This is a genomic window from Sphingobium sp. TomTYG46, assembly GCF_055396345.1.
Map to the genome: position 1 here is coordinate 517320 of NZ_AP027325.1, position 195181 is coordinate 712500.

Annotated in this window: 179 protein-coding genes and 1 pseudogene (2 of these 180 only partly in view); 78 read left to right on the top strand and 102 right to left on the bottom strand. The window is 63.4% G+C overall.

The window, feature by feature from the left end; translation table 11 throughout:
• On the top strand, positions 1-1931 hold the 3' portion of the coding sequence (locus tag ACZ5YV_RS15615) for an oxidoreductase (protein WP_464789306.1). 214 nt of this gene lie to the left of the window's left edge; only the last 1931 of its 2145 coding nucleotides appear in the window; its start codon lies beyond the left edge, outside the window; its stop codon occupies positions 1929-1931.
• A gap of 182 nt (positions 1932-2113) precedes the next feature.
• Here the strand turns inward: ACZ5YV_RS15615 and ACZ5YV_RS15620 are convergent, their stop codons facing one another.
• From ACZ5YV_RS15620 to ACZ5YV_RS15650, 7 genes are all read right to left on the bottom strand, one after another.
• Positions 2114-3610, bottom strand: coding sequence for a flavin-containing monooxygenase (locus ACZ5YV_RS15620; RefSeq protein ID WP_464789307.1), 1497 nt, complete (start codon positions 3608-3610; stop codon positions 2114-2116).
• 99 nt (positions 3611-3709) lie between these two features.
• Entirely contained in the window at positions 3710-5173 is a 1464-nt protein-coding gene (locus tag ACZ5YV_RS15625; RefSeq protein WP_464789308.1) for an FAD-dependent oxidoreductase, read from the bottom strand.
• Positions 5174-5204: 31 nt separating this feature from the next.
• Positions 5205-5960: an SDR family NAD(P)-dependent oxidoreductase gene (locus ACZ5YV_RS15630; protein WP_464789309.1), complete on the bottom strand. Its 756-nt coding sequence runs from the start codon at positions 5958-5960 to the stop codon at positions 5205-5207.
• 22 nt (positions 5961-5982) lie between these two features.
• The gene (locus tag ACZ5YV_RS15635) at positions 5983-6798 is read right to left on the bottom strand and encodes an SDR family NAD(P)-dependent oxidoreductase (protein WP_464789310.1); all 816 of its coding nucleotides are present in this window, start codon (positions 6796-6798) and stop codon (positions 5983-5985) included.
• A gap of 5 nt (positions 6799-6803) precedes the next feature.
• Positions 6804-7595 (bottom strand): SDR family NAD(P)-dependent oxidoreductase, encoded by a 792-nt coding sequence (locus tag ACZ5YV_RS15640; protein ID WP_464789311.1) that lies wholly within the window; start codon positions 7593-7595, stop codon positions 6804-6806.
• 38 nt (positions 7596-7633) lie between these two features.
• Positions 7634-8707: an alkene reductase gene (locus ACZ5YV_RS15645; RefSeq protein ID WP_464789312.1), complete on the bottom strand. Its 1074-nt coding sequence runs from the start codon at positions 8705-8707 to the stop codon at positions 7634-7636.
• Between the two features lie 6 nt (positions 8708-8713).
• Positions 8714-9343 (bottom strand): nuclear transport factor 2 family protein, encoded by a 630-nt coding sequence (locus ACZ5YV_RS15650; protein ID WP_464789313.1) that lies wholly within the window; start codon positions 9341-9343, stop codon positions 8714-8716.
• A 78-nt stretch (positions 9344-9421) separates the two neighbouring features.
• On the opposite strand from ACZ5YV_RS15650, the gene ACZ5YV_RS15655 reads away from it, so the two are divergent.
• Positions 9422-10522, top strand: a complete 1101-nt coding sequence (locus tag ACZ5YV_RS15655) for a helix-turn-helix transcriptional regulator (protein ID WP_464789314.1) — start codon at positions 9422-9424, stop codon at positions 10520-10522.
• Here the strand turns inward: ACZ5YV_RS15655 and ACZ5YV_RS15660 are convergent.
• On the bottom strand, positions 10509-11378 hold the full coding sequence (locus ACZ5YV_RS15660; RefSeq protein WP_464789315.1) for an LLM class flavin-dependent oxidoreductase: 870 nt from the start codon (positions 11376-11378) through the stop codon (positions 10509-10511). The two genes, ACZ5YV_RS15655 and ACZ5YV_RS15660, sit on opposite strands and share 14 nt — an antisense overlap.
• 276 nt (positions 11379-11654) lie before the next feature.
• Between ACZ5YV_RS15660 and ACZ5YV_RS15665 the strand changes: the two genes are divergently transcribed.
• Together ACZ5YV_RS15665 and ACZ5YV_RS15670 are read left to right on the top strand one after the other, a co-directional pair.
• Positions 11655-12443 (top strand): SDR family oxidoreductase, encoded by a 789-nt coding sequence (locus tag ACZ5YV_RS15665; RefSeq protein ID WP_464789316.1) that lies wholly within the window; start codon positions 11655-11657, stop codon positions 12441-12443.
• Between the two features lie 19 nt (positions 12444-12462).
• Complete coding sequence (locus ACZ5YV_RS15670; protein ID WP_464789317.1) at positions 12463-13275, top strand: nuclear transport factor 2 family protein; 813 nt, start codon at positions 12463-12465, stop codon at positions 13273-13275.
• A gap of 48 nt (positions 13276-13323) precedes the next feature.
• Here the strand turns inward: ACZ5YV_RS15670 and ACZ5YV_RS15675 are convergent, their stop codons facing one another.
• Together ACZ5YV_RS15675 and ACZ5YV_RS15680 are read right to left on the bottom strand one after the other, a co-directional pair.
• Positions 13324-13881, bottom strand: a complete 558-nt coding sequence (locus ACZ5YV_RS15675) for a carboxymuconolactone decarboxylase family protein (protein ID WP_449468780.1) — start codon at positions 13879-13881, stop codon at positions 13324-13326.
• A gap of 46 nt (positions 13882-13927) precedes the next feature.
• Positions 13928-14710 carry a glucose 1-dehydrogenase gene (locus ACZ5YV_RS15680; protein ID WP_464789318.1) on the bottom strand — a complete coding sequence of 261 codons (783 nt, stop codon included), beginning with the start codon at positions 14708-14710 and terminating at the stop codon, positions 13928-13930.
• Positions 14711-14876: 166 nt separating this feature from the next.
• Between ACZ5YV_RS15680 and ACZ5YV_RS15685 the strand changes: the two genes are divergently transcribed.
• On the top strand, positions 14877-15665 hold the full coding sequence (locus ACZ5YV_RS15685; RefSeq protein ID WP_464789319.1) for an SDR family oxidoreductase: 789 nt from the start codon (positions 14877-14879) through the stop codon (positions 15663-15665).
• Between the two features lie 43 nt (positions 15666-15708).
• Here the strand turns inward: ACZ5YV_RS15685 and ACZ5YV_RS15690 are convergent, their stop codons facing one another.
• The 12 genes from ACZ5YV_RS15690 to ACZ5YV_RS15745 form a co-directional block, all read right to left on the bottom strand.
• Positions 15709-16221: a DinB family protein gene (locus ACZ5YV_RS15690; RefSeq protein WP_464789320.1), complete on the bottom strand. Its 513-nt coding sequence runs from the start codon at positions 16219-16221 to the stop codon at positions 15709-15711.
• 103 nt (positions 16222-16324) lie between these two features.
• Positions 16325-16831 (bottom strand): nuclear transport factor 2 family protein, encoded by a 507-nt coding sequence (locus ACZ5YV_RS15695; RefSeq protein WP_449468775.1) that lies wholly within the window; start codon positions 16829-16831, stop codon positions 16325-16327.
• Between the two features lie 36 nt (positions 16832-16867).
• Complete coding sequence (locus ACZ5YV_RS15700) at positions 16868-17359, bottom strand: Lrp/AsnC family transcriptional regulator (protein ID WP_464789321.1); 492 nt, start codon at positions 17357-17359, stop codon at positions 16868-16870.
• Positions 17356-17838 carry an Lrp/AsnC family transcriptional regulator gene (locus ACZ5YV_RS15705; protein WP_464789322.1) on the bottom strand — a complete coding sequence of 161 codons (483 nt, stop codon included), beginning with the start codon at positions 17836-17838 and terminating at the stop codon, positions 17356-17358. Before ACZ5YV_RS15705 ends, ACZ5YV_RS15700 begins: the two co-directional genes overlap by 4 nt.
• A 108-nt stretch (positions 17839-17946) precedes the next feature.
• On the bottom strand, positions 17947-18900 hold the full coding sequence (locus tag ACZ5YV_RS15710) for an alpha/beta hydrolase (RefSeq protein ID WP_464789323.1): 954 nt from the start codon (positions 18898-18900) through the stop codon (positions 17947-17949).
• 40 nt (positions 18901-18940) lie between these two features.
• On the bottom strand, positions 18941-19759 hold the full coding sequence (locus ACZ5YV_RS15715; protein ID WP_464789324.1) for a sugar phosphate isomerase/epimerase family protein: 819 nt from the start codon (positions 19757-19759) through the stop codon (positions 18941-18943).
• A 62-nt stretch (positions 19760-19821) separates the two neighbouring features.
• Complete coding sequence (gene dmpG, locus ACZ5YV_RS15720; protein ID WP_464789325.1) at positions 19822-20880, bottom strand: 4-hydroxy-2-oxovalerate aldolase; 1059 nt, start codon at positions 20878-20880, stop codon at positions 19822-19824.
• A complete protein-coding gene (locus ACZ5YV_RS15725; RefSeq protein WP_464789326.1) occupies positions 20877-21824 on the bottom strand; it encodes an acetaldehyde dehydrogenase (acetylating) in 948 nt (315 codons plus the stop codon). The genes dmpG and ACZ5YV_RS15725 overlap by 4 nt, the downstream gene beginning before the upstream one ends.
• Positions 21825-21876: 52 nt before the next feature.
• Entirely contained in the window at positions 21877-22581 is a 705-nt protein-coding gene (locus tag ACZ5YV_RS15730; protein ID WP_464789913.1) for a fumarylacetoacetate hydrolase family protein, read from the bottom strand.
• 86 nt (positions 22582-22667) lie between these two features.
• Positions 22668-23183, bottom strand: coding sequence for a flavin reductase family protein (locus ACZ5YV_RS15735; protein ID WP_464789327.1), 516 nt, complete (start codon positions 23181-23183; stop codon positions 22668-22670).
• Complete coding sequence (locus tag ACZ5YV_RS15740) at positions 23176-24027, bottom strand: alpha/beta fold hydrolase (protein WP_464789328.1); 852 nt, start codon at positions 24025-24027, stop codon at positions 23176-23178. Before ACZ5YV_RS15740 ends, ACZ5YV_RS15735 begins: the two co-directional genes overlap by 8 nt.
• A 19-nt stretch (positions 24028-24046) precedes the next feature.
• The gene (locus ACZ5YV_RS15745; protein WP_464789329.1) at positions 24047-25270 is read right to left on the bottom strand and encodes an acyl-CoA dehydrogenase family protein; all 1224 of its coding nucleotides are present in this window, start codon (positions 25268-25270) and stop codon (positions 24047-24049) included.
• Between the two features lie 285 nt (positions 25271-25555).
• On the opposite strand from ACZ5YV_RS15745, the gene ACZ5YV_RS15750 reads away from it, so the two are divergent.
• The 19 genes from ACZ5YV_RS15750 (at position 25556) to ACZ5YV_RS15840 (ending at position 42549) form a co-directional block, all read left to right on the top strand.
• Positions 25556-26470 carry a VOC family protein gene (locus ACZ5YV_RS15750; protein ID WP_464789330.1) on the top strand — a complete coding sequence of 305 codons (915 nt, stop codon included), beginning with the start codon at positions 25556-25558 and terminating at the stop codon, positions 26468-26470.
• Positions 26471-26526: 56 nt separating this feature from the next.
• Positions 26527-27414: a CoA transferase subunit A gene (locus tag ACZ5YV_RS15755; RefSeq protein ID WP_464789331.1), complete on the top strand. Its 888-nt coding sequence runs from the start codon at positions 26527-26529 to the stop codon at positions 27412-27414.
• Positions 27415-27425: 11 nt separating this feature from the next.
• On the top strand, positions 27426-28223 hold the full coding sequence (locus ACZ5YV_RS15760) for a CoA-transferase subunit beta (RefSeq protein WP_464789332.1): 798 nt from the start codon (positions 27426-27428) through the stop codon (positions 28221-28223).
• A 2-nt stretch (positions 28224-28225) separates the two neighbouring features.
• On the top strand, positions 28226-29128 hold the full coding sequence (locus ACZ5YV_RS15765; RefSeq protein WP_404956634.1) for an enoyl-CoA hydratase: 903 nt from the start codon (positions 28226-28228) through the stop codon (positions 29126-29128).
• Positions 29128-30216, top strand: coding sequence for an NAD(P)H-dependent flavin oxidoreductase (locus ACZ5YV_RS15770; RefSeq protein WP_464789912.1), 1089 nt, complete (start codon positions 29128-29130; stop codon positions 30214-30216). Before ACZ5YV_RS15765 ends, ACZ5YV_RS15770 begins: the two co-directional genes overlap by 1 nt.
• Positions 30217-30234: 18 nt before the next feature.
• Positions 30235-30984 (top strand): enoyl-CoA hydratase family protein, encoded by a 750-nt coding sequence (locus tag ACZ5YV_RS15775; protein ID WP_404956637.1) that lies wholly within the window; start codon positions 30235-30237, stop codon positions 30982-30984.
• The gene (locus ACZ5YV_RS15780; RefSeq protein WP_464789333.1) at positions 30984-32138 is read left to right on the top strand and encodes an acyl-CoA dehydrogenase; all 1155 of its coding nucleotides are present in this window, start codon (positions 30984-30986) and stop codon (positions 32136-32138) included. Before ACZ5YV_RS15775 ends, ACZ5YV_RS15780 begins: the two co-directional genes overlap by 1 nt.
• Positions 32139-32151: 13 nt before the next feature.
• Positions 32152-33183, top strand: coding sequence for an acyl-CoA dehydrogenase family protein (locus ACZ5YV_RS15785; protein ID WP_464789334.1), 1032 nt, complete (start codon positions 32152-32154; stop codon positions 33181-33183).
• Entirely contained in the window at positions 33176-34327 is a 1152-nt protein-coding gene (locus tag ACZ5YV_RS15790; RefSeq protein WP_464789335.1) for an acetyl-CoA C-acetyltransferase, read from the top strand. The genes ACZ5YV_RS15785 and ACZ5YV_RS15790 overlap by 8 nt, the downstream gene beginning before the upstream one ends.
• A gap of 14 nt (positions 34328-34341) precedes the next feature.
• Positions 34342-34992: a gamma carbonic anhydrase family protein gene (locus tag ACZ5YV_RS15795; protein ID WP_464789336.1), complete on the top strand. Its 651-nt coding sequence runs from the start codon at positions 34342-34344 to the stop codon at positions 34990-34992.
• On the top strand, positions 34989-35435 hold the full coding sequence (locus ACZ5YV_RS15800; protein ID WP_464789337.1) for a nuclear transport factor 2 family protein: 447 nt from the start codon (positions 34989-34991) through the stop codon (positions 35433-35435). Before ACZ5YV_RS15795 ends, ACZ5YV_RS15800 begins: the two co-directional genes overlap by 4 nt.
• 13 nt (positions 35436-35448) lie before the next feature.
• Positions 35449-36354: an SDR family oxidoreductase gene (locus ACZ5YV_RS15805; RefSeq protein WP_464789338.1), complete on the top strand. Its 906-nt coding sequence runs from the start codon at positions 35449-35451 to the stop codon at positions 36352-36354.
• Positions 36354-37430 (top strand): acyl-CoA dehydrogenase family protein, encoded by a 1077-nt coding sequence (locus ACZ5YV_RS15810; protein WP_464789339.1) that lies wholly within the window; start codon positions 36354-36356, stop codon positions 37428-37430. The genes ACZ5YV_RS15805 and ACZ5YV_RS15810 overlap by 1 nt, the downstream gene beginning before the upstream one ends.
• Complete coding sequence (locus ACZ5YV_RS15815; RefSeq protein WP_464789340.1) at positions 37427-38218, top strand: SDR family oxidoreductase; 792 nt, start codon at positions 37427-37429, stop codon at positions 38216-38218. The genes ACZ5YV_RS15810 and ACZ5YV_RS15815 overlap by 4 nt, the downstream gene beginning before the upstream one ends.
• Positions 38219-38220: 2 nt before the next feature.
• Complete coding sequence (locus tag ACZ5YV_RS15820) at positions 38221-38685, top strand: MaoC family dehydratase (RefSeq protein WP_464789341.1); 465 nt, start codon at positions 38221-38223, stop codon at positions 38683-38685.
• A 1-nt stretch (position 38686) separates the two neighbouring features.
• Positions 38687-39127, top strand: coding sequence for a nuclear transport factor 2 family protein (locus ACZ5YV_RS15825; protein ID WP_464789342.1), 441 nt, complete (start codon positions 38687-38689; stop codon positions 39125-39127).
• 15 nt (positions 39128-39142) lie between these two features.
• Positions 39143-40345, top strand: a complete 1203-nt coding sequence (locus ACZ5YV_RS15830; RefSeq protein ID WP_464789343.1) for an acetyl-CoA C-acyltransferase — start codon at positions 39143-39145, stop codon at positions 40343-40345.
• A 3-nt stretch (positions 40346-40348) separates the two neighbouring features.
• Positions 40349-41521 carry an acyl-CoA dehydrogenase family protein gene (locus ACZ5YV_RS15835; protein WP_464789344.1) on the top strand — a complete coding sequence of 391 codons (1173 nt, stop codon included), beginning with the start codon at positions 40349-40351 and terminating at the stop codon, positions 41519-41521.
• A gap of 80 nt (positions 41522-41601) precedes the next feature.
• Complete coding sequence (locus ACZ5YV_RS15840; RefSeq protein WP_464789345.1) at positions 41602-42549, top strand: alpha/beta hydrolase; 948 nt, start codon at positions 41602-41604, stop codon at positions 42547-42549.
• A gap of 200 nt (positions 42550-42749) precedes the next feature.
• On the opposite strand, the gene ACZ5YV_RS15845 is transcribed toward ACZ5YV_RS15840, so the two are convergent.
• A complete protein-coding gene (locus tag ACZ5YV_RS15845; RefSeq protein WP_464789346.1) occupies positions 42750-43232 on the bottom strand; it encodes a nuclear transport factor 2 family protein in 483 nt (160 codons plus the stop codon).
• Positions 43211-44299 carry a DUF1214 domain-containing protein gene (locus ACZ5YV_RS15850; protein WP_464789347.1) on the bottom strand — a complete coding sequence of 363 codons (1089 nt, stop codon included), beginning with the start codon at positions 44297-44299 and terminating at the stop codon, positions 43211-43213. The genes ACZ5YV_RS15845 and ACZ5YV_RS15850 overlap by 22 nt, the downstream gene beginning before the upstream one ends.
• A 103-nt stretch (positions 44300-44402) precedes the next feature.
• Between ACZ5YV_RS15850 and ACZ5YV_RS15855 the strand changes: the two genes are divergently transcribed.
• Both ACZ5YV_RS15855 and ACZ5YV_RS15860 read left to right on the top strand, forming a co-directional pair.
• The gene (locus ACZ5YV_RS15855; RefSeq protein WP_464789348.1) at positions 44403-44804 is read left to right on the top strand and encodes a VOC family protein; all 402 of its coding nucleotides are present in this window, start codon (positions 44403-44405) and stop codon (positions 44802-44804) included.
• A 121-nt stretch (positions 44805-44925) separates the two neighbouring features.
• Positions 44926-45869, top strand: a protein-coding gene (locus tag ACZ5YV_RS15860) for an IS630 family transposase (RefSeq protein WP_464786945.1) whose coding sequence is annotated in 2 segments (ribosomal slippage) — positions 44926-45261 and positions 45264-45869 — 942 coding nt in all. Because the reading frame shifts where the segments join, the coding sequence is not laid out codon by codon here.
• An 84-nt stretch (positions 45870-45953) separates the two neighbouring features.
• On the opposite strand, the gene ACZ5YV_RS15865 is transcribed toward ACZ5YV_RS15860, so the two are convergent.
• Both ACZ5YV_RS15865 and ACZ5YV_RS15870 read right to left on the bottom strand, forming a co-directional pair.
• Complete coding sequence (locus ACZ5YV_RS15865) at positions 45954-47027, bottom strand: alcohol dehydrogenase catalytic domain-containing protein (protein WP_464789349.1); 1074 nt, start codon at positions 47025-47027, stop codon at positions 45954-45956.
• Positions 47024-47539: a nuclear transport factor 2 family protein gene (locus ACZ5YV_RS15870; protein WP_464789350.1), complete on the bottom strand. Its 516-nt coding sequence runs from the start codon at positions 47537-47539 to the stop codon at positions 47024-47026. Before ACZ5YV_RS15870 ends, ACZ5YV_RS15865 begins: the two co-directional genes overlap by 4 nt.
• 396 nt (positions 47540-47935) lie before the next feature.
• On the opposite strand from ACZ5YV_RS15870, the gene ACZ5YV_RS15875 reads away from it, so the two are divergent.
• The 4 genes from ACZ5YV_RS15875 to ACZ5YV_RS15890 are packed head-to-tail and all read left to right on the top strand — an operon-like array spanning position 47936 to position 52908.
• Positions 47936-49114, top strand: coding sequence for an HlyD family secretion protein (locus ACZ5YV_RS15875; protein WP_464789351.1), 1179 nt, complete (start codon positions 47936-47938; stop codon positions 49112-49114).
• The gene (locus ACZ5YV_RS15880; RefSeq protein WP_464789352.1) at positions 49111-50658 is read left to right on the top strand and encodes an MDR family MFS transporter; all 1548 of its coding nucleotides are present in this window, start codon (positions 49111-49113) and stop codon (positions 50656-50658) included. Before ACZ5YV_RS15875 ends, ACZ5YV_RS15880 begins: the two co-directional genes overlap by 4 nt.
• Positions 50659-50666: 8 nt before the next feature.
• Positions 50667-52076, top strand: coding sequence for an efflux transporter outer membrane subunit (locus tag ACZ5YV_RS15885; protein WP_464789353.1), 1410 nt, complete (start codon positions 50667-50669; stop codon positions 52074-52076).
• Positions 52077-52116: 40 nt separating this feature from the next.
• Positions 52117-52908, top strand: a complete 792-nt coding sequence (locus tag ACZ5YV_RS15890; protein WP_464789354.1) for an SDR family NAD(P)-dependent oxidoreductase — start codon at positions 52117-52119, stop codon at positions 52906-52908.
• A 105-nt stretch (positions 52909-53013) separates the two neighbouring features.
• Here ACZ5YV_RS15890 and ACZ5YV_RS15895 read toward each other — a convergent pair whose 3' ends face one another.
• The 5 genes from ACZ5YV_RS15895 to ACZ5YV_RS15915 form a co-directional block, all read right to left on the bottom strand.
• Positions 53014-55395: a TonB-dependent receptor gene (locus ACZ5YV_RS15895; protein ID WP_464789355.1), complete on the bottom strand. Its 2382-nt coding sequence runs from the start codon at positions 55393-55395 to the stop codon at positions 53014-53016.
• Positions 55396-55624: 229 nt separating this feature from the next.
• The gene (locus ACZ5YV_RS15900) at positions 55625-56242 is read right to left on the bottom strand and encodes an EthD domain-containing protein (RefSeq protein ID WP_464789356.1); all 618 of its coding nucleotides are present in this window, start codon (positions 56240-56242) and stop codon (positions 55625-55627) included.
• Positions 56239-57201, bottom strand: a complete 963-nt coding sequence (gene meaB, locus ACZ5YV_RS15905; RefSeq protein ID WP_464789357.1) for a methylmalonyl Co-A mutase-associated GTPase MeaB — start codon at positions 57199-57201, stop codon at positions 56239-56241. The genes ACZ5YV_RS15900 and meaB overlap by 4 nt, the downstream gene beginning before the upstream one ends.
• Positions 57201-57626 carry a cobalamin B12-binding domain-containing protein gene (locus ACZ5YV_RS15910; protein WP_464789358.1) on the bottom strand — a complete coding sequence of 142 codons (426 nt, stop codon included), beginning with the start codon at positions 57624-57626 and terminating at the stop codon, positions 57201-57203. The genes meaB and ACZ5YV_RS15910 overlap by 1 nt, the downstream gene beginning before the upstream one ends.
• A 5-nt stretch (positions 57627-57631) precedes the next feature.
• Entirely contained in the window at positions 57632-59353 is a 1722-nt protein-coding gene (locus ACZ5YV_RS15915) for a methylmalonyl-CoA mutase family protein (protein ID WP_464789359.1), read from the bottom strand.
• A gap of 123 nt (positions 59354-59476) precedes the next feature.
• On the opposite strand from ACZ5YV_RS15915, the gene ACZ5YV_RS15920 reads away from it, so the two are divergent.
• Together ACZ5YV_RS15920 and ACZ5YV_RS15925 are read left to right on the top strand one after the other, a co-directional pair.
• Positions 59477-60346, top strand: a complete 870-nt coding sequence (locus ACZ5YV_RS15920) for a helix-turn-helix domain-containing protein (protein ID WP_464789360.1) — start codon at positions 59477-59479, stop codon at positions 60344-60346.
• A gap of 200 nt (positions 60347-60546) precedes the next feature.
• Positions 60547-61404, top strand: a complete 858-nt coding sequence (locus ACZ5YV_RS15925; RefSeq protein ID WP_464789361.1) for a helix-turn-helix transcriptional regulator — start codon at positions 60547-60549, stop codon at positions 61402-61404.
• A gap of 39 nt (positions 61405-61443) precedes the next feature.
• Here the strand turns inward: ACZ5YV_RS15925 and ACZ5YV_RS15930 are convergent, their stop codons facing one another.
• The 10 genes from ACZ5YV_RS15930 to ACZ5YV_RS15975 all read right to left on the bottom strand — a co-directional run bounded on the left by ACZ5YV_RS15930 (position 61444) and on the right by ACZ5YV_RS15975 (position 71730).
• Entirely contained in the window at positions 61444-62661 is a 1218-nt protein-coding gene (locus tag ACZ5YV_RS15930) for a cytochrome P450 (RefSeq protein WP_464789362.1), read from the bottom strand.
• Positions 62658-62864, bottom strand: a complete 207-nt coding sequence (locus tag ACZ5YV_RS15935) for a ferredoxin (RefSeq protein ID WP_464789363.1) — start codon at positions 62862-62864, stop codon at positions 62658-62660. Before ACZ5YV_RS15935 ends, ACZ5YV_RS15930 begins: the two co-directional genes overlap by 4 nt.
• A gap of 122 nt (positions 62865-62986) precedes the next feature.
• On the bottom strand, positions 62987-63814 hold the full coding sequence (locus tag ACZ5YV_RS15940; protein WP_464789364.1) for a TIM barrel protein: 828 nt from the start codon (positions 63812-63814) through the stop codon (positions 62987-62989).
• Positions 63811-64851 carry an alpha/beta fold hydrolase gene (locus ACZ5YV_RS15945; RefSeq protein WP_464789365.1) on the bottom strand — a complete coding sequence of 347 codons (1041 nt, stop codon included), beginning with the start codon at positions 64849-64851 and terminating at the stop codon, positions 63811-63813. The genes ACZ5YV_RS15940 and ACZ5YV_RS15945 overlap by 4 nt, the downstream gene beginning before the upstream one ends.
• Complete coding sequence (locus ACZ5YV_RS15950) at positions 64848-65891, bottom strand: phosphotransferase family protein (RefSeq protein ID WP_464789366.1); 1044 nt, start codon at positions 65889-65891, stop codon at positions 64848-64850. Before ACZ5YV_RS15950 ends, ACZ5YV_RS15945 begins: the two co-directional genes overlap by 4 nt.
• Positions 65884-67086 carry an acyl-CoA dehydrogenase family protein gene (locus ACZ5YV_RS15955; RefSeq protein ID WP_464789367.1) on the bottom strand — a complete coding sequence of 401 codons (1203 nt, stop codon included), beginning with the start codon at positions 67084-67086 and terminating at the stop codon, positions 65884-65886. The genes ACZ5YV_RS15950 and ACZ5YV_RS15955 overlap by 8 nt, the downstream gene beginning before the upstream one ends.
• Positions 67083-69167 (bottom strand): 3-hydroxyacyl-CoA dehydrogenase NAD-binding domain-containing protein, encoded by a 2085-nt coding sequence (locus tag ACZ5YV_RS15960; RefSeq protein WP_464789368.1) that lies wholly within the window; start codon positions 69165-69167, stop codon positions 67083-67085. The genes ACZ5YV_RS15955 and ACZ5YV_RS15960 overlap by 4 nt, the downstream gene beginning before the upstream one ends.
• Before the next feature lie 14 nt (positions 69168-69181).
• A complete protein-coding gene (locus ACZ5YV_RS15965) occupies positions 69182-70168 on the bottom strand; it encodes an NADPH:quinone oxidoreductase family protein (protein ID WP_464789369.1) in 987 nt (328 codons plus the stop codon).
• Between the two features lie 124 nt (positions 70169-70292).
• On the bottom strand, positions 70293-71198 hold the full coding sequence (locus ACZ5YV_RS15970) for a LysR substrate-binding domain-containing protein (RefSeq protein ID WP_464789370.1): 906 nt from the start codon (positions 71196-71198) through the stop codon (positions 70293-70295).
• A 13-nt stretch (positions 71199-71211) separates the two neighbouring features.
• The gene (locus ACZ5YV_RS15975; RefSeq protein WP_464789371.1) at positions 71212-71730 is read right to left on the bottom strand and encodes an SRPBCC domain-containing protein; all 519 of its coding nucleotides are present in this window, start codon (positions 71728-71730) and stop codon (positions 71212-71214) included.
• A gap of 270 nt (positions 71731-72000) precedes the next feature.
• On the opposite strand from ACZ5YV_RS15975, the gene ACZ5YV_RS15980 reads away from it, so the two are divergent.
• The 4 genes from ACZ5YV_RS15980 to ACZ5YV_RS15995 are packed head-to-tail and all read left to right on the top strand — an operon-like array spanning position 72001 to position 76278.
• Positions 72001-73593 carry a GMC family oxidoreductase gene (locus ACZ5YV_RS15980; RefSeq protein ID WP_464789372.1) on the top strand — a complete coding sequence of 531 codons (1593 nt, stop codon included), beginning with the start codon at positions 72001-72003 and terminating at the stop codon, positions 73591-73593.
• Between the two features lie 34 nt (positions 73594-73627).
• Positions 73628-74572, top strand: a complete 945-nt coding sequence (locus ACZ5YV_RS15985) for an SDR family NAD(P)-dependent oxidoreductase (protein WP_464789373.1) — start codon at positions 73628-73630, stop codon at positions 74570-74572.
• Between the two features lie 29 nt (positions 74573-74601).
• On the top strand, positions 74602-75396 hold the full coding sequence (locus ACZ5YV_RS15990) for an SDR family NAD(P)-dependent oxidoreductase (RefSeq protein ID WP_464789374.1): 795 nt from the start codon (positions 74602-74604) through the stop codon (positions 75394-75396).
• 27 nt (positions 75397-75423) lie between these two features.
• Positions 75424-76278 (top strand): SDR family NAD(P)-dependent oxidoreductase, encoded by an 855-nt coding sequence (locus tag ACZ5YV_RS15995; RefSeq protein ID WP_464789375.1) that lies wholly within the window; start codon positions 75424-75426, stop codon positions 76276-76278.
• Positions 76279-76320: 42 nt separating this feature from the next.
• Here ACZ5YV_RS15995 and ACZ5YV_RS16000 read toward each other — a convergent pair whose 3' ends face one another.
• The gene (locus ACZ5YV_RS16000; protein WP_464789376.1) at positions 76321-77094 is read right to left on the bottom strand and encodes an SDR family oxidoreductase; all 774 of its coding nucleotides are present in this window, start codon (positions 77092-77094) and stop codon (positions 76321-76323) included.
• A gap of 177 nt (positions 77095-77271) precedes the next feature.
• Between ACZ5YV_RS16000 and ACZ5YV_RS16005 the strand changes: the two genes are divergently transcribed.
• The 5 genes from ACZ5YV_RS16005 to ACZ5YV_RS16025 all read left to right on the top strand — a co-directional run bounded on the left by ACZ5YV_RS16005 (position 77272) and on the right by ACZ5YV_RS16025 (position 82978).
• Positions 77272-77802: a nuclear transport factor 2 family protein gene (locus ACZ5YV_RS16005; RefSeq protein ID WP_464789377.1), complete on the top strand. Its 531-nt coding sequence runs from the start codon at positions 77272-77274 to the stop codon at positions 77800-77802.
• 14 nt (positions 77803-77816) lie between these two features.
• Entirely contained in the window at positions 77817-78245 is a 429-nt protein-coding gene (locus tag ACZ5YV_RS16010) for a nuclear transport factor 2 family protein (protein WP_464789378.1), read from the top strand.
• Between the two features lie 88 nt (positions 78246-78333).
• Positions 78334-80628, top strand: a complete 2295-nt coding sequence (locus tag ACZ5YV_RS16015) for a TonB-dependent receptor (protein ID WP_464789379.1) — start codon at positions 78334-78336, stop codon at positions 80626-80628.
• A gap of 55 nt (positions 80629-80683) precedes the next feature.
• Positions 80684-81760, top strand: coding sequence for a helix-turn-helix transcriptional regulator (locus tag ACZ5YV_RS16020; protein ID WP_464789380.1), 1077 nt, complete (start codon positions 80684-80686; stop codon positions 81758-81760).
• Positions 81761-81835: 75 nt separating this feature from the next.
• Positions 81836-82978 (top strand): LLM class flavin-dependent oxidoreductase, encoded by a 1143-nt coding sequence (locus ACZ5YV_RS16025; RefSeq protein ID WP_460988658.1) that lies wholly within the window; start codon positions 81836-81838, stop codon positions 82976-82978.
• Between the two features lie 83 nt (positions 82979-83061).
• On the opposite strand, the gene ACZ5YV_RS16030 is transcribed toward ACZ5YV_RS16025, so the two are convergent.
• Genes ACZ5YV_RS16030 through ACZ5YV_RS16045 form a run of 4 tightly spaced genes read right to left on the bottom strand, consistent with a single transcriptional unit; the run spans position 83062 to position 86611 of the window.
• The gene (locus ACZ5YV_RS16030; RefSeq protein WP_464789381.1) at positions 83062-83862 is read right to left on the bottom strand and encodes a sugar phosphate isomerase/epimerase family protein; all 801 of its coding nucleotides are present in this window, start codon (positions 83860-83862) and stop codon (positions 83062-83064) included.
• Between the two features lie 30 nt (positions 83863-83892).
• Positions 83893-84645, bottom strand: coding sequence for an SDR family NAD(P)-dependent oxidoreductase (locus ACZ5YV_RS16035; RefSeq protein ID WP_464789382.1), 753 nt, complete (start codon positions 84643-84645; stop codon positions 83893-83895).
• Positions 84646-84655: 10 nt separating this feature from the next.
• Positions 84656-85519: an SDR family NAD(P)-dependent oxidoreductase gene (locus ACZ5YV_RS16040; RefSeq protein WP_464789383.1), complete on the bottom strand. Its 864-nt coding sequence runs from the start codon at positions 85517-85519 to the stop codon at positions 84656-84658.
• Between the two features lie 12 nt (positions 85520-85531).
• On the bottom strand, positions 85532-86611 hold the full coding sequence (locus tag ACZ5YV_RS16045) for a Rieske 2Fe-2S domain-containing protein (protein ID WP_464789384.1): 1080 nt from the start codon (positions 86609-86611) through the stop codon (positions 85532-85534).
• 180 nt (positions 86612-86791) lie between these two features.
• Between ACZ5YV_RS16045 and ACZ5YV_RS16050 the strand changes: the two genes are divergently transcribed.
• A complete protein-coding gene (locus tag ACZ5YV_RS16050) occupies positions 86792-87202 on the top strand; it encodes a nuclear transport factor 2 family protein (RefSeq protein ID WP_464789385.1) in 411 nt (136 codons plus the stop codon).
• A 69-nt stretch (positions 87203-87271) separates the two neighbouring features.
• Here the strand turns inward: ACZ5YV_RS16050 and ACZ5YV_RS16055 are convergent, their stop codons facing one another.
• The gene (locus tag ACZ5YV_RS16055) at positions 87272-88342 is read right to left on the bottom strand and encodes a hypothetical protein (protein WP_464789386.1); all 1071 of its coding nucleotides are present in this window, start codon (positions 88340-88342) and stop codon (positions 87272-87274) included.
• 241 nt (positions 88343-88583) lie between these two features.
• Here ACZ5YV_RS16055 and ACZ5YV_RS16060 point away from each other — a divergent pair, with 241 nt between their 5' ends.
• Genes ACZ5YV_RS16060 through ACZ5YV_RS16080 form a run of 5 tightly spaced genes read left to right on the top strand, consistent with a single transcriptional unit; the run spans position 88584 to position 92988 of the window.
• Positions 88584-89849 (top strand): DUF1214 domain-containing protein, encoded by a 1266-nt coding sequence (locus ACZ5YV_RS16060; protein WP_464789387.1) that lies wholly within the window; start codon positions 88584-88586, stop codon positions 89847-89849.
• Between the two features lie 4 nt (positions 89850-89853).
• Complete coding sequence (locus tag ACZ5YV_RS16065; protein WP_464789388.1) at positions 89854-90267, top strand: VOC family protein; 414 nt, start codon at positions 89854-89856, stop codon at positions 90265-90267.
• Positions 90264-91121, top strand: coding sequence for a sugar phosphate isomerase/epimerase family protein (locus ACZ5YV_RS16070; protein WP_464789389.1), 858 nt, complete (start codon positions 90264-90266; stop codon positions 91119-91121). The genes ACZ5YV_RS16065 and ACZ5YV_RS16070 overlap by 4 nt, the downstream gene beginning before the upstream one ends.
• Positions 91118-92239: a Gfo/Idh/MocA family protein gene (locus tag ACZ5YV_RS16075; RefSeq protein WP_464789390.1), complete on the top strand. Its 1122-nt coding sequence runs from the start codon at positions 91118-91120 to the stop codon at positions 92237-92239. The genes ACZ5YV_RS16070 and ACZ5YV_RS16075 overlap by 4 nt, the downstream gene beginning before the upstream one ends.
• Positions 92236-92988, top strand: coding sequence for an SDR family NAD(P)-dependent oxidoreductase (locus ACZ5YV_RS16080; protein WP_464789391.1), 753 nt, complete (start codon positions 92236-92238; stop codon positions 92986-92988). The genes ACZ5YV_RS16075 and ACZ5YV_RS16080 overlap by 4 nt, the downstream gene beginning before the upstream one ends.
• 81 nt (positions 92989-93069) lie before the next feature.
• Here the strand turns inward: ACZ5YV_RS16080 and ACZ5YV_RS16085 are convergent, their stop codons facing one another.
• The 4 genes from ACZ5YV_RS16085 to ACZ5YV_RS16100 form a co-directional block, all read right to left on the bottom strand.
• On the bottom strand, positions 93070-95013 hold the full coding sequence (locus ACZ5YV_RS16085) for a flavin-containing monooxygenase (RefSeq protein WP_464789392.1): 1944 nt from the start codon (positions 95011-95013) through the stop codon (positions 93070-93072).
• 76 nt (positions 95014-95089) lie between these two features.
• A complete protein-coding gene (locus ACZ5YV_RS16090) occupies positions 95090-95710 on the bottom strand; it encodes a TetR/AcrR family transcriptional regulator (protein ID WP_464789393.1) in 621 nt (206 codons plus the stop codon).
• A gap of 38 nt (positions 95711-95748) precedes the next feature.
• Positions 95749-97020 carry a sulfotransferase family protein gene (locus ACZ5YV_RS16095; protein ID WP_464789394.1) on the bottom strand — a complete coding sequence of 424 codons (1272 nt, stop codon included), beginning with the start codon at positions 97018-97020 and terminating at the stop codon, positions 95749-95751.
• A 40-nt stretch (positions 97021-97060) separates the two neighbouring features.
• Positions 97061-98140, bottom strand: a complete 1080-nt coding sequence (locus ACZ5YV_RS16100) for a zinc-dependent alcohol dehydrogenase (RefSeq protein ID WP_464789395.1) — start codon at positions 98138-98140, stop codon at positions 97061-97063.
• A 165-nt stretch (positions 98141-98305) separates the two neighbouring features.
• On the opposite strand from ACZ5YV_RS16100, the gene ACZ5YV_RS16105 reads away from it, so the two are divergent.
• A protein-coding gene (locus ACZ5YV_RS16105; RefSeq protein ID WP_464786945.1) for an IS630 family transposase occupies positions 98306-99249 on the top strand; the annotation gives its coding sequence in 2 pieces (ribosomal slippage) (positions 98306-98641 and positions 98644-99249; 942 coding nt in all).
• Positions 99250-99379: 130 nt separating this feature from the next.
• Here ACZ5YV_RS16105 and ACZ5YV_RS16110 read toward each other — a convergent pair.
• From ACZ5YV_RS16110 to ACZ5YV_RS16125, 4 genes are all read right to left on the bottom strand, one after another.
• A complete protein-coding gene (locus ACZ5YV_RS16110; protein ID WP_464789396.1) occupies positions 99380-100816 on the bottom strand; it encodes an NAD-dependent succinate-semialdehyde dehydrogenase in 1437 nt (478 codons plus the stop codon).
• A gap of 131 nt (positions 100817-100947) precedes the next feature.
• Positions 100948-101871 carry an acyl-CoA dehydrogenase family protein gene (locus ACZ5YV_RS16115; protein WP_464789397.1) on the bottom strand — a complete coding sequence of 308 codons (924 nt, stop codon included), beginning with the start codon at positions 101869-101871 and terminating at the stop codon, positions 100948-100950.
• A gap of 13 nt (positions 101872-101884) precedes the next feature.
• Positions 101885-103039, bottom strand: a complete 1155-nt coding sequence (locus ACZ5YV_RS16120) for an acyl-CoA dehydrogenase family protein (RefSeq protein WP_464789398.1) — start codon at positions 103037-103039, stop codon at positions 101885-101887.
• Positions 103040-103127: 88 nt separating this feature from the next.
• Positions 103128-104000 carry a LysR family transcriptional regulator gene (locus tag ACZ5YV_RS16125; RefSeq protein WP_464789399.1) on the bottom strand — a complete coding sequence of 291 codons (873 nt, stop codon included), beginning with the start codon at positions 103998-104000 and terminating at the stop codon, positions 103128-103130.
• Between the two features lie 104 nt (positions 104001-104104).
• Between ACZ5YV_RS16125 and ACZ5YV_RS16130 the strand changes: the two genes are divergently transcribed.
• The 5 genes from ACZ5YV_RS16130 (at position 104105) to ACZ5YV_RS16150 (ending at position 109251) form a co-directional block, all read left to right on the top strand.
• Positions 104105-104905, top strand: coding sequence for a crotonase/enoyl-CoA hydratase family protein (locus tag ACZ5YV_RS16130; RefSeq protein WP_464789400.1), 801 nt, complete (start codon positions 104105-104107; stop codon positions 104903-104905).
• On the top strand, positions 104902-106146 hold the full coding sequence (locus ACZ5YV_RS16135; RefSeq protein ID WP_464789401.1) for a CaiB/BaiF CoA transferase family protein: 1245 nt from the start codon (positions 104902-104904) through the stop codon (positions 106144-106146). The genes ACZ5YV_RS16130 and ACZ5YV_RS16135 overlap by 4 nt, the downstream gene beginning before the upstream one ends.
• A gap of 199 nt (positions 106147-106345) precedes the next feature.
• The gene (locus ACZ5YV_RS16140; protein ID WP_464789402.1) at positions 106346-107245 is read left to right on the top strand and encodes an NAD(P)-dependent oxidoreductase; all 900 of its coding nucleotides are present in this window, start codon (positions 106346-106348) and stop codon (positions 107243-107245) included.
• A gap of 12 nt (positions 107246-107257) precedes the next feature.
• Positions 107258-108112, top strand: coding sequence for a sugar phosphate isomerase/epimerase family protein (locus tag ACZ5YV_RS16145; protein ID WP_464789403.1), 855 nt, complete (start codon positions 107258-107260; stop codon positions 108110-108112).
• A 200-nt stretch (positions 108113-108312) separates the two neighbouring features.
• Positions 108313-109251 (top strand): AEC family transporter, encoded by a 939-nt coding sequence (locus ACZ5YV_RS16150; protein WP_464789404.1) that lies wholly within the window; start codon positions 108313-108315, stop codon positions 109249-109251.
• On the opposite strand, the gene ACZ5YV_RS16155 is transcribed toward ACZ5YV_RS16150, so the two are convergent.
• Positions 109248-109985: a helix-turn-helix domain-containing protein gene (locus ACZ5YV_RS16155; protein ID WP_464789405.1), complete on the bottom strand. Its 738-nt coding sequence runs from the start codon at positions 109983-109985 to the stop codon at positions 109248-109250. The two genes, ACZ5YV_RS16150 and ACZ5YV_RS16155, sit on opposite strands and share 4 nt — an antisense overlap.
• Before the next feature lie 123 nt (positions 109986-110108).
• Here ACZ5YV_RS16155 and ACZ5YV_RS16160 point away from each other — a divergent pair, with 123 nt between their 5' ends.
• Positions 110109-111179, top strand: coding sequence for a Rieske 2Fe-2S domain-containing protein (locus ACZ5YV_RS16160; RefSeq protein WP_464789406.1), 1071 nt, complete (start codon positions 110109-110111; stop codon positions 111177-111179).
• A gap of 30 nt (positions 111180-111209) precedes the next feature.
• The gene (locus ACZ5YV_RS16165; protein ID WP_464773255.1) at positions 111210-111980 is read left to right on the top strand and encodes an SDR family NAD(P)-dependent oxidoreductase; all 771 of its coding nucleotides are present in this window, start codon (positions 111210-111212) and stop codon (positions 111978-111980) included.
• 253 nt (positions 111981-112233) lie between these two features.
• On the opposite strand, the gene ACZ5YV_RS16170 is transcribed toward ACZ5YV_RS16165, so the two are convergent.
• Entirely contained in the window at positions 112234-112644 is a 411-nt protein-coding gene (locus ACZ5YV_RS16170) for a low affinity iron permease family protein (protein WP_449469518.1), read from the bottom strand.
• Between the two features lie 71 nt (positions 112645-112715).
• Here ACZ5YV_RS16170 and ACZ5YV_RS16175 point away from each other — a divergent pair, with 71 nt between their 5' ends.
• Positions 112716-112955: a hypothetical protein gene (locus ACZ5YV_RS16175; protein ID WP_464789407.1), complete on the top strand. Its 240-nt coding sequence runs from the start codon at positions 112716-112718 to the stop codon at positions 112953-112955.
• Positions 112956-113088: 133 nt separating this feature from the next.
• Here ACZ5YV_RS16175 and ACZ5YV_RS16180 read toward each other — a convergent pair whose 3' ends face one another.
• From ACZ5YV_RS16180 to ACZ5YV_RS16215, 8 genes are all read right to left on the bottom strand, one after another.
• Complete coding sequence (locus tag ACZ5YV_RS16180) at positions 113089-113766, bottom strand: hypothetical protein (RefSeq protein ID WP_464780568.1); 678 nt, start codon at positions 113764-113766, stop codon at positions 113089-113091.
• Positions 113767-113891: 125 nt separating this feature from the next.
• Complete coding sequence (locus tag ACZ5YV_RS16185) at positions 113892-114971, bottom strand: Rieske 2Fe-2S domain-containing protein (protein ID WP_464789408.1); 1080 nt, start codon at positions 114969-114971, stop codon at positions 113892-113894.
• 240 nt (positions 114972-115211) lie between these two features.
• The gene (locus ACZ5YV_RS16190) at positions 115212-116201 is read right to left on the bottom strand and encodes a ParB/RepB/Spo0J family partition protein (protein ID WP_464789409.1); all 990 of its coding nucleotides are present in this window, start codon (positions 116199-116201) and stop codon (positions 115212-115214) included.
• Positions 116202-116230: 29 nt separating this feature from the next.
• Complete coding sequence (locus ACZ5YV_RS16195; protein WP_464789410.1) at positions 116231-117409, bottom strand: EAL domain-containing protein; 1179 nt, start codon at positions 117407-117409, stop codon at positions 116231-116233.
• Between the two features lie 199 nt (positions 117410-117608).
• A complete protein-coding gene (locus ACZ5YV_RS16200; protein WP_464789411.1) occupies positions 117609-119069 on the bottom strand; it encodes a hypothetical protein in 1461 nt (486 codons plus the stop codon).
• A 455-nt stretch (positions 119070-119524) separates the two neighbouring features.
• Positions 119525-120085 carry a 2OG-Fe(II) oxygenase gene (locus ACZ5YV_RS16205; RefSeq protein ID WP_464789412.1) on the bottom strand — a complete coding sequence of 187 codons (561 nt, stop codon included), beginning with the start codon at positions 120083-120085 and terminating at the stop codon, positions 119525-119527.
• A gap of 36 nt (positions 120086-120121) precedes the next feature.
• Positions 120122-121819, bottom strand: coding sequence for a ShlB/FhaC/HecB family hemolysin secretion/activation protein (locus ACZ5YV_RS16210; RefSeq protein WP_464789413.1), 1698 nt, complete (start codon positions 121817-121819; stop codon positions 120122-120124).
• 206 nt (positions 121820-122025) lie between these two features.
• On the bottom strand, positions 122026-122973 hold the full coding sequence (locus ACZ5YV_RS16215; RefSeq protein WP_464789414.1) for a tetratricopeptide repeat protein: 948 nt from the start codon (positions 122971-122973) through the stop codon (positions 122026-122028).
• Positions 122974-123119: 146 nt separating this feature from the next.
• Between ACZ5YV_RS16215 and ACZ5YV_RS16220 the strand changes: the two genes are divergently transcribed.
• The 5 genes from ACZ5YV_RS16220 (at position 123120) to ACZ5YV_RS16240 (ending at position 130012) form a co-directional block, all read left to right on the top strand.
• A complete protein-coding gene (locus ACZ5YV_RS16220; RefSeq protein ID WP_464789923.1) occupies positions 123120-125633 on the top strand; it encodes a cyclic nucleotide-binding domain-containing protein in 2514 nt (837 codons plus the stop codon).
• Between the two features lie 145 nt (positions 125634-125778).
• Positions 125779-126654 (top strand): hypothetical protein, encoded by an 876-nt coding sequence (locus ACZ5YV_RS16225; protein ID WP_464789415.1) that lies wholly within the window; start codon positions 125779-125781, stop codon positions 126652-126654.
• An 8-nt stretch (positions 126655-126662) separates the two neighbouring features.
• Entirely contained in the window at positions 126663-128456 is a 1794-nt protein-coding gene (locus tag ACZ5YV_RS16230) for a cytochrome c3 family protein (protein WP_464789416.1), read from the top strand.
• A gap of 5 nt (positions 128457-128461) precedes the next feature.
• Positions 128462-129310, top strand: coding sequence for a metallophosphoesterase (locus ACZ5YV_RS16235; RefSeq protein ID WP_464789417.1), 849 nt, complete (start codon positions 128462-128464; stop codon positions 129308-129310).
• 117 nt (positions 129311-129427) lie between these two features.
• Positions 129428-130012, top strand: a complete 585-nt coding sequence (locus ACZ5YV_RS16240; RefSeq protein ID WP_464789418.1) for a hypothetical protein — start codon at positions 129428-129430, stop codon at positions 130010-130012.
• A 425-nt stretch (positions 130013-130437) separates the two neighbouring features.
• Here ACZ5YV_RS16240 and ACZ5YV_RS16245 read toward each other — a convergent pair whose 3' ends face one another.
• The 10 genes from ACZ5YV_RS16245 to ACZ5YV_RS16290 all read right to left on the bottom strand — a co-directional run bounded on the left by ACZ5YV_RS16245 (position 130438) and on the right by ACZ5YV_RS16290 (position 154100).
• Positions 130438-134397 carry an LVIVD repeat-containing protein gene (locus tag ACZ5YV_RS16245; RefSeq protein ID WP_464789419.1) on the bottom strand — a complete coding sequence of 1320 codons (3960 nt, stop codon included), beginning with the start codon at positions 134395-134397 and terminating at the stop codon, positions 130438-130440.
• A 107-nt stretch (positions 134398-134504) separates the two neighbouring features.
• Positions 134505-136343, bottom strand: a complete 1839-nt coding sequence (locus tag ACZ5YV_RS16250; protein ID WP_464789420.1) for a hypothetical protein — start codon at positions 136341-136343, stop codon at positions 134505-134507.
• 2 nt (positions 136344-136345) lie between these two features.
• Positions 136346-138268, bottom strand: a complete 1923-nt coding sequence (locus ACZ5YV_RS16255) for a heme-binding protein (RefSeq protein WP_464789924.1) — start codon at positions 138266-138268, stop codon at positions 136346-136348.
• 47 nt (positions 138269-138315) lie between these two features.
• Positions 138316-139710 carry a multiheme c-type cytochrome gene (locus tag ACZ5YV_RS16260; RefSeq protein ID WP_464789421.1) on the bottom strand — a complete coding sequence of 465 codons (1395 nt, stop codon included), beginning with the start codon at positions 139708-139710 and terminating at the stop codon, positions 138316-138318.
• A 78-nt stretch (positions 139711-139788) separates the two neighbouring features.
• A complete protein-coding gene (locus ACZ5YV_RS16265) occupies positions 139789-145563 on the bottom strand; it encodes a beta strand repeat-containing protein (protein ID WP_464789422.1) in 5775 nt (1924 codons plus the stop codon).
• A complete protein-coding gene (locus ACZ5YV_RS16270) occupies positions 145563-147350 on the bottom strand; it encodes a ShlB/FhaC/HecB family hemolysin secretion/activation protein (protein WP_464789925.1) in 1788 nt (595 codons plus the stop codon). Before ACZ5YV_RS16270 ends, ACZ5YV_RS16265 begins: the two co-directional genes overlap by 1 nt.
• 113 nt (positions 147351-147463) lie before the next feature.
• Complete coding sequence (locus ACZ5YV_RS16275; protein WP_464789423.1) at positions 147464-148180, bottom strand: hypothetical protein; 717 nt, start codon at positions 148178-148180, stop codon at positions 147464-147466.
• Positions 148167-150209 carry a CHASE2 domain-containing protein gene (locus tag ACZ5YV_RS16280; RefSeq protein WP_464789424.1) on the bottom strand — a complete coding sequence of 681 codons (2043 nt, stop codon included), beginning with the start codon at positions 150207-150209 and terminating at the stop codon, positions 148167-148169. Before ACZ5YV_RS16280 ends, ACZ5YV_RS16275 begins: the two co-directional genes overlap by 14 nt.
• 5 nt (positions 150210-150214) lie before the next feature.
• A complete protein-coding gene (locus ACZ5YV_RS16285) occupies positions 150215-153283 on the bottom strand; it encodes a CHAT domain-containing protein (protein WP_464789926.1) in 3069 nt (1022 codons plus the stop codon).
• A gap of 178 nt (positions 153284-153461) precedes the next feature.
• Positions 153462-154100, bottom strand: coding sequence for a Crp/Fnr family transcriptional regulator (locus ACZ5YV_RS16290; protein WP_464789425.1), 639 nt, complete (start codon positions 154098-154100; stop codon positions 153462-153464).
• Positions 154101-154331: 231 nt separating this feature from the next.
• Between ACZ5YV_RS16290 and ACZ5YV_RS16295 the strand changes: the two genes are divergently transcribed.
• Positions 154332-154640 carry an alkylphosphonate utilization protein gene (locus ACZ5YV_RS16295; RefSeq protein WP_464789426.1) on the top strand — a complete coding sequence of 103 codons (309 nt, stop codon included), beginning with the start codon at positions 154332-154334 and terminating at the stop codon, positions 154638-154640.
• 75 nt (positions 154641-154715) lie between these two features.
• On the opposite strand, the gene ACZ5YV_RS16300 is transcribed toward ACZ5YV_RS16295, so the two are convergent.
• Positions 154716-155318: a cation transporting ATPase C-terminal domain-containing protein gene (locus ACZ5YV_RS16300; protein WP_464789427.1), complete on the bottom strand. Its 603-nt coding sequence runs from the start codon at positions 155316-155318 to the stop codon at positions 154716-154718.
• A gap of 140 nt (positions 155319-155458) precedes the next feature.
• Between ACZ5YV_RS16300 and ACZ5YV_RS16305 the strand changes: the two genes are divergently transcribed.
• Both ACZ5YV_RS16305 and ACZ5YV_RS16310 read left to right on the top strand, forming a co-directional pair.
• Entirely contained in the window at positions 155459-155791 is a 333-nt protein-coding gene (locus ACZ5YV_RS16305) for a hypothetical protein (RefSeq protein ID WP_464789428.1), read from the top strand.
• Positions 155792-155829: 38 nt separating this feature from the next.
• Positions 155830-155982 carry a hypothetical protein gene (locus ACZ5YV_RS16310; protein WP_464789429.1) on the top strand — a complete coding sequence of 51 codons (153 nt, stop codon included), beginning with the start codon at positions 155830-155832 and terminating at the stop codon, positions 155980-155982.
• A 20-nt stretch (positions 155983-156002) separates the two neighbouring features.
• Here the strand turns inward: ACZ5YV_RS16310 and ACZ5YV_RS16315 are convergent, their stop codons facing one another.
• Both ACZ5YV_RS16315 and ACZ5YV_RS16320 read right to left on the bottom strand, forming a co-directional pair.
• Complete coding sequence (locus ACZ5YV_RS16315; protein ID WP_464789430.1) at positions 156003-156680, bottom strand: phosphoribosyltransferase; 678 nt, start codon at positions 156678-156680, stop codon at positions 156003-156005.
• Positions 156677-156790: pseudogene (locus ACZ5YV_RS16320) on the bottom strand (alpha/beta hydrolase); the annotation flags it as partial. The gene ACZ5YV_RS16315 and the pseudogene ACZ5YV_RS16320, both read right to left, overlap by 4 nt.
• A 568-nt stretch (positions 156791-157358) precedes the next feature.
• Here ACZ5YV_RS16320 and ACZ5YV_RS16325 point away from each other — a divergent pair.
• Positions 157359-157742 carry a group II truncated hemoglobin gene (locus ACZ5YV_RS16325; RefSeq protein WP_464789431.1) on the top strand — a complete coding sequence of 128 codons (384 nt, stop codon included), beginning with the start codon at positions 157359-157361 and terminating at the stop codon, positions 157740-157742.
• Positions 157743-157785: 43 nt separating this feature from the next.
• Here ACZ5YV_RS16325 and ACZ5YV_RS16330 read toward each other — a convergent pair whose 3' ends face one another.
• The gene (locus ACZ5YV_RS16330) at positions 157786-158553 is read right to left on the bottom strand and encodes a hypothetical protein (protein ID WP_464789432.1); all 768 of its coding nucleotides are present in this window, start codon (positions 158551-158553) and stop codon (positions 157786-157788) included.
• A gap of 187 nt (positions 158554-158740) precedes the next feature.
• Between ACZ5YV_RS16330 and ACZ5YV_RS16335 the strand changes: the two genes are divergently transcribed.
• The 4 genes from ACZ5YV_RS16335 (at position 158741) to ACZ5YV_RS16350 (ending at position 164081) form a co-directional block, all read left to right on the top strand.
• On the top strand, positions 158741-159658 hold the full coding sequence (locus tag ACZ5YV_RS16335; protein ID WP_464789433.1) for a VOC family protein: 918 nt from the start codon (positions 158741-158743) through the stop codon (positions 159656-159658).
• Positions 159659-159675: 17 nt separating this feature from the next.
• Positions 159676-160869 (top strand): flavin-dependent monooxygenase, encoded by a 1194-nt coding sequence (locus tag ACZ5YV_RS16340; RefSeq protein ID WP_464789434.1) that lies wholly within the window; start codon positions 159676-159678, stop codon positions 160867-160869.
• 17 nt (positions 160870-160886) lie between these two features.
• On the top strand, positions 160887-161966 hold the full coding sequence (locus tag ACZ5YV_RS16345; protein WP_464789435.1) for a Rieske 2Fe-2S domain-containing protein: 1080 nt from the start codon (positions 160887-160889) through the stop codon (positions 161964-161966).
• A 171-nt stretch (positions 161967-162137) separates the two neighbouring features.
• Entirely contained in the window at positions 162138-164081 is a 1944-nt protein-coding gene (locus ACZ5YV_RS16350; RefSeq protein WP_464789436.1) for a flavin-containing monooxygenase, read from the top strand.
• A 78-nt stretch (positions 164082-164159) separates the two neighbouring features.
• Here ACZ5YV_RS16350 and ccoS read toward each other — a convergent pair whose 3' ends face one another.
• The 9 genes from ccoS to ACZ5YV_RS16395 all read right to left on the bottom strand — a co-directional run bounded on the left by ccoS (position 164160) and on the right by ACZ5YV_RS16395 (position 172973).
• Positions 164160-164300, bottom strand: a complete 141-nt coding sequence (ccoS, locus tag ACZ5YV_RS16355; protein ID WP_464789437.1) for a cbb3-type cytochrome oxidase assembly protein CcoS — start codon at positions 164298-164300, stop codon at positions 164160-164162.
• Positions 164297-166429, bottom strand: coding sequence for a heavy metal translocating P-type ATPase (locus ACZ5YV_RS16360; RefSeq protein ID WP_464789438.1), 2133 nt, complete (start codon positions 166427-166429; stop codon positions 164297-164299). The genes ccoS and ACZ5YV_RS16360 overlap by 4 nt, the downstream gene beginning before the upstream one ends.
• Positions 166429-166875, bottom strand: a complete 447-nt coding sequence (locus tag ACZ5YV_RS16365; protein ID WP_464789439.1) for a FixH family protein — start codon at positions 166873-166875, stop codon at positions 166429-166431. Before ACZ5YV_RS16365 ends, ACZ5YV_RS16360 begins: the two co-directional genes overlap by 1 nt.
• Position 166876: 1 nt before the next feature.
• Positions 166877-168307, bottom strand: a complete 1431-nt coding sequence (gene ccoG / locus ACZ5YV_RS16370) for a cytochrome c oxidase accessory protein CcoG (protein ID WP_464789440.1) — start codon at positions 168305-168307, stop codon at positions 166877-166879.
• Between the two features lie 147 nt (positions 168308-168454).
• Entirely contained in the window at positions 168455-169375 is a 921-nt protein-coding gene (gene ccoP / locus ACZ5YV_RS16375) for a cytochrome-c oxidase, cbb3-type subunit III (protein ID WP_464789441.1), read from the bottom strand.
• On the bottom strand, positions 169368-169538 hold the full coding sequence (locus ACZ5YV_RS16380) for a cbb3-type cytochrome c oxidase subunit 3 (RefSeq protein WP_464789442.1): 171 nt from the start codon (positions 169536-169538) through the stop codon (positions 169368-169370). Before ACZ5YV_RS16380 ends, ccoP begins: the two co-directional genes overlap by 8 nt.
• On the bottom strand, positions 169535-170281 hold the full coding sequence (ccoO, locus tag ACZ5YV_RS16385; protein ID WP_464789443.1) for a cytochrome-c oxidase, cbb3-type subunit II: 747 nt from the start codon (positions 170279-170281) through the stop codon (positions 169535-169537). Before ccoO ends, ACZ5YV_RS16380 begins: the two co-directional genes overlap by 4 nt.
• 12 nt (positions 170282-170293) lie before the next feature.
• Positions 170294-171952, bottom strand: a complete 1659-nt coding sequence (ccoN, locus tag ACZ5YV_RS16390; protein ID WP_464789444.1) for a cytochrome-c oxidase, cbb3-type subunit I — start codon at positions 171950-171952, stop codon at positions 170294-170296.
• Positions 171953-172205: 253 nt separating this feature from the next.
• Positions 172206-172973 (bottom strand): Crp/Fnr family transcriptional regulator, encoded by a 768-nt coding sequence (locus tag ACZ5YV_RS16395; protein WP_464789445.1) that lies wholly within the window; start codon positions 172971-172973, stop codon positions 172206-172208.
• A gap of 113 nt (positions 172974-173086) precedes the next feature.
• Between ACZ5YV_RS16395 and ACZ5YV_RS16400 the strand changes: the two genes are divergently transcribed.
• Positions 173087-173386: a GIY-YIG nuclease family protein gene (locus ACZ5YV_RS16400; protein WP_464789446.1), complete on the top strand. Its 300-nt coding sequence runs from the start codon at positions 173087-173089 to the stop codon at positions 173384-173386.
• Between the two features lie 44 nt (positions 173387-173430).
• On the opposite strand, the gene fixJ is transcribed toward ACZ5YV_RS16400, so the two are convergent.
• The 3 genes from fixJ to ACZ5YV_RS16415 are packed head-to-tail and all read right to left on the bottom strand — an operon-like array spanning position 173431 to position 176031.
• The gene (gene fixJ, locus ACZ5YV_RS16405; protein ID WP_464789447.1) at positions 173431-174042 is read right to left on the bottom strand and encodes a response regulator FixJ; all 612 of its coding nucleotides are present in this window, start codon (positions 174040-174042) and stop codon (positions 173431-173433) included.
• A 4-nt stretch (positions 174043-174046) separates the two neighbouring features.
• Positions 174047-175195, bottom strand: a complete 1149-nt coding sequence (locus ACZ5YV_RS16410; RefSeq protein WP_464789448.1) for a sensor histidine kinase — start codon at positions 175193-175195, stop codon at positions 174047-174049.
• Between the two features lie 20 nt (positions 175196-175215).
• Positions 175216-176031: a universal stress protein gene (locus ACZ5YV_RS16415; protein ID WP_464789449.1), complete on the bottom strand. Its 816-nt coding sequence runs from the start codon at positions 176029-176031 to the stop codon at positions 175216-175218.
• A 118-nt stretch (positions 176032-176149) separates the two neighbouring features.
• Between ACZ5YV_RS16415 and ACZ5YV_RS16420 the strand changes: the two genes are divergently transcribed.
• Positions 176150-176512, top strand: coding sequence for a hypothetical protein (locus tag ACZ5YV_RS16420; protein WP_464789450.1), 363 nt, complete (start codon positions 176150-176152; stop codon positions 176510-176512).
• A gap of 3 nt (positions 176513-176515) precedes the next feature.
• Here the strand turns inward: ACZ5YV_RS16420 and ACZ5YV_RS16425 are convergent, their stop codons facing one another.
• Positions 176516-177178 (bottom strand): OmpW/AlkL family protein, encoded by a 663-nt coding sequence (locus ACZ5YV_RS16425; RefSeq protein WP_464789451.1) that lies wholly within the window; start codon positions 177176-177178, stop codon positions 176516-176518.
• A 134-nt stretch (positions 177179-177312) separates the two neighbouring features.
• Between ACZ5YV_RS16425 and hemN the strand changes: the two genes are divergently transcribed.
• The gene (hemN, locus tag ACZ5YV_RS16430) at positions 177313-178620 is read left to right on the top strand and encodes an oxygen-independent coproporphyrinogen III oxidase (protein ID WP_464789452.1); all 1308 of its coding nucleotides are present in this window, start codon (positions 177313-177315) and stop codon (positions 178618-178620) included.
• 282 nt (positions 178621-178902) lie between these two features.
• Here hemN and ACZ5YV_RS16435 read toward each other — a convergent pair whose 3' ends face one another.
• From ACZ5YV_RS16435 to ACZ5YV_RS16445, 3 genes are read right to left on the bottom strand one after another with little or no spacing between them, the layout of a single operon-like run.
• Positions 178903-179682, bottom strand: a complete 780-nt coding sequence (locus ACZ5YV_RS16435; RefSeq protein WP_464789453.1) for a sulfite exporter TauE/SafE family protein — start codon at positions 179680-179682, stop codon at positions 178903-178905.
• Between the two features lie 7 nt (positions 179683-179689).
• A complete protein-coding gene (locus ACZ5YV_RS16440) occupies positions 179690-180211 on the bottom strand; it encodes a rhodanese-like domain-containing protein (RefSeq protein WP_464789454.1) in 522 nt (173 codons plus the stop codon).
• A 4-nt stretch (positions 180212-180215) separates the two neighbouring features.
• Entirely contained in the window at positions 180216-180533 is a 318-nt protein-coding gene (locus ACZ5YV_RS16445) for an ArsR/SmtB family transcription factor (protein ID WP_464789455.1), read from the bottom strand.
• Between the two features lie 66 nt (positions 180534-180599).
• Between ACZ5YV_RS16445 and ACZ5YV_RS16450 the strand changes: the two genes are divergently transcribed.
• The 4 genes from ACZ5YV_RS16450 (at position 180600) to ACZ5YV_RS16465 (ending at position 183418) form a co-directional block, all read left to right on the top strand.
• Complete coding sequence (locus ACZ5YV_RS16450; protein ID WP_464789456.1) at positions 180600-181472, top strand: MBL fold metallo-hydrolase; 873 nt, start codon at positions 180600-180602, stop codon at positions 181470-181472.
• A 54-nt stretch (positions 181473-181526) separates the two neighbouring features.
• Positions 181527-182774, top strand: coding sequence for an MgtC/SapB family protein (locus ACZ5YV_RS16455; RefSeq protein ID WP_464789457.1), 1248 nt, complete (start codon positions 181527-181529; stop codon positions 182772-182774).
• 242 nt (positions 182775-183016) lie between these two features.
• Positions 183017-183223: a DUF3606 domain-containing protein gene (locus ACZ5YV_RS16460; protein ID WP_464789458.1), complete on the top strand. Its 207-nt coding sequence runs from the start codon at positions 183017-183019 to the stop codon at positions 183221-183223.
• Positions 183224-183229: 6 nt separating this feature from the next.
• On the top strand, positions 183230-183418 hold the full coding sequence (locus ACZ5YV_RS16465) for a hypothetical protein (protein ID WP_464789459.1): 189 nt from the start codon (positions 183230-183232) through the stop codon (positions 183416-183418).
• A gap of 20 nt (positions 183419-183438) precedes the next feature.
• Here the strand turns inward: ACZ5YV_RS16465 and ACZ5YV_RS16470 are convergent, their stop codons facing one another.
• The 3 genes from ACZ5YV_RS16470 to ACZ5YV_RS16480 form a co-directional block, all read right to left on the bottom strand.
• Entirely contained in the window at positions 183439-183810 is a 372-nt protein-coding gene (locus ACZ5YV_RS16470; RefSeq protein ID WP_464789460.1) for a hypothetical protein, read from the bottom strand.
• Positions 183811-183901: 91 nt separating this feature from the next.
• Complete coding sequence (locus ACZ5YV_RS16475; RefSeq protein WP_464789461.1) at positions 183902-185995, bottom strand: response regulator; 2094 nt, start codon at positions 185993-185995, stop codon at positions 183902-183904.
• Positions 185988-187490 carry an ATPase domain-containing protein gene (locus ACZ5YV_RS16480; RefSeq protein ID WP_464789462.1) on the bottom strand — a complete coding sequence of 501 codons (1503 nt, stop codon included), beginning with the start codon at positions 187488-187490 and terminating at the stop codon, positions 185988-185990. The genes ACZ5YV_RS16475 and ACZ5YV_RS16480 overlap by 8 nt, the downstream gene beginning before the upstream one ends.
• Positions 187491-187791: 301 nt before the next feature.
• Between ACZ5YV_RS16480 and ACZ5YV_RS16485 the strand changes: the two genes are divergently transcribed.
• Positions 187792-188181: a nuclear transport factor 2 family protein gene (locus ACZ5YV_RS16485; protein ID WP_464789463.1), complete on the top strand. Its 390-nt coding sequence runs from the start codon at positions 187792-187794 to the stop codon at positions 188179-188181.
• Positions 188182-188224: 43 nt separating this feature from the next.
• Here the strand turns inward: ACZ5YV_RS16485 and htpG are convergent, their stop codons facing one another.
• Positions 188225-190105 (bottom strand): molecular chaperone HtpG, encoded by a 1881-nt coding sequence (htpG, locus tag ACZ5YV_RS16490; protein ID WP_464789464.1) that lies wholly within the window; start codon positions 190103-190105, stop codon positions 188225-188227.
• Positions 190106-190305: 200 nt separating this feature from the next.
• Between htpG and ACZ5YV_RS16495 the strand changes: the two genes are divergently transcribed.
• Entirely contained in the window at positions 190306-191241 is a 936-nt protein-coding gene (locus ACZ5YV_RS16495; RefSeq protein WP_464789465.1) for a hypothetical protein, read from the top strand.
• Between the two features lie 421 nt (positions 191242-191662).
• On the opposite strand, the gene ACZ5YV_RS16500 is transcribed toward ACZ5YV_RS16495, so the two are convergent.
• The 3 genes from ACZ5YV_RS16500 to ACZ5YV_RS16510 form a co-directional block, all read right to left on the bottom strand.
• A complete protein-coding gene (locus ACZ5YV_RS16500) occupies positions 191663-192868 on the bottom strand; it encodes a replication initiator protein A (RefSeq protein ID WP_464789466.1) in 1206 nt (401 codons plus the stop codon).
• 211 nt (positions 192869-193079) lie between these two features.
• Positions 193080-194171 carry a ParB/RepB/Spo0J family partition protein gene (locus tag ACZ5YV_RS16505; protein WP_464789467.1) on the bottom strand — a complete coding sequence of 364 codons (1092 nt, stop codon included), beginning with the start codon at positions 194169-194171 and terminating at the stop codon, positions 193080-193082.
• Positions 194172-194392: 221 nt separating this feature from the next.
• Positions 194393-195181, bottom strand: the 3' portion of a protein-coding gene (locus ACZ5YV_RS16510; RefSeq protein WP_449469649.1) for an AAA family ATPase. 408 nt of this gene lie beyond the right edge of the window; only the last 789 of its 1197 coding nucleotides appear in the window; the start codon falls outside the window, past its right edge; the stop codon is at positions 194393-194395.

The window sequence follows — 195181 nt, forward strand, 5'->3', positions numbered from 1 at the left end:
CCGGCGTCGCCTGGCCGGTCGGCGCGGTTCAGCCCAACCAGACCGCGATCTCGGACGACCGCTTCCTGCCGGGACTCACGAAACTTACCGACGCCGTCCACGCAGCTGGCGGCCGGATCGCGGCACAGCTCCACCATGGCGGCCTCGTCGCCGGGCATAGCGCGCAGGACGGCCATCCCCTTTGGGCTCCGGCCTATCCGCCCCCCTTTGCAGGCGACTTCCCCGACTATTTCCTGCCCGAAGAGATGGCGGCTTTCGCTGGCGGCGTCGAACCGCAGGTAAAGGTTCTGGAGAAGGCCGACATCGACCATGCCGTCCGCCAGTTCGCCGACGCAGCGCTCCGCGCCAAGCGCGCCGGAATGGACGGTCTGGAAATCCATGGCGGCCATGGCTACCTCCTCTCCTCCTTCGTCTCGCCGTCCACCAACACGCGGCAGGATGAATATGGCGGCGACGTGGCAGGCCGCGCGCGCCTGTTGCTGGAGGTCGTGCGCGCCGTTCGCGCGGCGGTCGGTCCCGACTTCCCGATGTGGGTCAAGATGGACTCGCGCGAACTGGGCAAGAAGAACGGCATCACCATCGACCATGCCCTCGAACTTGCGCCGCTGGTCGAAGCAGCGGGCGCCAACGCCCTCACCGTCACCGCCTATCATGATGTGGGCCAAGGCAAACTCCACTCCGGCTCCAACATCCCGCACGAACCCGCCTTCAATCTGGAGGCCGCCGCCGCCATCCGGAAGGTCGTTTCCATCCCGGTGATCGCATCGGGCCGGGTGGAAATCGACCGGGGTGAAAAGGGATTGGCGCAGGGCGAATTCGACTTTCTCGCCATGGGCCGCAAGCTGCTTGCGGACCCGGACCTGCCCCGCAAGCTGGCGGAAGGCCGGGTCGCCGACATCCGCCCCTGCATCTACTGCTATACCTGCGTCAGCACCGCCTATCTGCGCGAACAGGTGCGCTGCGCCGTCCGATCGGAAACCGGCTATGAGGACCTCGATTGGTCCCCTGCCAAGGTTCCGGGCCATGTCGTGATCGTCGGCGGTGGCCCCGGCGGCATGGAGGCTGCGCGCAGGCTGGACCTTGCGGGCGCCAGGGTAACGCTCATTGAAAAGTCCGATCGTCTCGGCGGCACGCTGCGCTTCGCAGGTCTCGCCTATGAACCCAATGAGCGGCTGCTCAACTGGCTGCGCGACCAGATCGGCCAGTCGAAGGTCGATGTGCGCCTGAAGACGGTGGCGACCCCGGACCTCATCGCCAGCCTGAAGCCCGACAAAGTCATCGTTGCGACCGGCGCCGTGCGCGACATGCCGCCGATCCCCGGTAATGATCAGGACTTCGTTCTGTCGGGCGACGATCTGCGCGGCATGATGCTGGGCGAGGACTCCGCCGAAATCCGCCGCAAGACCAGCTGGACGACCCGCGTCGCGACAAAGCTCGGCGCGGCAACCGGCGCGACCGCCAATCTTGATCTGGTGCGCAAGGCGACCCACGCCTGGATGCCGCTCGGCAAGCGCGTCGTCATCATCGGCGGCGAACTGGTCGGCGTGGAGCTGGCCGAATTCCTGATGGAACGTGGCCGAGAGGTAACGGTCATCGGCGAAGCCCCCCGGTTCGGCGGCGGCCTGCTGCTGGTGCGCCGCATGCGCCTGCTAGCCGAGCTGCGCGAACATGGCGTGGCCATGTTCCCCGGCGCGAGCGGCATCGCGATCGGCAAGAACAGCGTCAGCTTCACCAATGCAGACGGCGAGCAGAAGAGCGTAGCGGCCGATCATGTCGTGGTGGCCATGGGCGCCCACGGCGACTCCACCCTCGCCAACGCGCTTCGCGCACAGGGCCATGATGTGGTGGAGGTCGGCGACGGCACCGGCGTCACCTACATCGAAGGCGCGATCCGTGGCGCGGCTGAAGCCGTAGCCGCCATGGGCCGCTGATCCGGTCTTCAAGGCCAAAGAAGAGGGGAGCGCCGCAACGCTCCCCTTTTTGTATCTAGGCGGCCCTTATCTTGACCACCTCGCCCCGTTCGCCCTGAGCCTGTCGAAGGGCTTTACTTCCTTTTAGCAGTGAAGGGCTTCGACAAGCTCAGCCCGAACGGATTTGAGGGATTAAAAACCCCTCACCGCCCAACCAATTCCGCCCCAGCCTCAACCCGATAATCCGCCATCACCGGCGCCGCCATGGCATCGGCAAACGCCTCATAGCTCCACGGCCAGCTTGCCGGAACGCCAGTCGCATCCAGATACCAGCTGTTACAACCCGATCCGAAGATCGTCGTCCGCGCCGCCGCGATGCGCCTTTCCTCATAATCTGCATGAGCGTCAGCACTCGGTTCAACCGCCCGCGCCTCTCCGGATCTGAGGAGGTCCAGCAACTGATCGACATAGGCCCATTGCTTCTCCGCAATGTCGATCAGGGAGAAGTTGCCGACAGGTCCCGTCGGCCCATTCAACATGAAGAAGTTCGGAAAGCCCGGGATCGTCACAGCATAATAAGCGGTCGGACGAACAGCCCACACATTATCCAGTGAAACGTCGCCCCGGCCCAGCACCGTGGTCGGCCGGATAAAGCGGTCTGCATGAAAGCCGGTCGCCAGCACTAACGTATCGAGTTCATGCAGCCGCCCATCCTCCATCCGTACGCCCTTGGCCTCCACACGCGCGATCCGATCGCGCTCCACCTCGACATTGGGGTGCTGGACGGCATCATAATAGGACCAGCTGTAGATCAGCCGCTTGCAAGCCGCGCGGTAATTGGGGCGCAGCTTTTCCTTCAATTCAGGATCACGGATACTGTTTTCCAGATTGTCGAGGCAGATTTCCTCGATCGCCGCAATCTCCGGGCCATGCGTGTCCGTGATCGCATGAGTAAAGCGGAAGATGTTGTCCCAATATTCCTTGTTGTTGCGAATGTCGTCGATCAACGCGGGATCGCGACGGAATGCTTCTTTCTCTCCCTCGCTATACTGGAAATAGGGAACCGGCATGATCCACTGCGGCGACCGCTGGAAATGCACCAGTTTCGACGCACGCATATTGAGTGCCGTGATGATCTGCACGCCGGTAGACCCATTGCCGATCACGCCGACCCGCGCGCCATCGATCGGGGCATCATCCTGCCAACGGGCACTATGGAAAGCCTGTCCCTCGAAACTGTCCAATCCCTCAATATCGGGCAACTTGGGATGGTGCAGCACACCAGAAGCGGCAATCACGACCTCGGCCTCAACCTCTTCGCCGGTGATCAGCCCCAGCCGCCAGACGCCAGCGCCCTCGTCCCACACCGTAGACACGACTTCGCTGTTGAAACGGACATGTGGCATGATGCCGTATTTCTCGGCCGTCTTTTCGAAATATCTCTGTACTTCGCCGCCCTTGGCATAATAGGCGTCCCATTCCGCGTACGGCTCGAAGCTGTAGGTATAGGCGTGCGCTGGCACGTCGCAGGTCAGGCCCGGATAGCGGTTTTCCCGCCAGGTGCCGCCCAGCCTTCCGGCCTTTTCATAAACGGTGAAATCCTCGCCCGCCTGGCGCAGGCGGATGGCGGCAAGGATGCCCGCCATGCCCGCTCCAATAACGGCGAAGCGCAGACCTTTGCGGCCCTGATCGATGGACAAGTCACTCTCCTGTCGGTTGTGTTTCTGACCATCATGATGATGCGACGGGCCACGCCGCACATCATGCAAATGGATCAGGTCTTGACCGACAGGTGAAAATCAGCCCCTCGCCGCCTTCCGCCCGGCCTGCCGTCCGAAGAAAGTGCAGTCGGCAAGGCTGAGGCCGGAACTATAACCATGCCCCCAGGCCGGAAGCCCCGAAGTACAACGCCCCGCCGCGAACAGGCCCGCCACCGGCGCGCCAGCCCGGTCCAGCACCTCGCCATCGGTCGATGTCCTTAAGCCCCCGAGCGTGAAGAAGCTGAAATAGCTGGTCGCGAAATTCAGCTCCAGCGCCACGAACGGTCCCTGATCCAGCGGCGTCAAGATCGGCGCGCGCTTGTGGAACAACGGATCACGCCCCTCCCGCGCATGTTCATTATAGAACGCCATGGTGGCCGACAGCGTGCCCGGCGCCATTTCCAGTTCGGCTTCCACCTCTTCCCAGCTGTCGCCGGTCCCCGCGATCGTTATCCCCGCCATGGGCAGCGGCTCGTCAAAATGGGCGATGTCCAGCAACAGGTAGACCCGGTCCCCCAACTGGTCGATCGCAGCGCGACTGACCCGGCCGTGATAGCAATCCTCATTGATGAAGCGTTGCCCCGCCTGATTGACGAAAACGCCATAGGCCTGCGGTTCGGGCATGGTCCAGGGACAGGTGGTGAAAAACTGTTCCATATGGACGGCGTCGCCACCCGCGCTGACGCCCAGTTCGATGCCCACGCCGTCATCCTGATCGCCGATCGGGCTGCTGATCTTGAACGTCTCGGGACAATAGCGGCGGCGCATATCCTCGTTGAAGGCAAAGCCGCCCGTGCACAGGATAACGCCCTTCGCCGCACGGACGAAGCGATTGACGTTGTCGATGCGCACGATGACCCCGACGACCCGCCGCGCGTCATCCTGCACCAACGCCACCGCCCGCGCGTCCGTCGTCACCTCAACGCCAAGCGCCTTCGCTCGAGCCTCCAGCAGGTCGATGAGCGGCCGACCCCCGCCCCACCCCATATGCGCGATCACATGGCCGCGCGGCGCGGGCTTCGCGATCTCGCAAAAGGGCCATGCCGCTTCGCTCCCCGACCAGATCAGCGTTGAATCATCGGTCGGCTCGATATGTTTGCCCGGCAGGAAGTTGCCGCGATAGGGAATGCCCTGCTCCTTCAGCCAGGCATAGTGGTTGAGCGATTCCTGCGCATAAAGGTCGCACTTCGCCTCATCCGCGCACGGCCCGCCCGCCGCCTTCAGATAGGCGGCCAGATCCTCCGTGCTGTCTTCGAACCCGGCCTCGCGTTGGGCATCCGTCCCGCCGCCACCGCCGATATAAATCTCACCGCCCGACAGTGCCGACGCGCCGCCACTGCCCGAACCACGTTCGAACAGCATGACCCGCGCGCCACCTTCTGCCGCTTCGATCGCCGCGCACGCACCCGTGGCGCCAAAGCCGATCACCGCGATGTCGGTTTCGAAATCCCACCGTTCGACCTTGCTGGCGGGATAGGGACGGTGAAGCGAAATATCGGTCACGAAAGAACTTTCCTCTCCTAGATGATAGGGATTAGAAAGCCTTTGTCTGCCCCCCATCCACCATCAGTGTTTGGCCGGTGATATAACCTGCCGCGTCGCTTGCCAAGAAAACGGCGGCCGCGCCAATATCTTTTTCGCAATCGCCAATCCGCTTCAGTGATACCTTGCTGATCTGCGTATCATAGTCGGCGGGCGCCCATTCCTTCCACGCCATCACGCCCGGTGAATTGGCGAACGGGCAGATGATATTCACCCGCACCGCTTCTGCGCCCCATTCGCTCGCCGCGATCTTGGAAATGGCGCGGATCGCTTCCTTCGCGGCGCAGTAGGACCCCTGCGTCGCAATAGCATCGAACGCCGCGCCGGTCGCAAAGTTGATGACAGAGCCCTTGGCTTTAACCAGATGCGGATAGGCTTCACGCATCAACACGAAAGTCGGCCAGAAGCCGGTGTCGAAAGCAAGTTCCATGGCCTCGTCGGTCGTTTCGGCCATCGGCAACTGGCGCGAAGCTTGCGCCGCGTTCACCAGCACATCCAAACCGCCGAAATGCCCGACCGCCGCCTCGACGATCTTCGGCAACTCGGCTCGCTGCGCCAGGTCAACCGCCAGGAAATGCGCCTCGCCCCCCAGCGCGCGCAGTTCCGCCTCGGTCGCGCGGCCAAGCTCCTCCTCGCGGTCAACGATCAGGACACGCGCGCCAGCCTTGACGAAAGCGGTCGCCACACCTTTGGCCACCCCGCGCGCGCCGCCGGTTACGATCGCTGCCTTGCCTTCCAGTGCCTTCATGTCCTGCTCCAATCCGTTCTATTTATGTGAAGTAAGCCCCGCCATTCACCGTCACGATGCTGCCGGTGGCAAAGCTGCCGTCATCCCCTGCCAGAAACGCCACGGCGCCTGCGATCTCGTCCGGATGGGCAAGACGCTTCATCAGGCTGTCCGCCGCGATCATGTCCTTCATCTCCGTAGGCAAAGTCGCATAGATGGGCGTTTCGGTAGCGCCGGGGTTGACCGCATTGACCCGGATGCCGCGATCCGCCAGTTCCCGCGCCATCGCCCGCGTCATGCCCAGCACCGCCGCCTTCGCCGCGCAATAGGGGATGGGTCCATCGCCCTTCACGCCAGACGTCGATCCGATGTTGACGATGCTGCCGCCAGTCCCCTGTTCCGCCATCAACCGAACCGCCGCCCGGCTGCATTTGAACGTACCGTCCAACGTCACGGCAAGCACGCCGGACCAGCCCTCATCCTCGCAATGGATCGTCTGATCGACGAAGGTCGTCGGCTCCTCGCCACGCGCAATCTGCTCAGCCCGCTCGCCCTGCGCCGCATAATAGCGGTCCATGCCATCGCCCGCCGCGCTTCCCCGCCCGGCATTATTGACCAGCACGTCGACCCCGCCCAGCGCCTGCTTCACTTGCGCAAAGGCCCTGTCCACCGAAGCGCTGTCCGCCACGTTGCAGGCAATCCCCACATGCGGCGCAGGCAGCACGGCGCCAGCCGCCGCCGCATCCAGATCAAGTATCGCGACCGTCGCCCCTTCGGCAGCGAGACGCCGCGCAATAGCCGCGCCAATCCCCTGCGCGCCGCCGGTCACGACAGCACGTTTTCCCTTCAGCCGTTCCATGGCGATCAATCCTCTACTTCAGGCCGCCAGGCGACGCCGTTCACCTGCGCGCCGCCGTCGGCAAAGAGGGTATTGCCGCTCATATAGCCGCCGCCCTCGCTCGCCAGGAAGACCGCGACCGGGCCGATATCCTTTTCCGCGTCGCCAAAGCGCCCGGCCGGAACCTGTTGCAGGATCGCCTGCGTCATCTCAGGATTGGCCGCGAAATAATCCTTTGCCTGCGGACTCGTCGCCGAAGGACAGATGGTGTTGCAGGTGATGCCGTGCGGCCCCCACTCCACTGCCGCCGTCCGGGTCAGTGCCCGCATCGCTTCCTTGCTGGCATTATAGGCGACGGTGAACATATGCGCGTTCACGCCGTTCAGCGATCCCAGGTTGATCACGCGGCCATAGCCTTGCGCCTTCATGATGGGGAAAGCCGCCTTCATGGCCCAGAACACGGCATAATAGTTGAGGGCGAAGGAACCCTCCATATCCTCGTCGCTATGCTTCTCGATCCGCTTGGGGAAGCTGGCGCCCGCATTGTTGACCAATATGTCGAGCCGCCCGAACCGCTGGTGCACGGCCTCGACCATGGCTTCCACCTCGGCGCGCTGCGTTACGTCGGTGCGGATGAAAAAGGCGTCGACACCATGCGTGTCGCGCAGATACTGCGCCTCTTCCTCGCCCTGATCAGCCTTCCGCTGAGCGATCGCGACATTCGCCCCGGCAGCGGCCAGCGCCCGCACGATGCCCTGACCAACACCCTGCCCACCCCCGGTGACGAGCGCCGTGCGCCCTTCCAGCAGCTTTGCCATATTAGCTCTCCTTATATTCTCGTGACCCTACTGACCGCTCAGGCGTCCAGCAGCGCATAATCCAGATAGCCGACCCGATCGTCGCCATCGCCAGTGTAGAAGCTGGCCTTGTTGGCCTTGTTAAGCGCAGCCCCCGTCTGGAAGCGTTCCACCAGATCGGGGTTGGCGATGTAGAGATAGCCAAACGACACTGCCTCGGCCTTCCCCTCCGCGACCACCGCCGAAGCCTTCTCCAGGTTCAGCCCGCCATTCTCGATCACCGCCCCGCTCCAGTTGGCACGGACCAGCTCCAGCGCATCCTGCCCTTCCAGCGGAATGTGGATAAGATGGCAGTAGGCCAGGCCCATGCCGTCAACGGCCTTGAGCAGCGCCGCATAGGTTTCATGCGGGTTCGCATCATCCATGCCGTTGAACTTGACGCCCGGACAGATGCGGAAGCCGACCCGGCCCGCACCCACGGCACCGGCCAGCGCCTCCAGCAACTCGACCACGAAACGAATGCGGTTCTCCACCGACCCGCCATAGCGGTCGGTCCGGTGATTGCTGTTCGATGACAGAAACTGCATCGGCAGGTAGCCGCTGGCGCAATGCAGCTCGATCCCGTCCAGACCAGCGGCGATCGCGTTGCGAGCGGCGGTAAGATATTCCGCAATGACGCCGGGAATCTCATCTGTTTCCAGCGCGCGCGGTACGACCGTTTCCACCGGAACGCCATCAGGGCCGGGGATCTTGTCCGGGCACTGAATGGCTGACGGCGAAACCGTCTCTGCGTCCGCATCCTTGTTCGCCTGCACGGCGGCGCGGCCGACGTGCATCAGTTGCATGACGATCTTTCCGCCCCCGCCATGGACGGCGTCGGCGACCTTGCGCCATCCTTCGACCTGCGCCTCGCTATGGATGCCGGGCGTGCGCCAATATCCCTTGCCCGTCGGCGAAGGCTGCGTCCCCTCGGTCACGATCAGCCCGGCGCTTGCGCGCTGGCGATAATATTCGACCATGATGTCGGTCGGCACGTCGCCCGGCCCCGCCCTGTCGCGGGTCATCGGCGCCATGACGATCCGGTTGGACAGCGCAATGTCACCCAATGTCACGGGCGAGAAAATATCCGTCATAGCAAATCAGCTCCGTACGCGCGGCTTGGGCAAGGGAGCGCCGCGCCGCATCGTTTCAATGAATTTTTCCAGCGGCGCAGGCGCCTCGACCGGCCCGTCATGCGGCTGACCCAGACGATCCCAATAGCTTTTCCAGCTCGGGAACAGGTCGTGGAAGCTGCCATGATAGGGCTGCACGCCCGGCCAGCGCATCTTGCGATCACCGATCGGCGGCTTGTTGAGGTCGGTAGCGTACCAATAAAGCGGCAGGCGGCGCCGGAAATACCAACGGCCGTCGATCCGCTCATATTTGTCGAAATACATCATCTGCATGATGACCCACTCTGCGCCGGTCTCATGCTCATTTTTCGAATAGACGACGCCCTGCGCATGGTCGAGGTCATCGAAATCGATAATGTGGCCGCCAATATGATGGGACGTGCCATCAAACTGCATCGAATGGGTTTCGTCGAACCAGTCGCGCAGTTCCTTGCGCCCCTGCTTGCCGCCACCGACCTTCACATCTTCGGGGAACAGGTTCACCCAGGCGTCGGAGTCGCGCATGTCCAGCGCCAGCGAATATTTCGCGGCCAGCTGACGGATCGCATCCAGCGATTCCAACCGGTCTATGCGCGCAATCAGGCTCTCGTCCGCCACCCTCTCGATCCTTTCTATTTGAAGCCTTTGTTTCCCCTTTCTCCCCACCTCTGGAAATGCCAAAATAGCTCAAAGGTCATGACAAAAAAGCTCAACACCAAACATCTGTCGCGCCCGGTGGCAACGCGTGTCCCCGTCGCCATCGCCCGCGATCTGCTACGGCTGGTGGCGGAAATCGGCGTCGCTCCCGCCGATCTTCTGCGGCAGGCGAGCCTGTCCCACCTCATAGGGCCGCCGATCGGCGGAACCGCCGCGCAGCGCGGGCTTTCGCAGGATGATTTCACCCGCCTCTACGCCCATTGCACCTGGACGCTCGATGCGCAGGCCGCCCGGCAGGAAGGCCGCGAGCCTCTGACCAAGGCGGGGGTGGACATGCTCTGCCACTGCATCATCACCTGCCGCACATTGGCGGATGTGATCGAGCGGACGGATCGCTTTTCCGAGCTTATCGGCCCACGCGCCGGGCGGCTGCGGCTGAAGGTCGATGACGGCGTCGCGCGGCTCGACATGGCGACCCCGCGCCAGATCAGGAACGCCAGCGCCTATGTGTCCGACCTTGCGGGCCTCTCCACCTATTACCGGCTGTTCGGCTGGCTGATCGGTGAGGATATTCCGCTGCTCGGCGCCGCCATGCGCTATCCTCCGCTACTGGACGAACAGACCATTTCCTACCTCATGCCCGTGCCCATGCAGCATGGCGCACCGGAAAACAGCCTGCGCTTCCCCGCCAGCTATCTCGACCGCCCGGTGCTGCGCAGCCATCATGAGCTGGAGCATCTGCTCGAACGCTTCCCCTTCGACGTCGAACAGCCGCAATCGTTGGACGCCCCGCTCTCCGAACGCATCCAACACATGTTCAGCGCCATGCTGGGAAGTGGCGAGGCGCCCGCAACCGCGCACCAACTCGCCCGCCAGTTCAGCATCAGCGTCGCCACGCTCAAACGCCGCCTCGCCGATGAAGGCACATCGCTCGTGCAACTCAAGACCGAGGCACGGCGCGCGCTCGCAACCCGGCTGCTCGACGACCCCCGCCTCACCATCACCGAAGTCGGCCGCCGTACTCAGTTCAGCGACACCGGCGCCTTCCGCCGCGCCTTCCAGCAATGGACCGGATCATCGCCAAGCCGCTGGCGCGAACTGCGCCAAGGCGGCGGCGAGGCGCCGATCAGTACCGGCTGATGATCTTCTCGGCAAAGCGGTTGAGATCGTCGATCTTTTCCTGCAACGGCTGACTGTCCTCTTCCACCGCATAGAGATTGCGGAAAGAGGCGACGACATCAGTCACGCCCGCATCCTCCTGCCGACGGATCATATCCAGATCGACCTCCCCCATGGCCGAACCGAAGATGCGGAACGGGGCATCCTTGCGCCCCAGTTCCTCCCGATACGCCGCCAGCTTCTCCAGCATCGGCAGCATCATATCCATGCCACCCCCCGCAAACATCCAGCCATCGTTGCGCGCCGCGCGCTTCAGCGCAGGGTCGGAATGGCCCCCGATCAGGATCGGCACAGGCTTTGTCGGAACGGGATTGAGCTTTACCGGCGGCAGGTCGAAAAACTCGCCATGATATTCGAAATAGCCGCCATTGGTCAGGCCCCGGACGATGTCGATGCACTCATCGAACCGCTTGCCTCGCCCTTCCCACGGCACGCCCATGACCGCATAATCTTCCGGCCATACGCTCAGGCCCACGCCAAAGTTGAAGCGGTTGTCGAACAAGGCTTCGATCGACGCCACGATCTTCGCGACATAGAGCGGCGGGCGCACCGGCAGCTTCACGACATTGGTCGTCACCTCCAGCGCCTGCGTCGCGGCGAGCATCGCGGTCACATGGATGAACGACTCGAGGAACGGCTTGTTCTCCAGGAATTCGCGCCCGCCATCGTCGGTATAGCTATATTTGGTGCCGGAACTTTTCGGATAGATCAGGCTGTCGGGCACCGTGACACCCGCATAGCCCGCCGCTTCCGCCGCCTTGGCCAGCGGCGCATAATATTGGATCGCGGTCATCGATTCGCCCAGATGAAAGCGCATCGTCCTCTCCTTCCACATTATTATATTCAGGCCCGGCGGGCTGCGCCGATCAGGCCCGATATGCTTTCGACCTTATCCCCTCAGTGGGAAATTCAGTCAACTCCGCCGCTGATCCGGTTCGTGCGCATTGGCGCCCGCCACTACGCATATGATGGTACAATAGCGCCCAATGTTGCAAAAAGCGCATTGATCAAATGTTTTTTTCACCTATCCTGCGCGCCAACGCTGCTCCCCGCATGACGGGCAAGCAGCAAATGGATCAGGAAAGGAAAGAGGATGCTGCTCAAGGATAAGGTCGTGATCGTCAGTGGCGTTGGCCCCGGCATGGGTCAGGCGCTGGCCCGGCTAGCCGCAGCCGAAGGCGCAAGCGTCGTGCTCGCCGCCCGTAACCAGGCCTTCCTCGATGAAGTGTGCAGCGACATCAAGGCAAAGGGCGGCAAGGCCATCGCCGTCCCCTGCGACGTCAGCGATGAAGCTCAGTGCAAGACGCTGGCCGAACGCGCCGCCGCCGAATTTGGCGGCCGCGTCCACGGCCTCGTCAACAGCGCCTATTTCCACGGCGACTGGTGCTTTGTCGACAATGCCGACCTGGGCGACTTCGCCAAGGCATTCGACGTCAACTGCCTCGGTGCCCTGCGCCTGACGCGCGCCTGCGTCCCCTATCTGCGCGACGGCGGCGCGGTCGTGAACGTGTCCACCATGGCGACGGTCAATCCCTATGGCACCGAAGGCGGTATGGAAATGCCCTATGCAGTGGCGAAGGGCGCGCTCAACACGCTGGGCAAATATATGGCGTCCGACCTTGGCCGCCACGGCATCCGCGTCAACACCTGCCGCATGGGCTGGATCCATGGCGAGCCGGTCGAAAGCTTCATCGCATCGCAGGTCGATGCCGGTTTCAAGCGTGATGACGTGATCGCGGGCGTCACCAAGAATATCCCGATCGGCATCATCCCACCCGAAGATGACTGCGCCCGCGCCGTGCTGATGATGATCTCCGACTATTCGCGCGTCGTCAGCGGTGCTTCGCTAGACGTCAACGGCGGCCAGTGGATGGCGCCATAATCTTCAAGGAGATGCGCCGATGTTCAAATGCATCGCACTGCTGAAACGCAGGCCGGATCTATCCCGCGAAGCATTCGTCGACTATTATGAAAGGCAGCACGCGCCCCTGATCCGGCGCCTGCTGCCAGGCATAGTCGATTATCGGCGCAATTATGTCGAACTGGAGGGCGCCTTCCTTTTCCCCGGCGCCGCGCCGATCGACTTCGACGTGATCACCGAAATCTGGCTCGCCGACCGCGCTGCTTATGACCGCTTCACCGACGTCGCCGCGCAAGAGGACATCGCCAACCAGATCGCGCAGGATGAGGAAAACTTCCTCGACCGCACGGCCACGCGCATGCTGGTGGTAGACGAAAAAGGCACAGACATGTCCAACGCCATCACCCTCCAGGCATTGCTGGACGAGCGGGAAATCATACGCGGCCTGTCCCGCTTCGCCCGCATCCTCGACAATAAACAGTGGGACCGCCTGGGTGACGTCTTCGCGCAGGACATCAGCTTCGACTATGGCACCGGCGGCGACCAGCACGGCATGGCGGCGCTCGCCGCCAACATGCGCCGCTTCCTCGACCACTGCGGCGGCACGCAGCATCTCATCGGCAGCATCCTGGTCGATGTCGATGGCGACCGCGCGACGAGCCGATCCTATGTTCAGGCCCGGCATCAGCGGGTGAACGACCCCGCCGGACCCATATTCGATTCCAACGGCGAATATGTCGATCAGTGGGAAAGGCGCGCCGAAGGCTGGCGCATCGTGCGCCGCGATGCGATCTGGGCCGCGCATACGGGCGACCCCATGATCCTTCAGGCGGAACCCGGCAATCTGGGCTGATCAGCCTGCGCTCGCGCGGCCGATCATAGCCGCGCGAGCCGTCTCCCCTTACGCCACCTCTGCAAAGGGCAGGCACACGCTGTCGAACCCCAGCACATGCGCAACACGGCCCAACCCTACCCACGCCGCCACGCTGTGCGCCAGGTCGACAATCTCCTCGTCGGAAAACAGCGCATGCGCCCGTTCCCAGAAATCCTCATCCTGCGCGATCGATTTCGGCTCCTGCGCAAATCGCTCGGCAAATTCAATCGCCGTCCGCTCGCGGGGACTAAAGACAGGCGACGTCCGCCAATTCTCGACCGCCGCATAAAAGTCCTCATCCGGCGCGGATCCATTGTCGGCAACCGTATGACCGGGCCGCTGCCCCGATGCGGCAAACATCGATTGAACGTCCCGCGCCGCGCGAAATTGCTGGCAGATCACACAACCGTTGATCTGCGCCGTCCGTGACCGCGCACCTTCAAATTCGCGCAGCGACAACAGGCTGTGCTGATAGACCGCCTTGGAAAAGCCGCCCGCCGCACCCATGATCTCGCGCGCATAATTGCGCGATGCATAGCCATAGGGGTCGGCGGCATCCTGCTCGGGTAAGTCGATACGGATCATGGCATCTCTCCTTATGTTGCTGTCTTGTCGTTCACCCGCCCGCTATTCAATCCACGCCCGGCGCACCGGGAAATTGTGCATAATATTGCCCGGTCAGCATGCCGCCATCCACGGCAATCTCCGCGCCCGCCAGATAGGACGCCTCGTCGCTCGCCAGGAACAGGGTCGCGCGCGCCACTTCCTCCGGCGCGCCGACCCGTTGCAGCGGCACATTGCCGAACCGCTCGCTCACCTTTTCCCGCGTGGACCCGTCATGATTGGTCATCGCCGTATCCACGCCGCCCGGATGCACCGAATTGACGCGAATGCCCCGATGCCCCAGCTCCAGCGCGGCGACGCGGGTCAGCCCCCGCACGCCCCACTTGCTGGATGAATAGGCGGCAAGCCCGTTCGCACCCTTCATCCCGTCGACCGAAGAGATGTTGACGATCGCGCCCTTGCCACGGGCGATCATCCCCGGCGCAACGGCCTTGATGCCCAGAAACTCGCCGGTCAGATTGACCTTCAACACCCGCTCATATTCGGCAAGGCTCGTGTCCAGCAGCGTGCGGAACAGCAATATGCCCGCATTGTTCACCAATATATCGACCGGACCAAGATCGGCTTCGACCGCGCCGACCAGTTCAGCCCAGCCCTGCTCGCTCGTCACGTCATGATGATAGAAACACGCTACGTCGCCCAGTTCGGTCGCCAGTTGCGTGCCCACATCATCCAGCACATCGGCAATGGCGACCTTCGCGCCCTCCTCGGCAAAGAGGCGGCTGGTGGCGGCGCCCATGCCGCGAGCGCCCCCGGTTATGATCGCAACCTTACCCTGCAAACGGCCCATGGCGCCCTGCCTCTCCAACAAATTTTCTGCCCGTCGGTACGCATTTTGGCGTCTTTTCTTCGCAGGCATCTTGATACGCGTGGATAAACCGGCGCAAGAACAAGGGCAACCGGAATCGGGCCTTGGTCTCAAAAGGCACCAGAATTCCGGAGAGGAGAGTGCTGCCATGCTGTTGAAGGACAAGGTGATCGTGATCAGCGGCGTCGGCCCCGGCATGGGTCAGGCGCTCGCGAAACTCGCCGCGCAGGAAGGCGCAAAGGTCGTCATGGGCGCCCGCAACATCGATTATCTCGAACAGGTGCGCGCCGAAATCGCGGATCAGGGCGGACGAGCCATAGCCGTCAGATGCGACGTCAGCGATGACGGACAATGCCGCGATCTCGCTGAAAAGGCCGCCACCGCATTTGGCGGCCGCATCCACGGCCTCATCAACAGCGCTTATTATCACGGCGAATGGACCTTCGTTGACAATGCGGACGCAGCCCAATGGGCCAAAATCTATGACGTCAACTGCCTCGGCGCGCTGCGCCTGACGCGTGCTTGCGTGCCCTATCTGAAAGGCGGCGGCGCGGTGGTCAATGTTTCGACCATCGGCACGCTTCGGCCCGCGGGCGGCGAACATGGCATGGAAATGGGCTACGCCGTGTCGAAAGGCGGCCTCAACGTCCTCACCAAATATATGGCCGCCGATCTCGGCCGGTTAGGAATACGGGTGAACAGCTGCCGCATGGGCTGGATCTACGGCGCGCCCGTACAAGCCTATATCGACTCCCTCGTGACGGAAGGAGCCAGCGCGGAAGACGTCATCGCGGCGGTGACCAAGGACATTCCCCTCGGCATCATCCCACCCCAGGACGATTGCGCCCGCGCGGTACTCATGATGCTTTCCGATTATGCGGCAGTCGTCACCGGCGCGGCGCTGGACGTCAACGGCGGCCATTGGATGGCGCCCTGACACGATCATGCGAGTGGCAGGGTTAGGCGAAGCTCGTCGCCGTCTACACCTGTTCGGAAAATATCAGGAAGGGCAGATCAAGCGGTTCATACTGGAAGCCCAGCATTGAAATCGCGGCGGTAATTTGGCCTCTGTGATGCGTGGCGTGATTGAAGACATGGAGCAGCGCGCTTGGCATGGGAAGGGTGCGAGCCTGCCCCGTCGTCATTATATAGCGAAGATCGTCAGCCAATGCGGCCTCATCCAGATTATCGACATATTCGCCCCAGCGCGCAGTTGCCGCGATCAAGCGGGACGCGAGTAGCGCGCGATTGCTTTCCAACTCTGCATCAAGGGAAAGGGCCGTTGTCTGCGCCTGCGTAAATCTCGGATACCAAATCTCGCTGTCTGTCAGCAGCAGATGATTCAGCGTTCCGTGGATCGATCCGAAAAAGAGGCTGCATGACTTATGGTAAGGTTCGTCCGGTATCGACGCCACGGCCTTCAAAAGGCGTTCAGTCGCCCAACCATGATAGCGCGCCATCTGCACGAGCTGCTTTTTTGCAGAGGCCGCCATACAATCCCCGATTTGCCGGAAGCTGCAATTCTCCAGTTCGGAAGTTCCAGCTATTTCTCAAATGGAGAGCAGGAGCAACGATCGCACCCCTGCCCTCACGAACTCAAGCCGCAGCAGGCATTTCACCCCAGGCCAGGTAACGCGGCGTACCATCCTCGCCAATCTCTTCGGTCAGGATGGATGTGACGCGGCTCACCGACTCCGCGATCCACCAGCGCCCGTCCTGCTTGCGATAGACATCCTGATATTCCACCGCGAGCCGGGTCACCGACCGCGTGGCAAGGATGATCGTCCGGAAATTGAGCGACCACAGCCCACGCGCTTCATCCGCGCTCACCAATTCGATATCCGCATTGGTCGCGTGGTGAATGTCATAAACGCCACCTGCCATCGCCATTTTCTGAAATATGGCGATGAACTCGTCGCGATCCGTGAATAGCGGGAAATTCTGGTAATCCAGCCTTATGCCCTGCGGCAGGAACGTCTCACGCAATTCGTCCACCAGCTTCAGGTCGCAGGCGCGCAGGTAACGCGCCTTCAACTGACGGATGGCGTTGACGTCCTCCAATGCCGTCACGCGGGCGGCAAGCTCTTCCAGATTGATCGACATGATACTCTCCTCAGGGGTTGAACCTCCCCCCGTTTTTTAGTCTTCGGCCGCTTCTCGCGTGATCTTCGCGATGCCAGCCTCATATTTCAGATTATGGACGGATACCGACGTTTCCACCCGTTGGACGCCCGGCATTGGCCTGATCCGCTCCGTCACCAGATCGTTCAGCTGCTCGATATTGGTGAACAGCCCCATCGCCAACAGGCTGTAACGGCCCAGCAGAACGATAACGCAGGTGATTTCCGGAATGTCGGATAGACGGCGCGCCAATTCCGACACATGGGATGGATCGGCATCGATCCCCATCATGCAAAGGTTGGGCGACCCCGCCATGCGGAAATCGGTGACGACGGTGAACTGGATCAGCCCTTCATTCTGCAACCGCTTGACGCGTGTGCGAATGGTGCCCTCCGTCACCCCCAGTTCGGCGGCGATGGCGCGGTTGGAAATGCGCGCATCGCGGGCCAGCTTTTCGACGATCCCCTGGTCCAGCTTGTCCAGGCGTGCCCAATCGGCCTTCCCGGTCACAGCGGCACCACGTTGAATTCATATTTCACGATATCCACCGCCACCCCTGATGTGATGTGAACGACCCCCTCCACTCTGGCGATCTGCTCGAACAACATTTCCTGCACCTCGCCAAAATCCCGCAGTGCGACGAGCAATTCCACATCATGGTCGCCGCTCATGACATTGACGCTCAGCACTTCGGAAAGATCGGCCAGATCGCGGCCGACCTCCTGAACATTGCGACCCTGGACCTTCACGCCCAGGGCGATGATCACATTATAGCCATGGGCCGCAAAATCGGTGACGGCAACGACGCGCATCGCTTTCCCGTCGTCCATCTTTTGCAGCCGGGCAGAAATCGTGGCAGCGGTAACAGACAGCCGTTCTGCAATTTCCTGATTGGTTGCGCGGCCGTTGGTCCGGAGTATCTCTATGATGTTCGTATCGAGAGTATCCAGCGATGGCGGCGTCGTTTTCCGCCCGCTCCTGATCTGCATTCTTGCCCCGCCTTCAAAAATGTAGCCGGTTTAATAGCGCGCACTTGCGGGCAGCACCAGTGTCAAAGCTGATGCCGCCGCAATTTGCGCGGCTATCTACCGCTCATCCTATCGTGTTTCGGCGGGATGCAGCGCCTTGCGAAGGGCCGCGACGGCGTCGCGCTTCATTTGGCGGACTGGCGCGGCGTCGGGCGTCACGTCAAAACCGTGATAGGCACCCGGATAGACGTGCAGTTCTGCCGCAACGCCTGCTTCGATCAGTCGGCGGGCATAATCCATGTCCTCGACCAGGAAAAGATCGAGCGCGCCCACGCAGATGAAGGCGGGCGGCAGGCCAGCCAGGCTCTCCGCCCGCGCGGGGGCCGCGTAGGGCGATACGTCCGCCGAACCGGGCTCCTTACCCAGCAGGGATCGCCAGCCAAAGGCGTTGGCCTGCGGCGTCCACACGAATGCGCCCAAATGCTCGGGCAGACGCGTGATGCAGGTGCGGTCGTCCAGCATCGGATAGATCAGGTTCTGGTGCGCGATCGCCGGGCCGCCCCGGTCGCGTGCCAGCAGCGCCAGAGCCGCGGCCAACCCGCCGCCCGCGCTCTCGCCGCGAATGGCGATCCTCTTGGGATCGACGCCCAACTGCTCCGCGCCGTCATGCAGCCATTGCAGCGCCGCATAACAATCCTCGACCGCGCCCGGCGCCACCGTCTCGGGCGCAAGCCGATAATCGACCGAAACGACGAGGGCGGAAGCGGACAGCGCAAGCTCGATGTTGGAAAGATGATTGGTACGCACTGACCCCATCACATAGCCGCCGCCATGAATATGCAGGATCGCGGGGAGCGTCCCTTGCGCATCCGCCGGACGATAAACCCTGACCAGCAGTTCATGCCCATCGGGCGCCGTGATCCGCTCCTCCCGCCATTCAACACCACTATCCTGCGGCTCGGGCGCCATCGCCGTCATCTGCTCCATACCCTCGCGTATCGCGGGCAGGCTCTCTGCCGTGATGTCCAGCGCCGGCATGAAATCCAACCCCGGCAACAGGGTCGGGTCAATCAGGTCACGCATCTTACTCTCCTATTTTCCTATTTTTCCTATTTCTCGTTTTTCAGTGCGTTCTTTTCACCACTTCCTTCATGCAATCCACCGCCATTTGTGCCCGTTGATGGGCGTTGAAGCCTTGGTCGATGGCGTACTGCTGGGGTATTTCGACGCTGAGGGGTGTTGCGGGGTTGAGGGCGTGGAGGAACGCCGGGATGTTGAACTTGCCTTGTCCGGGGAGTTGGCGCTGGATGCCGGCTTCGCGTTCGATCTGGTCGGGATCGATGGTTGGTGGGCCGTCGGCTATCTGGGCGATGGCGATGGCGGGGTGGGCAAGGAGGGGGAAGCTGGTTTCGGGTTCGGGTCCGCGCATGATGTGGAGGAGGTCTGCTGTGACCTTGATGTCGGATCGGCCGGAGCGGGTGATTTCCTCGAGGGCGGCGCTTAAGGTTTGGACCTGGGAGGGGGGATAAAATTCGATTGCAAGCGCGATGTCGAACGGGGCGGCAAGTTCGGCCAGTTTGATAAGCTTTTCGGTGCGGCGGGAAGGATCGCGGTCGTAGCACAGGACATTGGCGAGGGGCGCGCCGAGCGCGGCGGCGGTTTCGAGCGCGGGGATAAAGTCCTGCGGGTTGGTACGTCCTGCCATGGTGAAGGGGTAGACAAGGTCGACCGTGACCCCGGTGGCGGCGAGCGCATCACGGGTCTGGCGCAGCGCCTGGGGATCGCGCACCAGATCATAGGCGGGCATGGCGGGCAGCACCTCCATCGCATGGAGGAACGGGCAGATGCCCTGGCATCCCACCTCTGCGGCGATTTGCGCAAGCTGCCAGGGGGTGGTGTCGGTGACGGTGATATGGTCGAGCGACAGGCGCTTGTCGGCCATATCCTCTCCTCCTGTTGCGTGTGAGCGACGCCGGGCGCGAACAAGCCGCGCCCGGCGGCTGATCAGGCTGCGGCTTCGCGCGCCTTGACCATGTCGAGGGCGACATCGACGATCATGTCTTCCTGCCCGCCGACCATCTTGCGACGGCCGAGTTCCACGAGGATGGTACGGGTGTCGAGGCCGTAGGTTTCGGCGGCCTTTTCGGCATGACGCAGGAACGAGGAATAGACCCCGGCATAGCCAAGCGCGAGGGTTTCGCGGTCGACCCGGACCGGGCGGTCCTGCAAGGGGCGAACCAGATCCTCGGCTGCGTCCATCAGCGCGTTGACGTCGCAACCATGGTTCCAGCCCTTGCGGTCGGCGGCGGCGATGAACACCTCCAGCGGCGCATTGCCCGCGCCCGCGCCCATGCCGGTGAGCGATGCGTCGATGCGCACCGCGCCGCACTGGGCCGCGACGATCGAGTTGGCGACGCCAAGGCTGAGATTGTGGTGGGCGTGGATGCCGCGCTGGGTTTCGGGCTTGAGCACGCGATCATAGGCTTCCAGACGGGCCTTGACCCCGTCCATGTCGAGCGCGCCGCCGCTGTCGGTCACATAGACGCACTGCGCGCCATAGCTTTCCATGAGCAGCGCTTGGCTCGCGAGCTTCTCCGCATCGATCATGTGGCTCATCATCAGGAACCCCGAGACGTCCATGCCAAGATCGCGGGCAATGCCGATATGCTGCTTGGAGACATCCGCCTCGGTGCAATGGGTCGCGACGCGGACCGAGCGCACGCCGATATCATAGGCGCGGCGCAGTTCCTCGACCGTGCCGACGCCCGGCAGGATGAGCGTGGTGAGAACCGACCTGGTCAGCACCGAGGCAACCGCCTCGAGCCATTCCCAATCGGTATGCGCGCCAAAGCCATAGTTGAAGCTTGCGCCATTGAGGCCGTCGCCATGGGCGACCTCGATCGCGTCGACCCCTGCGTCATCCAATGCCTTGGCGATCGCCTTCACATGGTCGATGCCATACATGTGTCGGATGGCGTGCATGCCATCGCGCAGCGTCACGTCCTGGATGTAGAGCTTGTCGCCCGCTTCCACGTTGAACGGAGCTTTGATCTCGGCGCTCATGCTGCCACCTTCTTTCCTTGTGCGATACGCTGCGCGAGCAGCTCGCCGGTCGCCTTGGCAGCGGCGGTCATGATGTCGAGATTGCCCGAATAGCTCGGCAGATAATCGCCCGCCCCTTCGACCTCGAGCAGGATCATCGTCTTGATGCCGGTGAACTCGCCGCGGCCCGGGATGGTGAGCTTGTTATTGTCGCCAAAGCGCTCGAACTGCACCTCCTGCTTCAAGCGATAGCCCGGCACATAGGCCTGGACCTTCTTGACCATCGCTTCGACCGAGCCGCGGATGGTTTCTTCGTCCGCGCCTTCGGACAGGGTGAACACCGTGTCGCGCATGATCATCGGCGGTTCGGCGGGATTGAGGATGATGATCGCCTTGCCCTGCGCCGCGCCGCCGACCTTTTCGATCGCGCCTGCGGTGGTGCGGGTGAACTCGTCGATGTTGGCGCGGGTGCCGGGACCTGCCGAACGCGAGGAGACCGAGGCCACGATCTCGGCATAATGGACGGTCGCGACCTGGCTGACGGCGGCGACCATCGGGATCGTCGCCTGGCCGCCGCAGGTCACCATGTTGACATTGCCCGCATCGAGATTGGCCTCACCATTGACGGTGGGGATGGTGTAGGGGCCGATCGCGGCGGGGGTGAGGTCGACCACCTGCTTGCCGTCGGCGCGCAGCGCTGCGTCATGAACCTTGTGGGCGTAAGCCGAGGTCGCGTCGAACACGATGCCGATCTCGGGGTAGACGTCCATCTTCATGAGGCCTTCTAAACCCTCATGGGTGGTGGCGACGCCACGCTCGCGCGCCATGGCGAGGCCTTCGGAGGCCTCGTCGATGCCGACCACCGCCACCAGTTCCATATTCTGGGGATATTTGATCATCTTGATCATGAGGTCGGTGCCGATATTGCCCGACCCGATGATCGCCGCCTTGACCTTGCCCGTCATTACTTACTCCTCACAGGGCTCGCATGGCTTGCAGCGATGCCCTCTCACAAATCTAGATAAAGCGCGCGGTGCAGCTGCCGACCCCTGCAAGCTGCATCTCGAACACATCTCCTGGCCGTGCCGGTTCGAGCGGCACCAGGCTGCCTGACAATATCACATCGCCCGCCTCCAGGGTAACGCCATAGGCGCCCAGCGTGTTGGCAAGCCAGGCGACCGCCTGGGCGGGCGAGCCCTGCACCGCATGGCCATAGCCTTCGCTGAGCGGCTCGCCATTCTTGGTGACGGTGACATGAAGATTGGGGAGGTCGTGCGCCTTGGGATCAACCCGCGCGTCCCCCAGCACATAGACGCCGCAGGAGGCATTGTCGGCGACGGTGTCGACGATGCCGATCTTCCAGTCCTGGATGCGGCTGTCGACGATCTCGAAACAGGGGACGATGCTCTGCGTCGCGGCGATCACGTCTTCCGCCGTGACACCGGGACCCTTGAGGCTGTCATGCAAGATGAAGCCGATCTCGGCCTCGGCACGCGGGGCGATGAGGCCGTTTGCCGCGACATCGATGTCGCCCTCGATGAACATGCGGTCAGTGAGGAAACCGAAGTCGGGCTGGTGCACGCCCAGCATGTCCTGCACGGCCTTGGACGTAACGCCGATCTTCTTGCCGATGACCCGCTCGCCATCAGCCTTGCGGCGTTCGAGCGCGCCAAGCGAGATGGCATAGGCGTCATCGATGGTGAGTTCAGGATGGCGCGCCATCAGCGGCGGCACGGTGCGCTTGTCCCGCAGCGCCTGGTAGAGCTCGTCTGCAAGGCTATCATTAAGGCTCTGGGCGTTAAGGCCGCTCACAGATAGGCTCCGTCCTGGAAGATGAGGGGATCGACCGCATCGCTGAGGCGCACCGCCTTGACGCGCGCAATGACGATACTGTGGGTGCCAAAGGGGGTCATGCTCTCGATCGTGCAGGAGAGGTTGGCCTGCGCCTCCTCCAGGATAGGGAGGCCATGGGGATCGGCGGTCCAGCTGCCAACACCAAAGCGCGCCTCGCGCGCCACCGCGCCGCCGAACGCTGCCGACACCTCGCGCTGGTGACGCGAGAGGAGGTTGATGCTGACCGGGCAGCCGGGGGTGAGATGGGCGTGGATGCTGGCTGTCTGGTTGACGCAGACGAGCACTGCTGGCGGGTCCATGGTGAGCGAGGTGATCGAGGTCGCGGCCATGCCGACAGGCGCCTTGCCTGTCCCAAGCGCGGTGACGATCGCCACGCCCGAGGGCAGACGGCGCATCGCGCCCTTCAGCCCTGTGGTAACGTCCACGGGCTCTGGAACAGGCACGGATTGCGCAGGAGCAGCGTCAGCCATTCTTCAGGAAGTCCAGCGAGTAGCGGTTGAATTCTTGAGCCCGTTCCACCTGCACCCAATGGCCGGTCTGCGAGAAGGTGAGGCAGCGCACGTCGGGGCAGGCGTCGAGGAAGAGGCGGGCGTGGCTTTCGGGGCAGAATTCGTCATTAAGGCCCCACAGGACGAAGATGGGCTGGGTGACCTCGCCAAGGCGGGGACCAAGGTCGGGGGTCTTGACCCGCGCGAGCACATCCTTGGGCTGGGTGCGCGCGACGGCAAAGCGTTCCTCGACCAGCGCGTCGGTGACGTGGTGGAGCGAGGAGGGATGCATGAGGTTGCTGATCAGGCGGCGCTGTTCCTCGACATTGAAGTCGGGACCGCCAAAGCCCGAGCGCATCTTGGCGATGCCGGGCATGGTGAAATAGCTCGCCTGCTCGGCAACGCAGCCCGGCGCCATCAGGACAAGCTTGCCGATGGTGAATTCAGAGTGATCGAGCGCGATCTGGAGGGCGATGCCGCCGCCCAGCGAGTTGCCGATGAGGTGGCCGCCGGTGATCCCATGCTGCGTCAGAGCCTCGAGCAGGGTCTGGGTGAAGAATTCGAGCGGATAGTCGGTCTCGGGTTTGGAGGAAGCGCCATAGCCGATGAGGTCGGGCAGGATGACGCGGTAGCCAGCGTCGGCGAAATCTTGCGCATTGTTGCGGAAATTGGACGCGCCCGATGCGCCGGGGCCGCTGCCATGGATGAAGACGACCGTAGGGCCGTCTGCATTGCCGGCGCCGGGGATTTCCGCGACCGAAATCTCATATCCGCCCGCGACCTTATAGGTCTTGCGGCTCAGTTCGCGGTTCAGTTCACTGGCCATGAACAATCCTCTTTTTATATCAGATAAAGGTGAAGGCGGGCGGTTCGCCGTTGATCGTGCCGATGACGTCGCTGGTGCGGTTGGCCGGGTCATTGGCGACATGGGCGCGCGCGGCATGGAGGTCGAGCCAGGGCTGGAGGATCGGGCTCGACATGTAGACCGCCCGGCCGCCAAGCAGCTTGACCATGCCGTCGGCAAGCTCGGCCATGCGGCGCACGACGCTGGCGGACTGGTAGGCAAAGAGCGCGCGCTTCTCCATCGGGACAGGCTCATTGCGGCCAGCATAGTCCATCAGTTCGTTGAAGGTCGTGCGGTGGGTGAGCTCCATCTCATTGGTCTCGGCAATCGCGCGGGCGATGGCGGCGTGGAGATTGGGGTCGGCCTTGGACGCCTTGCCGGTGTTGGTCGAGACGCGGTTGCCCATGATCTCCATCGCGGCGCCAGTGGCGGCGCGGATGCCGCCGAAGGCGGCGCTGGAGACCGAGCGGATGAAGAGCTGCGCCCAGGGGATGCGGTAGAGGGGCGCGGTGTTGGTTTCCTGGCCCGGATTGGTGCCGGCAAAGCCGTCGCTCGCCTTGTGGGTGCGGTGTTCAGGGACAAAGACACGCTCGACCAGAATGTCGAAGCTGCCGGTGCCCTGGAGGCCGAACGTATCCCAGGTGCCTTCGATCACCTGATAGTCGGAGCGCGGCAGGAGGAAGGTGCGCATGTCGGGCGGGCCGCCATCGGTGTCGAAATTGATCGCGCCCAAGAGCACCCATCCGCAATGGGAGGAGCCCGACGAGAAGCCCCAGCGGCCCGAGAGGTAGAAGCCGCCTTCGGCCTTTTCCACCTTGCCGACCGGCTGATAGGTGGAGGAGACGAGCATGTCGGGATCCTCGCCCCACACTTCCTTCTGCGCCTCGTCATGGAAGAGGGCGAGTTCGTAAGGATGGCAGCCAAGGACGCCGTAGATCCAGCCTGTCGACATGCAGCCTTCGGCGAGCGCCTTCTGGATCTCGAAAAAGACATTGGGGTGCATCTCATAGCCGCCATAGCGCTTGGGCTGGAGCACGCGGAAAAAGCCGGCCGCCTTCATCTCGGCGACGGTTTCCACAGGGACATCATGGGCGATGGTGCAGGCCCGGGCGCGCTGGCGCAGCACCGGGATCATCGCCTTGGCTTTGGCGATCAGACTTTCGGGCGAAGCTATCCCGGCATTCGCCTCGTCAATGGGTCGGCTTGCTACTGCCCCGGTCATCATCTTCTCCATTGTAGGCGACTCTACTTCAGATTTGCTATATGCGTAGTTTATGTAAACTGCTATTACGCAAACTGTCAAGGCAAACAGGGCTTGCGCATTTGGGCCGTTGCTTATAGGCGGATTGGGAACGAATTGCCATAAGCTCGTTGAGCGCGCTAACTGCGCCTCCCCCTGCAAGTGCAAAACAGGCGGCAGCGCTTGCCATATGCGTATGGGGAAGGTCATTTTGCAACGCTCTGCGGCAGAGCATGGCTGGCAGACAGGAAAGAAGGCGAGGCGCTTGAAATGGCAGTGATATCGCTAGGCTATGTGGTGATCGAGGCGCGGGAGCTCGGGCCGTGGCAGGATTTTGCCTGCAATATCGCAGGACTGATGGCGGCCCCTTCGCCGGACGAGGACGTCGCGCTGTTCCGCATGGACGACCGGCCCTGGCGCCTGCGGGTGCAGAAAGGCGCGGCCGACCGCTTCGTGGCGCCGGGCTGGGAATGCGCGAATCGTGACGCCTTCGAATCGGTTCTGGCCCGCCTCGAGGCGGCAGGCCGTCCGGTGGAACGGGCGGGCGTCATGGAGGCGCGTGGCCGCCAGGTCTATGAACTCGCCCGTTCATCGGACCCCGCAGGCAACCCGATGGAGCTGTTCTACGGCCGCTTCGTCGACTATGCCCCCTTCGTCTCGCCCGCGGGCGTCAGCCGCTTCGTGACCGGTGATAATGGCGACATGGGCCTTGGCCATGTCGTGCTGACCGCGCCCAATTTCGACGAGACCCACGCCTTCTACAGGCAAGTCATGGGCTTTGGCGACACCGACCTTGGCCGCTTCTACCTGATGGGCGGCGGCGCGGACGATCCGGGCGTGGGCTTTGCCTTCCTCCACTGCAACCCGCGCCACCACAGCCTGGCGCTGGGCCAGCTGCCCGAAAGCCCCAATGGCGCGGTGCACATGATGCTGGAGGTCGGGTCCCTCGAGGATGTCGGCCGCGCCTATGACCGGGTGTTGAAGAGCAAGGGCAAGGTGCCGCTCTCGGCAACGCTGGGCCGTCATGTCAACGACAAGATGACCTCTTTCTACATGCAAACGCCCGGCGGTTTCGACATCGAATATGGCTGGAACGGCCTGGTAATAGACCCCGACACATGGGTCCCCACCACCAGCCTCGCGGTAAGCGACTGGGGCCATAAATGGGCCCATGAACAGGACTGACTGGCAGGACTGCGCACGGGACCGGACGAGACTGACGTAAAAGGATGACTGAAACTATGCTCGACAAGCGTATGACGGTGGATGACATCGTCGACCAACTTTCCGACGGCATGACCATCGGTATCGGTGGATGGGCGACGCGGCGCAAGCCGATGGCCCTGATCCGCGCGATCGCCCGGTCGAACCTGAAGGACCTGACCCTGATGGCCGGCTATGGCGGCATGGACATCGGCATGCTGGCCGCGACCGGCAAGATCAGGAAGCTGGTCTTCGCCTTTGCCAGCCTGGACCATTATCCGCTGGAACCGCATTTCCGCAACGCTCGCCAGGCGGGCGCTTTTGAAGTGCTGGAACTGGACGAGGGCATGTATCATTGGGGCCTGCGTGCAGGCGCGATGAAGCTGCCGTTCCTGCCGACCCGCGTAGGCATCGGCACGGACGTCATCAACCAGTCGGGTTTCGACTTCAAATTCGTGAAGAGCCCCTATGAGGATGGCGAGGAATTCGTCGCCATGCCTGCTCTGGTGCCTGACGTCGCGCTGATCCATGCGCATCGTTCCGACGAGCGCGGCAACATCCTGACGCTGTCGGTCGATCCGATCTTCGACGAGCTGCTGGTCCGCGCCGCCAAGAAGAGCTACGCCACGGTGGAAAAGATCGTGCCGACGGCCGAGCTGGATATGAAGAAGAACAGCCGCTACAATCTGGTCGAGCGGGCGATGATCACCGGCGTTGCGGAAGCACCGCTGGGCGCGCATCCCACCAGCGCCGCGCCGGACTATCAGCTCGATCTCAAGCACATCAAGACCTATGTCGAAAGCGCCGCCTCGCCCGAAGCCTGGGCCGAGTATAAGGCGAAATATATCGATGTGTCCGAAGCTGACTATCAGGCGGCAATCGGCGGCGCGGACGCCGTCAAGCAACTGCCCGTCCCCATTTACTGAGCGAGACTGACATGACCCAGAATAGCTATTCGCTCGCCGAACTGGTCATCGCCGCCTGCGCCGAAGTCTGGCGCGACGATGGTGAAGTGATGGCGACCGGCATCGGCCCCCTGCCCCGCATCGGTGCGGGTCTGGCCAAGCTGAGCTTTGCGCCCGCGATCCAGACCACCGATGGCGAGGCCTGGTATACCAGCGAGCCGGTTGGTCCCGGCAAGCGCGTCGCCGAGCCTGAATTTGAAGGCATCGCCAATTATGACCGCGTCTTTTCCGCGCTGTGGAGCGGCCGTCGCCATGCGCTGGTGGGGCCGGTGCAGATCGACCGCTTCGGCCAGGCCAATATCTCGGTGATTGGCGATCACAAGAAGCCCAAGGCAGCGATGCTGGGCGCGCGCGGTTTTCCGGGCAATTCGATCAGCCATCCCAACAGCTTCTTCTTTGCAAACCACAACAAGCGTGCGTTCGTGGAAGGCGAAGTCGATTTCGTCTGCATGGCGGGCTACAACCCGGCGCGCTATCGCAATGGCGGTCCGCCCCAGGGTCTGGACCTGCGCCGCATCATCACCAATTTGTGCGTGATGGATTTTGGCGGGCCGGATCACCAGATCCGCGTGATCTCGCTGCATCCCGGCGTGACGTTCGAGGAAGTGCAGGACAATACAGGCTTCCCGCTGGCAAAAGTTGAGGGTGACATTCCGGTGACGCCTGCGCCTACGGCAGAGCAGCTGGAGTTGATCGCGAAGATCGACCCGAACAACGTCCGTGCCACCGTGTTCAAGGACAACCCGGCCGGAGACAGAAGGGCAGCCTGAATATGAACGAGACCGACCGCCTGGTCGAACCGCAACAGGTCGACATCGTCTACGAAACGCAAGAGCCGGTCACCTATGAGGTGATCGACAATGTTGCGTGGATCATGATGAACCGTCCGGGCTTCAACAACGCCCAGAACGGCCAGATGACCTATGCGATCGACGACGCCTTCATCAAGGCGACGAACGATGACGATGTGCGCTGCATCGTGCTGGGCGGCAACGGCAAGCATTTTTCGGCCGGGCATGACATCGGCACGCCCGGCCGGGACGTGCACAAGCATTTCGAAAACAGGCTGATGGTGCCGGGCCATGTGAACAAGCCCGCCGCCGAATTGCTCTACACACGTGAAAAAGAGCAATATGTCGGCATGTGCCGACGCTGGCGCGACACGCCCAAGCCCACCATCGCCATGGTGCAGGGCGCGTGCGTCGCGGGCGGGTTGATGCTGGCATGGGTGTGCGACCTGATCGTCGCCACCGACGATGCTTTCTTTCAGGACCCGGTCAACCGCATGGGCATTCCGGGCGTCGAATATTTCGCCCACGCCTATGAACTGCCGCCGCGCATCGCCAAGGAATTCCTGCTGCTGGGCGAGCGGATGAGCGCGCAGAGGGCCGAACAGTTCGGCATGGTGAACAAGATCGTATCGCGCGAGGCGCTGCGTGAGACGGTGGCGGGCATGGCGGCCAAGCTGGTGGCGCAACCGCGCCTGGGCAACTGGCTGACCAAGCAGGCGATCAACCATGTCGAGGAACTGATGGGCAAGCGCAACGCGATGGACGCGCAATATCATATGCACCATTTCGCCCATGCGCAGAATGATCTGGTCCAGGGCAGTTCGATCGCGGGGCTGGACGCCAAGAAGATGGCGGAAGCGAATAAGAAACAGGCGAGCGAATGATGGGCGATCCGCTGCACACCATATTGACCGAACGGCTTGGCTGCCGCTGGCCGATCATCCAGACCGCGATGGGATGGGTCGCTGAGCCTTCGCTGGTGATCGGGTCGAGCAATGCAGGCGCGTTCGGTTTTCTGGGCGCAGCGGTGATGACGCCCGACGAAGCGCGCGAGAAGATTCTGGCTGTCCGCAATGGCACCGACAAGCCGTTCGGCGTCAATTTCCACAGCTTTCAGCCGGGCGCTGACCAGATTGTCGAGCTGATCCTGGCCAACAAGGATCAGGTGCGCGCGGTAAGCTTTGGCCGTGGCCCCAATGCCAAGATGATCGGCCGCTTCAAGGATGCGGGCATATTGTGCATCCCCACCGTCGGCGCGGTCAAACATGCGCAGAAGATGGTCGAACTGGGCGTGGACATGGTCAATGTCCAGGGCGGCGAAGGCGGCGGGCATACAGGTTCCGTCCCGACCACCGTGCTGCTCCCCCAGGTGCTGGACGCGGTGAACGTGCCGGTGATCGCGAGCGGCGGCTTTGCCGACGGGCGGGGCCTTGCCGCGGCTCTGGCCTATGGCGCGGTCGGCATTGCGATGGGCACGCGGTTCCTGCTGACCAAGGAAAGCCCGGTGCCCGACAGCGCCAAGGCGGAATATCTCAAAGCATCGACCGACCGGATCGTCGTCACCACCAAGCTCGACGGGATTCCCCAGCGGATGGTGCGCACCAAATTGATGGACCGGATCGAAAAGTCCGGGCCGCTGGGCATGTGGCTGCGCGCGATCGAGGCGGGCATGGCGATGAAGAAGCAGACCGGCGCGAGCTGGTTCGACATGATCAAGTCGGCGCGGGGCATGACCGCGCACGGCGCGATGCCATTGAAGCAGGCGATGATGGCCGCAACCATGCCGATGCTGATCCAGAAGGCGGTGGTCGATGGCGACATCGAACATGGCGTGATGGCGACCGGCGTCGTGGGCGGGCGGATTGGCGAGGTCCCGACCTGCGCGGCTCTGGTCGACCGCATCGTTGAAGAGGCGCATGAGCGCTTGGCCGCACTCGCCGCCATGGGCCGCGAAACCGCCAGCGCCGCCTGAGCAAAAGGGACTTAAAAGATGCCGATCACGCTGACCATCAAGGGTGCCATCGCCGAAATCCTGTTCGACCATCCGCCGGTCAACGCATTCGACACCAAGGGTTGGGAATCGATCCCGGCCATGGTGTACGAAGCGGCGGCGAATGAGGATGTGAAATGCATCCTGATCCGCGCGGAAGGCCGGGGCTTTTGCGGCGGCGTCGACATCAAGGAGATGGCCGCGCATCCCGAACGCATCGCCAAGCTGAACAAGGATAATTACCTCACCTTCAAGGCGATCCGCGAATGCGCGATTCCCGTGGTGGGCGCGCTCCATGGCTTCGTTATTGGCGGGGGCGTCAATATCGCGGGCGCTTGCGACGCGCTGATCGCGGCGGAAGGGGCCTATTTCTCGCTGCCTGAAATCGATCGCGGCGCGATGGGCGGCGCGGCCTTCATGAGCCGCATGCTCCCGGTCCAGATGGTGCGCGCCAATTTCTTCACCGGCGGCCGCATTCCGGTGGAAGACGCCTACCGTCACGGTTCGGTGCACAAGGTGGTGCCGCTGGAGCAGTTGAAAGACGAGGCCTACGCCTTTTGCGAGGTGATTGCGTCCAAGAGCCGCGCCGCGCTGGTCATCGCCAAGCAGGCGCTGAACCTGATCGAACCGACCGACCCGTCGGCCCATTACCGGATCGAGCAGGGCTTCACGCTCGAAATGTACATGCATGAAGACAGCCAGAAGGCGCGTGACGCCTTTGTGGACAATAAGGGCGCGGCGAAATTCTGATGGACTTGACTTATACCCCCGAACAGCAGGCGTTCCGCGCCGAAGTGCGCAGCTGGCTGGAAGCCCATGTGCCTAAGGACACGCTGGAGCATTTCGACGCGACGCGCGAAGGTTTCGAAGCGCACCGCCAGTGGGAAAAGACGCTGAAGTCCGGCGATTGGGGCATGGTGACATGGCCCAAACAATATGGCGGGCGCGGCCTTGACCTCATCCAGTGGCTGATTTTCGAGGAAGAATATTATCGCGCCGGTGCGCCGGGCCGCGTCAACCAGAATGGCATTTTCCTGTTGGGGCCCACGCTGATCGAATTCGGCACCCATGAGCAGAAGCAGCGTTTCCTGCCCAAGATGGCGAGCGGCGAGGAAATCTGGGCGCAGGCCTGGTCCGAACCGATGGCCGGGTCCGACCTGGCAGGCGTGCGGGCGACCGCCGTCCGTGATGGCGACGACTATATCCTCAATGGCCACAAGATCTGGTCGAGCCGCGCGGTGTTCGCCGACTGGGCGTTCGGCCTGTTCCGCGAGCCGGGCAGCGAGCGGCACAAGGGGATGAGCCTGGTCTTCTTCCCGCTCGACGCGCCGGGCGTCACGGTCAATGCGATCAAGAAGATCAACGGCCATGTCGGTTTTGCCGAGATTTTCCTGGAGAATGTCCGTGTGCCTGCCTTCAACCGGCTGGGTGACGAGGGTCAGGGCTGGCACATCTGCATGGCGACGGCGGGTTTCGAACGCGGGCTGATGCTGCGGTCGCCTGCCCGCTATCAGGTGGCGGCCAAGAAGCTGGCGCAGCTGTGGACCGAGCATAAAGAGACGGCGGACCCGGCGCTGGAGGCGGATGTGGTGCGCGCGCACATGAATGCCGACGCCTATGCGCTCAACATCTATCAGACCGCATCGCGGTTGATGGCGGGCGCGAAGATCGGGCCGGAGGCGTCGACCAACAAGATTTTCTGGTCGGAACTGGACATCCACCTGACGCAGACCGCGCTCAACATATTGGGACCGCAGGCGGAACTGACGCATGACGCGCCGGACGCGTGCGCCGTTGATTGGATCGACGACTATATCTTCGCGCTCGCAGGCCCCATCTATGCCGGGTCGAACGAGATTCAGCGCAACATCATCGCTGAGCGCATGCTCGGCCTGCCGCGCTAAGGGGAATAGAGAGATGGACTTCACCCTGAGCGACGAACAGCTGATGTTTGCAGAGACGGCGCGGACGCTGTTTGCGGACAGCTGCACGCCCGACCATTGGCGCAAGATGATGGAAGCCGGGGTCGCGCGCGACGATGCGCGTTGGGCATCGATCGTCGAAACCGGCCTGACCTTGGTGCTGCTGCCCGAAAGCGCGGGCGGCATCGGGCTGGCGGAAGCCGACTTTGCCCTGATCGCACGGGAAGCGGGCTATGTCGCGCTGCCCGAACCGCTGGTCGAAAGCGCAGGCGTTGCCGCGCCGATGCTGGCCGCGCTGGCGCCTGATCATGCATTGCTGAGCGACCCGGTGGCCACTATCGCGATCCAGCATCCGGCCAATCCCTATGTCGCCAATGCCGACAGTGCGGCGGCGATCATCCTGCATGGCGATGGCGAGGCGTATCTGGTGACGCCCGACCAGGTGACGCTGACGGCGCAGCCCAGCATCGATCCCTTCCGCCGCCTGTTCAGCGTCGAGTGGAACAAGGACAAGGCGACGGCGCTCGGTAAGGCTGACTGGGACCTGGCGCTCGATCGCGCGGCGCTGTTCAACGCGGCGTTCGGGCTGGGGCTGGCCCAGCGGTCGGTCGATCTGGCGGTCGAATATGCCAAGGAACGGCAGCAGTTCGGCAAGCCCATCGGCAGCTATCAGGCGGTCAAGCATCACCTTGCCTCCGCTCAGGTCGCGATCGAGTTCGCCAAGCCTGTGGTCGCCGCCGCCGCTGCGGAAATCGGCGCGCGCGACGTGCAGGCCCGCGCCCGCGTCAGCCATGCCAAGCTGGTGGCGCTGGAAGCCGCCGACAAGGCCGCCCGCGCATCGATCCAGGTGCATGGCGCGATGGGGTACAGCTGGGAAGTCGATGTCCACCTGTTCCTGAAGCGCGCCGTCGCGCTGACGCAGACATGGGGCACGCCCGCCTATCACCGTGCGCACATCGCCGCGCGCATCTTTAGCCAGCCCATGGGGCCGGACCAGACTTTTGCCCGGGAAAATGAACATGCCTGAAGCCTATATCGTCGACGCCGTTCGTTCGCCCATCGGCCGCAAGAAGGGCAGCCTGGCGCAGGTGCATCCTGCCGATCTGGGCGCGCACCCGATCCGCGAGCTGGTCAAGCGCACCGGCATCGATCCGTCGCGCGTGGACGATGTGGTGTGGGGCTGCACCGAAACCATCGGCGGACAGGCGGGCGACATCGGCCGTACCGCTTGGCTGGTCGCTGGCCTGCCTGAAGAAGTGCCCGGCGTCACCGTCGACCGCCAGTGCGGATCAAGCCAACAGGCCGTGCATTTCGCCGCGCAGGGCGTGATGAGCGGCACGCAGGACCTGGTCGTCGCGGGCGGCAGCCAGGCGATGAACCAGATTCCGATCATGGCCGCGATGATCGCAGGCGCGCAATATGGATTCGACAGCCCCTTCCACGGGTCGAAGGGCTGGGTCGAGCGCTATGGCATGGAAGAGGTCAACCAGATCAAGTCCGCCGAGATGATCGCCGACAAATGGGGCATCAGCCGTGAGGCGATGGAGCAGTTCGCGCTCGCGTCGCACCAGCGCGCGCAGGCCGCCTGGGACAATGGCTGGTTCGACAAGGAAGTGGTGGCGCTTGAGGGCCTGGCCAAGGACGAAACCATCCGCCCCACGACCTCGCTTGAGGGGCTGGCGTCGTTGAAGCCGGTGAATGAAGGCGGGATCATCACCGCAGGCGTCGCCAGCCAGAATTGCGACGCCGCCGCCGCGCTGCTGATCGCCAGCGAGCAGGCCGTGAAGGAGCATGGTTTGAAGCCCCGCGCGCGCATCCATCATCTGTCGGTGCGCGCCGCCAACCCGGTGTGGATGCTGACCGGCCCCATTCCGGCCACGCAATATGCGCTGAAGAAGGCGGGCATGTCGATCAGCGACATCGACCTGTTCGAATGCAACGAAGCCTTTGCCAGCGTCACCATGGCGTGGATGAAGGAACTGGATGTCCCGCATGAGAAGGTTAACGTGCAGGGCGGCGCGATCGCGCTGGGCCACCCGATCGGCGCGACCGGCGCGCGGTTGATGACGACGCTGCTCAATGCGCTGGAGCGCACGGGTGGGCGCTATGGCCTGCAGACCATGTGTGAAGGCGGCGGCCAGGCCAACGTCACCATCATCGAGCGGCTCTAAGGGACCCAGCCCCCATGCCCGCCTACGCCTATCAGGGGATCACACCCGTCGTCGACCCGACCAGCTACGTCCATCCGCTGGCGTCGCTGATCGGTGACGTGATCGTGGGGCCGGGCTGCTTCATCGCGCCGGGCGCCTCGCTGCGCGGGGATTTCGGGCGGATCGTGGTGGAAGGCGACAGCTCGATCCAGGACAATGTGTCGGTCCATGCCAACCAGCTGCGCGACACGATCATCAAGCGCGGCGCGACCATCGCCCATGGGAGCATCATCCATGGCTGCGAGATCGGCGAAAATGCCCTTGTCGGCATGAACGCGGTGATTTTGGACAATGCGGTGATCGGCGATGAAAATCTCGTCGCCGCCCTTGCCCTTGTGAAGTCCGACACGGTGACCCCGCCGCGCAGCCTGGTCGTCGGCAATCCGGCCAAGGTGGTCAAGACGTTCGAGCCGCATCAGGTCACCTGGCGCAACAATGGCGAGGGGGAGTATCAGAAACTCGCCCGCGCCGCGCTGACTGGGCTGGTCGAGGCCGAGCCGCTGCGCGCAGCAAGCCCGGAGCGGCAGGCGCAGCGCGTGGCGTCGGACGCTGTCGCCGTGCGCCTGACCGGCGAAACCGCGCAGCATCGCGAACGCCAGGCGGCGCAGCGAGAGGGTCAACCATGAGCAGCGCCACCGCCATCACCAACCTCCTCTACCGCTATGCGGAGCTGATGGACGCAGGCGACCTTGAAGCCGTCGCCGCCCTGTTCGAACGCGCCCGGATCAAGACTGGCGGCGGCGAGACGGTCGAGGGTTCCGCGCCGATGCTGGCGCTCTGGCGCGCCCATGTGCGCATCCATGACGATGGCACGCCGCGCACCAAGCATGTCATCACCAACCCCATTATCGAGGTGGACGAGGTGGCAGGCACCGCCACCTGCCGCTCTTACTATACCGTGTTTCAGGCGACCCCGGACCTGCCTTTGCAGGCGATCTGCGCGGGCCGCTATCATGACAGCTTCACCTACATGGATGGGGCATGGCATTTTTCCGGGCGGGATTATTCCCTGCTCGATCTGGTGGGGGACCTGAGCCAGCATCTGCTGATCCCCGTCGCAGCGCAATGAAGGAGTAAGGCAAGTGGGTATCTGCGAAGGACGTGTTGCGATCGTGACCGGGGCGGGCAATGGGCTGGGCAAGGCCTATGCGCTGGGCCTCGCCGCGGAAGGCTGCAAGGTCGTGGTCAATGACCTTGGCGTTGGCACTCATGGCGAAGAAGGCGCGACCAAGGGCGCGGCCGAGCAGGTCGTGGACGAGATCAAGGCGATGGGTGGGCAGGCCGTCGCCAACACCGACGATGTCGCCGAATGGGACTCGGGCAAGAGGATGGTCGAACAGGCGCTCGACAGCTTCGGCGCGCTTCATGCCGTGGTCAACAATGCAGGCTTCGTGCGCGACCGCATGTTCTTCACCTGCTCCCCCGAAGAATGGGACGCGGTGATCCGCGTCCATCTGCGCGGCCATTTCTGCACCTCGCGCCATGCCGCGGAATATTGGCGCGCGCAGAGCAAGGCGGGCAACCCGGTCGATGCGCGCATCATCAACACGACCTCGGGCGCAGGCCTGCAAGGATCGGTCGGCCAGTCGGCTTACTCGACGGCCAAGGCCGGGATCGCCGGGCTGACGCTGGTGCAGGCCGCCGAGCTGGGGCGCCTTGGCATCACAGCCAATGCGCTCGCCCCCAATGCCCGCACCCGCATGACCAATACCGGCGCGTTCGACATGGAGGCGAAAGAAGGCGAGTTCGACCTGTTCGCCCCGGAAAACATGGCGCCGCTGGTCGCCTATCTGGTCTCCGAACAGTCGAAGGGCGTCACCGGCCAGGTGTTTGAATTGAAGGGCGGCCAGGTCTTCCTGTCGCAGGGCTGGACCGACAGCCCCGCCTTCGACAAGGGCGCGCGGATTGAAGCCAGCGAGATGGACGCGATCGTGCGCAAACTCCTCCAAACCCGCGAACCGGCAAAGCCCGTCTACGGAGCCGCCTGATGGACTTCGCGCTCAGCGACGACCAGCGCGCGATCCAGGACGCCGCGCGCGACTTCCTGACCGATGCCGCCAACCCCGACGTCATCCGCGCCGCCGTCGAAGGGACGAGCGGCTTTGACGAGAGCCTGTGGGACAGCCTTGGCGAGATGGGCTTTACCGGGCTCATGATCCCGGAAGGCCTGGGTGGCCTGGGCCTGGGCGCTGTCGAAATGGCGCTGGTCCTCGAAGAAACCGGCCGCGTCCTTGCGCCCGTGCCCTTCTTCGAGACCGCCGTGCTCGCCGTGCAGGCGGTGCTCGCGGCAGGCAGCGAGGAACAGAAGGCGGCGCTGCTGCCCCGCCTCGCGTCGGGCACGCGCGCAACTTTCGCTGGCACAGCAAGCCGCCCCACTCTCGCCAATGGCCGCCTCACCGGCACGGCGCAGTTCGTGACCTTCGGCCATGTCGCGCAGCTGATCATCGTCGCCACCGCTGACGAGAGCCTCGTCGTCCTCGAAGCCGACACCCCCGGCCTTGTCATCGAGGCGCTGCCCGCGCTCGACCGCACCCGCCGCTTTGCTTGCCTCACCTTCGATTGCGCCGTCACCGACGCCATGGTGCTGGGCGCGCCCGGCAGCGCCAAGGCGGCGATCGAGCGTACCCTCACCATCGGCGCCGGGCTACTTACCGCCGAGCAAACCGGTGGCATGCAGTACAGCCTCGACGCCACGGTCGATTATGCCAAGCAGCGCGTCCAGTTCGGCCGCCTCATCGGCTCCTTCCAGGCCTATAAGCATATGCTCGCCGACATGATGCTGCTCGTCGAAGCCTCGCGCTCGGCCGCCTATTATGCCGCCGCCGCGATCGACGATAACGGCGAGGAACTGGCCGAAGCCGCCCACGCCGCGCGCGCCTATGTGTCGGACGCCTATTGCTCGGTCACGGGCGATGCCATCCAGCTCCATGGCGGCATCGGCTTCACCTGGGAACATCACGCCCACCTCTATTTCAAGCGCGCCCGCGCAACCGCCAGCTGGCTCGGCACGCCGGACCAGCATCGCGAAGCGCTCGCCAAGATCATCATGAAGGACGCCGCATGACCCCGACCTCGCCCGTTCCCCCCTATCCCACGCCCTTGGGGCTTCTCAAGGGCAAGACCGTGGTCGTGACCGCGGCCGCTGGCACCGGCATCGGCTTTGCCGCCGCCAAGCGCGCGGCGGAAGAAGGGGCCAGGCTCCTCATCAGCGATTTCCATGAACGCCGCCTCAATGAAGCAGCCGACCGCATCGCCGATGAAGCCAAGGTCGAGCGTCCCGCCACCTTCGTGTGCGACGTCACCAGCGAGGAAGCCGTGCAGGGCTTGCGCGACGCGTCGCTTGGCCATCTCGGCAAGGTCGATGTCCTCATCAACAATGCAGGGCTGGGCGGCGAGGCCGATATCGTCGACATGACCGACGAGCAGTGGGCGCGCGTGTTCGACGTCACCTTGACCTCGCTGTTCCGCATGACCCGCGCGTTCCTGCCCTCGATGTACGCCAACAAGTCGGGCGTCATGGTCAACAACGCCTCGGTGCTGGGCTGGCGCGCGCAAAAGGGCCAGGCCCATTATGCCGCCGCGAAAGCCGGGGTCATGGCCTTCACCCGCTGCGCCGCGATCGAGGCGGCCGAACATGGCGTGCGCATCAACGCGGTCTCGCCCAGCCTTGCCATGCACCCCTTCCTCGCCAAGGTGACGACGCAGGAGGCGCTCGACAAGCTCGTCGAGAAGGAAGCCTTCAAGCGTCCCGCCGAGGTCTGGGAAATCGCCAATGTCATGATGTTCCTCGCCTCCGACCTCTCCTCCTACATGACCGGCGAGATCGTCGCGGTCTCGAGCCAGCGGGCGTAAACATGGCGACCATCTTCGAAAACCCGCGCGATCTCCTCGGCAAGGAGGGCACGAAGCTCGACACGTCGGAGTGGCTGACGATCGAACAGTCGCGCATCGACGCCTTTGCCGACTGCACCGGCGACCATCAGTGGATCCATGTCGATCCGGTCCGCGCCAAGGACGGTCCCTTCGGCGCCACCATCGCCCATGGCTATCTGACGCTCAGCCTCGTCAACCTGTTCATGCCGCAGATCGTCGAGGTCCGGCGTTTTTCCGCTGGGGTCAATGTCGGCATGGACAAGACCCGCTTCCTCAATCCGGTGGTGGTCGGCTCGCGCATCCGCGGCACCGGCGAAATCGTCTCGGTCGAGGAAGTCAAGGGCGGCGCCATCCAGGCGGTGATCCGCGTCACCGTCGAGATCGAAGGTAAGGACAAGCCCGCCTGCGTGGTCGATACCATCAACCGCTATTTTCCCGAAAGCTGACATGAGCCGGGGCACCATCCTCGCCTGCGCCCTTAGCCTTCTCGCCACCCCTGCTGGAGCAAGACCCATGCCCGATCCCGTCAAGATGGAAGCCGCCGTCCACGCATATGTCGCCGCGTTCGAGGCCGGTAGCGCCGACCAGGTCGCCACCCTATATGCGCACGATGCGACCGTCGAAGACCCGATCGGCTCGCCCATCCACAAGGGCCGCGAGGCGGTTCGCGCCTTCTACGCTGAATCCATGAAGACCGGCGCGAAATTGAAGCTCGAAGGCCCCATCCGGGTCGCGGGCGACTATGCCGTCTTCCCCTTCTCGGTGAACCTCAACTTCGACGGCGGTCCCAAGCGCATCGACGTCATCGACACCTTCCGCTTCAACGAAGCCAATGAGGTCGTCGAAATGCGCGCCTTCTGGGGTCCCACCAACATGCACGGTTTTTGAGTAAAGGATTGTTCGATGCGTGAAGCAGCCATCATTTCCACCGCCCGCACGGGCGTCGGCAAAGCCTATCGCGGCGCGTTCAACGACACCGAAGCGCCGTTCATGTCCTCCCATGTGGTCGATGCCGCCATCGCCCGCGCCGGGATCGATCCCGCCCGCGTCGATGACGTCTATCTGGGCGTTGCCAACCAGTGGAACACGCAAAGCTATAATGTCGGGCGCCTGACCGTCCATGGCTCGGTGCTGCCCGACACCACCGCCGGTTTCTCGATGGACCGCAAATGCTCGTCCGGTTTGAACGCGCTGGCGTTCGCCGCGCGCGGCATCATCGCCAACGAGATCGACTGCGCCGTCTCGGGCGGCGTGGAAAATGTGTCGCTCACCATCGACAAACATTATCCCGCCTTCCGCAACCGCTCCGAGTTCATCAAGGCGCGCGATCCCAACGCCTATATGGTGATGATCGAGACCGCCGAGATCGTCGCCGAACGCTATGGCATCAGCCGCGAGGACCAGGACCGCTTTGCCGCCCAGTCGCAGCAGCGCGCCGCCGCCGCCCAGGAAGCGGGCAAGTTCGATGACGAAATCGTGCCGATCACGGTCACCAAGGCCCTCTTCGACAAGGAAGGCAATGAGACCGGCAAGGAAGAGCTGACCCTCACCAAGGACGAGGGCATCCGCGCTGGCACCACTTATGAAAAGCTCGCTGAATTGAAGCCCGTGTTCAAGAACGGCACGGTCATCAAGGAAGGCAAGCATGTGACGGCAGGCAACGCCAGCCAGCTCTCCGACGGCGCCTCGGCCCAGGTCGTCATGGACCTTGCCACCGCGCAGAAGGAAGGCCTCCCCATCCTAGGCATCTATCGCGGGTTCCAGGTCGCAGGCTGCGGCGCGGACGAAATGGGCATTGGTCCTGTGTTCGCCATCCCCAAGCTGCTCGAGCGCACCGGGCTCAAGATCGACGACATTGGCCTCTGGGAACTCAACGAAGCCTTCGCCAACCAGGCGATCTATTGCCAGCGCACGCTCGGCATCGATCCTGAGAAGCTCAACGTCAATGGCGGTGGCATCGCCATCGGCCACCCCTTCGCCATGACCGGCTCGCGTCTGGTCGGCCATGCCCTGATCGAGGGCAAGCGCCGCGGCGTCAAATATGTGGTCGTCTCCATGTGCGTCGCGGGCGGCATGGGCGCGGCCGGTCTGTTCGAGGTCGCCTGATCCATGCAACTTGCCTTCGCCCCTGAACTCAAAGCCTTCCGCGAGGAGGCCGCCAGCTGGCTCAATGAACAGCTTAGCGGTCCCTTCAAGGCCATTCGCGGCCAGACCAATCAGGTCGACAATGTCGAGGAACGCCGCGCCTGGGAAGCGGCGCTGGGCGAGGCGCGCTGGAGCGTCATTGGCTGGCCCGAGCAATGGGGCGGGCGGGGTGCCTCGATCGCGCAGCAGATCATCTTCGCCGAGGAATATGCCCGCGCCAAGGGTCCGCCCCGCGCCGGGCACCTTGGCGTCGAGCTGCTCGGGCCGACGCTGATCGCCATGGGGACCGAGGAGCAGAAGGCCCGGTTCCTGCCCGACATCGCCACCGGCAAGGCGATCTGGTGCCAGGGCTATTCCGAACCCGGCGCAGGCTCCGACCTTGCCAACGTCAAGACCAAGGCGCGCCTGGAGGGTGACCGCTACATCATCGACGGGCAGAAGATCTGGACCTCGATGGGCACGATCGCCGACTGGTGCTTCGTCGTTGCCCGCACAGAGCCCGGCAGCGTCGGCAACAAGGGCCTCTCCTTCCTCATGGTCCCCATGGATCAGCCCGGGGTCGACGCCCGCCCGATCCGCCAGATGACCGGCGAGGCCGAGTTCGCCGAGGTGTTCTTCGATGGCGCGCAGGCGCTCGCGATCGACCGCATCGGCCAGGAAGGCGAAGGCTGGAAGGTCGCCATGGCGCTGCTCGGCTTTGAACGCGGGGTCTCCACCCTCGCCCAGCAGATGCAGTTCAGGAACGAACTGGACGACATCATCGCCATCGCCAAGGCCAACGGCAAGGCACAAGACCCGCTCGTCCGCCAGAAAATCGCCACCGCCCATGCGGGCCTCAAGATCATGCGCTACAACGCCCTGCGCATGCTCTCCGGCGGCGAAGCCAACCCCGAACTCACAGGCGCCGCCTATACCTACAAACTCTACTGGTCCCGCTGGCACGTCGCATTGGGCGACCTCGCCATGGCGGTCATGGGCCAACAGGGCGAAATCGGCATAAACGACGAACGGTTCGACAGCCTCACCACCATGCACCTCATGTCCCGATCCGACACCATCTATGCCGGAACCGACCAGATCCAGCGCAACATCATCGCTGAACGCGGATTAGCTATGCCAAGAGAACCTAGAGGGTGAGGAATATTCAGTGCGTCGCTCTGGCGGCGCTCTGTGTGAATTAAAGAAGAAGATGCACAATTGAAACGAGGAGAATAGAGATGCCGCTAGACCCGCAGCTTGAGGCCATGTTCGCCAGTCAGCCGGAATGGCCGCCGATCCGGACTGTTCCGGTTCCTGCGTTGCGGGAGGCGGTGCGGTCGAGTTCGATCCAGCTGCCGCCCCCTGCTGTATCCCTTGCCTCGATCGCCGATCGGACCATTGCGGGTCCGAACGGTGAGATACCGGTGCGCATCTATACGCCCGAGGGCGCGGGACCTTTCCCGGTCACTGCCTATTTCCATGGCGGCGGGTTCGTGGTGGGCGATCTCGACACGCAGGACATGATCGCGCGCGGACTGGCGGCGGGTGCGGAGACTATCGTGGTGTCCGTCGACTATCGGCTCGCGCCCGAACATAAGTTCCCGGCGGCCTTCGAGGATTGCTGGGCCGCGACGCAGTGGGCGGCGGCGCATGCGGCTGAACTGGGAGGCGATCCCGCCCTGATCGCCGTCGCTGGCGATAGCGCGGGCGGCGTGCTGGCGAGCGCCTGTGCCCTTCTGGCAAGAGACGCGGGCGCGCCCCGTATCGCGGCGCAGATCAACTGGTATGGCCCCGGCATCCATCCGATCCCGGAAGAGGGGTCCGCGCTGGAATTTGCGAATGGCCCGGTGCTGCGCCTGGAAGATGCGCATTATTTCTGGGAACTGCACATCAAGGACGACAGCGATTACGACGATTTCCGCGCCAGTCCGATGAAGGCGACGAGCCACCAGGGCCTGGCGCCCGCCTTTATCGCCAGCGCCGAATGCGATCCCATTCGCGACGCGGTGGAAGCCTATGGCCCGGTGCTGGAAAAGGCCGGGGTGGAAGTCCAAGTGAAGCGCTATCCCGGCATGGTGCATGGGTTCGTGTCGTGGATCGGTTTCCTGCCGGGTGCGCAGGAAGCGATGGCGGATGCCTGCGCCTTTGCGAAAAAGCAGTTCGCCGCCGCGCGCCAGACTGCCTGAACCGCATGAGGCGAAGGGCGGCGCCCCAAGTTGGAGCCGCCCTTCGCCAAAGAATGATCCTGTCCGAGTGATCCTCATGCCGGGCACGATCCGGGGGCGCTTCTAGCTGATGCGAACGAGCAGCGGGACCCCGGATCAAGTCCGGGGTGACGAAAGAAGCGGATGCTTCGATGTAAGGCGATCACGCCCGTTACCCGCCGCTATCGTCCACCGATCAGCGCGCGGGCATCGGCCGATCCGTCGAGCAAACGGTTGATGCGCCGCGCCACCTTCCATTCCGTGCCGAGCCGCACGAGATGCCAAATATTGGCGGAGGCGCGGTGGGCTTCCCATATATCGCCCGCCTTGCGGAATACGACGGAATAGGTCCGCGCGGTTGCCCTGTCGCCGTCCAGATCGATGACCGGCGGGCTAAGGACATGGGCGGCGCCGCCATGGATCAAGCTCTGGTGGCTTTCACCCTCCAGCAAAGCCTGGATCGCGGCACGGCCGGTGTAGCTGCCGAACCCGCCGACTTCGTAGACGCCATCCTCGGCCCACAGAGCGGCGGCACCCGCGCAATCGCCCGCGTCCACCAAAGGGCCATAGCGCGCGATCAGGTCGCGTATCGCCTCCCTGTCTTCCAATATGACGATACGCGCGGAGAAGTCAGCCGAGGCGATCAGAGCTTTACGACCTTGCATTGCGGCACCGGATGCTCGTCCGCCTCGATCCAGCGCCAGAGGCCGGTGCCCTTGCGGTGACCGGACAGGTCGATCCAGTTGCCGTAGCCGGGGTCCTTGTCGGCGCAGACAAGGATGACGCTGCCGTCCTCCTCATATTTCGCCTTCGCGCCGTTGACCCATACCTTACGGTTCACATGGTCCATGGATTCCATCCACCAATTGTCGATCTGGAAGTTCCAGAAGCGGCAGCGCGGTGGTTTAGCCGTGATGACCAGCGCCTCATCGGGCGCCAGATCGTAATAGATATGTCCGTACCAGATTTTCGGGTCACCCCCGGCGCGCTGGTAAACCGGCTGTTCCTTGCCATCATAGATGCGGTTGGGCTGTTCCATGAACCATTGCGACCAGTCCGCGAAGGTGTTCGCGGTTCCGCGCACCCATGCAGCAGCGCCGTTAAGCTGCGTTTCGATCGTTTCGGGCGCCAATATGACGGGGACGGCAGGCCCCTCGCTGATCCGTTCGATATGCACGTCCGCCGCGACTTCAGCACGCTTGTCATTGAAGGTCTGACGGATGATCAGCAGCGTCGTGTCGTCCGCCATCGGCAGCCAGTTGCCCGGCTTTTGCGTCTTGCTGACAATGATCTCGAAGCTGCCATCCGGCCCGACCTGCATGTCGGCAAGTTCGATCTCCCCCGTGGAAGCCATCGTGCCATCGATGGCGTAACGGTTTGCCTTCGACCCGATCGAAAAATAGGGCACGCTGTTCCGCTTGCCGGTGATGCGATAGTCGCGATCACCCCGGACGACGATTTGCTGATAAAGATTGTCCGGATTATCGGCCCCGATCTTAATCGCGTCATCGGTCAGCAGGAAAATGCGCGGAAAATCCGGATCGCTGGAATCGACCAGCATGTTGAGCGCCGTCCGCGTCAGCCGGGAAAGATAACGCAATCCCTCTGCCTGGTCGATCGCGGTGCCGGGCGCGCTGGGGCGGTCCAGAACGTCGCCCGCCTGCGCCAGCTGGTCGCAGAAAGTCCGCCAGACTGCCGACAACCGCACTTCTCCACCTTCCTGTCCGGTCACCCTACTCTCCTATATGCGTATTAGATGGATTGGTTTACGCCATTTTCAGGCGCTGATATGGAGATTGTCTCACATAAATGCGTAACATGGAAGGGGTTGAGGAATGGCTGCATTAGCCTTCAGTTTCACCAAGATCATCGTTGGGGATCTTGCCGCCGCCGAACGCTTTTACACCCAGCTGTTCGGCCTTGAGGTGGTGGGATATATCAATCTTGGCGAAGGCGAAGCGTTGATGAACGAGGTAATCCTCAAGACTGCTGGCGCCCAGCCGCCCGCCCCCAACTTCATTCTGGTCAGCTATCCCAACCGGAATTGCCCCGCCACCGGAGAGGCGACGACGGGGTTCGTGGTGGAGGATCTTCACGCGACCCTGGCAGCTGCGACCGCCGCCGGTGCGACGATCGAACTCGGTGCGACCGACGTACCCGAACATGGTTTGCAGATGGCCTATATCCTCGACCCCCAAGGCCACAGGATCGAGTTGCTACAGATGCTGAACGCCTAGGATGTGGGGGGATTGAATGATCGTCACCTTAGAGTCTTTCCGATGTTGAATGAATCGTTGGGGATTTCCAGACGGTTGGAAGTGTGATTCAAGGTGGCCACTGGTGAGGAGGCCAGCATGGATGAGGCCATTATCACAGGATTTGCGGGTTCGGTTTTGTCGGGCTCTGGATCGAGGCATGTCGGCGCGGGGGGCTGCGCGGTTGCTGGAGGTGAGCCCGGCCACGGGGGTTCGCTGGGCGCAGTCATGGCGAACGCGCGGGTCTGTTGAGCCGGGCAAGGTCGGCGGTCACATGCTCCCGTTGCTGGCGCGTGAGCGCGAGTGGTTGCTTGCGCGGATCGAGCAGAAGAAGGACCTGACGCTGCACGAGTTGCTGGCCCAGCTGCGTGAAGAGCGTGGTGTGGTGGTCTGCTGCGACACGCTGTGGCGGTTCATGGGCCGCTTGGGCAAGACGTTTAAAAAAAGACGCTCTTCGCCAAGGAACAGGACCGGCCCGACGTCATCCGACGCCGCAACCGCTGGCGCTGGGTCCAGCGCTGGGTAGATCCCAAGCGCATGGTCTTCATCGACGAGACCTGGGCGAAGACCAACATGACCCGCACCCATGGCTGGCATCACCGGGGCGAGCCGCTGATCGACAAGGTGCCGCATGGCCACTGGAAGACGCTGACCTTCATCGCTGGCCTCAGGCATGATGGCATCGTGGCCCCTTGCGTCCTCGATGGCCCGATAAACGGCGAGAGCTTCACCGCGTGGGTCGAGCAGTTCCTGATCCCCGCGCTGGAACCCGGCAGCATCATCGTGGTCGACAATCTCGGCAGCCACAAAGGCAGCCGCGTGCGCAAATTGCTCAAGGCGGCGGGCATCAGGCTGTTCTTCCTGCCGCCCTACTCGCCCGACCTGAACCCCATCGAGGAGATGTTCTCCAAGCTCAAGCGTCTGCTCCGCAAGGCCAACGAACGCACCGTCGAGGCAACATGGCGACGCATCGGAAAACTGCTCGACCACTTCCCGCCCGCAGAATGCGCCAATTACATCCGTGGAGCCGGATATGCCTCAATCTAAGTCAGAAAGACTCTAGACTTAATCCGGAGGCAGCGGGACCCCGGGTCGAGCCCGGGGTGACGGAAGGGAGTACAATGCTCTCAATCACATTTCGTGGTCGATGAGGGCGCGGGTAACTTCCCCCGCCTTCAGCGCGGCGATGGCATCGTTGATCTGATCGAGCGGCCAGATGCCGCTGATCTGGTCGGCGATGTTCAACCGGCCGTCCCGCGCCTGCGCGATGAGTTCGGGATAATCCCGATCAGGAAGCGCGCCGCCGTTCATGGTTGCGATCACCTCGCCACCCATGACGAAGCTGCCGAGCGGTAGCGCCGCTTCCGCACCGGGGCGTGACATGCCGATCAGCACCACGCGTCCCCCGCGCTTCGTGCAGCGCAGGGCGGTATTGATCGCCCCGACCGCGCCGCTGCATTCGACCACCACATCGATGGGGCCATATTTGCCAGCCAAGGCGGCGGCGGCCGTTTCGCTGTCCTGTGTGGGGTCTGCCAATACAAAGTCGGTCGCGCCAAATTGCCGCGCCGTCGCTTCCTTGGCCGGATTGGCATCGACAGCGATTACATGGGCGCCGTTGCGGGCGGCGCCCTGGATGGCGTTGACGCCGATGCCGCCGACACCAAAAACGGCCACTCTGTCCCCGGCACGAACGCGGCCCAGAACGCGGGCGGCGCAGACTCCCGTCGAGACCGCGCACCCGATCAGCGCGCCCTGGTCCAACGGAAGATCATCGATGGCGAAGAGCTGCGACGCCTTCACCACGATCTCGCTGGCGAAGGAGGAGACGTTGGCAAAGGACGCAACCGGCTTTCCATCCAGCGTGAAGGGGAAGCCAGGCGTGAAGCCCCAATTGATGTCGCAATTATGCGGTTCGCCACGCTGGCATTCACGGCATTCCCCACAAGGCGTTTGCGTGCCCACGCAAACATGGTCGCCTATGGCCCAGCCTTCGACGCCAGCACCCAGCTCCGCGATCTCGCCAGCCGCTTCATGGCCCAGGACGACCGGCAGGTTAGGCAGATGCGGGGTCAGCATCGCGATGTCGCTATGACAGATGCCCGAACGCAGCACGCGGACGCGCACCTCGCCGGGACCGACAGCGCGAAGCGTCAACTGGTCGCTGACGAAGAGCGACTGTCCATCCCAGATCGCGGCCCTCATGCGCTCAACCCCGCCAGCAGGGGATATCGGAAGGACGGATCATCCCGACCCGCGCGGCCATTGGGTGCGTCCTTGCTCATGCGTTCAAAAGCCTCTTCATCAACGGGCACGATCGATCCATGATCGAACACCAGGCTGCGATATGTGAATTTCCATTCGCCATCCCGCCGTTCATATCGATCGAGATAGCGGCCAAGGGCGATGAACAGCTTTGCGCCCGGCCCGTGGGTCCGGTGCCATGCCTCCACATAATGTTCACCTTCGGCATGGTCGCCATCAATGACGAACAAGCTGTTCGTAATATTGTGGCGAGTGAGGTCCCAATGCGCGGTGATTTCGGGCAGCCAGGCAACGAAGTCGTCCGGACCTCCCTGAAACATTGCCCCGTGATCGTCGATCGCGTCATCATGATACAGCGTTCGCACCAGGGCGAAGTCGCGGCGATCACATCCACGGCAGTAGCGCATGACCAGATCATGTAGTGCAATCCGGTCGAGCAATGGCTGCGACATCTATCTCTCCATTAGGGGGCGGTTACGCGCATATTATCACTATGCGGGATAGCCCCCATCCCGCCGGTAAGGAAAGCGCAAAAGAGCCCGTCTGCCATTTTCGCGACAGGGCAACTGCCGACCGTCCAAATCATTTGGCGACGGGGCGTAGATCGCCTATAATCCATGCAACCCCGCCAAAGAAAATGGGGAAGAGGATGGAACCTGACAGCTCGGTATTTCTGCTCTGTCCATTTCGATTGCTGTGCCTGGCCAGCGGCCTGTCCGCGCTAGTGGGATTCAGCGTCATCCTTCTGCTGACATAATTTCATTTCCGATTCCGCGTCGGAAAAAACTTGCCTTCCGCCTGCGGCAAACTTTAAGTCATCGCTTCGAAGCCCAGACAGTAGGATTTCCATGACAGAGCCAAAGGGGTCGTTGGCCGATGCGGTCGATGCAGAGCCCCTCCCCGACGATGCGATTGACGAAGGGGCAAGCCGCCCGAAGCGGCGGAGGCTGGGCCTTGTTCTGGGCATTACGGCCGTGGTCATTCTTATAGCTGGTGCGTTCTGGTTTGCCCGTTACCAGCTGTACGGCAAATATCAGCAAAGCACCCAGGACGCCTATTTGCAGGCCGACAGCGTCACCGTTTCAGCGCGGGTGTCCGGTTACGTCAGTGAAGTGCTGGTCCATGAAAATCAGGATGTGAAGCCCGGTCAGCCATTGCTGCGGATAGAAGCGCCCGATTATCCGGCGCAGGCGGCGCAGGGTAAGGCGCAGATCAACCTGGCGCAGGCGAACGCCGCCAATGCGGAAGCGCTGATCGGGGAACAGGAAGCGGCGATCGAGCAGGCGCGCGCGATGCTGGCGGCGGCGCAGACGAAGGCGCGGTACGCAGCGGCCGAAGTTGCGCGATACAGTCCGCTCGCGGCGAGTGGCGCGGAACCCGCAGAAAAGCTGGCGACGCTTCGCACCCAGGCTGCTCAGGCGGCGCAGGATGTGGCGGCGCAAAAAGCATCGACGCAGGGCGCGGAGCGGCGGATCGGCAGCCTGCGCGCCCAGATCGCCCAGGCGAAAGCGCAAGGTCAGAGCGCTCGTGCTCAGCTGGACGCGGCGCAGCGCAACGTCCGGGACATGGTGATACGCGCCAGCGTGGCGGGGCGGGTGGGCGATCTTTCGGCGCGCATCGGCCAGTTCGTCCAGCCTGGCCTGCGCCTGATGTCGGTCGTGCCGGTGGAGCAGCTTTATCTGGAAGCGAATTTCAAGGAAACGCAGCTGGGGCTGATGCGTCAGGGGCAACCGGCGGAGATCGATGTGGACGCTCTGCCGGGGGTGACGCTGCATGGCCATGTTGCCAGCCTTGCGCCTGGCACCGGAGCGCAATTTTCGCTGCTGCCTCCGCAAAATGCGACGGGCAACTTCACCAAGATCGTGCAGCGCGTGCCTGTGCGCATCGCCATAGATGCCGACCCGTCGATCAAGAAGCTGTTGCTGCCCGGCATGTCGGTTGAGGTTTCGGTGGATACCCGATCGGCCCGCGAGGAGCTGGAACGGCTGAAAAATAGCAAGCAGGTCCGGCCGGAAGCCCGCAAGTGACCGCAGGCCAGCCTGAGACAGCCGAGCGCGCAAGCGTCGCGGACTGGCTCGCGGTGGCGGCTGGCACGCTGGGTGCGATGATGGCGATGCTCGACATTTCCATCGTCAATTCCGCCCTGCCGATCATACAGGGCGAAATCGGCGCGAGCGGGACCGAAGGAACCTGGATCGCGACGTCGTTCATCGTCGCGGAAATCATCATCATACCCTTGGCGGGCTGGTTGCAGCGGCTTCTGGGGCTGCGCAACTTCCTGCTGATCGCTACCGTGGGTTTCGTGGGATTTTCGATGATCTGCGGCATGGCGCAGACATTGCCCGTCATGATCGGCGGGCGGATCGGTCAGGGCATTACGGGCGGGGCGCTGATCCCCACGGCGATGACCATCATCGCGACGCGACTGCCGCGTCATCAGCAGCCTGTGGGTAATTCCCTGTTCGGGGCGACCGCGATCCTGGGGCCTATCATGGGGCCGGTGCTGGGGGGCTGGCTGACCGAGAATATCAGTTGGCATTATGCCTTCTTCCTCAACCTGCCGGTCGGGATCGCTCTGCTGCTTCTGCTGCTGGTCGCGCTTCCCCATGAGCGGCCGCGTTTCGACCTTATCGGTGAAGCGGACTGGCTGGGCGTGTTCGGCCTTATCCTGGGGCTGGGCGGGCTTACCGTCGTGCTGGAGGAGGGCGAGCGGGAGCAATGGTTCGAGTCATCAACGATCATATGGCTGACCATCACGGCTGTGTCCGGGTTCGCCATGCTGCTGGCCGGGCAGCTGCTGGCCAAACGGCCCGTGATCCGGTTGCGCCTGTTGCTGGACCGGCAGTTTGGCGCGGTGTTCATCATGGCGATGATGATCGGCATGGTGATTTACGGCACATCCTATGTGATCCCCCAATTCCTTACGCTGATCGCAGGCTATAATGCGCTTCAGTCGGGGCAGATCGTGCTGCTGTCGGGGATACCGATGGTGCTCATGATGCCGTTCATGCCATGGGCGATCCGCACCATACCGATCCATCTTTCGGTCCTGATCGGATTGGTCCTGCTGATCCTGAGCACCTATATGGAAACATCGTTGACGTCGGCGTCCACGGGCGCCGATTTCGTCGATTCCCAGTTGATGCGCGGCGTCGGCACCATTTGCGTCATGATGTTCCTGAACCAGGCGGCAATCCGTTCCGTGCCCATGTCTTTGGCTGCGGACGCGTCGGGTCTCTACAACGCCGCGCGCAATCTGGGCGGCTCCTTCGCGCTGGCGGGGATCGCGGTGGTGCAGGACCAACGGCTGTGGCTTCATGCGCGCAGGATGGAGGAGAATCTCGCGGCCAATGGCCTTGACCTTCAACATTATGTCGATGTGCAGGCACTCGCGCTGGGCGGCCGGGATGCGGCATTGCGCGTGATCGAACAGGGCATTCAGACGCAGGCGCTCACCATGGCCTTTATCGACCTGTTCTGGATGCTGATCATCGCCATCCTGTGCACCGCGCCGCTCGTCTTTTTCCTCCGCCCGCTGCCACAGCATGCTGAGCCAGTGGCCGCCCATTGAGATTGTCGATGCGTAACCGATCCGCCTTTGCCTTTGCCTTGCTCCTGACCACGGCCTGCACCGTTGGCCCCGATTATCGCGGCCCTGCGGACGTGGCCCCTGCCCCACCGCCGCATTTCGTCCGGGGAGATGCGGGGGCCGCGCCAGTGGAAGCGGCCGCGCCATGGTGGACGAGCCTTGGCGATCCGGTTCTGAACCAGTTGATGGATCAGGCATTGGCCGGGAACCCGCGCCTGGACGCGGCAGCGGCGCGCATCCGGCAGGCGCGCGCGGCTCTGCGCCAAAAGAGGGCGGAAGAGCTGCCGACGGTCAACGGCTCAGTCATCTATGCCAAGGCGCGCTTGCCCGGACAGTCGGAGGATGGGAGCGCCACCACGCTCGACCTGTACAATGTCGGTTTCGATGCGAGTTGGGAGCTGGATCTCTTCGGCGGCGGCCGCCGGGCTATCGAGGCGACGCGCGCCGATGTCGCGGCGAGCGAGGCAAGGCTGGACGATTCCCGCGTCAGCCTGTCGGCGGAGGTTGCGCAAAGCTATGTCGAGCTGCGCGATCGGCAGCAGCGCCTGTCTCTGGGTGTCGAGGCGTTGGCGTTGCAGGATGAGGAGGTCGCCCTCACCCGGCAACGTTTTGAACGGGGGACGATTGCGCGAGGCGAACTGCTGCAACAGGAGTCCGACCGGGATCGCGCGCGCGCGCAGTTGGCGCCGATGCGGGCCGAGATCGACGCGTTGAAGGACAAGCTGGCGGTGCTGACCGGCGCTGTTCCGGGGACGCTGGACGGCTTGCTCGACCCGTCGGCTGCTTTGCCGCTGCCCCCTGCGGAGGTCACGGTGAGTGATCCGGCGGCTTTGTTGCAGCGCCGCCCCGATATACGCGCGGCAGAACGCAAGCTGGCCGCCCAGACGGCACGGATCGGCGTGGCGGATGCGGCGCGCTTTCCGCACATCAGTTTCCTGGGGCTTATCGGGCTTGGCGGATCGGCGCCGGAGGATCTGGTCGATCTGGACAAATTCACGGTGGCGGCGGTGCCGCGCATCAGTTGGTCTTTCCTCGATTTCGGAAAAGCGCGCGCGCGGATCGATGCGGCGGAAGCGCAGCGGGATGAGGCGGCGGCGGATTACCGCGCGGCGGTGCTGACAGCGTTGCAGGATGCCGAGGGTTCGCTGGCGCGGTTTCAGCGGCAGCGGGAGAGCCTGGCCGATCTGGCGCGGGCCGAACGGCAGGCGGCGATGGGAGCAGAGCTTGCGCGGCAGCGGAGTCAGGCCGGGACGATTTCAGGAATAGACTATTTGAAGCAACGGCGTCTGGTTTTGGCGGCTTCGCAGGCAAGGGTGCAGGCGGCGGCAGGACTGACCGTGAGTTTTATCAATGTTCAGAAATCTCTGGGGCTTGGGTGGCAGGGGATGAACAGCCGCTGAGAAAATTCATTACGGACAGGAATAAAATAGGAGAGACAGGATGAGCGTGGATCTGGCCATGGGTTGCCGCCGTCTGGTGGACAAGGTCGTCGTCGTGGCGGGCGCGTCCACCGGCATCGGGCGGGGGACCGCGTTGCGGCTGGCGGCGGAGGGCGCGACGCTGATCGTCGCAGCGCCCGGCAGTCACAAGGACAAGATCGACAGCCTGGTCGACGAGATCGCCGCGATGGGCAGCCGCGCCACCGGATGCGCGTTCGATGCGACCGATGACGCATCGATTGCGGCGCTGATCGATATGGCGGCAAGGACCTATGGCGGGATCGACGCGGTGCATGCCAATTTCGCCGACCTGCAAATCCTGTTTTCCGACACCGATGCGCTGACCGTGACCGAAGAGGTGATGGAGCGCACATTGGACGTCAATCTGAAGGGCATGATGCGGATCACCCGCCATGCCCTGCCCAAGCTGCTTGAGCGCGGCGGCGGGGCCATGATCTATACCTCATCGGGCGCGGCGATCGCCGGGGAGCCGGTGCGCCCCTGCTATGCGATGGCGAAGGCCGGGATCAACGCGCTGGTGCGCCATGTCGCCAGCGGCTGGGGCAAGCAGGGCATTCGCGCCAATGCCATCATGCCAGGGTTGGTGATCACGCCAGAGCTTCGCGCCACGATGCCGACGGATTTTCAGCAGCAGGTGCTGGAGGAAGGACGGTCTCCGCGCCTTGGGCTGGTGGAAGATATCGCGGCGATGGTCGCGTTGCTGGCGAGCCGGGATGGCGAGTGGATCAGTGGTCAGTGCATCGCGGTGGATGGTGGATCGACCATTAGTTAGGGGGGAAGGTCGCCACCCTGCCGAGGGCGTTCCAAGGATCAGCGCGAACGAAAACGGCGGCTCTCGGTGGAGAGCCGCCGTTCGCGTTTCAGGGGATTGCCGTGATCAGAAGGCGATCTTGGCATCCACGCCGTAGGAGGTCGGCTTGTTGAACGTCGCGCCTGCGAAGCCCAGAGCACCGAAGTCGATGCCGTAGACCAGCCGCTTCTGGTTCAACAGATTGTCGCCCCAGATGCCCACGTCGAGCTTGCCGCCGCCCAGATCGAAGCCTTCGACAGACAGGCGCGCCTTTACGTTGGTCTGGCTGGGCGAGACGATCTGTTCGTTGAACGGCGCGGTGTTGTCGAGCGCGTTGAAGTAGATCTTCGTGCGGTAGGAATAGTCGCCGCGCAGACGGACGAGCGTGTCACCGCCGCCGATCGGGTGCGAATATTCAGCGCCGACATGGACGTTCCACTTTGGCGTGTACAGCGGCCGTGCCTCGTCAGCGACGTCCACCACCGTGTTGGTGCCCGGATCGCGGAAGAGGAAGGTTTTGTAGTCATGCTTCACATAACCGACCGAGCCGTCGATCTGGAAACCGCTGAACGGCACAGCCGTCAGTTCCGCTTCAAAGCCCGACAGACGCACCTTGCCCGCGTTGACGATCAGCGAGGTGGCGCCACCGCTGCCCGCGGCGAATTGCTGGACCTGAAGGTCGTTATAGTCGGTGATGTAGCCAGCGACGTTCAGGCGCAGGCGATTGTCGAACCACTGCGATTTGACACCAGCTTCATATGAAGTCGCCTTTTCCGGGTCGAAGCCGTTGATGCTGCCGCCGCGCGGGTTGATGCCGCCCGAGCGATAACCGGTCGATACGCGGCCATAGACCATGACATCGTCCATCACCTCATAGCTGACCGACGCCAGCCAGGAGAAGTTGTCGAAGCTGCGGCGGCCACGCTGCACGGGGAAGACGTCACCTGCCAGATAGATGGTCTTGTCATCGGCGGTATGACGGCCGCCCAGCGTGACTTCCAGTTTATCGTCGAGCGAGGACGGCTTCCAGCTTACCTGACCGAACACGGCCATGGACTGCGACGTGCCGCCGAACGCCTGAACGGGGTTGAGGTTCAGACCGACGTTTGTGAGGCCGGGATTGGCCGCCGCGATAGCGTCAGTCGTTGGCTGATCAAAGCCAAGGAAAGGCAGACCGGCGATAGGCGTCACGATGGTCAGTGCCTGGTTGTTATATTCCGACGATTTTTCGTAGAAATAATACATGCCGAGCAGGTAGCTGAAATCACCGACCTTGCCGAGCGCCTGGAACTCCTGGCTGAACTGCCACTGCTTCTGAGGCGCGTTGTTGCCGGTGTAGGGAACCACATCCTGCACAGATACAAATGTAGGCGAGTTGAAGTCGATCACTGGCCCGCGCAGCACGCCATTACCCGAGAGGTTCAGGATCGTGTCCTGGAAGAACTTCCGGTAGCCGGTGATCGACTTGACCGTAAGCTCAGGCGTCGCTTCATAGCTGAGCGTCAACCCATGGCCCTGAACGCGCGTCTTGCTGCCGTAGCGGAAATTGCCGTTGCGGTCGGTGAAGCCCGCCTGCTGGACCGTGCCCTGACGATCCGGGCTGACGAGGAAAGGCGCGCCGCCATAGTTGGGCGACTGCGAATAATAGTCCTGCGCCAGCGGCGTGGTAGCGACGATCTGGAAGAAGGCAGGCGTGCCCTTACGATTGTCATAGTCGAAATTATAATTGACCGTGAGGTCACCAAGGTCTGCCTGCAAACCGATGGCGACCGAGTCCGCGTTCAGTGAACCGGGGTCCTGCGAAGCCGGGGTCAGCGTGTTGTTCACATAGCCATCGCCCTGACGATGCTGATAGGCGATCGACGCCTTGAGGACGTCGCCCAGGATGTAGCCGGTATCGAGCCGCGCGCGGGCATACCATTCGTTGAAGCGGCCGTAGCCAGCCTTGGCCGTGACATGCATGTCGTTGGCGGGCTTCTTCGTGATCAGCTGTAGCGCGCCACCGATGGTGTTGCGGCCGAACAGCGTGCCCTGAGGACCGCGCAACACTTCGATGCGCTCAAGGTCGATAAGGTCGAACACGGCACCAGCCGCACGGGCGAGGTAAACGCCGTCAAGATAAACGCCCACGCCCTGTTCCGAAACGGCCGAAGGTTCGTTGTTGCCGATACCGCGAATGTAGATGGTCGCGGCCGAAAGGCTGGACGGCTGCTGTTCGATCGTGATGTTTGGCGCGAAGTTCGGCACATCGGTCGGATCGGAGATGTTCTGCCGTTCGATGAAGTCGCCGCTGAGCGCGGTCACAGCTACGGGAACGTCCTGCAACGTTTCAGCGGAACGACGTGCGGTCACGACAATGTCGCCCAGGCTCGTCGAAGGCTCCTGCGCGGCGTTTTGTTCCTGAGCGTTCGCTGAAACCGAAAAAGGCACCAAAATTGCGGTAACGCCCGCAAGCAATATGGATTTCATATATCCTCCCAACACATGCTGCTCTTAGTCAACAGTCCCGGTCTTTATCGTTATGTACATGCGCTACACGGGAAAAAGCGCCTGTTGACCCCGAACATGGATAAACATGTCCGATGCAGCTCCGTTAGTCGCAATTATCGCTTACATCAAGGATGATCGCGTCAATCTGCGTATTATCTGACGTTTATATCTACGCTGTTGCACATTTGCACTCTGGCAATCCTGGCGCCTAGCGAGAGGCGGAATGGCCGCCCAGCAACTGCGAAGGCGAAGTTGCGACATGGCGGAGCAGCAGCGTTTGAGTGGAAAGACCGTACGGAATGGCGGCCTGGGCTTGCCATCCCGGCAGCCACAGGACGGCCTTCGCCGGAAAGGCGAGGTCGGTCCAGTTGCTGATAAAGTCGATCGAAACGCCGGGCATGTCTTTGGCGTATCCCTCCGCCCACTCGATCACCGTTGAGCGCAGATCGACGCCTTCGGAGGCGTTCTGAACGAGCAAGGCGGTTCGGCGGCCGTCGGTCCCGGCGGGGTCTCCGGCGGAAAGGATGACTTCTTCGACCCCAGCCGAGGCGATGAGGGGGCGATTCATGAAGCGTTCCTCATCAGCCGCCATGATCTTTCCCACTGGCCCCGTCATGAGTGCCGCCGCTGCGTCTATATCGTCGGCCCAGAATTCGCTGATCGTGTCCCAGCGGAATAACTGCGCTCCTGTGACGTGGTTGCGGGCGTAGGCAGAGAAGGGGAAATAGCTGATCGCCAGTGGAGCGTGATTTTCCTCATAGTAACGCTGGAAATCTTCAAGAGTGGTGCCCGGTTTGTGGGCCAGAGCGCAGATGGACTTGGTCATGCGGCGGCACTCTTTGCGGAAAGGACGGCGACGATTTGCTCTGCGGCGGCGTAGGGATCAAGCTGCCGCGTTTCGACCTGATCGAGTATGGTCTCGCCACACAGGGCCATCGCGCGGGATGCAAGTGCATCGCGTACCAGCGAGAGGACCTGTTCGCGGGCGCGCAGGCGGCTGCGGCCGGTGAAGTCGCCATGGTCGTCCAGATAGGCGCGATGGGCGGCGATCGCATCGACGATGGCGTCGGCCCCCTCCCCTTTCGCGGCGACGGCGCGCAGCAGGGGCACGTTCCAGCGCTGGTCCGTGACGGTTTGCGCGCGAAGGTGGAGCATCAGCTCCATCTGGCGGTGGGTGGCGTCATAGCCGTCCCGGTCGGCCTTATTGACGACGAAGATGTCGCCTGCCTCCATGAGGCCCGCCTTCACCGCCTGAATCTCGTCGCCAAGGCCGGGCACCGCGACGATGACGGTCGTGTGGGCGAGGTTTACGACGTCGATCTCATCCTGTCCCACGCCCACGGTTTCCACGAGGATGATGTCATAGCCCATGGCATCGAAAACGAGGCAGGCGTCATGGGTGGAGCGGGACAGGCCGCCCGCCTGACCCCGCGTGCCGAGCGAGCGGATGAAGACGCCGGGGTCGAGCGCGTGGCGGCTCATGCGGACGCGATCGCCAAGGATTGCGCCACCGGTGAAGGGGCTGGACGGATCGACGGCGATGACAGCGACGCGCTGGCCGCGTTTGCGCCATTCGGCGACGAGCGTGTCGGTGAGGGTGGACTTGCCAGCGCCGGGCGGGCCGGTGACGCCGACCACCTGGGCGCGGCCGGTGTGCGGGTAGATGGCGGCGAGCGCTTCCGCGCCGCGCGGGTCGCGGTCATCCAGCCAGCGGATGGCGCGCGCGCCTGCCGCCACTTCCCCGGCGAGAAGGCGGTTCGCGACGTTCGCCGCGTTTTGCATCATCAGGCGGCGTCCTCCGCCAGCCGCTCCGCCCACCAGCCCTGGAGATAGGCCACGATGTCGCGCGTGTCGGAACCCATGGTGAAGATGCGATCAACGCCTGCTTGTTCGAGGATCGGCTTATCCTCTTCGGGAATGACGCCGCCCGCGACGAGCAGCTTGTCGCCAGCGCCTGCTTCGCGGAGCAGGCGGGCGAGCTTGGGCAGGCTGCGCGTGTGGCCCGCCGACAGGGTGGAGATGCCGACGACGTCCACATCCTCCTGCACCGCGGCGGCGCAGACCATTTCCGGGGTTTGCTTGAGGCCGGTGAAGATCACCTCCATCCCCGCTTCGCGCAGGGCGTGGCCGATGACGGTGACCCCGACGGTGTGGGTATCCATGCCGAGCTTGGCAAGCAGGACGCGCAAGGGGCGCTTGAATGTGGTCATGCTGGTCAGATTCCCATCAGCTGGCTGTCGGCGCTGTGGACGCCGAAGACGTCGCGCATCGCGTTGCAGATTTCTCCATGCGTGGCGTAGAGCTTCACCGCCTCCAGGCAGGGCGGCACCATGTTCGCGCCGGTGCGGGCGGCCTCGCGCACCTTTTCGAGGGCGGCATCGACGGCGGGCTGGTCGCGGCGGGCGCGGAGGTCCCGAACCTTGCGGATTTGCTCCTCCTCCATCGCTTCGTCGAGGCGGAAGATTTCGATCTCGCGCTCTTCATCTTCGCGGGCGAGGTGGTTGACGCCGACCCACTTGCGGCGGCCTTCCTCAATGTCCTTGTTGCGCTCATATTGCTCGCGGCCGAGCGCGCGCTGGATATAGCCGGTTTCGATGGCTTTCAGCGCGCCGCCCATGGCGAAGACCTTCTCCATCTCGGCGAAGGCGGCGTCCTCCATCTGCTTGGTCAGCGTCTCTACATAATAGGAGCCTGCCAGTGGGTCGATCGTCTCGGCAACGCCGGTTTCATGCGCGACGATGTGCTGGATCGCCGCACCTACGCGGATGGCGTTTTCGGCTGGCAGGGCGTGGGCTTCGTCATAAAGCGGTGTGGTCATCGCCTCCCCTGCCCCGCCCAGCGCGCAAGCGGTGGCCATGATGCCAAGGCGGGCGATATTGTTGAGCGGTTGTTGGAGCGTCAGCGCGATGGTGGTGGGCGACGTCATCATGCGGATCTTGAGCGCTTCGGGCTTTGTCGCGCCGTAACGCTCCTTCATCAGCCGCGCCCAGCATTTGCGGAAGGCGCGCAGCTTACAGACGCCTTCGAAGAAATCCATGTCCACATTGACGACGAAGTGATTGATGTAGGGCGCGACCGTGTCGATATCGAGCCCGCGCTCCAGCACAGCGTCGATATAGGCGCAGGCGATGGCGAGCGAATAGGCGATCTCCTGCACCGGGTTCGCCTTGGCGGGCTGGAGCTGGGCGGAGATGATCGAGATCGGCGCCCAATTGGGGTGGTTGCGGATGATATATTCGATGCAGTCCGTCGCGATCCGGAGCCCATGTTCAGGCGGGTAAATGTAGCGGCCGACGCAGGTATATTCGATCAGGATGCCGTTCACGATGTGGAGGACGAAGTCCTTCGGGTCGATGCCCTTCTTTTCCAGCGCGGCGATAATCATGGCGAGGTTCACCGGTTGCGGCGCATTGCAGACGCTCATCAGATATTTGAGCTCGTCGAAGGGGAGATCGAAGGCCTTTTCCAGGTCTTCCAGGCTATCGAGCGCCATCCCTGCCCGGCCGACTTCGCCCTCCACGATGGGATCGTCGCTGTCATAGCCGTTGGTGGTCGCAAGGTCATATTCGAGGATCAGGCCGGAGAGGCCTTGGTCCAGCATGTAGCGGGCGCGCTTTGCCCAATCCTCGCCCTTGCCGAAGCCGGTGACCTGGGTCATCGTCCAGAAATCGGTGCGGTGGCCGTTGGGGCGGGTCGAACGGGTGTAGGGGTATTCGCCGGGGAAGCCGAGATCTGCGCTGTAATCGAAGCCGACCGCGTCAAGGTCAGCGGGCGTGTAGAGGGGCTTGATCGGCCATTTGAGCGCCTGCGTCACGAATGGGTCGCGGCGTTCTAGGCGTTCGCTTATGGCGGGGCCGCGCGTTTCCTGCTGCCAGCGCGCTTCTTCCTGAGCGATCGGATCGGCGGCGGGCGTGATGGGTCCGGTCGGGCGATTCATGGGGGCACTCTCCTTGACCATATTGCTATGCGGCCGGGGCGGGTGCGCAAGGTTCGCTGGAGTGAAAGCGCATGATTGTCGCATGATCTCGTAATATTTCGCGCTATGTGATAAGCGGTGCCCATGGATGCCATTTCGATCCGGCAGGCGCGGGAGAGCGCCGACATTGTGCGGCGATCGGCGCGGCTGGATGGAGCGGTGGTCGAGATTTGCGCCTATCCCGAAGTGCGGGAAGAAACCGTGCAGATGGTCGAGGCGCAGTCGGTCCTGATGCTGGGGCTGTCGCGGCTGCTGACCGGGTCGGAGGGGCGGAAGGCGGGCGATCCGCGCCGTCCGTTTGCGCGCATGGGAGCGCTGGCGTTGCGCCCGGCTGGCGTGCCGATGGAGTTTCACGTGGCGCAAGGCGCTTTCGATACCATCCGCATCCGCTTTGAGGATGAGCGGATTGCCCCGGCGCTGGTGGGGATCGGTTTTGACGATGCGACGCTCAGCGCCTGTTTCGACATGCACGCGCCGCCGATCGAGGAGGCGATGCTGCGGCTGGCGGCGGAGGTGGAGCATCCCGGCGGTGACAGCGCCGATGTCGGGGAGGCTTTGGTGCGGCTGATCCTGCTCGACCTGCGGCGGGTTCTTACCCAAGCGGCGGAGCGCGCGGGGCGGCGGCGGGGCGGGCTTTCCGCGCGAGCGCTGCGCATCGCGCTGGCGATGATCGACGCGCCTGGTGATGCACCCTCGATCGATGCGATGGCGGAGCGGTGTGGGATCAGCCGGGATCATTTCATCCGCTGTTTCCATCACTCGACGGGGATTAGTCCCGGCGCGGCGATCCGGCGGCGGCGTATCGACCGGGCCAAGGCGATGCTGACGGAGGACAAGGGGTCGATCGAGGAGGTTGCGCGGGCGTTGGGCTATGCGGGGGCTCCATCCTTTACGGCAGCGTTCCGGCGCGAGACGGGGCGGCCGCCGGGTGCCTGGCGGGCGTTGATGCGGTAGGGGCGGTACATACTCAACCTCCGTTCGGGCTGAGCTTGTCGAAGCCCTCTTCTTTAAAGAAGTAGAGCCCTTCGACAAGCTCAGGGCGAACGGGGGAAAGGTGGTCTTGAACCAACAACGCTTCTTGGGGCCGCCTGTGTTGAAGATGTCTCGATACGAACAGGGTTCAATCTGGCCGGTGGAGGTTCTACGAACCAACAATGAGTGAAATCGACTTCACCGCCACGGTCATCACCTCCTGCCCAGTGTCCGGCGGACGCTTCGAGCTGGTGGAATGGCATTGGCCCGACATGGTGAGTTTCGAGCAGACGCAGCAGCAGCTGATGCTGGAAATGTCGCTGCCTCCGATGGCGGCCGACGCGTCGGCTTACTTCCCGGATATCGATCCTGAACGCCGCTGCTTCATGGGAGCGTTGTTTGTCCGTCATCCGGGCGTGGCGATCGGCGGGCGATCGGAAGGCAGGCAGATCCGCGTGATCCGATGCCTTTTCGACGAGCAGCATGGCGCGGCGATCATTGGCGCGGGCGAGCCTTCACTGTCGTTCCTGCAGGGGCTGCTGAATATTCGTAACGAGGCGCTGCGCAGTTTGATGCGGCTGGCCCATCGTGAATTGATCAATCCGCTGGACCGGTCCGCCGAGGCGATGGAGGCGCTGTTCCAGCTGGTGCGGGTGGAGCTGGGCCGCGTGTTCCATCAGGCCGCGGGCGCGGCGACGGCCAGCCGCCTGGCCCCTTGGCAATTCCGCCGTATCCGCGAGCGGATAGAGGCGGGCGCGCCGATGCCCGGCGTTTCTGAACTGGCTGCCCTGTGCGGGATCAGCACGCGGCATTTGCACCGGCAGTTCCTGGCGCTGACCGGCAAGACCATTTCAGACTATATCGAAACCTACCGCATCGAGCAGTCGAAGCTGCTGCTGGCGCGCGGCGATGTGCCGATGAAGCAGGTGGCCGAGCAGGCGGGATTTTCCCACGGCAACAGCTTTGCCCGTGCCTTTCGCCGGGCGACGGGTTTGTCTCCGCGCGAATATCGGCAGCGGTCGGCGGCTTTGATGGAGTGAGGGCGCGGAGGGCTTCTCGCGAAACCCTCCGCTCCCTTGCTACCAGCGCAGTTTGAGCGAGGTGAAGCCCATGACCGGGCCGCCAAAGACGGACTCCGCGTCTTGATCGGGGTCCAGTTCGAATTCGGGGATCTGCCGCAGCCATTCTTGTAGCGAGATCATGATCTCTCGCTTGGCGAGGTGCGATCCGATGCAACGGTGCGGTCCTAGTCCGAAGGTCACGTGATTGTTGACCTTGCGATCGAGGTCGATCGTCTGTGGGTCGCTGAACGTGCGCGGGTCGCGGTTCGCCACTGTGTTGGGCAGGACTACGCGATCATTGCGGCGGAACTGCACGCCCTTGAACTCGCAATCATGGGTGACGCGGCGATAGATGTTGGAGACCGCGTTGATCCGCATCAGCTCCTCGATCGCGAGGAGGAATGCGGATGGATCGTCCAGCCGGTCGCGGAATTTCTGCCGCGCGTCGGCCGACGTCGCGAGGTAGCGCCAGACATAGGTCATGGTGTTCGTGACCGTATCCAGCCCCGCGACGAAGAGCAGGAAGCCGCAGTTGATGATGTCGGTCCAGGGGAAGGGATTGCCATCCGCATCCCGTGACTGGACCACGGTGGAGGCTATGTCGGTGCCGGGATTTCGCTCCTTCTCCCTGAACAATTCCTCCAGCACGTCATAGATTTCCAGCAGGTTTGCCGCCCTGATGTCTGGGTCGGTGCTGCGGAAGAAGGTGTCGGAGATGCGCAGGAATTCCGGCAGGCGCTCTTCGGGCAGGCCGAACAGTTCAAGGAACGTGCCGGTCGGGAATTTGGCGGCATAGTCGTGCACGAAGTCGCACCCGCCCTTCCCGGCGAAACCCGAGATCAGGCGTTCGGCGCGGCTTTGCAGTCCATCGGTCATGCGGCGAACGGCGAGCGGCGTGAACATGGGCGCAAGCAGCTTGCGGAAAACGTCATGCTGTGGCGGATCAACGCCATTGGGCTGAAGAACCGGATAGGGTTCGAGCGGGGGAATCTGCGCCTTGTGCGTCGAGAAAATCTCGTGATTGCGATAGGCTTCGGCAATGTCGGCATAGCGCAGGAACACCCAATGGCCGCCATTGCGCGGGGTGTAGAAAATGGGCGGCGCACCTTTTTGGATAAGGCCGTGCCAGATCTGCACAGGATCAGACACGTCGGCAGGCATGTCGAAAAAGTCGAAATCCAGGATCAGGTCTTCAGGGACATGGGTTGGCGCGGCGGGATAATAGGTGACGGTCATGCCACCGTACCCTTCGCGATGCGGAGCGCGCCTTCGGGGCAATTGCGCACGGCGAGCCGCACTTTTTCCTCAAGCTCCGGGGGAAATTCGGGCTGTTCTATGACGACTTTGCCCTCGATCGCGTCGGTGGAAAACACCTCCGGGCACAGGTCTTCGCATCGGGCGTGCCCCTGACATTGGGCTAGATTGGCAACCACTCTCATCGAGGCAGAATCTCCTGATCTTCGTTGCCGCCTTTTACCAAATCGGTGATCGGGGGCCTATTGTCGCGATGGAGCAGAATGCGTCATCAGGAACATATCAGGACATTGGTACTGGCCGCCGGTCAGAAGATGCCAAAGGCTTTCAGGCGGTCGAGCATCTGGGTTTCGCCCGTCGCGCTCACATCCACCGGTTCGAACTCAAGCTCGATCATGCCGTCATAGCCGCCAATGGCTTGAAGGATCGCGGGCCAATCTAGTTCGCCAAGGCCGGGATCGACGCGATCGGGTATGTCGGCGAACTGGATAAGGCCGGTCTGCTGCGCGCAGGCGGCGAAGGATGAGGGCACATCATGGCCCATCATCGCGACATGGCCAGTGTCGAACAGCAGCCGGACCGAGGGCATTGCGACGGCGCGGACCATCTCGGCCGCGTCCTCCAGCCGGTCGAGCAGGAGGCCGGGAATGCGGCTGGCGGCGATGGGTTCGATGAGCAGCGTCAATCCGCTGCGCGCGGCCTGTTCGGCATAGCGCTTCAGGTTTTCGGTCATTGCTCGGAGCTGCGCTTCGCGCGGGCGCAGATTGTCGAGGCCAGCCACGCAGACGACGCTGCCGCCGTTGAAGCGGGCGGCAATTTCGACGCTCAGTTCCACGTTGCTGCGCAGATGTTCGAGGCCTGCTTCATCCTCGGCGCTCCAGACCGGCTGGTTCCAATATTTAAGGTCGCTGAAGCTGGACAGGACAAGACCGCGGCTCGCCATCCGATCGGCCATCGCGACTTGCTCAGCCTCCGGCCGCAGCATCAGGAACAGGTCCTGCACGCCGCGAAAGCCATGATCGGCAAGCGTGTCAATCTGGTCGAGCGAGTTGGTGGACCGGCCGAGATGCGCGAGCATCGGCCGGTCGGGCGAGCTGAGGCCGAGATGACCGCCGATGGGCCAGCGTGCGGTCATTGCGTCACCGATCGGGCGAAGTTGAGCAACGCCTTGTTGAAGGCGGCGGGCTGTTCCTGCTGCACGAAATGGCCTGCTTCGGGGATGGCGATGATGTCGCGGAGGCCGGGGACGCGCTTGCGTAACCGCGCTTCCCAATCGGTGAAGAAGCCGAAGGACGGGTCTTTTTCGCCATAGAGGAACAGGGTGGGCGTTTCGACATCATGGTCAGCCCATTTTTCGCCAATGCGCCAGTTCACGTCAGCGGTGCGGTAGCTGTTGAGGCCCCCGATGAAACGCAGCAGCGGGTCGGCATCGATATATTCGCTGACGAAGCGGTCGAACTCTGCCTTGGTGAGCCAAGGCCAAGGAAGCGGCGGCGCGGGCGGCAGGACGTCTAGATAGCCGCTGCCGACCGATGAGACTGTCTTCCAGCTCCACAGGTCGCCCTTTGAGGACAGGGCGTAGAAAAGGCGGGCGAGGAATTCGGATGCGCGGTCGGCGAGTTCGCGCTCGGCAGGGCCGACTTCCATGAAATAGTGGAAGTGGACAAAATGCTCGGCGGCCATGGCGGCGAAGCGTTCGCTGGGGAGGCGGTCGGGGGAGGACGCCTCCGGTCTGGGCGGCGCATCGGCGGGGAAGCGCGGGGCGCTGCCGAGCATGGCGCGTCCGGCCATGTCATAGTCATAGGGGATGGTGGCGATCAGGCCCGCCACCCGATCCGGCGCGCGGACGGCAAGGTTCCAGGCATATTGCGCGCCGAAATCCTGACCGACGATCACGGCCTTTTCCGCTTCATAATGGTCGAGCAGGGCGGTGAGGTAGGCCTGCATCCGGTCGGCATCATAGGTGGCGGGATTGGTGGGACGGTCGCTGCCGCCATAGCCGAGGCTGTCGATGGCGACGGCGCGGAAACCGGCTTGCGCCAACGGTTCCATCTGGTGACGCCAGGACCACGCGAGGCCGGGGAAGCCGTGGATCATGAGGACGAGCGGCCCCTCCCCCTGCTCCACCGTGCGCAGCCGGTAGCCGCCAACGTCGATCCGTTTGTCCGTCATAGATGGGCATCCTCTTCCCCGCGGGCGATGCGCCATGCGAGGCCCGCTATTTCTCCGGCACGGGCGCCGTGGATGGCGGCGGCTTCGCTTGATGCGTTGCCGCTGATCGCGCGGTGATAGACACCCTGACGGATGGCGGCGTTGCGGAACATGGCGAAGGCTAGGGCATAGCGCCAATGGGCGGGGTCGATGGGGCCTGCGCCGCTGCGCTGTGCATAGCGTTCAAGATAGTCCGCTTCGGACGGGATGCCGAGCGTGGGGAGGTCGGCGTCGGACAGGCCGCGATAGCCTTCCTTCGGTACGCGCCAGGCCATCAAATGTTGGGCAAGGTCGGCGAGCGGGTGGCCTAGCGTGGATAGTTCCCAGTCGAGGACCGCGATGATGCGGGGCTCTGTGGGCGCGAAGATCATATTGTCGTTGCGATAGTCGCCGTGGACAATCCGGCTTGCTTCGAGGCCGGGATCGTTGGCGGGGAGCCAATCGATCAGGGACTCCATCGCGTCGATCTGCTGGGTCTGGGTGGCGCGATATTGCCTGGTCCAGCGGGCGACCTGCCGGGCGAAATAGCTGCCGGGCTTGCCATAGTCCGAGAGGTCGACCGCAGCGGGGTTGATCGCGTGGAGCGCGGCGAGGACGCGGTTCATTTCATCATAGATGGCGGCGCGGTCGGGGAGTGGGAGGTCGGGGAGGCGGGCGTCCCAGAAGTTGCGGCCCTGCGCATAGGTCATGATGAAGAAGGGCGTGCCGACGATGCTCGCATCCTCGCACAGGGCAAGCGGGCGGGCGACGGGAACGGCGCTGTCCTTCAGCGCATCGGTGACGCGATATTCGCGCTCGATCGCGTGGGCGGAGGGGAGCAGCACGCCATCGGGCTTGCGGCGCAGGACGAAGCGGGGTTCGCCGTCCACCGAGAGGAGATAGGTGGGGTTGGACTGGCCGCCTGCAAATTTCTCCGCGCTGATCGCTCCTTCCGCGCCCGGCACATGGTCGCGCAGCCAAGGGGCGAGGCGCGCCGTGTCGAGCGTGCGGACGTCAGTCATATTTGGCGAGTTCGAGGCGGCCAAGCTGGTGACGATGCACCTCGTCCGGGCCATCGGCAAAGCGGATCTTGCGGGCGTGGGCGTAATAGCTGGCGAGGAAGAAATCCTGGCTGATGCCCGCCGCGCCATGCGCCTGCATCGCCCAGTCGATGACCTGACAGGCCATGTTGGGCGCGGCGACCTTTATCATGGCGATGTCCGCCTTCGCCACCTTGTTGCCGACCGTGTCCATGCGGTGCGCGGCGTGGAGGGTGAGCAGCCGCGCCTGATCGATCATGATGCGGCTGTTGGCGATGCGTTCGATGATGACGCCCTGTTCTGCGAGCGGCTTGCCGAAAGCGACGCGGCTCTTCACACGGCGGCACATGGCTTCGAGCGCGCGTTCGGCCATGCCGATCATGCGCATGCAGTGATGGATGCGGCCGGGGCCAAGGCGGGCCTGCGCGATTTCAAAGCCGCGCCCTTCGCCCAGCAGCATGTTGGAGGCGGGCACGCGGACATTGTCGAACAATATTTCCATGTGGCCATGGGGGGCGTCGTCGTAGCCCAGCACCGTCATCGGCCGCAGCACGGTGATGCCGGGCGTGTCGCGCGGGACCAGGATCATCGACTGCTGCTTGTGCTTGGGCGCTGACGGATCAGTCTTGCCCATGAAGATCATGAGCGCGCAGTCCGCCTCGCCCATGCCGGAAATCCACCATTTACACCCGTTTATGACATAGTCATCGCCATCGCGGACGATCAAGCTTTCGATATTGGTGGCGTCAGACGAAGCCACCTGAGGCTCGGTCATGGCGAAGGCGGAGCGCATTTCGCCCGCCAGCATGGGTTTCAGCCAGCGTTCCTTATGCTCTTCCGTGCCGAAGCGCTCCAGCGTTTCCATGTTGCCGGTGTCGGGCGCGGCGCAGTTGAAGACGGCGGGGCACCAATGGACGCGGCCCATTTCCTCGCACAACGGGGCGTATTCGAGGTTGGTGAGCCCCGCGCCATGGGTGCTTTCGGGCAGGAAGAGGTTCCAGAGGCCCGCCTGCTTTGCCAAGGGCTTCAGCTTATCGATGAGGGTGACGTGCGCCCAGCGGTCGCCGGTCGCGACTTCCTCATAGTAACGCTGCTCATTGGGATAGATGTGCGCGTCCATGAAGGCGCGCAGGCGGGCGAGAAGATCGGCGGTTTTCGCGTTGGGTTCGTAGCTCATGCGTAGAAGCCCCTGCCCTCACCCGCATATTGGACGAGCAGCGGCGCGGGGGTCCAATAGGCGTCGCCCTGCTCGGCGCGGAATTTCTCGATGGTGGCAAGCACCTTGTCGAGGCCGATCTGGTCGGCCCAGTGCATGGGACCGCCAGTATAGCTGGGCCAGCCGAGGCCGTTCACCAGCGCCACATCGATCTCATGCGGGCGGGGCACGATGCCTTCGCTCAGCAGCTTCGCGCCTTCGTTGACCATGGCATAGAGCAGGCGTTCGCGGATTTCATCCTCGCCAATGTCGCGCAGGGTGAGGCCGTGGCGCTTCGCATGGGCGGCGATCATCTCGTCGGTCAGCGGGTCGGCGCTGGCTTTGCGGTTCTCGTCATAGCTGTACCAGCCGGAGCCCGTTTTCTGGCCGAGGCGTCCGGCGGCGACCATCTGCTCGGGGAAGTCGGCGCGCAGTTCGCGCTCCGTCGCGTTGGCGGCGCGGGCCTTGCGGGCGGCGGCCTGCACGTCAAGCCCCGCGAGGTCGCCAAGCGCGAACGGCCCCATGGGGAAGCCGTAGGACAGCAGCACCTTATCGATGGCGGCGGGCTTTGCGCCCTCCTCTACAAGGAAGAAGCCTTCGCGGGAGCGCTTGGAGAGCATGCGGTTGACGATGAAGCCGTCGCACACGCCCGACAGGACTGGGAGTTTGCCGATGCGCTTGCCCAGCGCCATAATCGTCGCGACGACTTCGGGATCGGTCTTTGCGGCGCGGACATTTTCCAGCAGGCGCATGACATGGGCGGGATTGAAGAAGTGCATGCCGCACACATCTTCGGGCCTTGCCGACGCCTCAGCCAGCGTGTCGATGTTCAGGAAGCTGGTGTTGGAGGCGAGGATCGTCCCGGCAGGCGTAACCTCGCCGAGCTTAGCGAAGACGGCCTTTTTGATGTCCAGATCTTCGGTCACTGCCTCGATCACCAATTGCGTTGGCGACAGGTCGCGGGGGTCGTCGCTGGTGGTGATGAGCGCGAGGCGCTTGTCCATCATCTCCTGCGACATGCTGCCCTTGGCAACCGAGGAGGACCACATTTTGGTGATGGCTCTCATCGCGGCGTCGATATTGGCTTGGTCGAGGCCGATGGCGATAACCGGAATGCCGACGCTGACGAGGGCCATGACGATGCCGCGACCCATGACGCCAAGGCCGATGACGCCGATGCGTTCGATGTTGCGGGTCAAGGTGTCGGGGGCGAGGCCGGGGATGCGCGCGACTTCGCGTTCGGCGGCGAACAGGTGGCGCAGCGCCTTGGACTGCGACCCGTGCATGCATTCGCGGAAGATCGCGAGTTCCTGGCGAACCGCCTCGTCGAAGGGCAGTTCATAGCCGAGGCGCATGGCTTCCAACGCGCGCAGCGGCGCGGTTTGGCCGCGCATCTTCTTGGCGACAGTCTTGCGGGCTTCTTCGAACAGGGCCGGGTCGTCAGCGGGCATGGGTAGGGTGGAGGAACTGCGTGGCCCCTTCCCTTGCGCCACCAGTTTTTCCGCGAAGCTGCGCGCTTCGGCGGCGAGGTCCCCGCCAGCCACGACGGCATCGATGAGGTTCGACTTCAGCGCATCGTCGGTGCCGATCGGATTACCCTCCGTCACCAGCTTGATCGCGGTGGCAAGGCCAGCGAGACGCGGCGTGCGCTGGGTGCCGCCGCCGCCGGGCATGAGGCCGAGCTTCACTTCGGGAAAGCCGAACTTCGTGCCGGGCGCAGCGATGCGATAGTGGCAGGCAAGCGCGACTTCGAGGCCGCCGCCCAGCACCGTGCCATGGACGGCGGCGATGATCGGCTTTGTCGAATGGTCCATCATTTCCATGACCAGCGGCAGGCCGGGATCAGCCATGGGCTTGCCGAATTCCTTGATGTCAGCGCCCGCGATGAAGGTCTTGCCTTCGCAGCGGATGACGAGCGCCTGGAGGGCGGGATCGGATTCCAGCTGGCGAATGGCTTCGGAAAGCCCCTGCCGCACGCTGGCGGAGGTGGCGTTGACCGGCGGATTATCGATCACCGCTTCGGCGATCGCGCCATGGATGTGGAAGCTGACTGTTTGGGACATGAAGGATTTCCTGTTCAGGACGCAGGCTGAAGGGTCAGGAGCACCTTGCCCTTCACCTTGCGCTTTTCGAGATGTTGGAGCGCGGCCACTGCGTCAGGCAGGGCAAAGCACGTGTCGATGACGGGTTTGAGCGAGCCGTCCGCCAGCCAGGCGAGCAGCTGGCGCATGTTTTCGCCCTGCGCGACCGGATCGGCGCGGACGCTGTTGCCCCAAAGGACGCCAACCGCTGACGCGCTCTTGAGCAGCAGCAGGTTGGCGGGGATGGAGGGGATGTCGCCACCGGCAAAACCGATGACGAGCAACCGGCCGCCCCATGCGAGGCTTTTCACCGCCGTCAGGTTCATGGGGCCGCCCACAGGATCATAGACGACATCGACGCCCTTTCCGTCGGTCAGCTGCTTGATGCGTTCGCGCAGATCCTCCTGCGCATAATCGATGAGGTCATCCGCCCCCTGAGCCTTGGCGAGCGCGAGCTTTTCGGCGCTGGACGCAGCAGCGATCACGCGCGCGCCCATATGCTTGCCAAGTTCGACGGCGGTCAGGCCGACGCCGCCGCCCGCGCCCAGCACCAGCAGCGTTTCGCCGGGCTTCAACTGGGCACGGTCCTTCAGCGCATGATAGGAGGTGCCGTAGGTGATGGAGATGCCCGCCGCGACCTCCAGATCGATGCCCTCGGGCACCGGCCAGACCTGCGTCGCGGGGACGCGCACCTGCTCGGCAAAGGCGCCGCTGCCGGTGAAGGCGATGACGCGGTCCCCGATGGTGAAACCCTTTACGTCAGGTCCAACGGCGGCGATGCGCCCCGCTGCTTCACTGCCGGGAACGAAAGGCAGGGCTGGCTTTGTCTGATATTTGCCCTGCACGATCAGCACGTCGGGATAATTCACCCCGGCGGCCGCCACGTCGATCACCACTTCCCCCGGCCCTGCTTGAGGCTCGGGGAAATCGCCATGGTGCAACTCTTCGACCGGCGCGAATGCGCTGCAGATCATGGCTTTCACATCACTCTCCTTGAACACACCTACCGGGCGTGCATGACCTGATTAGGCCTTTGGAGGCGATGCTACCATTTCGTATTTCCGACGCATGACGTCAGAAAAACTGACGGATAGGCGATTGGAGAAGCTATTTTCCTGATCCGCCTATCTGCTCGCCCCATTGTCGGGCAAATTCGTGAAAGGCGCGGCAGGCTTGAGGCTGCTGGGTGTCTCGGCGGCTGACCAGGCTTACGATGCGGGTGAAGTGCAGTTCCGGCACGGGCAGCTCGACCAGCTCGCCGCGCGCCAGTTCATCCGTAACGGTCAGGCTGGAGAGGCAGGCGAGGACGGCACCGTCGCGGACGATGCGCTTGATCGCTTCGACGCTTTCGCCTTCGAACACGATGTTGAGCGAGTTCATGGATTTGAGCGTCTCGACGGTGAAGGAGATGCGTTCGCTCGACAGGGTCTTTTCCAGCGCCCATGGCTGGTCGCCAAGGTCCGCGAGCGGCACTGCCCGGCGTCCGGCAAGGGGGTGGTCCGGAGCGGCGCACACGACCAGCCGGTCGCGCAGCCATGGTTCCGCCTCCAGATAGCTGCTGTTGACCGGCGCGCCGACAAAGCCGACGTCCAGCGCCATGTTGCGCACGCCCTCCATCACTTCATGGGACGGCATGATGCGCATTTCCACCCGGACGCCGGGGTGCAGGCGCATGAAGGCCGCGCAGAGGCCGGGCAGCACATAGTCGCCGACGGGAACCGCCGCGCCTATGCGCAGCCGCCCGCGCACTTCTTCCGGCAGGGAAAGGGATTCAAGGTCCGCGACCTGCACCAAGATGCCGCGCGCCATTTCAAGGATCGGACGGCCCCGGTCGGTCAGCAGCATGCGGCGGCCCGACCGGGCGAACAACTGCACGCCCAGATGGGTTTCCAAGTCCTTGAGCGACATGCTCGCCGCCGAGGGGCTGAGCCCGATCTCGTCAGCCGCGCCCGCCACGCTGCCGGTGCGGGCGACGGCCTCAAATACCGCGATCTGGCGTAATGTTACCCTCACGCGGCCGCTTCGATCAGCTGATCTCGCCCCGGTGCATCGCTTCGGCACGCGCCTTGAGTGCCTTGGCCGAGTCGTTGAAGGCTCGCGTCACCCACGGACCGCAGAAGCGCATGACATGGATGCCGTTGGGGCCTGTGAAGGCATCGGTCGATTGATAGCGGCACTTGTCCGGCCCCAGTTCCTCAATGATCTGGTCGCGGCGGGCGGGATAGGGCCAGGCTTCACTATCCTTCAGTTCCCAGGACAGGAGGCGGCCCGGTTCGAACGCGCAGACATATTCGCAATTGGGCGCGAGCGAGCCCGGATTGGCATAGTTTACGAGCCGCATGTGAACAGGCGCGCCCATTTCCAGCGTGGATTCAGCCCAGACGCAGAAGGGGTTCCATTCGCCATAACGCGGCATGTCGGTCAGGATTTTCCACACGACCATCGCGGGGGCATCGATTTCGATGGGGTCGGACGCGACGAGCGTCTCGGGATCATAGACTTTGAAGGGATCGAAGCGATCAGCGGTCAGGGTTTCGGTGGACATCCTCTTCTCCTTGATTTCTGTGACCCGGCACGCGCCCCGCCGTGATTTGGCGACGCGAATATCGCAGGTTTCGCGACATGACGCGCCTGTTTGCGTAGACAATAACAGGCGACATCCTCCGGTCAATGGCATGGACAGGGGCAAATCCGGCTTGACCTGCGTATCATATTGACCAATTCAGCACGCAAGACATCATATGCGATCCCGCTGAACCGGCATATTCAGCCGAGTCCTGCGGCGTCAGCATCAGCATGACGCCCGGGAGAGACCATGGCCGACAGTTACGACTTCATCATCGCTGGCGGCGGATCGGCGGGGTGCGTGTTGGCCGGGCGCCTGTCGGAAGATCCGCACAATCGCGTGCTGCTGCTTGAGGCAGGCGGCAAGGACAACAGCGTCTTCATCCACGCGCCGGGCGGGCTGCTGCCCCTCATGTATCGCGGCATGTTCCAGTGGATGCATGTCAGCGTGCCGCAGGCCAATGCGGGCGGGCGGCAAATGTATACGCCGCGCGGCAAGGTGCTGGGCGGTTCGTCCTCCATCAACGGTATGGTCTATGACCGGGGCGCGGCGGCGGACTATGACGGCTGGCGGCAGCTGGGGAATGAAGGGTGGAGCTATGACGATGTGCTGCCCTATTTCAGGAAGCTGGAGGATTTTCAGCCCGGCGGCGAAGAAGGCTATCATGGCCAGGGCGGGCCAGTGCTGGTCACGCGGCCGGGGATCAACAATCCGCTCGCCAAGGCGTTTCGCGATGCTGCGGTCGCGGCGGGCGTTCCCTATAATGACGATCCCAGCGGATCGCAGCGCGAGGGCGTGGTGCCCGCCGATGTCACTGCCTCGGCAGGACGGCGATGGAGCGCGGCGCGCGCCTATCTGACGCCTGCGCGCAAGCGGCCCAACCTGCGCGTAATCACGGGCGCGAATGTGGAGCGCGTGATCGTGAAGGACGGCCGCGCGACCGGCGTGGCGTGGCGACGCGAGGGGCAGCTGGAAGAGGCGCATGCGACGCGGGAGGTCATCCTGTCGGCAGGCTCCATCCATTCGCCGTGGATCCTGATGCTGTCGGGAATCGGGCCAGCGGACCATCTGCGTCAAGCCGGGGTGCCGGTAGTGCATGACCTGCCCGGCGTAGGGCAGAACTACCGCGACCATGTGGCAGTCAGCGTGAAGCAATATTGCACGCAGCCGGTGTCGCTCTTCAACGTTTTCCACCCGGTTGTCGCGGCCAAGGCGGTCGCGAACTTCCTGCTGTTCCGCAAGGGGCCGCTGGCGAGCCCTCCGGCGGAGATCGGCGCCTATCTCAAGACCATGCCGGGCGCGGAATATCCCGATGTGAAGGTGCATTTCGCCATGGCGCTTTACGAGGCGATGGGACGCAAGCTCATTATGGACCATGGCTATTTCGCGCATATCGACCTGCTGAACCCGGAGAGCGTCGGCGAAATCAGGCTGACCGGTCCCGACGCCTCCGCGCCGCTGTCGATCGATCCCAACATACTTTCGACGCCCAAGGATATGGCGATGGGCCGGGCGGCCATCCGCGCGGTGCGCGACATCTTCGCGCAAGCGCCGTTCGATCCCTTCCGGGGCGAGGAGCTGGCTCCCGGCGCGAGCATCCAGTCGGATGACGAGCTGGACGCCTATCTGCGCGAGACGGCGATTTCAGATATTCACGCGGTGGGCACCTGCCGCATGGGGGATGACCCCATGGCGGTCGTCGATCCGCAGCTGCGGGTGCGCGGAGTGGCGGGGCTGCGGGTCGTCGATGCATCCGTGATGCCACGCGTGCCTGGCGGCAACACCAATGTCCCAACGATGATGGTGGCCGAAAAGGCCGCTGACATGATCTTGAAAGCCTGACGCCCTTGCGATCGGGACAATGAAGGAGAGGCCGATGTCTGATCTGCGTTTTGACGGTAAGGTGGCGATCGTCACGGGTGCGGGCGGTGGACTGGGAAAAGCCTATGCGGAGCTGCTCGCCGCGCGCGGGGCCAAGGTGCTGGTCAACGACCTTGGCGGCAATTTCCAGGGCGAGGGCAAGGATCAGGGCTATGCCGACGCCGCTGCCCGCGAAATCCGCGAAGCTGGCGGGATCGCAGAGGTCAATGGCGATAGCGTCGCAACATCGGCGGGCGCCGAGGCGATCGTGCAGGATGCGCTTACGCGATGGGGCCACATCGACATATTGGTAAACAATGCGGGCATCGTCAGCGCGTCGGGTATATTGTCGACGGTGACCGATGAGCAATGGGACAAGGACATGGCCGTGTCGGCCAGCGGCACCTTTTACCTGTGCCGCGCGGTATGGGACGGCATGCTGGAGCGTAATTTCGGGCGGATCGTCAACATCTCGTCCGGATCATGGTTCGGCATGGGTAGTGCGGTGCCCTATCCCGCCGCCAAGGGTGCGGTGTGGGCCATGACACGCGGCCTCGCCGCCGCGACGCAGGCGCAGGGCAAGGACGTCAAGATCAATGCCGTCATGCCGATCGCGGGCAGCCGCATGACGCAGCTGATGGGGCCGGAAATTCACGGCCTGATGGAGCGAGACTTCCCCGCGCGCGCGGTCGCGCCGGTCGTCGCGATGCTGGCCCATGACAGCGCGCCCTGCAATGGCGAGATGTTCACGGCTGGCGGTGGCGGCTATACAAGGGTGTTCGCGGGCGTCACCCGGGGCTATCGCGCGACCGACAAGGACTGGACCCCCGAAACGGCGCTTGCACAATTCGATACAGTGATGGACACGAGCGGTTTCCACATCCCCGCGGGGTCGATGGACGAAGCCGCCCTCTACACCTCGGACGTGCCCTGGGAGGCGTTCAAGGCCTTTATTCAGTAAGTTTGTTCAGCAAGGAAGAGCAGAAGATCATGACTGGCAGGTTGCAAGACAAGGTCGCCATCGTCACCGGCGGTGCGCGTGGCATGGGCGAAGCGACGATCCGCCTGTTCGCGCGCGAAGGCGCGAAGGTGGTCATCGCCGACGTGCTGGAAGCCGAAGGCCAGGCATTGGCCGCCGATATTGGCGATGACGCGATGTTCCAGCGTCTCGACGTGTCGGACGAAGGCAGCTGGACCGCGTTGGTCGATGCGGTCATCGCCCGCCATGGCCGGATCGATGCGCTGGTCAACAATGCGGCGGTCGTGGCTTTCGGCCCCATCACCGACCTTAGCGTCGCAGATATCGACCGCGTTCTGGGTATCAACGTCAAGGGCACGATGCTGGGGATGAAGCATGTCGGCGCGAAGATGTGCGCCGCCGGGCGCGGATCCATCGTCAACATATCGTCGGTGGACGGCCTTCGCGGCGTCAATTCGGTTTCACTCTACAGCAGCTCCAAATGGGCGGTTCGCGGCTTTACCAAGAGCGCGGCGCTGGAATTTGGCCATCAGGGCGTGCGCGTCAATTCGGTGCATCCGGGCGGCGTCAACACGGCAATGGGCAATCCGCAGGCGCTGGAAGGCGATGCGAAAAATGCCGGCTATGAACGCGTGCCGTTGCAGCGGATCGGCGAGCCGGAGGAAATCGCCGCCGCCAGCCTGTTCCTCTGTTCGGACGACGCCAGCTATATTTGCGGCGCTGAACTTGCGGTCGATGGCGGCTGGGCGGCTGGCTATTATCACCATTATCTGCCCGCGGCGCCGACTTCGCTGACCTCGATGTAATTCCTTCCCTCTCGGAGAAACTTGAACATGACTGAAGAAGAAAAGGTCTTTTCGGGCGGCGTCGCCGTCATCACCGGCGCGGGCGCTGGCATCGGCATGGGCTTTGCCCGCCGCTGCGGCCAGATCGGCATGACCGTCATCGTTACCGACATCGACAAGGGCCGCGCCGACAAGGTCGCCGCCGAGATCATTGCGGCTGGCGGCAAGGCCGAAGCGATCCAGCTTGACGTGTCAAAGCCCGAAGCGCTCGACGCGCTGGCGCAGGATGTGTTCGACCGGCATGGCGCGGTTCGCCTGCTGATCAACAATGCGGGCATCGAGACCATCGGCAATGTCTGGGAAATCCCGACCGCCCGCTGGGAAACGACGCTGAACGTCAACATCCATGGCGTCGTGCATGGCGTGCGCGCATTCGTTCCGCACATGCTGCGCGTGGGTCAGGAAGCATGGATCGCCAACCTGGCCTCCATCGGCTCCTTCGGCCAGATGCCGACGCAGGCGGCCTATATCATGAGCAAGCATGCCATCCAGTCGTTCAGCGAGTGCCTCTATCTGGAGATGCAGGTCGCAAAGGCGCCGATCAACGTCTGCTCGATCATTCCGGGCATGCTGAAGACCAGCATCTTTGACGCCGATGCAGGCGTTGGCGAACCCGAAAGCGCGGCGGGACACCGTGCCACCATGGCGCATATGATGGCCAACTACGGCATGGATCTGGACGAAGGCTGCCGCGTCTTTGTAGAGGGCCTTGCCGCGCGCAAATTCTGGATTTCGAGCCAGCCGGAAATGACCGAGCAGGCGGTCGCTGGCCGTATCGCCTTCTTCCAGGAACAGAGCAATCCGGAACTGGGCGAGCAGCAGCGCGCGCTGCTGGGTATCTGAAGCAAAGGCCGGGCGGGTTCAGGCTCGCCCGGCCCTTCTTTATCAGGCCTTCGCGGCCTCTTCCTTGACAATTTCCAGGAACAGCGGCCGTTCGCCGCCGCCATGGACTTCAAGGCGCGCGCCGCTGATATAAGCGGCGGCTGGCGAACCCAGGAACACCACCGCTTCGGCGATGTCGCTGCCCCGGCCCATCCGCTTCAGCGGAATGGATGACGCGATCCGATCCTGCGCGGCCTGCGTACCATAGGTCATTTCAGCCGTCTCGGTCTCGATCAAGCCGACGATGATCGCGTTGACCCGCACCTCCGGCCCCCATTCCTGCGCCAGGCTGGTGGTAAGGCTGAGCAGGCCCGCCTTTGCCGCGCCATAGATCGCCGTATCGGGCGACGGGCGCGCGCCCGACACGCTGGCGATGTTGACGATCGATCCGCTCACGGCCTTCAGATGCGGATAGGCGGCCTGCGCCACATGCAGCGGGGCCAGCAGGTTCAGTTGCAGGATGCGTTCGGAAAAGCGCGGGCTGGCCGTCGCAGCGTCGGCCTGCGGCGATCCGCCCGCATTGTTGACGACGAGGTCGATGCGGCCATGGCGCGCGACAAGTTGGGCAATCCAGTCCGACACTGCCGCAGGATCGCGAATGTCGCAGGATGCGAATTCCGCCGTCTTTCCGTCGATCCCGATCGGCTCATCCGGAGCAGTTCGGCCGCAGGTCGCTACCGCATAGCCCTCCGCCAACAAACGCCGCACAATCGCCGCGCCTATGCCGCGCGTGCCGCCTGTGACGATCGCAACCTTGCCAACTCCCGTTTCGCCCACGGCCCTATCCTTTCCTTTTCGAGAAATGCGCAGTGGGCGCATCGCATGGATAGGCCCCATACTCAATCTGCGCCATCCTTCGCCAGACTTAATGCAGTGGTCATTGCAGATTGTTACGCAGATCAGGTATAGGGGGCTCATAACAAGCGCATATCGCGTCACATATGGAGAGGTTTGATGGCTTATACTGTGCAGCAGCTCAGCGATCTGGAAGATATCCGGACCCTCAAGCATCGTTATTTCCGGGGAATCGACACGGCCGATCTTGCGCTGCTCGGCACCCTGTTCACGGAAGACCTGACCGTCGATTATCGTGGCGGCACCTATCGCGTCCGGCTGGCGGGCCGCGACAATATGCTGGAGTTTCTGGCGAACAGCTTCCATTCCGGCGCGGTCGCCATGCATCACGGCCACATGCCCGAAATCACCCTGACCGGCGAAAATGACGCCGAGGGGCTATGGTATCTGGAGGATATCTTCATCGATGTGGAACAGGGCAGCCACACCATCGGCAGCGCCATTTACCGCGACGTCTATCGGCGTGAAGACGGCGTGTGGAAGATCGCGCGCACCGAATATGATCGCGTGTTCGAAATGATCCGTCCGCTGGCCACCGACGCGCAGATCACCTCGCACCACCTCGCCACCGCTGGCCGCAAGCCAGAACAGCGCAGCGACATCAGCCATTTGATCGAGTGGGCCGCCTGACGGGGAGCACGCATATGAACGCGCAGGACGTTGCTGACCGGCTGGTCATTCATGACCTGCTGGCCCGTTATTGCCACGCCATCGACCAACAACGGTGGAACGACCTGCGCGCATTGTTCGCTGACGATGCGCGGGTCGATTTCACCGCTTTCGGCGGGCCGCGTGGCGATGCCGATATGCTGATCGCGTTTCTGCGGCCCGTGGTGGAAGGATTGGCGGGCACCTATCATTCGACGACAAGCATCATGTGCGATCTTGATGGAGATAGGGCGACCGTGCGCTCCGCCGCTCATGTTGTCATGTCATCCAAAGGACCCAACGGAGGCGAGCAGCACAATCATGTCGGGCTTTGGTATGAGGACGAACTCGCGCGAGCCGACACGGGATGGTGCTTCGCCAGCCGAACACAGAAACGAGCCTGGGTAGATGCCGTAGCATCTTAATGATGCACGGATGCAACAGATGCGGCATTTTTGCGGCAGCCCGCTAGAGAATGGGGCGACCGACGTTATAGTCGCCCGCAATAACAGAATGACGCTTTTTTTTGGGGAGGAAAGCATGCGCAAGACGCTATATCCGATCGTATCGCTGATCGCTCTGGCCGCACCGGCGGTCGCGCTGTCGCAAACGGCAGCGACGGGAGCTGACGCTGCCAGCGACAGTGACATTGTCGTCACGGCCCGCCGCCGCGAAGAACGGTTGCAGGATGTGCCGATCGCGGTGAGCGCGGTGGACGCTTCGGCTCTGAACAGCCGGGGCCTCGACAATGTGACGCAGATCAGCCAGATCGCGCCCAATATCCAGTTCACGCCGGGCCAGGGCGGCAATAGCGGTGGCATCGCGCCCTTCATCCGGGGCGTGGGCGAAAATGACTTCATCATCACATCCGATCCTGCCGTCGGCGTCTATATCGATGGCGTCTATGTCGCCCGCACATTCGGCGCGACGACCGAATTGCTGGGCATCGACCGGATCGAAGTGCTGCGCGGGCCGCAGGGCACGCTGTTCGGGAAGAATACGGTGGGCGGCGCGATCAACATCGTGTCGGCGGTGCCGGGCCGGGAGCAGAAGATCGAAGCCGACCTGCGCTATGGATCGTTCAACACGGTGCGCGGTCGGGTCTATGCGCAAACACCGCTGTCGGACAGCTGGTCGCTGGGCGTTGCGGCACTGGGCGAGTTTGGCGAGGGGTGGCAGAAAATCCCGTCCGGCGACAATCTGGGCAACCGCAACGTCGTCGCGGGCAAGCTGGCGCTGCATTATGATGGCGAAGGGCTGGACGCGGTGTTGCAGGTCGATGGGCTGCACCGGCGCCAGCACAGCGCGCCGCACAGCATGATCGCCTTCACGCCGACCTTCTTTTCTATCCTGCAATCGACCTTCATCGCGCCCTGCTGCACCGTGCCGGGCGACATCGACCGTACCGACAGCAATGCGGAGCTGAACAAGGATCAGACCGACGCGGTGAACGCATCGCTGACGCTGACCAAGGATCTGGGCGGGGCGACGTTGAAGTCGATCACCGCCTATCGCTATGTCGATGCGTTGTTCGGCCGTGACGGCGACGCGTCGTCGGCGGTCAACTATGCGGGCGACATTCATGACGAGCGGGCGCGGCAGATCAGCCAGGAATTGCAGCTGTCGCTCGACCTTGGCGGGCGCGGCACATTGTTGCTGGGCGCGTTCGCCTATCGCGAAAAGACGCGGGACAATACGCGGCTGATCGTCGCGGATGGGCTTTTTCCGGCGCTGGTGGCTGCGGGGCTTGATCCTTTCCCTGTACCCTTCCCGCCATTTGCCATTCCCGCGTCGTCGCTCGATTTCAACATCGACTTCCGCAACCGGCAGCGCACCGACAATCTCGCGCTGTTCGCGAATGGCAATTATGAACTGACCGACGGCCTCTCGCTGGAACTGGGCGCGCGATATACGTGGGAGAAGAAGAAGTTTTCCCAATCCGCGATCCGCATTTATTCGGGCGAGCCGCTGCTGGCGGGGACGCCAAGCTATACGCTGGAAAAGAGCTGGGACGCCTTCACGCCGCGCGCCTCGCTTTCCTACAAGTTCCGGCCGAACCTGATGACCTATATGTCCTATTCGCGAGGCTTCCGGTCGGGCGGGTTCAACGGGCGGCCTACGTCGCTGGAGGAAATCGGTTCCTATGATCCGGAACATCTGACCTCCTACGAAGCAGGGCTGAAGGCAGGATTCGGCCGCATCGCCACCATCAACCTTGCCGTGTTCCGCAACGAATATCGCGACCAGCAGATACTGGTATCGACCGTCAGCCCGACGACCGGCCTGATCGTCGTCCGCAACGAGAATGCGGGCCGTTCACGCATTCAGGGGATCGAGCTGGAAGGCGCGTTCAAGGTTTCGCCGCGCTTCACCGTCACTGGCGCGCTCGGCTTGCTGGATGCCAAATATCTGGAATATGTGTCAGTCATTGGAGGCGTGCCCACGGATGTCAGCAACCGCAAGCTGAAGCAGGCGCCCGATATCACGGCCAATGCCAGCGCGGTCTATCAGGCGCCGCTCAGCGACAATGTGGAAGGCGTCCTGCGACTGGACGCAGCCTATAAGAGCCAGGTCTTTGTCGACGCGGAAAACACAGCGCTCCTGCGGCAGCCCGATCATGCGATCCTCAACGCCAGCGCCGAACTGCGCTTTGCAGACAGCGGCGTGTCGGTGCGCGTGGGGGTGGATAACATCACCGATCGCCGAATCATCACGGCGGGCTATGATGCATCGACCAGCTTCGGCTTTACGGAGGCCTATTATTCGCCGCCCCGCCGCTACAGCGTGACGCTGGCCCTGCGACGCTGAACCGGGTACGGCCTCGACGGTGGCTGCCATCGTCGAGGCTGGAGGCGGAATCTGAATGATGAGCGATGACACCGCCTTTGCCGACCTGTTGCAGACGCTCTACGGCGGGCTGACGCGATCACCGCCGTGGGAGGATTTCCTGCGGGCGCTGGCGGCCATCACCGACACGACCTTTGCCACGCTGCTGATCGGTCGGGGGAGTGCCGGGATCGATGCCCATGTCACCCCCGGCGCGGACCCGGAGCGCACACAGGAATATCAGCGCATCTCGCAGGCCGATCCCTTCGTCGGCCTGCCCGAGGGGCAAGTCGTTTCCTTCCGTGATTTCGTGCACCATGTCCCGGCGCGCTTCCGCGACTGGCTGGACGTGGCGCGCAGCAGTGAAATTCTGGGCGTAGACCTGCATCGTCTGCCTGATATCGCCGTCCGGCTGCGCCTGACGCGGGACGAAGGCCAAGCGCAATTTGGCGACACAGAACGGGAATTGCTCGAACGGCTGATCCCGCACCTGCGCATCGCGCTCGACCTTCACGCGCGGCTCACAAGTACCCAGGCGGAAAGCCAACTGTTCAGCAGCGCCATGGCTGGTTTGGCGGTAGCGACCCTGATCCTTGATCGGGAAGGCCGCATCCTGCGCCGCAACACGCTCGCCACGCATATGCTGGAAGATGGCGCCATCGTTTCCGAGCAGCATGGCAAGCTGGAGGCCAGGACCGGTTCCAGCGCTGCGGCGATCAACCGCATCCTTTCCTCTCCGCCGCCACTGGGCGAGGAAATCCTGTTCGAAATCGCCTCTACCGTCGGGCAGCCGCTGCATGCGCGGGCGCGGGCCATCCCTTCCTCCGCCTATGGCGACGGAGCCTGGATCGCCCTGTTCATTGCGGACCCCAGCCGACCCGCCGGTCCATCGGAAGAGCTGTTGCGCGAACGATTCCAACTCACACGGGCGGAAGCGGGCCTTGCCGTTCATCTGGCGCAGGGCGCCACGTTGGCGGACGCGGCGGACGCTTTGGGCATCGCCTACAATACGACGCGATCCCATCTGCGCGCGATATTTGCCAAGACCAACACGCATCGGCAGGTCGAACTGGTCACGCTGCTGCGTTCCGTCAGCAGTGAGTCTGAAATCTGATCCATTTGGATGATGTAGCGGCACGGCACTCGGCATAGCCTGTCTCCACGATCAGAAAGTTTTGTGGAGAAGATGATGAAATTCTCGATCATTTACGAAGCGCAGATGGCGGACACGTCGCGCCAGAACGAACAGCAGGTGTTCCGCGACATTATCGAGCAAGCCATCCATGCCGAGGAAATGGGCTTCGACACGATCTGGGCCGTTGAGCATACCGCGCTGACGCAATATGCGCACATGTCCGCACCGGAAACTTTCCTCGCCTATCTCGCCGGGCGCACCTCGCGCATCGGCATCGGCCATGGCGTCGTCTGCCTGCCACCCGCGATGAACCACCCGGTGAAGGTCGCTGAACGCATCGCCACGCTGGACATCCTGTCAAATGGCCGCGTGCATTTCGGCATGGGCAAGGGCGGGACGCAGCAGGAAGCGGGCACCTTCGGCTATAATCTCGAAGATCTGCCGCCGATGATCGACGAGAGCATGTATCTGATCCCCAAGATCCTGAAGCATGGCGAGATCGAACATGATGGCCAGTTCGTGAAAATCCCGTTCCGCCCGATCCATCCCAGCCCGATGCAGGACCCGCATCCGCCGATCTACATGGCCTGCACCCGCGCCGACACGCTGACCACCGCCGGATCGCGTGGCATCGGCGCGCTGGTGCTGGGTTTTGCCGGACCGAGCGACATCGCGCAGAAGAACGCCATTTATCGTGAGGCCTTCAAGAACCGGAAGGCCGAGGATCAGGTTGGCTACCGTCCGACCGAGCATCTCGCGGCCCTTTGCCCCGCCGTGGTTCTGGAAGACCGGGAGAAGGCGCGCAGGATCGGCCTTCGCGGACAGCGCTTCTTCGTGGAATCGCTGGGCCACTGGTATTCGGGCGGCCCCGCTCCCGATGTGGAGGACCTGGACGCGAGCGAAAGCCTTGCCGCGCTTCAGCGCCACAAGGAAGAAACGGTGGCCTGGCTGTCGGAAGAGAAGATCACCATCGGTGGCCACCACACCGAATCCTTCGAGGTTGTCGAAGATGCCTATGGCACGCCGGAAGATTGCATCCGGCAGGTCAAGCGCCTTCAGGATGCGGGCGCCGACGAAATCCTCTTCATGTTCCAGATGGGCGGCATCCCGCATGAAGTGATCATGGAGACCATCCGCAATATCGGCGAGAAGGTAATCCCCTATTTCCGTGAGCAGGCGACGCTGGCTGCCGAATGATGGATTTCCCGGGCGGGGCAGTGCGCTCCGCCCGGAACACCGCGAGGATCCCAACACCGTTCGGGCTGATATAGGACGATAGGCTAGCCCTGCGCGTACAGGGCAATCATCGCTTGCATCAGCCGCGCCGCGCGTTCGTGCGGCTCCCCAGTCGCCAAGGCACGCGACGGCGCTTCCACGGCTATGGTCGCATGGGCCGGAAGCAGCGGGAGGAGCGCCCCGAGGCCGAACTCACCTTCACCGGGCAGCAGGCGGTCGAACACCGCTTCGTTGACGCGGTCATGCGGCGGCTCGATCGGGCCGTCGTTCAACTGGACATGGCGGATACGCTCAGGCGGCAGGCAGGCCACATCGTCCCAGCTTCCGCCGCTGCGGATAACGTGGAGCGTGTCGATGCACAGGCCCACCTCGGCGCCTAGGGAATGGGCAATCTCAAGCGCCTGTGAAGGCGACCGGATCGAGGATAGCGGATAGGGCTCGATAATGGCGGGAGCACCCGTCCGCTGGCAAATCTCCACCATGCGCGCCAGCGACTCCCGCAGCCGTGCATGATCCGGGTCGAGGCCCAATATATTGACGGTCCCGCCCAATTCGGCGGTCAGTTCGGCGCTGCTTTCCAGCAGCCCCCAATCGGGGTCGGCATCGAGCATGAAAGGCTCGATGACGCCTGCTCGCAGGCCGGTATCGCGCAATGCGGAAATCACCGCCTTGCGCCCCCTCTTGTCCAGGATGAGGTCAGGCGTCGGGCTGATCGGGATCGGGGTCACGAACAGGCTGACGGCGGTGAAGCCTGCACTGGCGGCGGCCTCGATCACCGTCAGGGCGTCGAGGTTCACCAGCGAAAGATGGTCCAGGCAAAAGCCATTCTGAGGAGGGGGCGTCATGAGAACCAGCCCCCTGCCACGCCCGAGAGTTCAGGCGTGAACGCCCCCGTCAACGCGCACGATTGCGCCATTCATGTGCCCTCCATCCTCACTCGCCAGCATGGCGATGACGCCCGCAATCTTGTCTGGGGTCGCAAATCCATTGATCGGGCCGAGATGATTATACAACTCCCAATCGGCGCCTTCCACCATGCCGGTTTGGACGCTGTTGGCGAGCGGCGTTTCGATGCCGCCCGGCGCGACAGCATTCACCCGCACGCCGCGCTTGACATATTCCCAGGCGAGGCTCTGGGTGTAAGCGGCGACCGCGCCCTTGCTGGCGGCATAGCCGGTGAGGAAGGGGTGGCCGAAATGGCTGGAGGTGGACGCGGCGTTGACGATGTTGCCCTTCGCCTTTTCCAGATGCGGCAAGGCTTCGCGACACATCAGGAATGTGCTGCCCATATTGACCGCGATGATGGACATGAAGGCTTCATAGTCGGTCGTTGCCGCATGGCTCGACCGGATGATGCCCGCCATGTTGACGAGGACGTCGAGTTGCCCGGCCTCTTCGACCCACTGCGCCACGATCGAGCGGGCAGTGGGTTCGTCAGCAACCGATCCAGCGCGGATGGCGATATCCGGCTGTTCCTGCCTTAGCGTTTCCAGCCCCTTCTCATCCAGATCCACCGCGAGCACCCGGCCACCCTCGGCGGCCAGACGGATCGCCGTCGCGCGGCCTATGCCAGACGCCGCACCGGTGACGATAATCGACTTGCCTGCAAAGCGGCGGCCAAGGTCCATTGTCTGCTCCTTAAGCCACTATGGCAGGGTGCGGGATGCGCGGATCGCCCAGCATCGCCCGATAGGATGGCGGGGTGCGCCCGCCAGCTTCGGTGATGCCATATCGCTGCGCAATCTCTGCCGTGATCAGCGTCTGGCCGTTCAGTTCGTCCCGGTTCGGATCGTCATGGATCGCGGCGATCACCCGGCCATTGAATTCGGGCGTCTCGGCATCGGCCATGAACTTCTCATATTGCTCAGGATGTTCAGACAGCGTGCGGGCGCTGCGCTCGGTGTGCAGAGGCCCCATCCAGAGCGCGATCGCCGCGACCCCGGTTCCCCGGAAATCCACGCCCATGTCAGCGGCGAACTTGTCCACGCCAGCCTTCTGCGCGCCATAAGCAGCGCCGTGCATATAGCAGACCGACCCGAAGGAGGAGGTAAAGGCAATGAGGCCGCTGCCAGCCGGAACCATCATGCGCGCGGCGTGCCAGCTCGCCAGATAATGGGACCGTAGGCCGACGTTCAATATATCGACGAGGCCGGGGGATTTTTCCCAGAAGGGGCCGGGCTTGACGAGGTCGTCATTCAGGGCGGCGACATTGTTGACCAATATGTCGAGCCTGCCGCTTTCGTCCCGCACACGTTCGAACAGGGCGGCAATCGCACCCTCGTCGGCATGATCGACCTGCACCGCGCGGCCCTCGCCACCTGCCGCATCGACCTGCGCCGCCGTCGCGCCGATGGTCCCGGGCAGTTCCGCATCGCCTTCGCGGACGGAGCGGCCCGTCACATAGACGCGATAGCCCTTCTCTCCCAGCGCCACCGCAATTCCGCGACCCGCGCCTCGGCTGGCTCCGGTGACGATCGCGACCGGACGTTCACTTCTCTCCATTTTATTTTCTCCTTATGCCGCCTGCGTGGAACTACGCTTATCAAGTGTGACATGCAGGCCATTGGTGCGCTTGTGCATGTCGGGGGTCTTGTCCCGCGAGTTGTAGAACTGCTTGTACCAGGTCCGAACTTTGCCATAGGGGCCGTCATTGGGGATGACGAGCGGGTTGAGGCACGCCCGCTTATTCTGCCAGATCTCGACATCCTGCGCGAAGGCTAGGCGGCTGCCTTCCTGATATTCCAGCGCGGCGGCGCGCAGCTCATCGGTGACGGGCGCGGAGCCGTCATTCACCTGCACCATCAGGCCATGCCAGACGCGGATCTTGCCATCCTCGATCGGCGTGTGGGTGATCATGATGAAGCTGTCGAACGTCCCGGCCATCTCCGATTGGAGGATCGAGGGGCCGGTGTACCAGGTGTCGAGCGTCAGCACATCTTCGGGATTGAGCGTCAGCGTGCGGTGCCCGGCGGCATAATATTGGTGGACGATATGGTCCTTGAACTCATTGGCGAAGTAGACAAAGTCCTTCGCGCCATGGATCGGGATGAAGTGGCCAAAGTCGGCCATGTTATCGACCACCTCGATCGGGTGGATGTCGAGATCGCCCATATAGTCGATCTTCCAGTTGACCCAGCCCGGCGCATCATAATGGCCGCCAAAGTCGGGCAGGTCGAAATTGGGTTCGAGCCCTTCGGGATCATGCCAGATCCAGATCGTGCCAGCGCGTTCCATCGCCGGGAAGGTCTTGAGCTTGGCTGCCTTGGGCACGAAGTCGGAATAGGGGATGTTCTTGCACTGGCCGTCGGGGCCATATTGCCAGCCGTGGAAGGGGCAGCGGATCGATTCGCCCTCCACCTGCTCGCCATCGCGCACGATATAGCTCGTCGTGTTCTTCGCCAGATGCGCGCCCATGTGCGGGCAATAGGCCTCCGTCACATAGACCTTGCCGCTCTCGCCCCGGTACATCACCATGTCCTGGCCCAGATAGCGCATCGCCTTGGGCGTGCTCGTCGCCTCAGCGCTCTCACCCACCATGAACCACCCACGCGGAAAGGTGAATTCACCCAGACGATAGTCCGACGATGTCGCCATTTCTTGATCCTCTCACTGCCCATGGCAAATTAGCAGCTAATGCGGCGAGTCACAGCCTCGCTTATAGCCTTTTTGAAATCTTCCTCTTTCTACGCAAAACATCATTATAAAGGCAAGATCATATGTTAAATGCGCGGTTCAACGCCGTTATGACTCTATGGATAACGAGGTAAACAGGATATGGCTGAATCCTCCCCACCCGGCGTGCCGGGACCTAACCAGGCGCACATGCGGGCCGCGCTTCAGGCCTATGTGGATCGGATCAACGCGGGCGATCGGGACGGCGTTCTCGCGCTGTTCGCGTCCAATGCGGTGATCGAGGACCCGGTCGGTTCTCCGCCCAAAACCGGCGAGGAAATCCGCGCATGGTTCAGCGACACGATCGCTTTTGACACATATATCCGACCGGTCGCACCGATCCGGGGATCGCATGCTAATGCGGCCGCGCTCGTGTTCGATGTGACGTTTCAACCGCCGGAAGGCCCGCGCCTGCTCATCAGGTCGCTGGATGTCTGCACGTTCGATGGAGAGGGAAAGATCACCAGCCTGAAGGCCTATTGGGGTCCGGAGGACATGGAACCAGCCCCCTGAACGGAGGCCATGAAAAAGGGGCGCCCTGACGGGACGCCCCTTCGTCCTACTCTTGCTGTCCGCTCGCGCTCAGGCGGCAACCAGCTCACGCGGCGCTTCGGCCGGATATTCGGCCGGGCCACCATAATCATAAGCGGCGTTCAATGCCTTGATGAAAACCGGATCGTTGATCGGATCGGTCGGCATCTCAATCTGGAAACCGCGCGAGCGGACATCCTTGATCAGCGTGTCGAACACCTGATCATAGCTGAGGTTATCAGACCCATCCATGTTCTTCTTAAGCTCGGCATAATCTTCGAACACTTCCGCCGACCAGTGGACCAGGAAGCGCAAATCGTCGGTATGATAACGCTCGATGACCTCGTCCCCGGTCTTTACCAGCCAGCCATCGGGGTTGCCCGGTTCGCCGCTGAACATGGAATCAAAGCCCAGCCCCTTCGGCTTGCGGCGCTCGATCGGGCCGTTGGCTTCGCCGCGATGGACGAGCATTTCGTTCTGCACAACGACGCCACGGTTATAGACGGGCGGTTGCAACCGCGCGGGCTTTTCCAGCGGACCCTTGGGCCAATAGGTGAAGCCGCTATTGGGATCATGGCTGAACCAGGTGATCACCTGAGCCATCTTGATCAGATAGTCCTGGAACAGGCCCGACCGGCCCATGATCGAACATAGCCATGTGGGCGAGTTTTCATAGCGAACGCCACGGAAGCTGGGCGAATCCAGATGACCCGGATCAGTATTGCCGCAGGGACCGTTCACGTTGAACAGCATCATCTGCGGCTTGGCATAATCAGCGTTCCAGTAAGACTTGGCATATTCCAGGAACGTCGGATTGTAGAAGGTATCCTGAATCTCCGGGTACATGCAGGTCGAATAATTGGCGTAGAAGCCGCGGAATGTCGGCGTCAGGAACATGTCGAGCGTCGGCTCGAACCCTTCCGGAAAACCGCCCGCGAAGGTGGCGATCAGAGATTCCGGCGTCGGAAAATGCTGCGCGATGATGAGCTTCCAGGCGCCGCTATGGACGACATCCAGCAGCCGCCGACGTTGATCCTCGGTGTATACGTTGCTTACCTCACGAGGCGGGGAAACAGGCTGCAGCATGTCGGACAACCGCCGCTTCTGCTCATTGCTCAACATGATTCTGCAACTCCTCTCCAAATGTCGGGCGAATCATTCCATCCGCCTTTGAATGCCGTAAAGTTATCGTATTATAACTTTTTGGTCAATCCTGGTTGGCACGGAAATGTCCATCGGCCCCGGTCGGGATGTTTTGCGTCACACAGGAAGGATAATGGCACGGTATCGACAGAAGATTGGCTGGCCGCGCGACAGGGATGATGGCACCTTCCTCCATCAAATAAGGAGAGGATGTGGCGCGATGACTGACGCCTTGAAAGGACCGATGGACAAGCGCGAGATTGAATCGCGGGCCGCCCAACGGCTGTTGTCCGGCCAGTCGTGGGAAGATTTCTGCGACGTCCTGAAAGTCGCCGGTAAAATGATAGACCGGTTCGGCGATGATCCGTCCGATCTGGACAGGGCAGAATGGTATCGTTTTCTGACGCGGGTCGCCCGGTCGAGCTTCGAGCGGCTGATCGAAAATGCCGAACCCACCCGGCCGCGCCTGCGCGACATGGTATGGCGCCAGTCGATCAACGTGCAGACGGTCGATCAGGACCATCTGATGTGCCAGTTCGATGAGGCCCGCGATTACCGGATCATCGGCACGCGCGGGACCATACCCTATTTCATCTTCGCCATATTGACCGCGCCAGCGCCCGACGATTTGGGCGCGCGTGATTGGGCGCAACTCGGCGTAGAGGGATTGAAACAGTTCGACCCTTCCAACCTGAAAACCACCGGCTTCCTGGGCAGTCAGCAGCTTCATATCGAAGATGACGGGACGTTCGAGATCATCCTGTCGCAAAATGATCCCGGCGAAGGCAAGAATTGGCTGAAGTTGCAACCCGATACCAACTGCATCCTCATCCGGCTGGTCTGGAGCGACCGGGAAAAGGAAATCGCTCCGGGCTTGCGGATCGAGCGGATGGATGGCGCGGCGCCTGAACCCGTGACGCCCGCGCTGATGGCGAACAATCTGGCATGGGCCGCGCAGGGCGTGCTGGGCTATGCGGAACTGGTGCGGAACTGGTGGAACGGCACACAGGGCAATTTCGCGGCGAAGCTGAACCGGCTGGATTATAGCCGCGCGCAATATCTGTCGAACGGTGGCGTGCCCGACCGCCACGTCGCCTTTGGCGGTTGGGAAAAGGGGCTGGACGAAGCGCTGGTGCTGGAATTCGTGCCGCCTGAGTGCGAATATTGGAACTTCCAGATCTGCAACATGTGGCAGGAAAATCTCGACACGTTCGAGGATGGCAACGGATGGGTGAACAACTACCGCTTCGTCGCTGAGCCTGATGGCCGGGTCCGTATCATCATCGCCGAGCGCGACCCCGGCCTCGGCGGCAACTGGGTGAATAGCTATGGGCATGGAAGGGGCATTTGGGGGCTTCGGCTGGTGCGAACCGAAAGCACGGCCGACGTCAATCTCTGGCGTCTACCGCTTGTCCGGCTGGAAGCAGAGGGGACGGGTGCGCTGGATCCAGGCGCGGCAATCCTGACCGGCCAGTTCGTGGATTGATGTCATGACTGTACGAACACTTGACCATGTGAACATCCGGACAGCCGACGTGCCCGGCACCGCCGCCTTCTTCCGCGACGTGCTGGGCCTTCGCGCCGATGTCGCGCCGGGGGCGGAGTCCATCGACAAGGGGTGCTGGATATATGATCCTGACGGTCGTCCGATCATCCATATCGGCCCTGTCGAGGGCCGCTATCCCAGTGATGATGCGTTTCCCTTCACCCCTGCGCGGGGCCGCGGCGCTGTGCATCATGTGGCGTTGGAATGCGACGACCTGCCCACGATGTTCGCGCGACTGGAAACCGCCGGTCTTGGCGTCGTGCGCAAGGATTATCCGCCGGCCAATCTCTGCCAACTATTCGTGGAAGAGCGGAACGGGATCATCCTGGAACTGAATTTCCGTCTGGATCAGGCATGACGCACGATCCGATGCTCATCCTGTCTGCCCCGCCCTTCATCCATGTTCCGCTGCTGGAACGGCTGGCGCCCGCTCGGGCAGCCGGGTTTTCCGCCATATCGCTGATGCCCGGCGACATCTGGGCTTTGGAAGAGGCGGGGATGAATGCCGCCGACATCGGCATGCGGATAGCGGATCATGGCTTGGCCGTGATGGAGATGGATTGCACGGCCTGTTGGCTGCCCAGCCATCGCAGCGCTGGGGGTGATGCCCCTATGGCCGCCCTGCTCCGCTCGATGACGCCCGACCGCGTTATGGAAACCGCCGCGCGCATCGGGTCACCCTCCGTCACGGCGGTGGAGATGATGGGCGTCACGCCGTCACTCGATGAGGCTGCGGAAGCCTTTGCCGAGTTGTGCGACCTGGCCGCCCGCCATGGCATGAAGGCGCATATCGAGTTCCTTCCCTTTGGCGGCATCCCTGACCTGGCGAGTGCTTGGGCGATCGTTCAGGCGGCGGGCAGGCCCAATGGCGGCCTGACCCTCGACAGCTGGCATTTCTTCCGCAGCGGGGCGAACTTTGATCTGCTGGAGCGCATTCCGGGGTCGCGCATCCACACTATCCAGATAAACGACGCGCCCGCGCAGCCGCAATCCGACCTGATGCACGAAACGATGACCGCCCGTCTTGTGCCGGGACAGGGCAGCTTTGACCTCACCCGTTTCATCCGCACGCTCGATCGAATCGGGGCGATTGCGCCTATTTCGGTCGAGATTTTTTCCGCTGCGACCAGTGCAGCGCCGATGGATGAAGCCATCGCCTCATGGGCGCCAGCAGCCCGCGACATCATCAGAAAGGCCAGAGAAGTACAATGAGTGGAGAAGAAATAGGCGCGGTCGTCGTAGGCACCGGCTTTGGCCTGTTCACGCATGTCGGGGCGCTGCGGGAGGCGGGCTTCGAGGTTCGTGCTATTGTCGGGCGCAACAGGGAACGCACGGCGGAGCGTGCGGCTCCCCTCGGCATCCCGCTGGCATCCGATAATCTGGAGCAGGTGCTCGCCGACGATCCGGCGATCCGCCTGGTGACGGTCGCGACGCCGCCGCACGCGCACTACACGCCGGTGATGCAGGCGATCGCCGCCGGACGTAACGTGATGTGCGAGAAGCCCTTTGCGCGCGATCTGGCGCAGGCGCGCGAGATGCTGGATGCAGCGAACAAGGCTGGCGTCGTCCACGCCCTGGGCGCGGAGTTCCGGTTCGACAGCGCGCAGGCGCTGCTGCGGCGCGTGGTGCAGGATGGCCTGATCGGCGATCCGCTGATGTTCAGCCGCATCTACCAGCAGCCGGGCACGGGCGAGGAAGAGCCTCTGGCCGATTGGTGGACCGATGCTGCGCAAGGCGGCGGCTTCCTGGGCGCTTTCGGCACGCACATGATCGATCAGGTTCGTTCGACCTTGGGAGAGATCGTGGCGGTCAACGCGATCTTGCGCAAGCTTTCCACGACCCGCCCCGCAATGACGTCCGACGACTATTATAATGTGCAATTCAGGACCGCGAGCGGATGCATGGGCGTGATAGAGGCGGCGATGAGCTTCCCCGGCCCGTTCGTCATGGCGACCAAGGTGGCAGGGACGAAGGGTGCCGCCTGGATTCAGTCCGGCAACGCCTTTGGCGATCCCGAAGAGGTGTGGATCAAGGACGGGAACGGCGCGCGGCAGGTTCCGATGCCTGCCGAACTGGTCAATCCAGCGCCCGAACCCTTTGCCGTCGCCGAGTTGATCCAGACGGAAATGGATCGCTGGCACACGCAGGGGTTCGATGTAGCGCCTTATGCCAAGCTGTTCCGCCAGATGAAGGCCAGGATCGAAGGGCGCACGCCGCCGCTGCCTGATCCGGCGGGCGATTTTCTTGATGCGGCGGCAGGACAGGCCGTGCTCGATGCTGCGCGCCTTTCCGCAGCGGAAGGCCGCTGGGTTGAAGTGGAGACTGTATGACGAACCCATCCTATGATTTTTCCGGGGCGCATGTCCTTGTCACTGGCGGCACCAGCGGCATAGGCGCCGCAGCAGCAGCTGCCTATCGCGAAGCAGGAGCGAATGTGACGATTACCGGCACGCGCGGCAGTGCCGACGAATATGGGGGCGACCTGTCCGGCTACCGCTATCTCCAGATGGACATAGAGGACGGCAAGAGCATCGACGCGGTGGCGGCCAGCCTGGATAAGCTCGACATTCTGGTGAACAACGCCGGGGTGGCGCTGCCCAGTCTCGGCCTTGACGAATATGAGCCTGATGTTTTCGCGCGCTCCGTCAACATGCTGCTGATTGGCGCTTTCCGCATGGCGCGGCAGAGCGCGGACCTGCTGGCTCAAAGCAACATGGCAGGCGGTGCAAGCGTCGTCGGCATCGCGTCGATGAGCAGCTATTTCGGCATTCCGATTGTGCCGGGCTATGGCGCTGCCAAGACCGGCCTGCTCGGCCTGACCCGAACGCTGGCGGTGAAATGGGGAGAGCGCGGTATCCGCGTCAACGCGGTCGCGGCAGGGCTGACTCGCAGCCGCATGACTGAGGGGACATTCGCGCAAGAGGATTGGATGGCGCCGACGCTCGCCAGAACGCCGCTGGGCCGTCCCGGTGCGCCCGAAGATATCGCCAATGCGATCCTTTTCCTTTCGAGCCCCGGCGCGGCCTGGATTACCGGTCAGACCCTGGCTGTTGACGGTGGCTATACAATCTCAGGCTGATTGCGCGCACATAGGCAGAAACGATAAGAGCCGGTCCTTACAGACCGGCTCTTTCGCTATGTCGTTCCTTTCGACCCGCGATCAATGCAGTTCGAAATTCTCCTTGGCGGGACCACGTGTCTGGTTCCACAGGTCCACCAGTCGCCACGGCCACGACAGGAACACGCGGCCCTTCGAGTTATTATAGTAGCTGTTCGCCCTCGGGTGGGTCCAGATCATGTTCTTCATCTGCTCTTCGACCTGCCCGTTCCAATGCTCGAAGGCCTGCTGCGTAGGTTCGACAGCACGAGCACCGGCTTCATTGACCCAGTCCAGGCATTCAATGATGTAGTTCACCTGCGCTTCGGAGATCAGGTTCTGCCCGGCCGCATGGTTGGGCGCGCTGTTGGGGCCGACCGTCATGAAGTAATTGGGATAGCCCGGCACCGTCACGCCCAGATAAGAGCGCGGATCGTCCTTGCCCCATTCGTCGCGCAGTGACCGGCCGCCCTTGCCATGGATTTCGAGCTTGCCCATCATGTTGGCGACGTCGAAGCCCGTGGCGCAGACGATGATGTCGAATTCATACTCCGTCCCGTCCTTCAGGCGGATGCCCTTGGGGGTGAAGCATTCGATGCCGCCCTGTTCCAGCGTGACATTGGGCTGCTTGAGCGCGTCCAGCCAGCCGGCGTCCAGAATGATGCGCTTGGAGAAGATCGGGAAGTCCGGCGTCATCTTTTCCTTAAGATCGGGGCGGTCGTGGAACTTCGCCTCAAGATGGGCTAGCGCCCACTGCCGCGCGCCTTCGTTCACGGCGGACACGGACGGGCTGTCGATCGGCCATTCGGGATCCTTGACGACATTGGCGTAGAGGCCGTCTGCCGCGAACCAATAGACGCGGAAACGGAACCATTCGCGGAAATGCGGGATGTAGCGCAGGGCGAACTTCATGCCCGGCGAGACTTCGTGATTGATCTCAGGATTGTAGATCGTCCAGTAGCGGGTGCGCTGGAATACGGTGAGTTCGCCGACCTGATCCGCGATCGCCCCGATCAACTGCGCGGCGCTGGCGCCAGTGCCGATGATGCCGACGCGCTTGCCTTCGATCCGCGTGGACGGATCCCAAGTGGCTGTGTGCATCATCTTGCCCTGGAACTCTTCGCGGCCGGGAATGTCGGGCCACTTCCAACGGTTAACCGGGCCATGGGCGTTGATGACGGCATTGGCGCGGATGACTTCTTCCGTGCCATCCTTGCCGCGAACGGTGACGTTCCAGACCGCTTCGGCATCGTCATAGCGCAGGGCAACCACTTCGGTGTTGAAGCGGATGTTGCGGCGCAGGTCATATTTGTCGGCTACGTGCAGCAGGTACTTCTGCATGTCGACGCCCTTGGGATGATAATGGGTCCATTCGGGCGTGATTTCGAAGGAATAGGAATAGAAGTGGCTGGGCGTATCGACGCCGACACCTGGATAGCGGTTTTCGTACCAGGTGCCGCCGACTTCGGGGTTCTTTTCGATCACGATATGCTCGTAACCGCCTTCTTCCAGCTTCAGCGAGGCAGCAAGGCCGGTCATGCCCGCGCCGATTACCAGCACCTTGAAACCGGGCTGGGGCGGCGTGCGCCCTTTAATTTCCTTACGGGGTTTGGGCAGCTTGAAACCGATCTGGTCGAACAGAAGGGGCAGGAATTCGTCGGCCACTTCTTCGGCCACGCCGACGCTCATCATCCGCTTCATCAGCGCTTCGGAAGGATCGTCCTCCCGCGCCGCGCCCGGCGTGGTCAGCACGTGCAGCAGCTTGGCGCGCAGTTCGTGCAGATATTCGGCCGGAATGTCGGTGCCAGGGACGGAGAAAGGCGGTTTGATATAGTTGCCGAAAATGTCCAGCATCGCCGCGTCGTGGGTCAGATGCACATAGACCATCAGCAGCGTCTGGATATTCGCTTCCTCCAGCGCGACGCGCAGTTCTTCGCTATCGGGCAGCGGCAGGCTGCGATCGTGCCAGTCCCGTGCCATTACCGCGCCATCGACATGTTCAGCCATCGTCCTAGGGTCCTCTCCGACTCACTATATTTGTAAGTGAATGCTCACTTGTGGATAATAGGGGCTGCTTTTTGAGTCAAGCAACCCTGCCTTCACAGCCCGAGCACCCTTGAAGAAAGGTGCGCACAGCCCTCCCGACATGAGCCGCACATTCCGTTTCATCCGGGAGCGCAGCGTCGATCAGCAGATAATTATGAACCGGCATCAGGAGCATGGAGAGCAGCAACTTCGCCGCTACCATATTGTCCCCTTTCGCGACCCCAGCACGCTCAAGATGGCTAGCCAAGGGAAGGATAAGATAATCATCCTGGCTCTGCCGGATCATGGGTCCAAATTCGGTAAACTCATGCGCTTCCCGCAACAACAGCCGCGCCATGCCGACAGTCGATGGCCTGGTGAACTCCGTCAGCAACGCGACGCCAAAAGTTCGTAGATCAGCTTCCGGCTCGGCAGGATCGCTGAATTGGGGCAAGGGAAAACGCTCTACCCCAGCGGCAAGGCAGGCCCGGAAAAGGGCCGCCTTGTCTTCATGCCAAAGGTAGAGGGAGCGCTTCGACACGCCTGCCGCCTGCGCGATCGCGTCCATGGTGACCGCACGATAGCCTTGGCGGATGAACTCCTCGCGCGCGATCTGGAGCAAACGACGCTTCTTCGCGAGCGTCTGGTCTGCCCGGCCTATCCGCGTCGGGAGAGGCACTGATTTCCCTTCAGCAGATGCGGGTGCGGGCGTCCCCATCAGGCCTCATGCCGTACTGGAAAGCGGTCATAGTAAAAGGCGAAACGTTCCCGAGCGGCGGCTTCGTTCAGGCCGAACACGCCCTCCAGATCATAGACTACCTTGCCATGTTTGTTGCGCGGATTTTCGTTGAGATAGCCAAGCAATTGGCTCTCCACCTGCGGCGTCAGTTGCAATCCCGCCAGCGCGTAAACCTCCCGCATCACCCGTTCCTGATCCGCCATATATTCGTGGAACAACAGGTCGACCGATTGTTCCGGACCCCATGCGTCCCGCTGATCGACACAGGCGCGCAGCAACCGCTCGATCCGGTCCAGCCAGAGGCGGGCAAGCGCAGGAGGATCGATCGGGTCGCGGCGGATACGGTCGCTATAGCCAAGCATGGTGGTCAGCGACCGAAGAACAGCGATGGGATCGCGATGCGTGATGACCATCGTCGCATCGGGGAAAATAGCCTTGATCGCGGCCAGATTTTCCATGTGTTGCGGTGATTTCAGCAGCCAGCGATTGGGGCCGCGATGCCAAGTCAGCACCTGTAGCACCTTCTTTTCATAGGCATAGCTGGGCGTGCGGTCATGAGCGAAATAATGGTCGATCCATCGCGGAATGCGCGACTGGAATTCCCAGCTGTAACAATTGAGGTCCATGTAGAGCAGTTCATTATCCTCATGGATCGATGCTGCATCCATGCCGTGCATCGCCGCCATGTGGGGCAGCATCGCCTCGAACGCCCCCCATAGCTCCGCGCTGCGGGTTATACGCGGGTCAACTTCGCCGGGCGTAAGTTCGCGCACTTGAACGGGCTCCTCTGCCTCCCAGAGCGTCAGCGACCGCAACCGCTCATCGCGGGCGAGCCAGTTGACGAGGTGCGTCGTGCCTGAACGCGGCAGCCCCGCGATGAACAGCGGACGATCGATCTGGATGTCGAGGATTTCAGGATGTCGCTTGACGATATCCTCGATCCGCAGGCGGTTCACCATCACCCGGACAAGATGATCGAGCAGGGTGATACGGCCACCGCGTGTCAGGCCTTCATCCTCCTCCCACGCCTGAAGCGTCACCGCCATGCGTTCGCGGAAGCTCTGATCCTCACCAAAATCATCAAGGCCGCCGGAATTGGCGATGGCCTGGGCCAGAACCTGATCCACCGTCATACGGTCGGGCCGGTCGGCGGGTCCCCGGCGGGCCGCCTCGATCATTGGCGTGATAACCGGGTCCGCCATGTCGTCGATATGAATTTCCTGCGGCTCGAGCTGCATGGTTTCGCTCATTTTTGATCCTTCTCAGCGTGTAGCGTGGCGCAAGCCCGCTTCACGCAGTCTGGGGGAAAGTGACGATGACCTTGGCCGACGCTTCGGTGTCCGCCGCGATGCGGAAGGCCTCATCCAATTTGTCGAACGCGATACGATGGCTGATCAACGGATCGACATTGATCTCGCCGCTCGCCAGCATCTGGAGGCACTCGTTGAATTCATCCTCCCGGTCGGTCGCAATCGATCCGGAAATGCTGAACTCATTGGCCATCATCTTCCACAGATTGACCGGCATCGGCTTTTTGTGGAGCGCGACGATCACGATCCGCGCGCGGAATTTGGCGACGTCGAGCAACTCAGCCAATGGCGGCTGCGCTCCGGCGGCGTCGATGATGACATCCGTTCCGACAAAGGGCATGCCGAACCTCTCACCGGTTCCGTGCGCCTTCCCGATCGCATCGACTAGCGGTTCGCGCGAGGGATTGACGGTGATCGCAGCGCCAAGCTGACGAGCGCGTTCGAGCCGCGCGTCCGACAGGTCGGCGATCAATATGTCCTTCACGCCACGATGGCGAAGGCAGATGATGGTGCACAGGCCGATCGGACCCGCGCCGAGTATCACCACCTTGTCGCCCGGCTGTACCCGACCGATGTTCACGCCGTGCAAGCCCACGGACAGAGGCTCGGCCAGCGCTGCTTTTTCAAGCGGCAAGCTATCGGGGATAGGGCAGATGTCGGCGCCAGCGCGGGCGTGCGGAACTAGGATGAACGGAGCGAAGGCGCCCGTCGGCCCGCCCCCACCGATCAGACCGGCATCGGGATTGACGGCGCAGCGCTGACCCGGCCGAATGCCATGCACTTGCGCGCCCACCTTTTCCACGACGCCCGCAAATTCATGGCCAATGGGCAGGGGTTCAACGAGCGGCGCGCCGCCGCCCAAGCCACCTGCGGCAACATAGCCCAGGTCGCTGCCACATACGCCGATGGCGCCGATGCGCACCAGCACATCATGGGGACCGACGACCGGCATGTCGACCTGATCGACGCGCATGTCACCAACGCCATGAACGCGCGCCAGCGGCATGGTTGCGGAATTTTGCTGATCCGGATTCGCGCCCGCTCCTTGGGAATCGCTCATGGCGTCCTCTCCTCACTTTTTGTTCGGCGAAATTGGTAAACCAATCAGTTTCCGAGTCAAGAAGAGAAGCGGCTAGAGTCTTTCCGATGTTGAATGAATCGTTGGGGATTTCCAGACGGTTGGAAGTGTGATTCAAGGTGGCCACTGGTGAGGAGGCCAGCATGGATGAGGCCATTATCACAGGATTTGCGGGTTCGGTTTTGTCGGGCTCTGGATCGAGGCATGTCGGCGCGGGGGGCTGCGCGGTTGCTGGAGGTGAGCCCGGCCACGGGGGTTCGCTGGGCGCAGTCATGGCGAACGCGCGGGTCTGTTGAGCCGGGCAAGGTCGGCGGTCACATGCTCCCGTTGCTGGCGCGTGAGCGCGAGTGGTTGCTTGCGCGGATCGAGCAGAAGAAGGACCTGACGCTGCACGAGTTGCTGGCCCAGCTGCGTGAAGAGCGTGGTGTGGTGGTCTGCTGCGACACGCTGTGGCGGTTCATGGGCCGCTTGGGCAAGACGTTTAAAAAAAGACGCTCTTCGCCAAGGAACAGGACCGGCCCGACGTCATCCGACGCCGCAACCGCTGGCGCTGGGTCCAGCGCTGGGTAGATCCCAAGCGCATGGTCTTCATCGACGAGACCTGGGCGAAGACCAACATGACCCGCACCCATGGCTGGCATCACCGGGGCGAGCCGCTGATCGACAAGGTGCCGCATGGCCACTGGAAGACGCTGACCTTCATCGCTGGCCTCAGGCATGATGGCATCGTGGCCCCTTGCGTCCTCGATGGCCCGATAAACGGCGAGAGCTTCACCGCGTGGGTCGAGCAGTTCCTGATCCCCGCGCTGGAACCCGGCAGCATCATCGTGGTCGACAATCTCGGCAGCCACAAAGGCAGCCGCGTGCGCAAATTGCTCAAGGCGGCGGGCATCAGGCTGTTCTTCCTGCCGCCCTACTCGCCCGACCTGAACCCCATCGAGGAGATGTTCTCCAAGCTCAAGCGTCTGCTCCGCAAGGCCAACGAACGCACCGTCGAGGCAACATGGCGACGCATCGGAAAACTGCTCGACCACTTCCCGCCCGCAGAATGCGCCAATTACATCCGTGGAGCCGGATATGCCTCAATCTAAGTCAGAAAGACTCTAACGGCGGACCGAGTGCAGGGCGAACAAAAACTGCCCCGCACCTTTTGACAGGTACGGGGCAGCATCATTCGATCAGCATTAGGCAGCCCCTTCACGCCGGGGCACGACGGCTATTTCATCCGATCTTTGCAGAGATGAGGAAGGGCCTGAGGTAAGCTTCCATGCCTTCGCTGCCGCCTTCGGACCCCATGCCGCTGTCGCCGACGCCACCAAAGGGCGTTTCCGGCATCGCCATCGCGAAATGGTTGATGCCCAACATGCCCGCATGGATTCCTTCGGAAATCTTGCGTTCGGTGCTCATGCTGTTGGTGAAGGCATAGGACGCAAGACCATAAGGGAGCCGGTTCGCCTCCGTCAGCGCGGCGTCGATGTCGTCTACCGGCATCACGAGCATGAGGGGACCGAACGGCTCCTCATTCATCGCGTCCATTTCGGGCGTCATCCCCGACAGGACGGTCGGCTGGAAGAAATAGCCGCGATTGCCGATGCGCGACCCGCCGGTTTCGATCTTCGCACCGCGTTGCACCGCGTCCGCCGCCAGCGCCTCGATCTTGGAAAGCTGGCCTGCTGTCGTTAGCGGCCCCATCTGCGTGTCCGCAGCCATGCCATCACCGACGCGCAGCTTACTGGCCACCTCGGCCACGCCCGCGACGAAATCGGCATAGAGCGGCTTTTCAACCAGGAAGCGCGTGGGCGAGACGCAGACCTGCCCCGCATTGCGGAACTTGAACTCCGCCGCCAGCGGAACGACCGTGGCAAGATCGGCATCACGCGCAACGATCACCGGATTATGTCCGCCCAGTTCCATCGTCACCTTCTTCAGGTGCTGCCCGGCCGCACTCGCCAGTAAGCGACCGACGCGGGTCGATCCGGTCAGCGTCACCTTGTGGATTTCCGGCGCAGCGCAAAGGGTGGCGGAAATCGCAGCCGGGTCACCCCAGATCACGCTGATCGCGCGGGGTGGCAGGCCAGCAGCCAGCAGCGCCCGACCGATGCGCCACCCGGCGCTCGGCGTTTCTTCGGCGCACTTCAGCACGACCGAACATCCTGCCGCCAGTGCCGGTGCGACCTTCTGCATGACGGTCCATGCCGGGAAGTTCCACGGCGTGAACGCGGCCACGGGACCAACGGGGCGGCGCTGTACCGCCCAGCGCATGTCGTTCGCCCGCGTGGGGATCAGACGGCCATAAGCGCGGCGGCCTTCTTCCGCATACCAGTCGAGCAGATCCGCGGACCCCAGCCATTCGCCCCGCGCCTGCGCCAGCGGCTTGCCGCCCTCGCGCGTCATTTCTGCGGCGGCTTCGTCAGCCTCAGCGCGCATCAGGTCGGCGGCGCGGCGCAGGACCTTACTGCGTTCGAAGGGCGAGATGGCGGACCATTGCGCGAAGCCTTCAACCGACAGCCGGGCTGCTTCAGCCGCTTCTTCAGCCCCGCAGGACGGCAGCGTTGCGATCAGTTCTTCGGTAGCCGGGTTGACCAGTTGCATCGTGCCGAGCGAACCTTGGCTGCGTTCCTGACCATCGATGATGGGGCGTGGCGTCGAATTGGTCATATGCAGGGTTCTCCAGGTCTTGGGTGCGCTGCAAAGCTCAATTCCTTGACGATCAGCGGCGCATGGGTTGGCGGCTTCTTACCCTTCCTGATCGGTAGGGGGAAGGTCCGGCCGCCGACGAAAGGCGCGGTTCAGGCGCCCCGAATGAAATCAGCGGTCGGCGACGCAGCGGCCGCTAGCCTCAACTCACCCAATATGCCCGCCCAATAGCTTTCCGACCCATCAGCCAGACGCCAACCATGCAGGCGGCGGGTGAGCAATTGCAGGTCATATTCCTCGCTGATGCCGATCGCTCCATGAACCGCATGGGCGATCGCCGCGACCTGACCTGCGGCGAGGCTCGTGCCATGCTTGGCGATTGCGGCGTCGGCAAGCTTTGGCTGAAGTCCCGAGCGCGCGCCGATGGCGGCGGCGATGCGGGCAGCCACGGCCTGTTCGGCGAGGACGGACAATTGCTGCTGCACTGCCTGCTGCTTGCCGATGGGCTTGCCGAACTGGACGCGTTCATTGGCATAGGCAACGGTCATTTCCATGACCCGCCCAGCCGCGCCGGAGATGAGCTCCGCCCGCAGCACAGCAGCGACGGGGCGCAATGCAACCCCGTTCAGCCCCGAAGCATAGGCGTCCGCATCATGGGGAATGCCGGTTGGTTCGACCTTTGCGGCGGTCAGCACCGGCGCGTCGGGGGTGCCCGACAAAAGGTGCGAGGCGACTGCGGCGAAGGGCACTGCGCCAGCGCCCGTGGCGATCGCGATCGGACCTTCGGGTGCATCAAGGCCAGCTGCGGCGAGTAGTGCGCGGGCGATCATCGTATCGCCCACCGGCAGCGGCACGGCGTGGCGGCCGAGCAAGGCGATCAGTGGCGCCGCGTCCTCCAACGAGAGCCCTGCCCCGCCCGACTCTTCGGCGACGAGGGCGTCAAGAAAGCCGGATTCGACAAAGGCATTCCACATCGCGCTGCTGTCGCCGCCCTGCTCGATCTCGCGGATCGCGGCGGGGGTGCAGATATCTTCGATCAGACGGGCGAAGGGATCGATCAGTTCGGACATGTCCATGAAGTGGCTCCCTTCAGCGCAGGCCAAGGCCGCGGGCAATGATGCCGCGCAGGATTTCACGCGTGCCGCCACGCAGCGAGAAGCTGGGCGCGATATGGGTGACGTAAAGCAAAGTGCGGTAGAGTTCAGGATCGACCGGCTCGTCCGGATTGGCGGCCAGATCGTCACCGATCAGCTGCGGCACGGCCTGTTCGAAGCTGGTGCCGAGGTCCTTCATCAGCGACGCTTCAACGACCGGGCTTTCACCCGCCACCAGTCGGGCGGTAACGGCCAGCGACATTTCGCGCAGCACCGCCTGCTGCGCCATCAGTGATCCGACGAGGCGGAGCGTAGCGCTGTCCTTGCGACCGACCGCTTCGAGATGGCGGACCCAGGCGTCGATCAGCACGACGGAGGAATAGATGCGCTCTGGCCCGCTGCGTTCGAAGGCGAGTTCGGCCGTGACCTGCTTCCACCCCTGCCCTTCCGCGCCGATCAGCGCGTCGGGGGCGAGGCGGACGTCTTCGAAGAAGACTTCGGCGAAATGCGCGTCGCCGGTGAGGTCGACAATCGGACGGATGGTGATGCCGGGGGCTTTCAGATCGACGATCAGCTGCGACAGGCCCTGCTGACGGTCAGCGCTGGTGCCCGAGGTGCGAACCAGGGCGATCATATAATCGCTGTGCATCGCGTTGGTGGTCCAGATCTTCTGGCCATTGAGCAACCAGCCGCCGTCGGCCTGCTGATCGGCGCGGCTGCGGACGCTGGCGAGGTCGGAGCCTGAACCCGGCTCGCTCATGCCGATGCAGAAAAGCGCTTCGCCCTTCGAGATGCGGGGGAGGTAGAAGCGGCGCTGTTCTTCGGTGCCGTAATGCAGGATGAGCGGGCCGCTTTGACGGTCGGCGATCCAGTGACCGGCGACAGGTGCGCCTGCGGAGAGCAGTTCTTCCACCACGACGAAGCGGGTGAAGGGACCGCGGCCGACGCCGCCATATTCCTTGGGCAGCGAGAGGCCGAGATAGCCTGCTTGTCCCAGCTTTCGGCTGAAGGCGGCGTCGAAGCCCTGCCAGGATCGGGCGCGGCGGTGGACCGGCAGTTCGGCGATGGCTTCCTGAATGAGCGCGCGGAGGGCGGGGCGGATTGCCTCATCTTCGGGCGGCAGGGCGGAAAGGGTGAGTGTTTCGAACAAGCCGACCTCGTGAAACCAAGAAGGAAGTGGCGAGTAAATCGCGTTTTGTGACTTTATAGTCCAATATCGAATTTTGGTTATTCGATATTCAATGGCTATCGGAGGCGATGGCGGCGAAGTTTTTGGCGAGGGGGTTGGCTGCTTCGCGAGGCAAAGCAACACCTGTCAGGACCGGCACTTTCGTCGCCAGGCGGACGAGGCGGACGCCCTGGGGGACCGAGCCTGCAGCGCGGGAGGGGACCAGCGCCACGCCGAGGCCGGAGCGGACCAGGGCGAGAACGGCGCTCAGTTGCGCGGCTTCCTGGGCAACGATGGGCATGAAGCCGGCCTTTTGACAGGCGGTGAGCGTGATCGAATGGAGGACGCTGATGCGGCTTTGCAGGATGAAGGGCTGTTGCGCCAGATCGCCAAGGGCCACGCTTTCGGAGTCGGCGAAGGGGCTGCCTTCGGGCAAGGCCGCATGCAGTTCGTCCGGGTCGATGACCTGCGTGTCCACGGCCGCGATCTGAAGCAGCGGCAGGCGGACGAGCCCGACGTCCAGCTCGGCGGCGGCGAGTTTTCGCGCGATTTCGGCGCTGGTCGCTTCCTCCAGCACCAGTTCGACGGCCGGGTAGCGGCGGCGATATTCGGCGATGAGGCGGGGTAGCAATTCGAAGGTGGCCGATCCGACGAAGCCCACCCGCAATTGACCGCGTTCCCCCGCCGCACCCTCCCGCGCCGCTTCCCGGAAGCGATCCGCCTGCGCCAAGGTTGCCCGCGCCATGTCGAGCGAGGCGCGGCCCGCCGCCGTCAGCGTGACGCCGCGCGCGCTTCGCACGAAGAGGGCGGCGCCCAGTTCGTCCTCCAGCTTGCGGATGGCGACCGTCAGCGGTGGCTGCGACATGTTGAGCCGCTCGGCAGCACGGTGGAAGTTGCCGGTGTCGGCGAGCATGACGAAATAGCGGAGCTGGCGCAGTTCCATGATAGCTTCCATATATCGAACAATCGAAAATCAATATTAGCTTGATAGGGAGCGAGCGCCTAGCGTCCCACGATCTTTTCATGTTTGGATTGGGAGAGTCCCGCTTGGATCCGTTTCTTCTCGTCGAGCGCGACGGCCCCGTCGTTGTCGCCCGCTTCAACCGCCCCGAAGAACGCAACACCATCACCGAGGTCGCGCATAGCGAGGAAATCGTCGATTTCTGCCGCCAGATGGTGCGGGACAATTCGGTGCGCGCGATCGTCCTGACCGGCAATGGCAAGGCGTTCAGCGCAGGCGGCAATGTCAAATATATGGCCGAGCGTTCCGGCATGTTTGGCGGCACCCCCTATGAAATTCGCAACGCCTATCGCACCAGCGTGCAGATGATCGGCCCGGCTATCCATGAACTGGAAGTGCCGATCATCGCGGCGATCAATGGCCCGGCGATCGGCCTTGGCCTGGACATCAGCTGCATGTGCGACATCCGCCTGATGGCCGACACTGCCGTGGTGGCCGAAAGCTATGTGAAGCTGGGCATCATTCCCGGCGGCGGCGGCGGCTGGCTGTTGCCGCGCCTGATCGGGCCGCAGCGCGCCAATATCATGACGCTGACTGGCGATGCGATCAATGCGCAGACGGCGCTGGAATATGGGCTGGTGGCCGAAGTGCTGCCCGCCGACAAGCTGATGGACCGGGCGCTGGAACTGGCGGGCAAGATCGCCGCCAATCCGGGCCACTCCACCCGCATGGCCAAGCGGCTGATGCGCGAAGGGGCCGACATGAAGCTGACCACGCTATTAGAAATGGCGGCGGGCTATCAGTCGCTCGCCCATTATACCGAAGATCATCATGAAGCGATCGCCGCCTTCCTTGGCAAGCGCGCGCCGGAGTTCAAGAACAAGTGAGCGAGCAGCAGACAGCCACCGGGCCTCTGGCCGGGATCAAGGTGCTAGACCTTTCGCGCGTGCTGGCGGGGCCGTGGACCACGCAGATATTGGGCGATCTGGGCGCGGACGTGATCAAGGTCGAACAGCCGGGTCAGGGCGACGACACCCGCCGCTGGGGGCCTCCCTTCCTTGACGACGGGTCGAAGGACGCGGCCTATTATCTGTGCGCCAATCGCAACAAGCAGTCGGTAGCGATCAACCTGGCCGACCCGCGTGGCGCCGACCTGATCCGCGAGATCGCGCTGGGCGCGGACATCGTGGTCGAGAATTTCCGCGTCGGTGGCCTAAACAAATATGGGCTGGATTATGCATCGCTGTCGGCGATCAATCCCAAGCTCATCTATTGTTCGATCACCGGCTTTGGTCAGGACGGCCCCTATAAGGATCGCGGCGGTTACGACTTCCTGATCCAGGGCATGAGCGGGCTGATGTCGATCACCGGCCGTCCCGACGGTGAGCCGGGTGGTGGGCCGATGAAGGTCGGCATCCCGATCAGCGACCTTGTGACCGGCCTGTATTCGGCGATCTCCATCCTCGCGGCGCTTGCCCATCGCGACCGCACGGGCGAGGGCCAGCATATCGACATGTCGCTGCTGGATACGCAGGTGGCGTTGCTCGCCAATCAGGCGTCCAATTACATGAACGGGGGCATGATCCCCCGGCGGCTGGGCAATGAGCATCCCAATACCGTGCCCTATCAGGATTTCTCCTGCTCCGACGGCGATATATTGGTGGCATTGGGCAATGACCGGCAGTTCCGCAGCTTCTGCGACCTGATCGGGCGGCCGGACCTGCCGGACGATCCGCGCTTTGTTGATAATGGCAATCGCTCGCCCAACCGGAAGGCTTTGCAGGACGAGATGGGTCCGGCGATCGCGAAGTGGAAGTCGGACGATCTGATCGCCGCGATGGAAGCGGCGAAGCTGCCGGGCGGGCGGGTCAATGAAATACCCGACATTCTTGCGGACGAGCATATCGCTGCGCGTGGCGTCATCAAGGACATGGTTCGGTCGGACGGCACACCGGTCAAGGTGCTGGGCTATCCGGGGAAATTTTCCAAGACGCCCGCCGATTATCGCCGCGCGCCGCCGCGTTCGGGTGAGGACACGCGTGACGTGTTGAGCGACGTGCTGGGATTGTCCGAAGGGCAGATTGCAGCGCTTGTCGAAGCGGGGGTAATCGCGGAAAAGCTGCATTGATTTTGGCGCGCAGAGGCGGCGGAGGCGGAGGACGGTGATTATGGCCCTCCCCCCCGTCACCCCGGACTTGATCCGGGGTCCCGCTTCTTTTCGCGGTGCCGTGAGCGTAGCGGGACCCCGGATCAAGTCCGGGGTGACGGATGTAGCTACTGGTTCATCATGCCGGGGACGCCCGGCTCAAGATTGAGAGGATTACAGCATGACCACCAAGATCGGTTTCATCGGGCTGGGCGCCATGGGTCTGCCCATGTCATCGAACCTTCAGCGCAAGGGCTTTGCGGTCACCGTGTATGACATCGACGCGGAGAAGATGGACAAGGTGGCAGCGCTGGGCGCGACCAAGGCCGCCACGGTCGCCGAGGCCAGCCGGGGTCAGGACATCGTCATTACCGTCCTGCCCGCGACGCAGCATGTCGAAGCGGTGGTGCTGGGCGAGGACGGCGTGCTGGCCAACATCGACGCGGGTGCGGTGCTGATGGACCTGTCCACCATCGACGCCAAGGGGACGGACCGGGTGGCGGCGGCCTGCGCAGCCAAGGGCATCGGCTTTGTCGATGCGCCGATCGGCCGTCTGGCGCTGCATGCCGAGCGCGGGGAATCGTTGTTCATGGTCGGCGCGGAGGACGCGGAATTCGCGCGGGTCGAACCGGCGCTGAAGGCGATGGGCACCGACATTTTCCGCTGCGGCAAGCCGGGCATGGGCAGCCGCATGAAGGTGATCAACAATTTCATGCTGCTGTCGACGGCGCAGATCGTTGCGGAATCGCTGGCGCTGGGTACGAAGCTGGGCCTCGACATCCAGACCATGCATGACGTCACCGGCAACACCACGGCGCGCAACGGCCAGTTCCATGTGCTGATGGTGAACAAGGTGCTGAAGGGCGATATGGAGCCGGGCTTCACCATCGACCTCGCCTTCAAGGACTTGACGCTGGCGATGAACGCGGCGGCGGAAAATCGCGTCGGCCTGCCCATGGGCGCGGCGGCGCATGCCGCGTTCGGTGGCGCACGGGCGACTGACTATGCGAACAAGGATTATTCGGCGCTGCTCGACTATGCCTGCCGCAACGCCGGTGTCGAAACGCCGCGCATGGATTGATCCGGAAAGGCCGTGAGCGCGCCGCAACTGATCGCCACCTGCTGGACCACGGCAGGCAATGTCCGGCCCGACCGGCCGGACAATCTGGGCCGCTTTCCGCTGGAGCAGCGGATCGAGGCGGCGGCGCGCGCGGGCTATGCGGGGACCGGCTTTTGGCTGGGCGACCTGCTTGCCCGGGAGGCGAGCGGGCGGGACTATCGCTCGCTTAAGCGGCGGCTGGATGATGCCGGGCAAAAGATCGTCGAGCTGGAATATCTGGCCGACTGGTTTGCATCGGGGGAGCGTCGCGCTCGGTCGGATGCGGCAAGGGCGGAGTTGTTCCGCGCCGCCGACGCGTTGGGTGCGCGCCATATCAAGGTGATGCCGCCGTTCGTGCCTGACGATCCGGCGGGTGACGATCTGGCTGGCGAATTTGCGGCGCTTTGTGCGCAGGCGGCGGATCATGGGCTGATGATCGGGCTGGAGATGCTGCCCTTTTCGATGCTGCCGAACCTGAGCGCCGCGCTGGAGATGGCGGCGGCGGCAGACGCGGCCAATGGCGGTCTGCTGGTCGATATCTGGCATGTGATGCGCTCTGGCGGCACGATGGAGGAGGTTGCGCAACTGCCCGCGCGCTTCATCATATCCGCTGAACTGTGCGACGCGACGATGGCGATGCAGGGTGAGATCACGGAAGATACGATGCGCCATCGCAAGCTGTGCGGCGAGGGTGAGTTTGATGTGCCGGGCTTCATCCGCGCGATGGGTCGGGCGGGCTATGACGGCCCTTATGGCGTGGAAATCCTGTCCGATGCGTTTCGCCAGCTTCCGCTGGCCCAAGCCGCGCGGCGCAGCTTCGATAGCAGCGTGGCGCAGTTTGGCCGCTGATCCTTTAGGCATGATCGTGTTTGAGTGATCGTCACCCCGGACTTGATCCGGGGTGACGGAAAAGGAGCCTTGATACAGATGCGATCGATTGTCCTGTATGCATTGACGATTGCGCAGAAAGGCATTTCCGTCGCATCCGCCCTGTCATAGGAGGCGCATGGCGGCGGGGGCGAAACCGTCGAACCTAAGGGGCACTGTTCATGGCTGTGACGATACTGGGCGCGCTGGTCCCGGTGTTTGGGCTGATCCTGATCGGCTATGTGTGCGGGCGCTATGACATATTGGGCGATCGCGCGTTCGAGGTGCTGAACCGCTTCGTCATCGCCATCACCCTGCCCATCCTTACCTTTCGGTCGATCGCCCATATGGACCCGAGCAATCTGGCCGTGCCGGGCATGTTCATCGCGGTGACGCTGGGCGCGCTGATCACCTATGCGCTGGCCTTTGCGATTGCCCGCCGTTTTGGCCGGTCGGGGGCGAATGCGAATATCGCGGCTTTGTGCGCCTGTTTCAGCAATACGGGCTTTATCGGCCTGCCGGTGGCGACGCTGGCCTGGGGACCGGAGGCGATCGCGCCGGTGTCCGTGACGATGCTGATCTACTCGGCGATCGTGTTCACGGTCGGTCTGGTGATGAGCGAGGTGACGGCGAGCCAGGGCCATGGGGTGGGCACCGGATTGAGGCTGGCAGCGCGATCGACGGTGCGCAATCCGTTGATCCTGATGGCGGTGCTGGGGTGCGTCTGGTCGGTGCTGCGCCTGCCGCTGACGGGACCGGCGGACATATTGATGCAGACGCTGGCGCAGGCGACGGCGCCGTGCGCGTTGACGGCGATCGGCATCTTCATCGCGCTGCCCCGGCAAAGCGCCACGCCGGGTCCGATTGGGCGGGTCGTTGCGCTGAAGCTGCTTGTTCAGCCGCTGATCACGGCGGGGCTGTTGTGGATGCTGCCGCCGATCCCGCCGCTTTGGGCGAAGGTCGCGATCCTGATGGCGGCGATGCCGGCGGGCGCGTCCAGCTTTGTGCTGGCGGGGAAGGCGGGGCGTTGGGCGATGGAACTGAGCGCGTGGGTGGTGATGCTGACGACGACGATGGCGTCGATCACGCTGATCGGGATGCTGTGGTGGCTGGGGGCCTAAAGGTCTTCGGTGACGCGCGCCATTGCCAAGGGGCGGACGAGGAGGAAGAGGGCGGACCAATCGCCGGTGTCGGCAGCGGCTTCGCGTTCCTGCCGGGCGATGAGATAGGCGTCGTCGCGCAGCCGTTCGAACAGGGCCTGCACCCGGTCGCGGCCATTGGGGCCTAGCCAGAGCATGTCCGAGACATAGCGGGCGTCCCCCTCCAGCAGCGAGGGGCCGAGGAAGAAATGCTTTACCACCCGGTTGAAGGCCTGGTCGAGCGGGCCGCCGGGGCGCCAGCGGACGGCGCGGCTGGTGAGTGGGCGCAGGCGTCCGCCGGGCAGGCTGTCGACGAGGCCGAGGCGTCGCAGCCGTTCGATCGCTTCGTCCAGCGCCGCCGTGCCGATGCCGAGCGTCGACTGGCACTCCGCCCGCTGCGCGCCGTTGAGGATGAGGAAGAAGAGCAGCGCGAGGCTGCGGTCGGCGGCTAGGACGCGCTCCTGCGCCAGGGTGAAGCGATCCGCGCCGCTGTCGGCCGATCGGGCGAGCAAGTCGCGCACGTCGATGCCGATGGCGAGGCAGAGGCGGTCGAGATTGTCGAGCGTTAGTCCCTTGCCCCGCAGCCAGCGCCACAGGGTCGGCTCGGCGACGTCCATGCGGGCGGAGAGGTCGGCGACCCGGACGCCTTGCACACGCAGTTCGTGGCGGAGCTGGGCCAGGATTGCGGCGACGCCGGGGCTTTCATTTTGGGGCATGTGTGATTTCCGATCTCTGAATGATCGTAGGGGATCATATAATGATTGTTAATGGCAAGCGCGAATTGATCCGGGGGCGTCCTTATCCCACTATGCGTGCGAGATAAGAGAGAGGATGGACGGATGGCGACCACGGCCGACTATGGCTTGGGCGAATATGCTTTCCCCCGTGGCTGGTTCATGATCGCACGGGGCGAGGATGCCGTTGCTGCGCCCAAGGCGCTGCGCATGTTCGGGCGCGATCTGGTACTGTATCGGGGGGAAAGCGGGCGCGCGGCGCTGCTGGATGCCTATTGCCCGCATATGGGCGCGCATCTGGCGGCCGAGCAAAGTTCGGGCGCGGGCGCGCAGCGCATCGAGGGGGACTCGATCCGTTGTCCCTATCATGCATGGCGCTTCGGGCCGGATGGCATTTGCAACAATGTGCCCTATTTCGACGGGCCACTGCCACCGGCCGCGCGGGTGCGCGCCTTTCCGGTGGAAGAGCGGTTCGGATGCCTGTTCGCCTGGCATGATCCCGAGCAGATGGAGCCGGACTATCCCCTGCCCGACCTGCCGGAATGGGAAGATGCGGGCTGGGTGCGCTGCGTCTATGATGATCTGGGGCAGATACCCGTCCATCCGCAGGAGATTATCGACAATCTGGTCGATGCGCGGCATTTCGGGCCGGTGCATGGGCAGCGGCTCGCCTATTTCAACTCGCGCTTTGAGGGCGTCACCGGACGGCAGCTGTCGGGCGGAGGTCATGAGACGATGACCAGCGAGGGCGGCGTGCTGGACGTCGATGCTTATTATACCGGGCCGGGCATATTGATCGCGCGCTTTTCGGGTGAGACGGATGCGGTGCAGATCGTGCTGCATACGCCGGTCGAGGATGGCGTGACCCATGTGTGGCATGGCATCATCACGCGGGGACGGCAGGTGCCGCCTTCCGCAGAGGATGTCGAACTGCATGGCCAATATCAGGAGCTTGGCCTTTCCGCCTTCTCGCAGGATTTCGAGATTTGGCGGACGAAGGCGCCCGCGTTGCAGATATTGCGCTTGCCGACCGATGGGCCGTTCCACCGCAACCGCGCATGGTATCGGCAATTCTACAATCCGCGCGCGCAGGCGGCGAGCCATCAGGGCCGCGCCAATGGCGACCATGCCACCAAGGGGCTGGATCAGGCGCCGACGGCCGCAGCGGCCGAATGACATTCATAACTGACAGAGGATAGTAGAGAAATGAACAGGGATTTCCCGGAAGGCGCGGCGCTCATCTTTGGCGGCAGCGGCGGGATCGGCAAGGGCGTCGCGGTAGAGTTCGCCAAGTCGGGCACGGACGTCGCCATCTGCTATCGCAGCAAGAAGGACGTGGCAGAGGCGACCGCGCAGGCGATCGAAGCGCTGGGCGTGAAGGCGAGCCTGCATCAGGTCGATGTGCGCGATCGCGCTTCGGTGGATGCCGTCGTTGCGTCCGCCACCGCCGCCCATGGCCGCGTGCATAGCGTCGTCTGGGGCGCGGGGCCGCTGGTGCCGCAGGTCGCGATCGCCGAATGGAGCGACGAGCAGTTCCGGCAGGCGATGGAGGTCGAGGTGTTCGGCTTTTACAATGCGGCCCGCGCCTTCATCCCGCACATGCGCGAAAAGGGCGGCGGATCGTTCGTCCATCTGGGATCGGCGGGGCATGACTGGTGGCCCAAGCTCGACGGCCTGTCGGTCGCGCCCAAGGCGGCGAACGAGGCGCTGATCAAGGGCATCGCCAAGGAAGAGGGTAAGTATGAGATCCGCGCCAATTCGGTGCTGGTCGGCGTCATCGACGCGGGCATGTTCCACGAACTGACCGCGCAGGGCGTGTTCGACGATTATTGGATCGCCGAGACCAAGAAGCTGCTGTGCCTGAAGCGCTGGGGTCAGTCGGAGGATATCGGCCAGGCGGCGGTGTTCTTCGCATCCGAACGCGCCCGCTATGTGACAGGTCAGGTGATTTCGGTGTCGGGCGGCTTTGGGGTCTGATGCTGTCTTAGGGCGGTTTATGAGAGGTTCTTAGGGGGGGGAGGGCTTACCACCCTCTCCCTTTTCCCTTCCTGCCGCTAGAGCATGATCATGCTTGCGTGATCGTCACCCTGGACTTGCTCGGGGGGTGACGGCTCTTTTCTGACGCTGCCGAGGCAGCGGGACCCCGGGTCGAGCCCGGGGTGACGGAAAAGGAGCCGAGGGCGTAAACTCATACGGGCGGGACGCCGATCCTGATTTGGAGCGCCAGGCTTTAAGTCCGTCGCAGGACATGTTCGACGCTATCATCGGCTGTACCGGCTTTCCCTTCGTCGCAGCCGACTTCCTTTTCCAGCGCGGCGCGGATTTCTTCGACCTCGTTCGCGCTGCGATGCTCTATGCCGATAAACTGTTCGCGCGCGGCGTCGAGAGCGCGGATGACCTCGTCCAGCTTTGCCTGCATGGCGGCGGCGTCGCGATTCTGGCTGTTCTGGATCAGGAAGACCATCAGGAAAGTGACGATGGTCGTGCCGGTGTTGATGATCAGTTGCCATGTGTCCGAATAGCCGAACAACGGACCGGTCACGCCCCATATCAGAATGAGCCCCAGCGCGAACACAAAGCTGAGCGGCTGGCCAGCGGCCGAGGCGATCCGGGTGGCCATGGCGGTGAAGATGCGGTCCATATCATGTCCCTAATGCTGCTGCCGCTGGTCATTCGGAACCAGCAACATTTAGAAACATTCAACCAAGCGAAATGATCAACGCCGCCGCAATAAAAGCCACGGGATACGCAATATCTACTCTGAGCGTCATCCTGCTGGGCTTTGTGTCATGGCAAAGCGCGCATAGTGATCCGCTGCTGTCGCTCTGCCTCGCCGCCGGGGTGGTGACGTCGATCGTCGGGATGGGGTTGCGATGGCTGTCCTATCGCGTGGACGAGACGAAAAATGAGGCCGTCAACAACGCCAGCCCGAACGGCGGGCGTGGGACATGATGTGATGCATCACCTGATCTATGCGGGCGCGATGGCGCGCAGCTTGCCGCATAAATCTGATGATCATGGTGGGTGAGGGAGCCGCCGCGCCGCCATCGGCGGATGCGAGCAGGCTCCCCTTGCTACCCGTAGATTAGAGTTCGACCACCGACAGAATGTGGCTGTCAAAGCCCGGCCAAACATAGTCGAACTCCAGGATCAGCGTGTCGCCGATCTGGCCGCTCGTCAGCAAATCCGTCTCGACAAACAGCTGAAGGCCGTTGCGGCCATAGGCATAGCGCGTGACGTTGCCGAAGGCCGGTGACGCGTCCAGTTGCGCATCGATTTCCGCATTGCCCTGACGGGGGCGATTGACCTTTACCTTCAGGCGGCCCTTCAGGTCCGGATCATTTTCGTTCGCGTCGATGAGGGCGAGCGTCATCTTTTCGATCACTTCGAAAGAATCGACCAGCGTTCCGATGTGGAACGTATATTCGGGATCGGATTCCACCGCCTCGCGCAGCGCGGCAACCGCCGCATGTTCCTTGTCCGTGCCATAGCCCAGCGCTTCGCGCGCGGCCTTGTTCAGCGCGGCCTGCGCCGCGGGCAGGGCGGCCAGATAGAAGATGCCATCGCCGCGGCTGCGGTTGTCGTTATGCACCACGAAACGATAGAAGTTTCCCTGGGGAAAGGGCAGCATCTGCGTTTCCACGAAGCCCAGAAGCTTGAGCAGCTTGGCCGCGACAGGGCCGTCCTCCGCGTTCGGATAATATAGGGCAACATGCCCCATCGAACGCATGCAATCCTGTGCCTCTACCGCCAAAGTAGCCATTTTTAGTGCCTCCTGATCCGGCCGCTCGCACGGCCCGTATTGCGTGGAAAATCCGCCCGATCGGGCCATCCATCCTGAACGCCGTTAGTTGCGCCAAGCGACCGCTGCCGCAACCTGATCCGCCCTTATGCCGCCTGCGTGGAACTACGCTTGTCGAGTGTGACATGCAGGCCGTTGGTGCGCTTGTGCATGTCGGGGGTCTTGTCGCGGGGGTTGTAGAACTGCTTGTACCAGGTCCGAACCTTGCCATAGGGGCCGTCATTGGGGATGACGAGCGGATTCAAACAGGCCCGCTTGTTCTGCCAGATTTCGACATCCTGGGCGAAGGCGAGGCGGCTGCCTTCCTGATATTCCAGCGCGGCGGCGCGCAGCTCGTCCGTCACCGGCGCGGAGCCGTCATTCACCTGCACCATCAGGCCATGCCAGACGCGGATCTTGCCATCCTCGATCGGCGTGTGGGTGATCATGATGAAGCTGTCGAAGGTTCCCGCCATCTCCGACTGGAGGATCGAGGGGCCGGTATACCAGGTGTCGAGCGTCAGCACGTCTTCGGGATTAAGCGTCAGCGTGCGGTGCCCGGCGGCATAATATTGGTGGACGATATGGTCCTTGAACTCATTGGCGAAGTAGACAAAGTCCTTCGCGCCATGGATCGGGATGAAGTGGCCAAAGTCGGCCATGTTGTCGACCACCTCGATCGGGTGGATGTCGAGATCGCCCATATAGTCGATCTTCCAGTTGACCCAGCCCGGCGCATCATAATGGCCGCCAAAGTCGGGCAGGTCGAAATTGGGTTCGAGCCCTTCGGGATCATGCCAGATCCAGATCGTGCCCGCCCGTTCCATCGCCGGGAAGGTCTTGAGCTTGGCTGCCTTGGGCACGAAGTCGGAATAGGGAATGTTCTTGCACTGGCCGTCCGGGCCATATTGCCAGCCATGGAAGGGGCAGCGGATCGATTCGCCCTCCACCTGCTCGCCATCGCGCACGATGTAGCTCGTCGTGTTCTTCGCCAGATGCGCGCCCATGTGCGGGCAATAGGCCTCCGTCACATAGACCTTGCCGCTCTCGCCACGGTACATCACCATGTCCTGGCCGAGGTAGCGCATCGCCTTGGGCGTGCTCGTCGCCTCAGCGCTCTCACCCACCATGAACCAGCCACGCGGAAAGGTGAATTCACCCAGACGATAGTCCGACGATGTCGCCATTTCTTGATCCTCTCACTCGCTACCTGACGTAGCAGGACGGGCCGTTCGCCCATATGAACCATATGGCGATCAGCCCGACCACGATAACTGCTGCCATATAATTTACGCAAAGCCATCCGCTCGCGCAAGTTACTTATCGCCAATAAGCTTGAACCGGCCCTTAATGCTGCGCATTGGAGAAACGGCCACCCGGCGTCACCCCGACGTTGCGTAGGCCCAAAATCACGGAGCCGTGGCCGCTTAGGCCATCGCCCGCGCGGCCGATATGGTTTCGTGCAAGGTCGCGAGCAAGGCGTCGAGATCGGCATCATTGGCGATGCTGACGTCCAGCATGACGGCCCCCTTGGCGACCCGTGCCCGCCCGATGCGGTCGCCGCCCGCAAGGATGGCGATCTCACCCATATCCCTGGGCCGCCGCGCGGCAGCCTGACGCAGGCGGGACAGGACCGTTGCGGATGGCAGCAGCGCCCCGTCACCTGCCGCCCGCGCCTGCTGCTCTGTCGCGATGATCCGTGCTTCGGCGATCACATCCGCTCGCTGCTCGTTCCTGCGGAGCAGCGGGGTCAGCAATTCGGAATAGCGGACCTTCAGATCTTCCTTCGTGGCGAAGGCCTGGATCACCTCTTCGGGCAGTTGGGCAAGGGCGAGCAGGCGGCTCAGCTGGCTGTTGGACAGGCCCAGCGCTTGCGCCATGCGCGATTGCACACCGCCGTAGAAGCGGTCCACCGCCTGCTGATAGCTGCGCGCGCGGTCGAGTTCGCAAATGTCGGCCCGTTCCCGATTCTCGATGTCGGCCAGCCGGAAGGCTTCCTCGTCGGATAGCTCGACCAGCAGCGCGTTGAGGCGCAATTCAGGGCGGCCATTATGGTTGAGCCAGTCGATCGCAAAGCGGCGGCGGCTGCCGACCAGCAACTGGTAGGGCTGTTCCGACGCGCGGGGGTTCAACCGCACCAGCACGGGAATGCGGTTGCTGCCCTCGGCCGCTATGGATTCGATCAGCGACCGGCAGCTGTCGGGATTGAGGCCCGGCTGATCGCGCGGATTGCCGTCCCAGACCACGCATTCGTCCGGCCGGATCAGCATCGGCGCGCGGCTGTCTACCCTGGCCTCGGCAAAGCTGGTGAGCCGGTCGTCCAGGCGACCCAGCGCCTCCTGCTCCGCCATGGCCGCGCGGCCGGTTTTGCCATCGCGAGACAGCGTCGCCATCATCTCCCGTATCAAGGCCACCATTCCATCGATCCTCCGTTGCCGGGACTGCACTAGCGCCATGCGCCCTGTCCCGCCCGCTGGACTGCGTCCGTAATGGTGCGAGTGAGGGGCAGCGGGCGCCTTCTTTGCGTGTACGCAAAAGCGGGATCGGCGCAGGCCGACCCGGCGCCATCGACGATCACGGTCGATGTCATGGTGCGGGCAAGACCCAGAAGATAGGCGACGCGCGACTGGTTACGTTCCGATGCATGGGCCGTGTGCAGGAAAGGGCGGTCCAGCTTCACCATGTCGGGGGACAGCGCCATCAGCTGCCCTACCGACGCGCGGCCCGACCCGAAGCGCGATACCGATATCCGGACACCCAAGGCGCGGAGCGTCCTGACAAAGGCCAGCGCGTCGCGAAACAGGATGATGTCGCTATGGTCGCTAATCTCGATCACCAGCCGCCGCGCGACCTGTGGCGCTTGCCTTAGCCGGTCGAGCAGTTCGCCCCAGCCCGCCCCTTCGCCATGCAGGTTGAGGGACAGGCTTTGCGGCGACAGCGCGACGGACAGGCAGGCGGTCGGGTCGCTCTCCAGTTCGCGCAGCACGTCGCGTACCAGCAATCGGTCGATCAGATGGGCCAGGCCGAGCCGCTCCAGCGCGGCGCAGCTTGTGGCGCAGTCGGTCTGCTCGCCGGTCTGGCCCGCGCGCCGCAGCGTTGCTTCATGATATAGGGTGGCGTCTGCATTCTCGACCCGCGACACGGGGCGCCAGCGGATGAAGGCCGTGCCGTCGTGCACCTGATGCAAGAGGGCGGCGGCCTGCGCCATGTCCTGCCGGTACAGGGCTGCGGCCTCGCCGGGTCGGATGGCAATGGCCCCCTGATGAAGGCTGGAGGCCGTGAGCCGGGCGCGCGCCTCCCCTTCCCCGGCGGCGGCATGGCCTGCGGATATGGACAGCAATATATCGCGGCCTTCGTACCGGAACGGTTCGCTGTCGAGCGCTTCGCAGAGCTTTTCGACCAACCTTTCCACGGGCTGGGACCGCATGAGCGGATAGCGCGCGGTCAGGGTGATCCGGCCTCCCTCCACGCCGCGAAGGTTGATGCGGCCCAGATGTCGCCGCGCCGCATGGGTCAGATGATCGACCGCACCATCGGCGGCATCGGCACCATAGGCCGTTTCGATCGCATCAAAATTATTGAGATTTATGACCAGCAGATGCTCGGCCTGATGGGGTTTCGTCAAAGGCACATCCTTTCAGTGAACCCAGCGCACAAGGAAAAGGACGGGAAGGTTTGAGGAGGCGGCGCCCACCGCCTCCTCTCCCCTCCGCGGGAAGGCCTAGAGCGCGCTGCGTTTAATCGGACGCAGGTCGCGCGCTCTAGTTTTTTGTTATCGCATCGTTTTAAGCGCAAAACCGGTTCCCACTTTTGCGCACGATGCTCTAGCGACCTAACAAGCCTCCCAACAGGCCGGTAACCGGCGCGATCGGGCTTTGTTCGCCCGTCGATGGAGCCGAAACGCCACCGAGCAATCCGGTAACTGGCGCCAGCAGCGATTCCCCGCCGCCGCCGCCGCCTGCGGGCAGTGCCGGAGCCAGCCCGTTGACGGCGTCGAGTACGGGAGAGACGACGCTGTCGATGGTGGATGTCACCGTGGCGACAACGGGCGCGGTGCCGGTCACGACCTGATTGACCGCGGCGCCCGCTTGCGCCCCCAGCACACCGCCGACGAGGTTGCCGACCGGCGCGAGCCCGGCCTCCACACCCGCCGTGGTTGTCGGGACCGTCACATCGACGATCGTCCCCTGCGTCAGCACATCGGCGGTCAACAGCTGCCCCTGCGCGGGGGCCGTGGTGGACGGCAACAGATTGACCCCGGCCAGCGTGCCGCTGGTGGAGGGACCCGTTACCGCCTCACCACCGACATTGGCGCCGATCAGCGGAGCGCCAAGCAGCGCGCCCGGCGCTTCGCCGCCACCGCCAAGCGCACCCGTCAGGCCGCCCGCGACGGTTTCGACCAGCCCCGTAACGGGGGCAAGCGCGCCATCGCTGCCGACAAGCGGGGCCGTTATAGGTGCGAGCGCGCCGTTCAGCGTGTCGAGCAGTGGCGCCGTCACTTGCGTGGCGGCGGAGGTCACCGTTGCCACTACGGGGGCGAGGCCATCGGTCAATTGGGTGACCGTGCTCCCCGCCTGATCGCCCAGCAAAGTCCCGGCGAGCGAACCCACCGGCGCCAGTCCCTGCTGCACGCCCGCGACCGTGGTCGGCAGGGTGGCCTGCACAACGGTGCCATCGCCGTTCAGCAGATCGACCGTGGCAACGGTTCCGGTCGCGCTCCCGGCGTTGGAGAGGGCATTCAGACCGACCAGTGATCCGGGACCTGTCGGACCCGTGATCGCCTCGCCACCCAGATTGACCCCGATCAGCGAGCCGCTGGTCGGGCCAGTCGGACCACTGGGGCCGCTGGGTCCGCTGGGTCCAGACGGACCGGTCGGGCCAGTGGGACCACCGGGGCCAGTAGGGCCTCCGGGACCTGCCGGGCCGTTCGGTCCTGTTGGGCCACCGGGGCCTGTCGGACCACCTGGACCGGTAGGACCGCCGGGGCCGGTGGGACCGCCTGGACCTGTGGGGCCGCCTGGACCCGTTGGGCCACCGGGGCCGCTGGGACCGCCCGAACCATCTGGGCCGCTCGGGCCGGATGGACCACTCGGCCCACCTGGACCACCAGGACCTGTCGGGCCGCTGGGACCGCTTGGCCCCGATGGCCCGGAAGGCGTGTTCCCGCCTGCCGTGCGGACACTGAAACCAACGCCATCGGAGCAGGCGCCGAGTAAGAAAAGCGGAATCGCCGTGGCGCAAAGCAGCAGACGCCGCCCTGACCGCGCTGGCCCAATCAAAGACATGCTACAACCTCCCTGTTCAATGCGAACATCATCGCAAGGCCACAAGGCTAAGCACGGCATTCCCTTACGGCTTCTTCTAAAATCACCGATTTGGTGAGATTGGGGTTTCGATTGGTGGAAGATGCGGAAGGCCATAAGGAAGGCGGGGGATCAGATACGCAAATGGCGCACAAGCGCTGTTGGGAGGAGGAAAACCGCCGGTCAGGTCCGGGAAATGGCGTTCGGCCTGCTTGCAACCGTGCAAAATGGCGTGGTCGGGATGATTCCGTTCTTTATCCATTATGGCTCAATCTTTGTTCAATGCAGTCGGTGCAGTGGGAAGAGGAACGGATTAGGCGAGCGGGTTTTCCGTCACCCCGGGCTCGACCCGGGGTCCCGCTGCCTAAGCAATGTCAGAAAAGAAGCGGGACCCCGGATCAAGTCCGGGGTGACGATCACTCAAACATGATCATGCACTAACGCCAGCGTGGCCCTTCGATCCAGGTCACCAAGCTCCGCCGCACGCCCGCCGTCACCGGCAGCACCCGATGTTGCAGGAAGGACGGAAAGATCAGCAGGCTTCCCCGCGCCGCGAATGTCGCGCCGGGTTGCGCGACGCAGAAGAATTCGAACGTGCCGCCTTCATACTCCTCGGGCTCCGACAGTTGCACCACGACCGACAGCTTGCGGTCGAACGGGCGGCCTGATTCCAGCCACACATCCTGATGCCAGTCATATTTGCCCTGCTGGGTGGCGTGATATTCGGTGAACTGCACTTCATAGGGCGCGACGATGTCCACGCCGAAGTTGGTTCGATTGGATGCTTCGACAAATTGCATCACCCGATCGACGATGTCCTTTTCACGCAATGGATCGAACCAGCGGATGATCGAAGACCGATACGCCTGATCGTCGCGGCTGCTGTCCGCAAAGCCGACCGTCGCGGACTGGTCGGCATAAAAATCCGCCCGCTTGACGATGGCGTCGCATTCGGCAGCCGTCAGGGCCGACGGCCACACTTCCCATACATTATTCATGATCTCAGCCTTCCTTTGCGTACACGCAAAACGGGGTCAGAAGGCGCGCCCAATCCCGAAGAAGAAGCGCGCCCGGCGCGAATCTGCGCTGGCGGCGCGCTTGATCGGCACCGCCAGCTCCGCGCTCGCCCGCCATTTGCTGCCGATACCGATGCGCACGCCGCCGCCAGCCGATGCGAGCGAGACATTCTCGGCAGGCAGGCGGTAATGAGGACGGGCCACCGCATGCGCGACCGCGCCATCGGCATAGGTGAAGAGCGTCGCCTTTTGCAAAATCCCCGCGCGTGCAGGGGTCCAGCTGAGTTCAGCGCCGCCCGCGATGGCCTGTTCGGCGGTCCTGATCCCCACCGGGAACGCCATGCCAGCCCCGCTGCCGCCTAGCGAAAAGCGCTCTGTCACGGGCAGCCTGTCGCGGGAATATTGCGCCTTCGCATTGAGTTTCAGGGCGACGCGTTTGGACAAGCTGCGCACGGCCACCGCCTGCACATTGACCTTGGTGAAAATCTTCTCCGAAAAGCCGGTAAAGGCCCGCGCGCCCAATAGGCCCACGCCCCGACTGACGACCGCTGACAGGGCCTGCCCCTGCTGCTGGTCGGAATGCGACCAGGATGCACCCAGCCGCACCGCCCGCGATTTATAGTCGCCAAACCGGACATCGAGGAAATAATTGCTGCTGTCGATCCCGTCGATCGAGGCGTTGACGGTCAGGTTGGTCTTGTTGGAGCGGACTAGCGCGTGGCTGATCGCCACTCCCGCCAGCGTCGCTTCCCCTTCGATCGGCCGGTCGCGCACGCGGCTTTTCATATGGGCGATGTTGGCGGACAGGGTCGTGCCGTTGCTGCCGATCGGGGTCGAATGGCTCAGGGAATAATATTGATAGCGCTCCGGATAAAAGGGCAAATAGCCCGCGATCCGGCTACTGTCGCCTTCGCGCAACAGCCCATTGGCCGTGACGGACAATTGCGCCTGAACGCCGTCGATCATGTTGCTGACGGCGCTATTATCGATCAGGATGCCGATCTGCACCTGCTCCCGTTTGACGATCAGGTCCAGGATCAGATCGCCTTCGCCGCCGCCCTGACGCACCCGCGCCTCGACGCTTTGGCCCGGTATGTCGCGTAGCAGGCCCAGCGCGCGTTCCAGCGTCGCCTTGCGCAGCGGAGTATCGCGCTTCAGCCGCCGCATCTGCGCTTCGATCAGACGGATCGGCATGCTGGGGGAAACGCCCGCCAGCCGATATTCCTTCACCCGTCCTTCGACGATCTTGACGATCAGTTGTCCTCCTGCGGGCACCTGCGCCGGGATGGATACGGCATAAAAGGCGATGTCGCTGCGGGCGTAGGCATCGCTTACCGCCTTCGCCGCCGCCTGCAATGTCTCACGCGTCAATGGCCGTCCGATCAACGGAGCCACCGCCTTGTCCAGCAGCGGCGCGGGCAGCGAGCCTCCCATATAATGCACCCGCGCCAGCCGGACGCTCTCGGCCGAATTGCCCACCGATCCAACCGCCGGAGCGGGCGTAGCGACGGTCACGGAAGGGGCAGGCGCAAGGCCCGGCGCAACCCGATCGGCCCTGTCCCGGTCGATCACTGGCGCAGACGCACCCTCTCCCGGCCCGGCGATCTGCGCCGCTGCGGGAGCGGTCATTGTGACGAGCGCCACCGCCGCCACAACCGCCTTCAGCCCGTTGATTGCCCTGTCGAAACCCATTTGCCCCATGCCGCCCCGCGCCATGGAAAATGGCGCCTGCCAGCATCAGGGCCTAGAGCAATGTCTTTGCGATTTGCCCCGGAAGTGGAACCGATTTGGTGCATTTCCGCCAATTGTTCACCCGGACAAGTGGCGATTGTCACCAGATTGGTGGGATCGTCGCAGAGGTGGAGCGCGATAATCAACTTCCGTCATCCCGGCGGAAGCAGGGATGACGTGATAGGAAGGGATCAGATTCCGGGCACGCCCAACAGTCGCGCCTCGTCCTTCAGCCTTGCGGCCTGCCCCGGATTGGCCTTGCGCGCTGCCTCATACACCGCCTGCGCCTTGGCCGTTTCGCCGAGCGTCATGCGGCTGCGCATCAGCATGATCCAGCCATCGACATTGCCGGGATTGGCTTTGAGCTTGGCCTCCAGCCCTGACACCATGCCCTCTATCATCGCGTCCTGCTGGCCCTTGGGAAGCTGCGACGCCGACTGCATCTGCTCCCGGCTAGGACCCGGGATTGCCGCTGTTGCTACCGAGCCGATCGGCGGATGTGGCGCGGTGGGCTTTACTGCGGCCAGGCGATCCTTCACGTCGATGCCGTTGATCTTGCCAACCTGTTCGATCGTGCGGCGCAGGTCCGCTTCCCATGGCGCGCCGGGCGGCGTGTCGGCGAGCAGGGCCAGCCAGTCGCGGATCGCGCCGTCATGATCCTTGGCCAGGTCCTTGCGCACTGCCTGAAAATAGCGCGCGCGTGGCTCCTTGGGGTCGAGCTTTACCGCCTTGTCGAAAGCGTCTGCCGCTTCCCGGGGCATCGGGTCATGCTCGCTTGCCATCACCACCGCTTCGCCGAGCGATGACCAGAAGGTCGCATTGTTCGGGGCCAGCTTCACCGCATGGCGATAAGCCCGCGCCGCGTCGGCGTGGCGGCCGTTTTCGAAATAGGCCCAGCCGAGCATCTGCCAGCCTTCCGCGTCATTGGGATTGGCGCCCACACGCTCCTGCAAACCACGGATGACGCTTTCCGGATCGGTGGGCTGCTGGCCCGCCGCCGCGAAGGGGGCCGACGCGGATGCCGCCTCTGCCTTTCCCGGCCGGTCGCGCCAGACATTATAGCCGACCGACACAATCGCCAGCCCGGCCGCTCCGATGAGAGCCATGCGCCCCACGCTCAGCTTCGTCACTTGCACCATCCCCGATAATCTCAACTGCTCTCTAGCGTGACGCAGCGGAATTGATAGAGTGCCCAAAGACTTGATCCGCGCACCATAAACCGGCAGGGGCATCGCCGGGGCTGCGGGTGATCTCGCAAGAGGGGGGCAATCAAGTGACTGAGCGCGTGCGTATCGCGATCGTCGGGTCGGGACCGGCGGGGATGAGCGCGGCCGCGCGCGCGGCGCAGCTGGGAATTTCCCACCTTCTGATCGAAAAGACGGACCATCTGTCCGACACGATCTTCAAATATCAGAAGGGCAAGCATGTGATGGCGACGCCCAGCCAGCTCGTGCTGCGGTCCGATTGCGATTTCGATGCGGGCAAGCGCGAGGCGATCCTTGGCCGCTGGAACGAGCAGGCCGACGGGTTGGGCCTGAACGTCGCCTATAATGCAGAGGTGAAGGCGATGACCGGGACGGGCGATCCCATTGCCGGGTCGGTCCAGAAGATCGTGGAGCGCAAGCGGGACGGCTCCAGCGAGACGAAGGAGATCCAGCGGCTCGCTCCGCCCTATCGGCTGACGTTGACCGACGGGCGGGAAATCATTGCAGACGCGGTGATCATGGCGATCGGGACGCAGGGCAATCCCAACCTGATGCGCGTTCCGGGCGCGGATTTACCGCATGTGCAATATCAGCTGGACGACCCGGCCGATTATAATGACGAACATATCTTCGTCGTCGGCACGGGGGACGCGGGCATTGAGAATGCCATGGGCCTTGCCGCTGACGAGGCTCAGGGGAATGTCGTCACCATCCTGAACCGGGGAACGGAGTTCGCCAGCGCAAAGCCCGCCAACGTCAAGGCGCTGATGGCTGCGGCGGAGGCTGGGCGCCTGTCGATCATGACGGAATCGACCACGGCGAAGATCGAGCCGGGCTTCATCACGCTCGACAGCCGCGATGGCGAGGTGAAGGTGCCATGCGACCGCATCATCGCCCGCATGGGTTCGGCACCGCCGCGCGCCTTCGTCGAAAGCTGCGGCGTCGAATTTGCCAGCAATGATCGGCTGGCCTTCCCGAAGCTGTCGCCGGTGTTTGAAAGCACTGCGCCCGGCATCTTCGTGATCGGCGCGCTGGCGGGCTATCCGCTGATCAAGCACTGCATGAACCAGGGCTATGACGTTGTCGAATATATCAACGGCAATCGCGATCTGAAGCCTGCGGACGAACCGATACTCGCCGCCAAATTCGCCGCGCTGCCGGGGCAGAAGGGCGTCGCGGAATGGCTGGAATATCTACGGACCAATGTGTCGATCCTGGAGGGGCTGTCCCCCCTTCAGATGCGCGAGTTCATGCTGGACAGCGAGGTGCGCGCCTATCGCGCGGGCGAGGTGATCTTCGAGAAGCATGATCCCGGCTCCTCGCTGTTCGGCATCGCTGGGGGTCAGGCGCTGGTGGAGGTCGCTTCCGGCACCAATGTGCCCATCGACGCGGGTAGCATCTTCGGTGAAGTCGGTCTGATTTCCGGCCGCCGCCGTGGTTCGACGGTGCGCGCGGGGACGGACTCGATCATGGTGGAGGTGTCGCGGACGGCGGCGCTCAAGCTCATGTCCTCCAACCCGCCCGCCAAGCGCGCGATCACGCGCATCTCGACCGAGCGGCAATTGCTCCAGATGTTTGGCGCGGGGCTGACGCCCGCCGACCTTAGTGAAGTGCTCGACAGCGCCGAGATCAAGACCGTCAAGGCGGGCGAAGCGATCCTGACCGAAGGCGATCTGGGCAACGACATCTATGTGATCCGCGTCGGATCGATGATCGTGGAGAAAAAGATCGGCGGCAGACAAGTCTTCCTCTCCTATCTTCCCGCCGGGTCCTATGTCGGCGAAATGGCGCTGATCGCGGGCGGGCCGCGTACCGCCACGGTCAAGGCCACCGTGAAATCCGAAGTCATCAAGCTGAACGGCGACGCCTTCGCCCGTCTGATGGCGGCCAAGCCCGCCCTGCTGGAGCGCGCGCGCCGCGACATGGCGGCGCGGCAGGACGTCAACGCCTTCATCGAAAGCCGCAAGGATAGCTTTTCCACCGTCGTCGATATGTATTCTGAGACGGCGAAATTCCTGGTCGATAACGGCATCGGCGAGGCGACCGACGTGCTGCTGATCGACGAGCATCTTTGCGTCGGCTGCGACAATTGCGAAAAGGCATGCGCCGACAGCCATGAGGGCTTGTCGCGGCTCGACCGGGAGGCGGGGCGCACCTATGCACATCTGCATGTGCCGACGAGCTGCCGCCATTGCGAGCATCCGCACTGCATGGCCGACTGCCCGCCCAACGCCATCCATCGCGGCCCGGACGGCGAAGTGTTCATCGATGAGACCTGCATCGGATGCGGCAATTGCCAGCGCAACTGCCCCTATGGCGTGATCCGCATGGACAGCGTGCCGCCCAAGAAGCCGGGCCTGCTAAGCTGGATGTTTTTCGGCGCTGGGCCGGGGCCGGGCGAGCCGTCCAAGAAATGGCGCTACAAACATGCCGAACCGGGGGTCGAGAAGCCCAAGAAGGCGATCAAGTGCGACATGTGTTCGGGCATTGATGGCGGCCCGGCTTGCGTGCGCGCCTGCCCGACGGGTGCCGCCATTCGCGTGTCGCCGGAGGATTTTCTGACCGTCGCCCGCCTTGATGGGCAGGCTAATTGAGCATGGCTGAGGCTTGTCCCTTTTTGATCGAGACATGGCGTGCTGCTGCGAAGGCAGGAGCCCAGTTCGAACCTCGCTGCTGGGCTCCTGCCTTCGCAGGAGCACTGGTTCATCTCACGCTCCAAACCAAAGTGGTCGCCCTCTGATGGCCACACGCGCTACCTCCACCCGCCGCGTCAAAGGCGAAACCCTCCATGACGGCTTCCTGCGCCACGCGAACTTCCGCTGGCTGAAGATCGCTTGCGTTCTCTGCCTGCTCGCCATCGCCAGCTATCTGCTCGTGGACGTCACGCCCCATCATAATGGCGGTAGCTGGTACGGCTACACGCTGGGCACCATCGGCGTTCTGCTGATCCTCTGGCTCACGCTGCTCGGCCTGCGCAAGCGGGCGATGACGCGCGGCCGCTGGTCGCTGAAGGCGTGGACGAGCGCCCATGTCTATCTGGGTTTGAGCCTGATCGTCATCGGCACGCTGCACACCGGCTTCCAGCTTGGGTGGAACGTCCATACCCTCGCCTATCTGCTGATGATGCTGGTGATCCTTTCCGGCCTGTTCGGCATCATCGTCTATGCGACGCTCCCCACCGCGCTCAGCAACAACCGGGCGGAAATGACGCAGGTGCAGATGCTGGAAGCGATCCGCGCCATCGACCGTCAATTGCATGACGCGGCCCAGCCCCTGCCTCACCAACAGGCCGGCCTGGTCCGCCAGTCCCTTAATGACGATCCCTTCGGCGGCAGCCTGATCGCGCGCCTGTCGGGCCGCTATCCCCGTTGCGCCACCGCCGCGGCTCAGGCGTCGCTGCGCTATTGGACCGGCGACCATCCGGATACGGGCAAGGAACCCTTGGAAAAGGTCGATGCCCTGCTCGAACGCAAGCAGGCGATGCTCGCCCGCCTCCGCCGCCACCTTCGCTTAAAGGCGCTGCTGGAGATCTGGCTCTACGTCCATGTGCCCGCCACCTTCGCCCTGCTGGCCGCGCTGACCGCGCATATCGTCAGCGTCTTCTTCTACTGGTGAGCGCGCAGATGAGCTTCACAGTCCGCCAGATCAGCCTCACCGCAGACGGTCGCGAGATCGTCCGCAGCGCGACGCTGGCAAAGCCGCAGCTTGTCCTCGGTCGTGCGTCAAGCAGCGACATTCACCTTCCCGACCTCGCGCTCGAACCCGATCACGCGCGGATCGAGCAGATCGACGCGCGCACTATCCGCGTCCGCGCCACCGGCACGCTGGGCTTCGATGTCGAAGGCCGCACCACACGGCAAGCGGACATCGACACCAGCAAGGGCGCGGAACTGCGCTTCGGCGGCCACCGCATCACGGTTTCGCGCGAGGACGACGCGACCATCCTGTCCATCCGCCGGGTCGACGCCGTGTCGCAAGCGTCGGAGGAAAAGGAGGAGGCCCGCGTCTTCTCCCTCGCCCGCCTCGCCCCGCCCAAGCGCCTGACCGCCTGGGGCCTCGTGCTGGCCATCCTCATCGGCTTCCTCGTCGTGCCGATCTACAGCTACGCCACCCGTCCGGCCGACGACATGCGCAACATCTACAGCGTGAAGGGCGATGGCGCCTGGTCCTCCGGCCCGTTGAGCCAGGCCCACCACGCCCTCGAAGGCAAGTGCGAGACCTGTCACCAAAAGGCGTTCGTGTCCGTCCGCGATACCGCCTGCCAGACATGCCACAAATCCGTCCACGATCACGCCCCCGCCGCGCGCATCGCCATGGCGCGCGCGGAGCCGGGCATCGGCGGCAAGTTTCTGAACCTCGTCGCCACGACCTTTGGCAAGCCACCCGAAGGGGCCTGCGTCGATTGCCACCGCGAACATGAAGGCGCAGGGCCGATGCAACCCGCGCCCCAAGCCTTTTGCACCGACTGCCACGGCAGCCTGAAGGATCGGCTGAAGGACAGCAAGCTCGCCAACGCCAGCGATTTTGGCACGGATCATCCGCAATTCACCGCGCTCGTCCAATATAATCCGGGCAAGCACCCCAGCTTCACCCGCGCCAGCCTCGACGCGAAACCGATGGACGACAGCGGCCTGAAATTCCCGCACGACGTTCATCTGTCGAAGACCGGCGGCGTCGCCCGTATGGCCCGCACGCTTAGGCCGCAATCGGGCTATGGCGACGCGCTCGCCTGCAAGGATTGTCACCGGCCGACCGCCGACGGCGTGCGCTTCCTGCCCGTCGATATGGAGCGTGATTGCCAGTCCTGCCACAGCCTCGCCTTCGAGACGATCGGCGGCACCGTCCGCACCCTGCGCCACGGCCAGCCCGATCAGGTGATCGCGGACCTTCGCGCCTATTATCGCTCCACCGCGCCCGCCGCGCCGCTCTCGCTCGGCGGCATGGCAAGACGCCGCCCCGGCGACTATGCGCAGGGCCGCGTCTATCACGCCTATTTCGGCGCGGCGGCCGCTCGACCCTCCCGCGCCGACGACGCCATCCGCGCGGTCTTTTCCAAGGGCGGCGCCTGCTATGACTGCCACATCGTCACGGGCGGCGGGACAAGCTGGCAGGTCACCTCCGTCCACCAGCCCATGCGCTACATGATGAAGGGCTGGTTCGATCATAAGGCGCACGCGACCGAGACTTGCGAAAGCTGCCACGCGGCGCCCAAAAGCCATGACGCGCGCCAATTGCTGCTGCCCGGCATCGACAGCTGCCGCACCTGTCATGGCGGTGAGAGGGCGAAGGCCGACGTGCCGTCCGGCTGCGCCATGTGCCACAGCTACCATGTCGGCGACGGCGCGCCCTGGACGCCCGCCGATCGCGCCGTCAGACGGGATCAGGCGGACAGGCCACGGCGCGTAAGGGGGAGCTAAAGACCATGTTGATCGCCCAGATCACCGACATTCATCTCGGCTTTGACCCCGGCAATCCGGCCGAGCTTAACCGCCAGCGGCTCGATCAGGTCCTGCGCGCTCTGATCGACGGCCCCAACCGCCCGGACCTGCTGCTGGCGACCGGGGATCTGACCGAACGGGGCGACACCGAAAGCTACCGCGCCCTTGCGGAAGCCTTTGCGCAATGCCCCTTCCCGGTCTGGCCCGCCATGGGCAATCATGACGACCGCGCCAATTTCGCGCAGCATTTCCCCCACATCCCGCAGCAGGACGGCTTCGTCCACTACGCCATCCCGCTGGAAAACCGCCGCATCCTGATCCTCGACACGCTGGAGCCGGGCCGCCACGGCGGCGCCTTCTGCGAAGCCCGCGCGGAGTGGCTAACCGCTCGCCTCGACGAGGACGCCGAAACGCCCACCCTCATCGTCCTGCATCATCCCCCGGTCGAAGCCGGGATTGAATGGATGAACACCCACCCGGACGAACCCTGGGTCCAGCGCTTCGCCGCCGCCATCGCAAATCGCCCCAACATCGCCGCCCTGCTCTGCGGTCACCTCCACCGCACCATAACCGCGCCGTGGCAGGGCACCACTGTCGCCATCTGCTCTTCAACGGCGCCGCAACTGGCGCTCGACCTGCGTCCGATGGACCCGGACGCCCCGGACAACCGGCCGATGATCATCGCCGACGCGCCCGCCTATGCGCTCCACCGCTGGACGGAGCATGGCCTTGTCACCCATTTTGATACGGCGGGCGATCATGTCGCGCTGGCCAAGTTCGACACCGGCATGCAGCCGCTGGTCCGCATGCTGATGGATGAGCGGCCGGGGTGATGGCTCCGTTGGGTGGTAAATTGCCATTCCGGTTTTGGAAATTTGGGGATGGAAAGCAGCCGTTAAACTGTGCAGCTCTACTCTCCGACCGCAACTACTATCGATAGGCTGACGCCGATGCGGCATTCCAAGGGACATGGATCAATTTTGTGCTGGATTGCCGCAGCGGCGGCAACGGTGGCGGCTTTTCCCGGTTCAGCCCACGCCTGTCGGACGTTCGTTTCTCCAAAATTCGAGGACGTAAGTTATGCCGATGTCGTGGTGATCGGTCGCGTAGACAACTATCGGATCATCCGCGACGAGGCGTTCCGCAAGCGGATGCTCGCATTGCCCAGTCTGCCCGCGCAAAGGCGCATGACCTATGAAGACCCCAGGCAAGGCTTGCTGTCTGATTACGCGCGGTTCGACATTCAGGTAGAACAGGTTCTTGTCGGCCAAGCGTCGAACAAAATATCGGTCACATGGGATAACTCGACATTTGGGGAACCGGACCAGATGGCCGCAGGGCGCTATCTGATCGCGCTGCGTCGGCCCAACTCAGCTAGCCCTCCCTTGCTCGGTCCAAGCGCGACAATCTTGCCTAGTCCCGACCCTAACGCTTTGACTCTTCTACAGGCGCCCTGCTCAAGCGCTTTCATCTACGACGCCGAAAGCGGTGAGGCTCAAACCATTCGGAGCATTTTGGACGCCCGCCGAAAATAGATGGAATTGGCTCCCATGTCTGGTTTCGGGCAGCGGCTCAACAGCGGCAACAGTTGGTCGTTAGCAAACGCTCAGCCTGTCATCTCCTGCGAAAGCAAAACATTAAAACAACCCTCGCCCTACTCCATCGTCCCCATCGCATTTCGCTCCCGAAACATGATAGGTTGCGCGCTGCCATCGTCGGCACCACGATCGGCGGCAGCAGGAGAGCAGCGAATGGCTCGGAACGACGATGATCTGTCAGTGCTCGATGTGCTCATCGTCACCGCGCTGATCGGCCTTACCCTGGGCGTAGGCTGGAAACTGTGGGGATCGCTCTTTACCTCTTAGGTGCCGAAAGCGATGTGGCGGTCCATGGTCAGGCTGGCCCACAGATCGTGCAGCCAACGCCCCTCTTCAACGGCCAACGCGACCGCATTCTTCCCTCACCGTAGCAAAGGCGGTCGCCACGCCTTCATATCCACATCGTCGTTGACCTTGTACGGCACACCCTTCCCGTTCAGGAACAGCCATTCCATCTCCGGCCGGGTGAAGGGCCGCGATCCCAGTCGTCCGAATACGGCGATCTGCCCGCCCGTCTCATCCACCGCGCGGTCGCGGTCCAGCCCCTTGGACAGCGCCACCGCAGGCGTGGGCGTGCGCGCCCAGGCGATCAGTTCGGGCTTGGGCGCGGGGGAGAAGCCGTAGAAATTGGGCTGGCTCGCCGGGCTGGTCAACTGGATCACCTTCATGCCGTTCCGGCCGTCCGCGACATAGGCGAAGAGCGAGGCGTTGGTGGTGCCGACGATGACATCCTCCACATCCGTCATCTGCCCGCCGAACGTTTCCTTGGCGTAGACGGACGGCCGGAGCGGATTGGTGATGTTGACGATCGCCAGCCCCTCGGCCTTTGCCGCGACATAGGCATAGGTGCGCGCCAGATAGATGCGGCGCGCGTCCTTCAGCGGCACGGTCGCGGATGGTATGGCCACCGGATCGGTGAGCTTCGTCACATCGAACAGTTTCAGCCCGTCGGCGTCGGTGACCCAGAGGTAGCGAAACTGGATCGCGCTCGCCCGCGCATCCTTCATCGGCCGGACGGCGGCAAGGCGTGGGTGGAGCGGGTCGCTGAGGTCCACGACCACCAACCCCACATCGGCCGTGATATAGGCGATTTGCCCGGCCAGCTGGATATGTCGCGCGCCGGTCAATACACCGTCCGGGTTCCAGGTGACGGCGCGCTTCAGGAAATTGTTGCGGAATTCGCCGTCGGCCATGGTCTCGATATTGACCATGATCAGCCCCTCGACGCTGTCGGTCACCGCCGCATAGCTGTAGATCGGCAGGAACGGCTGTTCCTGATTGATCTCGCGCAATTCCTTGGTGCTGCGCAGCGGGTTGATCGGCTGATTGGTCGGCAGCGCCATGCAGGTCGCATTTTTTGACGCCACGCCTGTATTATGGCCGAGCTTCGAGAATGGTCCGCTGACGATTGGTTCGGAAAAGCCCTTGTTGGCGATCGACGCGACGTCATAGGCGCGGAAACCGCCCTTGCCCTCCGCCACATACATATATTCGCCGCGCAGTTGAAGGCAGCCGACGCGATCAGCGGTGCCCTTCACGACATTGCGGAATTCTTCGACCGGGCGCGTCTCGCCCGACGCCTTTTTGTCGAAGGTTCGCCCACGCACCCAATTCTTCAGCTCGCGGCCATTCTGTTCGACGTGCAGCTTCCAATAATCGGGATAGGCATATTTCTGGAGATAGCTGCCGATCACCGCCTGCGGCTCGTCCCATTCGGTGACGCGGATCGCTTCGAACCCGCCTTCAAGCCCGGTCCAGGCATTGAGGCCGACGAAGTTCACGAAGTTCGTGCCGAGCAACATCAGCTGCGACATGATCGCGTTGTTATCGTCCTTCGCCGACAGGTGGCAATCGGAGCAAGTCTTCGTCTCGGTCTTTCGCACCGTATGCGGGAAGTGCGGCGCGAACGCCTGTGACGAAAAGCCGATGCCCGAAATCGGCGGCTGCTGGATATAGATGCGCTCGCGGTTGATGTTGGTCGATGACAGCACCAGCGCGGACGTCGATCTGACCGGGGCCGTCTCATTCCCCTTGGTCGTCATATGCTTGCCGAGCTGGAACATCTCGTCGCGCGCGACCTGCGGGTTGTAGGTGGCGAAGTTGCGCGTCTCCTCGCCATCATAATGGTGGAGCGAGGTTTTCCAGTTCGCCTCGATCGGGAGATGGCACCCGCCGCAGCTCGTCGTCCAGCTGAGGTGACAGGTGAAGCAGGCCATGGAGTCATCGCCATGCGCCCGGTCTGCCTTTGCGACGCCGGGACCGAAAGCGAAGCTGCCATCCTCCGCGCCCGACTTGCTCATCAGCTTCGCGCGCGCCGCTTTCGCATTGAAGTGCGGATTGGCGGGATCGACGCTGTCCTTGACGAGGCTCACCTCCCACTCAAGGCTAGGGTCCACGATCGACCGCTGGATCAGCTTGCGCCGCCCGCTCGCATCATAGAACCATTCGAAGCGGCGCTTGCCGTCCGGGTTGCGCAGCAGCGCCAGGTTCGTGCCCTTTGGCGGCGCGGCCGGTCCCGAAGTCAGCAGCGTCGGATAGGCGTCCGCCGTGCCGTGGCAATCCTTACACCCGATCTCGATCGCGTTCGCGACTTCGCCATAGATGAAGCCGTTGCCGTGGCTGTCCTGCGCGAAATGGCAGTCGGCGCATTGCAGGCCCTTTTCGGCATGGATGTCCATGAGGTGGACGGACTTGCCCGGATTGACGCCGGGCTGGACGAATTTGCCTTCGCCCTTCTTCCGCCATTTCTCCGGATCGTCGTTCGACACGACCTTTCCATCCGCGTCGAGCAGATTGCCCTCGCGGTCGCGCTTGAATACGCCGCGGAAGTTCCAGCCATGGCCGTGATAGTCGGCGAATTGCGTATCCTTCGCCCTGTCATTGAGGTCATAGACGTTGCGCAGGAAATCGAGGTCCGCCCATTTGCCCTTCGGCCCAGCCCCTTCCGGATTGCGCTCCAGCGTCTGGTGGACTTCAGCGGCGTCGGGATATTTCTGCTTCTCCGGCCACATCAGGGCTGCGTCGGATTCATAGTCCCACATGGTGTAGCCGAGATAGCTGTTCAGGAAGATATTGGGCTGGTGCATGTGGCAATTCATGCACTGCGCAGTGGGGATGGCCCGAGTGAAAGCGTGGCGGATCGGATGCCCGCTTTCCTTGACGGCGCCGATGGGATGATCGGGCGTGTCGTCATGGGCGCCCTTCAGAGCGCCATGTTCCATCTTGTTCGCGATGGTCGGATCGACCGTGGCCGTCTGCCCGTCGCGCCCATATTGCGCATAGGTCAGGCTATGGCGCGGCTCGCGGTCGTTGGCGTAGACGACATGGCAGCCCGAACAGCCTGAATGGCGATAGTCGCCCGGCTGATCATTGGTCCCCATGAACCACATATAGGGGTCGTTGAGGCGCGTCTTGTGCAGGTTCAGCACCGGGATCGCCACGCGCAAGCCCGTCCCCGGCCCCCGGCTCGATTGCTTGAGGTCAGGCCGCCCCGGTTCTTCGAGCCGCTGGATGGCGCCGGTGGGATTGGGCAGGCCGATCTCCGCAAACTGCGTCGCGATATTGCGGCCGCCGCGCTCGAACACGCGGAACACATCGCCCGGCGGCGTCACCTGCCAGTTGGGTAGCGGATAGAGTTCGGCCAGCGCGCCGCGCGCCTTCTGCTCCGCCGTCAGCGTGCCCGGCGGCGATCCGGGCGACACGATCTTCGCGGGCTTGCCATCCTTGGTATACGCCTCGCCGAAGATGTAATTTTTATACGGCACGATTCCGTTATTATAGGCCGCCCCGCCCCACAGCATCGCGCCCGACGCCATCAGCGAGCGCTCTGCCGCCTCGATCGTCTGCATATGGCACGACCCGCAAGCCTCCCGCGCCACGCGATAGTCGCTGGGGTTCACGAAGCGCACGAACTCCGGCGCTTCGCGGTTGAGCAGGGCGTAGGTCCGCTTGGGGTTTGCCGAGGACGGATAATGCCAGCTTCCCGGATAGCGCGGCAGGACATGCGCCTTGTCGCGCGCCGCGACATAGGCGGGATCTTCGAAGCCATGGGCAGGATCGCCGCGCACCGTCGCGTCGCCGCCGTGGCAATCCACGCAGCCCAGCATTACCGCCGGGGTGGCGTGCATCGACGGCTCGTCCGTCTTGGTGTGGCAGCTGTAGCAGCCGTCCGACTTGGCCGCGACCTGATCGGTGGTCTGGCTCATTGGCGCGGGGGGTGTCGCGGGATAATGGCGCTCGACCGGCTTTTCCGCGTCCGAGGCGTGGAGGATGGCCACGGGAATAAGCAGGGCAGCCAGCAACAAGAGCCCTATCGATGCCATGTTCCGCCGTGCTCCTGCGAAGGCAGGAGCCCAGCTGAAACGCTGGAGCTGGGTTCCTGCCTTCGCAGGAACACGAGGCGCCAAAAGGAGGGAAGCCAGCAAACGCATCAATAACTCAGGATCAGGTTGCCGAGCACGGAATAGTAATTCCGGTTGCGCTCGCTATTGGTGAAAAGGTCGCGAAAACCCGCGCCCGGCAGCAGGGTCGCGCCCGACAAGCGGAACACGATATTCTGCGTCGCATGCGGCCGCCAGATCGCGGCGGTGGACAGGTCCCATCCGATCGACTTGGGAATGCTCCCCTCGTTGCGCAGCGCCTGCAAAGTCGCCGCGTTCTGGAACCACAGATGATTGGCATTGGCCGACAGCCGCAATTCCGGCAGCAGATCGAAATCCGCCCCCGCGCCCAGCAGCATCGTGCCAGGATTGTTGAAATTCGACTGCCCCTGCTCCTTCGAGGACCGCAGCGAGTTCAATATGCCGTTGCGGCCATTGATCCCGATAACGCGCCCGCCGCCCGCAAAGGGAATGGTCTGCCTGATCCAGTAGCTCGTATCCGCGCCCGCAAAGACAGGATTTTCAAAGATCGCATCGAACCCGGTTTCACGATTGTCATGCGGGTCGCCGTCGCCGCTCGCATAAAGCCCCGACAGCCGGAAGCGCATCCAATCCTTGTCGATGCTCGCCTCGGCAGCGGCAAAGAACGCCCTGATCTGCGCAGGCTGCGACGTAAAGAAACTGTTCCGATCCTCCCCCAACGCCCCGTAAACAGAGGCAGTCAGGTTGATCCGGCCAACCCGCCCATCGGCATTATAGCCCAGATACACGACATCATAATCCCGCCCGCGCAGATCGCCGAGCAAAGCAGGGCGCACCGGGAAGCCATTATCGTCCACCTCGATCCGCCCGGCCTCGCGGTTCATATTATAGACGGCGGTGATCTGGCTGGTGAGGCCGGGGATCAGGAAATCCTGCCGATACAGGTTCGCCAGAAACACCCAATCCCGTCGCGGCGACTGCACCACGCTATTGAGGCCCGAGTTCGTGTCCTTCTCCAGCCGCCAGAAGGCCGCGAGGTTGAACTGAAAACGGTTATTGTCGCGATTGCCAAACAGCCGGATGCCCAGTTGCTGATCGTTGAACAGGAAACCGCGAAAGTCCGACTGGAAAGGCTGAATGCCGACGCGGATCGATCGAAAGTCGTAGCGATCCGACGTGTTCGCCAGGTGATAATCGACGAACAGCTCCTGCACGCCCAGAAAATGATCGGTGCGGTGCGAGGGCTTGGAAGGCTCAACAAACAGCACCCGTCGTTCGGGCACATTCACATGGTTGATATTATAGGCCAGCGTCAGCCGATATTCGATCTCCGGCGGCTTGAACGCGGTTGATCCCTTGATCAGCGCCACGCCGCCGATGAAGGTCTGGCTCAGCACATAGCTCGCGTCCTTGCCGAACACATCGATGCTGGCGGGCCGCTCGGTCGTCTGCACGCCCACCGGAATGGGAAAAGTGCGCGGCTCGATCACGGTATCGCTCACCGCATTGGCGACGAAGAACCAGTCGTCACCCTTGATCGGCAGCCACTTGACCTTCTCGCGATCAATCGGCCGGTCGCCCTTCAGCGTGTTCTGGCCATAAGGATCAAACCAGCGTTCCTTCACCACGCCCAGCGATTCAATCAGCCGCCAGCGGTCGGGGATCGGCACCTGATCGACCGGGAAGGCCTCGGGCGGCGGGGCACGCACCGCGCCCTCATTATTCTGCGTCACCGCCTCGGGCAGTGGCGCTTCATAGCCGGGACGCCGCCGTCCCTCGATCGACTGCTCGTCTGCGCCAGCCTCGGGCGCGTTCAATATCTCTTCCCAATTGTCGGGCGGAGGCGGCGGCACGGGCTCGCCCGGCTGCGCCAGCGCAAAGAGCGGCAGGAAGACGGCAAGCCCCACTGCTATTGCACCACCGGACAAGCTGCATTGCTGCTGCTGCCAAGAAACGGAGCCACGGGGCACTGAACATAGCGCAACCGAACCGACTTGCCGTCGGCCAGACCGACGACGATCCGATCCGCCCGGATCGCAGCGGGCGCATTGCCGATGCTCCCGACCCGTTGCCCGCCATTATGGGCGCCCAGGAAGCTGATCATGTCATCCTGATCGATGCCGTCGCCCGACACGCCGATCGCGCCGACCAGAACATTGCCGCGATAAATGGGCACGGAACCGGGAAATATCTGGACGCCATTCTGGATGCGATTGCCCACGCCCACGCCGGTGACGGCCGAACATCGCTGCGGCACATCGGTCGCACTCGCGCCCGTAACGAAAGCCAGATGCGCGGCCAGATCACCCACCACCAACGCGGATTGCAAGCCGGTGGAGAAGGGATTGAACTGCGCGATCGGGCGGGAGAATGGCCCATTGGGCCGCCCCACCTCGCCATCGGGAAAATAGGGCCGCGACAGATTGCCATTTGCCCGGTCGGTAAAGGCATGGGTGCCCGTCAGCGCCGAAGGATCGTTGAGGAAGGTGCGCGCCTTGCCCACAAAGGCCGCCACGTCCGCGCTGCTGCTCGCCAGCAAATCCGGCGCAGCATGGCTGCCGGAGAAGAAAGCCGCCGTCCGCGCCTTTTGCAAGCTCACATCCGTGCCGAAGATCGGCGCGTCGGGCGACCGCACGATTCCCAGCGGCTGCCCACGCGTATCAACGACGCTGATCGTCACCTGCGCGCGGCTGTCGAGCGGCTGCCTGATCTGCGCCCGCGCCCGGCTCATGATGGCGAACGCTTCCTCCAGCACCGCCGTCACCTCGGCGGCACTCAGGGGTTGCGCGACATCGCCCGCATCAGTCGCCGCGCGGATCGGGAAGCGGTTATTCCCCGACCCGTCGGTCAGCACGAAGGCGTCGCGATTGGCAAACTCCGCCACGCGCGAAGCCCGCACGCCCGAAAGCTCGCTGCCATAGGCGACGCCCGCCAGCACCATCGGCGCGGGATCGCCATAATAGCCGCGCACCGCCACCAGCGCCCCGGCGCTGCCGTTGATGGCGGCGAAGCTCGCCGTCCCGCTCGCCATCAGTCCCGAATAGGCCGCATCCGAATAGCGCAGCGACGTGCCGTCCACGAAGATGCGGTTGGCGCGCACGCTGTCGGGCGCTTCAAAGCCCAGCGTCCCGGCCAGCGCAATATATTCTTCCGGATCATTGTCCGTGTCGGTGACGTTCGGGTCTGATCCATAGACCCCGTCCGCCATTACCCCGACGCCGCCAACGACAACGCCATTCTTGTAAAGCGGGAAACCTCCCGGATCAGCAGCCAGCCCCAGCGGCGACCGCTTCGGCCCGATCATCGCCTGCGCGCCCGACGACATGTAGCGCGCCGACAGGTCCGAGCAGGGCAGCTGGCTGAACTGCACCCCGAACAGCGGGCCGCTTTCCAGACCCACCGTATTCGGCGCGGGCGGAAAATGCTCCTGCACGATCATGCTCGCCGTGCGCGTCGAAAAGGCATTGCCGCCGCTCGACAGATAGGCCCCGGTGATCGCCTTGCTGATCGCGCCAGCCTCGGCCGGAACGGTCAGATTCTGCGCGTCAATATTCTGGCCGTTAGGCGCGGCGCTGGTGGTTGCGCTCGCCCGCGCGCCGTTCATGCGAAACACCGCCAGCACATTGCCGACCCGATCCGTCACCGCGATCACGGCAGGCAAGCTGCGCGCCTGCGCCTCCGCCGCCGCATGCGCGACGACAGTCTCCACATCGGCAACGCTCAGCGCCTCCTGCACCGGATCGGCATAAAGCCGCGCTGGCGTCGGCGTTGGAGTGGGCGATCCCCCGCTTCCACCGCTACTACCGCCGCCGCCGCCGCAGGACGCCAGCATCAGTGCCGACAGCGCCGCGAACGCGCTTAATCTGTGCCGCAATCCGCTCACCGCAATGCTCCGATACTACGCGCCGCGCTGCCCAACGCGCTGCGGAAAGCGGGGGGTTGGTAGCTGTTGGGCTCCTTGACAGCTCCGTAGGCGCGATTGACGTCCGCGCGGATGCCTGCCGCTGCGCCCACCGTCACGCGCCCCGACTTCACCATGGAGTTGAGCAGCGTATCGATCGCCATCACCGCCTGCACCGACCCTTCATAATCGGTAAAGCGCGGGCTGATCGCCCCGCCCGCAATCTCGCTTACGATCGCAAAGGCCATGTCCCCGCTCGTCCGCGCACCCGCAAAGCCATTGGCTAGCGCCCCCGCGCTCGCCGCCAGCTTGCCAGCCGCCGCAACCGCCGCGCCCCGATCCCGCGCGATGGCGGCATGGAACGCCTTGCTGTCGGCATCGAACCGCGCCCCGGCGCCCGGCGCAATCACCTTCGCGGCCGCCGACAGCATGATCATATTCTCGTCATTGAAGGGCGGCATGCCCGCCGGGATAGGCCGTCCGGGGTTCGCTTCCCACGTCTTGCTCCGCTCCGCCTGGTCATAGATGCGCCGGTGGCAGCTCTGGCAATCGAAGAAGTAGAATTCCGGGAAAGCCCCCTCGCTTCCCTTCGCGCTGGCATATAGCGTCAACGCCCGCTCCACCGCCATCGCCTGCCCGACGGCCCAGAATTTCAGGCTGTCCGTCCGCCCCTTGCGCCGCGCATAGTCGGCATCCTCGTCATGATGCGCTTGCATCGACGAAAACAGGTCCAGCTCGAACGAGACGCGCGGATGCCCCGCCGCCATCATGCGATGATCGACAAACTGCCCCGGCCGCTCGCTCCCGAAATGGCAATCGAGGCACACCGAAGCGCGCGCCTGCGGCCGGTCCAGCGGCATCATCCCAGCCGCGACGTTCGACGCGTGGCTCGCCCCGACAGCATAGTGCGACGCGATCCAACCGCCCGCCGCGCCATGGCAAGCCTCGCACCCGACGCCATCCTGCGCCAGAAAGCGCGCACCTTTGACCGCCGCCGGAGTCGAATGGCACCCCAGGCACGCAGGCGCGGCCGCCGCATCGCCCAGTCCCAGCGTCGCCGCGATCTGCCGCCCGCGCGTACCGCTAAGCACCGCAAAGGCACGGCTGTGCGCGCCACCGGACGTCGAAGGCTCCTGCCAGCGCATCAGTTCATCCTGGCGCACGACCTTGCCATCGCCTTCCATCCGGCCGTGGCATGTCGAACCCGCGCAGGAAGCAACGCCCGTGAAGCCGCGCGTCACTGGCGCCGCATCAGCCGCCCCCCCGCCGCCTCCCGGCAAGGCGCACAGCAGCAGCACGAGCAGCATCGCCGCGCCCAGCACCACCATGCCAGCCGCCCGCCTGCTTACTCCGTAGCTCCTGAAGCCCCCCATTCACACGCCCCCTTGCGCGCGACCGCTCTAGCCGCGTCCGCCCCGCCCTTTCAATCCCGTTTCGCCTGATCTTTCCGCTTATTGCGCATCGCAGGCCGGTTCGCCGGGCTCGCCGCATGAGCGATCCCACAGATCCTCATTGCCCGCGCCCGTCACCGGCTCGTCGATCAGCGGAGGAAAACCCTCCGTCACGACATCCCGCAACTCGATCAAGGCCGTCGGGAAGATGCGCGACACCGACACCGTGGGATCGAGCAAGCCGTCGAACGTTTCCCGATTATCGAAGCTCAGCGTGGTGCAGGAGCCGAAGAGGAAGCAGCCGTTGATCTTGGACCCCACGGCATAGCGCCCATCGATCGTCACCAGCGGGATCGTGTCGAGTCCGGTTGCAAAACCCCCGCCAGCCAGCGCCAGCCGCCCGTTGACAGCGATTTGCGGCCGCCCGTTCCCGCTGCTGATGATCAGGCTGTTGGCGGTAAAGCCGCGCCGGTCGGCAAAGCTGGTCGACAGCCCGCTATTCTGGATGAAGATGCCGTCGGTCGCGGCCAAACGGATCGTCCCCGCCTGCAACATCCCGGCGTCCAGCGCCAGTCCGTCATTCTGCGCCAGCCGCAAATCCCGCGCCGTCACTGTGTCCGCCGCCCGGACATCGGCAATCGCCTGCGCCGTCGCGACATAGATGGACGGCGCGTCAAGCGTCAGCACGCCGCCCAGCCCGCCATTGCCGTCACTGATCGCGATGGAGCCAAGCCCGGCAATCACCTCCAGCGCGTCTCCCGCCGTCAGCGTCAGTCCGCCAGCACCAGTTCGCCCGGTCATCGCCACCGCGCCCTGCACACGCAACAGCCCGGCAGCGCCAATGCTCATCACGCCGCCGCCCGGAAGTATATTGGTCCCGATCGTCAGGTCGCGCACGGCCACGTCCCCCGCGCCCGTGATCGCGATCCCGCCAGCCGATACACGGCCCAGCTCCGCCGCCGACAGGCTGTAGCCCGTCGTCGCATCGCCACCGCCGATGAACGCCTGCGCGCCCGACGCATCGAAGCGCAACAGCCCCGCCGCGCTCACCTGCCCATTGGCAGAAATCGCGATGTCGCCGGAACCGATCGTGACCGCCTGTCCGCTGACCCGGCCGTTCACCGCGACAAGCCCGGCGGCATTCAACAGCACATCGCCACTCGCCACGGCATTGGCGATCGCCATCCCGCCGCTCGACCCCAGGCTGATGTTCCGCCCCAGCGCCGTGATCGCACCCTGCGCCAGCAGATCGTTCACTACCAGATCGCCAGCCCCGGCATCCAACGCCGCCGCTCCACCCGAAGCCAGAGCCTGCGCGCTGATCCCGGATCCGTTCATCGTCAGCAGTCCCGCCGAACGCAGCGATGCGCCCGCCGCGCTGATGCCGCCCGGCGTGTCGAGGACAATGCTGGCCGCCGACAGGCTGTCCGTGCCTGCCGTCCGTCCGGTATGGCTGAACGCGATGTTCGTGCCCGAATAGCCGGTCAGCGCGCCCGTCACCGCCAGCGCGCCGCCGCCGTCGAACGCAAAGGACAACGGCCCTTCCGTCAGGAAATCGGCAGCGCCATCGACCTGCACCACATTGCCCGACGCGGCAAAGCTGATGCCGGTGAAGCCCGGCACTACGGTGCCCAACGCATGCAAGGTCATCGGCCCGGCCACGCGCAGGCCGCCGCCCGCAGCGCTGCTGCTGTCGGTAAAGCTGATCCGGCCGCCCGCGTCGCCATTGGCGGTCATCGACAGTGAAGCCAGCTGCCGCTGCACACCCGCGCCGAGCGCGATGCCGCCGCCATTGCTGAGGGAGGCCGTTCCCCCACTCGTCAGGCCGTCGATCCCGCCCGCGCCTGCCAGTCCCGCCGCGCCGTCCGCGACGATGGAAAGCGGCCCCATCAGGAAGTCACCATCGCTCGCTGCGAAGGAGGCGGCGCCGCCTGCGCCCGCTCCACCGTTGCCGCCCGCCCCATCGGCCAGCGCCGGGTCGCTCGCAACGCCGCCATTGGCCCCCGCGCCGCCCTGACCAACCGCCGTGATGCTGTAGGGGGGAAGCGTCGAAAAGCTGTTGCTTACACGCAATTTTCCACCGTCGATCCGCAATGTGGCCGACCCGCCCGCCGCATCTCCGCCCGAACCGCCTGCGCCACCGGCAAGCCCGTCGATCCCGGCCGAACCGGCGCCGCCGGTCGCATTGCCGCTCAACAGCAGGCCCGCGCCAGTGACCGCGCTCGCCCCGGCGTTCACCGCGAACAGCGCCGTCCCGCCCTGCGCGCCGCCGCCATCCGCACCCGCGAGGCCCAGCCCGCTCTGGAATGCGCCAGTGCCGCCCGCGCCGCCCAGCGCCTCTGCCAGAACGCCGATGTCGCCCGCGTCGAGCGAGGTCGATGCGCCGGTCAGTCCCAGCGTCGCCGTGCCGCCAAAGGCATCGCCGCCCCGGCCCGCCGCTCCGCTGAACGCCGCGCCGCCAGCGCCGCCAAAGCCGGAAGCCGACACGCGCAACTCGCCGCTGACGCTGGTCGCGCCAAAGCTGATGTTGAGCGCCGCGATGCCACCAGCACCCGTGCCGCCCGCGCCACTGCTAGCGCTATCTGCGCCCACGCTGCCAAAGCCGTCGGCGCTGACGATCAGGCTGGCAAAGCTGGGATCGACGTCGATCAGCATGTCTGCCGTGCCGCCCTGGCCCGATCCGCCCGCGCCGCCCTGACCGGGTCCATAGGCATAGATGGGCTGGTCGTTGATATCGAAACCGCTGATATAGCCGTTGATGCCCGCCAGGCCGCCCTGCCCTTCGGCCGACACGGTCAGCGCGCCGATCGCATGGCCTTCGCTCAGATAGGCGACGCGCGCCGTGCCGCCCATGCCGTTGCCTGCCGCGCCGCCGGCCGCATCACTGCTATTATTGCCGCCCGCGCCACCGACGCCCGCCGCCGACATCAGCAGCGACGGCGCCGTCAGCGCGCCGCTCGCCAGCGTCAGTTCCGCCGTGCCGCCAGTACCATTGCCCCCTGCGCCCGCTATGTAAAAGCCGCCCGACCCATCGGAACCGGCCAGGCCGCCTGCGCCGCCATAGCCCAGCGCCCCGATGCTGAGGTCCTCAGTGACGATGATCTGGCCGGTGCCGCCCGCGCCCATCAGCAAGCGGGCGGTGCCGCCGAAGCCCGCGCCGCCATCCGCGCCATTGGGGCCGTTATAATTATAATAGGCAAACGGATCGCCGCCGCCCACGCCATTTGCCTCGATACGAATGGCATCGGCGTTCAGCACGCCGCCGCGCGATTCCAGAACGGCCGTGCCGCCTGTGCCCGATCCGGCCAGGCTCGATACTTGGTCAATGGCGTTCGCCGCCACCGCCTCACCACCGACGCCCCCCGCGCCCAGTTCCAGATTGGCGATGTTGGCGGTGCCGCCGGTCATCAGGAACTGGACCGATCCGCCCTGCCCGCTGCCAGCCTGAAACGGCGTGACGCCATCGCCGCATGACGGGCAGTTGACGGAGGAAGACCCGCCCTGCCCATTGGCCTCTGCATACAGGCTGCCCGCATCGAAACTGCCGCCCGCGACCAGGAAATTGACTGACCCGCCAGTGCCGTTCCCGCCATCGCCCTCGTTAAAAGCCGACCCTCCCGAACTGAACGCAGAGCCGCCGAAACTCAACGCGGCCATTAAGCCGAACGATCCTTCCGTGGAAGCGCCATCAGCCGAAGCATAGAGAGCGCCGAAACGCATCACCGCGTCCCCTGCTGCACCGGCCCTGCTCTCCACCGCTATGCTGCCGCCCAGCCCGTCGCCACCCCGACCCGCTACGCCATCGAAGGATTCCGTGCCGCCGCCCACACCTTTCGCGTGCAGGGTCAGGCCACCATCCGCCACAAAGCTCGCGTCGGTCGCCTGGATCAGGATCGACCCGCCCGTGCCATTCGCCCCGTTTGCGCCATAGCCGCCCCGACCATCGGCGGTGATGTTGCAATAGAAGGTGCAATCGGCCGCGAAACTGCCGCGCAAGCCGTTCTCCGCACCTGCTGACAGGGTGATGCCGCCCCCCATGCCGGTCCCCGCCACGCCGCTGGCGTCGCCACCTGTCGCATTGGCATATATGTCGAAATAGCCGGTCGTGATGCTGCCGCCCGCTGCCGAAACGCTTATCGTCCCGCCGGTCGCGTTGCCGCCTGTGACGGCAGGGAGGGGGAAGCTGTTCTGGATTCCTGCGGTCGCACTCAACGTCATGTTGCCAAAATCGATCGCGCCCGCCAGCGGCCCGCTCGGTCCTGCCGCGGTTCGTGCCGATACGGTGATGGCTCCGCCCGTCGCATTCCCTGCGCTGTCGCTGCCGACCCCCGCCGTCGCATCGGCATTGGCGAACAGGCTAGCCGCGCTGATCGAACCGCCTTCCGCAATGACGTTGATCGCACCCCCCGTCGCATCGCCACCGGCCGACACCGGAGAATTAATCCCTCCCAGCCCATAGGCGTTGGCGTTCAGCCGCATTGTCCCGGTAACGTCGATCTGTCCGTTGGCTGTTGGCAAGGCGCTGCCGCCAAAGGTCAGGACGTCGATTGTCCCGCCCGTGCCGCCAATCCCGGCGGTCAGGTTCATGTCGCCGCCAACGCTGATGCTGCCGCCCTGATCGGCGCGCACGGTGATCGCCTCACCCGCCTTCAGGTCCATGGTGCCGGTGTGCGCTATGGCTCCCGCAGCGCCGGATTGCAGCGTGATCGATCGTTCCGCCGTCAGGTTGAGGTTCGCAAAGTTCGCGGCAGCGCTTGGCTGAACGGCGATATTGCCGGTCGCGTGCCCGTTCACGTCCGGTTGCCAGGTCCCGCCGCCGATGCTGATGCTCGCCTCGCCGGTGCCGGTCACATTGCGCGCGCCGATGACGTTGCCCGCTATGTCATATCCGGCGGCCAGCACCACCGCGCTGCCCGACTGGACCGCGCTCGCCGCCGCGTCATAGCCGACATTGCCCGACAATAGCATGGTCAGCGCCTGATTCTTTGGCATCGCAACCATGAAGACATGCTGCGCATCGGTGACCGTCGCGCCCGGCCGTTCTGTGGTGCGCGTATGCACTACACCATTGGTATCGGTCGTGCCCGCGCTGATGCTGATGTCGAACAGGCCGTTATTTATGGTGATATCGACTGCTTCTGCGCCGACATAAGCCGCCCCGCCGTTGACGCTGACCGTGCCGCCCTGCACCACGCGCGGCGCCACCAGCGCGACGTAGCTGCCGCTCGACAGTGCGTTGATCTGCGCGCCCGGTTTCAGTTCGACCGATGTAAGGACGTTGCTGGGGCCACGAAAGCGGATCTCGCCCCCGCTCCCATAAAGCCCGCCGGTGGTGTCGATGTCATTGCTGGTCAGCACCAGCGACCCGACATTGAACAAGGCGTTAGGACCAGCCACGATCCCGCCCGGCGCGTAGAACCACACCTTGCCGCCCGTGCTGCCGTTGATCTGACTTTGCACTGTGCCGTTCAGTTCGATCACTCGCGAAACCGACACTCCGCTGCCGTTCACCGGGAGGATTCGGTTCAACACCGTGAAGTCACTGAAACCACTGAAGACGACAGTGTTATTCTGGGGAAGGAAGTCGATCGGGCCGGTGCCGCTCGTATTGTCAGGCGTCCAGTTGATAATCGCCTCAGACGAATTCAACGTGATGGTGTCGGTCCCGGCGGATGATCCTTGCGAAACAAAGGCATCGCCCGATTGTACCGAATAGCTGCCCTGAAAGGCCTTGTTGACCTGCGCCACGCCAGCGCCGCAGCCAACCGCGAGCGCAACCGCGCTGGAGCGGCCCAACAGGGTCAAAAGCCAGGATTTGCTACGTTTAGCCGACATTAACGCCTCCACGGCAGAATTCGAGTGCTAAGCGACAACAGCAACCGCGTGTCGCCCCGCTCCGTCTGCAACCCCGCGCGCCGCAGCGGCGTTGCCAACGTCAGGTCGATCCGCGCATGATTGGACCAGGTCGCCCGCACTCCGCCACCGGCCGAATAGAGCTTTTGCGGATCAAGCCCGGCAAAGACGCTGCTTTGGTGCCACATCCACGCCGCGTCGAAGAAAAGGAAAGGCTGCACCGCGATCGCGCCCGGTCCCTTCGGCGTGATCCGCCCATAGCGGACCTCCGCCCCGAACCCGACGCCGCTGTCCCCCGTCAGCGTGCCCGGATCATAGCCGCGCCCGACCGTATAGTTGCCCGCGCTCATCTGTTCATAGGACAGCAGCGGATCCGGGCTATATTGCGCGCGCGGCGACAGCGCGAAGGTCAGCTTCGGAGTGGGGCGATATTCCGCCTGCACCCCTCCCCTCACCAGAAAAGCGGAGGCGTCTCCGTCCAACTGTCCCGTCGGAATGCAGGCCGCCTGATTGCCGCAAGGCTCGCTCGCCCCCAGCCCGGCGAGCCCGTGGCGCAGTTCCAGATTACCGCCGATCCGCCATCTGGGTTCGATCGCCGAATAGCCGGTCGTACTGCCCAGGCTGTCGGGATCGATCGCCTCTCCCTCCAGCCGAAGAAACAGCACCCGGAGCCGATCGCGGGACAAGGACAGAGAGCCGATGCGCAGGTCCTGATCGACCACGTCCAGCCCGCCACTCGCCAACAGCGTGTGCACCTGTCGCCGCACGAGGGGATAGGTCAGGGCGGCCGAGGCGATCATCGTTCTGGATGACAGGTCCAGCCCGTCGATATCCGGCTTGCTCCAGGCATAGGTAAAGTCGCCCGACAGCCGCAGCCCGTCGCTGCCCAGCGCCATGCTGTGCCCGACCTGTAACACCGTCTGCTCGCTCGGTTGCACGGTGTTGAAGATGCTGAGGACCGTGCTGTCCCCCATCCCGGTCAGGTCGTTGAAGCGCACCCGCGCGAGGCCGCCGAAGCGGCCCACCGCATTGCTGCCAAGATTCTGGACATTGACGTCCATTTCCACCCGGCGACGCACCACCTGCACTTCGCCGATGACCTCGCCCGGCGCCGTCCCGGCGGGCCGCAGCGCCAGCCGCACGTCATAGCCCGGCAGGTCGCGCGCCAGCAGCAGGTGCCGTTCGGCCTCATGCACGTTGAACAGCGGTTGCCCCTTGAGCGCTTCCATATGCGCGGCAATCAGCCGTTCGCTCCTGCCCGCGTCGCCCCGCACCTCGATAGCGACCAGCCGCGCCATCAATATGTCGAAACGGACGGTGCCCCCTTTCTCTATCCGTTGCGGCGGGACCTGCACGGCCGCCAGATAGCCGAGCTGCCGCAGCGCCGTCGCGGCCCGGTCGCGGACCTCGCACAGGCTGGCGATCGGCACGTCGCGCCCGGCCAGATCGCCCCAGCTGTCCTTCAGGATGGCCGCGTCCACGCCGCGAAGGCCGTCAAACTGCACATCGGCAAAGTTCACGGTCACATTGGCAAAGCGCGGATCGGCCAAGGGGCAAGGCGCCCGCTCCACGCCGCCCTCGACGGTCAGACGGCTTCCTTCGCCCGCGACATCGGCGGCCTGCTGCCCCGGGGACAATTCCTCCCGCGTCGGTGCGCGCGGCGCGACCTGCGCCATTGCGGGCATTGGCGCCATGGCAGTCAGTGCCAACGCCAACCGCCATTGCGCACGCCCCGCCATGCGCGATGTTGCTGCCCCCTGAAACCCCATAACCGTCTCATTCCCCCAAAGTGCGACGGGAGCGGCCATATGGCCTGTCGTCCCTGTCGCTGCGACCGTCCGGGGAAGGCGCTCTGCCCGTCGCCCGTCGGCTTATCAAGTCCCTAGCGTGCCGCCGTATCGATCAGCAGATCAAGCTGCGCCTGGCATCCATGCGCGATCAGCGCCGATGCCATGTTGTCGATCCCGCCAGCGGGCGCTCCCAGCAGTGCGAAGCGAATGTCGGTGGAACGCCCATCGGCATCCACCCGATAGGTTGCGCCATCCTTGACCGGGAGCGCCGCGGGCCATGCCGCCATCGCCTCCCCAGCGGCAAAGCTGGCCGTACCCTGCGCGCCACCGCCGCTGATGCTGACGGTTGCGGACTTTTTGACATCGGCTCGCCACAAGCGCACGGCGACGGGATCGGACACGCATAGCGGCCCCGGCTGCGCAACATCGACCAACCACAGATTGGGGCGCTTCGGCACCGCTGACGCGTCCCCCAGGGCGCCGCGCACGGCCCCGGTGCGCGCCCGGCGAACCCTTTTCGTATCAAGCAGCGCGGCCATGGTCACATTGGAAGCAGGCACTGTCGCCGCTGCGGTCACGCTGAAACGGCCCGGTCCACGCAGCGTTCGCGTACCCTTCGCATCAAGCAAGGTCACGACGTCCCCCGCCTTGAGCAGCAGTGCCCCGCCATCCGCCAGCTTCTTGCCCGGCGCATAGCTGCCCGCCGAGGGTCCCGAAGACCGCACCACCAGGCTGTCGGCCCATGCAGGCGTCCCAGCGCCCACGGCCACCGCCATCCCGAGCGCCATCGCCCCCTTAGCCCAGACCATAAGTTCCTCCATCCCCAATATATTCATAGCGATACACCAGATTGGCGAGAGCCGCATCATCCGGATGCTCCTGCGCCACTGCCTTGAGATCGGCCAGCCCCGTCGCCCGCTTCTCCGCATCTTCAGTGTCGAAAACGGCAAGCGCGGCGCTCAGCCGGGCGCGATCGGCGGTCGCGAAATCAGGCGCTGGCTCAAACAGGTCAACCGGCGTCGACCGACCGCGAAGGCGGACCCGGCCCATCGGCCGCCACCAGTCGAGACCGGATCGTTCCATCGCCTCCCGCGAAACCAGCACTGACGTCTCCAGCGCCTTGTTCGCCGCTTCCAGCCGCGCGGCGGTGTTCATGCTGTCGCCCAGAGCCGTATATTGAATGCGCCCTTCGCCGCCGAAATTCCCGACAATCGCATCACCATGATGCAGCCCCACCCGCGTTCGCCCGATCGGCGGGACGCCGGGCGGCAGATCGCGCCGGAACACCTCCCCCGCCTGCCACATGGCATAGGCGGCGAGCGCGGCGTTGCGCCCGTCATCCTCTCGCGCGATCGGCGCGCCCCAGAAGGCCACGACCGCATCGCCGACGAATTTGTCGATGGTCCCGCCATGCGCCAGGACGACGTCGCTCAACATGTCGAGATAGCGGTTCAGCAACTGCGCCACCATTTCCGGGGCGATCGCGTGGCTGAGTTTGGTGAAGCCCTCCAGATCGGTGAAGAGGGTGAAGATAGGCCGTTTTTCGCCGTGCAGCGCCAGCTTCTCCGGCTCCGCCAGAATCTGCGCGGCGATGTCGCGGGGCAGATATTTGCCCAGCGCCGCCTGCGCGAAGCGGCGCTGTTGCGAATTGACCGCCCGCGCCGCGGCGCTGACTGCCGCAAAGGTGACGACCCAGCCCAGCGCCCAACCGGCGGCGGGTAGCCCCTTGGTATCCCAGCCCCTTGCCTGCAACCAGAGCGGCAAGCCCGCTATCGCCACGGCCTGAAGTCCAAGCGCGGGCACCAGCCAGAACCAACGCAAATCCGCGAGGCTGGTGAGCGCTGCGGCTAGCACGATGACCGCCGCCGCGATCCACAATGCCCAGCCGGGGACCGCAGGCAACAGAGCGCGATCGAGCAGTTGCGCCAGCATGGTGGCATGGACTTCCAGCCCGATCATGGTCGATTTCGCCTGCCGCCCGGACAGCGGCGTTTCGAACTGATCGATATCGACGATGTCGCCGCCGATCAGCACATGCCGACCCCGGACCATTGGGGCCAGAGCAGCGGCCATGGAGGGGTCCGCGAGCAGATCGATCTGAAGGCTCGGGATCACCGGTTCTTCCGATCCGTCCGCCTGGGCGCGCGGCATGCGGAAATGGATAGCGCCGCCATAATGCGCAAAGGATGCCGACGGGTGCATCGCCAGCGACAACAGCGGTGGCTGGCCCGGCACTGGTTTTGGCCAACTGCGCGCGACATTGTCGGAATCCGTTTCCAACCGGATGCTCGCGGGCCTGACCCTGGAGGTCCGCGCCTCAGCGATGAACCGGTCCAGATATTGCTGCTGTTCAAAGATGATCTGTTCGCGGTTGTCGCCGAAATTGGCGTAGCCGAGCCAGACCGGCGTGCGCATCGCATGCAGCGCCGACAATAGCTGCGCGTCTTCATCCTGCGGCTGGTCGAACAATATATCGATGCCGATAGAGGTTGCGCCCATCGCGTCCAGATTGCGCAGCGCCCGCGCCAAAAGCCCACGATCCAGTGGCGAGCGTTTGCGCGTCGCGATCAGCGTCTGGTCATCATAGACGACCATCAGGATGCGCTTGTCCTGCTCGACACGGGGGGCGAAAGTGGCCGTGCGCCAATCATACAGGCCGCGCTCCGCGTCGGCGGTCGGCATCTCCCGCTCTGAACCGGCGGCGCCCAATGGCTTGGTCCAGTTCCACCCCGCAACGAACAGCGCCAGCAGCAATAACAGCGCCGTCCCGGCAAGCCGCCATCGCCCCGCGTCCTGCATGACGCGCGCGCCCCGGCGCAACAGGCCCTGCGCCGCCATCGGGATCAGCGCCGGGCTATCAACGGACGGGCGCCATCGCCTATGACGGCAAAGCCGGACCAGTAGAAAGGATGCGAAGTGTCCGCGTCGTCCATCAGCTGAATCTGGGCCGAACGCAGCGCCTCAGCCACGGGTTGGTCGGGAGCCGCCGCGAACAGCCCGGCCATCAGCCTTTCGGTCGCGCGATATTCTTCGGGCGCAGGCCAGTGGCTCGCGATGATGGAACGGCCGCCCGCGCCGATGAATGCGCGCACCAATCCGTCGAGCGCTCCGCCGCTGCCGGAAAGCCCGGCCGCGCGGGTCGTTTCGGCCCCCGCCGCCCCAGCCGTGTCGCAGGCCGACAATATGACAAGGTCCGCATCCAGCCGCAGGTCGAAGATTTCGCCAAATTGCAGCAGGCCATCCGACCCGGCCTTTGGCGCAAAGCTGGTCAGCAAGGCTGGGCGGGCCGGGCATCCCGCGCGCGGCGGCGTGACAAGGCCGTGGGTGGCGAAATGCAGGATACGGAAGTGGTTAAGGTCATTGCGCGCCTTGACCGCCTCGTCGGTGAAGGCCGCGCCGGTTACCAGTTCGCTGCCCGAGGTTCCAACCGCCTGCGCCGCCTGACGCAACTCGTCCGCCGGAATAGGGTGACTCCACTGGGCAGGCGACCAGCTGCAATCGTCAGCCTGACCGGGCAGCGCGCCACGCGTCAGGGCGGCCAGCCTTGGTCCGGCAATCGGCGCATTGTCGCCAAAACCGATATAGCTTTGCGGTGCGCCCGATGGCGGCGTCAGCCGGGCGTCGCGGAAGGCGCGAGCCGACAAGGCGGTGCTCACCGCATGATCGCGGCCGAGCCAGTCGATGCCCCGGAAGTCGAACTCATCGCCGCCCTTCTCCAGCCGCGCGGCATAGGCATCGACGCCAGGCTGACTGGCGACCAGCAGGTTGACCGGCAGTTGCAGCATCGCGCCGTCCGGCTCGAAAATGAGATGCCGCGCGCTCTTCAGCCGCTCATCGATCGGGCCGAACAGGTCGAGATAGAGGCTGCGCGCCACCGGCAGATCGAGCGCATAGGTGGACTGCACACCCGCGACATCGGTCGAAATCGTATCGCGCAGCGCCGCGACCTTGCGTGCCACCTCGCCGGCGCTGATGGGCAAGCGGAAGCCCGTCGCGCCCTGCCCGTCTATCCACAGGGCATAAAGGGCATCGCCAAGCTGGGCGAGCTTGTAATAGCCCTCCCCCGCCTTCAACGTTCCGCGCATTTCGCCAAGGGTCAGCGATTGCGGGCTGACGGCGCGATATTGCGGATAGGCGGCGAGTGCCGTCAGCGTCGCGGCCTGATCGGTCGCCAGCGCGTCGATCTCCGCCTGCCGCCGCGCTATCTCATCCTGGGTCGCGCTGTCGTCGCTACCCGCTTCACGCAATTGGGCGAGGGCGATGCGGCCACGCTCTATATCGCGCGACAGAGATGTCGACTGGCGGAAAAGACGCGCGGCCTCTCCGTCGCCCGTCGACAATTCGCGGCTCAGCAATTCCAGCGTCTCTGCCGCACCGGGTCGCACCAGCAATTGTGACGCTGCGAACAGGTCCGCCGCCAGTTCGGGGCGTCGGGGCATTTCGGACGTGAGCAGCGTGAAATAGGGCTGCAACTGGTTCGCCATCGCCGTCAGCGTGCCACGATTGGCCACGGTGGACGTCATGATCGCGCGATAGTTCTTCAGCGCCTCATCGGTCCGCCCGCGCCGCACGAGGAAGGCGCCCAGCCGGGCACGCGCGCCGTTGAGGGCCATCGTTTCGGGATATTGGGCGGCGATCAGGCTGACGGCTTGATTGAGCCGCGCCTCGGCACCGCCATAATCCTGTTCCGCTTCGTGCGTCAGCGCGATCTCGCCCAGCAGTTGCGCGCGCAGCCGGGTGATCGATGTCACGCGGCCATCGCGCACCTGCTGCACGTCGTTGAGCGCCTGGGTAAGCACGGTGCGCGCCTCCCGAGGCTTGCCCGACAGGCGCAAGATGGTGCCGCGCAATTGCTGTGCTTGCGCATCGAGTATGGCCGCCCGCTCACGCGGCGTAAGTGCTGTATCCTGCCGTACGCCCAGTGCCCGCGTTTCAGGCGCGCCGCTGCTCAATTCGGCCGCCACGTCGTTCGGCAGGGTCACTGCGCCATCAGTGCCAGCGGCCAGCACCGTTCCGCCTTCCACTGGCTGGTCGAGCAAGGCGAGCGCGCCCTGAAGATCGCGCTGATTAAGGTGATGCACAGCTTCGAAATTACGGCGCAGGCGGAGTTGGACAGCATCTGCCGTCGGCACGGCGCGAGCCTGGGCAAAGGCGGCATCGGCCTGATCGAACAGGCCAAGGTTGGACAATTGCAAACCGTGGTTCACGAGATATTCGTGTTGTCGGTTGGCCCGTTCGGCGGGGCTTAAGGCTTGCGTATCGGGATCGCGGGCGAGGCGGTCGGTCAGGCTGTCGAAAAATTCGGCGGCCTCGGCATAGTTGCCGGAAGCGTTGCGACGATAACCCTCCGCCATAACGGTCTGCGGGTCGAGGGTCGCCGCCTGCATCCGGGCAAAGGCTGCCGCATTGCCACCGCCGGTCGTGACGATGTCGATCTTGCCCGGCACGGTGCGGCCCGACGTGACGGTGCGGAGGCCAAGGTCCAGGACCGTGTCATAGGGCGCGAAGCCCTGCGTCACATAAAGCGTCTTGCCCCGTTCAACGGACAGGATGCGGTAAGCGCCCGCTTCGCTGGAGCAATGGCGGACTGTTACCGCGCCAATATCGGGCAAGGTCATGCCACCCGGCGCACCGCAGTTCACGGCAGATCGGCGCGATGCCGACAGTCTTTCGAGCAGCGCCCCTTCGTTATCGGCCCCGCTCCGCCGCAGCGCATAGATGCGGCCTACCGGACGCGCGGCGTCACGACATACAACGGCCCATGCGCGATCGAACATGGTGCGGCTTGCCGGGTCGCCGTTGACGCTCTGCGCCTGACAGAGCGCTCCGCCGCCGCTGCCGATGCGAAAGCTGTCCTGCAACAGCGGCCGGTCAAGCTGCGGCTGCGCGGCCAGCGCAGATGACAGGCCCAAAGCGCCCAGCCCGGCCAAGATCCGACAGAAATTTCCTATAGCGCTCAAGGCTATCCCCCCAGCCTCGCCGGATCTGTCCGTGCAAGCCCCCCATGGCGGGACCCGGCGCGCTCTTCATAGCGCCGCCCCAGCTTGCCGCAAGGTAAAAGAGGGGTGTCGCGCCGATCCGATGCACCGCTTAAACCAGCATTTCGTTGGGGGTGAGCGCCGCCGCCTCCCGCAGGGACGCAAGGTCGGGGATCCGCAGCCACTTGGATTGCAATTCCACCAGCCCCCGTGCCCGCATAGTCTGTAGCGTCCGGTTGACATGCACCGGTGTCAGGCCGGTAAGGTCCGCAATTTCCATCTGCGTAAGCGGCATCGCGCATTGCTGGCCATAGGTCAGGCCCGACACACGCATGCGACCGAACAGTTCCAGAAGCAGATGCGCCAAACGCTCCAGCGCGGTCTTGCGGCCGAGCGTTACCAGCCAGTTGGTCTGCCGATCGATGACCTCGGCCAGGCTTTTCCAGCAGGCTTGATGGCTTTCCACCAGAAGCGTTCCATCGGAAACGCAGGGAAGGCGCGTGGCCCGCACATTGGTGAGCGCAACTATGGGCTGGGAAGGCCGTTTGCCCAGCGCCCAATGTGGTTCGCAAATGTCGCCGGGCAGGTACAGACCGGTGATCTGGCGCCGTCCGTCAGGCAGCAACCGATACCGGCACGCCCAGCCCTCATCAATTTGGAAAATGGCTTCGGGCTGTTCATCCTCCCGAGCGAGAAACTGATGCGGACGAAAATGGCAGTCGGATTCCTTAACCGCAACCTGGCGTAACATGGGCAATTCCCTGTCGATGCCCCTATGAAGAGCATAGCTAAAATATGTAAGCCGCCCTTTACCCATGTTGGAGCCATTAAGCTGTTGCGGCGAAATGGTGCGTAGGGGCGGCAGACGCCAATATTAAGTTCGACTTCATTGTGACGTGGGTCTGCTCTCGCGAGTCCGCCATGTCCGAACCAACTTCGGCGGCCCAGCAGCTCAATTAACGACCAGAACCAGGGATTTGAAATGACCGATACAAACGACGAATATGTATATGACCAAGCTTCGGGCGAGTGGATCTCCGCAGCGGAGGCTGCTGCCAAGGACCAACTCGCAGACCGGGTTGAAGTGCATGATTCCGCCGGTAACCTTCTGGCGGATGGCGACAGCGTCATCACGATCAAGGATCTGAAGGTGAAGGGCGCCGGGCAGACGCTGCGCAAAGGCACCGTGATCAAATCGATCAGGCTGACCGGCGACCCACAGGAAATCGACTGCCGCTATGAGGGCATCAAAGGCCTGGTTCTGCGAGCCGAGTTTGTGCGCAAGCATTGATCTGCGGCGGGGTCCAAAACGCTGGCATGGAGATGGACGGATAATATCGCTCCGGACTTGTAGCTGGACAGTGCGTCAATCCCCGCGCGCGGCACGACGTGCGCTCCATCCCATGCGCCCCTTTAGCAGTTCGCACAGAAAGAGAACGCAGGCGGGAATGAGGATCAGGAGGGCCAAATCCGTCAGCTTCAACGGAGCAAAGTCCAGAACCTGACGCAGGGGTTCCAGCATGAATATGAGCGCACAAGCCAAAAGAACGAGCAGCGCGACATAGCGCAGCGAAACATTGTGTCGCCAGACGGCGCTCGTCAGCGATGTACTGAAGGACCGATTGACCAGCACCAACGCCATGATGGACGTCATCAGCCCAAAGAAGAGGAGCGCACGCACGCGGCCAGGGTCATAGCCCCAGAGGGCTGCGCAGATGTGGAGAGCGAGGAGCAGCGCGAAGGCAATTCCGCCATAAGCGATGCTTGGCAGGACCAGACGTCCGGCAAAGAGGCGTTCGTCCGGATTGCGCGGTGGCCTGCGCATGATACGGTTTTCTTCCCGTTCGGCTTCGAAGACGAGCGCGCAAACCGGATCGATGATCATTTCGAGAAGGGCTATCTGGATTGGCCCCAGCACCAGCGGCAGGTCCAGCAGAAGTGGGGAAACGGCAAGCCCTGCGATCGGCACATGGACCGCGAAGATGAAACCTATGGCTTTGCGGCTATCCCCCGCTCCCCCCGGCTGTAATAAGTATATGTCCCGATGGGCGACGCATTCGGGACGTGGGAAATAGGCTTCTCCATCTTGTCAGTTGAAGGAGCATCGCGATGCGAACACTTCCGCTATTGGCCGCCGTGCTGATCACCAGCGCGTGTAAACCGGCGAACGAGACGGAAGCGCCCGCGCCCCAGGCGAATGGTTCGACGATGAACTATGTCGAGGAGATCGCGGCATTGCCCAAACAGGCCCGGGAGGCGGCCTTTTTCCGTGCTATCCGGGATGCTGGCCTGCCTTGCCAGCAAGTAATCGACAGCAGCCCGATGCCCGGAACCACCCCGCCGTCCGCTGCCTGGAGGGCACAATGCGAGGATAGGACTTATCATCTCATCCAGATCCAGCCCGACGGATCGACCGTGGTCGCCAGCCGGACCAATCCTTGAGGCCCGATCGTGCGCTCCAGGCCCGCCGGAGAGTGACCATGACGCAAAGGGACAGGCCCGCGACCCGTCTATGGATGATATTGGCCATAATCGCAGCCGCGTTGATCCTTATCCTCCTGGCCGCCCAATTGATCAGCGCAGAATGGCTATGGATCATCCTGAACGGGCTATTGCAGCACGAACTGGGCTGAATTTGCCATAGAGGTCACAATCACGCCGATTGGGTATTCCGTTGCCGACGCGCATCATCCAGCAGCTTGACCACTTCGGCATCGCTGGTCTGATCGAATACCACATAATGCGCGCCCACCGCATAGAAGGGATGGGGTTCGTAAAGGCAGATGATGTCGTCGCATTCCTCGCGCAGACCTGCGATCACCGCCGCAGGCGCTACCGGAACCGCCAGAATGAGCCGCGCGGGACGCGCCTTGCTCATGCCCTTGAGCGCCGCCTTGATCGTGCCTCCGGTTGCTATTCCGTCATCCACCACGATCACGGTACGGCCCGATACCGGAATGGGTTCATTATTCCCCAGATAAACGCGCCGACGCCGATCGATTTCAGCCAGCTGCTTGCGCATCTCGGCGCGGATATACTCCGGCGCGGGGGCCAGCTGCCGCACGATTTCCTCATTAAGGACAAGTTGCGGTTCTGCCCCATCGACCACCGCGCCGATGCCCAGTTCCTCATTGCCCGGCGCGCCCAGCTTGCGCACGAAGAGAAGATCCAGGTCGGCATCGAGCGCTCTTGCCACCTCGAAGCCGACTGGCACGCCTCCTCGCGGCAAGGCAAGAACCAACGGATGGCTCGGCGCAAAACGTGCCAACGCCTTGGCCAAATGGACGTCTGCATCATGACGATCGTGAAACTGCATGGATTGAGGCTTCATCGGGTCTCCCCCTTCAGGTGAGAGTTGAACCAACGTCTGGCCAGACTGATGACCTGATCGAGCGTTCTGGGTTCCTCGAACAAATGGCTCGTTCCGGGCACGATGACCAGTTGAGCGGGCGCCAAACATGACCCCTTCGAATATGTCGCGACCTTGGACTGCGGGCCTGCCCAGGAACAGGAAGTTCGCGGTGATGCCGAGCAGTGTAGCAAGGATTGCCGACCTTTCACCCACCACAGGGCGATGGCCATGACGGCGACGATAAATGGCATATAGACCGACCTGCCGCCCAGCCAAGGGGCTAATAGCGCCCGCACCGCCGATGCGATTGCAACAGCAAGGATAGTCGCCGCAAAGCCAGCCAAGGCCGCGGTTAAGACCTGTCGACCTTACGTGAGCCTTCGACTAGGCGAACCTCGGACAGCTACGTCGCTTAACGGATTAGAGCCGGGAGCAGCATGGTCATGTCATCCTGCTCGATCCGCTGCTGAAATCCCTGATTTTTGACGCACGTCAATTCGTCGCCGCGACTGAAGATTTAATGTCTTTGGAAAGGAGACATAAAATGGATCAGCTGTTTGGCCTTTACTTCCCGCATTTCGTCGCTGGCCTGATGATCGTGTTCATGCTCGTTCTGGGCGGCCTCAGCGTCCAGGACGCCATGCGCGGCGACCGGAATTGAGTGAAGAGCAGCCGCCCTTCCACGCCGTAGGCGGACGCGAAGGGGTCAGCAGGATCGTCGATCGATTCTATGACCTCATCGACTCCGTCCCTGCCTATCGCGACCTGCGGGCGATGCATGCCGATGACCTGACGCCTATGCGGCGGTCGTTGAGCGGTTTTCTGTGCGGCTGGCTGGGTGGCGACAGCGACTGGTTCGCGGCCAACCCCGGCAAGTGCATGATGACGCTGCACGCCCGCTTTCCCATCACCGATGCCGTTGCCGTTCAATGGACGTCGGCGATGCAGAAGGCGATGGAGGATTGCGGCGTCGAAGAGCATCTGGCCGCACGCATTGGCAGCGTCTTCGACGCGATGGCGTCGGCCATGGTTCGCGACTGATTCTGACTGCCCCCGCGCATGTCACCGGGTGGCAGTTCTTGCATCACCGGCTGGCATCCGAAACCGCTAGGATGTGGTCCGCACGGCCGGGGAAGATATAATCGAATTCCAGAACCATGCCGCCGCCCAAAGGACCATCGACGATCAGGTCTGTCTCGCAAAAAGCTTGCACACCATTGCGCCCGTAGGTGTAGCGCGTGACGCCTCTATAAACTGGTGATGCATCAAGCCGGGCGTCGATCGCCGCGTCGCCCGGCTGAGCGCGATTGACCAGAAACTTCAATCGCCCGGCAAAGCGCACATCATTGGCCTCCAGCGCCTGGAGCGCCAGATAGCGATCTTCCAGCTGCTCAAGCGATGCATGCAGGAACCCCACATGAAAATCATATTCAGGATCGGCTGCCTGTGCAGCCCGATAGGCTGGAACGGCGGGATGCTCGCTATCAGTGCCCAACCCCAGCGCTTCGCGCGCCGCGGTCAGCAGCGCCGCTGTCGCCGCCGGTAGCGGGCTGAGATAGACGATGTTGTCCCCACCATTGGGGGCAAGGACATTGGTGGTGAAGCGATAGAATATGCCGCCTTGCGGCAGTTCCATTTGCTGGGTCTTCATGAGCCCGGCGGTTTCCAGCAGCAATGCAGCCGCCAGACCATCGTCGGGCCGAGGATAGTGCAAATTCACATGACTGATTGTCTGCGCCGCCTTTGCGCGCATGGTCGATTGGACGTTCATGCTGTTCCTCTCTGCCGCAGCCTCTCGCCCGGCCCGCAGATAGGAAGGCGAGGTGGCTTCAAGCGCATTGAGGCAGATCAAATTTCAAACATACGCGTAGAATTTTGTTCTATTTGTAACGAAAATTGTCGCTTACTTAGCGCATAGACCGCGAATGATCGGAGAAAAAATCGCTTCATGAAAGCGAAAATTCCTGAAATTTGATGATGGTCAATTCCCTCCTGGTCGTCCCGGTTCATCATGGCGCCACAACCGACTGGAGGACGACATGGAAGTCGCGGCTCTCGCCTACAGCATCATTACGTCCCGCGATCTTCAGCAATGGGTCCGCTTCGCCGAAGACATCGCGGGATTTTCCGTCCATGCGCTTCCGGGCGGACTGGCGCTGCGTATTGACGAGCGCGCGGGGCGGCTGTTCATCGTCGAAGGCGATCGTGACGGCTATTGCGCCAGCGGCTGGGAAGTCCGCAACGAAGAGCAATATGCGCAGGTCCTTGCCGCGCTCGATGCGCGAGGCATTGCCTATACACATTCGACGCAGGCGGAGCGGGCATTGCGCCATATCACCGCCATGGTGTGGTTCCACGACCCTTCGGGCAACCGCCACGAGCTATGCTATGGCTATGTCAGCAGCTTCGCGCCTTTCTGCTCACCGCAAGGGTCGCGCTTCGTTACCGGCGACCTTGGCTATGGCCATGCCGTACTGCCCGCCCCGAATATCGCAAAGACGCGCAGCTTCCTGAGCGCAGTGCTGGGCCTTGGCCTGTCCGACTTCATGGTCCACCGCCCCGCTGGCGAGGGGGGACCCGAAATGCGGATCGACTTCCTGCACTGCGCCAATGGCCGTCATCATAGCCTGGCCTTGTTCGAAGGCGAGGTGCCATCGGGCTGCGTCCATCTGATGGTCGAAGTCGCGACGATCGACGAGGTCGGCCACGCCTATGACCGGGTGCTCGCGTCCGACGCGCGTCTGATGGCGACACTAGGCCGCCACACCAACGATCACATGATCAGCTTCTATGTCGAAACGCCCGGCGGCTTCGCGCTCGAATATGGCTGCGGCGGGCGGGTCGTGGACTGGGATCATCACACCGTTTTCGAAAGCACATCGGCCAGCCTGTGGGGCCATGATTTCAGCATCGGCTTCGGTGCCGATGAACAGGCAAAACTGGCCGACGCGGCCTGATCAGAAGGAGAGGGAATATGACGCTAGCCAATGCGACCACCGCACCCGCCATGGCCGATCTCGTCGATCGGGCGGCGGCGCTCGTGCCGGTTCTGCGCGAACGGGCCGACGCCTGCGAAGCGGGCAACAAGGTGCCGGACGAAACCATCCGCGATTTCCAGGACGCGGGCTTCTTCAAGATACTCCAGCCGCGCCGCCATGGCGGATATGAGATGAACATCGAGACATTCTATGCGGTGCAGATGAAGCTCGCGGAAGGCTGCATGTCTTCCGCCTGGGTACTGGGCGTTGTCGCCGTGCATAATTGGCAGCTCGCCCTGTTCGACGCCCAGGCGCAGGAGGATGTGTGGGGCAAGGATTGCACCACCCTCATCTCCTCCTCCTACATGCCGCGCGCGCAGGTCACGCCGGTCGAGGGCGGCTATCGCATCAGCGGGCGCTGGGGCTTTTCCAGCGGCGTCGATCATTGCGATTGGGCGTTTCTGGGCGGCCTCGTCAACGATCCGGAGACGGGAGAGCCCGACTTCTGGACCTTCCTCGTCCCGCGCGGCGATTTCAAGGTGCTGCCCATCTGGAACACGATCGGGCTCGGCGGCACGGGCAGCCATGACGTGACCGTGGAGGACGCCTATGTCCCCGCTTACCGCACGCACCGGTCGAAGGATGGCTTCGCGTCCACCAACCCCGGCGCAAAGGTCAACCCCGGCCCACTCTACAAGCTGCCGTTTGGGCAGGTCTTTGTCCGCGCCGTATCCTCCTCGTCCATCGGTGCGCTTCAGGGTGCGCTGGACTGCTTCATCGAAAAGGGCGCCAAGCGCAGGAGCGCCAACAGCGGGGCGAGCGCCACGGCCGACCCCGATGTGCAGATGGTGATCGCTGAGACCCGCGTGGCGATCGACGAGATGAAAACCATCCTGTTCCGTAACTTCGCGCACCTCACGGAAAAGGCGCGCATGGGCGAGCAGGCGGACCTTGAAACCCGTCTCCACTACCGTTTCCAGTCGGCACAGATTTCCAGCCGCTGCTGCGCGCTGATCGCCCGCATCTTCGCAGCCAGTGGCGCGGAAGCCATTTATCGCGGCAATCCGATCGCCCGCGCCTTCTGCGACATTCATGCCGGGCGGGCTCATGTCGCGAACAATCCGGGCGTGGTCGGCCGCAATTTCGGCGGGGTCATGCTCGGCGCGCCGAACGGCGACAGCTTCATCTAACAGGAAAGGCAGAGATCATGGCAAAGACAGCCGAATATGGCCTGGGCGAACTGACCTTCCCCCGTGGCTGGTTCATGGTGGCGACCGCCGATGAGGTGACGCAGCAGCCGCAACCCGTACGCTTTTTCGGGCAGGACATGACGCTTTATCGCGGCAAGAGCGGACGGGTCGTGCTGCTGAACGCCTATTGCCCGCACATGCGCGTCAATATCGCGCGCAACAGCACATCTTATGTCGTGCGCGACGGCAATCAGGTGGAGGGAGATTCGATCCGCTGCCCCGCCCATGGCTGGCGCTTCACGCCCGAAGGCCAATGCGATGACATTCCCTATTCGACGCACAACATCCCCAAGGCCGCCTGTATCAAGTCGCATAAGGTCGTGGAAAAAGCCGGCTGCATATGGATGTGGCATGACATGGAAGGGGGCGAACCCGAGTATGACCTGCCCGATTTCGCCGAATGGGGCCGCACCGGCGAGGGATGGGTCCGCTGGCAGGTCGACCATCTGGGCACCCTTCCGATCCACCCGCAGGAAATCCTCGACAACATGACCGACTATGCGCATTTCGCGCCGGTCCATGGTTCATCGGGCAATGTCTTTTTCGAAAATGAATTCGACGGTCCCATCATGCGCCAGCGCTTTGCGTCGGGTCATCGTACGCTGGTCGATGGCGGCGGGCTGCTGGAAACCGACACCTGGTACACCGGCCCCGGCATCCTGCTGTCCCGCATGGAGGGCAAGCACCCGTCGCTCATGATGATCTGCAACACGCCGGTCGAGGATGGCGAGGTCCGCGTCTGGTTCGCGGTGATGGCGCAGACCGCTGCGAACGGCCAAGCGACCGTGGAGGAACGCGCCACCGCCCGCGCCTATCATGAAGCCGGACTCGCCGCCTTTTCACAGGATTTCGAGCTGTGGAAATATAAGGAACCGGCCATCAACATCCTTCAGGTGCCGGACGACGGGCCGTTTCACAAGGGACGGCTATGGTATCGCCAATTCTACAATCCGCGCGTCCGCGCGGGCGAGTTCCAGAAGCGGGTCAACGGCGTCCATACCACCGTGGACCTGCGCGGGAGCAAGGCTGCGGCCTGAAATCCCATAGCTAAGGGATCGGAGGCGGAGCTTCCCTTAGGGCCGCTCCGCCGCTGCCATATGCACTGCCCGATTTTGACGCACGTCAATGTGTTCGCGACAAGTAAGTATATACTTACCTCTCGAGCGAACCGGCATTTCTGCCTCCGCGCAACCAAGAGAGGAGCGAAGATGAACGCGCATAGCCAGCCACATCCGGCGACCACATGCCCCCTGCCCATCGCCGACCGGGATGGACTTCGCAGGGCGTTGCAGGACGCCAACCTGCCTAGCCTGCTGATGGTTTACACGACCTATGCGCAGGACCGCGAATATCTGGACAGTTTCGCGCCCTACCTGACCGGCATCTACACGGCAGAAGCGCCGTCGAATGTGCCGGACGAAATGGCGCAGGATCTGCGGGACCGTCTCTTCGCGTTGCTGACGAACCCGACGCCGCCGGTGGAACGCCCGATCGATCCTGAACTGCTGCGCCGGATGATGGGCGTCAGCGTGGGCGAAGATGTCGATCCAACGATCATGCCGGTGCTTTACGACCAGATGGGCTTTGAACGCACCGTGCCGCGCAAGGACATACCCGGCCGCATCCATCCGCCCGCCGGTTTCTGTGTGCTGGTGATCGGCGGCGGCATGACGGGCATTGCCGCAGGGATCAAGCTCGGCGAGGCGGGCTATGACTATACGATCATCGAGAAGAACCCTGACCTTGGCGGCACATGGCTGGAAAACCGCTATCCCGGCGTGGGCGTTGATACGCCCAGCCACTTCTATTCCTATTCCTTCGAACTGAACCCGGACTGGAGCAGCTACCACCCCAAGGGACCGGAGATTCACAGCTATCTGACCGGCGTCGCCAACAAATATGGCATCCGCGATCATGTCCAGTTCGGCACGAAGGTGCTCGCCGCCCGCTGGAGCGATGCGGACAGCAACTGGCACGTCACCTTGCAGGATGTGAAGACCGGCGCGGAACGGGTGGAAGTGGTGAATGCGGTGCTACTCGCCCACGGCGTTCTGAACCGCTGGTCCTTCCCCAATATCCCCGGCCTGGACAGCTTCAAGGGCACCAAGATGCACACCGCCGGATGGGACCCGGACATGGATCTTACCGGAAAGCGCCTGGCGGTGATCGGCACGGGCGCCAGCGCCGCCCAGCTCGCGCCCGCGATCGCTGACAAGGTTTCCAGCCTCGTCATCTTTCAGCGTTCCAAGCATTGGGTACTCAATAACCCGGAAATAACCGCACCGGTGAACGACAATATCCGCTTCGCGCTGCGTAACATTCCCCACTACAAGGAATGGTTCCGCTTCCGCGTTTACTGGTTCACCGGCGATGGCCTCTACGGCAATGTGAAGAGGGACCCGAACTGGCCCAACCAGGACGTCTCGATCTCTGCCCAGAATGACGGCGCGCGCAGCTATGCGCTGCAATATATCCATCGCAAGCTGGCGGGCCGTCCCGACCTCATTGAAAAGGTCGTTCCCGACTATCCGATCTTTGGCAAGCGCATCGTTCTGGACGCCGACGGCGGCTGGCTCGACACTTTGCTGAAGCCCAATGTCACGCTGGAAACCGACCCCATCGATCATGTCGAGGAAAATGCGATCGTCACCAAAAGCGGCAAGCGCTACGAAGTCGATGTGATCGCGCTCGCCACCGGCTTTGAACTGGCCCCTGCGCTCGGCCCGCTCAAGGTCTATGGCCGGGGCGGCTGCGATCTGGCGGCGGCATGGGGCAAGGACGAGGCGCGCGCCTATCTGGGCGTGATGGCTCCCGCCTATCCCAACTTCTTCATGACGCTTGGGCCGAACAGCGCACCCAATCATGCTGCCGGGGTCAACATGGTTCTGGAAGCGCAGATCCATTATATCATCGAGGCGCTCGACAAGATCGTGGCCGCTGGCGGCAAGGCGGTCGAGCCGACCGAGCAGGCCTATCTCGACTGGAACGAGAAGGTTGACGAGCAGATGAAGCAGATGGTCTGGACCCACCCCAAGGCCAAAAGCTATTATCTGAACAGCAAGGGCCGCAACTATGTGTCGTGCCCGTTCAAACTCGCCGAGTACTGGAACTGGACACGCAATCCTGATCCGGATGCGATGGTCATTTCCTGAGCTTCAAAGACCAGCAAAAAGGAGGCCAGATCCCAGCGGATCCGGCCTCCTTTTTCTATTATCCCTTCGGGCGATTCCCTATTCCTCGTCGATCAATATCCGCACTGCCGCGCCTTCGCTGTCATCGAACTGCCCATCCCGCAGCGCCCAGAAAAAGGCGGCGAGGCCCAGCAGCCCAAGGAACAGGGCGATCGGGATCAACAGTCCAAGGCCGGTCATTTCGCGGCTCCCTTCAAGCGCAATGCATTGGCGATCACGATCAGCGACGATGTCGACATGGCGATCGCAGCGACCAACGGCGTGACCTTGCCCGCCACCGCCAGCGGCACCGCCAGCACATTATAGCCGATGGCCAGCGCGAAATTCTGCTTCACCACGGCAATCGTCCGGCGTGACGCACGAACAGCCATCGCCACGGGCGCCAGCCTGTCGCCCAGGAATACAGCGTCGGCCGTCAACTGGCTCGCATCGCTGGCGGAGGCCGGAGCCATGCTGGCATGACCCGCCGCCAGAGCCGGGCCGTCATTCAGCCCGTCGCCCACCATCAACACCTTCTCGCCGAGCGCCTGTAACCGCCCGACCAGCGCTAGCTTATCCGCCGGGCGCAGGTGGCCGATCGCCGTCGTGCCGGTCGCGCGGGCGATCTCCTCCAGCGCCTCGGGACGATCCCCGCTGGCGATCAGCGTCTTGAGGCCCATCGAGCGCATCTCGCTCAGCGTTTTGGCCGCATCCGGGCGCAGGGCGTCGGAAAAATGCAGCAGCATCGAAAGCTCGCCGAACCGATATTCGCTCGCAAGGCCGAACAGGCTGACGACGCTGCGTGGCCGGGCCAGCGCCACCGCCACGCCATAATGATCGGCGAAGACGCCCTCTCCCGGCACTTCGCGGATACGGTCGAGGGACGCGGGGGCGACTTGCCGAGCCTCCAGCGCCTGCCGCAGCGCGTCGCTCAACGGATGACGAGAGACCCTTGCCAGCGCCAGCAGGATCGACTGATCCTCACACTCCAGCCGGTCGAGCGCCTGCGGCACCGGACGGCCCAGCGTCAGCGTGCCGGTCTTGTCGAACAGCGCCTCGCTCACTTCCGCCAGCCGCTCCAGCGCCGACCCGTCCTTCACCAGCACACCGCGCCGCATCAGCGCGCCGCATGCAACGATCTGCGCCGCCGGGACCGCAAGGCCGAGCGCGCAGGGACAGGTGATCAGCAGCACGGCGACCGCAATCAGCAGCGCCTGATGTGCCCCCGCGCCCGCAATCATCCACCCGGCAAAGGACAGCGCGGCGAGCAAATGGACGCAGGGCGCATAATAGCGCGCGGCACGGTCGGCAATCCGGACATAGCGGGACTTCCCCTGTCCCGCTTCCTCCATCAGCCGGGCGATGTCGGCGATGACCGTGTCGGCCCCGGCGGCCGTCACTTCGACGGTGATCGGCCCTTCGACATTCATCGCTCCGGCCTGAACGGCATCGCCAGCCCTCACACGTACCGGCGCGCTTTCGCCGGTCAGGAAAGCGAGGTCGATGCCGCTTTCTCCTTCAACGACCCGACCGTCGGCGGCCAGCCTTTCGCCAGCCGCGACGATCATGCGCATGCCTGGACGCAGCGCACTGGCCGCTGTCCACTTGCTGCGGCCACCTTCGCCCAGCACCAGCGCGCCCGGCGCCGTCTGTTTCAGCAACGCCGCCACGCCTGCCCGTGCCCGCGCCCGCATCATGCTGTCCAGGCAACGTCCCGCCAGCAGGAAGAAGAGCAGCATCACGGCGCCATCGAACCAGGCATGTTTGCCGCCACTGATGGTTTCGAAAAGGCTCATCACCGTGGTCAGCAGCACGCCGATGCTGATCGGCACATCCATGTTCGTGCGCCCCTGCCGCAACGCCGCCCAGGCGGAACGGAAGAAGGGCTGGCCCGCATAAGCGACGGTCGGCAAAGCGATCAGCGCCGACAGCCAGTGGAACATCGTCCGCGTCGCGCCTTCCGCGCCTGACCAGATCGACACCGACAGCAGCATGATGTTCATCGCCGCGAAGCCCGCCACGGCGAGCGCGCGCACCAGCGCCCTGCTCTCGGCCGCCGCGACATCCTGCCCCGGATCAGGAAGCGGCTCCGCGTCGAACCCGAGCGCGACGATTGCGGCCTTCAGTTCCGGCGGGGTCAGTGCAGGATCATGGCTTATCGCGATCCGCTTGGCGCTCATATTGACCCGTGCGGAGCGGATGCCGGGCGTCAGCGGCAGGCCATTCTCGATCTTCGAGATGCACCCCGCACAATGAATGCCCGGCACCGCGAACAGGCTTTCCTTCGCTTCAGCCGAAGCTTCCTTGTTGAGAACAGGCTGGCTGGCCATCAGTCGATCTCCCGCAACAGATGTTCCTCGCCGCGACCATGACGAATATCGAAACGCAACTGCCACCGCCCCGCAGGCAAGGCGCGGTCGCTCACGTAAAGGCCGGGCGCGGTTTCATGGATTTGCAGCACAATGTCAGGCGTCTGCCCCAGCGGATGCTGCGCCACCACCCGCATCCGGGCACCGCGCACATTCAGCGTCATCCGCACATGGCGCGCGGGGTCCAGCGTCACCCGGTCACGCCATCCCAGCTTTTCCTGCGCACGGGCCTCCGCCAGCCAGCCGTTGAACTTCTGACTGGCCACATAGCTGTTCTCGACCACCGTTCCGCCGAACGAACGCACGGCGACCGTCGCCATCAGCGTGTTGACCGCGATCACCACCGCGAAAAAACTGATAAGTATCGCCGTCATATGCCAGCCGGTGAAGGAACGGGCTTGTTTCATGTCAGGGCCTTTCAAATCGGGCGGCTTCGCTGCCGACACCGCCTTCACGATCCGTGGCGCGGATCAAGAAAGCGAAATCCTGCCTGGCTGGACCAGCGGATGGGAGGACGAGGAAAAGGCGCAGCTTCGCTACGCTGTCGGCGGGGATGGTGGTGCGTACGGAGGCGCTGGCCTTGTCGCGCGATCCGATGTCAGTCCACATCTTCGCGCCAGGAAGGCCGGTAAGGCTGACCTCCACGGCGCGTGGCCGGGTCTCCATATTCCGCAGCTTCAACGTGTAGGCATTACGGATCGCGCCGTCCGACAGGCGCACGAAGATCGGGTTGCGATCCTGCTGCGCACTGATGTCGAGCCGCGTCCGCGCACCCAGGGTGAACAGCATCGCCGCACCAATGCTCGCCCACACGCCGAAATAGGCGATGGTCCGCGGGCGCAGCAATGTCTTCAGCACCGGTTTTGGCGCCGCGCCCTTCTTCTCCGCCTCCGCATCGTCCTGCGTGCAGTAATCGATCAGCCCACGCGGCCGCCCGATCTGTTCCATCACCTTGTCGCAGGCGTCGATGCACAGCGCGCAGGTGATGCAGCCGATCTGCGGCCCTTCCCGAATGTCGATGCCGGTGGGGCAGACCGCGACGCACTGATTGCAATCGATGCAGTCGCCATAGTCGCCCGGATGCGCCTCCGCCTTTTTGAGGCTGCCGCGCTGCTCCCCGCGCCAGTCCTTATAGGTGACGACGAGCGACTTCTCGTCCAGCATCGCCGTCTGGATGCGCGGCCATGGGCACATGTAGATGCACACCTGTTCCCGCATGAACCCACCCAGGATGAAAGTCGTGGCGGTCAGCACCGCCACAGTCCCGTAGGCGACCGGCGCTGCCGTGCCGCTCCAAAATTGCTGCTGCAAAGTGGGCGCGTCGGCGAAATAGAAAATCCATGCCCCGCCGGTGATGAAGGCGATCGCCAGCCAGACGGACCATTTAGCGAGCCGTCGCGCCAGCTTGGCTGCGCTCCATGGCGCTTTAGCCAGCTTCAATTGCGCATTGCGATCGCCGTCGATGAAACGTTCGACATGCTGATAAAGGTCGGTCCAGACCGTCTGCGGGCAGGCATAGCCGCACCAGGCCCGGCCCACGGCGGAGGTAACGAGGAACAGGCCAACCCCCGCCATGATGAGCAGCCCGGCGACATAGTAGAATTCGTGCGGCCAGATTTCGATTGAAAACATGTAGAAGCGACGGTGCGCCAGATCGACCAGCACGGCCTGGTCCGGCGCATAAGGCCCCCGGTCCCAGCGCAGCCATGGCGTGCCCCAATAGATGGCGAGCGTCACCGCCATGATCGCCCATTTGAGGCGACGATAAAAGCCGTCCACCGCCTTGGGATAGACGCCCTTGCGCTTCTCGTAGAGCGAAGGGGAGTCCGCCATCAGCATCGGCTGCTCCCGGTATGAGGGGACAAGCTACATTCACACACTCCCGTCATCCCGGGCTTGACCCGGGATCCCGCTTCTTCCCCACGCCCATGACAAAGGGCAGCGGGACCCCGGATCAAGTCCGGGGTGACGAAGAAGGGGCGGCTCCTATTGCCCGGCATTGCCCGGCACCTTGCCCGCAGCTTTCACCGGCACAGCCTCACCCCCGCCCAGGCTGTGCACATAGGCGGCCAGCATGCGGATCGTCGCCTTGTCCAGCTTGTCGTCCCAGCGGGGCATCACACCATGGCGGCTATTCCAGACGGTCTCATGGATAGTGTCCGTGTCGCCGCCATAGAGCCAGATCGCATCGGTCAGGTTCGGCGCACCGACGTCCCGGCTGCCCTTGCCTGCTGGTCCGTGGCAGACGGCGCAGTTGTCGGCAAAGACCTTGGCCCCGCGCTGCGAGGCGGCGCTGGCCCGATCCTGCCCGCTGATCGCCCGCACATGGGCAACCACGTCATCAACCTGCGCTGCAGTCAGCAACTGATCCTTGCCGAAAGCGGGCATCAGCGACTGACGGGTCGCTGCATGATCGGGATTGCGCACGCCATCGGTGATGGTCTTTTCGATCGCAGGCAGATTTCCACCCCACAACCAGTCGTCGTCATTCAGGTTGGGATAGCCTTTCGACCCCGCCGCGCCCGATCCATGGCACTGCACGCAATGCACGCGAAACGCAGCGCGCCCACCCTCGACCGCCGCCTGCATCAGTTGCGGCCGCGTCGGCAGCGCGTCGATGGGGGTGTCGGCGATCGCCTGCCGAACCGGTGCAATCTGCTGTTCGCGGACGGCCAGTTCCTTGTTCAGCGCACCACGGCTGGACCAGCCGAGCACGCCGCCAGTCGCCCGGTCGATCATCGGCAGGGCGGGATAGGCGATCACGTAACCGATCGCGAACAGGATCGTCACGTAAAAGGTCCACAGCCACCATCGCGGCAGCGGAGTGTCCAGTTCCTGGATGCCGTCCCACTCATGATGCTTGATCTCGGTGCCGGTGGCGGCGTCGATGCGCTTGTCATCAGCCATGATCGACCTCCGCACGCTCAGTCTCGAAAATGGCGCGCGCGGCCTGATTGCTGCGCTCGCGCCCTTTGGGCCGGAAATGCCAGCCGATCAGGACGGCATAGGTAACGCCCATGAAGACCAGCCCCCAACTGTCGGCGAAATGCCGCAAGGCGTCGTAGCTCATCGTTCGACCTCCTGCGGCCTGGCGCTTTCCACATCGACCAGCGTGCCCAGCATCTGGAGATAGGCGACCAGCGCATCCATCTCCGTCACCTTGCCCGGATCGCCGTCGAAATCGCGCGCCTGCGCCTTGGGATAGCGTTTGATCAGCTCCTTGGCGTCCGCATCGGGATCGGCCTGCGCCTTCAGGTCGTCATTGGCCTTGGCGATGTCATCCTTGCTGTAGGGCACACCGACATCAGTCAGCGCGGTCAGGTCCTTGCGCATGTCCGCAGGCTTCAATTCCCGCTCAGCGAGGAAGGCATAGCCCGGCATGATGGACTCCGGCACCACGGCGCGCGGGTCCTTCAGATGCTGGACATGCCATTCATCCGAATATTTGCCCCCTACGCGCGCCAGATCAGGCCCGGTGCGCTTCGATCCCCATTGGAACGGGTGATCATACATGCTCTCAGCCGCCAGGCTATAATGGCCATAGCGTTCCGTCTCGTCGCGGAAGGGACGGATCATCTGGCTATGGCAATTATAGCAGCCTTCACGGATGTAGATGTTCCGTCCAGCCAGCTCCAGCGGCGTATAGGGCCGCATGCCCTCCACCTTCTCGATCGTGTTGTCGATCCAGAAGAGCGGCGCGATCTCCACGATGCCGCCGATGGCGACTACGATCAGCGACGCGATGCCCAGCAGGGAAACATTGCGCTCCAGCTTGCCATGGTCCCAGAACTTGGCTTTGGTCTTGCTTGTCATGTCTTGGCGTCCTTAAGCAGGCTGGGCGACAAGCGGCCGATCCACTGCCGGATCATAGGCCGCATCACTCATCGGCTTCTCCGCACGCAGCGGGCTGCCCGCGATGGTCTTGCCGATATTCCAGGCCATGATGATCGCCCCGGCGAGGTACATGAGGCCCCCGGCAGCGCGGATCACATACATGGGGAACATGGCGCTCACGACTTCGGAGAAGGCATAGACGAGGTAGCCGTCGCTCCCATATTCGCGCCACATCAGCCCCTGCATGATGCCCGCCACCCACATCGACGAGGCGTAGAGGACGATGCCCAACGTCGCGAGCCAGAAATGCCAGTTCACCAGCCGCAGCGAATAGAGCCGCTCGCGCTTCCACAGGCGCGGCGTCAGATAATACAGGCAAGCAAAGGTGATGAGCCCGTTCCAGCCCAGCGCGCCGCTATGCACATGGCCGATGGTCCATTCGGTATAGTGCGACAGGCTGTTGACCGCCTTCACCGACATCATCGGCCCTTCAAAGGTGCTCATGCCGTAGAAGGCCAAGGCCATCACCATCATGCGGATGATCGGGTCGGTGCGGATGCGGTCCCACGCGCCGTTCAGCGTCATGAGGCCATTGATCATCCCGCCCCAGCTCGGCATCCACAGCATGACCGAAAAGACCATGCCCAGCGTCTGCGCCCAGTCGGGCAGAGCCGTATAATGAAGATGGTGCGGACCCGCCCAAATATAGAGGAAGATCAGCGACCAGAAGTGGATGATCGACAGGCGATAGCTATAGACCGGCCGTTCCGCCTGCTTGGGCACGAAATAATACATCATGGCCAGGAAGCCGGCGGTCAGGAAGAAGCCGACGGCGTTATGCCCGTACCACCACTGCGTCAGCGCATCCTGCACGCCTGCAAAAGCGCTATAGCTCTTGGAACCGAGAAAGCTCACCGGCACCGACAGGTTGTTGACGATGTGCAGCATCGCGATCGTCAGGATGAAGCTTAGGTAAAACCAGTTCGCTACATAGATATGCGGTTCACTACGGCGCAGGATGGTGCCCCCGAAGACGACCAAGTAGGCGACCCAGACGATGGTCAGCCAGATATCGACATACCATTCGGGCTCGGCATATTCGCGCGCCTCCGTGATGCCCATGACATAGCCGGTCGCGGCCAGCACGATGAACAGCTGGTATCCCCAGAATACGAACCGCGCGAGCGAGGGAAAGGCCAGCCGCGCCCGGCAAGTGCGCTGCACGACATAGAAGCTCGTCGCAATAAGAGCATTGCCGCCGAATGCGAAGATCACCGCCGACGTGTGCAGTGGTCGCAACCGCCCGAAACTGGTATATTCAATGCCAAGGTTCAGCGCGGGGAAGGCAAGCTGCAAGGCTATGAAGAGCCCGGCTAGAAACCCCGCCAATCCCCAGAAGACGGTCGCAATCACGCCCCAGCGGATCGGATCGTCATCATATTTCCCCTGATCGGCGGGCATCTTCAGCAGTCCGCGAGCGATTCCGGCATAATCGGCGCCACCAATCGTCACCACCACCATCAGCAGCGCCGCCGCGCAAGCGATGGCCATATGGACGGCAAAGCCGCTGTCCACCGCCATCAACGCCGCCAGCAAGGTCAGCACAGCAAGCGCGAACCAGCCGCCCGATTTCAATAACAAACGATCCATCGGATTTCCCCGCGAAAGGTCTTTGCGGCGCCCCTCGTTCGGTCGCCGCCCCTAAGCTCTGACCTCTGGCAAAGGCGGCGCGGCGGGTATGTAGGGGAATGTCCTTAGGCAGATTGTCGCCACTCCTCCCCCTCCCGCAGGCGGGAGGGGGCCGGGGGGTGGGCTGGCGCAACATAGCTCGCTTCGCTCGCGCCCACCCCTAACCCCTCCCGCCTGCGGGAGGGGAAAGTGTCGGAACACCGGAAACTCGCTATCACTCGCCTTCGGCCATGGCCTCCAGCCGCTCGGCATCGGAAATCCGCACCCCGCGCCGCCCGGCCAGCGCGATCACGCCCAGTCGCTTCATGTCGCTGATCTGACGCGAGACGGTTTCTATGGTCAGCCCCAATATATCCGCGATCTGCTGGCGCGACAGAGGTAGGTCAATCACGCCGTCGGGGTCCGCGCGCAGCCGTCGGCTCATGTCCAGCAGGAAGGACGCGACCTTCTCCCGCGCATTCTTTCGCCCCAGCAGCAACATCCAGGCTCGCGTCCGATCAAGGTCGTCCAGCGTCCTTTGGAGCAGCCGATGCTCGAGCTGCGAATGCTGGCGCGCAAAGCCATCGAAAGCGCCGCGTGGGTAGAGGCAGAGCCGAGCATCGGTCAGCGCCGTTACGCTATGCGGCGTGCGCGCGCCGAAGGGCCGCCCGATGAAATCGGATGCATAGACCACGCCCACAATCTGCTCGCGCCCGTCGCCGGTGGAGGTCGCAAGCTTCAGCGTGCCTTCGATCACATTAGCGACGATCATGCTGTCATCGCCCTCCCACATCACCGTCTGACCAGCTTGCAGCGTCACGCGCCGCCCGATCCGGTTGAGCGCCCCGCGCTCCTGCGGGTCGAGATCGGCGCAGATCGCCTGATCGCGCACCTCGCACCGATCGCAATATCCTGCACCGCAGCCTCCGGCAGCCGGGGTCATCACCGCCACCATTTCGGCATTGCCGGGCGCCTTTTGCGCCAGATCAAATTGCATATCCATGCCCGCTGCATGCCGCCATGCGGGTTTCAGACCTATCCGTAAATCTCCCTAGCGATCCCCTCCTCCGTCACCCCGGGCTTGACCCGGGGTCCCGCTTCTTCAATGCCAAAACTATGGAGCGCGCACGAAAAGGCGGTTGGGTTTACATTATGAGCGATCGATATCGCGGAACGATGTATGTGGGCGTGACGTCAGACCTTTCCGCCCGCATCCACCAGCATAAAACCGGCACCGGGTCCGACTTCTGCGCGCGCTATCGCTTATACCGACTGGTCTGGGCCGAACGGAGCGATGACATCTCGGCATGCATAGAGCATGAGAAGCGCCTGAAGCGCTGGCAACGTCAGTGGAAATTCGCGCTTATCGAGCGCGCCAATCCGAACTGGGGGGACATGTTCGAACTGCTCGCCTGAAGGTAGCGGGACCCCGGGGCAAGCCCGGGGTGACAGCTATACCCTCACCCCACCCCCGCATGGAACGCGATCCGCAGCGCTTCGGCCAGGCTCTTCACCTCCAGCTTCTGCATCAGGTTGGCGCGATGAATCTCCACCGTTCGCGGGCTGATCCCCAGATCGAAGGCAATCGTCTTGTTGGGCAATCCCTCGACCAACCCGTCCAGCACATCACGCTCCCGATCGGTCAGGACATTCAGCCGCGCCCTTGCATCCTCCGCCCGCTCCCCGGCCCCACGATCGGCCGCCGACAGCAGCCGCGCAGCTTCGACACATCCCAGCAGCGCTGCCTTCTCGAACGGCTTTTCGATGAAGTCGCTCGCGCCCACCTTCATCGCCGCGACCGCCATGTCGATGTCGCCATGGCCCGTCATAATCACCACCGGCAGCATGATGCCGCGCGCGCGCAATTCCCGCTGCACCTCCAGCCCGTCAATGTCGGGCATGCGCACGTCCAGTAGCACGCATCCCGGTTCCAATCCCGCCGCTTCCTTCAGAAACACCGTGCCGCCCTCGAAAAGCCGCACCGCATAGCCGCTAGTCTTCAGCAGGAAGGACAGCGACCGGCGGATCGCCTCGTCATCATCGACGACATAGATGGGGAAAGGTTCGCTCATGCTTTCAGTCCGCTCGGTCCAGGGTGAAGTGAAAGGCCGTGCCGCCCCATTGCGACGGCTGCGCCCAGATGCGCCCGCCCTGCCCTTCGACGATGGTCTGACTGATCGACAGGCCAACGCCCATGCCCGACGGCTTGGTGGTGGTGAATGGGTTGAAGAGCGTACGTGACATGTCGGGGTCCAGACCCATTCCGCTGTCCGCGACGATCACCTCCACCCGCCCATCCTCGGCCGAGACGGCCGACAGACGCAGGATACGCGCGGGGCTGCTCGCCATCGCCTCCACCGCATTCTTGATGAGGTTGATGATCACCTGCTGCAACTGCACGCGGTTGACGAGCACATTATTCACACGCCGATCGACGCTGATGTCCATGTCGATGCCCCGACTGTCCATGCCGATAAAAGCGAGCGCCGCCCCTTCGGCCAGCAACTCGCGCAGCGATTCAGGCTGGCGCATCGTCTCGCCGCGCTTGATGAACTCGCGCAGCGACCGGATGATCTCGCCCGCGCGCAACGCCTGCCGCGCGCCTTCGTCCATCGCCTCGCGCAGCATCTCGCGATCCACTGGACCGTCGGCATCCAGCAGGTCGCGCCCGGCCTCCAGATAGTTTGCTATCGCCGTCAACGGTTGGTTCAACTCATGCGCCAGCGCGGACGCCAGCGTCCCCATAGCCGTCACCCGGCTGGCATGGGACAATTCCGCCTGAAGGTCGGCGACGCGCCGCTCGGCCTGCTGCCGTTCGGTAAGGTCGCGGATGAAACCGGTGAACAGCCGCTGTCCCCGGTCATGCACCTCCCCCACCGACAATTCGATCGGAAAGGTCGATCCATCCCGCCGTCGCGCGCTGGTCAGGCGGCCGATGCCGATGATCCGTTTTTCGCCGGTATTGAGATAATGGTCGATATAGCCGTCATGCCGTTCCCGATCCGGCGACGGCATCAACATGGAGATATTTTCGCCCAGTACGTCGCTTTCGGCATATTGGAACATACGCTGCGCCGCCGCGCTGAACGACACGATCCGCCCGGCCATGTCGATGACGATCAGCGCGTCGGGCACCGTCGCGAGGATCGACCCCAGCAGCGCCTGTTCCAGGCTATGCTCGCGCTCGCTCAAGCCTTCCGTGTCATCGTCGTCCGCCACCGCCATCGGGTTACAATGCCCTGTCTTCAATGCGCCAGCAAGACAGGCACGCGTCCTTCGCGCAGCATCGTTCGGGTCACGCCGCCAAACACGAACTGGCGCAGCCGGCTGTGACCATAGGCGCCCATCACCATCCAGTCGGGCTTCAGCGCTTCGACGGCAGCTATCAGGGCGTCCTCCACAGCTCGGCCGTCCCGTGGCCAGCTATGGACTTCCGCTTTAATCCCATGGCGGGCAAGATATTCGGGGGCATCAGTCGCGGGGAAGGTATTTTTACTCGCTTCCTCCACAGTCACGATGTGCACATCCTGCGCGAGCTTCAGCAGCGGCACCGCGCCCCGCAGCGCCGCCGATGCTTCCTGCGATCCATCCCAGGCGACCAGCGCCCGCCCTGCTACCATCAGCGATTTCGCCGATTGCGGGACCGCCATCACGGGCACCGGCCCTGACAGGGCCAGTTCGGCGGCGATCGGCGGTGGGTCGGTGAGTACTCTGCGCGGCCCTTCAGGCAGGGTCACGATGATGACATCGGTCAATGTCGAGGCGGCTAGTAGACCATGAAGAACATCGCCATCGAATTGCCGCCAATCCCAACTTACACCTTCCGCGCGAAGCCTTTCCTCGGTGCGCGACTTGATTCGCGCGTCGATTTCACGCAGCTCGTTGATGATGGAAGGCGCCAGCGCCGCGCCGCCATACATGTCTGCGGCCACCATGTCGGGCATTTCCGTCACCTGAGCACAACGAATGTGCGCCCCCGTCGCGCGCGCGATGTCGCACGCTGCTTGCAGGCGGCTTTCCGCACCCCGATCGTCATGGATATGAAGCAGTATCGATTTCATCTCACATCTCCTGCCGAGGAACCGTAACTTGTCCTTGCTGGCTAGGATCTGACGGCCTCTGCCGCCATCCGGGATAGTCCTTATAGTCTTTATCCCCCGAAAACCCGATCTGGTTGGCATGACATGGACAACGATACGCCTCGAACTCGCACGCACGCCTGCTTTTCCAAACGGATCGGCAGCTCGCAGCTATGTCATGCGCCTGCCGATCGGCCAGGACGGGCTGATCGACGAGCAGGAATATCGGCATAAACCCGAACTCGCCACCGTCCGGCGCTTCTGGCCGAATGAACCCGACCGCCATGGCTGGCTGCTACGGACTTCAAACGGCTGGGCGCTATCCTATGAGCCGGGTGAGGAGGATGACGAGCAACTCTTCCGCCTGGACGCGCATGCAATTCAGCCCGGCAGCTATCTGACGCTGACGGAGCCGGATGGCGAGCGCCTGCCCTTCGTGGTGAAGGCGCTCGCCGCGGCATAGGGTTCAGAACTTTACGCCCACACCCGCGCCAAAGACCAGCGGATCGAGATGCACGCGAACCTTCTGCACGCCCGCCCCCGCGGTCGACAGCCGGGCCGTGGTATCGACGTCGATATATTTGACATCCAGGTTCAAGAAGACGCGATCCGTTAAATCGACATCGACTCCGGCCTGCGCCGCCCATCCGAAGCTGTCTGACATGTGCACACTGGTCGCGCCCACCGCGCCCTCCAGCGCGTTCGACGCCTTTTCGTTGTAGAACAGCGTGTAATTGACGCCCGCCCCGACATAGGGCCGGATCTTGGCTTCCGGCAGGAAATGATATTGCGCCGTCAGCGTCGGCGGCAGCACCCAGGTGGATGCCAAACGGCCGATCGCCCCGGTCGTTCCGGTGCGTCCGCTGGCGCTGTGCTTGGTCGTGGCGGCGATCAGTTCAAAGCCCACATGGTCGGTCGCCATATAAGTCACGTCGATCTCCGGCATCACGCTGTTATCGACTTTTACCTCTTCGCCCGGAAAGGCGGGCAGCACGCTCCCGCTTCGTTCATTGGGCGCAACCATGATGGCGCGCAGCCGCACCAGCACATCGCCCTGCGCGGCCTGCGCGGGTGCGGACATGGCGGCGCAACCAGCCGTCGCTCCAAGTAAGATAGTCTTGATGAGCATTTCCAAAGTCTCCGTCCCTGTTATCGGTGACTTGGCTTTGCCCCGGCGCCGCACGCCCGGCATTGATCCGGCGCAAGCGGCAATTTGACCTGGCTCAATGCCGCGCGCGCTGTCCCATGCGATCCGGTTCAGCCATGTGGACATACTATCCTGACCTGCTGGCCCAGCCGGTGCCGCGCTACACCAGCTATCCCACCGCCGCGCAGTTCACCGCCGATATGGGCGCGGATGACCTTGCAGCCAGGCTGGATGGGATGGAAACGGACGCCCTCCTCTCCCTCTATGTCCATATCCCCTATTGCCACGACATATGCTGGTATTGCGGCTGCAATACAGGGGCGGCCAATCGCGCCCAGCGGTTGACAGCCTATGTGGAGGCGCTGGAACGAGAGATGGCTTCCATCGCGGGACGCTTGCGCGGACGCGGACGCGTCGCGCGGATCGCCTTTGGCGGCGGTAGTCCCAATTCGTTGCCGCTCGTCGATTTCGTCCGCCTGCTTCAGCAATTGCTGCTCTGTTTCGATGCACGTCACGCCGAAATCTCGGTCGAACTGGACCCGCGCCGCCTCGACGCCACCTGGATTTCCACCATGGCGGCCATGGGCGTCAGCCGCGTCAACCTTGGCGTACAGACCTTCACCCCGCATGTTCAGGCCGCGATCGGCCGCATTCAGCCGCTCGACATGGTGGAGCGAGCCGTCGATCAACTCCGCGCAGCCGGGATCGCGATCGGTTTCGACCTCATGTACGGCCTACCCGGCCAAAGCCTCGACGATCTTGCGGCGACGTTGGAAGCAAGCGTCGCGATGCAACCCGCCCGTGTCGCCCTGTTCGGCTATGCCCATATGCCGCAGCTACTGCCCCGCCAGCGCCGCATCGACGGCAGCAATCTGCCCGATCTCGCCACGCGCTTCGACATGGCCGCACAAGGCTATCGCATGTTAACCGCCGCTGGCTATGCGGCGATCGGCTTCGACCATTTCGCCCTGCCGCAGGACGGCCTAGCAATATCAGCCCGCGACGGAGGGCTGCGCCGCAACTTTCAGGGCTTTACCGATGATCCTGCTGATATTCTCCTGGGTCTGGGCGCCAGTGCGATCAGCCAATTTCCGGACCTCATCGTCCAGAATGAAAAGCAGGCCGGGCCTTGGCGCGAACGCGTAGAGCGCGGCGAGCTTTCCGCCACCCGCGGCACGCTGCGCACGGGCGATGACCGGCGTCGTGGCCGGATCATCGAGGCGATCCTTTGTAGAGGCGAAGCGCATATGGGCACTGCGCTGCCCCAGCCGGACCTGTCGCGCTTCGAGCGACTTGGCCTATTGCGATTGAGCGAAGGCCGGGTGCAACTGACCCCCGGCGCGCTCCCCTACGCCCGCAGCATAGCCGCCGCATTCGACAGCTATCTGCAACCAGCGGAAAAGCGGTTCAGCCATGCGGTTTAGTGCGCTGGCGCTGGCAAGCCTCGCCTTTGCCAGCCTCTCGGCCGGACAGGTGCCCCACTTTGCGGCGCGTTCGCCCTATTTCTGCGGCCCAGCCCCTCTCGGTTGGAAACCTCCGGGCCGACACAAGCCCGCGCTGCCTTCAGACGAGAAAATGGGCTGCCACTTCCTCATGTGCGGACGCAAGCGCAATCAAGCCAGAGCAGGTGGGTCTTGCTCCCCTTAGTTGAACCGTTCACCCCGTTGTCATCCGAGGCGACCCGTTAGACCGCGATGACAGGAAACTCAGAGTCCGCGCAGCGCGACATAGGCGCCCACGGCGGTCACCGTGACGGCGAACAACCGCTCCAGCAGCCCTTTGCGCGCGCCCATCTTACGGCCGAGTGCGATACCGATAGCCGCCCCACCGACACCGCCCACGATCAATACCCCCACGAGTGACCAATTGACAAAGCCTGACAGCGCATAGGAAGCCGCAGTGGTGAGGCCCAGCGCCGTGACGACGACGAGTGACGTTCCCACTGCATTTTTGAGCGGCATGGCAGTCGCCATCATCAGCCCCGGCACAATCAGAAAGCCGCCGCCGATCCCGAAAAAGCCAGCGGCCAATCCCACTCCAAGGCCGATCGGAACGAGGCGGGGCAACAATCGACCAGCGGTTGCTCGCGACAGTCGTACATCGGGCGCGTCGGTAGTGCGCTTCGTCCGTAGCATGGAAAGCCCCACGCCGATCATCAGCAAGCCAAACAGCATCAGCAATCGCTGGCCGTCTATGGCCTTGCCGATTTCCGCGCCGATCGCCGCGCCAGTGACGCCAGCTCCCGCGAAAACGAGGGCGCATGGCCATTTCACTGTACCGGCGCGGGCATGGCCGATCAGGCTGAAAGCCGCATTGGCGGCTACGGCGACCGCTGCCGTCCCGATGGCGGCATGAGCAGACCCCACGCCCACCACATAGACCAGCAGCGGCACGGCAAGGATCGAGCCGCCGCCGCCGACCAGACCCAATACGGTCCCGATCAGGCCGCCCGAAGCCAGAGCCGCAACGATCATAGCCGGAGACATGATCAGCCTACGCGCCGAGAGAACGGCGATTCCATGGCATCACCTGCAACAGCTTCGCCATGCCGCACCAGCCGGTCGCCCCCGCCATCATCAACCCCGCGCCAACAAAGGCCGACAGGCCGAAAAAGGCATGAGCGACGAGGAAACCGAGCAGGACGCCCAACAGCACAAGGCCTCCGGCCACCAGTTGCACCTGCCGCATGATCTCCAACGGCTGTTCCCGGTCGAGGCGCGTCGGCAATCCCGCCGCGCGCCAGCCGTCCAGACCGCCCAGAAGTATATGGCAGGGCGTGAAGCCCGCCGCCGCCTGCAAGGCTGCCTCATTGGCTTGCGTTCGCATGCCTGACTTGCAGTGAAAGATGATTGGCCCGGCCACCTGTGGCAGTTCCTCCAGACGATCGAGCGGGACATGGATCGCCCCCGCAATATGCTCGCGGGCATGTTCGTCGGGTCCACGGATATCGACGAGCGTGGCGCCCTTGGCCACGGCTTTATCCGCTTCGTGCGGGGTAATGGTTGTGATCGGCATCGGATCATTCCTTGCAGAAGATGGTATAGAGACTGGCGAGCAGCTGTTCCGTCCGCGCATCGGCGATGCGATACCAGAGCGTCTGGCTTTCCCGTCGAAAAGCGACCAGACCCTCCTCCCGCATCCTGGCGAGATGCTGCGAGAGGGCGGATTGCGACAAACCGACCTGTTGCGCGAGGTCCCCCACGGTCATTTCGCCATGTTCGACCAGCTTGCACAGCACCATCAGGCGCCGGACGTTGCCCATCGCTTTCAGCAGGTTCGAGACTTCGCCCGCCTTCTTTTCGAAGGTGGCGAGGTTCATCAACGGACGGATCATCATTTACTCCATTAGATATTGCTAATTTAGATAAGTGTAATATATTGTCAAGGAGCAATGGAGGACGACATGGACACAAAGCCCCTGATCGAAGCCTTTTTCGACGAGGCGACCTATACGGTCAGCTACCTGGTCGCTGACCCTGAAACCCGGGAGGCGGCAGTCATCGACCCGGTGAGGGATTTCGACATTGCCAGCGGGGAGGTTGATACGCGCTCAGCCGAGCGGCTGCTGGCCTTTGCTGAAAAGCAGGCTTGGCGGATCACTATGGTGCTGGAGACGCACGCCCATGCCGATCATCTGTCCGCGGCACCCTTTATCAAGAGCAGGACCGGTGCGCCCATCGGCATTGGCGAGCATATTTGCGACGTGCAGAAAATCTTCCGTCCCGTCTTCGGGCTCAACGACATGCGGATCGATGGTTCGGATTTCGACCGGTTGTTTCGAGATGGCGAACAGTTTTCAGTAGGCATGCTGCGCTTCACCGTCATGCATGTTCCGGGGCATACACCTGCGGACATCGCTTATCTGGTCGGCGACGCGGCCTTTGTCGGCGATACATTGTTCATGCCCGACTATGGCACGGCGCGGGCGGATTTCCCCGGTGGCGACGCTCGCATTCTTTACCGTTCCATCCGACGGCTGCTGAGCCTGCCCGATGAAACCCGCCTGTTTCTGTGTCACGACTATAAGGCGCCCGGCCGCGATGACTATCGTTGGGAAACGACGGTAGGTGAAGAACGGCGCACAAGCGTCCATATCAATGACGGAGTGGATGAAGACAGTTTCGTCGCCATGCGCGAAGCCCGTGACGCGATGCTGCCCGTACCTCGGCTGCTGTTGCCTTCGATTCAGGTCAATATCCGCGCAGGTCATTTCCCCGAAGCCGAAAGCAACGGCGTTCGCTATCTCAAAATTCCGGTGAAGATGAAGACGGTTTGACTGCGACTTATACCTATCGCGATCTGCTCCGATGCGCTTAGGCTAGCTGCGACCATGTTCAATATCGCTCACCCCTATCTTTCCCTGATCGCATCGATCGCAGTGGGCCTGCTTGTAGGGATGGAGCGCGGCTGGACACAGCGGAACTTCGGCAAAGGGCGCAGGGTCGCGGGCTTTCGCACCTTTGGGCTGATCGGGTTGCTTGGGGGACTCGGCGGCCTTGCCCCCGACATGGTCGCCGCTGCCCTGGGCCTGGGCGTCTCGGCTGTGCTGACGGTCGGCTACAGCCGAAGCGCCGATCAGGATCATCTGTCCGCAACCACGACGCTGGCGGGACTGCTGACCTTTGGCGCGGGTTTCTGCGCCACGCGCATCTCGCCTGCTTTGGGCCTGGCAACAGGTGCGGCGATCTTTGCGATATTGAGCTCACGGCAATCGATGCACGCTCTGCTCCGGGGAATGGATGAGAGCGAGATCGAGGGTGTGTCCCGCTTCCTGCTGGTGTCTCTCATCATCCTGCCGCTACTGCCAGATGCCTCGTACGGCCCTTACGACGCCTGGAACCCCAGGAAAATCTGGATGGTGGTCGTCTTCGTGATGGGACTGTCCTTCGCCGGTTATGCGATCTCCAGGCGCTTCGGCCGCGATCGCGGCGTGTTGCTGGTCGCGCTTACCGGGGCCATTGTGTCGTCCACCGCCGTCACCGCCGATTATGCCAGGCGGCTCCGCGACGAACCCGATGGTCGAGGATTATTGACGGCAGGCATTGCGGTGGCATCAATCGTGATGTTCGTCAGGGTGCAGTTGGTGGCACTCGTCCTCGTCCCCCGCGCGCTACCGTCTCTGGCACTGACCATGGCTCCGGCAGCGCTTGTAGCCGTCGCGTTCGCCCTGACCGCATGGCGTACCCATGGCAAAGGCGGCAACGGAGCCGCCGTCGCCAATCCCTTGGGCTTTACCCCCGCACTCCTGCTGGCTGCCCTTGTCGCGGGATTGTCGCTCGCCGCGCGTTGGGCATTGGAACATTTTGGGCAGGAGGGCATGGCAGTCGTCCTGACTCTCACCGGGATATCGGACGTCGACGCCGCCGTGATGACGATGGCGGGGCTCCCGCCACATGCGATCGATGATCAAACCGCTGGCTTCGTACTGGGCGGCGCGGTTCTGGCCAACACTCTGGCCAAAGGCGTCATGACGGTGGGCATCGGTTGGGGCCACGGCGGCATGAGAGCCGCAATACCGCTGTTTGCTGCTCTTGCAGCGGCAGCGGCGAGCCTTGCCGCCTGGATCGCGATCGGCTGACCGTCTGCTCCTTTTATTGACCCAAGGGGAGCACCGCCGCCGACTTCCCTCGGCCGCGATGAATTCCGAGCTGCATAATGCAAGTTATGAACTTTACCAGTGGCACCGGAACATCATCCTGCCGTGCTCGCTCTTACCACAGAGAGTAGCGGCGTCAGCCCCGATTTAGCTGCTTCAAGGCCAGGTTCTAAGAACACTGACGCGCGTTTGAAAGCCACAGCTCTCGTTAGGAAAATAGATCCATGTCCACGATAGATCTGCAACCTCAAGTCCAGAGCAAAGCCCCGCCTGTTCCCCGCGACCTGAAACAAGTGTCGCTGAAGGAAGATATGGAGGTGCAATATTGGTCCCAGCGTTTTCAGACATCTCGGCGCCAATTGGAGGAAGCGGTGGAAAAGGTCGGCCATAGCGTCAATGCGGTATCCGACTATATCGACCGAAACCGCTGACGTGCCATGAACCACATCGACCCACCACCGCCCCGTAATACAGGACGGGCGGCTGCCTTGATCGTCCTGGCGATAGCCGTGATCATTGCAATCCTCTTCATCGGTCGCCACGTGTGGCATGGGGAAGAATTGCAGGATAATCAGGAGGCTGGCACCAACGTCGTGGGTAATTATCAGGGGCAGCCCACCCTCTGATCGAAGAAAGCAGGTTTTCTCTAGAAGCGCGTCGGCCTAACCCTGATTGGAACGGTTTCGGGCAGACGCCGCCACCCCAAATCCTCGATGACGTCATTGCTTTGCACTGCTTCCCGGCCCCGGCTGCGGTCGAGCGACCAGGTGATGTGGAAGGTGCCTCCATCTGGCCGTCCACTATGACCGCCTACGACAACGATCAGGGCCTGGAGCCCTTCGCCGTCGCTGATGCTGCCGACAATCGCCGCCTGCTGCAGATCGGGCAAAGGCTCATCCTCTGCCACGCCCGATTTCAGCGTAATGTGATCTGCCACGACATCCGGCCAGATCGGCGGGAAGCGGCGGAGGAGGGACAAGCGCTCGGCCTCATCGATTTTCCAGCCGATAGCCGACATGTCGTGCTTCTCCAAAGCCCTGCCGATAAACGTCCCAGCCGCCTATTAGTCGCACACGGGACGTTCCACGGAGTAACGGGCTAGCTTCCCATCAGCTTTCCAGCATTTCACGGATGCGGGCGGAGAGCATTTCGATCTGGAATGGCTTGGTGATCATCTGCATGTTGTTGGACAGGAAGCCACCCCGCACGGCGGCTCCTTCCGCATAGCCCGTCACAAACAGGATGGGCAGGTCGGGCAAATGCGCTCGCGCGATTTCCGCCAATTGCCGCCCGTTCATTCCCGGCAAGCCAACATCCGAGATCATGAGGTCGAAGCGCCGCCCGGCCTGCAATATGCGCACCGCCTGCTGTCCGTCGGCGGCCTCTGTCGCCTTGTAGCCCAGTTCCTCAAGCACATCGCGCACGAGGAGCCGGACGGACTCATCATCTTCGACCAGCAGCACCGACTGGCCGTCACCATGGTGAATGGCGGCATGTTCCAAGGTTTCGGCTTCAACTTGCTGTGCCGCGACCGGCAGGAAAATCCTGACCACCGTTCCTTCGCCCACCGTCGAGTTGATGCGCACCAGGCCATTCGACTGCTTGGCGAAGCCATAGACCATCGACAGGCCCAGGCCCGTACCCTGCCCGATCGGCTTGGTAGTGAAGAAGGGATCGAACACCTTGTCCAGCGTATCGCCATCGATGCCGACGCCGGTGTCAGACACCCCAACCATGATATAGCGGCCCGGCGTGATGCCTGGATTGCGCGCGCAGCACTCCGCATCCAGCTCCACCTCTTCGCATGACAGCGTCAGGCGGCCGCCATCAGGCATCGCGTCGCGGGCATTGATCGCAAGGTTGATGATCGCGCTTTCCAGCTGATTGGCGTCCACCAGCGCCGTCGGTAACGGGGGGGAGGAAAGGATTACCACCTCGATCGATTCATTCATGGTGCGGCGAAGCAGGTCCTCCAGCGAATGAATGAGCTTGCACACGTCGGTGGGGCGGCTGTCGAGCGACTGCCGACGGGAAAAGGCGAGCAATCGGGACGTCAGCGCCGCCGCGCGCTGCGCCGATGTGCTGGCGGCATCCATGAAGCGATCAAGGTCGTCCAGTCGCCCACCGGAAATCCGGCGCTTCAGGATGTCGATGGCTCCAATGATGCCCGTCAGCATATTGTTGAAGTCATGCGCGATTCCGCCGGTCAATTGGCCGACCGCCTCCATCTTCTGCGCCTGGCGCAACGCTTCCTCAGCACGGGCGCGTTCTTCCGCCTCGGCTTCCAGTCGCAGCAGCGCCTCCCGCAATTCGCGGGTGCGGGCGTCGACCTCCTGCTCGAGCCGCTGAGCCGCTTCGGCAAGCGCCTGCTGGCTCCTCTTCTGCTCGTCTATGTCGACGATTACGGAAATGGAGCCTGTAACCCGTGAGCTGCCGGGGTCGAGCAGCGGCACGCCGCTTACCCGGGTCCAGACCGGCGGACCTTCTGTCGGGTGATGCAGAAACTCGATCCCCCGCACCTGCTCGCCCTTCAGGGCGCGCATCGTCACGAAGCGATCGCGCTTGATACGGGTGCCGTCCTCTTCATAGCCTTCCCACCGATCCTCGGCGTCGGGCAACCGGGCGGGGATTTCTCCGCTGGGCAGGAAACGGCGGAATGCGGGGTTGGAAAGCAAAGTGCTGCCATCGGCATTGATGAAGGCAACGCCGACCGGGAGATTTTCGAGCAACGTATTGAGGCGGCTGCGTTCTGCATTGATGGCTGCAAACTGGTCGCGAATCTGCAATTGCTTCTGCCGAGCCCTTATGCCCGACGCGACGGCGCTGATCAGCGATTCCCCGCTGACCGGCCGTTCCAGCAGGATGACGCTAAGCGCGTTATCGGGCAATCGACGTCTTATGGCCTCGCTGGAACCAAAGCGGCCCGCCTGCCGTCCGGCGAGCAGTATGAAGGGAATGTCCGACCATGCAGGCTGCGCATCCAGCGCGCGGTGCAACGGACCCAGGTCGGTGAACAACGCTTCTTCCGTGACGAGTGCGACGCCTGTCTGCTCGTCGATGGCCTCTGCCATCTCGGTCAGGGTGGGGCAGATTTGGACCCGATGCCCCTCCCCCCGCAGCAGCCGCGTCACGCTGTCGGCGTCGCTGCCATAAGGTGCGCTGACGATGACCCGGAGGGTTGAGGATGCGGCGGCCTTATGCACGGCCGTCGCGGTCCTCCATCAGTGGTGAAGAAGCTCCCAGATATTCCGGCGTCCCGGTCAGCACGCCCCTGAAATCAGAGAGCGGCGCGCCGACGCGAACGCCATGGGTATCGATCCTGAATTCGCGGATGGAGTCCTCATGCGCGCCGCTGCGGTGCTTGATGACCGACAGCGCCTTGCGGATGCGCCCATCCGCCTCGAAAAAGCGCATAAGGATGACGATGTCAGCGATGTAGGACACATTCAGTTCGTCGGTTCGCATCGACCCGAAGAAGCCCTGCTGTGGATTGACAAGCAAGGTCACGACGCCCCGGTGGCTGAGGTACGACAGAAGCTCATGCAATTGCAGGATCAGCTGCTGTTCCTGGGGCATGGCCGCCAGATATCCGTTGAGGCTGTCGATCAGGATGATGCGTGCATTACGCTCCTCCACCTCCTGCCTGACCATGGCGGCGAATTCGCCGGGCGCGACCTCGGCCGGATCGATCTGGCGGATGACAAGGCGGCCGTCGTCCATCAAAGCCTGTAGATCCGTTCCGAACAATCGCGCTCTGGTAATGAGCGTGCCGATCCGTTCATCAAATTCGTATATCACCGCATTTTCGCCGCGTTCGCAGGCGGCGATGACATATTGCAGGGCCAGCGTCGTCTTGCCCGCGCCCGCAGGACCCGTGATGAGCGTGCTGGTGCCGCGTTGGGGACCGCCGTCCAGAATGGCGTCGAGCTCCGGAATCTTGCTGGGCACCGGTTCGCCGACGAACGGCGCATGATGGTCGGACGCGATGAGGCGGGGGAATATGTCGATGCCGCCCTTCCGGATGATCATGTCGTGATAACCGGCGACGAAATCGACGCCGCGCATCTTTTGAATTTGCATGCGCCGCCGCGCCGCGCCGAAATCGAGCGTCAGCCGTTCCAGCGTTATCACTCCATGGCAGAGACTATGCAGGTGATTGTCACGGATACCCGCGCCGCCGGTCAGGTCGTCCACCAGCAGAACCGTGGTGTCGATCTGCGCGAAAAACTGTTTGAGGAACAGCAGCTGGCGCCGGTAGCGGAGCGGGTCCTGCGCCAGAAGCCGCAATTCGGACAGGCTGTCGAACACGATGCGACGGGGCTTTAGCCGTTGCACCTCCTCCCGGATCAGTTCGATGGTGCCGCCCAGTTCCATTTCCCAGCTGTGCAGGATCGATTGGTCCCGTCCCATGCCCAGCACGGAATCGGCAGAAGCAAGTTCGAAGAGGTTGACGTTGTTCAGGTCCCAGCCGTGCGAGGCAGCGACGACCGATAATTCCTCGCTGGTTTCAGACAGCGTGACGTAGAGGACTGGCTCGCCCGCCGCCACGCCTTCGAGCAGGAATTGCAGCGCGAGCGTCGTCTTGCCTGATCCGGGAGCGCCTTCGAGGAGATACAGCCTCTGGGCAGGCAGACCCCCGCCCAACACCAGATCGAGTCCTGAATTGCCCGTCGAAACGCGATCAAAAATCCCTGTCATTCAACCATGCCTCCGTCAGCACGGACGTCAGCATATCGATCAAAGTCACAAAATCCATCGCCTGCCGAGGCAGGATCAGACGCACCGCACCGCAAAATCATCAAGCTATAACGCGGCAATATCCTGGCGGTTGCATCTTCATTGCAATGGCTTAACGATCGGGTGCATCGTGGGACGCAGAGACTGTGCCGGTGCCATCGGGATGGGTGTCGGCCGGATTTACTCTATGCCGCTTCCTTGCAGCGGCGACGGCGCTGGATCATAGGCGGCTGGCACAAGCAGTGCTGATCGGAATAATAGAGTGACTCAATCCTGCGATCTTGCGATCCGAATGCGGCGGGCGGCATTCAACCGCGCGTTGGCGGAGATGGACCTGAGCGCAATAGGGCCGTTGCTGTCACCCGCCGCGATACTGGTGACCGGTAGTGACAGCGGGGTGATCAGCGGCCGCAAGGCGCAGCTGATGGCATGGAAGCGCGAGTTCGCGGCGCCCGATCGCACCATCTATGTTCGGATGCCGACCAGCATCATTGTCTCTCCGGTCGAACCGATCGCGATGGAACAGGGCGAATGGAAAGGCTTGGCAGCGGAAACGCAGGAGCTGACCGCGTCCGGCATCTACAGCGCGAAATGGCGCAAGATTCGGGACGAGTGGCTGATCGAGGCGGAAATCTTCGTGACGCTCGCCTGATAGTTGCTGGCCCGGTGGATGAGGCCGGGCCAGCAGATCATGATTAGCCGAGAGCCTTCGCCATGACCCGGCCGAGCCGTTCGGCAAAGGCGCGCGGATCGGTGGGCAATTCGCCATCGGCAATCCGCGCCTCGTCCAGCAGCAGCCAGGCGGCATCCTCGCGCAGGCTGTTGTCGTCCTGAAGTCCGCTCAGCCGGACGACAAGGTTGTGGCGCGGGTTGAGTTCGAGCACGGGCATAGAAGCCCCAGCGCCGCGACCGGCGGCGGCCAGCAGCTTTTCCAGCTGCCTATCCATGCCATGTTCGGCCGCGACGAGGCATACGGGACTTTCGGTCAGCCGTTCGGACACGCGGACATCGGATAGCTGATCCTTCAACAGATACTTGGCGAAATCGATGAAGCTGCTGACTTCTTCCGAAGCAGCGGGCGCAGCCGCCTCCCCTTCGGGCAGGGGCACGAGGCTGAGGTCGGCAAGGCCCTGCGTCACCGATTTGAAGGGCTTGCCATCATAATCGACGCCAGCGGTGACCCAGAAGCTGTCCACCTGGTCTGTCAGCAACAGCACCTCGATCCCGCGCGCGCGGAAACCTTCCAGCTGCGGCGAGGAAGCGAGGCGATCGAGGTCGGAGCCGGTGGCGTAGTAGATCGCCGTCTGGTTCGCCTTCATGCTCTCGGCATAGTCCTTCAGCGAGCGCCAGCTGTCGCCGGAGGTCGTGGACTTAAAGCGGGCTAGGCCGAGCAATTGCTCGCGGCGGGCGAAGTCCTCGTACAGCCCCTCCTTCAGCACTGCGCCGAAAGTGTCCCAGAATTTGATATAGGCTTCGCCATCATTGGCGGAGAGCTTCTCAAGCTCGCTGAGGACGCGGTTGCTGACGCCCTTCTGGATCGCCGCCAGCACCGGGCTCTGCTGGATCATCTCACGCGACACGTTGAGCGGCAGGTCGCTGGAATCTACGAGACCGCGCACGAAGCGCAGGTAGCGCGGCAATATGTCCGCCTCGTCGGTGATGAAGACGCGGCGGACATAGAGCTTCATGCGGCCGACGCGGTCGGGATCGAACAGGTCGAACGGCTTCATTTCGGGAACGAAGGCCAGCACCGAATATTCATGCAGACCCTCGGCCCGATAGTGCAGCGTCAGCGCAGGCTGGTCGAACTGGCCAGCGACGCTGCGGTAGAAGTCGGTATATTCCTCCGCGCTGATCTCGCTCTTGGGCTTGGTCCAGAGCGCAGCGCCATCCGCGATCTGCTCGGCCTCGGCATCGGGCTTCTCCTTGAGGAAGATCGGCACCGGCACATGGCCGGACTGGTCCTTGATGATCTGCTGGATCCGATAGCGTTCGGTATAGGACGCGGCGTCTTCCTTAAGATGCAGGATGACGCGGGTGCCATGTTCGGGCGCCTCGGCCGTTTCGGCGGGCTGGACGGTATAGGTGCCAAGGCCGTCGGACGACCAGCGCGCCGCCTGATCGGAGCCCGCGCGGCGGGACAGGACATCGACGCGATCGGCGACCATGAAGGCGGAATAGAAGCCGACGCCGAACTGGCCGATCAGCTGCGTTCCTTCCGCGTCCCTGGCGCTGGCGACGCGTTCCATGAACGCCTTTGTCCCGGAACGCGCGATGGTGCCGAGCGCCTCGACAAGCTCGGCCTCGCTCATGCCGATGCCATTGTCCTCTATCGACAGCTGGCGAGCGTCGGGATCGAGCGTCACCGTCACTTGCGGACTGCCGCCAGCGGCGAGCGCGGGATTGCTAAGGCTTTCATAGCGCAGCTTTTCGCAGGCGTCGGCGGCGTTAGAGATGAGTTCGCGCAGGAACACATCCTTGTCCGAATAGACCGAGTGCACCATCAGGTGCAGCAATTTGGCTACGTCAGCTTCGAAGGAACGGGTTTCAGGAGCAGCGTCGGTCGGGTTCGTCATGGCGTTTCTTTCGTGCCCTCCAATGAATTTTGGCCGCCGGACAGATGGCGCGGGGAGCGGCGGGTTTCAAGCTGGATTGGGGTTCAATTCATGAATGAGAAGGTGAATTGAGCGCGTTCAGAACGGCAGGAGGGGGCGGAAAAGCATATGTAACGAACATATATGTTTGGTTACATCCAATATGCTGATATAGCCCGGAAATGCTGGATTTTTCTTCATCTTCCGAGCAGGCGTTTCTTTTGTTGGGGAGGCTCGACGGGCGGCTTGCCAACAGCCCGGCCACCGACATCTGGCTTGCCCGGTCGCGCCTTAAAGGGGCCGCGGCGCTGGCCAGTGTCGCGTCCGTGCCCATTTCCGTCGGAGATTTGCAGGACTGGATTTGCGGACGGACGCCCCCACCCCGCCATAGCGAGGGGCTGAACGATCCCTTGTCGATCGCGGCGCTGGTTCATTTCGTGCTTTCGGCGAGCGAGGGCGAGCGCGATCCGATAGCGCGGGCGACGCTGAATATATCACGCCAGCTGCTGGACGACAGGAAAGAGGCACAGATCTGGGCATCAGACGATCTGGTGCGCTTCGGCCCGGCCTGGCGGGCGGTTCAGGCGGTCGTGGAGGCCCCCTACCCTTCAACGGGCGTGGAAGAGGTGGCAGAGCGCGTCATCACGGCGCGGGAGGGCCTGGCGGCTCCGATGAGCGAGGGACAATTGCTGACGACAGCGGATGGGCGGCAGTTGCAGATTGATCCCCGTCGGACAGATTTGGGATGGGTGGTGGCGGCGCACATTCCGGCGGCGCTGGAAGCGTGCGGGTTGACGGCACGGCAACTGCCGTCCTTCGTCGATCTGCCCCGATTTCCCGGCGTGAATATAAGGACGCTGACGGGGCAGCTGATCGAAATGATCGGGCGACAGGCCGCGCAAGGATTGGCGGAACTTGACCGGCTTGAAGCGCGGCTCAAGAAGCTGCCCGAAGAGCTGCCAGTGACGAAGCGGAGCAAGGCGCCCCTGCTGATGCGGTTGGAACTGGCCTATCCGGGTTTGAGCAAGGTGGCGATCGCGCGTCTGCTCGGCATCTCGCATCAGGGGGCGACCAAATTGGTGTCGCAGCTTGCCACTTCTCTCTCTTCCAAAAACTAGAAGAATCTCCTTCTGGTTATAGGGTTTAGTAGAAGGTTAGAGAGTTACGCGAGCCCGGGATGCGGCAAAAGTGCCGGAGATACGCGAGTCGGGCGACGGGCGCTGTTCCTGAAAGGTCGGGCTTTCGTTCCCGGAGTGCCGAGCGTGGCGTTCCTGATGTGTCGGGGAAACGTTCCTGAAGGAGCGTTGGCCGTTCCTGGAGTGTCGATGGTGCGAGGTTGCTCGGCGGATTGGCGCAGGGATTGAATCAGTTGCATCGGCCGACTGCTCAATGTCGTTCAAAAGCTGTGGATGAAATGAAGTTGGCAGTAGCTTCGGGAAATCAGGTGCCGAACGCACTGTAGAGCAACCGACACTTCGGGAACGCTTATGCGCTGACGAGCAAGCCCTGACTGACGAGGGGGCCTTTGGGGCCGAAACGTCAGAGGCGGTGGCGGTTCTTTTCATGGAAACGGCGCACGAAGCCGATGAAGGCTTTCTGGTAGTTGACCGGCGTGCGCGTCGGGTCAGCGTCAAGCCAGTTGCGGAAATCCTGATGGAGGGATTGATAGTCCCAACCCGGACATTCAGTGCGCAGCGTGGCGAGGGTTGCGTCGGTGAGTTCGCCAGCGGTCGCGCGGGAGGAAAGGCTGGTGACTGTGCGGCGGATGACATCCCCGGCGTCGAGCAAGGGTTGCGGATCGGCTGCTGGACTTTTGCTGGCGGAAGCTTTCGCGCCGTTCAGAGCCGCGACCTTGGGTGCGATGCCCAGTTTCGCAGTCGAGGCGTCGTTTGAGGCGCGCGGGACTTCGGCCGACCGGCGGCTCATGCGTAGCGATGGCTCGCGCTTACCCTGGGGTTGTTCGAGCAATAAGGTGTAGCCGGGCAATGGGTCGCGTTCGGCGATCTTGGCGATCTCGAACTTGAAGCGGCGATAGGCACCTTCTGCCCCAGACTTTTCGAACAGGGTGGGCATGGAGATGGAGAAGCCCCCCTCCCCTGCCCCGCCAGCATGTTTGCGCGCGACCTTATAAAGCCAGCGTTCGCGGCCTCCGGTCAGATCGAAATAGGCGCGATCGATGGACAGGACACCGCCCTGCATCAACACGCCTTCATAGAACCAGTTGCTGAGTTCGATCGTCATGCCGCGCGATCGTTCGGTGCGTTCATCGACAAGCTGGGTCCAGCCATCGAGCCAGCTGAAAGTTGCTTCCCGACGGTTTTCGGCGCGGATGTTGGTCTTGATGGTGGTGGACACCAGACGGTCGAGCGACTGGCCGAGCAGTTCATAGGCGCGGCCGGTGGTCGGGCGATGAATGGCGCGCAGCAGATCATAGGGCATGAGGTGCAGCTTGCGCGGAACATCATTGATGCCGCGCCGGGCCATGTCAGCCAGAACCGAGGCGCAATAGATAAGGATGTCGGCATCCCAGATGGTCGCCATGCCGTAATCGGGATTGGCGGACACATGGACCCAGGCTTTGCCGTCGGGGGAGGTGTAATCGATCGGCTTGACGCGCTTCGACTTGGCGAGACTGAAGAAGGGACGCTCCATCATCTCGCGCTGGTCGCGCAGCGGCATGTCCGCGATATAGGGAAGGAACAGCTCGAACTGGTCGGTAAGCTCAGCCTTGCCGGTGCGCGTCATGGGCGGCTCCTTGGCAAGGGCAGGGGGGTGAGGCTGTTTCCCCGGGGAAACGACGAGAGGATTAGTGCGAAAGAAGGGAGTCTCCGGGAGGAGAGGGGAGGGCGGCCCGATCTGGCGTGGCCTTGTTTCCCCGGGGAAACAGCGCGTGACCCAAGGGCGGGCAAGATGCCCTTTCCCTGTGTCGCGATGCTGTTGTGCCCCCCCGAGCCTGTCACTGCTGTAGACCCATTCCCTGCCGCTCAAGATGTTCGAGCGTGTCGCGGAGCGCGGTCGCCAATGTGGCCATGTCCGCGCCCGAGCCCGCATGGAAGCGAATGGTGATGCCCTGGCGGTTGACCGACTGCACGGTAAGGGCAGGGCGGCCGTAGCGCGTGGTCCAGGTGAAGGGTTCTTCCTTCGGTTCCGACACGGCTACGCGTGGCGCGTCGAGCAGGCGCTTCAAGACCTCGGCAGCCGGGATGGGCGGTGCACCCGCAAAACGGCGTTCCCGTTGTGTCGTGATGAGCCGCGCGGCTTCTGCGTTGATCGCCGGGGCAGCAGCAGGATCGTCCAGCGCCTGCGCCAGCGGATAAGCGGGCTTTAGCTGGACGTCGCCCGGCGAAGGGAAGGCGTCGATGATGTAGTCAGGAATGCCCGCGACCTTGATCATCTTGCTGAGCCAACCCTTGGACAGCTTTAGCCGTTCGGCCATGCGCGTCAGGTGGCTGCCATAATGGGCGCCCAGTGCTTCGGCATAGTTGCGCGCGCGTTCCAGATCGGTGACGTCCTTGCGCGCGCGGTTTTCCAGATCGGCGAGGCGGAAGGCCGCTTCGTCGTCCAGCTGGGCGACCTGCGCCACGAACATCATGTCGGGATAGCTGTGCGCCCGCAGCCAGCTGATCGAAAAGTGGCGGCGCGTGCCAGCGATCACTTCATAATCATGGTCCGGATCGCCTTCGACACGGCGGATCACGGCAGGCACTTTTTGCCCGCCCTCCGCGATGATCGAGTCGATCAGTTCGCGGCAATTATCCTCAGTCAGATGGGAATAAAGCCGGGCGTTGCCGCGCCAGATACGGACCTTTGCCGGATCGAGCAGCAATTGCGTGACCTGCCGCACCTCGCCTGACGCGAGGCGCGCGAGCGCGGTTTCGCGGCCGAGCAGCGTTGCGCCGCGCGCGCGTTCGGGGCGAGCCGGGGCAGGGGAGGGGGGCGACGTTTCGGCCTCGGTAACAGGCGGGCTGTCTGCCGATGGTGCTGGGGCGGGGGTTTCCGCCTCGTCCGACAAAAGGGCTGCCAGATAGTCCGATTGCTTACGCGCCATGGGCTTGTCCTCCGATTCGCGGGGAACATAAGGTGAACATGTCTGTGTAGGACAGCGTTGATTTTGGTTCGCGCGGAGACGCGGAGACGCGGAGGAGTTGTGGCTGCGGCGCAGCTGCACCTTTCAGGGCGGCTTCGCTGCACCGAACCCTGGAGCAGAGAGTTTCGCCCGCGGCGGAGCGCCATATCTCCGCGCCTCCGCGTCTCCGCGTGAACAAAGCCTCATGCCGCATTGACGATGTCCTCCTCACGCGCGGGGGCGACGCGGCCCCAGCTTTGGCGGACGAGCGCTTCGATCTGGCCCATGGCTTCGTCGAGATTGGCGCGGCAGCGCTTGTGGGTGCGCGGCGTGCCGATCGGCTTTTCCAGTTCGTACACGGTCATCATACGCAGCGCCGCATGGCTGATTTCCGCGCTGTCGAGGATGGGCACGGGGAGGAGGGCAGGGCCGAAGCTCTGCTCCATGATCGCGCGGACCATCGAATGGCTGGGATCATTGCTGTCGAATTTCGAGCAGAGCAGGCGGATGAACTGATAATCGACCTCAATGCCAGCGGTTTGCAGCTGCTTGATGACCTGATCCATCATCGAGAGGAACTGGACGGTCGAGCAGAAGTCCGGCGTCGTGGCGGCGAGCGGCACCAGCAGCGCATTGGCCGCCTGCATCACCGCAAGGCTGATCGTGCCGAGCGCTGGCGGCGGATCGAGCAGCACCACGTCATAATGGCGGGCGAGGTCCATCAGGCCCTGTTTCAGCTTACGGAAACGCGCCGCGAGGACGGAGCCGCCGTCGCTGCCCGCCGCCGCCAATTCATATTCGACATCGAACAGCTCAAGGTTCGACGGGATCAGATCGACATTGGGCCAGGCGGTGTGCTTGACCGCGTAGAGAAGGTCGACCTGGGTCGGATCAATCGACAGATAGGGATAGAGTGTCTCTTCCCGCTGAATATTGAAGTGCGGGTTGAAGCCGAACAGGGTGGTGGTGGTCGCCTGGCTGTCGCAATCGAC

Excerpts from the sequence above, each read along its gene's own strand:
- ACZ5YV_RS16465 (WP_464789459.1), top strand. The coding sequence starts at position 183,230 with ATGAACCACATCGACCCACCACCGCCCCGTAATACAGGACGGGCGGCT.
- ACZ5YV_RS16095 (WP_464789394.1), bottom strand. The coding sequence starts at position 97,020 with ATGAGCGAAACCATGCAGCTCGAGCCGCAGGAAATTCATATCGACGAC.
- ACZ5YV_RS16240 (WP_464789418.1), top strand. The coding sequence starts at position 129,428 with ATGCGGCATTCCAAGGGACATGGATCAATTTTGTGCTGGATTGCCGCA.
- ACZ5YV_RS15785 (WP_464789334.1), top strand. The coding sequence starts at position 32,152 with ATGGACTTCACCCTGAGCGACGAACAGCTGATGTTTGCAGAGACGGCG.
- ACZ5YV_RS15635 (WP_464789310.1), bottom strand. The coding sequence starts at position 6,798 with ATGGAACGGCTGAAGGGAAAACGTGCTGTCGTGACCGGCGGCGCGCAG.
- ACZ5YV_RS15670 (WP_464789317.1), top strand. The coding sequence starts at position 12,463 with ATGTTCAAATGCATCGCACTGCTGAAACGCAGGCCGGATCTATCCCGC.
- ccoP (WP_464789441.1), bottom strand. The coding sequence starts at position 169,375 with ATGGCTGATGACAAGCGCATCGACGCCGCCACCGGCACCGAGATCAAG.
- ACZ5YV_RS16410 (WP_464789448.1), bottom strand. The coding sequence starts at position 175,195 with ATGGCGGTGGCGGACGACGATGACACGGAAGGCTTGAGCGAGCGCGAG.
- ACZ5YV_RS15915 (WP_464789359.1), bottom strand. The coding sequence starts at position 59,353 with ATGAATCGCCCGACCGGACCCATCACGCCCGCCGCCGATCCGATCGCT.
- ACZ5YV_RS15995 (WP_464789375.1), top strand. The coding sequence starts at position 75,424 with ATGACTGAAGAAGAAAAGGTCTTTTCGGGCGGCGTCGCCGTCATCACC.
- ACZ5YV_RS15825 (WP_464789342.1), top strand. The coding sequence starts at position 38,687 with ATGAGCCGGGGCACCATCCTCGCCTGCGCCCTTAGCCTTCTCGCCACC.
- ACZ5YV_RS15985 (WP_464789373.1), top strand. The coding sequence starts at position 73,628 with ATGTCTGATCTGCGTTTTGACGGTAAGGTGGCGATCGTCACGGGTGCG.
- ACZ5YV_RS16400 (WP_464789446.1), top strand. The coding sequence starts at position 173,087 with ATGGAGCGCGCACGAAAAGGCGGTTGGGTTTACATTATGAGCGATCGA.
- ACZ5YV_RS16005 (WP_464789377.1), top strand. The coding sequence starts at position 77,272 with ATGGCTTATACTGTGCAGCAGCTCAGCGATCTGGAAGATATCCGGACC.
- ACZ5YV_RS15675 (WP_449468780.1), bottom strand. The coding sequence starts at position 13,881 with ATGATCCGTATCGACTTACCCGAGCAGGATGCCGCCGACCCCTATGGC.
- ACZ5YV_RS16280 (WP_464789424.1), bottom strand. The coding sequence starts at position 150,209 with ATGGCGGCGCAGGGCCTGTTGCGCCGGGGCGCGCGCGTCATGCAGGAC.
- ACZ5YV_RS16380 (WP_464789442.1), bottom strand. The coding sequence starts at position 169,538 with ATGAGCTACGACGCCTTGCGGCATTTCGCCGACAGTTGGGGGCTGGTC.
- dmpG (WP_464789325.1), bottom strand. The coding sequence starts at position 20,880 with ATGAGCGCCGAGATCAAAGCTCCGTTCAACGTGGAAGCGGGCGACAAG.
- ACZ5YV_RS15775 (WP_404956637.1), top strand. The coding sequence starts at position 30,235 with ATGCCGATCACGCTGACCATCAAGGGTGCCATCGCCGAAATCCTGTTC.
- ACZ5YV_RS16305 (WP_464789428.1), top strand. The coding sequence starts at position 155,459 with ATGCGAACACTTCCGCTATTGGCCGCCGTGCTGATCACCAGCGCGTGT.
- ACZ5YV_RS16495 (WP_464789465.1), top strand. The coding sequence starts at position 190,306 with ATGCTGGATTTTTCTTCATCTTCCGAGCAGGCGTTTCTTTTGTTGGGG.
- ACZ5YV_RS16165 (WP_464773255.1), top strand. The coding sequence starts at position 111,210 with ATGAACAGGGATTTCCCGGAAGGCGCGGCGCTCATCTTTGGCGGCAGC.
- ACZ5YV_RS15950 (WP_464789366.1), bottom strand. The coding sequence starts at position 65,891 with ATGACTGACGTCCGCACGCTCGACACGGCGCGCCTCGCCCCTTGGCTG.
- ACZ5YV_RS16170 (WP_449469518.1), bottom strand. The coding sequence starts at position 112,644 with ATGGACCGCATCTTCACCGCCATGGCCACCCGGATCGCCTCGGCCGCT.
- ACZ5YV_RS16080 (WP_464789391.1), top strand. The coding sequence starts at position 92,236 with ATGACGAACCCATCCTATGATTTTTCCGGGGCGCATGTCCTTGTCACT.
- ACZ5YV_RS16075 (WP_464789390.1), top strand. The coding sequence starts at position 91,118 with ATGAGTGGAGAAGAAATAGGCGCGGTCGTCGTAGGCACCGGCTTTGGC.
- ACZ5YV_RS16460 (WP_464789458.1), top strand. The coding sequence starts at position 183,017 with ATGTCCACGATAGATCTGCAACCTCAAGTCCAGAGCAAAGCCCCGCCT.
- ACZ5YV_RS16030 (WP_464789381.1), bottom strand. The coding sequence starts at position 83,862 with ATGACGCCCCCTCCTCAGAATGGCTTTTGCCTGGACCATCTTTCGCTG.
- ACZ5YV_RS16155 (WP_464789405.1), bottom strand. The coding sequence starts at position 109,985 with ATGCCCCAAAATGAAAGCCCCGGCGTCGCCGCAATCCTGGCCCAGCTC.
- ACZ5YV_RS15810 (WP_464789339.1), top strand. The coding sequence starts at position 36,354 with ATGGACTTCGCGCTCAGCGACGACCAGCGCGCGATCCAGGACGCCGCG.
- ACZ5YV_RS15745 (WP_464789329.1), bottom strand. The coding sequence starts at position 25,270 with ATGATGACCGGGGCAGTAGCAAGCCGACCCATTGACGAGGCGAATGCC.
- ACZ5YV_RS15835 (WP_464789344.1), top strand. The coding sequence starts at position 40,349 with ATGCAACTTGCCTTCGCCCCTGAACTCAAAGCCTTCCGCGAGGAGGCC.
- ACZ5YV_RS15820 (WP_464789341.1), top strand. The coding sequence starts at position 38,221 with ATGGCGACCATCTTCGAAAACCCGCGCGATCTCCTCGGCAAGGAGGGC.
- ACZ5YV_RS16055 (WP_464789386.1), bottom strand. The coding sequence starts at position 88,342 with ATGTTGAGCAATGAGCAGAAGCGGCGGTTGTCCGACATGCTGCAGCCT.
- ACZ5YV_RS15690 (WP_464789320.1), bottom strand. The coding sequence starts at position 16,221 with ATGGCGGCCTCTGCAAAAAAGCAGCTCGTGCAGATGGCGCGCTATCAT.
- ACZ5YV_RS16260 (WP_464789421.1), bottom strand. The coding sequence starts at position 139,710 with ATGGGGGGCTTCAGGAGCTACGGAGTAAGCAGGCGGGCGGCTGGCATG.
- ACZ5YV_RS16450 (WP_464789456.1), top strand. The coding sequence starts at position 180,600 with ATGGACACAAAGCCCCTGATCGAAGCCTTTTTCGACGAGGCGACCTAT.
- fixJ (WP_464789447.1), bottom strand. The coding sequence starts at position 174,042 with ATGAGCGAACCTTTCCCCATCTATGTCGTCGATGATGACGAGGCGATC.
- ACZ5YV_RS15630 (WP_464789309.1), bottom strand. The coding sequence starts at position 5,960 with ATGAAGGCACTGGAAGGCAAGGCAGCGATCGTAACCGGCGGCGCGCGC.
- ACZ5YV_RS16205 (WP_464789412.1), bottom strand. The coding sequence starts at position 120,085 with ATGAATAATGTATGGGAAGTGTGGCCGTCGGCCCTGACGGCTGCCGAA.
- ACZ5YV_RS16500 (WP_464789466.1), bottom strand. The coding sequence starts at position 192,868 with ATGACGCGCACCGGCAAGGCTGAGCTTACCGACCAGTTCGAGCTGTTC.
- ACZ5YV_RS15735 (WP_464789327.1), bottom strand. The coding sequence starts at position 23,183 with ATGGCTGACGCTGCTCCTGCGCAATCCGTGCCTGTTCCAGAGCCCGTG.
- ACZ5YV_RS15895 (WP_464789355.1), bottom strand. The coding sequence starts at position 55,395 with ATGAAATCCATATTGCTTGCGGGCGTTACCGCAATTTTGGTGCCTTTT.
- ACZ5YV_RS16040 (WP_464789383.1), bottom strand. The coding sequence starts at position 85,519 with ATGGAGAGAAGTGAACGTCCGGTCGCGATCGTCACCGGAGCCAGCCGA.
- ACZ5YV_RS16360 (WP_464789438.1), bottom strand. The coding sequence starts at position 166,429 with ATGGCCAGCCAGCCTGTTCTCAACAAGGAAGCTTCGGCTGAAGCGAAG.
- ACZ5YV_RS15755 (WP_464789331.1), top strand. The coding sequence starts at position 26,527 with ATGCTCGACAAGCGTATGACGGTGGATGACATCGTCGACCAACTTTCC.
- ACZ5YV_RS16345 (WP_464789435.1), top strand. The coding sequence starts at position 160,887 with ATGGCAAAGACAGCCGAATATGGCCTGGGCGAACTGACCTTCCCCCGT.
- ccoS (WP_464789437.1), bottom strand. The coding sequence starts at position 164,300 with ATGACCGGCCTTGGACTGTTGATCCCGATCGCCCTGTTCCTTGGGCTG.
- ACZ5YV_RS15725 (WP_464789326.1), bottom strand. The coding sequence starts at position 21,824 with ATGACGGGCAAGGTCAAGGCGGCGATCATCGGGTCGGGCAATATCGGC.
- ACZ5YV_RS16435 (WP_464789453.1), bottom strand. The coding sequence starts at position 179,682 with ATGTCTCCGGCTATGATCGTTGCGGCTCTGGCTTCGGGCGGCCTGATC.
- ACZ5YV_RS15855 (WP_464789348.1), top strand. The coding sequence starts at position 44,403 with ATGGCTGCATTAGCCTTCAGTTTCACCAAGATCATCGTTGGGGATCTT.
- ACZ5YV_RS16225 (WP_464789415.1), top strand. The coding sequence starts at position 125,779 with ATGGCCACACGCGCTACCTCCACCCGCCGCGTCAAAGGCGAAACCCTC.
- ACZ5YV_RS15845 (WP_464789346.1), bottom strand. The coding sequence starts at position 43,232 with ATGCAAGGTCGTAAAGCTCTGATCGCCTCGGCTGACTTCTCCGCGCGT.
- ACZ5YV_RS16045 (WP_464789384.1), bottom strand. The coding sequence starts at position 86,611 with ATGGCGACATCGTCGGACTATCGTCTGGGTGAATTCACCTTTCCGCGT.
- ACZ5YV_RS16065 (WP_464789388.1), top strand. The coding sequence starts at position 89,854 with ATGACTGTACGAACACTTGACCATGTGAACATCCGGACAGCCGACGTG.
- ACZ5YV_RS15990 (WP_464789374.1), top strand. The coding sequence starts at position 74,602 with ATGACTGGCAGGTTGCAAGACAAGGTCGCCATCGTCACCGGCGGTGCG.
- ACZ5YV_RS16035 (WP_464789382.1), bottom strand. The coding sequence starts at position 84,645 with ATGGACCTTGGCCGCCGCTTTGCAGGCAAGTCGATTATCGTCACCGGT.
- ACZ5YV_RS16085 (WP_464789392.1), bottom strand. The coding sequence starts at position 95,013 with ATGGCTGAACATGTCGATGGCGCGGTAATGGCACGGGACTGGCACGAT.
- ACZ5YV_RS15945 (WP_464789365.1), bottom strand. The coding sequence starts at position 64,851 with ATGACGGACAAACGGATCGACGTTGGCGGCTACCGGCTGCGCACGGTG.
- ACZ5YV_RS15680 (WP_464789318.1), bottom strand. The coding sequence starts at position 14,710 with ATGGGCCGTTTGCAGGGTAAGGTTGCGATCATAACCGGGGGCGCTCGC.
- ACZ5YV_RS15925 (WP_464789361.1), top strand. The coding sequence starts at position 60,547 with ATGAGTGAAATCGACTTCACCGCCACGGTCATCACCTCCTGCCCAGTG.
- ACZ5YV_RS15955 (WP_464789367.1), bottom strand. The coding sequence starts at position 67,086 with ATGAGCTACGAACCCAACGCGAAAACCGCCGATCTTCTCGCCCGCCTG.
- ACZ5YV_RS15740 (WP_464789328.1), bottom strand. The coding sequence starts at position 24,027 with ATGGCCAGTGAACTGAACCGCGAACTGAGCCGCAAGACCTATAAGGTC.
- htpG (WP_464789464.1), bottom strand. The coding sequence starts at position 190,105 with ATGACGAACCCGACCGACGCTGCTCCTGAAACCCGTTCCTTCGAAGCT.
- ACZ5YV_RS16455 (WP_464789457.1), top strand. The coding sequence starts at position 181,527 with ATGTTCAATATCGCTCACCCCTATCTTTCCCTGATCGCATCGATCGCA.
- ACZ5YV_RS16140 (WP_464789402.1), top strand. The coding sequence starts at position 106,346 with ATGACCACCAAGATCGGTTTCATCGGGCTGGGCGCCATGGGTCTGCCC.
- ACZ5YV_RS16255 (WP_464789924.1), bottom strand. The coding sequence starts at position 138,268 with ATGCTGGCGTCCTGCGGCGGCGGCGGCGGTAGTAGCGGTGGAAGCGGG.
- ACZ5YV_RS16235 (WP_464789417.1), top strand. The coding sequence starts at position 128,462 with ATGTTGATCGCCCAGATCACCGACATTCATCTCGGCTTTGACCCCGGC.
- ccoN (WP_464789444.1), bottom strand. The coding sequence starts at position 171,952 with ATGGATCGTTTGTTATTGAAATCGGGCGGCTGGTTCGCGCTTGCTGTG.
- ACZ5YV_RS15790 (WP_464789335.1), top strand. The coding sequence starts at position 33,176 with ATGCCTGAAGCCTATATCGTCGACGCCGTTCGTTCGCCCATCGGCCGC.
- ACZ5YV_RS16295 (WP_464789426.1), top strand. The coding sequence starts at position 154,332 with ATGACCGATACAAACGACGAATATGTATATGACCAAGCTTCGGGCGAG.
- ACZ5YV_RS16310 (WP_464789429.1), top strand. The coding sequence starts at position 155,830 with ATGACGCAAAGGGACAGGCCCGCGACCCGTCTATGGATGATATTGGCC.
- ACZ5YV_RS15695 (WP_449468775.1), bottom strand. The coding sequence starts at position 16,831 with ATGTCGATCAATCTGGAAGAGCTTGCCGCCCGCGTGACGGCATTGGAG.
- ACZ5YV_RS15960 (WP_464789368.1), bottom strand. The coding sequence starts at position 69,167 with ATGTCCCAAACAGTCAGCTTCCACATCCATGGCGCGATCGCCGAAGCG.
- ACZ5YV_RS15930 (WP_464789362.1), bottom strand. The coding sequence starts at position 62,661 with ATGACCGTCACCTATTATCCCGCCGCGCCAACCCATGTCCCTGAAGAC.
- ACZ5YV_RS16010 (WP_464789378.1), top strand. The coding sequence starts at position 77,817 with ATGAACGCGCAGGACGTTGCTGACCGGCTGGTCATTCATGACCTGCTG.
- ACZ5YV_RS16115 (WP_464789397.1), bottom strand. The coding sequence starts at position 101,871 with ATGGACATGTCCGAACTGATCGATCCCTTCGCCCGTCTGATCGAAGAT.
- ccoO (WP_464789443.1), bottom strand. The coding sequence starts at position 170,281 with ATGACAAGCAAGACCAAAGCCAAGTTCTGGGACCATGGCAAGCTGGAG.
- ACZ5YV_RS15870 (WP_464789350.1), bottom strand. The coding sequence starts at position 47,539 with ATGTCGCAGCCATTGCTCGACCGGATTGCACTACATGATCTGGTCATG.
- ACZ5YV_RS15865 (WP_464789349.1), bottom strand. The coding sequence starts at position 47,027 with ATGAGGGCCGCGATCTGGGATGGACAGTCGCTCTTCGTCAGCGACCAG.
- ACZ5YV_RS16265 (WP_464789422.1), bottom strand. The coding sequence starts at position 145,563 with ATGTCGGCTAAACGTAGCAAATCCTGGCTTTTGACCCTGTTGGGCCGC.
- ACZ5YV_RS15780 (WP_464789333.1), top strand. The coding sequence starts at position 30,984 with ATGGACTTGACTTATACCCCCGAACAGCAGGCGTTCCGCGCCGAAGTG.
- ACZ5YV_RS16025 (WP_460988658.1), top strand. The coding sequence starts at position 81,836 with ATGAAATTCTCGATCATTTACGAAGCGCAGATGGCGGACACGTCGCGC.
- ACZ5YV_RS15645 (WP_464789312.1), bottom strand. The coding sequence starts at position 8,707 with ATGACGGATATTTTCTCGCCCGTGACATTGGGTGACATTGCGCTGTCC.
- ACZ5YV_RS15910 (WP_464789358.1), bottom strand. The coding sequence starts at position 57,626 with ATGACCACATTCAAGCGCCCCTTGCGCGTCCTGCTTGCCAAGCTCGGC.
- ACZ5YV_RS15875 (WP_464789351.1), top strand. The coding sequence starts at position 47,936 with ATGACAGAGCCAAAGGGGTCGTTGGCCGATGCGGTCGATGCAGAGCCC.
- ACZ5YV_RS16060 (WP_464789387.1), top strand. The coding sequence starts at position 88,584 with ATGACTGACGCCTTGAAAGGACCGATGGACAAGCGCGAGATTGAATCG.
- ACZ5YV_RS16415 (WP_464789449.1), bottom strand. The coding sequence starts at position 176,031 with ATGAAATCGATACTGCTTCATATCCATGACGATCGGGGTGCGGAAAGC.
- ACZ5YV_RS16340 (WP_464789434.1), top strand. The coding sequence starts at position 159,676 with ATGACGCTAGCCAATGCGACCACCGCACCCGCCATGGCCGATCTCGTC.
- ACZ5YV_RS16200 (WP_464789411.1), bottom strand. The coding sequence starts at position 119,069 with ATGTCTTTGATTGGGCCAGCGCGGTCAGGGCGGCGTCTGCTGCTTTGC.
- ACZ5YV_RS16480 (WP_464789462.1), bottom strand. The coding sequence starts at position 187,490 with ATGACAGGGATTTTTGATCGCGTTTCGACGGGCAATTCAGGACTCGAT.
- ACZ5YV_RS16180 (WP_464780568.1), bottom strand. The coding sequence starts at position 113,766 with ATGGCTACTTTGGCGGTAGAGGCACAGGATTGCATGCGTTCGATGGGG.
- ACZ5YV_RS15935 (WP_464789363.1), bottom strand. The coding sequence starts at position 62,864 with ATGAGAGTGGTTGCCAATCTAGCCCAATGTCAGGGGCACGCCCGATGC.
- ACZ5YV_RS15800 (WP_464789337.1), top strand. The coding sequence starts at position 34,989 with ATGAGCAGCGCCACCGCCATCACCAACCTCCTCTACCGCTATGCGGAG.
- ACZ5YV_RS16425 (WP_464789451.1), bottom strand. The coding sequence starts at position 177,178 with ATGCTCATCAAGACTATCTTACTTGGAGCGACGGCTGGTTGCGCCGCC.
- ACZ5YV_RS16070 (WP_464789389.1), top strand. The coding sequence starts at position 90,264 with ATGACGCACGATCCGATGCTCATCCTGTCTGCCCCGCCCTTCATCCAT.
- ACZ5YV_RS16125 (WP_464789399.1), bottom strand. The coding sequence starts at position 104,000 with ATGGAACTGCGCCAGCTCCGCTATTTCGTCATGCTCGCCGACACCGGC.
- ACZ5YV_RS16020 (WP_464789380.1), top strand. The coding sequence starts at position 80,684 with ATGATGAGCGATGACACCGCCTTTGCCGACCTGTTGCAGACGCTCTAC.
- ACZ5YV_RS16160 (WP_464789406.1), top strand. The coding sequence starts at position 110,109 with ATGGCGACCACGGCCGACTATGGCTTGGGCGAATATGCTTTCCCCCGT.
- ACZ5YV_RS15920 (WP_464789360.1), top strand. The coding sequence starts at position 59,477 with ATGGATGCCATTTCGATCCGGCAGGCGCGGGAGAGCGCCGACATTGTG.
- ACZ5YV_RS16470 (WP_464789460.1), bottom strand. The coding sequence starts at position 183,810 with ATGTCGGCTATCGGCTGGAAAATCGATGAGGCCGAGCGCTTGTCCCTC.
- ACZ5YV_RS16190 (WP_464789409.1), bottom strand. The coding sequence starts at position 116,201 with ATGGTGGCCTTGATACGGGAGATGATGGCGACGCTGTCTCGCGATGGC.
- ACZ5YV_RS15815 (WP_464789340.1), top strand. The coding sequence starts at position 37,427 with ATGACCCCGACCTCGCCCGTTCCCCCCTATCCCACGCCCTTGGGGCTT.
- ACZ5YV_RS16185 (WP_464789408.1), bottom strand. The coding sequence starts at position 114,971 with ATGGCGACATCGTCGGACTATCGTCTGGGTGAATTCACCTTTCCGCGT.
- ACZ5YV_RS15640 (WP_464789311.1), bottom strand. The coding sequence starts at position 7,595 with ATGGCAAAGCTGCTGGAAGGGCGCACGGCGCTCGTCACCGGGGGTGGG.
- ACZ5YV_RS16110 (WP_464789396.1), bottom strand. The coding sequence starts at position 100,816 with ATGACCAATTCGACGCCACGCCCCATCATCGATGGTCAGGAACGCAGC.
- ACZ5YV_RS16290 (WP_464789425.1), bottom strand. The coding sequence starts at position 154,100 with ATGTTACGCCAGGTTGCGGTTAAGGAATCCGACTGCCATTTTCGTCCG.
- ACZ5YV_RS16365 (WP_464789439.1), bottom strand. The coding sequence starts at position 166,875 with ATGAAACAAGCCCGTTCCTTCACCGGCTGGCATATGACGGCGATACTT.
- ACZ5YV_RS16050 (WP_464789385.1), top strand. The coding sequence starts at position 86,792 with ATGGCTGAATCCTCCCCACCCGGCGTGCCGGGACCTAACCAGGCGCAC.
- ACZ5YV_RS16505 (WP_464789467.1), bottom strand. The coding sequence starts at position 194,171 with ATGGCGCGTAAGCAATCGGACTATCTGGCAGCCCTTTTGTCGGACGAG.
- ACZ5YV_RS15885 (WP_464789353.1), top strand. The coding sequence starts at position 50,667 with ATGCGTAACCGATCCGCCTTTGCCTTTGCCTTGCTCCTGACCACGGCC.
- ACZ5YV_RS16445 (WP_464789455.1), bottom strand. The coding sequence starts at position 180,533 with ATGATGATCCGTCCGTTGATGAACCTCGCCACCTTCGAAAAGAAGGCG.
- ACZ5YV_RS16440 (WP_464789454.1), bottom strand. The coding sequence starts at position 180,211 with ATGCCGATCACAACCATTACCCCGCACGAAGCGGATAAAGCCGTGGCC.
- ACZ5YV_RS15980 (WP_464789372.1), top strand. The coding sequence starts at position 72,001 with ATGGCCGACAGTTACGACTTCATCATCGCTGGCGGCGGATCGGCGGGG.
- ACZ5YV_RS16275 (WP_464789423.1), bottom strand. The coding sequence starts at position 148,180 with ATGGTCTGGGCTAAGGGGGCGATGGCGCTCGGGATGGCGGTGGCCGTG.
- ACZ5YV_RS15765 (WP_404956634.1), top strand. The coding sequence starts at position 28,226 with ATGAACGAGACCGACCGCCTGGTCGAACCGCAACAGGTCGACATCGTC.
- ACZ5YV_RS15975 (WP_464789371.1), bottom strand. The coding sequence starts at position 71,730 with ATGTCCACCGAAACCCTGACCGCTGATCGCTTCGATCCCTTCAAAGTC.
- ACZ5YV_RS16210 (WP_464789413.1), bottom strand. The coding sequence starts at position 121,819 with ATGGCGCGGGGCGGCATGGGGCAAATGGGTTTCGACAGGGCAATCAAC.
- ACZ5YV_RS15685 (WP_464789319.1), top strand. The coding sequence starts at position 14,877 with ATGCTGTTGAAGGACAAGGTGATCGTGATCAGCGGCGTCGGCCCCGGC.
- ACZ5YV_RS16015 (WP_464789379.1), top strand. The coding sequence starts at position 78,334 with ATGACGCTTTTTTTTGGGGAGGAAAGCATGCGCAAGACGCTATATCCG.
- ACZ5YV_RS15710 (WP_464789323.1), bottom strand. The coding sequence starts at position 18,900 with ATGCGTGACCTGATTGACCCGACCCTGTTGCCGGGGTTGGATTTCATG.
- ACZ5YV_RS16230 (WP_464789416.1), top strand. The coding sequence starts at position 126,663 with ATGAGCTTCACAGTCCGCCAGATCAGCCTCACCGCAGACGGTCGCGAG.
- ACZ5YV_RS16395 (WP_464789445.1), bottom strand. The coding sequence starts at position 172,973 with ATGGATATGCAATTTGATCTGGCGCAAAAGGCGCCCGGCAATGCCGAA.
- ACZ5YV_RS16150 (WP_464789404.1), top strand. The coding sequence starts at position 108,313 with ATGGCTGTGACGATACTGGGCGCGCTGGTCCCGGTGTTTGGGCTGATC.
- ACZ5YV_RS15660 (WP_464789315.1), bottom strand. The coding sequence starts at position 11,378 with ATGCGCTTTCATCTGGGCGAATCGATGACCGCGATCCAATATTATGCG.
- ACZ5YV_RS15900 (WP_464789356.1), bottom strand. The coding sequence starts at position 56,242 with ATGACCAAGTCCATCTGCGCTCTGGCCCACAAACCGGGCACCACTCTT.
- ACZ5YV_RS16420 (WP_464789450.1), top strand. The coding sequence starts at position 176,150 with ATGACATGGACAACGATACGCCTCGAACTCGCACGCACGCCTGCTTTT.
- ACZ5YV_RS15840 (WP_464789345.1), top strand. The coding sequence starts at position 41,602 with ATGCCGCTAGACCCGCAGCTTGAGGCCATGTTCGCCAGTCAGCCGGAA.
- ACZ5YV_RS15665 (WP_464789316.1), top strand. The coding sequence starts at position 11,655 with ATGCTGCTCAAGGATAAGGTCGTGATCGTCAGTGGCGTTGGCCCCGGC.
- ACZ5YV_RS16315 (WP_464789430.1), bottom strand. The coding sequence starts at position 156,680 with ATGAAGCCTCAATCCATGCAGTTTCACGATCGTCATGATGCAGACGTC.
- ACZ5YV_RS15760 (WP_464789332.1), top strand. The coding sequence starts at position 27,426 with ATGACCCAGAATAGCTATTCGCTCGCCGAACTGGTCATCGCCGCCTGC.
- ACZ5YV_RS16335 (WP_464789433.1), top strand. The coding sequence starts at position 158,741 with ATGGAAGTCGCGGCTCTCGCCTACAGCATCATTACGTCCCGCGATCTT.
- ACZ5YV_RS16270 (WP_464789925.1), bottom strand. The coding sequence starts at position 147,350 with ATGGGGTTTCAGGGGGCAGCAACATCGCGCATGGCGGGGCGTGCGCAA.
- ACZ5YV_RS15940 (WP_464789364.1), bottom strand. The coding sequence starts at position 63,814 with ATGACCGCACGCTGGCCCATCGGCGGTCATCTCGGCCTCAGCTCGCCC.
- ACZ5YV_RS16100 (WP_464789395.1), bottom strand. The coding sequence starts at position 98,140 with ATGAGCGATTCCCAAGGAGCGGGCGCGAATCCGGATCAGCAAAATTCC.
- ACZ5YV_RS15890 (WP_464789354.1), top strand. The coding sequence starts at position 52,117 with ATGAGCGTGGATCTGGCCATGGGTTGCCGCCGTCTGGTGGACAAGGTC.
- ACZ5YV_RS15795 (WP_464789336.1), top strand. The coding sequence starts at position 34,342 with ATGCCCGCCTACGCCTATCAGGGGATCACACCCGTCGTCGACCCGACC.
- ACZ5YV_RS15655 (WP_464789314.1), top strand. The coding sequence starts at position 9,422 with ATGACAAAAAAGCTCAACACCAAACATCTGTCGCGCCCGGTGGCAACG.
- ACZ5YV_RS16350 (WP_464789436.1), top strand. The coding sequence starts at position 162,138 with ATGAACGCGCATAGCCAGCCACATCCGGCGACCACATGCCCCCTGCCC.
- ccoG (WP_464789440.1), bottom strand. The coding sequence starts at position 168,307 with ATGCTGATGGCGGACTCCCCTTCGCTCTACGAGAAGCGCAAGGGCGTC.
- hemN (WP_464789452.1), top strand. The coding sequence starts at position 177,313 with ATGTGGACATACTATCCTGACCTGCTGGCCCAGCCGGTGCCGCGCTAC.
- ACZ5YV_RS15770 (WP_464789912.1), top strand. The coding sequence starts at position 29,128 with ATGGGCGATCCGCTGCACACCATATTGACCGAACGGCTTGGCTGCCGC.
- ACZ5YV_RS15750 (WP_464789330.1), top strand. The coding sequence starts at position 25,556 with ATGGCAGTGATATCGCTAGGCTATGTGGTGATCGAGGCGCGGGAGCTC.
- ACZ5YV_RS16215 (WP_464789414.1), bottom strand. The coding sequence starts at position 122,973 with ATGGTGCAAGTGACGAAGCTGAGCGTGGGGCGCATGGCTCTCATCGGA.
- ACZ5YV_RS15715 (WP_464789324.1), bottom strand. The coding sequence starts at position 19,759 with ATGGCCGACAAGCGCCTGTCGCTCGACCATATCACCGTCACCGACACC.
- ACZ5YV_RS16175 (WP_464789407.1), top strand. The coding sequence starts at position 112,716 with ATGATCAACGCCGCCGCAATAAAAGCCACGGGATACGCAATATCTACT.
- ACZ5YV_RS16245 (WP_464789419.1), bottom strand. The coding sequence starts at position 134,397 with ATGGCATCGATAGGGCTCTTGTTGCTGGCTGCCCTGCTTATTCCCGTG.
- meaB (WP_464789357.1), bottom strand. The coding sequence starts at position 57,201 with ATGATGCAAAACGCGGCGAACGTCGCGAACCGCCTTCTCGCCGGGGAA.
- ACZ5YV_RS15830 (WP_464789343.1), top strand. The coding sequence starts at position 39,143 with ATGCGTGAAGCAGCCATCATTTCCACCGCCCGCACGGGCGTCGGCAAA.
- ACZ5YV_RS15730 (WP_464789913.1), bottom strand. The coding sequence starts at position 22,581 with ATGGCGCGCCATCCTGAACTCACCATCGATGACGCCTATGCCATCTCG.
- ACZ5YV_RS15705 (WP_464789322.1), bottom strand. The coding sequence starts at position 17,838 with ATGCAGATCAGGAGCGGGCGGAAAACGACGCCGCCATCGCTGGATACT.